Raw genomic sequence first — 230,686 nt, 5'->3', positions numbered from 1 at the left:
CAAGCCCTGATGATATCTCTTTTATCGATATCAAACTGCGGGACCGTATGGCCCTTCTGGCGCTGGAAAAAAGCCTGACTCAATCGGCCACAGAACAAGGCCTGGCGATAACCGCCGCGATACCAGCCAGAGAACTGGAGCTACTTTATAGTTATCTGAACAGGGCAGCGGTCAGCATGATATTCATCTCGTTTGTCACGCTCGGGTTGTGCCTGCTGACCCTTTTTTATGCATTGACCCGCAACCTTCAGGAACGAAGACAGGAAATTCAGCTTTATCAGACACTGGGAATGAGCCAGACCTGCATCAGTGTCATGGCCCTGCTTGAGCCTCTGTTAATTATCTCCGGTGCTCTTGCCCTGGGTTTCATAGCCAGTGAAATGCTGTCAGCCCCTACCGCCGATTTTTTCCTGATAACATGGTTAATGAATTAAGGTGATTTAAAAACGTATTTTTTTGATTCTTGGTTATTAACCCGGATTGAACACGAAAAATTGCCGGGCAAAACAACAAATCAAGCTCATAACCCGGTTAATAACGCTAAGCTGGGAAGGCAATAAAGGGAACTTTTCCATACAACCCGGATCTAATGGAGTTAATCACAGTAGTTACCAAACACGTTGGAAGATTTCATTCCGAATTGATCAGCGGAGAAACTTCCACCCGGAGTGCAAGAATGCCCGCGCAAGTTGTCAACAGGCTACCCAACATAGCCTTACTTCTGGTTCTGACCATTTTTATCATTTATCCGCAGCTTGATTATGCCAGTAGCCATAACGGATTTCCCGGGCAAAGCTATAGCAGCTACTCTCTGCCGGTTGACTACCGGCATATGGCGTTGTTTCAGCTTAAGCTCAATCGTTATTACTACCCTACCCGTTCAGGGAACCCCGACTATATACATATTGAACACACCCATCATCATTCACACCTGGGATGGTGGGATGGCCCGTTTTTCTGGGGAGGCTATACCATTGACAACGATTCTTCCTTCAGTGATCGGGTGTCAGACGGGCTGGTTGGGGTCGCGGTGGTGCTGACAGTCGTTGCTGTTGCCGCAGCAACCGTCTACTCAGTGGTCCATGCAACCTCGCCCTATCTGGGCGCTGCCGGCCTGACATCGATTGAACTCCCGGAAGACTCACCCTGGAAAATTACGGATTATAAAGTCGCACATGGTGGAGCAATACGGTACTCAGATTTAGCCTTCAACGAAGACGCCATGATCAACGCCAGAGAACAGAAAATGTTCGACCGGCAGGAAATGAATCAAGGCCGCTTTCTTCTCGTTGACCAGGAGAACTGGTGGGGTATTGTCGATTACCCTGTAGACGTTGACGTAACCTTCACCCACTTTGATGACGTTTCAGGCGAAGCCACTGAACAGGTAACGGTGAATGTGCAACGTGAAGTCACCAACGGCATGAAAGCTGGAACCATTTTGCCACGGGTTGTCCACAGGACTCAAAACCAGCAGAAGTATCAACTGGCCACCAGAACCGATTATCCGGCATGGTTCAATTTTTCCAACTGGTATCATCAGCCAGCCCGGATAATGATTGATTTCAAGCCCTCCGGCCCGGTGACACCTCACGATTAATTACCATCTCTTGCCAATTCAGCGAGTTGAAAGTCCGGTCTTCGTTTTTTAAACCACAGAATCACCGGACTGAACATCAGCCTACTTGCAGTCATCCCCCCGATTTGGATAATTCACCCAAATTTTGCTTATTTTCTTATTTTGTACACATCCCTTCTTTACGGTAGGCACCTGTGTACAGAGATACGTACACAATTTGGAACCCGCTCATGCCTCCATCAACGTCACCACTTCTCCGGGAAGTTGAAGCCAGACGCACTTTTGCTATCATCTCCCACCCCGATGCCGGTAAAACCACGATTACCGAAAAGCTCCTGCTGCTCGGCGGTGCCATTCAGCTTGCCGGTACGGTAAAAGGCCGCAAGAGCGGGCGAATGGCCACCTCTGACTGGATGAAGATGGAACAGGAGCGTGGTATCTCCATCACCACCTCGGTGATGCAGTTTCCCTATGACGGCCGTACCGTAAACCTTCTGGATACGCCCGGACACGAAGATTTCTCCGAGGACACCTACCGGACACTGACCGCTGTTGACAGCTGCCTAATGGTCATCGATGGTGCCAAAGGTGTCGAAGATCGCACCATCAAACTGATGGAAGTCTGCCGCCTGCGGGACACACCAATATTTACCTTCGTTAATAAAATGGACCGTGAAGTCCGTGACCAGATTGAAGTACTGGATGAAATTGAAGATATCCTGAAAATCCAGTGTGCACCTATCACCTGGCCTATCGGCATGGGTAAACAGTTCAAAGGGGTTTATAACCTCTATACCGATACCATTCATGTGTTCAAACCCGGTCAGGCCAGTGTGGTTCCGGAAGATATCCGGATCAAAGGTCTGGAGTCAGCAGAAGCCAGAACCCTGCTGGGTGATCTCCATGAAGAGTTGATGGAGGAAATTGAGCTGGTGAAAGGTGCCAGCCATGAGTTTGATCTGGAAGAGTATCTTGCCGGTCGGATGACTCCGGTCTTCTTTGGTACCGCACTGGCCAACTTCGGCGTTCGGGAAATGCTGGATGATTTTGTCAAGTGGGCTCCCTCCCCCATGCCCCGGGAAACCAATGAACGCACGGTGGTCGCCAATGAAGAGAACTTCTCAGGGTTCGTCTTTAAAATCCAGGCCAATATGGACCCCAAACACCGTGACCGCATTGCCTTTCTGAGAATCTGTTCCGGCAAATACACGCGGAATATGAAAATGAAACATGTTCGTATCGGCAAGGATGTAAAAATTGCCGATGCCGTGACGTTCCTGGCGGGCGACCGTTCCCATGTGGATGAAGCGACCTCCGGTGATATCATCGGTCTGCACAACCACGGGACTATCCAGATTGGTGACACCTTTACCCAGGGTGAAATGCTGAAGTTTATGGGCATCCCTCACTTTGCGCCCGAGCTGTTCCGCCGTGTCCGCCTGAAAGACCCATTAAAGCTCAAGCAATTGCAAAAAGGGCTGCAACAGCTCTCGGAAGAAGGTGCTACCCAGCTATTCATGCCAGTGAACAATAATGACCTGATCCTGGGGGCAGTAGGTGTACTGCAGTTTGATGTGGTCATGCGCCGACTGAAAGATGAATACAAAGTTGAAGCGATCTATGAGCCGGTTAACGTCAACACCGCGCGCTGGATTGACTGCAGTGACCAGAAAAAGCTGGAAGAGTTCAAGCGCAAGTGCGCTGATAACCTGGCCATGGATGGCGGTGGCCATCTGACCTATCTGGCACCCACCCGGGTCAACCTTTCCCTGGCGGAAGAGCGCTACCCGGATGTGACTTTCCGCACGACCCGGGAACATTGATCGCAACCGATAACCCCGGATATAAAGTGACAGGCAAACAGGTTGGACTGCCTGTCACTGTGATTAGTTCCATCGTTCAAATCAATAATTTATCTCGCCTGCATTTATTCCTTTTCTGACTAATACCGATACTGCGGGACCAAAAAATATTGTCTAATCTGAAGGTTCCTTTCTTTCTGGTATTTCTATGAGTGATGCAGTCTCGACCAAATCGGAAACCTCAACGGGTGTACGTCAAATCGTAGAGCCGCTAGTCCTTCTCCTTCTGGCAGGGCTTTTGTTTGGCTACCTTGGCCAGACCATGGGTGTTACCCACATGTTCAACACCCTCTTCAACACCGCGCACCAGCTGTTGTTAAATACCGTACTGTTCCTGATGGGAATCACTGTATTAACCGGTGCCGCAGGTCGTCTGCTGATGGAGTTCCATGTCATTTCCCTGATCGAACGGCTGCTGGTGCCATTAATGAGACCTGTGTTCAATCTCCCAGGCCGTGCTGCCATGGCGGCCATGATGACCTTTTTCTCAGATAACCCCGCCATCATTGGCCTGGCAAAAGACAGGCGTTTCAACCACTCCTTTAAGGTTCCCGAAATCATCTCACTGACCAATTTCGGTACCTCTTTTGGTATGGGACTTATTGTCATCACCTTTATGGCAACCCTGCAGAATAATGAGACCGGCGCTACCTATTTCCTGCCGGCCATGATTGGCCTGGGCGGTGCCCTTGTTGGAGCCATCATATCCACACGGCTGATGCAGCGCCTTATCCGAAATGATTCCCGGCTGCATGAGCTAAGCATTAAAGATACTCACAGTGAACTTCTGGATGACCACAGCTCCACAGATCCGGTCTGGTTGAGATTCCTCAACGCTCTGCTAGATGGCGGTAAAGGTGGCGTCAAAATGGGGGTAGCGATTATTCCCGGAGTATTAATCATCAGTACGTTTGTTATGGTGCTGACCTTTGGCGCACCAGTAACCGGCTACACCGGTGGAGCGTTTGAGGGAGTGGCCCTGCTGCCCAAACTGGCCAGCCATGTTACCTGGCTGTTTGAGCTGCTGTTTGGCTTTGATCATGCCGAACTGGTTGCCTTCCCCATTACCTCGCTGGGTGCGGTTGGTGCCGCCATGTCGCTGGTACCAAACTTTATCAGCCAGGGCATTATTGGTGGCAGTGATATTGCCGTGTTTACAGCGATGGGGATGTGCTGGAGTGGTTACCTGAGTACCCATACGGCCATGCTCGATTCTCTTGGCTTTCGACAGCTCACCTCAAAAGCCATTCTGGCTCATACGATTGGTGGTATCTGTGCCGGTATCGCTGCCCGTTATCTTTACCTGCTGCTCAGTCCTTTTATTGGCTAACAGCCGACAAATAATCAACTCATCGGATGAGTTGATTATTTGTTTTTTCGCCTGGGACTGGCAAAAACAGTATCCGCAATAACATCCCCCTCCAAATCGTGATCAAGTGACTCAAACCAAGGTCTAACGGTCAAAAATCATTTCCGGAGCCATATTTAAGACTCTACAGATATAAACAGAAAGTTTATAAGATCCACAGCTTTTAAGAAACTGGGCTGAGCAGCCCGGAATACTGAATTGGTAAGGAGAGATGTATGCGCCTGAACCTTCTTTTAGCACCGTTACAACAGGTAATCGATACCATGCATAAGGGAAAAACCTTCAAGATCCGGGTGCTGATGGAGGAACTTGGCCTGTGGGAACATCAGGATGATCTGCAGAAAATGAGAACAGCCCTGGCATTTCGCTCCATGGTGGAAAGTGGCGTGCTTAGCAATATTCAGCTTCTCACTCACCATAAAACCCGCCATGCGGTATATATCACGATATAATTGCCATAAAGAAGCCGGAGGTATCCGGCTTCTTTATAGGATCAACGTTCTGCTCAACGCTTCACACTGTGGGTTTGGATGGTCTCAGTGAACATGTCCGCCAGGCCCATGCACATGACCGTGGTCCAGCTCTTCCTTGGTGGCTTCTCGAACTTCAACCACTTCAACGCTAAAGTGCAGATTCTCACCCGCCAGGGAATGGTTAGCGTCGATCACCACCTGGTTCTCTTCATCATCAATAGCTACCACGGTGACAATACGTGGGCCAATGGCGGTATCGGCATGGAACTGGTTACCCACCTCTACAGGATGGTCACCAAACTGCTCTTTCGGTACCGGCTGCACCAGACTTTCGTCGTACTCGCCGTAGCCTTCAGCAGGCTCAACCACCACATCAAACTTGTCCCCCGCCTGCTTGCCTTCCAGGGCATTTTCCAGCCCTTCGACAATATTTTGCTCACCGTGAAGATAAGCCATGGGCGACTCGCCTTCCGAACTGTCGAGAACTTCTCCCGCATCATTTTTCAGAGTGTAATGGAACAGAGCCACTTTTTCTTTGGCTATCTTCATCTGTTTATGCCCTTAATAAAGTAAACAACTATCTTAACTGCCATTGTTACTGGTAGCCAGAAAACTGCAAATAAATGCGCTATCTGATTTAATTAGCAAACTAACCCTGTTGGCAAGCACCTGACAAAAGGAGTTTTTTTATCTTGAACGATGCTCGATGCAGCTGGTGCCATGGCGATGAACTCTATACCCAATACCATGACAAAGAGTGGGGGGTTCCCTGTCATAACGACCAGAAACTCTTTGAATTCCTGATTCTTGAAGGTGCCCAGGCAGGTCTGAGCTGGATCACCATCCTGAAGCGCCGAGAAGGCTATCGGACAGCATTTCATCAATTTGACGTTCAACAAGTGGCCAGAATGACAGACCAGGATGTTGAAAAGCTGATGCAGGATGAAGGCATTATCCGCAACCGGCTGAAAATCCGGAGCGCCATTAACAATGCCAGGGCGTTCATTCGGGTGCAGGAGGAATTTGGCAGCTTCAGCCAGTATCTGTGGTCGTTTGTAAACCATCAGCCCATCATCAACCGGCGACAATCCATGAATGACGTGCCAGCCACCACCGATATTTCAGACCGGATGAGTGACGATCTGAAAAAACGCGGTTTCAGTTTTGTTGGCAGTACGATCTGCTATGCCTATATGCAGGCAATGGGTCTGGTGAACGATCACCTGGTCAGTTGCCCATCTTATCTAACCGAAAAAGTTATTGCTTCTGCATAGGTTGGTGGTTGCCCTTGTGGTGCTGGTTCATCAATCACGGGTTCCGTTTGTGTTCCCTGATCGCGGGCTGTTTGTGTCCCCTGTTCACGAGTAGTTGGCTCTGCTGGCACAGGGGCTGCTTGAGCGGGGGGAGCTGGCCGTCGAATAACATGACTCGGTAAGGGATAGTTATCTGTGTGATTATAATTTGGGTATTTAAACACTGCTTTAATAACCTGGCAGCATGATGCTTCAGGGTAGTCATACTTGATTCGCTTATAGATTTCACGGAGGTGAGCGCAATAAACAAAACCGTACAACCCTCCCCCCAGAACGACAAATGAACCCAGGGCAAGCGGCATATCAAGATAGTTGATCGAAGAGGCAGGTTCAGAAGTCGTGTTCAGGTGTGTCGTTGAAGATGTGAAGGATGGAGTATATGAGGCACCTGCGTTTGGCCCTCTACTGTAGGTCGTGCTGCCGCCTGGCGATCCATCAGGGTATGCCGGTCTGCCACTCAAAGGGTATGCGCCCGCAAGAGCAGGCATTGCCGCCAAAAACATCAGGCTCTGTTTTATGTCCGGAAATACGCCAGGGAACTGCCCTGATTTCATCAAATGCTGAAGGGCGAAACCGGCAACACTGCCTAGCAACTTATTGCTGCCATGCAAACCAGCCTGTAAGGCCTCTCTGGCAAGATGTACACCGTAATCAGACAGGGATTTATCTGGCCTGATACTGTTATCCGAATCCAGGTGGCAGTCCGACGGGCTGGGCTGTGGGCAGCTGACAGCCCTGCCGTTTGTCGTTGTCACTTGGCGACAACAGTCGGTTTGAGAAACTGCATCTTTTTTACCAACCATTTGCGCATAGGGCAGGGCTGATGACGATTCAAGAGAAGCATGCATTTTAGTATTTTCCTTTCCAAGAAATCTGTTATTGCAGACCATCAGTCGGCAATTAAGTTCAATCAAGATGATTGATACCGTCTTCAACAGCGGGGACATCAATAAGAATGTTCCTGGAAGATGCCTCAGAAGGATTATTTCAAGTACTTGAGGGTTGCCTCAAAAGCAAAACAGTCATGTAACTGGTTCCTTGGGATTTTCAAGGTTAGCTGTTGCTTCTGCATAGGTTGGTGGTTGTATCTCTTGCAGTGGTGAGTCATTAATCACTGGATCTGTTTGTATTCCCTGCTCGCAGGCTGTTTGTGTTGCCTGCTCACAAGTTGTTGGCGCTGTCGACGCCGGGGCTCTTTGAGCAGGAGGAACTGGCAGACGATACTTTTCCTCATAGGTTAAATACCGATTTCTTTCGGGATCATTTGGGTTATCGAAAGCTGCTTTAATGAGTTGACGGCGTGATGCATGAGGGTTTTGATCCTTGAATCGCTGATACTCATTATGGAAGTCGGAACAGTATGCGTAAGCGGCACAAAGGCCTACAAGGGCGGGGATGCCAACGATCAAGAACAACAGAGCTGGCCCCTCGCTCTTGTCAAAAGGGATGGGTTCAGAAGTTGTGGTCAGGTTTGTTGGATCGGTGAAGGATAGTGAGGTATCAATCGGCTGGGTACCCGCCAGAGCAGGCATTGCCCCCAGCAACAGCAGACACTGTTTTTTTATGTCCGGGGAGAATTGCAGTGATTCCATCATTTGCCGAAAGGCGAAACCGGCGACATTGCGTATCAGCTTATTGCCGCCCTGCAGACCGGCCTGTAAGGTCTCATTGACAAGCTGTACTCCGTAACCAGAAAGGGATTTATCTGTATTACTAATGATCTTATCCGGGCATACCGACTGGCTGGGGTGTGCGCAGTTGACAACCCTGCCATTAGTCATTGACACCTGAGGAGAACATTCGGTTTGGGAAGCTGCGTCATTTTTGATAGCAACCATTTGCGCATGAGGCAAGCTGGATGACGATCCAAAGGTAGCGTGCATTTTGACATTCCTTTCGAGGCAATATTCTCGTTAAGACCATCAATCAGCAATTAAGTTCAGTAGAGACCAGCAAAAGCTGTCAGCAAAAAAAGAAATGAAAAAGGTATCAACAAGACAGCTTTCAGTGAAAGGTTGCTGATCCCTTTTTCCAACACAGCACCTACCGTCCTTCCTGCTCCCTTTCCTGCACCAGTACCCAGGGGCGAACCACAACCGCCCACAGATCACGATTATCGGTAAGCCAGGACTGGGCCTGCTCATCGCTGACCGCCCCCAGGACACCCTGTTCAACCCAGGCTTCTACCGCTGATTTATTGTCTACCGAGATCTGATAGCCTACATCAATCAGGTCCAGCGAATCATCCACCTGCAGCACAACCCCCCGGGCAAAGTAACGCAGCAGTTCAGACCAGGCTATTAACGAGGTTTCCTGATTTAATTTGGCCTTTTCAAGCAATTCACGGCTAACCGTCTCAGACATCTTTTGTATTCTCATTTAATTGCACAGAGATTTTACAAACCGACAATTTTTTTATAACGGTGGGCGGGAGCATAACAGCACATAACACTAAAGTGAAAACGCTCAAAAGGGCCTGTTGACGTTTCATTGCGTACTCGCAACACGTCAACAAGCCCTGTAAGAGTTGAGCTGACTTTGTCTTTAATGGAGAGAAGCCCCGGTTCTCTTCTATACGGCACTTTGACTGCTGCTCAAAGCGGCAAAATCTGCACTATCGGTGATGGTTATCTGTTTGTGTTGCAGTTTGAACAACGCCCCGGGAGACCGATCAATACTGTCTTGTTGCCCGCTGTAAAAGTGCCTGGTGAGTTGATCAATGCTGTCACTGTATTCTGAATATGCAAACACCTGTGCAGACCAGCCAGCCTGGAGAATGAATTTTTTTACTTCACTGAGTGCCTTTTCAGCCCTGATGATAGGGGAACCGATAGCCTTTTGTTGATTCAAATGAGATAACACAATGCTTTTGAACTCTAGTCCGAGTGCTTCACAATTCTTTTTATAGAATTCTGAAAGGTAAACCTCCGGCTCACCTGAGACATTTATTGAAACTTTAATAAACTGCGTTGATGAACTCATCCATGATATTGAAGAATCAAGTTCACCAACGAACTCTTCAAGATCTGATTGTTGACCTTCTACTCCAATTAATAAGAAAACAGAATTTGCCCTGGTAATCTCACAGGGTGCGCCTGACACAATATATCCACCAATATTACCAAGTGTTTCTTGACTGTTGCCATGAGTGGGTGTGGGCGGGTTAAATTCTAAAATGACAATCGCACTATTTTCTCTATCTGTGGTCCGGAGTTGCTGACCATTTAACTTTTTGTTCAGGTAGGTAGTTGCTGTAGTAAAAAACCGGACATTTTTTCCCTCTATAAACTGCTTTCTGACATCTTTAAGGCTCGGTGAAGACCCCGAGGAACGAGAGGAATCCTCGACATAATCAATATCTATACAACGCCAGGCAATTTTTTTATCTGATACCCCGCTCTTGGTGATTTGCTGGTGAATCAGCTGCTCCATCAACAATGCTCCAGACCCCATGGATATAAAAGTTACCCGACTGTCCGGCAGTTTTTGCAGATAGTCGCACACCCATTGAGTAACCTTGTTGATCACCTTTATACGGGATTTTATGCTGTCAATTTCGTCATAAACATTAAAACTCAGGTACCCCAATTTAACACAGGTTAGTGATTCATTGCTTTCCTCCGATACTTCCCGTCGATGGATAAACTCACTGGTATGGATATCTTTACATTCAAGCTTCTTTGCTACCAGGGGGGGGGCGCTGAAATAAATCATCAATTTCCTGAAGCTTAACACCGGGCAGGTCGGGATAGATCATTTCTTCAACCATACGATGAATTGCTTCTTTTTTTTCTGACTCTGTTCCACCTGAAGGAATTTTTTTGAGCAGCGAGAGGCAGGCTTCGTTTGTCAGTTTTAATACAGTTCTTAAGGACAAGGGTATTTTTTGATGTTCAATGATATATCGTGCAACAGTCTCCTTTACAGCACCGGGGTTAACAGAACTGTTCTCTGGTAATGACTGACCAGCAGCCTGAGGCTCTGGTGTAGAAGGGGTACTGTGACAGCTGCTGATAGTGGTTTGCATAATTACTTACTCAAGTGATTATTTTAATGGGCTGAGCAAATTTGTTCAGTACTTGAGTAGTAGAAATAACTTTGTGAGAAAAGTTCAGTTTTGTCACTGGTCAACGGGTATAAACGACACGAATAGGCTGGTTCTCAATGGCCATCAGACTTCGTCAGTGCCATTTTCGAATGGCCTGATTTGGCAATCCAGGCGGATTATGGGAGGATGGCTTCCTCAAAACAGAGAAGGTTACGTCGTTTATGCCCCTCGCTCTCAAAGGCCGTCTGAAAGATCACCCCAGGCTGACCCGTGAATATTTTACCGTTACCCGCATGATTGAGCTTTACTGCCACCACCACCACCACCAGCACCCTTCCCTGTGCAATGAATGCCTCTCTCTGCTGGCTTTCAGCAAGCGACGGCTTGAACGCTGTATTTATGGTGTCGAAAAACCCACCTGCGCTAACTGCCAGGTCCATTGCTACAAACCGGAACAACGTCGACAAATTCGTGAAGTGATGAAATGGGCTGGCCCTCGCCTGCTACTTAAACATCCCATTCTGACCATTCAACACCTTATTGATGAACGCAGGTCTGCGCCGGTGCCCCCAACGCCGGGAGCAATTGAATGAGCTGAGGGAACTTTCCTGTAAGAAACTGGTCAGAGAGTTATAAACAAATATACCTCTGGACGGATCTGAAAATATGGAATGTCATCGGCTTAACCCGAATGTTTCTCGAGCCCCACAGCGTGCATACCTTCTTCTGCCAGAGCCCGGGGAAGAGAGCCATACACCGGTTCACTCTCGCAACCCCCTGGCGGGCAATTCATTTAGTGGTCTTCGATGTTATGCACCGGTCCCGGGATTACTGGTAATTCACGCGCCTCCCGGCACGCCGTTTGAGCCAAGATATCTGCATACCCGTAAATCACATCATGCACCTTCCGGGCATGTTTATACCCGGCTTCCCCACGAGAACACGCCAAGCCCTTCTCAACCAATTGATATGCTGATGGCCAAAGCAGCCACTTTCAAGGGCTTTGAGAAGAACTTCCCCTATCATACTCCGAAGGAATTGGCTGATGCGGGATTTTCCTGCAGTAAACACAGTGACTCAGTTTATTGTGATAAATGTGATATGCATGTTGGCAACTGGAAACCTGATGATCTCCCATGGATTGAACATACTCGCCTGTCGCCAGACTGCGCGATCGTGAAGTGGGAAATGGGTCAATCATTTATCAAAACGATTAAAGAGTCATTTGATGTGGAAAAACAATTAAAACAGCACTGCGATCAACACACTCCTGTAAAAGAGAATCCTTACAATACGCTTGTAAAATTCAGACTAAGCTGGCCTTACCAACAACTTGAACAGATTTACAATAGAAACCTTAAAGATCTTCCAGAACAAATGCGCAAGGTCGAACAAGCCTTTATTCATTGGCATTATACTGAAAACCTCTCTGGAAATAGCACTTTGCACGCTTCCTGTATTCTAAGCCTGCTTGATCCCCGGAACCATAACAAGGCGGCCATAGCTGAATCCTGTAGAAGGTACGAGCAGGAATACAATGAATACCAGGATCAATTAAAAGAATTAAAAGAATTAAAAGAAGTGCAAAAGCTAATTGTTCAGTTGAAAAATGAGCGCATTGCACTCTTTGAACAAGTAAATCAGCAAAGGCAAATAAGAATCAAGGCTGAACAAGAGAGTGAAGATGCTAAGATCGCCCGCAGACTTCAAGAACAGTACAACAATGAACAGTTTCGATTACCTGCCCACTAAGTCAGAAAATATGATTTCATTTGGGTTAACTACGTAACCTCATTTGAGGACTCGAGTTGGCTTGCATGCATCTCGAGTTGGCTTGCATGCATTATGAATGCACATGCAAGCCGACTTTCATACCATTTGCAACATGTTCGCGACAACCCCGGGGGCGTCGGAATCAGGTGCCTGTCAGAGCGGAAATTCTCTACGCCGTTTGTCGGGTAGCCGTAACTACCAGCTCACGGATACAGACATTTTGTGGCTGCTGATACACAAAGGTAATACAACGAGCAATATCCTCTGCCGTGATAACGCCGCCCATGCCGTGCTTCCACTGCTCATAGCCCTCCTTGATGTCACTGGATGTGGTATGGCTCAGCAGCTCAGTTTCTACCGCTCCCGGTGCGATGGTTACCACCCGTACACTGTCGTCAGCCAGTTCTTCTCTCAGGGTTTCAGACAAACCATGCACAGCAAACTTGGTACCACAGTAGGCCATGTGATTTGGAAAGCCCTTGATACCAGCCACTGAGCTGATATTGAAGATGGTTCCACCTTTTCTGGCTTTCATCTGACGGGCAACGGCATGGATGCCATTCAAAACACCTTTGATATTCACATCAACCATGGTATCCCACTCGGCAGGATCCTGTTCATCGACACGCCCCAGCTGCATTAGCCCGGCATTGTTGATAAGACAGTCTGTAGGTCCATAGTGGGACTCGGCTTCTTCGATAACCAGTTTCAGGGCATCACGATCCGTCACATCCACTCGTCGGCAAAGTGCGTCAGTCAGATCCAGGGCCTCCAGGCGCTCGGCCCTTCTGGCCAGTAATAACAATGGATGTCCAAGCTGACTCATGGCCCTGGCAACGGCTTCACCAATACCAGAGCTGGCTCCGGTAATAACGACCAATGGTTTATTCATGGCAGGACTCCTGCTGGAGTATATGTAGGGATTTCAGTCCACCGGCATGTGGTGAACCGGGTGCGGATGTATTTACATGCAGATAATTATGATAGCTGATCTGAAAAGGCTTATTGATGAGAAAACAGCATTCGTTGACTGTTATTCGGCATTCTTCAGCCCCATTAGAGGCATCACTACATGCATCCGGCCGGTTGTGGCGTTATAATCCCCGCCTCCTGAGCCAGGAGGCTGTTCAAATGAGTCTTCCGAAAAAAGCACCCAAACCGGTTACCGGCTTATCGTGATTCGATTTGCGTCTTTAAACATGATTTATTTGCTTATTTCGGAAATATATACTTGACGCCCTCCATCAGGCATTCAATAGCATTTTTGATCAACCGGCTCGAAGAGCCGGGCATTGCGGCAGGAAACCCCAATGAGCGAACTGATACTGATTCTGGTCAGCGCCATACTGGTTAACAACTTTGTACTGGTCCAATTCCTTGGGTTGTGTCCTTTTATGGGCGTGTCCAACAAGCTGGAATCGGCCATGGGTATGTCGATGGCCACGACCTTTGTGCTGACACTGGCCTCTATCTGCAGCTATTTAACGTATAAGTACGTCCTATTGCCACTGAACCTGGAGTTTCTGAAAACCATCTCATTCATTCTGGTGATTGCCGTGGTGGTGCAATTCACCGAGATGGTGGTGCGCAAAACCAGCCCGCTGCTGCATAAGGTGCTGGGCGTGTTCCTGCCACTGATCACCACAAACTGTGCGGTACTCGGGGTTGCCCTGCTGAACACCAACCGGATGGACAGCTCACTGGTGGATTCAGCCACCTACGGCTTTGGTGCTGCGGCCGGTTTTTCCCTGGTACTGGTGCTGTTTTCCGCCATGCGTGAGCGCATCGCCGCGGCGGACGTGCCAACGCCATTCAGAGGGGCCGCCATCGGTATGATCAGCGCCGGTCTGATGTCGTTGGCATTTATGGGGTTTACCGGACTGATCAAACTGTGAGTGCAGGATTTCAAACCATGATGAGAAATGCCAGACGTGATAAAAAGCTGAAGGAGCGGTTGCGTTAGTCCATGGACATTGTTCTTTACGCCATTGGAGCCCTGCTGGCTCTTGCCCTGATTTTCGGGGCGATTCTCGGTTTTGCTGCTATCCGCTTTAAGGTGGAAGGCAACCCGATTGTTGACCAGATTAATGAAATTCTGCCCCAGACCCAGTGTGGCCAGTGCGGTTATCCGGGGTGTCGCCCCTATGCGGAAGCCATTGCCAATGGCGATGCCATCAATAAGTGTCCGCCCGGTGGTCAGGCAACCATCAACACACTGGCGGACCTGCTGGATGTAGAGCCTGAGCCGCTGGATGCGGAACATGGGCAGGAGTCGGTCACCAAAGTTGCCTTTATCCGGGAAGCGGAGTGCATCGGTTGTACCAAGTGCATTCAGGCCTGCCCGGTGGATGCCATCCTGGGTGCCGCCAAACAGATGCATACGGTGATTTCCGATGAGTGTACCGGCTGCGATCTCTGTGTTGAGCCCTGCCCTGTTGACTGTATTGAAATGCGTCCTGTGGATATCACGGTCAGGACCTGGAGCTGGGCGCTGCCCCAGCCGAATCATGGCAAGGCTGGCTTGATTGCCACTGACCTCAGGGGGCAGACCGTATGAACGCAATTGTCAAAAGTCCACACCAGGACATACAGAGCCCTGTGGCCGGGAGCCAGGTGATAGCCAGTTCTGAACGCAAAATCTGGCCACTGACCGGTGGGGTTCACCCGGAAGAAAACAAGCATCAGTCCACCAGCCGCCCTGTCAGTGTTCCGCCTCTGCCTGAAACACTGGTGCTGCCATTGTCGCAACACGCCGGTTTGCCTGCAGATCCGCTGATTCGCGTGGGGGACAAAGTACTCAAAGGCCAGATGATTGCCAAAGCGTCCGGCTTTGTCAGCGCCGCGTTGCATGCGCCCACCTCGGGCACTGTTACCGCCATTGAGAACCGTCCGATTCCCCATGCCTCCGGCTTTTATGATCTGTGCATCATTCTCGAAACCGATAGCCAGGAGCAATGGTGTCAACTGGCACCCGTAGCGGATTATCGTCAACTGTCGCCTGCTGAGCTGGTAGAAAAAGTACGTGATGCCGGCATCAGCGGTATGGGTGGTGCCGGCTTCCCTACAGCCATCAAACTGGCACCCGGCACAGCAATCAATACCCTGATTATCAATGGTACGGAGTGTGAGCCCTATATTACCGCCGACGATATGCTGATGCGGGAAAAGGCTGAAGCGGTGATTCAGGGCGCAGAAATCCTCCAATACATGCTCGGTGCCCGAGAGTGCCTGATCGGTATTGAAGACAACAAGCCGGAAGCCATCGCCGAGATGCGCAGGGCCGCGGCTGGCAAAAATATAGACATTATCGTTTTTCCCACCATCTACCCTTCCGGTGGTGAAAAACAGCTGATCCAGATTCTTACCGGTCAGGAGGTGCCTTCCGGAAAACTGCCTGCGGATCTGGGCATGGTGGTTCAGAACGTGGGAACAGCCGTTGCCGTCAAAGACGCCATTGTGGACGGCAAGCCGCTGATCTCACGTATCACCACCCTCACCGGTGATGCCCTGGCAGCGCCACAAAATGTCGACGTATTGATCGGTACACTGGCTCAGGACCTGCTGCAATATGCGGCGCTCAAAACGTCCGAATTATCAACGCTGGTGTTTGGCGGTCCCATGATGGGCTTCACTGTTGATCGCATGGATATCCCGGTGATCAAAACCTCAAACTGCCTGATTGCCGCGACGGAGGATGAATTTCCGGCAGCACCGGATGCCCAGGCCTGTATCCGTTGCGGGCACTGTGCCGAAGCGTGCCCGTCTTCATTGCTGCCCCAGCAGCTTTACTGGCACGCCAGGGCTGAGAACCATGAGCAGCTTATGCACCACAATCTCTTTGACTGTATCGAGTGCGGTGCCTGCTCCTTTGTCTGCCCGTCGTCTATTCCGCTGGTTCAGTATTACCGGGCATCCAAAGGCGCTATTCGTACCCAGGAAGCCAAACACACCAAGTCCGAGCGCTCCAAGCAGCGCTACGAAGATCGCCTGGCCAGACTGGAGCAGGAAAAAGCCGAGAAAGAGGCCAAACGAAAAGCCAATGCCGAACGGGCAGCAAAACTGAAGGCGGCCAAAACAGCGGAACAAACCGAAAGCGACGCCAAAGCCGAAGAAGACCCGATCCAGGCTGCTATCGCCCGGGCCAAGGCACGAAAAGCAGCGGCGGCTGCCGGGAACTTGGAGCCCGCGTCAGCCAGACAAGCGTCTGATCGACCACTTTCTGCCAAACAGAAAGAGCTGAAAGTTCAGCTGTCCATGGCCAAAGCTCAGGCCAAAAAGACAGAGAGAGCGCTGGCTGCCGCCGAAGCTTCTGCTGAGCTTAAAGGTGACAGGAAAGATATTGAACAACTGAAGTCTAATCTGGCGATGCTGAATGAGCAGGTAAGTCAACTTCAGCAGGCGTTTGATGAAAACAGTCAGGATTCTGCCAGCAAAGACAGTCCAGAGAAGCCCGCTAAAGCAGCCAAACCGGCACTCTCAGACAATGAGAAGAAACGCAAGGTTGAACTGGCCATGGCCAAAGCTTCGTTGAAAAAAGCAGAGCGCGCACTGGCAGCAGCGGTTGAGAGCGGCTCTCCTGATGAGCAGGAGAACACCGAGTCGTTCAAGCAGGCCGTCGAAGCGTGCCAGGCCAACATCAAGCGCCTCGAAGCTGAGGCTTCAGAGCTTCCGACAGAAACGGTGACAACCCCTTCTGCGGATGCCAAACCATCAGCAAAAAAGGCCAAAGCGCCATTAAGTGATGAAGCGAAAAAGCTGAAAATCGAGTCAGCCATGGCCAACGCTGCGGTGAAAAAACTTCAGCGCGCGATCGCCAGTGCCGGTGAAGATGAGCAGGATACGCTGAAACACCAGCTGGTGGCAGCGGAACAAAAGGCGGCTGAGCTGAAACAGGCGCTGGAGAGTCTCTCGTGACTTGCAGCTACAGCCACCTTGTTCCCATGCTCTGCGTGGGAAGAAACCCGGGAAGCATGATAAAGACACAACAGAGCGGAATCGTTGAATGGCTTTGATTAATAGCAGATCGTCCATCAGCCAGCGGGGCAGAGAGACCTCACCCCATGCGCTGGGACAAAACAGCACTCAGCGGGTCATGAGTCTGGTGATCATGGCCACCATCCCCGGTCTGATGGCACAAACGGTCTTTTTTGGCTGGGGCACACTGATCAATGTTATCTGGTGTTCCCTGGTTGCGATGGGCTGCGAAGCGGCCGTGGTATCACTGCGCCAACGGTCCGTGAGCTTCTACCTGAGTGATTGCAGCGCCCTCTTGACCGGTGTACTGCTGGGGCTGGCATTGCCGCCCTTTGCCCCCTGGTGGCTATCACTGGTCGCTGTGTCCTTCGGTATGGTCATTGGCAAACATCTCTATGGTGGCCTGGGTCAGAACCCCTTTAACCCGGCCATGCTGGGCTATGTTGTGGTACTGATTTCGTTTCCCCAGGAAATGACCACCTGGCTGCCACCACTGGGGCTGGAAGGTCATAACAACAGCCTGACCGATGCCCTGTTCACCATTTCCCCCCTGGGTCAGGGTGTTGATGCCATCAGTATGGCCACCCCACTGGATGTGTTGCGCGAAAACAAAAGCCTGACCATCAATGAACTCTGGGAAGCCAACCCGGTATTTGATGGCATGGCTGGTCGTGGCTGGATGTGGGTTAACCTGGCTTATCTGGCCAGCGGCGTCTTTCTGATCTGGCGCAAAGTATTTACCTGGCACGGCCCTGTGGGGATGCTCGCTGCCATTGCCATTATGGCGACCCTGTTCTGGAGTGGTAACGGGTCAGACAGTCATGGTTCCCCGCTGTTTCACCTGTTCAGTGGTGCCACCATGCTGGGTGCTTTTTTTATCATTACGGATCCGGTCAGTGGTGCAACCAGCAACCGTGGACGTCTGATTTTTGGTGCGGGTGTTGGCGTTATGGTCTACGTCATCCGTGCCTGGGGTGGATACCCGGATGGTGTCGCCTTTGCCACGCTGCTGATGAATATGGCTGCCCCCACCATCGACTATTACACTCAGCCACGCACTTATGGCCACCACAAGGCCAATAAAGGCCTCCCAAAGAAGGACTGAATCATGAGTGACGGCCAGATTCCTTTAAAAGACACCACCGGCAGCAAGGCTCCCGGCGGGAACAGTCTGCTGCAAAGCATTTTTCGCAATAGCCTGGGCCTTGGCCTGTTTGCCGTATTTACCGTAGGCCTGATTTCCGTGACCTGGATCATGACTCAGGAACAAATAGAGGCACAGGTTCGAGCCTATGAAGCCAAAGCGTTGATGGAGATTCTACCGGCTGATACTCACGACAATGTGCTGGTAGATTCGAAAATTGTTCTGGAACCATCCCCCCTGCTTTCCAGCCAGGATCAACGTGACGCCTATATTGCCCTGAGTGATGGGGCGGTCTCTGCCGTTATTTTGCCGGTCACCGCACCTGACGGGTATAGCGGGCGAATTGAGCTTTTGGTGGGCATCAACCGCAATGGTACGCTGGCAGGTGTCAGGGCCATCACCCACAAAGAGACACCCGGGCTTGGCGACAAGATCAACAGTAATGTCACTGACTGGATTCTCGGGTTTGCCGGCAAATCCCTGGGCAACCCCGTTAGCGAAGGCTGGGGAGTAAAAAAGACGGTGGTGAGTTTGACCAGTTTACCGGTGCCACAATAACGCCAAGAGCGGTTGTCGCTGCGGTGTACCGCGCACTGCAATACTTTGAGGCAAACCGCAAGCGATTGCTGGACCCACTCGCCGGTGTCCGCGAGGAGATTCAATATGACAAATGACACTGTGGCGAACCAGAGCACTGCTGGCAGCCAGGCCGCAAAGATCGCTCTGGATGGTCTCTGGAAAAACAATCCGGCACTGGTCCAGCTGCTGGGCCTGTGCCCTCTGCTGGGGGTTTCCAGCAGTGTCGTCAATGCGCTTGGTCTGGGCATAGCCACCATATTGGTGGTGATGGGCTCCAACGTTGCCGTCTCTCTGATACGGCACCAGGTAACCGATGCCATTCGCCTGCCAGTATTTGTGATGATTATTGCTTCTTTCACCACCTGTATCGAACTGCTGATGCAGGCTTATACCTACGAACTCTATCGAATACTGGGTATTTTTATTCCGTTGATTGTCACCAACTGCATCATCCTGGGCCGGGCCGATGCCTTTGCCTCCCGAAACCCGGTGCTGCCTGCCGCTTTTGACGGTTTGATGATGGGTACGGGCTTTGCCGTGATTCTGGTATTGCTGGGGGCACTGCGGGAGCTGATTGGCCAGGGCACGCTGTTCTCCGGCATGGACCTGCTGCTGGGTCCCATTGCCGCTGACTGGACCATTACGGTGATTGCCAACTACAAGCAGTTCCTGTTTGCCATTCTTCCCCCGGGCGCCTTTGTCTTTATGGGCTTTTTGATTGCCATTAAAAATATTATTGATCGTCGCCTGGAAGAAAGAAGGAAAAGCCTGCAACCGGTAACTGCAAAAGTAAGCAAACGGGTCAGGGTTACCGGTAATGTTTGAATATTCTTAAGGAACTTATTCTCTGATTTCCTGTCTACTGAATCAGAATTGGTAAACCTTTTTTGATTTGCCAGACAGGCCCCCATTAAACCAGAGGAAATTCTGTAATGTTATCTGTTCAATCGAATCCCCCACCCTTGCAATCAACATCAACAGGCAATGAAAAAGCGGTTGAAGACGTGGAGGTGAGCAGATCAACTCAGCCTGTTGAACTGACACAACTCCAGAAATGCATCCTGGACAACCAGCGCTTTATCCTCGATACAGTAAATCTGGTTAAAGTTATGAACAAAGTCTTTGGTAAAAAGGAACCAGACGCCTCGCTACGAAAGCCAGACAATTTCGATGCACTGCCGGAGCCAGAAAAGTACGAAAGTCTGTCTCAGCTTGTCAGGCGACTTGACGTCTATTTCCACCAAAGCCCCATTCTCAGGGAAGAACAGGGAAAAATAGTGGAGCGCTGGAATGCCATAGAGCAAACTGAAGTCATTGAAAACCTGAGTGACGCTGCCAAAAATGAGCTACGGTCAGCACTTGAGCCCTTAAGGACTGCTGATTCAGAGCCCCTTGATTTTAATGAACAATCAGCTCTTCTTTTTCCGGGAGCGGCTATCCCTCGAATGCACCTTCGCCCTAAGTTCGCTATTGCACAAAACAGTGACAATAAACTGCCCGGACTGCTGCTCTGTAACGGTTCATCAAGGACTATGGGCGACGTCGACAAGCTTCAGGATGCTACTAGCAATGATCGTCTGTATAAGCGCATGGGTGAGCTGGTTAAAGAGTTTAAAACTACCCTGGGATCCACTGCCACAGAAACTCACGCCCAAATGGCTCTTATGGACATGCTCCGTATGGCTGACCAGAAAAGCGATCAGAAAAGCGATCAGAAAAGCGATCAGAAAAGTGAGGAGATAAGCGAGGAGATAAGCGAGGAGATAAGCGAGGAAATAAGCGACCAGAAAAGTCAGCAGACATGCTTCCTGAACAAACAAACCATCTATGTAACTTATACCGGAGAAGTTCAATTCTTTCAGCAATCTCTTCAGGAAGATGGCAAATACACCCTCAACCTCAATGAGAAAAATATAATCACTGGCAGACCAAACACCGAAGCAACGATGGTGTCTGCCTTAAATGCCCTGGAACTACTGCCTGGACCCACTCCCGGAGACATCGTTCTGGTCAGCAACCAGCCCCATATACGAGCCCAGCAAATTGCCACAGAACGCGTGGTTGCCAATAGAGGGTACAACAATGACTACTCTCCAATAACCATCCGTGCCTGTGGTGACGAGTGTTCGCTGACAAGCTCTAAAGATTTGTTCCTTGCCATCGACTCAGCCAGAAAGGCAATCCAGTTGTTAAATCCGGATTATCATGTGACAACTAATTGGGTTAAAGCCCCGGAATGGAAGCTGTTTGAATCCAGGAAAGCCGGTGAATGGCAGCTCTATAAGCCTGAGCAACCGCCACTGGAACTATTGGTTTAGGCTTTCTTCGCAGGGTGGCTTTATGCCAACCTGCGAACATCCCTAAAAATCCACATCAAGATGATAGCTGTCGATCAATTGCTGAATTTGATTATCCAGTTTTTTCTGATGATTTATAAAGGCACCCTGCCTATTCTGATGCTCTGTTAACAGGCCATCACTATCAGCATAAAAGGCTTCTGCCCTGGTTAATCCGTTATACAGAGGATTATATTCACGACTTGCCCGTTCAGCAGAAAAATAGAACGCATAGGTTTGCGATACCAGAATCGAGCCTCTATCCATAACCCGAGCGGTGATAACAACTTCTGTATCGGTATCTGGAATCGGGCTTATGGTTATTGGTCGATTCATTGCCAGGGGTTCCATTTTTAAATGAGTAAGTTGATCTGAATAGACAGAACCCAATTCCTTTATCTCCAACAACTGGTCGATATCCCCTCCCTCAGCGTACATGGTTCCCCTGCCATTCGACCGGGTTCGAACATCAACATCAAGCTCAATCATGTTGAAGGCATTGGTTGGCGCCCTCACGTTTGCACCGGATTTTTTCAATGAAACTGACAGCTGTTTTTCCAGATATCGGGCAACATCTGAAGCGGCATATTTTTGATCAACATAAACGGAATCTGATCCAAGGCGTCCTCTGGCGATAAGGCTCTTGGCAAGCTGGTTGGCAATGACATTCCAATATTGAGTAAATGGAACAGGCTCATATTCCGGTGAGGATACTGCCAGCAACCTGGTTGAAGGAAATAGTCCACCGATCATTAATAAACCTGTAACGACTGACAGGTATAACTGCTTATTAAACACGATACATCCCTATACTGCTTTTTTATTTCAATGTAGCATGTGCAACCTTATTCGTGTTCAGGCTACCTGAACCACTACTCTGAACAAAGTCAGAAATCCGGCATAACAAAATAAGAGCCTGATTTATCAGCCCGATAAAACTGGAAATAATGATAAACCTCAATCGATTATTGACCGAATTCGCTATAGAATCGCCCTCTTTTGTCCAGAACAGGGGTAATGACCTGAATGGATAACCCGTTTTTGGGTGGTGTCTGCGCCTCCCCCCCAGCCATCTCATGAATAAAAGACGATGCTTAACCAGATATTGCCAGTTTTTTTATCTGGCCTGATCATGCTTTCCGGCTTTGTCCAGGCCAACGCCACAGCTTCTGCTGTCCCGTCAGTGGCGGAACCAGACGCTGAGTTCACCCTCTCTGAAGAGCGCTCTCCATGGGCAATAACCCTGTTCGATGACAATCCTCAGGAGAATCAGGCACGTCTCTGGTCCCAGACAAAACTCATGTTCGGTCTGGGCGTTGGTGTGATTGGTGCCCTGGCCGTTATGCCGGAGTCCTTTACCAACTGGGATAAGTCTGACATGAAACAGTTCCACAAAAAGTGGTGGGATAATGTCAGTTCAGGCCCGGTGATGGATGAAGATGACTTTTTCCTGAACTACGTCACACACCCTTACTTCGGTGGTGTTTACTACATCGTTGCACGGGAGTCTGGTTACAACCAGTGGAACTCCTTTGTCTACTCCTTCCTGATGTCCACCTTCTACTGGGAGTACGGTATCGAAGCCATCGCTGAAGTGCCTTCCATTCAGGATATTATCGTAACGCCCATTGGCGGCTGGTTATACGGTGAATGGGCTTACCAGAAGAAGCGCTCGATTGTCGACAATGATGGCCTGGTATGGGGCTCTGCCGGCCTGGGCTCCACGGCGCTGTTTTTCCTGGATCCCGTCGACAGTATTGACCAGTGGATCAATGGTGACCGTGAACAGCCCGTTATGGAAGACTTTGATATCCGTCTGACATTTGCTCCAACCTTTTATCAGGTAGAGAATCAGGATGAAAACCGAAACTATTTCGGCCTGGTCATGACATTCCGGATGTAAGCCTCCTAGTGATGAGAAACAGGGCATTCCAGCCCTGTTTTGCATTAAAATAAGCACAAACTGATTTTTATACTTTTTACTGGTCAAAGGATGAACAAGGAAAAGCGCACACAGATTTTTACCCGGCTTCGGGACGCTAACCCCAACCCAACGACCGAGCTAAACTACAGTACACCTTTTGAACTGCTTGTCGCGGTGATACTGTCTGCCCAAGCCACCGATGTAGGGGTCAACAAAGCCACCGATAAACTTTATCCTGTTGCCAGTACCCCTGAGGCAATACTTGCTCTGGGTGTTGATGGCCTGAAGGAGTACATCAAAACCATCGGGTTATTTAATGCCAAGGCAGAAAACGTTATCAAAACCTGTCAGATGCTGATTGATAAGCACAATAGCGTGGTACCCGATAACCGGAAAGATCTTGAAGCGCTTCCCGGCGTTGGACGAAAAACGGCTAACGTCGTTTTAAATACCGCCTTTCAGCAGCCCACCATGGCGGTGGACACCCATATTTTCCGGGTATCAAACCGAACGGGCATTGCCCCCGGCAAGGATGTGCTGGAAGTGGAAAAACGGCTGGCGAGACTGGTTCCCAAAGAGTTTCTGATGGATGCCCACCACTGGCTGATCCTCCATGGCCGTTATGTGTGTAAAGCAAGAAAGCCACAATGTGGTAGCTGCATGATTGAAGACCTTTGTGAGTTCAAGCAGAAAACATCTTAGACTGACTCACTTTAAACAGGGAAATATCCGCTCATGGCATTCCATTATGGCGTAATAGAAGGGCTGTATGACCAGGAAAACCAGTGGTCCTGGGAGTCCAGGAATGCCTATGCCAGCTTCTGTGCAAAGAAAGGTTTCAATTTCTATATCTACGCACCAAAGAATGATCCTTATCTGCGCGAACAATGGAATCAACCCTGGCCAGAACAGGATTTCCACCACCTGAACACACTGGGTTTGTCGCTTAAACAGAACAATGTGCGTTTTGGTATCGGACTAACGCCGTTTAATGTACGGGAACTGAACCATAAAAGTCGCCAACAGCTGCAACAGAAAATCGCCAGCATCAATCAACTGAATCCACAGATTCTCTCTATTCTCTTTGATGATTTCAGTAACGACATTGATGACCTGGCAAAAACCCAGGCTGACATTGCCAAATTTATTGCCGCAGAAAGCACCGCGACCCAATTTATTGTCGCAGGCACCTACTACTCAAAAGACCCGTTATTGCAGAGAGTCTACGGCACCATGCCCAAAGGCTACTGGTCTGATCTGGGCCAATACCTGGACCCACAGTTTGATATTTTCTGGACAGGCGACCACGTTATTTCCCTTGGCTATGACCAGCCAGGCTTGCAGGAAATGACGGACCAGTTCCAACGCAAACCCTTCCTCTGGGACAACTACCCAGTCAATGATACCGAATGGCTGAAACACCGGCTCAGACTCTATACCTTCACCGGCCGCCCGTGGCAAATCAGCGACTGGTGCCGTGGCCATGCCGTTAACCCGATGATCCAGCCCCGGCTATCCATGATACCGCTGGCCACTCTGGCTGACCTTTACCAGCAGCAAGACCGGTTTGATGGCCATGCCAGCTTCAGGAAGGCAGTGGTTGATCTTTGCGGTCAATCGCTGGCATCGGCCATCGAAGACAACCTGCTCTATTTTACCGAAGAAGGCACGTTGAACTTTTCCGGTTTCACCCGCAAACGCCTGGAAAACACCTTTTCGGTGTTTCAGTCCGAAACAGCCCAACCGTACGTCCGAGAAATTCTCACATGGTTGCAGTCCGGCGAAAAATGCTAGACTGCACTGCAATTGATTCCAACTATCCGATTTCTTTCCAGAACAATAAATGACCGATTCCCTGACTATGACCTCCAAAACCCTGCAACTGGCCATGGACCTGATCAGCCGCGCTTCCGTCACGCCGGAAGATGCGGGCTGTCAGGAACTGATGATCAGCCGACTTGAGCCACTGGGCTTCAAGGTTGAGCGACTCCGCTTCGGTGAGGTCGATAATATCTGGCTGCGCAGAGGTGACCAGAGCCCGGTGCTTGCCTTTGCCGGACATACCGATGTGGTGCCCACCGGCCCGAAAGGGAAGTGGGACAACCCACCGTTTCAGCCAGCCATCATCGACGGCATGCTGCACGGCCGTGGAGCCGCCGATATGAAAGGCAGCCTTGCCGCCATGGTCACCGCCTGCGAAGACTTTCTGGCAGAACACGCTGACCATAAAGGGTCCATTGCCTTTCTGATTACCAGTGATGAAGAAGGCCCCGCCAAAAACGGTACGGTAAAAGTGGTTGAGCACCTTGAGGCTCGAAACGAGAAAATCGACTGGTGCCTGATTGGCGAGCCATCCAGCACCAACCGGGTGGGAGATGTGGTGAAAAATGGCCGCCGTGGTTCACTCCATGGTCACCTTACGGTCAAAGGTATTCAGGGACATGTCGCCTATCCGCACCTGGCCAGAAACCCGGTACATCAAGTAGCCCCGGCCATTGCGGATCTGACCGACGAAGTCTGGGATGAAGGCAATGAATTCTTTCCGCCCACCAGCCTCCAGATCTGGCAGATCCAGGCCGGTGCCGGTGCCAGCAATATCATCCCCGGCGAGTGCCAGGTGAATTTCAACTTCCGCTTTTCTTCAGAGGTGACGGCTGAGCAGCTTCAGGAAAGAGTCGCCGCGATTCTGGACCATCATCAGCTGGAGTACCATATTGACTGGCTTCTGAGCGGTCAGCCGTTTTTAACCCGCCCCGGGGCCCTGGTCAATGCCGCTCAGCAAGCGATACGGGACGTTACCGGCATGGAGGTGGGGTTATCAACCTCCGGCGGTACCTCCGATGGTCGTTTCATCGCGCCTACTGGTGCCCAGGTGGTAGAGCTTGGCCCGGTTAATGCCACCATCCATAAAGTGAATGAGTGCGTTAACGCGGAAGATCTTGATACCCTGCAGGAAATCTATACGGTTATACTTAAGTATTTGCTAGCTGAAAAGTGACGTTTCTCCAAATGAGCAGTCTTGATCCATCAAAAGCTGACGCAACCGAAGTTGACGATATTGAAGTGTATGCCAGCGGTCTCTCCCTGGAGGCTATTACCGACTGGCTGAACGATACCTTTGATACCGTTGTGTCAGTGAACAGCGGCAAAGTGGTGCATGATATGGAAGTCACCCGCCTTGGCAACACCATTCCGGTGATGATTGTTGAAAACGCTGTTGGCAAGGCCTGGACCAGCATCTGGTTTAAAACTACGGGCACCCCCTGGCAGGATGACACCCAATGCGCAAGAAGCCTTCAGGCCTATGGTCAATGCCGGGTTCGCTGTAACTCCGGCCCCTGGCAGGAAGGAGTTGATATGGATGAATGGTGGCAACTGGATGAACACGGCCAGGAAAAACTGATCAAGTGGCCTAACGCTTCATAACCGAAAAGCAGCCTAGGAGCCTGTCCGAGAATAGCTGCTTTTTCAGGGGAGAAAACAGGATAACCGTCTACTGAGCCATACTATCGAACGGGGAGTGGTTTCTTCCTGATACCGAAGCTCCGTAATTTTTGCGCAACACCACGTAATCAGGCTAGAATGGCCGATTAACTCATCAGCGACTTGAGAGCTACCATTGAATCTCAAGCCATGAGGCCTGTACCGGTTTTCGGTACCAGTCTTCTGACGTTTCTTATCTCCTTTACTGACGGATGCAGGCCAAGAGCCAGTTCCATGCTGAAGCCCATTACCCTGAATCGCTATGTTTTTCATAGCCTGAGAAAACTCCTCTCCACGTGGGTGCGTACCACGGTTGAAAACAACAACCCTGAAGCTTTGCACCTGCAGACCGGAAAACCGGTGGTCTATGTTATGCACCAGCGCTCCCTGACGGACCTGATGGTGCTGGAAGGTGAGTGCATAAAAGCAGGTCTGCCCCGCCCTTACAAACCCATTGTCGCTGACCAGCCACAGAGCAAAGCGCATTTTTTTCTTAGCCAGCACGAAGGCCTGATTCTCCAGAGAGAACGGCCAGAGCCACCGGAACTGCTGGAAGCGCTGGTCAGGCAGGTTGAAGCAAAGCATCAGGATGTCCAGCTCGTTCCCGTTACCATTATCTGGGGACGCTCACCGGAAAAAGAGCAGTCCGCCTTTAAACTGCTGTTTGACTGGAACTTCAGCCTTGGCGGACGTTTTCGGAAGTTTCTGGCAACCCTGCTGCACGGTCGACAGACCATGGTGTCTTTCAGCCCTGCCTTATCACTGCAGGAAATCATGGGTGACAGTCACAACCATGCCCGCAGTGTGCGCAAGGTCAACCGGATTCTCCGGGTGCATTTTCGCCAGAAAAAAGCATCGGTTCTGGGGCCGGATCTCTCCCACCGTCGTATGCTGGTCAACAGCCTGATTCATACGCCCAGGATCCAGAAAGCCATTGCAGCAGAAGCTGCGGCTCAGGAAATCACCCTGGTAGAAGCCGAAGCAAAAGCCCGGAAGTATGCCAATGAAATCGCTTCTGACTTCTCCATGCCCGTGATCCGCTTCCTGGATATTATCCTGACCTGGTTCTGGAACAAGCTATACAGCGGCGTAAAAATCAATCATGTCGAGCCATTGAAGGCGCTGGCACAGAGCCATACGATTGTTTATGTGCCCTGCCATCGAAGCCATATCGATTACCTGCTACTGTCGTACGTTCTGTACTATGAAGGTCTGCCACCGCCCCATATTGCTGCGGGCATTAACCTGAATATGCCATTGGTTGGCACCATTCTGCGTAAGGGCGGTGCCTTCTTCATGCGCAGAACGTTCCGTGGCAACCCGCTTTACAGCATGGTCTTCCATGAATACATGTACACACTGACCAGTAAAGGCTTTGCTACCGAGTATTTCATTGAAGGCGGTCGCTCAAGAACCGGCCGCACCCTGACACCAAAAACCGGCATGCTCTCCATCACAGTCCGCAGTTTCCTGCGTGACCATCGCAAGCCGCTGGCGTTTGTTCCGGTCTATATCGGTTATGAAAAACTGTTGGAAATGGCCAGCTATCTGGGCGAACTCCGGGGTGAAGCCAAGAAAAGTGAGTCACCCCTGGATATAGTTCGCACACTGGCGGCCCTGAGAAATGAGTTTGGCAAGGCGTGGATCACTTTCGGGGAGCCACTGGACCTGGGCTCGTTCCTGAATTCACAGGCACCCAACTGGAAAGACAGCTCAGGTGCCAATGACAAACCGGCATGGCTGGAAAAAACCACGTCGAACCTGGGCGATACGCTGGCTGGCAGAATCAATGCGGCAGCGGTCATCAATCCGGTCAACCTGGTCGCCATTGCCCTGCTCTCCTCACCAAGGCATGCACTGGGTGAAGAGGAGCTGATTCGCCAGCTGGATGGCTATACACGTCTACTGTCCATGGCTCCCTACAGCGACCGGACGGCAATGACCGATCTGGATGCCCGCAGCATGATTCACTATGTGGAAAACCTGCAGCTGATCCAGAGAAAGACCGATGCACTGGGCGATATCATCAGCATGGATGAGAAAACAGCCATTGCCATGACCTATTATCGCAACAATGTGCTGCATATTTTTGCCATCCCGTCCCTGATCAGCTGTTTCTTTGTGAACTGCGCCAGCATCACCAGAAAAGAGATTCTGCGCATCAGTGCGGTTCTCTACCCTTACCTGCAGGCAGAACTGTTCCTGCAATGGACGCAACACGAAGCGCTGGCCGTGGTGCAAACATGGCTGGATTGTCTGGTTGCAGAAGGTCTGATTACCCACGGTCAGGATGATGATGGCGAAGCGTATTATTTCCAGCCGGACCCTGCCACCGCCGAATACATCATGTTGAATGTTTTCTCACGCTCCATTGTCCAGACACTGGAACGCTTCTATATGGTGATCAGCCTGCTCCTGCGCAATGGCAGTGGCAATATTGAAGCAGAAGCCCTGGAACATCAGAGTGGGGTGCTGGCACAGCGCCTGTCGATCATTCATGGTCTTAATGCGCCGGAGTTTTTTGATAAATCACTGTTCCGTGGCTTTATTGCCCAGATGCGCTATCACGGTGTATTGGAGATCACGCAAACCAATAAACTGGTGTTTGGCGATGATATTCAGAAAGTGGCTGATCAGGCGCACACCCTGTTAACCACTGAAATACGACACAGTATCAACCAGACCAGTCGCTACGGAGTCAGTAACGGTCCGGGGGAAAAATCCACACCCTGAACAGCGGGTAAAACGCACGATAATCGTGGTCACACCATGACCACGATTATCATTAGATCTGATTACCCGGAAAATGCCTTCAGGGCATAGATATCATAGCGACAGGCTTTCCCTTCCAACCGGTAGGTGGGAGCCTGACCATTAAGATCCGGTGCCAACCTTGGCCTTTTCACAACAACCCGATACTGAGCAAGATCAAGTGCCGGTTGCAGCAACTGATCCGCATCCGGATCATCCCCCAGCAGATCCTGAAACAGCCGCATCTCTTTTTTGACCAAAGCCGACTTTTCCCGGTGAGGAAACATCGGATCCAGATAAACAACATCGTACTTATTGTCCGATGTCTGCATCAGCTCAATGGCATTACCGGGCAAAAGCGACATCTGTTGTGCAATGGGCGCAACATCACTATCGCCGAGTGCCCGGCGCAAACCATCTGCCAAAAGGGCTGCCACCACCGGTGACCGTTCTATCAGGGTGACATTGCACCCCAGGCTGGCCAGCACAAACGCATCCCGACCCAATCCCCCGGTTGCATCGAGCACCGATGGTTTGACGCCTTTATTCAGACCCACGGCCTTGGCGATATCCTGCCCTTTGCCACCACCAAACTTGCGTCGATGCCCTGCCTTGCCACCGACAAAATCAACGACAATCGGATTCTCTTTCGATCCCGCACGCTGAACCGCCAGCGCTCCGGATGCATCAAAAGCCACCAGAGCGCCTTCATCAACGTCTTGAAGACTGCGACTAAAGCCGGTATTCAGCTGTGCAGCAAGGCCTTCAAGCAAAGCCTGAATGGCAGGGTGATCAGAAGCAAGAAGAAATAGCGGGGTAGACATCTGTGCAAAAGAAATAAGCTATGGGGTGGCAGAATCTAACACCTCCAGAGCAGCCGTTGCAATCTATGCACATCAGCGATAAATTCCGGGAGCCTGTGCAGGGTCACTCAGCCATAGGTTTTTACCGCTATTTCATACAGCAACGATGGATTTCCCAAAACCTTGTTGTTATCGTCCGCAGCTTCATTTTCATCAACCTGATGACTGGGGGTGTAGCGACTCCGTTGAGTCACTACTGATTATTGAAAAAATGCCATCGAAGAGTAACTGGCTCCAACTGACCGGAGTACCAGGCTGCTCACCCATGGCTTGCTGTAAGGATTCACCATGATCAGACGTCTGGGGAAATCTGTATCCACTCTTGTAATCGCTGCTTCTCTCACCGTAGCGCCTGCATTTGCCACAACGGCCAATGAAGGGCAGAGAACGCTTAATATCTACAACTGGTCGGATTATATCGCCGAAGACACCATAGCCAACTTTGAGAAAGAGACTGGCATTAAGGTTCATTATGATGTCTTTGACAGCAATGAAGTCCTGGAAGCCAAATTGCTTTCAGGAAAAACCGGCTATGACATTGTCGCACCAACAGCAGACTTCCTGCTTCACCAGATCAAAGCCGGGGTATACCAGCCACTGGATAAGGAGAAGCTGCCCAACTGGAAGCACCTGGACGCTGAGTTGATGGCCTTGATGGAAACCTACGACCCGGATAACCGGTATTCTTTTCCCTATCTGTGGGGCACCACGGGCATCGGCTATAACCCGGAGCGGGTGAAAGCGCAGTTGGGGAAAGATGCCCCGGTCAACAGCTGGAGCCTGATCTTTGATGAACAGCATATCAGCAAGCTCAGTCAGTGTGGTGTTGCGTTCCTGAATGCACCAACCGATGTGATTCCAGCAGCACTGAGTTATCTGGGTCTTGACCCGAACTCGACCAACAGAGCGGATTATGCCAAAGCCGAAGCACTGCTGATGAAAGTTCGTCCCTACGTCACTTACTTTCACTCTTCCCGCTCAATTTCCGACCTGGCCAATGGTGATATCTGTGTGGCCATGGGCTGGTCCGGGGATATTCTGCAGGCAGCAGACCGTGCTGATGAAGCGGACAATGGTGTAACCGTAAAGTATATGATCCCTGACGAAGGTGCTGGCCTGTGGTTTGACACCGTAGCCATTCCCAAGGATGCCAGAAACCCTGAAGAGGCCCATATCTTTCTGAACTACCTGCTGCGTCCCGATGTGATTGCCAACATCACTGACTATGTGGCTTATGCCAACCCGAATAAATCCGCCACAGCATTAGTGGACGACGATATTCGTGAGAACCCTGGCATCTATCCAACCGCTGAGGCAAAAAAACGGTTATTTGTCTTTAAGGTCCTGCCTTCCAGAATTAACCGTCAGGTTAACCGCCTGTTTACCAAACTGACAGCCGGTCAATAAAAGCGGCAAGGGCAAGAAGGAGTGTACTCTTCCTTGCCCTTGACATATCACAGCATCGATATGATGGATCGGAACACGGACCCGGAGAGACCAGCATAGTCCGTTAGAAAGAAGCCAAAGCCCCAGTTAATAATTGCAGTCACGGAAGACCTCCTGTTTATGAAAACAAAAACATGAAAACATGGTGTCGCCCGCTAGTAGACAAAGGAACATCCATTTTGTTCACTTCATCATCAAAATTATTTCACATCAGCCAACAAAAAAACGCTGACTGACGTAAAATCCATCAGGCACTCAGGGAATCTTCAAGCTCTGCTTTCCAGATGGCCATGGCCAATGCCGGTACACGAAGGACTTTTGGCGTTGGTATCCACTTGTGGCGAATACGGGAAAACACATCAAACCGCTCAGACATCCCCGCCATTGCTTCCGCAACCACACGCCCGGCAATATTGGTCAGTGCTACACCATGCCCCGTATAGCCGTGTGCCGTGTAAATATCATGTCCCAAATGCTCAATATGCGGCATATATTCCCGGGTAACCGCAAACAAACCACCCCAGTGGTACTCCATTTTCACATCATCAAGCTGTGGAAAGACCTTCAGCATCCGCTGACGCAGACGCTCTTTGGAGTCACTGTATTCGCCATTAAACGGATGATTAACGCCACCAAACAGAATTCGGCCATCGGCAGTAGGACGGAAATAGTCAAGACTGTTGTTTAAGTCAGACATAGCCATTTTGTTGCTAATAGGCTGTCGTTTACCTAAGGGTTCGGTAACGGCAATATACGAGGCCACCGGCAATACTTTGCTTTCCGCTTTCCGGTTAAGACCGTCAATGTAAGCGTTACAGGCCAGCAGAACCTGCTTCGCCTTGACACTGCCCTGCTCCGTCAGTATCCGGTTTGGACTGCCTTTGACCAGTTTGATCGCCTTGCTCTGCTCGAATACGCGAGTGCCCAGCTCGATCGCTGCGCGGGCCAGGCCCAGGGTGTAGTTGAGGGGGTGCATATGACCACTGTTGGTATCGAACAGTCCACCGAGGTACTTCTCGGTTGAGGTCACTTCCCGGATTTTGTCCCGATCCCACCAGGTAACGCTGGGGTAGTTATAACGGGTCTGCTTCAGCTCCAGCCAGGACTTCAGCTCTTTTACCTGACCTGGTTTGATGGCCAATTCGATATAGTTCTGCTGGAAATCACAGTCGATATTGAACTCACTGATACGATCACGAACGATATCCAGCGACTCACAGGAGAGATCCCACAACTGCTTTCCCCACTGCGGACCAAAGGTTTCATCCACCTCACGCAGCCCCAGACAGTAGCCCGCCAGACACTGTCCGCCATTGCGCCCGGAAGCGGCCCAGGAAATACGACCAGATTCCAGCAGCACCACATCAAAGCCCCGCTTGCGCAGTTCAATGGCCGCATTAAATCCGGTCATGCCACCACCGATGATGCACACATCCGCAGTGATATCGCCACTCAGCACCGGCTGAAGTTCCAGTGAATGCCCGGTGACCTGATAATAGGAATCGATATATTCGCCAGCTTGGCTCATTCCAGTTGCCCACTCATTGTCAAAAAACTGAACGTCAATAAGTAGTTAACCAAATGAAATCATATATTTCTGACTAAGTTGTCAATCACTCTGCGGCGTTGCAACTCCGGTCACATAGCTACTGCTATGCTCCCTACGTTGCGCCTTGCATAGTAACTGCCCACTTAGCCAGAAATATACGATTCCATTTGGCCAACTACTTAACGCAGAGCCCTGAGCGATGCAAACCAACCATTACACACTCATCGTCAGTCTCTGATTATGGCAGTATGGCTTGATCACCATAAGCGGCGTGGATTATCAGGCGGATATACGATGCTGGCAATAAGTACCCGACTGCATAAAATGGTAATTATCCTACGCATGGAACGAGACACACTCGATCTGCCTGGCAATAACTCCCGGAAACTGCGCTTGTCCCTCCCATAACCGAACCCGGATATACGTGACCTTAATTTCCACTTCCCACCCCCCGGCCTCTGCCGCTACGATATCACCCGCCAAGGTCATAAACACATGAATTATTTATGGTTTCAATAAAAGATGTCGCCAGGGAAGCTAATGTTTCTACGGCAACCGTTTCACGGGTAGTCAATCGCTCCCCCAACACCAGTAACGAAGTGGTGCAACGGGTCTGGCAAACCATTCGGAAGCTGGGTTATCGTCCGGTGATTGGACGACAGTCGGCAACCACTATCGGTGCGGTGGTGTCTGATGTTTCAGAACCCTTTTTTGGCCAGATGTTGAAAGGCATTGATCAGGTTGCCAGAAAACACAACAAACAGCTGCTGATCCACAATGGCCACTACAGCGAACCAACCGAGCATCAGGCCATTGAGCGACTGATCGGTCACTGCGAGTCGGCCATTGTGCACAGCAAATGGTTGTCCGATGAAACACTGATAGACTTTGCCAGCCAAATCCCCGGTTTAGTGCTGATTAATCGTTACATTGAACCCATTGCTGAGCGCTGCATCGCCCTGGACAATGTTCAGGGAGGCTACATTGCTACCCGACACCTGCTGAATAAAGGTCATCAACAGATTGGCTATTTATGTTCAGACCAATTTATTGATGACGCACAAGATCGTCTTAAAGGCCACCACAAAGCCATGGCAGAAGCGGGCATTCCTGTTGATGAACGTTATATTGCCGCCTGCCCACCCACCGAAGATGGCGGACGACTGGGGGTTTATGACTTACTGGCAAAAGACTTACCACTGACAGCCATCATCACCTACAACGATATCATGGCCGCTGGCGCGCTGTTTGGCCTGCAGGAAAACGGCCTGCACTGTCCACAGGATATCTCTGTCGTTGGCTATGATGATCTGGTCATTGCCCGTTATCTGCACCCGAAACTGTCCACTGTCCGTTACCCCATTGCCGTTATGGCTGAACAGGCGGCACGTCTGGCCATCAGCCTGAGCGATAAGAACAGGACAAAGGTAACAGGCCAGATAATGATGCCGACTTTTGTTGAACGCAGCAGTGTGCAAGCACCAAACCGGTATCAACAAGCAGGCTGACACCAGAAAATGTAACAGTTACATAAGTTTGAGCTGGATCAACACTTTTTCCCGCCTTCACAGATAAGATACATCCTGTTGAAGTATGAAAATTCTGGATAACTGTCGTCAATAATGCCACCACCAGGTGAAATGATCTGTGACTCCAGAGACAGGAAAATGATGTAGCCAACCTATGAGTAAATTCATGCAGCGCGACTGGGAAAGCCCACAAATCACCGCACGCAACCGACTGGCCAGCCATACCTCTATGAGCAGCTGGCGCAGTGAGCCACAAGCTCTGGCAGACCATGCAAGTGATTCGGTATTAAGTCTGGATGGCCAGTGGGCTTTTGCACTGTATGACTCTCCGGAACAGGTCCCTGAAACATTTTCAAGGGAGGGATCTGACCCGACACAGACCATTACCGTTCCCGGTAACTGGCAGCTACAGGGCTTCGATAAGCCCATCTATACCAACGTCAAGTATCCGATTCCCTGCAACCCCCCCCCGGGTGCCTGTGACGAACCCGACTGGCTGTTACTCCACCACATTCACCCTGCCTGCGCAGTGGCAGGAAGATAGCCAGACCCGGGTGATCTTTGATGGCGTAAACAGTGCCTTCTATCTCTGGTGTAACGGCAAGTCCGTGGGCTATTCGCAGGATAGCCGGCTGGCCGCCGAGTTCGATTTGACACCATACCTTCAGGCCGGAGAGAACCGGTTATGCGCGATGGTTATCCGCTGGTCCGATGGCAGCTACCTGGAAGATCAGGATATGTGGTGGCTAAGCGGCATTTATCGTTCAGTCCGCTTGCTCAACAAGCCACACCAGCGTCTGGTGGATATTCGCGTCACACCTGATCTTGATGACCGCTACGAACACGGCAAACTCACCATTGTTGTCGACACCAGGAATGCCGATGACCTGGCCATTCGGGCGACGCTGTATTTGGCCAAAGACGTCATTGCCACCACCACATCCGCCATTGGTACCGCACCGATGGACGAAAAAGGGGGTTATAACGATCGCACCTGCCTGCAGCTGGATATCAATCATCCGCAAAAGTGGAGCGCAGAGGCACCCAACCTTTATCGCGTTGTGGTCACGCTGACGGATCCGCAATCAAACAGCGATATTGAAAGCGAAGCCTATGACGTTGGATTCCGTAAGGTAGAAATCAAGGATGGCCTGCTGCAATTAAATGGTCAGCCATTAATGATTCGTGGTGTGAACAAGCACGAGCACAACCCGGCGACCGGTCATTTTGAAACGGTAGACGATGTTCGTGAACACCTGATACTGATGAAACAGCATAATTTCAATGCGGTGCGCTGTTCTCACTACCCGCACCAACCGGCATTCTATCAGCTGTGTGACCGCCTGGGTCTCTATGTGGTTGACGAAGCCAATATTGAAACCCACGGCATGACCCCCATGCGCAAACTGGCCGACGACCCGATGTGGGCCAATGCGTTCCTGGAGCGGATGATGCGCATGGTGGCGCGGGACTTTAACCACCCATCCATCATCATCTGGTCACTGGGTAATGAATCAGGCTACGGTGCCGCCCATGATGCCATGTACCAATGGACCAAACGGACCGACCCGTCTCGCCCGATACAGTATGAAGGTGGTTGTTCCGATACCCCCGCAACAGACATCATCTGCCCAATGTATGGCCGTACTGATGAGGATCAGCCACAGCAGTTTCTGGGCAAAAACAAATGGGCGCTGACCAAATGGGTCGGCATGCCCAACGAAACCCGGCCAATCATTCTGTGTGAATATGCCCATGCCATGGGCAACAGTCTGGGCGGTTTTGCCGAGTATTGGGATGCGTTCAGAAAGCACCCCCGCCTGCAAGGTGGTTTCATCTGGGACTGGGTGGACCAGGGACTGGACAAGTTCGACGACAATGGTCAGCACTTCTGGGCATACGGCGGTGATTTTGGTGACCAGATCAACGATCGCCAGTTTTGCATCAATGGCCTGGTATTCCCGGATAAAACACCGCACCCGGCACTGTTTGAAGCCAAAAGAGCGCAGCAGCCGTTTACTTTCGAATTAGTGGCAACCCAACCACTCACCGTGAAAGTCACCAGTGAAGCCTGCTTCTGCGCCACCGACAACCATCAACTGGTGTGGCAGCTGATGGCGGGCGAAGAGGCCCTGGTTGCTGGCGAAGTCACGCTGAATATTGCGCCCCACTCCTCAGAACTGCTGGTACTGTCTGAGCAGTCACTGACCATCAACGGCAAACTGCCACGACTGGATCTCTCTATTATCCAGCCTGAAGCAACCAACTGGTCCGAAGCCGGCCACGAAGTCGCACGCCAACAGTTTATGTTGACCGGATCGCTGACCAATCAAGCGGTTACTCCTCGCTTGCCAACCTCTGCGATCATCAATGAGGCCGGCAGCAGCTTTACCGTCAATGCGGCAGAAAACACCTGGACCATTGATCGTAACAATGGCCAGCTGGTGAGCTGGGTAAAAGACGGCAAAGAGCAACTGCTTAGCCCCGTGGCTGACAATTTCTACCGTGCGCCATTGGACAACGATATTGGTGTCAGTGAAGTTGACCGTCCGGACCCTAATGCCTGGATGCCACGTTGGGAGCGGGCTGGATTAAACAACCTGCAACACCGCTGCCTGCTGGTTGAATGTGATGCCAAGAAAGGGCTGGTTCTGTCTCACCATGGCTATTTCCACCCGGACCAACCGGAAAAAGAGATTCTGCGCAGCGTATGGACCTATCAGTTTACCGCCAACGGCAGTGCCCGTATTGATATTGAGGTCACTGTTGATGGTGATATGCCGCCTATGCCCCGCATCGGTGCCTGCCTGAGACTGAAGGAACAACCGGCACAAGTGAACTGGTTTGGCCGTGGGCCCCACGAAAACTATCCGGACCGCAAGTTAAGCGCGGATATCGGACACTGGGAGCAGTCCCTCAAGGCTATGCACACACCTTACATTTTCCCAAGCGACAATGGTCTGCGGTGCGATACCCAGGCGCTGATGCTGGGCGATATCCGGGTAACAGGACAGTTCCATTTCAGTGTCAGCCCATACGGTCAGGCACAATTGGCCAGGGCAACACATACCCACGAACTTCATGAAGAAGAAGGCATTTTTGTCTATCTGGATGGGTTCCACATGGGCATCGGTGGCGATGATTCCTGGACGCCGAGCGTTCGCCCTGAGTACCTGTTGACTCAACCGATGTACCAGTGGTCGTTCGAACTGTCGTGATCACACGTTCATAACCCTGAATCCACAGTGATACAGGGTTTTCAGATGCAATTCTCAATTGGCGAAAATGACAATGAATGCTCATGCAGATAGTCAGCATATAACGCTGAAAACCAAAGCATCTTATGGCCTGGGTGCCCTGGGAAAAGATTTTGCCTGTTCTATTATCTATATCTTTTTAATGTTCTATTACACCGATGTCGTTGGCCTCTCGGCCGCCTTCGTCGGTTCCCTGTTCTTCGTCGCCCGTTTTATTGATGCATTTACTGATCCTTTGATGGGTATGATCGTTGATAATACCCGCTCCCGGTTCGGTAAATTTCGCCCATGGATTCTCATCGGTACACTGATTAACTCCGTGGTGTTATTGATGGTATTCAACACCCATCAGTTTGAAGGCACCTTTGTTTATTTTTATGCAGCGGTAACCTACATCCTCTGGGGCGTCACCTACACCATTATGGATATTCCTTACTGGTCGATGATTCCATCGCTTTCCAGCAAACGGGAAGAACGTGAGCACCTGGTGGTCTGGCCACGTATTTTTGCCAGCATCGCCTGGACCGTAATGGGAACTTATGGCCTTTATGCTGTTGGTGTTTTTGGTGGCGAGAATAAAGGTCAGGGCTTTTTCTACCTGAGCATCGCCATTGTTATTTCATTTATCGCCAGTGCGCTGATCACCTTTTTCCAGGTTAAGGAAAAAGTCGTCAATCAAAAAGTGTCCGGTGAAAAATTCAATATTTCTGATGTCAAAAAGATCATTGGTGATAATGATCAGCTGAAGTCACTGATCGGTTTTGTACTGTCGTTTAATATTGCCATTCAGTTAGTGGGTGGCTTTGCCATCTATTACTTCACCTACGCCATTGGTAAACCGGAACTGTTCCCGATGTTCTCCCTGGTGGCCGGGGTTGCTGAATTCTCAGGTATCTTCCTGTTCCCCTGGATTGCTAAAGTCGTCAATCGTCGTTTGATGTGGCCACTGGCCTGCGGCTTTCCGATTCTGTGCAGCTCCGTACTCTACTTTTCCAGCGTGATTGCCCCGGAAAGTGCCATTCTGGTAGGTCTGGCCGGTGCTGCCCTGAAATTTGGCAACGGTCTGTTCAATGGTCTCTCTACGGTTATGCTGGCTGATGTGGTGGACTACGGCGAAGCCAAAACCGGCTTGCGCAGCGAGAGTATTATCTTTTCAGTGCAAACCATGCTGGTGAAATGTGCCGGTGCCATGGCAGGTTTCCTGATTGGTTTTGGTCTGACGTTTATCGGCTATGTGCCCAACGTTGTTCAGACACCGGAAACCATTGTCGGACTGAAAGTGCTGATGATCCTGATTCCCGCAGTACTGATTGCCCTGAGCGCCATCATCTACAAAAAGACTTATCGTCTGGATGCCCGCCTTAACAGGGATGACAGTGCTGTAGCTGCTATTGTCTGAAGACCGGTAGTTCACAAATAACCTGTTTTTTGCCCCCCTTATGTGGGGGTATTTTTGTTGAATACTCAGAACCTTTTCTTACATTCTCAAGAGCGCATTGTGATGAGCAAACCTTTAATACACCTTTTCACAGACACCACCAGCCTGGTGATCAAGGCAGGTACATCGCTTCCGGTGATGCTTTACTGGGGCAAGCGCCTGCCCGATGGCATTGATCTGGAAGGCTTCTTTACGGCTAACCACCACCCGGTTCCCCAGGCCCGAATTGATACCGATACCCTGGTCTCTCTCTGCCCGGAACACGCCCGGGGGCTGTTCACATCACCAGGTCTTGAAGGCAGCCGTCAGGGTGACAGCTGGTCACCGGAATTCACCCTGGAAGAGACGACACTGGTCAATAATCAGGTGTTGTTTTCCAGCAGGGATACCCGTGCCGGCTTAAAACTGGTGATCCGCATGGGCCTGAATACCACCTCACATGTGCTGGAAACATCGCTGGAACTCACCAATGAAGGGGACACACCCTACCAGCTGAATAAACTGTCCAATACCCTGCTACTACCCACCCACGCCAGGGAAATCATGTACTTTCATGGTCGCTGGACCCACGAGTTCCAAACTGAACGTAAACTGCTGGATCGCAGCGGTTTTATCCTGGAAAACCGCCGGGGCAGAACTTCTCACGAGCACTTTCCGGGCATGATGATTGGCCAGCCGAACTTCAGCGAAACCGCCGGTAAAGTCTATGGCTTCCACCTCGGATGGAGTGGTAACCACCGCTTCCATGCCGAAGCGATGAGTGATGGACGCCGCTACCTGCAGGCCGGTGAACTGTTGATGCCAGGAGAAGTCGAACTGGCACCCGGTGCAAGCTATACGACACCAACTTTATACAGCACGTACAGCAACAAAGGTCTGAACGGCATCAGCCAGAATTTCCACTGCCACGTGCGCGCTGAAATCATCCGCTTCCCCGAACCGGAAAAAGTGCGTCCTGTCCATCTGAACACCTGGGAAGGCATCTACTTCGACCACAACCCGGACTACATTCTGAAAATGGTGCGCTCAGCGGCAGAAATCGGCGTGGAGCGTTTTATTATTGATGACGGCTGGTTCCGCGGTCGTAATGATGACAAAGCCGCGCTGGGGGACTGGTACCTTGACCAACAAAAGTACCCACTGGGTCTGCAGCCCATTATCGATTGTGTGAAAGAGCACAATATGGAGTTTGGCCTCTGGTTTGAACCGGAAATGATCAGCCCGAACTCTGACCTCTATCGGGCCCATCCGGATTGGATGCTCTGTACTGAAGGCTACGATCAGGTCACCATCCGTAACCAGTACGTACTGAATCTGCAAATTCCGGAAGCCTTCGACTACGTTCTGGAACGTCTCGACAGCATGCTCAGTGACTATGATATCCGCTACATCAAATGGGATATGAACCGGGAACTGGTCCAACCGACACACCACAATCGTGCTGCCTTCCACGGCCACGTTCAGGCTTATTACCGACTGGTGGATGAAGTTCGCAGACGACACCCGCTGGTGGAAATTGAAACCTGTTCCGGTGGCGGCGGCCGGGTTGATTTCGAAGTACTGAAGCGCACCCACCGTTTCTGGGCATCGGACTGTAATGATGCCCTCGAAAGACAGACCATTCAGAAGGGAGCCAGCTACTTCTTCCCGCTGGAAATTACCGGTGCCCATATCGGGGCAACGCTTTGCCACACCACGGGCCGACAGCATAACCATGACTTCCGGGGTATTACCGCCCTGTTTGGTCACATGGGGGTAGAGCTGGACCCGGCCAGTGCTTCAGAAGAAGAGAAGCGCTCCTTTGCCAAATACATTGCCCTGCACAAGTCCTTAAGACACCTGTTGCATACCGGTGATCATTTCCGCTGCGACACCGCCCATAAAGCGTCACAGGGCTGGGGCGTTGTTAGCACCGATAAGCAGGAAGCCGTGGTGATGTTCGCCCAGCTGGATATGCCTGAGTATGCCATGTCCGCCACTGTGCAAATTCCCGGCCTGGACCCGGAAAAAGACTATAAGGTTCAGGTATTGGAAAAAAGCTCTTCCGATATTTACATGAAACAGTGTCCGCCCTGGATGACAGAGCCTGCCATTATGAGTGCTGCCCTGCTTGAACAGGTGGGTCTGATGATGCCAGTGATGCAGCCGGAAAGTGCACTGCTGATTAAGATCACGCAGGTTTGAAGTTAATACGATAACTGTTTTGCAACGTCTCGGGTTTTCAGATTTTGTCTGAAAACCCGATTTTTCAGTACCATAAAATTTGTCATCGAATACCCAAAAAACAGCCTGGGCTTCTGGCAAAACTGCAACTCTGGCAAAAGCACAATGATCTCTCTATTATCCGTACTCAATTAAAAAGCATGGATAAAACTAAAAGTCAGCTTATGCCAATTCTTTCATTTCTTCTCGGAGTGCTCCTGACGTGGCTGTTTATGTCAGGCCTGATGGCTCAGGGTCTGGCACTGTTGATACGTATCTGGTGGCCATCGTCAAGCCGCGAGCGCGAGTTGAAGGTTGATCAGTGGCTATTGAATAACCCGTTACAGCCCTCCTCCGGCTGGCGCTTGCTGGGTTACTGGAGAGACACGTCCCAATACCGGCAGGCCTGCTCGGAAATGGCGGGGTTACTGGCCGACAAAGCCTGTCTGTCCAGTCAGGATGAAGTCCTTGATGTCGCTTTCACCAGCCATGATCAGTTGCTGGTCTGGCTGGATTATTACCAGGTTCAGCACCTGACGGCAATCGCCAGTGATGAGCAACAGATGGCCCAGGCGCTGGAGCATTGCGGGCATTTCAATACGCTTAAACTGGTGCGGGGGGGGGGGACAAGTCGCTGGCAGAACGGCCAGAGAAGAGCTGCAACAAGTTAATCGGCCTGGACTGCGTTTACCATCTGGAGTCCCGCTCTCATTTTTTCAGCCATGCCAGGAAAGCGCTAAGGCCGGGAGGCACTCTGGCGTTTACCGATATGGTGCTGGCCCGGCCATTTCAGGACCGCCGGGAACAGCGCCTGGTAAACAAGCTTGGTCGCATATCAGGACTCCTGGTTGAAGATATGCCCGTCAAAGAGACCTACGAAAACCTGCTTAACCAGCATGGGTTTGCGCAGGTTGAGATTGTGGATATTACCGATGATGTCCTTTCCGGTTTCTGTTTCTGGTTTGGCCAACACTACCAGAGCCTTTCTGCGTTCACACGCTCGAAGATGTGGATCAGACTGCGATTGCAAGTCTGGTTTATTCGCTGGATGCTTCACCGGGAGCAACTGCGCTATCTGATGATTATTGCCCGCTGACTGGCTCATATAGTTTATCCACAGCTGTTGTGGATAAACTTGTGTCAACATTCGGGATAGTTCACAAACACCTGTCAATTCAGGCCATCCGGACAGATTGATTAAAAAATAACCAGACCGGCCTGCTGGCATCCGTTCAAGTCTGTTTATTCACGGACAATAAACGAATCTTCTTAATAATGACCCGATCCCGTGTTATGACAAAATCACTGCTCTGGGTATACAGCTTGATTTCTGCATCCACTGCTTCGCGAAGTTTCACCCGACCTGCCGCCTGCCCCTGAAGGTTAATCCGGGTAGCACCGGGCTTTATCTTCTCAAGATAGCGTTCCATGGACGTAAAAAACCGCAATGCAACCGGAATAATGTGTGCAGGCAGCAGGTTTGCCTCAGCCATCTCCTTGTGAATACCAATCTTAAGGGGCCTTGGATCCGAAACATTGAAAGCACCGGGCCAGATAACTCGAACCAGACGCAGCGCCTCAGAGTTCATAACATCACTTTCAGGCCGGTTATGCAGCCTCTCAAGAATTTTCCTGGCCTCTTCCGGAAGCGCTTGATTCATAGGGGAACCGGAAACATCCTGTTCAGAGGCCAACTGCTGTTCCTGCTTCTGGATACCCTGGTCAGAAATATTACTGTCTTCTGCTGTCATCGACTGCCTTGCCCAAATAACACTCAGCATCCCGGGAAAGTAATAAGCTGTGCCACCACTCCCCTGAGACGCCCTTGAAAACCAACACCAAACCAGCCTGAGCCAGCGGGAGCACTATAATGACGGATTCAGCCCCGCCATAAAAGCGTAATTTATCAACAAACCGTACCAATCATAAGGCGAGTACTGAAGAACAGGTCATTTTGAGCGACGCCAGACGAATGTTGAGCAAGTAACTGAATCAGAAGGGGCATAACCGGCTCTTCCCGCCTCCGTTATGGCGAGCAATAAAAAGGCAGTGCCGTAAAGCACTGCCTTTTTTATGGATCGCCCAAATGAAAACTGAGTTTTACAGAGGACGGATATCTTCAGCCTGCAGACCTTTCTGGCCCTGAGTAACACGAAACTCAACGCGCTGGCCTTCAGTCAGGGTTTTGAAGCCTTCGGTAGCAATCTGACGGAAGTGGGCAAACACGTCAGGTCCACCGTTTTCCTGGCTGATAAAACCGAAACCTTTCTCGTCATTAAACCACTTAACGGTTCCTGTAGAGGTAGACATACTCATATCCTGATATTCAAACACTATAGGGTGACTTTGCGGGCAAAGCCGTTTAGCTAGAAGTTTTATTTTTGTTTATGAAGGATATGCAGAGAGACTACGCTCGGAACATCAAATCTTTTCATAAAAAAACTAATATCACTTTTAACGGTCCCTATCATACAGACTCTCGTCAGAAAACTCATCAGTGATTACCTTATCTTGAAATAATTCATGCCTCCATGACCCTGACAGCAGTGAGTAGTCGTAGCGTACTCCTAGGGAATTTCAGGTACAGAATGGAACTCTACAGCACATCAGCAGTCGCTGCTCCGGGCAGCGAGTGATAGAACCGGTACTACCTTGCATAGTAACTGCCCGCTAAACCAGAAATATACGATTCCATTGGCCAACTACTTAATGGCCACTTTGGAGAGTGGCAAACAGGGCGTTTCAAGGCATGTTTTTTACACCAGCTGCATCGGTGTCAGTTTCATCGAGTCAACGACTAATGCTGAAAGGAGGAACTTTTATACGAATCAGTGGTCTGTGGCTGTAATTCAATAGTTCAATAATTCTTATGGAAACATTTAATCTGAACCTGGACCACGATCTTTTTTATGCCAATTTACAGGGTTTTCCAGATGAATTTTTAACACTAAACGCAAAGCGTACCTGGCCAAATACGAAACATCCGATAAAGCCAAGGCATACAGAGCCATCAGAAATGCCAGATCAAACGCCTATACCTCTGCCATAAGAAAAGGCTTCAGCGAAACATTGGCCAGGGAGAAAGGAGAGTTGGCAGCTAAGGCCAAAAGAGCAGAATTATCATCAGTGCTGCCTCTTGCCACTGTTAATTCGACTGGCTGAAGGAATATTTGTACCGAATTCACCTTCTAAACATGAACTGTCCAGACAGGGTTTTATTCTGAAAGCAAACGCATCAACCTACTCCCGCCCAAAGCCTGCTGGCCATGTTGCCCAGCAAGCGGGTTCAAGGGGGACTCCTGGTCACTCAAGAAGTACATTTAACGGTAAAAGAGTCTCAAACCATCCGTCTTATAGAGGCAGAACCCCCATCCTGGATGTAGGCAAACGTGTTGAGGACGCCTTTTGGGATAAAAACCCATTAAAGGGACGTCAAATCTCCTCGGCCGCTGTGCTTGGCACCTATAGAAATGATAGAACGTCTCTCAGAGGTGGCTTCTTTCTGCAAAAGCTCTGCCTACAGAACATTCTACACGGCAATAGAAAAGTGTCCCCGGACCAGGTCATTCAGGAATTCAACCGGAAACCAGATGGAGACAAGAAATGCAAATTAGCGATAATTCGTTTCAAAGCAGAATGTTGCCTGAGGGGCCTGTTGTTAAATGGACGACAGGTCTCACCGGATACGGTGATTAATGATTTTAAGGCAGTCAAGGCAGCTCTGGAGCTGGCGCGCTTTAAGGCAGAATGTTGTCTCAGGGGATTGCTGTTGAATGACCAGCTGGTCACAACGGACGCTGTGGTTGAGCACTTCCCGGATAGTCCAGAAGGTAGGTTGGGGTTGGCCCGGTTTAAGGAACAATGCTGCCTGATGGGCAAGTTATTGAATGACCAACAGGTCACACCGGATACGGTAGTTAAGGGTTATCAGGCCACCAAGGCAACACTTGAGCTGGGTCGCTTTATTGAACAATGCTGCATCAGAGGGCTGCCACTCAATGGCCAGCGAGTCACACCAGCTACGGTAGTCAGGGAATATCAGTCAGCCGGAGCCTACCTGGAGCTGGCACGCTTCAAAGCGGATTGTTGCCTGAAGGGCTTGTCGTTGAGTGGCCAGCAGGTCTCACCGGATACGGTGGTTAAGGATTGTCAGGTAGCCAATGCAACATTGGTGCTGGTACGTTTTAAGGAAGAATGTTGCCTGAGAGGCCTGGCGTTGAATGGCCAGAAGGTCACACCGGAGGAGGTGGTTGAAGATTTTCAGAAAGCCGGAACCACACTGGAGCAGTCCCGTTTCAAAGCGGAATGTTGCCTGAGGGGCCTGTTCTTGAACGGCCAGCAGATAACACCGGAAGAGGTGGTCAGGGATTATCAGGCAATCGGCGCAACTCTGGAGCTCGCCCGGTTCAAAGCGGAATGCTGCCTGAGGGGCCTGGAGTTAAACGGCCAGCAGGTTGCACCGGATGCGGTGATCACGGTTTTCCCGGACAGTCTCGAAGGCTCATTGGGCAGAGCAATCTTCAGGGCACAATGTTGTCTGAGAGGACTGCTGGTGAATGGCCAGCAGGTCAGACCCGATTCGGTGGTTAAGGATTTCCCGGATAGCCCGGAAGGCAAACTGGGAATAGCACGCTTTCAGGAAGAGTGTTGCTTGAGAGGCCTGGCGTTAAATGGCCAGAAGGCGACACCGGAAGCAGTGATTAAGGCTTTCCCGGATACGACAGAAGGCAGGCTCGGAATAGCGCGCTTTATGCAGGAATGCTGCCTGAAGAGACTGGTACTGAATGGCCAGCAGGTGACAGCGGATGCTGTGGTTAAGGCTTTCCCGAATAGTTCAGAAGGCAGGCTGGGAATAGCGCGCTTTAAGCAGGAATGCTGCCTGAGGAAACTGGTACTGAATGGCCAGCTGGTTACCCCGGATGAGGTGTATCAGAATTTTCAGACGGTCAAAGCGACACTTGAGATCGCACGTTTCAAAGAAGAATGTTGCCTGAAGGGGCTGCCATTGAATGGCCAGCAGGTCACACCGGAAGCAGTGGTCAAGGATTATGAACGCGGTGGCTGGTTGCTTGAAAGAGCTATTTTCTATTCTCTACTGGCACTGCATGCCAGAGAGTTGAATGGCAACTATCTGGATAACCAGAAAGTGTTAGAAGCATTTAATGAAGTACCTGGCGATCATTCTTCACGACAAGTGATGTATCTGATTCAAAGGCTGAACCAATCTCAGGGATATGATGAAACCAGCGAAGCTCAGGATATCATTCAAACAGCCTGGCAACTATTAAACAACGTATCGCTCAAAGATGAGCAACATCGGCTGCAATGTATCCTGAAATTCATGGCTATGCAGAATGAATTGACTATCGCTCATCAGGAAGTGTCAGCAGAACAGGTGTTGCAATCCATCAAAAAACTGAGGAACTCATTTCATAATTCACGCGTACATTTCTTCTTCCTGGCACACTGCTATATCACGAGGCAGTCTATTGCTGGACTGAAAGTCCATAAGGATCAGGTGCTTGGCTGTCTGCATAGTTTTCCGGAAGGAAGCAAACTGCGCCATGATCTAGGCTTCTGGTTTGAACAATACAGCTACGAAGCCCATTGTGTAAATATCAACGGACACCGGCATAGAGATAACCTCCCCGACCTGATTCCTAATATAGAGAACGCTGGCCGAGCAAAGAAATACCGGGGTGAAACAGGCCATACATTCGCCACTCAGGGCATTACCACCAATGGGGTGCAAACTCTTAAGCAATGGTCAACAACGGGCAGACCGGATTTACCGGAAAATCCGGCTCTGCGGTTAAATGCGCTAACATTGAAAACACTGGAGATTATTCAGGAAATTAATGTTTCTTATAGCAATACCCCCATTCTGATTACCGGTTCTTATGCGCGATTTTTACAGGACCACTGCTCATTATTTAATGATATTGACATTATCTGCACAACAGAGGAGCCCGCCAGAATACTCTTTGCAAAGCTAGAGGCACTGAACACCACAGACTCAGACATTCCCAAAAGCATCACCATCTGGCAACTCCCGGGGTGTCCGGAGATTAAACTACCAAAAACCTACAATATTCATCTCAGGGACGCGGATCTGTGTATGAAAACCATGGGGCTTCAGGTCAGTGTGGACGCCCGATTAACCCATGAAAATACCGCACCATTGACCGTCCACGTTCCTGGTGTTGCGAGGCCGGTACTGTGTTTGTCGTTTGCTGATGAAACAAAGTTAATGAACGATACGCTGGAATACCTCGCTGAAAACCTGGATCCGCTGACCAGGCAACTACAAAGAGGGGCGGTATTTGACCTGCAACGAACCATTCTTTTTAACGACCCCCAAAATATCGAGGAGCGTATTTATGGCTTGCTTATTCGCTCTCTGCTTACCCTGAATAAAGCCAGGCAGTTTATCGATCTGCACTCTGAAGGCAAACCCGGAACACCTGACTGTCTGCCTGAATATCGTCAAGTACAACAACGCCTGCACACGCTTACGGCACTTCTTCAAAAAAAATTGGCTGGCCATGTTTGCCGTAGTGGTTTCGAGCACAGAATTAACAACTGGCTGTCGACCAATCAGTATGTGAGTGATTATGAAATCAAAAAGAAGGATTTTATCAAATCACTGCTTGTGATGATGCATTCGGCATAAGATCTGGCACACTCAACAGTGACTCCAAAATGCTATCTTAATCCTGTAAAATACAGCCATTTTCAGAATGAGCTTAGGTAATACTATATAATTCATGCGGTCAGTGTATAAGCTGTATTTTTGTCAATGTATCAGCACCAACCCGAAGTAGTTTAATATGAAAGTATTCACTTAAATTCTTGCAAATGGCATATCTATCAAAGGCCATGGCGCTAATAGCGTCAATGATTTTGTAGGTGGACTTGTTCCGGTAAATATTGAAAAAATGCCCTTTTTCCTCACCAGACACTTGATAGGAAAAACTGACAATGGCGTGTTCACTTTGCTTCATCTCAAGTAATTTCTGCTCACATGAAAATATCAGATCATCGTGCTCTCCTTCAAATAACTCCAGTTTCAGTGTTTTTTTTCCAAAGTAGATGTCATCAAGTTTGCCATAGACAGTGAGTGTTGATAGGGGTGCTGGTGCAGTAAATTCATCACAAAGAATGGGCTGAAATGTTTTATTCTCCAGGTAATGAAAGACCCTCATAGCAACAAACCCACAATTGGCTTTACATTCTGCCTGGTTAATATTGGCAAGAATATCCATGTTCTGCTCCTCAAGCCTATCCCCTGAAGGTGCGGTTATATTTCTGCTTTGATTTTGTGCGGCTGAACAGTCAGAAATCATACATTAGATCAGTGAGGCCGGAATGGGTCGATACTCTCATTGTTAGCATTAACTTTCTTAAGCGTTAACCCACACAGGGATTTTTATACCATTGCCCCCCACAATGCCCTGTGTACTATGCTTCTGCGCTCTATAAAAGACAGTTCATTGTGGTAGCGATGTAAATGAAGTTTGAGGCCTTTTGAGACTGGCTGATTTACGTTCACACAAACTACACTGGTAGGGAAGCTTTTCTGCTGACAGTTCCACCTGGCGAATGGTGGCATGTTCTGCACAGTTAGCCTCACCTCTGGCTTGACAATATATTGCATAGTGGTCCGCCCACGGTTTTTCAAGTGGCGCTGTCTCAAGAAATAACTGGCCTGTTATTGCATAAACATACATGCTTTTCATTCTGCCCTGTCCATATGGTTGAATTTGTGGCTCAACAACAACGCCCCGAAATACCGGGTATAGATCCTGAGTTGTCTGATATTGTTGGTAGTGCATTGGGTTTGGTTGCATCATTTGTTACCTTGCCAGATATACACTTATGTTTGTTTACCTGTCGGTGAGGCCTGTTCCTTAGTTGAACAGTTATTGAGTAGACTTTTCCGCTGGTTGAACAGCAATCTCCTGGATGTGATTTTTGATCACTCAAACAGGCTTCTGTCATTTTGCAGCTTTATTTGAGTTTTAATTAACGCCCCTGAGGCTAGCTTGAATTTTATATCTGTCCAGTACCCAGATCGGGTAGAGATTCAAGCAAAGACCGAAGGTTCTGGAGCCACATAATATCGTCCAAGGTTTGCACCACTGTGCTTTCAAACAGAATATCCATCATCTGTTGCTCATTTTCGGTGAGGTCTAATGGATCAAAGGGTCTTTCCGGGTTATTGAATGGGAGATCAAAAACACTTAACTCCCCACAGTTGCCCTGATGCAATCTGAACTCGATAACGCAATAACTTGCTTCCTTAATTGTTGTTAATTCATAGAGGAAATAATATTTGTCATTGCGCTTGGACAGAACAAAATCTCGCAAGTAACCAGCTGCCTTGCCCGGATCAGGCAATATCAGTTTTTCATTATCTCTAGTGACAATATAAGGAGTTGATGAAAAAGGGCTATACACATGGTGTTTACCGTGCTGATGCCTTATTTTGAGGATTTTAAACAGTTCCCGGACTTCGTGAAACAGCCATTGCTCCAACTTTTCATAGGCGGTGCGTTTTTCAGGAAATTCTTTCCAGCCACCATAGTCCAGAAATATCAGTATTATGACCTTGTACAGGTCGTTGTCCCGATCTCTATTAATGCTTGTGACCAGCTCGTTAACGGTCTCATCTGATAGCAGTTGCAACACCTCCTGAAGCTGGCCAGCTCTGATGCACAAAGACACATGACGGGTAACTCTTTGACCACCAGGCGTTCTGGCCGTAAAACCATAGTTAATTATTTTCATACAGTTGTACGACCAGTGCATTAAGACAGGCAGTGTATTTTCATGTTCAGTTTTTATTCCAAACTCCCTCAACAGAGCGGTAGCGATCTCTTGTGCTTCACACCAACCGGCTGCATCAAGCAGTGAATAGAGTTCCGTTTGCTGGGGGATATTCGCAAGTTGTCTGATATTTTTGAACTCTACAAAAAAGCTGGTCTGTTTGTAATAGTTCCAGCCGGCCTCCCGATCCGGTATCTTGACTAATGTCAGAGGTCCTTTGCCGGTCGAGGTGCTGACCTCCGCTTGATTCAGCAGCCCACAGTTAATACCCTGGTCGTGTCTGAGGGTGGTCGGCTCATGGACTGCTGCTAATTGCAAAAGGGCACAGGTACGCTCGTCAAACCCATCAAGGCTTTCCAGCCATCGATTGTATTGTTGGATCAGTTCTTCCAGCGCCATGCCGGTCTCTGAGGGGATGGTTGCCAGCATCTCAAACAGTTTCTCTACCAGCTCACATAAACGCAATTCGACCAACGTCTCCGATGACAGCGGTGCCAGCACCGTCTCCAGTATTGCCAGTATTTGCTCCTCACCCGTTTGATCAATGGTCAGACTCATTAATGGGTAGCCAAAGTGACATCCCTGGGTTTCCGCAAGTACTGTGCCTTTTCTGAGGGCGATGCCAGGAGCTGTGACTCTGACGTTGTTGGACTCATACTCCATGCCAATCAGTCTGGTATTGTTGACTACCGGAGGAAGGCCCAGTATTTGGCTGACATCCCGATTGAAATACCGACGCTGAACGGCATGGTCAGCCTCAAGAGGTCTGCTACTGTTGGCGGCCGGAACATTCGTTGCAATTGTCGTTGGTAACATAGGCAATGATGGTGGTTGCTCTTTTTCTGATTCAGTGCGTATTGCACCCCCGGATAACAAAAAACAGAAATAAAAAATATAATTTATATTCTTTTTGACAGTAGGGGGGATGAAAAGTTCATTTAGTAGAGCGTCAAATGTATCGAAAGGAAACCTCTGACTATCAGTGCAAGACGGCTCACAGCATTTGGATACCGCCGTTTTTTCAAAGATCAGGCAGCCTGAGAGCGTGTTGCCGGTGCGGATTTCCCGGTTTTGCATTGCATCACACACTCGCCCGCAGATGGAACTTTTTCGCAAACTCAGGTTCTATTAAGGCTTGGAAGAGAAGGAAATATAAGAACTATCTTATGCCATTCGATGCTCCATGTAATGAAACAGGGTTATCACCCAGTGTTCCCCCGCAATTAGCAGCATCAACACCTGACCAACAGCTACAACCTGGCTATTTCAACTGCTTGCCAGTTGAGGTTATTCAACATATCGCAAATAAACTGACGCTGCCCGATGCACTCCGGCTCAAGCAGACCTGCCATAATGCCAACAATTCTATTGATCAAAAGATTATCGAAGATTTAAGGCATCGAATCCAATTCAAAAAGGCTCTTTTCGTATTGCAGACTGCTGATTTCATAAATCAGGCTGCAATCCTCCTGTGGCATGGCTTGGCAATATTTAGCCAGCAGTTTCCTGAAGGCATTGTATATCAAGGCCTTTGGCCAATTTTCATTGCAGAGCAGTCTGTAACCCGAAAAGAGCCTTTTAGAATTTCTTCACTTCAACCCTTAAACGCAACATAGCTGCCTTGATTCATTGGCGACATTGGATTCATTGGCGACAGAGTCAGAACTGGTCAACAACGATGACTGGATGGAAGAGTTCCTGCAAGGGCTGTGATATGCATTCACACGTTGCCGGTGAAAAACACCTTCTATAACCCGTATTCCAGAGGATGACACCCGTTCTTTAAAGGTGACCCCCAAGGTTCTCGCAAGCTTCTCATGTGTAATACCAATTCCACCTTCTAAATATGATAACGAGCAAGTCATTTTGGACCGCTGGGCAAGGCGGAATGACGAGTAATAGCAGGGCTATTGCGAGGAATTCCAACGAAGATCCAGCGGTTCAAAATGGCTGCGCAGTTCATATTTAGAAGGTGGAGTTGGTATAAACACATCTCACAGCCAGAGTGCCTGACAAAACAGGTCAGCCTTGTTTGATACCGGCTGCCTGGAACTTTACCGGGCTGACCAGGTCAGTTCTATTGTTGTCATCCCCAGACGATTCTCCAACTGGAAACAGGTAATCCCCAAAGAAACCATGCAGTCACCTTCCTCCTCAGTAACCGCAGACACGGCATCCCCGTTAACATCCACTGAAGCCGGAAGGCACCAGCCAGCAAACAGCCGAAAACAAGAAAGAAAACGATCCATGTCAGGTTACCAAGTGGAACAGACAACAACGGGCACTGGAACATTTCCACCGCATCAACTGCAATCTGAATCCGGGCCCATCCCATCCATAAAGCGCAGGCGTGTTACTGACAACAGCAGGCGTATTGTCTGTTCTGCAACTTCGCTACCTACTAATCCGGAGCCAATGGAGACCGAACCGGCCATGCCTGCTGCCCCAGCTTCCAGGCTTCCGGGAGTGATCAGTTCCATATCAAGAAATCTACCAACAGTCAGCGACAACAGGCTATTAACTGGCAATGAACATACCTCAGCGATGGTGCAGGTCATGCCTGAACCAATGAAGGATGTACCGCTCACTGCAGAAATTAACAGTGGAACATCAATTTCAGAATTTTCTGTAAGCCAGCAAAATGAACTGCGAACACATTTAAATAATCAAGAAATTCAAGCAATATTAACGAATGCCGGGACTCTTCTGAAAAACCTCAAAGACAGGAAAATCCAGTTAGCGCGAGACAGGGGAAAGCCGCCCGCACACTCCCTCTTTTCCAAGTTAAAAAACTTCAGCATTGTTAAAGATTCTCAGACTTTCAAAGGCTATTTTGCCAGGGCCAGCACGTTCTTTTTAGCTGTAAATCCCCAGCAGATTACCAATACCAGCTGCCTTACCAGCATGCTCAAGTCGAAGACTCAGATAAAAAAGTTTACAGAAGAAAGCGAGGAAAACATTCAGGCGGTTGCTGCTAACCCATGCTTGAAACAGATTGCCTCCATGTGTAATGGCAAAGGCTTGCCCGACAAAGCGAAGGTGGAAGCGCTCAAAGCGTGGGAGTGCTGGAAGGTGAACGGCGAATTCAGCCTGGAACTGCTGCGGGCCTTTTCCTCCATGTGTAATGGCAACGGCTTGCCCGACAAAGCGAAGGTGGAAGCTTTCTTGGCGTGGGAGTGCTGGAAGGTGAACGGCGAATTCAGCCTGGAACTGCTGCGGGCCTTTTCCTCCATGATGAGCAGTAGGGGCTTGCCCGACAAAGCGAAGGTGGAAGCGTTCGTGGCGTGGGAGTGCTGGAAGGTGAACGGCGAATTCAGCCTGGAACTGCTGCGGGCCTTTTCCTCCATGATGAGCAGTAGGGGCTTGCCCGACAAAGCGAAGGTGGAAGCGCTCAAAGCGTGGGAGTGCTGGAAGGTGAACGGCGAATTCAGCCTGGAACTGCTGCGGGCCTTTTCCTCCATGTGTCATGGCAAAGGCTTGCCCGACAAAGCGAAGGTGGAAGCGTTCGTGGCGTGGGAGTGCTGGAAGGTGAACGGCGAATTCAGCCTGGAACTGCTGCGGGCCTTTTCCTCCATGTGTAATGGCAAAGGCTTGCCCGACAAAGCAAAGGTGGAAGCGTTCGTGGCGTGGGAGTGCTGGAAGGTGAACGGCGAATTCAGCCTGGAACTGCTGCGGGCCTTTTCCTCCATGTGTAATTGCAAAGGCTTGCCCGACAAAGCGAAGGTGGAAGCGTTCTTGGCGTGGGAGTGCTGGAAGGTGAACGGCGAATTCAGCCTGGAACTGCTGCGGGCCTTTTCCTCCATGTGTAATGGCAAAGGCTTGCCCGACAAAGCGAAGGTGGAAGCGCTCAAAGCGTGGGAGTGCTGGAAGGTGAACAGCGAATTCAGCCTGGAACTGCTGCGGGCCTTTTCCTCTATGTGTCATGGCAAAGGCTTGCCCGACAAAGCGAAGGTGGAAGCGCTCAAAGCGTGGGAGTGCTGGAAGGTGAACGGCGAATTCAGCCTGGAACTGCTGCGGGCCTTTTCCTCCATGTGTCATGACAAAGGCTTGCCCGACAAAGCGAAGGTGGAAGCGTTCGTTCAATGGCTACCCTCGGACGAAAATAAGAATATTCTGAAACTTTCTTGCCGAATATTTGCAAGTTTTGGTTTGCCCTCAGCAGAAAAACTGACTGAAAATGAGAAAACACTTCGCCAATGTCTTAAACAGCATGGTTGTACCATTGAACATGGAGACGACAATAGTGATGAAGATCTTTTAGAATCGAGTCAAATGAAAGCACTGGCTCTGTTCTTCTCTGGGCCCGCAAAATGGCGCATGAAAATTGCCGAATTCCAACAATATCTGGCTGCCCACAAGAGTCCTCGACATGACAGAGTGGCTGTTCGTGCTGCGCTGAAATCATTGCTACCGATATTGGCTATCCATGGAGGAACTGGTATCCAGTTCTGGATGGAAAAATATCGTGAAAATCCACGCTGCAAAGGAGTACTCACTCAGGCATTAGCCATTCCTGCACCACTGGCTTTAACAAAATTTGCACTAACGCAACTCCCTGAATCTGAGATGCAGGAATACCTTGAACTGTGCAGAAACCTGAAACCAGCCCCAACTCAGGAACAGTGGTATGCATTAAAACCACTTTGCCAACAGCTTGGCCAGCGATTTGACTTCACGCAATCCAAACGCACGATGCTGGAGATTCTCTGGCAACAATCAGAAGATAACCGCTCAAAATACGCGGATAAGATGGATGAGCTATTCAAAACCTTGCCCACCATCTCACAGTGGCGCGGGCTACATCGGGTGCTTGGACCACACAAAATGCAGCAATTCATGGATGCCTGTCTTGACTATCAGGCTACCCCTGAAACCGCTCCTGATGTCACGATTCAGCAACGGTTGCTGGCAGGAATGCTGCTCACCAACCACGCTCTACCTGAACAAGAGAAAATACCGGATCTCTGCTTTTCAAACCGAGTGTCAACAGATGATAAAAGAGGGGTGATGGTCGGTGGTGATCCCGCCATGTCGGGCCAGGAACGCCTGTGGCGCTTTATCACGGCCATGTTAATTGAGCTTGAACAAACAGAATATCAATTCAAGAATCAAAGACTAACCGTTTTGCCAGACGATGGCGATCCGGTTGTACTCCAAAATCCAGAGTTTACCCCGAGAGATACCGGCTTTGTTATAAAGAACTGGACATTGCAACAGTTAACCGCCTTTTTCAAGGCAACCGAGTTCACAGAACAATGGTATAAAAAGCCTCAGGACAAGCGCGATCCCTATGCGATCAGGCTTGAGGCAAAATTAGCCCAAATGCAAGCGAGAACCAAAGAGCCCGAGAAAGCCAAGCCGAAAAAAATACCACACCTGGTGGCACCCTCTCTGATTATTAGACTAATCAATTGCCATAAACCATTAAAGCCTGCGGTCTGGTCATCTCTTGAACACTATGCCAGCAGCGGCCAGCTAAACGCCCGTTTATGCACGGCACTCAGCCCGGTTATCAAAGATGATAAAGACGGCATTGTTCCAGACCTCGTTAAGAAAGCGGTGGTTGCAAAGTTGGAACAGATTGAGGCAGCAAACACGCCAGTAGTAACGTCAATCCCTCAGCAAGGACTTCCAGCAAGGGCAAGCATACCAACTCAAAGGAACCAGGTTGCCAACCGTCGCATTCAAGGGCCGCTATCTAACTTTGGCGCGGCAATGGAAGCTCTGGATCGTTTTCGCGAATTGGGACATGCAGAACTTGAACTGCTGGAACCCCACCGAAGCCGAATGACTTCTGTTGAATTAAGCACGGCTATCTGCAAAATGAGCTACGCAGTGGATTCAGAAACACGGAAAGAATGGCATGAAGCCAGCGAGAAAAGGAGAAGAGACCCGCTTGGGCTTGATGAAATAGTGGAATGGGATTTTGATTCGTTGGCGACATTGGATTCATTGGCGACAGAGTCAGAACTGGTCAACAACGATGACTGGATGGAAGAGTTCCTGCAAGGGCTGTGATATGCATTAAGAAGGTCTTGAAACTGTTGGGACTGCATAACAGGATCTCCCATTTCAGGGCTTTACGACAGTTTAGACTCATCAACCCTTAAGGGAAACATAGCCTCCTACAAGGATAAACCAGTTGCCCTGACACAAGCATTTTACGGTTAAAATGGCAACATACGCAGGTTAAATTGGCGCTTACCTTTTACACACCGCCCAAGGTTCCAGCCAATGCATTCCCCCCTGACCTTGAATCAGCGATTCATGCTGCCTGTCTCGGAACAGAGGCGCGCCCCATGGCGGTAGCTTTACATTATGTCGTGTATTTCGCCGCCCATATCGGACAGCAGCGGTATATCAGGATCGGCAACGATAAGCATAGCCTGGACTTCTACGGGATATTGGTGGGCAGGACTGGCAAGGTTAAGGGGACTGCGGAAGCACAAGCCGGTTTTATTGAACGACTGGCAACAGCACACCTACAGGAGAAACACGGCTACACGCCACCCCGCAGGCTGTCAGGCTTATCGTCGCCGTGAAATGGTGATGTCGGCAGAAGCCAAGGCCGTGATTGCCCGGGAGTACCAACCGCAGGGAAGCAGCACAGGACGCGATGCCTGAACTGTTGACTAATATGGTTTCCCGTCACCGTGTATTTGTCTGGCGGCTGTCGGCCATTCTCGCATTGATGGACAGATCAGACACAGTGCAGGCTGAACACGTTCAGCAGGCTTACCTGTGGCTCGATTACTCAATAGGCAGCATTCGCTATCTGTTGAACACAGCCAGGCAGGAAGCAGAGCAGGAGCAGGTTTCTGGACTGGCAGAAGAAATCTATGAGTTCCTGTTAAGCCATAACAAGGGTAAGGGTTGCACTGCAACAGACATTAGCAGAGTGCTGTTTAGCGGGAAAAGAGATCGGAGGATTTAACCCCGGCACTCAAATCTCTAACTGAATCCATGCCGCCCAAGGTTGAGCAGTACCAGTTAGAAAAGCAAGGCAGAGGAAGAAGGCCAACGCTATTTAGACCGGCCTCGGCGAAAAAAGCGAATGGTGCATATTCTGGCTAACCGTGAACACTCATTCTGGCAAAGCGTGAACACGAATTCTGGCCAAGCGTGAACATGGATTCTGGCTGATCGTGAACATTTTTAGCTGATTTCCAGAACCGCGTTCACGACACCAGAATCGTATCGGTAACAAAACGATTTCCCTTTCTTAAGCATTGATTTCGTTCAACTTGTGCCGCTTCCCTTAACTCACAACCACAGGGAACAGCGGTCATGGCAATGAAAACGAGGTTACCAATGCGTAAAATCAGGGACATTTTACGGCTCCGGTTCGAGTGCCGGTTAACCATCCGACAGATCTCAATCAGCCTCAGGATCAGCACTGGTGTTATCACCAAATACCTGAACCTGTTCAGTGAATCCGGCCTGAGCTGGCCACTGCCAGATGAGATGGACGACACGTCACTGATCAACCAGCTCACTCCTGAAGCCATTAACCGTCGCTATCAGGGGCTGACTGATCCTGACTGGATTGATATTCACCGCTCCCTCAAGCAAAAGGGGATGACCAAGCAGAGGCTCTGGGAGGAATACTGTGACGTCTACCCCCACAGCCATTACAGCTATGCCCAGTTCTGCCACCGCTACAATGAATGGCGCAAAAAGCAGAAACGCTCCATGCGCCAGGAGCACCGGGGCGGCGAAAAACTGTTTATTGACTATGCGGGCCTGACTGTTCCCATCGTCAGCCGTGAGACCGGCGAAACCGCGCCAGCACAGATCTTTGTTGCCGTGCTGGGGGCATCCAGTTACACCTATGCTGAAGCCAGCTGGACTCAGGGCCTGCAAGACTTTCTCTGTTCCCAGGCCCGGGCATTTCAGTTCTTTGGCGGCGTGACCCAGTTGCTGGTTCCGGATAACCTGCGAAGTGCAGTATCCAAAGCCTGCCGCTACGAGCCACAGATCAACCGGAGTTACCAGCACCTGGCTGAACACTTTTGCACCTCCATCATGCCTGCACGGCCTTACAAGCCAAAAGACAAGGCGAAGGTAGAGGTCGGCGTTCAGGTGGTTGAGCGCTGGATATTAATGCGCCTGCGTCATACCAGGTTCTTCTCGCTGGCGGAGCTGAACCAGGAAATACGACGCCTGCTGGAAGACCTCAACAACCGACCTTTCAAGCAGCAACCCGGTTGCCGTCGTACGCTGTATGAGCAGCTGGATCAACCAGCGCTCAGGCCCTTACCCCGGGAGGCATGTGAATACATCGAATTCAAGTATGCCCGGGTCAATATTGACTACCACGTGCAGTATGGAAACCACTCCTACTCAGTACCCCATCAGCTGGTGCGTGAGCAGGTGGAAATCCGGGCAGGCCAGCAACTGGTGCAGATCTTCTACAAGGGGAAGCCGGTAGCCAGCCATCCCCGCAAATGGGGAACCGGCTTTACCACCCGCACAGAGCATATGCCAGAGCGCCACCAGAAACAGCAGCAGTGGACACCGGGACGACTCCTGAACTGGGCGAAAAAGCTGGGCCCCGACGTCCTGTGGTTTACTCAGCAACTGCTCGATAGCAAAGAGCACCCGGAGCAGGCTTACCGTGCCTGTCTCGGGCTGCTCAACATGGAGCGGGCATACGGCGCTGACCGATTGAATGCGGCCTGCCACCGTGCCAGAAACACCGGTGGTCGGCGAGTTGCTAATGTCCGTTCGATCCTCCAGTCCGGATTAGACAAAATCCCGCTGAACAAGGCAGAAACCAACGACGATGCTCGCGTGACCCGAAGCCATGAAAACATTCGCGGCGCCAGCTTTTACCAGTGAGGAGCGAGACCATGATTAATCAAAACCTGACTCGCCTTCGCAGCCTGCGTCTGGGCGGCATGGCGGATGCCCTGAACCTGCAGAGCGAACAACCCGGCACCTATGAAGGGCTCAGCTTCGAAGAGCGGCTGGCCCTGCTTATTGACCAGGAGGACGCGGACCGCAACAACAAACGACTGGCCCGGTTACTGAAAGCAGCCCGCTTCAAACTGGCCGCCACCCTGGAGGACATTGATTATGAGCAGCCCCGGGGGATTACCCGTTCCCAGATGGCCTCACTGATACCGGGTGAGTGGCTAAGCAAAAACCAGAACCTGCTGATCACCGGCCCCTGTGGTACCGGCAAAAGCTGGCTGAGTTGTGCCTTTGGCCATAGTGCCTGCCTGCGCGGCTACAGTGTGCGTTACTACCGCACCTCCCGATTGTTGGAAGCTATGACCATTGCCCACGGTGATGGCAGCTACAGTAAGCTCCTGCAGCAACTGGCGAAAGTTAATCTGCTGATACTGGACGACTGGGGGCTTGAGCCCCTGACCCAGAGCCAGCGCAATGACCTGCTGGAGATTATGGATGACAGACATAACCAGAGTTCTACCATCGTCACCAGCCAGCTACCGGTATCGAAGTGGCATGACAGCATCGGTGACGCGACGCTGGCTGATGCCATTCTGGACCGGTTGATCCATAACGCTCACCGGCTGGAACTCAAGGGAAAGTCCATGAGAAAAAATCAAGCCAAAACTGGAGGGTCGTGAACACTCAGGCTACAAATAAAGGAGGGCAGTGCTTGGGTAAGCGGAGGTGTTCACGCTTACCAGAATTAGCGTTCACGTTTACCAGAATATGCAAATGGTTACCAAAGGCTGCGAAGCAAGCAGCATGGTTGGTTGCCCAGCTACAACCCGCAGACGTAAAAAGCTTACTCGACCTGATGGGGAATATGATGCCCTCAACCAGCTCTCTGGCACGTCTTCCAAAAAAACTCAGCGAACAATGGGAACAGCACCTTGAACCTTTCGAGACCCTTCTCGCGGAGAATCTCACAGTACCACCTAACGCGGTAACGGTAGCGGCCTCCCTTGACGGTGTGATGCTACCAATGAAAGACGGCAAGCGTCAGGAGAAACGTGAAAAGAGTGTTGCTGATGGTAAACGTACCCGAGGGCCAGCAGGTTGTCAGGAGGCAAGTTGTGAAATACTGTCGTTTTATGATGACCAGGGAGATCGCCTCTCTACGATCAGGGTGGGAAGAATGCCTCAAAGCAAGAAAGCGACATTGAAAAAATCCCTTTCAAACCTTCTGGACAAGGCGCTTCAGCAAAAGCCGGATCTGACTCTGGTCAAAGTGGCAGACGGAGCCCGGGACGATTGGACATACTTCACCAAAGACCTGCCTGAGGGAGAAGAAATTGTCGATTATTACCATGCGGCAGAACACCTGAAGAAGGCATTTGACCTGGCTTACGGTGAAAATAGCGTGAAGTCCAAAGAGAAGTTCAGCACTTACCGACATATCCTGAAGGAAGAGCCAGATGGGGTTGAATAAATCATTAAGGCACTGGCTTACCAGCATAGCAAGCATCCCCGGCGATCGAAATTAAAGACAGAGTTGAAGTACTTCAGAAAAAACCGGTTACGGATGAACTGGCACGAAGGAACCACACGGTATTTTGAGAAGGGCTTTGCTATCTAAGAAGTGAGACTCAGCACTAGGAGTCGCTTCAGCGTTACATTGAACTAAAAACCAAAGATGTAGTTGAAAGGCTCAAGGGGATAGGCTAGTATCCCCTTCCGTTAAGCACCCGTGGCGCAGCTGGATAGCGCGTTTGCCTCCGGAGCAAAAGGTCGCAGGTTCAAATCCTGCCGGGTGCGCCATTTAGCTTGCCCTGCTGCTACGCTGGCACTTTTTGAACTCGTCCTCCCCCTTTCGTGATATCCCATCCATATACGCTGCCAACCGCTCAATTTCGACCATCCTGTTTCGGCTTATTTTCACTGTCGGTATCTGGAAAATGCCTTTGGAAATCGCATTGCGGATTCCCTGATGGGTCATACCCAGCTCATCAGCTACCTGTTTGATCGTAAGCAGTCGTTTCCTCGACTCTAAAGTTTTTGCCTGACCATTAAGTTAAATTTGAGCAGGTCTCACTGCTGCTACTCGGGCTTCACGGCTGCGCAAAGCCTTCATCCTGGCAACAGGAGGCCTACTGTACCAAGCTTGGTTGCAAAGTAATGTATTGGCAACTTTTATATGACCATGCTTATACGTGTTCTTCCCTGCGCTACCCAATTTATTGATCATCTTGACCAGGCTTTACGTCAGGCTCCGCATGCTCAGCGACTGACTATGAAGCAACGCTATCTTTTAGCATTTGTCATTTCAGCAATGATTCTGACTCAGAAGCTCTGCTGGGCAACCATGGAACGTCGAAGTCTTGGGCAATACACATCAGCCGCCTTATGGTGGATGTTCTATCGATCCGAAATTGTCTGGCATCTACTGCTACGCATCAGTGTTCTGGTCATCATTGATCGTTACGGCTTATCAAAGGGAAATCTTCTTATTGACGACACTGGGCGCTCACGATCCAAGCGGACCAAAAAGATTGGCAAAACCCACAAGATCAAGGAGAAAAAGACCAATGGGTATATCAACGGTCAGGAGCTGGTCTTTCTGGTTGAAGGCCTATTTTGACAGTTACCTTGGGCCTGGCGTCAAAAAAAACCTGGTTATACGAGGTGGAAAAGAGCAAAAGGTGACGGTGCTATCTGCCCGGCTCAAGGTCAAAGCCCATGGGCAGAAACGATTTATTGTTGCCTTGAAATATGAGGGAGAGGACGACTATCGCTATCTGGCCGCCACGGATGTTTCCTGGCGTCATGATGATATGGCCCGGCTTCACACGCTGAGGTGGTTGATCGAGGTGTTCTTTGAGGACTGGAAACTTCATAGTTGTGGAGTCAGAAAATCCTCAAGAGAAGCTCAAGAAACTGAAGGAAGTTCTGTCTGGCTTCCCCAAAGATCAATGCCTCGACCTGGATGTAGAATGGCCGGGGTTCAAAGTCTGGCCATTCCGTTTGGATGTCCGCTGGAATGACAAAAGGCAGAAATGGGTTTTCATTGTGACCAACCTGAACCGGGTGGAGTTCACCTTGAGTGAAGTGCTTCGGGCTTATCGTCTGCGGTGGCAAATAGAGCTTATCTTCAAAGAGATCAAGTCCTATTCAGGGTGGCATCGTTTTAACACTAACTCTGCCACGTTGGTGTTTAGCCTGATTCTGATGTCTTTCGTCGTTGTGACGTTGACAAGGTATCTTGCTCACGCTGCGCAGGCGAACCTCTACAACAGTGGTGTCACTGAGGAAATCTCGACGCACAAGGTGATGAAAAGCGGGACGAGGCTGTTTGGCAGTCTGATTCTATCTTTGATGAATGCAGGAAAGTCACTGGTCTCATGTATTAAAAAGCTGCTCAGCTTCTGGGGAGATAATGCGAAACGTGAACACCCTGCACGAGATGGTTGTTCAAGGCGGACAAGATTAGGCCTTTGCGCTGTGGGTGGGGCTTAATGTCTACCTTAAGAATATTTCTTACCCATCATCACTCTTCTCTTCATAGGCACAGTACTGCCCCACATTCTCACCTACCGATGAAATAACCCGAAAAGGCACCCGCTCGTTGCTGTCGGCTTCGCTGATACCAACCACCGTGATACGGTGCACCAGCTCATCGCCATAATCGAAGAGATAGAGAAACTCTTGCTGTTCGGCAAAGCCCAGATCCCGAATCTCAGTGGCCGATGCGGATTTGGTGGGCTGGCTGAAACCGAAACTGGACACCAGGTGCTCACCATCCGGTGAACCTGAGTATTCATTGTCCCGGTCCCTATATTCGTTTGAAGTGTAGAACGAGAACATATGGTCATTGTCCCAGTCGAAGGCATACTGAATTTTCAGATGCAGATCGTACAGGGTCTCTTTGCCGGACAGCTCGAAAGTCCGGATAACGTCGTGTTCAAATTCGAAGTAAGGATGGCCAATCAGTTCCACTTGCACTTTATACCGAAGTGGTGGCTGGCTGATGATGCTCTGCAGTTCATCCAGGCTGCTCGCCATTTTGGCCGCCCGCTGAATTTCATAGTCCTTTTCAGGCTCCAGAAAACAGCACTTCTTGTATTTCTTGCCACTGCCGCAGGCGCAGGGTTCGTTGCGGTTAAGTTTAAACATTCAATTTTTTTCAATCAGTGAGTAATGACACAAGTGAAGAGGAATAACCGAATTATTGGTCTCTTCGGCCTGCCCAACTTTTCACGGTTAACTGTACAGGGTCTCTTGAAGATAGTCTCGATAGCGTTTTAAATTTTCTGTGGTATTCGCAAGAATAAACATCAATGCGGAAAAAATAGCTATCAGCAGGGTGTTTGTCACTGTATTGCACAAACCACTCAATGTACTGCCGTTCATTGGTGATGGCTGGAGCTTCAGGGGTTGTATAGGTTGTGGTCATAAATTTGCCTGGTATGCCTTTATCTTTTGCAAGCGATTGGTGGCCCCGGTCTTTCAGGCTACCGTCGTTTCATCGCCACGAATCCTATTCTTGAAACCATAGTTGCTGTGCAGCTTATAAAAAGCAGCATACCGTTTGGACTGCACGGTGCCTACAGGGCTTTTTTTCAGTAATCGCTAATAGTCTTGCAGAATCATATCCCGGAAACGGTTGGGAAAAAGCATGGCAGCGCCCGAGGTGATGTGCAGATCCTCCCCATAGGTAAGGATTCGGGAAAATATGACAAAGCTGTTTATGCCAGGCGATGAGCTTAAACCCCGGTCAGTGATGGTCAACTCGCCACCGTTGAGCAGATCCTCAAGCTTAACGGTTGCTGACTCCGTATCACTGCTGAGAATCTGGAAAAGTGAGGTTTGAGAACTCAGCAGAGCATCAAGGATCCGTGCATCGGTGGTGTTTATGGTTCCATGGTGCTTGCGTTGATAACGCTTTACGATGTTCTCGCCATTGATGTCTACATAATCGTTGATGCAAAAGTCGGTGTATTTATCAAACTGATCATAAGATTCAAAATTCATTTTACCTTTTTTGATCGCATCAAGGCGTCGGGCGGCTATTTTATATTCGTCCCGGGTCAACTCCTTGAAGAGTGCAGAGTTCAGGTTTTTGCCGACAGTTCGAAGCTGGTCGTAATCAGGGTGGATATGGCGCATAAAGTCCTGCTAATTCGGATTGATTACTGATTGAACAGTCCCGTTCGTGAGTCAACGGGCATAAAGTTTATCGTAGCAATAGTTCGTCGCTTCGATAAAACCTTTAATACTACCACAGTCAAAACGTCGGCCCTCGAATTTATAAGCCAGCACACAACCACGCTGGGCCTGTGCCATCAAGGGCATCGGTGATCTGGATCTCACCACCCTTGCCCGGTTGGGTGTCTCTGATCAGGTCAAAAATATCCGGGGTCAGGATATAGCGGCCTATAATGGCCAGGTTACTGGGGGCATCTTCCCTGGCGGGTTTTTCCACCATAGTTTCCACACGGATCAGGTCATCGGAAATGGTTTGCCCGGCAATCACGCCGTACTTGTGCACTTGATCTTCCGGCACTTCCATTACCGCTACAATGGAGCAACGGAACTGTTTGTAGAGTTGAGCCATTTGCGCCAGCACGCCGGGGCCATCCGGATTGATGCACAGGTCATCCGCCAGTACCACGCCAAAGGGCTGTTCGCCGATCAGGGGTTCACCTGAAACAATGCACCCCGTTCTACCAGCGGAAAGATCCGTTCCGGGTAAGCCATCAACTCTTTATTCCGTTCCGGGTGAGCAATCACTACCCGCACCTGCTGTCGATCCAGCCACAGCAGCATATGTTCAATCCCCACCGGAATATTGGCATGGGGCATTTCCAACAGCAGGCAGTCGTAACCATCCCACTTGCCGATCATCGGGATACGCTTCTGCCGCAGCTGAAACATCAATTCATCGCTAAAGCGAACCTCTGCCCCCATGGCCAGCTGCACACCAATACCGGCTTGCCGAACATGCCCAACCAGCACATCAAAGGCAGGTGCAATGGTGTTGATATCGTTATCGTAACGACCGGGGTGCATATGGGGCGTACAGACCATCCGCTGGATATCATTGGCTTCGGCTATACGCAGCAGTTCCAGGGATTGCTCCAGGGTGTCCGGGCCATCATCAATGGCGGGAATAATATGGTTATGAATATCAATCATGTTTAAAAGCTATTCACCACAAAGACACAAAGGCACAAAGTTTTTTTGTTTGGGGGTCGTTACCGCTACGCCCCCGCTGCAAACAAAGAGAGTTTTCCTTTGTGTCTTTGTGGTTCAAAAAAATCGCCGCACCAACACCATCACCAGCCAGGCGGGCAGGAGCAGCAAAACTACAGCCAGAAATATGGCCAGCGGCAAAGGTACATGAAAATAGTTAAAGACAAAAACTACTGAGAGCTTACCGCCTCAACAACATCGAAGCTCAATGGCTGATTCTGCGCTTTGGACGACGCATTAATCACCAATACTTCCGCAGCGATCATCCAGAACAGGATGGCGATATTGAAAATCCACGTTTTTTCATTAACACCGCTACCTGCTAACCGTAGGGCTGGCAGCACCCGTCAGGGGAGTGGATCAAGAATTTTTACGTTGATGAGCAACATATTCATCAAGTAACTGTCGGATCATTTTCTGATATTGCATACCATGCTCTTCAGCAACCGACTTGAAATATTCGATACTGTCAGAACTCAAAGTAATCGTAATTTTTGTACTATCGTTTTTTACTTTAAGTTCACTTGGGGATGGCAGGAAATCAGCGACCAGTTTGACTTCGCCAATCGGTTCATCAGTGTACTGAATTTGCTTGCTCATAAAGCTTTTTCCCTTTTCTCCAATAGCCCGCACCTATTATCCTGATTCGATTGTCCCTGTAGGTAAAGCGCACAGTGAGAATACCCGTTTGATCTTTATCCAAACCAAAACAATAGTAACGCTTTTCTTCCTTACTATGGCTGACATCTTCGGCAATAATCCGGTTCTGATCGAAAAAAGCATACTGAGCTTCATAGAATGAAACTCCATGCTTTTTCTGATTGGACAGGTTTTTAACCTGATCCCATTCAAAATTGCTTTCAGACATCAAACAATCATAGTCGGAATATGGCTATTTAGCCATATCGGTGTGCCGCATCACGCTGCCTGCTTCCCGTAAAAGCCCGATCTTATCTTTTTCGGGCAGCGGGAGGCGGGCGGCGGACAGCGCCCGAAGGGGCAGGCATATACCTCGCCAACAAAGCCAGCGCCATCATCACCACAAAATAAGCCGCATTGGAAGGAATCTGCAGATTAAAATCCATCGATGAGTGAATCATAATGGTCAAAATGCCCATAAAGGCGGTAAAGCCCATGCCAATCATCATCCGGTTACGGCGCTGCCGCATGGTGGCAATAGCATGCCAAGCTGACGCCAGCACCATCAACGCCAGAATGATATAGGCGGGTATACCAAACTCCAGGGGAATTGCAGAAAATCAATATGGGCCAGGTCGTAAAAACCCCAACAGCTGCCATCGTGATAAAAGGGTAATGTCGTATAGAACGAACCACCACCGGAGCCAGTTAGGCCATAATCGTTTGCCTGAATATCAAACACTCGTGCATTAGAAACTTGAGAGTCGAGTGTAATGCCCTGTTTCATGGCTCCTACCGGTATATGGGTATTGAGAAGGGTGCGGCTGAAAAGCCGCTGGTTCCCGGTAAATTGGGTATGCTGGTTGGTTGTGGTTTGATTGTGGGGCAACAGCAGAGCCTTTTGTTAACCAATCCCGGCTGGGATAAACGACTCAGGGTGGCGACTCAGCCGCTGTTTGATTTGCACCAGGTCAGTGGTAAAGGGACCATGGAGTATGCCTGCCACTTGATGGGTGGACTCAGTGAGGAGGCGTTTCCACTTTTGTATATTTCGGATATTGGCCGCAAGAAAGCAGAGTTGGTGATGAACCTGAAACTGACCCTGAGCAAGGCGCAGATTCAGGTCTGTTCCGGTGAGTTGGTGTTTCGGATTAATACGGAGCTGTTAGATGCCATACGAGAAATGCAGCAGGCCGATAAAAGTGGCTGGAAAAAGCTGGAGCGCTTTATCGTTAACAGTTGCCATGGTCGTATAGCGCCCAGTGATGAAGGGCTCCCTGCGTTTCTCTCGGACAATCCAGAAGCGTTGGCGATTGCCAAACGTTTGCCTGCTGATCCCCATGAAAAGCTTCAGTTGATGAAAATTGTATAGGAGCGCTTCCCGCTGCCCGCTTCCCGTAAAAGCATGCGTCTTATCTTTTTCGGGAAACGGGCAGCGGGAGGCGGGCAGCAATCAATTTCGGATTCGTGAAGCATTGCTGAAGGGGGCCTGCAAGGCCCAATGGCACTGACTTAAGAGTGAAGCCTTGCCATACGTAGGCTTTAAGACACCCTGCGATTTGAACCACAAAGCACACAAAGAGCACAAAGGAAAAGAAAAGCTCTTCTTAGTGCTTTCTGTGTGCTTTGTGGTTCCAATTCAAATCTCTAAACCTGTATCAATCCCCATGTTTGCGGGGCTTTTAAGCTTAAGTCAGTGCCATTGGCTTTTGATCGCATTTCCGGAAATCAATATGGCGGGCACCATTTTTCTCGAAAACCACGTCAGCCTTGGCTTGTAACAGCAAAGCCAACAGAAAGTAGTTCTCAAAATTCGCATCACCTAACAGGATGTCGCCATCCTGCAGATGGGAGAACAATTTCCTGAGCAAAGCTTGTTCTCCGGTTTCTTTCCCTTCGTAGGCAGCCACAGCAAAATCAAGCAATGCGCCACTGCCAAGACATATCAAAACAAGAATTCTGAGAATCGGGAAACCAAGCCCTTTTTTTGAGTGCCAGGTTGAGGATATTCTTTCTGATTTTTCTCGGTGTCAGGCATCAACAATGTTGAACCATCAGTAAGCAGTACACGACGTTGATGCCATAGCCATGATTCTGGTGAGGCGTGATCAAGGCTATTGCCAGATATGCGCAGCAAACCTCTTACGGATGCTTCACTCAACCGTTGCCTCGCTTTGCAATATGCGCTGGTGTCAGTGTTGGGCACTTTCTTCTTGTTGCCCCTGACGACCTGGTCTCTCGCTTCATCAATGAGGGCGTGGCGACATGACTTGGTGTCACTGGCCACCTGTCGCATGAACAAGGTTAATGTTTTGATGGGTGGAAAGTCCCTTACCCTGTAGCCGGGGTAACAATTCTGAAAAGAGTTAAGGTCATCAGAGGTAAGGATTGATGAAAATTCATCACTTTCAGTCTGTGCAAATTGGTGAAGGCATTCATCTGCGAGGGACAGAAACTCTTGGCTACACTTGTTCATGGTTTGCTCGGAAGGGAAATATTTAGGTTTGTGACCACTGTACACGACAATTTTCATGAGGCTCTCTCCCACCTGGTCTCAAAGAGCAGTGCTACAGCCCCAAATAGCTCTTCCAGCCACGTATCAACATGATTCAAAATCCGGGCAAGATAATCCAGCCCTGCTCGGAAGATAGATTGTGCTTTTCGCCCATGGCTTTTTACCTTGATGGGCGTTGTTTCATTTATCCACTCACCTGTCTTATATGCCCAGCAAAAGGCTAATGCCAGAGTGCATAGCAATTTCGATATTTTATCTCGATCCTTCAGATGCGTGTCCTCAAGGTTAAAGCCCCGTCCTTTCATAGCCTGGAACATGGTTTCTATCTGCCATCTCTGGAGATAGTCACTAATGGCACGCCAGGGTTCGGCGTTACAGATCACCACCATCGGATCGCTCCCTTTTTTGGAGGCGGCAAGGTATACCATTTGCCCCCAGACTTTTCGTGGCTGCCGGATTGCCATAGTTTCGCCTGTTGACAGTGAAAATATTCTGGTTACTGGCAGTAACCTGTTTTGATGCTTATTGGGAACAAGCGTATTGTTGGGAACTCTGATGCAGAAGGGCCAGTTACCATGAACCAGATATTTCAGCCATTGTTTTCCTTTAAACTCGCCTCGTCAGTAAAATCTGTGGGTCATTTCCGGTTCAGGTAACTTGCCAAGCGCATGATATAACGCAATTTCCGCACATCTGTAGGTTCTGAAACCGTATGATTTTCTCGTAGTGAGTTTTATCTTGGTGTTCAGACCCTCAACGATACCGCTGGAATACGCCTTTTTCGCCTTGAACCAGTTCAGGATAAGTGGCTTGTGTCGTCGAACAGTTTTAGCAACTTTCTTCATCGGTTCTATCTTTGATCGCATCACTCTTGTACACCACCGGTCCAGGTATTTTCCTGCCCAGTGTGGTGAAATGTAGTCCCAGAACACTTGGAACTCTTCTCTGAGAAGATAGGCTCTGACACTTTTGAGGTTGTACTGAAGCACTGTGTTCAGCTTGATCTCTTCTTTCTCGGTCAGGTTCTCTTTTCGCTTGAGCAGACACCAGCGTGTTTTTTTCAGCACCGGTTCATAACCATCTGCCTGAAGCTGTTTGTGTTCCGTGGCCCTGACTTCATCAATGGCCTTATTCAGCATGGCAACGATATGAAAGCGATCCAGAATATGTAATGCTTGGCTGGCAAACACCGCAATCGCTTTTACGTAGGGTTGCCACATATCAGAACAGACATACTCCAACCGCTGGCTACGCTGTGTACCCAGGAAAGCGAAGAAGCTGCGAATCGTAGCTTCGGTACGCTCCTGACCAACCCATAGTAGCCGTGTACAGTCGCGATCAATCTGGTAGACAACAGTCAAGTATTTATGGCCGATCTGATACGCCACCTCATCAACACCAATGGCCTTGATATTATCAAGTGAACGATGCTTCTTGCCCCACTCAACCACATACTCAACAGCATGGAAGACCTTCTCCCACGAGGTATTGAAAGTACGGGCGACCTCCTTCCAGGAGAGCTTTCTAGCCCAGTTTGCCAGAAACTGCATGTAAACTTTGGTGAGTTCCTTCTTGCCTTCAGCCCATGGAACCTGCTCAACCTTTACGCCACATGTCTTGCATTCAACCCTACGCATTTTGTAGAGCAGAAAAACCCTGATTCCCCAGAGAGGGACAAACTCGAAACGACGTTCAGCAAGACGGTCATAGCCCGGAGCTGGTTGCTGACATCCTGAGCAAATAGCATGGCCGTTCTTGCGTGGGACCACGATGACATTGAATACTTCAGAGCCTTGATAGAGACCGAGTTTTACATCCTGATAAACAAATGACTTGAGTTTATGAACTTTATTGAGGATAGTTTTTATCAGCATCAGCGGCGTTTCTTCTTGTTTTTGTCTGCAAATAAAAACATACCTGAAATCAGCCGCTGGTGCTTTTTTTTTCAAATTTGTTGATTTCTACCCACAGTTATCCCTGAAGAGCCTTAAACTCTCTATCCATTAACAGGCGCTGTATGGCTTGCTCAGGGAAAATTTTTCGGAACCTCTTCAGCAGCTCAACGCGTTCAGTCGTATTCGAGCAACCTTTTTTGGGCAGGAGTGTCCATAAAATCGGGATAGACATTCCCTTGTAGTTTATTGCCAGAAACAGGATGTTGATTTTGAATATTCCAAACATCCAGTTAGTCCGATCCATGCTGAGCTGCCACCTGCCTTCCGGGGCGAACAGACTGGCAATTAATGTGGCCATGATGCTTTCATCAAAAACCACCTCGAGAAAAAAACGCTGAATCCTTCGGTAACAGGAAAGGGTCTGCGACCTTCCGGGGAAGGTGGTTGCAAGACTTGTGAAGTTTACGGTCTGTTTTTCCAGCAGCCCAAGTACGAGGAAAGCAAGGACGTTCAGGCGACACTTGTTCCATTTCAAATAGGTTCTAAACTGCGTGATGAGTAAGTCGGCGGGTTCCATTGTCGTGGGTCTTTTGAGCTAAAAAACTCAAGATAGTGAATCCTGCTGGCTTACTCCTAATTTAATTTTTGTCGTGTACAGTGGTTTGTGACTTTTTATAGTCGCTTCTTTCCGAGTAAGCCTTGAATTATCAAGGGCTGAGGCCTTAAGTCAGTGCCATTGGATCAAAAGCTGGGTAGCAAGGATGGATTTCAAATTAACAAGACCAGTCCGACCTGAGTGGATGAGTCAGGAGCTTTATGATCAGATGCCTGCAGAGCTGGTAATCCGTGCTGTCAAGAACAAACGTCGCACCATCATCACCACTTTATTGGATGCTGAGGAGTATCCCCGGACAGAGATCATTGCGCTGTATCTGAAACGCTGGCACGTCGAGATTGATTTTGATGTCATCAAAACGACCATGAAAATGGATATGCTGCGTTGTAAAAGTCCGGAAATGGTGAGAAAAGAAATAAGCATCAACTTTCTGGTATACAACCTGATACGGGCACTGATGGGGAAAACAGCAAAGCACATTGACAAGACTCCACGGGAATTGAGTTTTAAAACGGCTCAGGAAACGCTGGTGTCATTCCTTCAGACGTTGCTGGGAGCATCGGGTGACTGGCTGGAACAGAAAATCATTAATATGTTGGACATAATAGGACAGCATATTGTTGGAAATCGACCCGGTCGGTCGGAGCCAAGGGCCGTTAAGAAACGGCCAAAACCGCATAAAAGGCTCCAGCATTCCAGGTCGCAGGCACGCAGACTCAAGAAATACCAAGGGAAGTGAGCTTAAGTCAGTGCCATTGGGCTATGAAGCCATCTGCCCTGGCACGGTGATGAAAAGCAGCATTGATATCACCCGGGCTTAATGATCTTGACCTTGGCTTTGTCTTGTATGCGCTGAAACAGATCAGCAAGTGGCCTTATGTGGGTGCTCATGCTGCGGACGGTAAAGGTGAGTTTGCCCTGGACTGGGAGGTGAAAACCTGGAGTGATGATCTGAAAGATCCCATACCCCTTGGCCGGGTTAAAATTGGGCTGCTGGATTTTGAGATTATTCCTGAGAATGGGCTTTCTACGCTTCAGGATGCGCTTGAGAAGGCGCAGGAGGCTTTTGCTGACCCCGGGAAGTATGGGTTGGATTTTGGTGCTTTTAATCCACAGACGGCGGTGGCGTAAAAATACTTTCTGAAAAATAGCCTTTATCCATCAATATTGTCAGGACATCCTGATTGCTGACTGTGCGCGATTATTAACCATAGGCATTCTGCAAACATTGATACGTATCAATACTTACCATTATCCCAAATGCTTAGGCAAGGCTAATGCCATTTTTCCCGCACTGGGGATGGGATACGGTTTCTTAACTTAGTACTATTGTCTTCTATTCAATAACCCACAATGTATAAACCCCTGTTTCAGGGATACCAATTGTTCTATAATCCCATTGCCCGGAATAATTCGGCTACACAGGCGAAAGCTTTCCAGTGAGTCTTAAGCTACTTTTTACCAGCTCTGGCAGTATCAGCTCTGGCAACGCCTAAAATAAGATAGCCATTAATCGCCTTAAGAGGACAAGCGAGTGTCAAGGGGAACTCATATGCGTGCTTTGATTCTGTTAGTCGGGGGACTATTCGCGTCGCTGGTGTTTGCCAAGCCGACTGCAGACCTTGATTCAATTACTCGTGGTGAGATAAGCGAGCGTCTTGCTCCTGTGGGTTTCGTCTGTCTCGCCGGTGAGGAGTGTGCCAGTGCCGCCGGGGTAGTAGCCAGCTCCAGCAGTGGCCCGAGAAGTGGCGATGCAGTTTACAATCAGTTTTGTGTGGCCTGTCATGGCTCTGGCCTGTTAGGTGCTCCCAAAAAGGACGATGCCGCAGCATGGCAAGCCGCTGAGAAGACCGCTGGCGGGTTCAGCAGTCTGCTATCCAACGCCATTAACGGTATTCGCAGTATGCCTGCCAAAGGTACCTGTATGGATTGTTCTGATGAAGAGATCAGTATTGCGATTGAATACATGAGCGGCCTTAAGCCCTGACCTCTTCCTTCAGGTTTGATGATCAGCCGCTGGCCGCTTTTGCCAGTGGGCTGATAAATCCTTCCGGTTTCACCGCCAGTATTGAGCAGTAGATATTGTTCATGATGTTTTCAGCCGTATTCCCCACCAGAATGCCTTCCTTATGGCGACCAAGCGTGCCCATCACAATGACATCAACATTCAGCTCATTGGCCAGTTGCTGGATCTCGGTCGCCGGGTTGCCCCTGAGCAGATGAATGGATACGGGCTGCTGGTCGTCATTCTCAGTCACGCCAACTTCCTGCATGACCTCCTGTAATTTGTTGTGGTAGCGCCGCTGGGTTATTTCCTGCAATTCATAGAGCTCTTCATCAGAGAGTGTTTTCAGGGAGCGCCGCCCTAAGGGTACATTCCAGACACTGACCAGATGCAACGCAGCCTTTTCCTGACTGGCCAGATAGAGACCATATTGTAAAAGCGTACGATTCAGATCATGGGCATCCGAGTCCGGGTCACCAGCATCCACGGCCACCAGGATTTTGCCATTGAATTGTGGGAGCTGATCCCGGTCGGCCATCATCAAAATGGGCACCGGGCATTTTCTGAGCAAAGCCAGGTCATTGCCGGTTAACTGTTTACGAGTCAGTGCGCCACTGGCATCCGCCAGTTTGATGACCAGGTCAATATGATGTTCTTGTATCACCTGATAAATGGCTTGCCGGGGTCGGCCGGGAACAATCAATGTCTCTGCTTCGATCCCCTGCTCCCAGGCCATGGCCTTGAGGCGCTCAAGCTCATCCTCAAGTTGCTGCCTGAGGTGGTCTTCCAGTTTTTTTTCCAACGGGACAAATTGCAGATGATTCAGAGTTTCCAGGCTCTGGTCAAACAGGGCGATCAACAAGGTGGCCCGGTTATCCAGAGCCAGCCGAAAGGCCTGCTGTAGCTCCATATCCGAGGTGTGTTGCCGGGTAACGGCCAGAAGAATCGAACGAAAAGCATGCATCAATTTAGTCTCAAACCGATCACAACCCTACCCATTATCGCAGGAATTGGTCGCCCTGCCAGATATTCTGTTGATAACTCCGGAATTCTCACCGGTAACCAATAGGAACGGACTTGTAGAACAATGTTACTGCTATATAATCTCGCTCCCTATTATTTTCCTTGTATTAAGGTTCACGGCACGTTTATGAAACTGATTAAGAGAACGTTCATCGTCGCCGCACTGCTCTGTGCTGCCCAACTCCAGGCCTCAGATGACAAGGCTGAAAAACTGTATTTCTATAACTGGACCGATTACATCGCGGAAGACACCGTCAAGAACTTTTCCGACAAAACTGGCATCGACGTGGTTTATGACGTTTATGACAGTAATGAGGTACTTGAAGGTAAACTGCTCTCCGGACGCAGCGGTTTCGACCTGGTCTCGCCTTCCCACGATTTCTACAAGACCCAGATTCGCGCTGGCGTCTATGAGCCGCTGGATAAGTCCAAACTGCCTAATCTGAAACATCTTGATCCCGTCATTATGAAGGCGATCTCAGACAACTTTGATGAAAACAATACCTACGGTATCCCTTACCTCTGGGGGAACCACCGGTATTGGCTATAACAAGGCGGCTGTCGAAAAAGCGCTCGGCAAGGACGCCCCGGTGGATAGCTGGTCTCTGATCCTTGAGCCGGAGAATATGAAGAAGCTGCAAAGCTGTGGTGTTGCGTTTCTTGACGCCGCAAGTGAGGTGCTGCCTTCTGTGATGGCCTACCTTGGTATTCCCGGCGATAGTCTGGATATGGCGGATTACAGGCAGGCAGTGGCCAAGATGAAAGAGATTTCTCCTTACATTGCTTACTATCACTCTTCCCGTTCTCTGTCTGATCTGGCCAATGGTGATATCTGTGTGGCCCTGATGTGGTCTGGTGACGCGATGATTGCCAGAGATCGGGCTAAAGAAGCGGGTAACGGTCTGGATATCCGCTATGTTGTTCCCAAGGAAGGTGCAGCCATGTGGTTTGATATGCTGGCCATTCCTAATGATGCGCCTCACAAAGACGCCGCTCACCAGATGCTGAACTATCTGATGGAACCAAAGGTGATTGCTGATGTGACCAACTACGTGACCTATAGCAACCCTAACCCTGCTTCTAAACAGTATGTGGATGCAGACATTGCTAAAGATCCCGGTGTCTTCCCAGGCGATGAGACCATGGAGAAGCTCTTTGTTTTCAAAGAACTGCCATCCAAACTGAAGCGTTACATCACCCGTGAGTGGTCCAGAATAAAATCTGGCAACTGATCTTTTGCCAACAGTTATCAGAAGTTTGATCCTTCTGATAACTGTCACTCTGGCTCCATTTATCCAATAACCGCTAAAAAAAACCTCCAACACTGCCCAATACGCCATAATTTATAGATTGAATCATTGTCACCCGGCCATTACATGGACAGTAACATCACCTCTCTCAGTATCCTGATTTTGGAAGACCACCCCTTTCAGCGAGTGGTGGCAGAGCAAACAGTCTCAGGCCTTAATATTGACAAACTGCATACAGCAAACAGCAGCAAAGAGGCTCTGAAGTTTCTGCAAAACCGGGGTGCCGTTGATATCGTCATCTGTGACCTCGATATGCCGGGTATGGACGGTATCCGGTTTATTCGCCACCTGGCAGAGCAAAAGCTTGCCCGGGGCGTAATTGTGCTCAGCGCCATGGAGGCCGCTTTAGTGCGAATGGTCAGTGATATGGCTCAAGCTCATGGCCTGATGGTGCTGGGCCATATCCCCAAACCCATGTCCCGCCCCCGTCTGAGAGAATTACTGGAATTTTACTGTTCAGAACAGACTGAGAATAATGCCTGCCCCGTCACCTCCAGAGAGCTGATCTTTGATGAAGAAGCCCTTGAGAAAGCCATTGCAGCCAATCAGTTCGTGCTTTACTACCAGCCAAAGGTCTTGCTGAAAAGTGGCCGAATGATCTCTGTTGAAGCACTCACCCGCTGGCATCACCCGGAAGCTGGCGTTATCAGCCCAGTCCACTTTATCCCCATGATGGAGAGCTCTGGCCTGATAACCCCGATGACCACAAAAATGATCGACCTGGCACTGGAGCAGATTCGAGTCTGGCGTGAACAGGGCAGAAACATTGCCGTTGGCATCAACCTTTCGGCAACCACTCTTACTAATACCGACCTGCCCGATATGCTGATTGGCAAGATGCGGGGTTTGAGTATTCCACCAGAGCTCCTGACTCTTGAGATTACCGAAAGCAGTCTGATTGAAAATGCGGCGCTTTCCCTCGAAACACTGGCCAGATTCAAACTCCATGGTTTCTCACTCTCTATTGACGACTTCGGTACTGGCTATTCCAGCATGCAGCAGTTAAACCGAATCCCTTTCAGTGAGCTGAAAATTGATCGTTCATTTGTCTCTAATGCCTGTAGTGACAAAAGCCATAAAGCGATTGTTGAAGCCAACATCAGCCTCGCCCACAAATTGAATATGCAAACCGTTGCCGAGGGAGTAGAAACACTTGAAGGCTGGCAATTGCTGAATGAGTTAAATTGTGACCAGGCACAAGGCTACTTCATTGCCAGACCCATGCCTGCCGATGAAATCCCCCAGTGGGAGCGGGAGTGGCTGGCAAGACAACCGATTACACTACCCAAGCCCTGTATCTGAAAATGCATTGACACCGGTAGTCATGCTGTCTGCCAATATTTTCCTGCCTGAATTATATTCACTTTTCGAAAATGATGTTTCATTGACCTGATTCAGTACGTTTGCTGCACCGTTGATGCATGATAAACACCACCAAGAATTTTAAACTGTTGTTTGCATCTCAAGGGTTGAATGACGTCTATGTCGCGTATTCTCAAGCTGTCGCTGGTTGCCGCCTCTTTCTTTTTTCTGTGTTTCATTCCCGCTGAATTTATTCCGATTGCCAACATCACCATTGAACAACAACGGGTGCTGGCCATTTTCCTGATGGCGACAGTGCTCTGGGTCTCTGAGGCCGTGCCTGCCTATGCAACGTCACTACTTATTCTGGGCCTGCTGGCCAGCATGGTGTCCAATACCAGCCCGTACTTTCTCCGGGAAGCATTGCATCCGGAGGCCATGCTCAGCTACAAAGAAATTCTCAGCAGTCTGGCAGCCCCGGTTATTGTCCTGTTTCTTGGCGGTTTCTTCATTGCCATTGCCGCCACGAAGTATAAACTGGACATCAACCTGGCCCGAGTATTGTTAAAACCCATTGGCAGTGATTACCAGAAAGTGATGCTCGGTCTGATGGGCATTACCGCCTTCTTCTCCATGTTTATGAGTAATACCGCTACAACAGCGATGATGCTTACCTTGCTGACGCCATTACTGGCAAACGTTGATACCACCGATAATGGCGTCAAGGGTGTTATTCTTGCCGTACCCATTGCCGCCAATATCGGCGGCATTGGAACCCCCATCGGCACGCCACCGAACGCCATTGCTTTTCGTTATTTAACCGGCGAGCATGCCATCACCTTTGGCGAGTGGATGCTGTTTGCCATCCCCATGGCCGTGGTATTAATTATGATTGCCTGGGTATTGTTGCGTAAGTTGTACCCGGGAAACATCAAAGAGCTTGCCGTTAAAATCGAATGCACCTTTGAACAATCGCCAAAAGCCTACCTTGTTTATGCCACAACCGCCGCGACGGTACTGCTGTGGACCACCTCCAGCATTCATGGCGTAAACTCGTACACTGTCGCCTTACTGCCAGTCATCGTTTTCTCCCTTTCCGGCATTATCGATACCGACGACATCAAAAATATTAACTGGGATGTACTCTGGCTGATTGCCGGTGGTATTGCCCTGGGCTATGCCCTGGAAAAAAGCGGCCTGGCACACTCGATTGTTCACACCATTCCCTTCGACACCATGGGAACCTTTGTGGTGTTATTTCTGATGGCTGTAGCCTCCATGGTGATGGCAACATTTATGTCCAATACCGCCACAGCGAACCTGCTGATGCCAATTGCAGTTTCAGTCGCTACGGTTCTGAGCGGGCTGGAAAATTACGGCGGTATCAGCCTTATGGTTATCTCGGTTGCACTCTCGGCATCCATGGGAATGTCACTGCCTATCAGCACTCCGCCCAACGCGTTAGCCCACGCCACCGGTATGGTTGCCAGCAGAGACTTTATCAAGGCCGGTAAGTTCATCAGCACCATCGGTGTCGTGATTATCTTTGCAGTGATTACCCTGCTGGGTGTGTTGGGTTACTTCTGATCAGACTCCCGCTATTTGGCAACTCCGATCTCGGGAGTTGCCATCGCTTTCAAAGTCAAAAATAGAACGCATCGCTGACATTACCCCTTAAAAGAAACCCATCCAGGTCATCAGCATCAATACCGAAAAGATCAATAAAACCCCCAGCGGACTTAAAATCTGAGCGGTTTTGATAAAGTCCCTGGTATCGACCAACCCTGTAGCGTGCGCCAGGGCATTGGGCGGTGTGCTGATTGGCAGGCCCATCCCCAGGGAAGACGCCAGGGCAACCGCCGTACCAATCACAACCAGTCCTCCCTGCTCTTCAATACTGACCACAGAATTGGACATGGAGATGGCAATGGGCATTAACAGGTTTGCAGTGGCCGTATGGGACATAAATGTCGCCATAATCATACAGAGGACGCTGATGCCCAGAATGATGGTCACCGCATCGAACTGTTCAAATGGCACCATACTGACCAGCAACCCGGCAAGACCAGACGAGGCAAGCGCAGTACCAATGGCAATACCACCGGCAAGCAGCCAGAGCACATCCCAGCTGATATGCTTCAGATCATGCTTATCAACAATGCCACACAGGCTGAATACAGCCACCGGAATAATAGCGACGGCACAGGCATTAATGCCGTGGACATCGGAGAACACCCACAGCAGGATGGTCAACACAATAGTGATATAAACAATGTACGGCTTAAGCCCTCTTTCAAAACGGCCATCAATCCGGACATCGAGATCGCCTCCATTGGAGGGGTACATCTTTTGCAGTAACCACCAACTGAAAGCAATCATAACGACAGTAATCGGTACGGCAAACAGCATCCAGCCACCAAACGACAACGCATGCTCACCGACAAAATAACGGAAAGCGATGGCATTGGGCGGAGTTCCAATCGGAGTCCCCATACCACCCAGGTTGGCGGCAATAGGAATACTCAATACCATTGCCCGACATCCGGGATCTTCGCTGTCCATTCGAGCCAACAATGGCGTCATAATAGTCAGCATCAACACACTGGTCGCTGTATTGCTCATGAACATGGAGAAGATGGCCGTGATGATCATCACGCCAAGCATCACAATTTCATACTTCTGGCCAAAAGGCTTTAACAGAACACGGGCCAGATTGATATCTACCTTGTACTTGGCACAGGCCAGAGCAATAAAGAACCCACCCAGAAAAAGGACAATGATGGGGGATGCCAGACTATTGAAAATAGTCACATAGTTCAGCATGTCTTCACCAAGACCATCCCTGAGCGGAAAAGGTGCGCTGTTTGAAGCGGTCAATACCAGCAGCATGATAATCAGAAGAGATGTTGCAAAGGCTGGCACGGCATCACTGACCCACATCAGGGTTGCCAGAATAAAAATGGCCAACACCCGCTGCTGCAAAATTGACAAGACACCTTCGGGAAACACCATTTCCGGAAAGCCGAACAGCCCCAGGAAGATGATTGCTATTAGCATAACCTTTTTAAGCGGAGTCATTTACAACATACCGTACATAGTTAAAATGGATCAGCGTACTCTAAAGGCTGGAACGCTGAAGCTAATCAACAGAAAGCAGGCATCATCATTTTTAAATAGTTAACGGTTAAGACAGTTAAATTGTTCAGTGCAAAATTGTGCCCATCAATACCTTGAGCCAGAACACAGACTTATTAATGAAAAATTTTTCATAAGATAAAGTTAAATACCATTAATCAGATCATATAGATAAAGATAATTGCTTTTGCAAACAATCAATTTACTGTGGAGAAGAAAATTCACAGAGATGGTCATGCCCCATGGTCAGAATCAGGTGCATTTGATTCAAGCGCAGCGCTACTTAAGCGAAGATAGAATTTTTCTGTTGCACTTTTTAACCATGATAAAATAAAACCCCGACAGCCAAGCTATCGGGGGTTTATATTTTGTGCCTGAAGATGACCTACTCTCACATGGGGAGACCCCACACTACCATCGGCGATGCATCATTTCACTGCTGAGTTCGGGATGGGATCAGGTGGTTCTAATGCTCTATGGTCTTCAGACTAAACTGGTATCTTCAAGCTTTACGCGCAAAGATTATAGAATTTGGTGCCTGGCGATGACCTACTCTCACATGGGGAGACCCCACACTACCATCGGCGATCGGTCATTTCACTGCTGAGTTCGGGATGGGATCAGGTGGTTCTAACCTTCTATGGTCGCCAGGCTAAACTTTTTTGAGTGGGCAGTTTGCAGTTGGCAGTCGCCAGTTGACTTCTACTCACTCTGGAATCCTTCATTAAGCTTTCTTGCTGTACACTCTTTGCGTATGGCGGTTGACTGCCGACTGGTTACTGTCGACTGCCCACTGTCTTTTAAATCGCTTTGGCGTTATATGGTCAAGCCGCACGAGTCATTAGTATTGGTTAGCTCAATGCCTCACAGCACTTACACACCCAACCTATCAACGTCATAGTCTTTAACGGCTCTTTAGTGCCCTCAGGGGCAAGGGAAGTCTCATCTTGAAGGGGGCTTCCCGCTTAGATGCTTTCAGCGGTTATCCCGTCCGAACATAGCTACCGGGCAATGCGTCTGGCGACACAACCCGAACACCAGTGGTCCGTCCACTCCGGTCCTCTCGTACTAGGAGCAGCTCTTCTCAAACTTCCAACGTCCACGGCAGATAGGGACCGAACTGTCTCACGACGTTCTAAACCCAGCTCGCGTACCACTTTAAATGGCGAACAGCCATACCCTTGGGACCGGCTTCAGCCCCAGGATGTGATGAGCCGACATCGAGGTGCCAAACACCGCCGTCGATGTGAACTCTTGGGCGGTATCAGCCTGTTATCCCCGGAGTACCTTTTATCCGTTGAGCGATGGCCCTTCCATGCAGAACCACCGGATCACTAAGACCTACTTTCGTACCTGCTCGAGATGTACCTCTCGCAGTCAAGCGTGCTTGTGCCTTTACACTAACCGTACGATGTCCGACCGTACTTAGCACACCTTCGTGCTCCTCCGTTACTCTTTGGGAGGAGACCGCCCCAGTCAAACTACCCACCACACAATGTCCCCGATCCCGTTTCAGGACCTGGGTTAGAACCTCAATATTGCCAGGGTGGTATTTCAAGGATGGCTCCACGATGACTGGCGTCACCGCTTCAAAGCCTCCCACCTATCCTACACAAGCAACATCAAGATCCACTGTGAAGCTGTAGTAAAGGTTCACGGGGTCTTTCCGTCTAGCCGCGGATACGCTGCATCTTAACAGCGATTTCAATTTCACTGAGTCTCGGGTGGAGACAGCGTGGCCATCGTTACGCCATTCGTGCAGGTCGGAACTTACCCGACAAGGAATTTCGCTACCTTAGGACCGTTATAGTTACGGCCGCCGTTTACCGGGGCTTCGATCAAGAGCTTCTCTCACCACCACATTGCTCTTGCTGACTGCGTTAAATGATTCCGCTCGCTCAGTCATTTACTCTTTTGTAAACTCCTTCGCTCGCTCCATCATTTGCCTTGCAGCAAAAGCAATCTGGAGGTGAGATAACCCCATCAATTAACCTTCCGGCACCGGGCAGGCGTCACACCGTATACGTCCACTTTCGTGTTTGCACAGTGCTGTGTTTTTAATAAACAGTCGCAGCCACCTGGTATCTTCGACCAGCCTCAGCTTACGGAGCAAGTCCGATCACCAAAGCCGGCGCACCTTCTCCCGAAGTTACGGTGCCATTTTGCCTAGTTCCTTCACCCGAGTTCTCTCAAGCGCCTTGGTATTCTCTACCTGACCACCTGTGTCGGTTTGGGGTACGGTCCCTTATGACCTGAAGCTTAGAAGTTTTTCCTGGAAGCATGGCATCAATCACTTCGGTTCCGTAGAACCTCGTCATCAATTCTCGGCCTTGAGGATCCGGATTTGCCTGGATCCCCGGCCTACGATCTTAAACGCAGACAACCAACGCTGCGCTGACCTAGCCTTCTCCGTCACTCCATCGCAGTCAAAAGGGGTACAGGAATATTGACCTGTTTCCCATCGATTACGTCTTTCGACCTCACCTTAGGGGCCGACTCACCCTGCGCCGATTAGCGTTGCGCAGGAACCCTTGGTCTTCCGGCGGGGGAGCTTCTCACTCCCCTTGTCGTTACTCATGTCAGCATTCGCACTTCTGATACCTCCAGCACACCTCCCGATGCACCTTCAACGGCTTACAGAACGCTCCTCTACCACCTAGAGACTAGTTTCTAGATACAAGTATCAAGTTAAAAGACAGAAGCTGAGTATTAACTCTGTACTTCTTTTTCTTGTCACTTGTTTCTAGAAACTAGTCTCTAGATCCGTAGCTTCGGTGTCTAGTTTGAGCCCCGTTAAATCTTCCGCGCGAGCCGACTCGACCAGTGAGCTATTACGCTTTCTTTAAAGGGTGGCTGCTTCTAAGCCAACCTCCTGGCTGTCTGGGCCTTCTCACATCGTTTCCCACTTAACTAGAACTTTGGGACCTTAGCTGACGGTCTGGGTTGTTTCCCTTTCCACGACGGACGTTAGCACCCGCCGTGTGTCTCCCGTGATTGCACTCATCGGTATTCGGAGTTTGCATGGGGTTGGTAAGTCGGGATGACCCCCTAGCCCAAACAGTGCTCTACCCCCGATGGTGAGACACGAGGCGCTACCTAAATAGCTTTCGAGGAGAACCAGCTATCTCCGGGCTTGATTAGCCTTTCACTCCTATCCACAGGTCATCCGCTAGCTTTTCAACGGTAGTCGGTTCGGTCCTCCAGTTGATGTTACTCAACCTTCAACCTGCCCATGGATAGATCGCCCGGTTTCGGGTCTACTCCCAGCGACTGTTGTTCCTAAGAACACGCCCTATTAAGACTCGGTTTCCCTACGGCTCCCCTAAACGGTTAACCTTGCCACTGAAAGTAAGTCGCTGACCCATTATACAAAAGGTACGCAGTCACACCACGAAGGTGCTCCCACTGCTTGTACGTACACGGATTCAGGTTCTATTTCACTCCCCTCAACGGGGTTCTTTTCGCCTTTCCCTCACGGTACTGGTTCACTATCGGTCAGTCAGGAGTATTTAGCCTTGGAGGATGGTCCCCCCATGTTCAGACAGGATTTCACGTGTCCCGTCCTACTCGATTTCACAATGATTGGCCTTTCGTGTACGGGGCTATCACCCACTATGGCGACACTTTCCAGAGTCTTCCACTAAACCAAAAATTACTTAAGGGCTGGTCCCCGTTCGCTCGCCGCTACTGGGGGAATCTCAATTGATTTCTTTTCCTCCGGGTACTTAGATGTTTCAGTTCCCCGGGTTCGCCTTCCAGACCCTATGTATTCAGGTAAGGAATAACGGCTTACGCCGTTGGGTTTCCCCATTCGGAAATTCCTGGATCACAGCTTGTTTATCAGCTCCCCAAGACTTATCGCAGATTACCACGTCCTTCATCGCCTCTGACTGCCAAGGCATCCACCGTGTACGCTTAGTCACTTGACCATATAACCCGAAACGATTTACTTTCGTAAATCATTAGAGGTCAGTCAATACAACTACCTTTAACGATCAAATGAATTTCTTTCGAAATTCATCGCCATACACATTAGCTATTACCTTTCGGTAATTAACTTGAGAGTGTCTCAGCAAGAATTTTCTTTAAACGATTTAACCGAAGTTAAATTATTTAAATCAATTCAGCTTAAATTTGGATTCCACATTTTTAAAGAACAATGACTAATAAAACTGCGCATGCAGTTTTATCATCAAACAATTCGTGTGAACGCTTATGGACGTCGGTTTTCGTTTAAGGAGGTGATCCAGCCCCAGGTTCCCCTAGGGCTACCTTGTTACGACTTCACCCCAGTCATGAATCACTCCGTGGTAACCGCTCTCCCGAAGGTTAAGCTAGCTACTTCTGGAGCAACCCACTCCCATGGTGTGACGGGCGGTGTGTACAAGGCCCGGGAACGTATTCACCGTGACATTCTGATTCACGATTACTAGCGATTCCGACTTCATGGAGTCGAGTTGCAGACTCCAATCCGGACTACGATGCACTTTCTCAGATTAGCTCCACCTCGCGGCTTGGCAACCGTCTGTATGCACCATTGTAGCACGTGTGTAGCCCTGGCCGTAAGGGCCATGATGACTTGACGTCGTCCCCACCTTCCTCCGGTTTGTCACCGGCAGTCTCCCCAGAGTGCCCACCATCACGTGCTGGTAACTGAGGACAAGGGTTGCGCTCGTTGCGGGACTTAACCCAACATCTCACGACACGAGCTGACGACAGCCATGCAGCACCTGTCTCTGCGTTCCCGAAGGCACCCTTCTATCTCTAGAAAGTTCGCAGGATGTCAAGGCCAGGTAAGGTTCTTCGCGTTGCTTCGAATTAAACCACATGCTCCACCGCTTGTGCGGGCCCCCGTCAATTCATTTGAGTTTTAACCTTGCGGCCGTACTCCCCAGGCGGTCTACTTATCGCGTTAGCTGCGTTACCCGTCGTACAAGACAACCGACAACTAGTAGACATCGTTTACGGCGTGGACTACCAGGGTATCTAATCCTGTTTGCTCCCCACGCTTTCGTACCTCAGCGTCAGTATCAGGCCAGAGTGTCGCCTTCGCCACTGGTGTTCCTTCCTATATCTACGCATTTCACCGCTACACAGGAAATTCCACACTCCTCTCCCGTACTCTAGCCACCCAGTTTTGGATGCAGTTCCCAGGTTGAGCCCGGGGCTTTCACATCCAACTTAGGTGGCCGCCTACGCACGCTTTACGCCCAGTAATTCCGATTAACGCTCGCACCCTCCGTATTACCGCGGCTGCTGGCACGGAGTTAGCCGGTGCTTCTTCTGTGGGTAACGTCACAGCTGAAGGGTATTAACCTTCAACCTTTCCTCCCCACTGAAAGTGCTTTACAACCCTAGGGCCTTCTTCACACACGCGGCATGGCTGCATCAGGCTTTCGCCCATTGTGCAATATTCCCCACTGCTGCCTCCCGTAGGAGTCTGGGCCGTGTCTCAGTCCCAGTGTGGCTGATCATCCTCTCAGACCAGCTACGGATCGTTGCCTTGGTAGGCCTTTACCCCACCAACAAGCTAATCCGACGCAGGCTCATCTGATAGCGAAAGGTCCGAAGATCCCCTCCTTTCCCCCGTAGGGCGTATGCGGTATTAATCCGGATTTCTCCGGGCTATCCCCCACTACCAGGCAGATTCCTACGTGTTACGCACCCGTCCGCCGCTCGTCAGCGAAGTGCAAGCACTTCCTGCTACCGCTCGACTTGCATGTGTTAGGCCTGCCGCCAGCGTTCAATCTGAGCCATGATCAAACTCTTCAGTTTAAATCGTTTTGTCATTTTATTCCGAAGAACAAAACAACGGCTCAATGTCACAATTAAACGTACATGAATTTACAGGTATGTTCGCTTGATCAATTAAGCATCTTAAAGTGTTTTCAGCCGAAGCTGATTAACCGATGCAATCGCACAAGCGCCCACACGAATTGTCTGATATCTTGTTAAAGAACTGATTAAACCGTAGTGATTTAATCGCTGATTCAGCAGTCAGTGCTGATCAGCAAGGCCGCCTATCTTACCGTAGCGGCTTTCGTTGTCAAGCGATCATTTTTCAGAAGAAGAAAGAAGCTTTCCAACTCGCTAACGTTGCTCTCAAGCCCTGTCAGCGGAGGCGCATATTACCGCGCCAATTTGATTTGTCAACCGGTTGTTTTTCATTCAATCCAAACAACCCATTTTCAAACCGCACTTCCCGTTCAGCAATGATGATTCATTCTGACGATCCGTGGGTGACCGTTTCAAGTTAGCCCGTGGAAGAGCGGCGCATTCTACGCTGGTGTTGATAAAAGTCAACACCCTGAATTTTTTAACCTCATAAAAAAAGCCGCTATTTAGCGGCTTTTTCCAGAACGTTTAATCGGCGTCAGGCTTCCATAGAGCCTTTCAGCTTTTTCATCGCATTCTTTTCCAACTGGCGGATACGCTCAGCAGATACTCCATAGGTGTCCGCCAGCTCATGCAGCGTTGCCTTTTCTTCTGCCAGCCAACGCTTCTGCAGAATATCCCGACTGCGTTCGTCCAGCTGTGCCAAGGCACTTCTCAGCTGGGAAATAGAACTGTCGGACCAGTCGGCATCTTCAAGCAGAGAAGAAGGGTCTGAGTTATGGTCTTCCAGATAGTAAGCAGGTGCCTGATAAGCGGTATCGCTATCATCGTCCCCATAGCCATCAAAAGCGGTATCCTGGCCAGCCATTCGGCTTTCCATTTCGCGAACCACTTTAGCTTCAACGCCCAGATCTTTGGCTACGGCATCCGCTTCATCGTTGGTTAACCAGGACAGCCGCTTTTTAGCGCTGCGCAGGTTAAAGAAAAGTTTGCGTTGCGCTTTCGTGGTCGCGACTTTCACAATGCGCCAGTTACGCAGAATAAATTCGTGTATTTCCGCTTTGACCCAATGCACAGCAAAGGAGACGAGCCTTACCCCAACTTCAGGGTTAAAACGCTTAACCGCTTTCATAAGACCCACATTGCCTTCCTGAATCAGATCTGCCAGTGGCAGACCATAGCCGGAATAGCTTTTGGCAATGTGAACAACAAAGCGAAGGTGAGACATGACCAGCTGACGAGCCGCTTCCAGATCATTATGAAAGAAGAGGCGCTCAGCAAGGGTCTTTTCCTGTTCAGCAGACAACACAGCAATACTGCTGACTGACGCAACATAGGCATCAATATTGCGGCCAGGAACTAACATATCGACTGGTTGAAGACTGGTGCCCATAACTGACTCCGTCAAGATACCCTCTGATTTGACTCTGTTAAAATAGCTGAAGTTCAAACGAATACTAATAATAACAACAATTCGGTTCACAATCGCTATCGACTTTACAGGACATTTTCTTACTTTACACAGTCTATTCTCGGACAGGCTCCTAGTCAGGTACTAAAGCCTGAAAATGTCGATAGCAGCTGCTTATTGCCCCCAGAACACCAAACGCTATTCCGGCCAGCAACAATACGCCCAACACGCCAAAACCGGGGCCAGATAATACCATCTCGCTATTATACAGTCCGGCAATATTCATCATTTCATGACTCAGGACAGCTAATAATGAAAAAACAATCACTTGAGCCAGAATGGCACCAATCACGCCATACCAGATCCCCATATAGATGAAGGGCATGGCAATAAAGCCCCGGGTTCCACCCACCATACTGATAATTTTGATTTCATCACGGCGGCTTTCAATACTGAGGCGCACGGTGTTGCTGATCACCAGAACCACGGTAAGCCCGAGAATCCCGCCCAGCATGATGGCAAAGCGTTCAAGCATCGTCAAAATTGCCTGCAGCCTCTGTACCCACTGCCGGTCCAGGCGAACCTGGTCAACCCCTTCCATTTGCTGATAATGGACCACGGCATCATCCAGTTGTTCAAAAGATGCCTCGATGGCAGGCAGCAGCTCTATCACCCCCGGCAATGGATTAAACCCAAGCTGGCTAATCACATCCTGCAGTCCGGCCTTTTGCTGAAAGTCGTTCACCCCCTGTTCCGGCGACAGATAGACAACTTCTTTAATCAGAGGGTCTTGACGATAATCCGCAATACGTTGATCGATAATTTTCTGGCTAACCCCATGATTGAGGTAAATGGAGATTTTGGGCTGCCCATCCCAGGCTGCCCCCAGCACCTGCACATTGCTCACCAGAACAAACAGCAAAACCGGCAGGGAAAAGGCAACCGCGATCAGCAAGCTGTTCAACAGACTGGCCACAGGGTTGTTCAGCAGACGGGTCAGCGCATCCCTGCCCACCTGCCGATGCAGGCTCAGGAAAGAATGCAGTGTCAGGGTTGCTACGGTCTGGCGATTGGCACCTCTTTTATGGGCATCTTTATTGGCTTCTTTAGGAACAAAACTTCCCGCACTCTTTCCAGCGGTTTTGCCCATCCCCGCCTGTTCATCCACTGTGTGCCGACGACCATTTTGCTGTCGCCTGTTGTTCTTACTAAACAGACTCACTGAACCTCCTGGTCTGCAACCAGCCTGCCATGCTCCAGGGTCAAAATACGGTGTCGCATCCGGGCCACCAGCGCCAGGTCATGACTGGCAATCAACACGGTAACCCCCACCTGATTAAAGTTCTCAAACAGCTTCATGATTTCCGTGGACAACTGCGGATCAAGGTTTCCAGTGGGCTCATCCGCAAGAATCAAAGCCGGGCGATTCACGACTGCCCGCGCCAGGCCAACCCGCTGCTGTTCACCACCGGACAAAGCCACTGGCAACAACTTTTCCTTGCTTAATAACCCGACCATATCCAGAGCAGCGCGAACCCGGCCAGCGCAATCACTGGGAGAATAGCCTGCGATCAGCAGCGGTAAAGCAACATTTTCAAAAACAGTACGATCAAACAGCAACTGGTGATCCTGAAAAACCACACCAATGTTGCGGCGAAGATAGGGAATCCGGCTGTTCTTCAGAGCCCGCAGGTTATGACCTCCCACCCAGACCTGACCTGCACTGGCCCTCTCAAGAAGCATAATCAGCTTCATCAGGGTACTTTTTCCTGCACCAGAATGGCCTGTCAGAAACGCAATCTCTCCCCGCTCCAGGTGAAAACTGACGTGCTCAAGGCCAACATGACCTCCCGGGTAACGCTTGCTGACACCGTCAAAGCGAATCATCCAGCTGTCCTTAATCTATCTATTGGATGCTATTCAAGTCACCAACACTCTAATGAGCGACATTTGCCGCTCATTGCAGGTCATATCAACCTTCCCGGGAAAATAGCGCTTTAACAAACTCCTTAGCCGAGAAGGGTCTCAGGTCATCTATCTGCTCACCCACGCCCAGGAAACGGATTGGCAGTTTCATCTGTTTGGACAGCGCGAAGATCACCCCGCCCTTGGCGGTTCCATCCAGTTTGGTCAGGGCCATGCCGGTTAACTGCACCGTTTCATGGAACAGGCGAGCCTGGCTCAGGGCATTCTGCCCGGTGCCCGCATCCAGTACCAGTAACACTTCATGGGGTGCATCAGGGTCCAGCTTCCCAAGCACCCGCTTCACCTTTTTCAACTCCTCCATCAAATGATCCTTGTTGTGGAGGCGACCAGCGGTATCGGCAATCAGGACGTCGATATTACGGGCTCTTGCTGCTTCAAAGGCATCAAAGATAACGGAAGCGCTGTCAGCGCCGGTATGCTGGGCCACCACCGGAATCTCATTGCGCTCACCCCACACCTGCAACTGTTCAACCGCAGCCGCACGGAATGTATCGCCAGCCGCGAGCATAACCTTGCGGCCTTCGGACTGAAGTTTACGAGCCAGTTTGCCAATCGTGGTGGTCTTGCCCACACCATTAACGCCCACCACCAGGATAACAAAAGGGGTGTCCTGTTGCGGGATAACCAGTGGCTGGTCAGCCGGTACAAGAATATCAGCAAGCTCAGATTGCAGTGCAGCCATCAGGGCATCCGCATCATCCAGCTCTTTGTACTTAACTTTCCTGGTCAGCTTTTCAATAATGTCAGTGGTGGCTTCAACGCCCACATCGGCGACCAGCAGCTGAGTTTCCAGTTCATCCAGAAGATCATCATCGATCTCCTTTTTACCGATAAACAGTTCTGCAACGCCTTCCACCAGAACGTTACGGGTTTTGCTCAACCCCTGACGCATCCTGGCAAAGAAGCCACCCTTAGCTTCAGGCTTGTCCTCTGGCTCAACCGGCGTTTTTTCGGGCGGTGATTCTGGCTCAGCAACCCGGGGAATTTCAGGGGCAGCAACAACCGGTACTTCTTTGTCAGAAGCCTCAGGTGCTTTATAAGCGGATTCCTCCCGGGATTCAGGATGAACAGGCTTATCTTCAGTACCCTGAACGGCCTCAGGCACAGTCTCAGGTGCAGCATCAACAACGGCTGAAGATTCAGAAGCCGACTCAGCAACCGCTTCTGGTGTTTCTACAGTGGATACAACGTCTTCTACTTCAGGCTCAGCCTTTGCCTCTACCTGTTCTTCAGAAACTTCATCCCGGGAACGTCGACCCCAGGGCCAAAAACTGCGTTTGGCTTTTTTCTCATCGTCTTTGCGCGAACCGAACATAGACTACTTCTATAACCTTGATGGGAACGCCTGATGACTATCAGGATTGCCATCGAACTGAAGCCAAGCCGGAGAAGTCCCCGTAACAGGCGATGAAACGCAATGACAATCCATCATGCAGGCTATGGATAATCGCTAATCCTATCTTAATTCAGACTGTCACGAAACGAACTTTCTCAGGGAAAATAGTCCATCTTTCATGAACCCGAATGGAACCATCCACAATAAAAAACGGCGACTTCGGGCTACTGGAAGTCTGACACCTTTCTCCGGGTTTGTTGTATTTCACCAGACTCTGCTGTCTATACACACCAGGATGACTGGTAACTCCATGACCTGAAGCGATGAAACGAGTATGCTTACGCTCCCTGTTGACCCCCTGCCCGGCTGGAGCCTGTTAATGCCTCGCAAGTCTCGAAATCCCAAGCATCCTGAATCACGCGCTAACACCGGCCCTGCTCATACCGGTGGTGGCCAGCTGCGGATTATTGCGGGTGAATGGCGCAGTCGTAAGTTACCCGTAGCCAATGTACCCGGCTTGCGCCCCACCTCAGACCGGGTAAGAGAGACAGTATTTAACTGGCTGACCATGATGACACCGGGAGCCAGAGTGCTGGATGTATTCAGTGGTACCGGCGCACTGTCCATGGAAGCCCTTTCCCGGGGCGCATCGTCAGCAGTGCTGCTGGAAAAAAGTCCGGTTGCCGCAAGAACGTTGAAGAGCAACCTTGCACTGTTAAAAGCTGAGCGTGCCAGGGTGATTGAGTGCGATAGCCTTATCTGGTTAAACCAACCGGCTGAAACCGGTTTTGACCTGATTTTCCTGGACCCACCGTTTCGGATGAACCTGCTGGAGCCTGCTTGCCAGCTGCTGGAAAGCAATGGTTACCTGAATGACAACAGCCATATTTACATTGAGGTAGAGAAAGAGCTGAGCCCTTTGCCAACCCCGGAGAACTGGCAGCTGGAAAAGTGCAAAACCGCAGGACAAGTAAGCTTCAGCCTCTGGTCGCGCATGAAAAAACAACAATAACCAACGTCTCACATATGGACTTACCGAAATGATATCAGTAATCTGTGCGCGGCTGATCTTTATCAAATAAACAGTACGTCTGAACGCTGTATCATCCACAGGCTTACCATTCAGCAGGCCGTGGCCGGATGTCTCTTTTATGACTTTTAAGTGCAAGAAAGCACGAAAAGCTGCTTTAAAGAACGGCTCATGGCGATTTGGACGCATTGCTAATCTAAGAACGAACCTGAAAACTCTAAGGAGCAGTTCCCCATGAAACAACCCGTACGAATTGCGGTCACAGGTGCAGCTGGCAACATCAGCTACTCTCTGCTGTTCAAAATCGCTGCCGGTGAAATGCTGGGACCTGATCAGCCTGTGATTCTGCAACTGGTTGAGATCCCACAGGCTATGGACAAACTTCGTGGCGTTGCCATGGAGCTGGAAGACTGCGCCTTCCCACTGGTTCACGGTATCAGTCTGCACGACAATCCGTTTGATGGTTTCCGTGGCATTCATTACGCCATGCTGGTCGGTGCCCGTCCCCGTTCCAAGGGTATGGAGCGCGCCGACCTGCTGGAAGCCAACGCCGTTATCTTTGCCGAACAGGGCAAGGCGCTGAACGAAGTGGCTAACCGTGATGTTAAAGCCCTGGTGGTGGGTAACCCGGCAAACACCAACTGTCTGATATTGTCCCGCAATGCGCCCGATCTGGCACCATCCCAGTTCTGCGCCATGACCCGACTGGACCACAACCGTGCACAGGGCATCCTGGGTAACAAACTGGGGGTTAATCCTGCGGATATCGAAGGTGTCTGCGTGTGGGGCAACCACTCGCCAACCATGTACCCTGATCTGCACCACGCCCAGGTACTGGGTGATGAAGCGGCCATCGATATGATCGATGAGCAATGGTACAAGGAAGAATATACACCTCGTATCCAGAAACGTGGTGCCGAAATCATCGAGTGGCGTGGCCTCTCCAGTGCTGCCTCCGCCGCACAGGCCGCTCTTGATCACATGCGTGACTGGGCCCTGGGCAGCGATGGTCGTATTGTATCCATGGGCATTATTTCCGATGGCAGCTACGGTGTTGCCAAAGGCATCTACTACTCTTTCCCTGTCGTTTGTGAATTTGGCAGCTACCAGATTGTCCAGAACCTTCATATTAACGACTACGGTCAGTCAATGATGAAGAAAACTGAACAGGAGCTGTTAGAAGAAAAGGCAGCGGTAGATCACCTGCTGCCTGAAGGAACGGCTGCCTCCCGCGAAGCGTTGAGGACCTCCAGCCGCAGCGGCCAGACTGAGTTTGATGCAGGTATCGAAACCGGCGAGTCATACTATAAGGCTGACCGTATCTGCTGAGCAGTTTGCCTGGACAGTGATACAAAAATACAGGAAAGGCTCTATGTGAGCCTTTCTTTTTGTCCACGTTATCAACACAAGAAAACAGACAATAAAAATTATTAAATAAACCATTAGCGCCCAAGAGGGAAACAACAATGACCGCTGCCGAACCCATTATGTCCGAGCACAGGAAAGTGACCCGGCAAATCCCACCGCCCCTGGAAGATCTGCTTGCTGCCCAGAAGAAAGCCTTTCTGCAAGACCCTAACCCCAGCTATCAGGAACGGGTTGATCGCCTGAAGGCACTCAAGAAAGCATTGCTGAGCAATAAAGACGCATTACTGTCCGCTTTGGATGAAGATTTTGGCGGCCGATCCAGAAGTGAGTCATCACTGACTGAAATCATACCGAATCTGGGCAATATTCACTACACGATCAAGCAGCTTAAAAAATGGATGCAACCCAGCAAGCGAAAGCTGAACCCTCAGTTATTGCCTGCCTCGGCAAAAGTCGTGTACCAGCCCTTGGGCGTGGTCGGTATTGTGGTGCCCTTTAACTACCCACTGTTCCTGTCGCTAAGTCCATTGCTGACGATTCTTGCCGCCGGCAACCGGGCCATGATCAAGATGTCGGAATTCACACCAAAAACCTCGGAGCTGGTTGCCCGAATCATTGAGCAAACATTTCCTGCTGATCTGGTCACCGTCGTTTGCGGTGATGCACAAGTGGCAACCGAGTTTACCAGCCTGCACTTTGACCACATTATTTTCACCGGTTCGACAGCGGTCGGTCACCATGTTATGCAAGCCGCTGCAAAAAACCTGACCCCGGTAACCCTGGAGCTGGGTGGTAAGTCACCGGTTATTGTCGATAACGACTTCCCGATTCAGGAAGCGGCAGAAAGAGTCTGCTACGCAAAAGCCCTGAACGCCGGTCAAACCTGCGTAGCGCCGGACTATATTCTGGTGAAAAATGACCAGAAGGCCGCCTTTATCGAGCACTATCTCAACGCCTTTCGAAAAATGTACCCAACGGTCAACGGAAATAATGATTACACCTCAATCATCAATGACCGCCACCACCAGCGATTATTGCAATTACTGGCTGATGCCAAAGCGCAGGGCGCAACCATCCACACTCCGGGCAATGAGGAAATTAACGACGGAAGCCGTCGAATCCCCATCCACTTAATTGAGTATCCAACTGATAATATGGGCGTTATGCAGGAAGAAATTTTTGGCCCGCTGCTTCCTGTCATCGGCATCGACAGCCTTGATGAAGCCATTCAGTTTGTCCAGCAACGACCCAGGCCACTGGCACTCTACTACTTCGGTTCTGATACAAACAATCAGGAAGCCGTATTGGCACAGACCCACTCTGGCGGTGTCTGTATTAATGAGTGTTTGTTACACGTCGCTGTGGAAGATATGCCCTTTGGCGGCATTGGCCCATCAGGCATGGGACACTACCACGGCCATGAGGGCTTCCTGACATTCTCCAAGGCCAAGTCGGTGTTAACCAAAGGCAAGCTGAACAGCACTAAAATGATCTACCCCCCCTATGGTGGCTGGCTGCAGAAAAAAATGCTGAAGTTCCTTTCCGGTCGGCAATAGGCCCTGTCTCTTTCAGACTTCGGGGCCGTTTGCCAGTGGCCCTGCAAAAACTGGTTCAGACGTTCAGGTACTCTTCTTCACTGAACGTCAGAAACTTACGAAGATTTTCAATTTCGTCAGCACTGAAATCCATCGAGTTATCACGCAACTTCCATGAATGATTCCTTGTGCAACTGAGGACACAGGAACTTTTGCTGAATAATTTAGTCCAAATGGTCAGTACCAACTTGCTGTCAGCTTAGTGCCAACAGAGCACGGCGTGGAAGCAACTACCATTTAGAGGAAATACGCAACATGAATCCATGGAATGCCCTAACTTTATCAATGGCAACCATTAAACAATTTGCACAACGGGCATCGGATTGCACTTGTACTTGTCCAGATGAATTTTCTGGCGTCTGGGCCGGACTGATTGTCGCGGGCAGCGTTCCTTCTGCCGCTCTGGGTGGTTTCATAGGTTGCGGCTGTGCTGGCAAAATCAGTGGAATTGTGGTCGGTGCACCTGCTGGCGCTGGTGTTGGTGCAGTCCTCACCAGCTGTGCACTTATTGCCTGCCATGGCTGCGAGTGCGTACAGCTTCGGAAACGACAGATCGCCACCTGTACCAAACAGAACTCCCTTCCCAATGGGCAGCAACAGAGCCTGAAGCTACCCTCGGCACCACCCTTATTGGAAGCTGAAAGTATAGATGCTAAATGCAAAACGCCTGTCCAGTCCCAACCGGAACTTATGTACCCATTCCTGTTATCAGGCGGCACCATTAAGTGTGACCCTCCAGTATTTTTACAACCTGGCATCGCCGGGAAGAAATCAAGCACGGGGATGTGCCCTGCCTTCTGTCCGGTTTCACAGACAGGCTATGTTTGACCAACAAGAGCGCGTTCATCGTGCCAAGACCCCAGCCTGGGCTTGTCAAGCTGGATAAAGAGATACAATGTCAGTCAGGGCAGTCCAGTCGTCTTCGCTACCCACTGTTTAAGTCCGCATTGCAGTTTAACATTCTCAGACTTTTAACATGAATCTGTACACTTAACGACCATTCCAGTGCCATGACTCTTGAACATTCTCATATCCTCAACATTAAGTGCCCCAGAACGCTGATCATTTGAACCCTTTTGACTATTTCGTTAACATGCCCTTTTACTAAAAAAAGGTCGACATATTCGCAGATCAGTGAATGACGTCAATGGGAGTCTGTCCAGCAAATTACAAGACAGTTTTCTGGTAAACAACGGAACTCCTGAAATGTTTTGTATCTCTGATCTGTTGTTGGATTTGTGGCCGGAGAGTCATTTTTAATGATCAAGGTAATCTATCCTGGTACGTTTGATCCTATTACCAAGGGTCATATGGATCTTGTTGAAAGAGCGGCCAAGCTGTTTGATACCATTGTTATTGCCGTTGCTGAAAGCCCCAAGAAAAAGCCACTGTTCGATCTGGAAACCCGGGTCAATCTGGCCAAAGAATCCATCGCTCATCTGCCAAATGTTCAGGTAACCGGCTTCAGCTCTCTGCTTGCCAGTTTTGTGGCAGAGCAGCAGGCCCAGGTTATTCTCAGGGGGTTAAGAGCCGTTTCTGACTTTGAATATGAATTTCAAATGGCCAATATGAACCGGGTGCTGGCACCCAAAGTGGAAAGCCTTTTTCTGACACCAGCAGAGCAATACTCCTATATTTCCTCTACACTGGTTCGGGAAATAGCCTCTCTGAATGGGGGATATTTCCAAGTTTGTATCACCATGTGTTCAGAAAGCACTGACAGATAAGTTCAACGGAAACTGAGATACTGTCCGTTATTCATTTGTTTTTACCAGCTGAAAGGTAGCCAGGTTAGCTACTTACAGGCGGAGCGGAATCCCAAAGGTCACCCATGGCTTTAATGATTACTGACGATTGCATTAACTGCGACGTCTGCGAACCGGAATGCCCGAATAGTGCTATTTCACCCGGGGAAGAAATTTACGAGATTGACCCACTGCTGTGCACGGAGTGCGTTGGCCATTATGATGAACCTCAGTGCCAACAGGTGTGCCCGGTAGACTGTATTCCGAAGAACCCGGACTGCGAAGAAACCCAGGATGAGCTGATGGAAAAGTATCTTATCATCACTGCTGCCTGACAATACGCCGCAAATGTATCGTTACGTTTGCGGCATCCAGCTTCAGACTTTATCCATTAAAGTGCAACAACAAGATGGTTCATTGCTTCCTCTGCATCATGGATTGACTGCCCCTTGATATCATCCCCCATGTTAAGCCCTTCCGCATAAACAAACTCAACATCCCGGATACCGATAAAGCCAAGAAACTGGCGAACAAGCGCCGTTTGCGTATCGAGATCAGTCCCCTGATACTGACCACCTCGCGCGGCCATAATGTAAGCCTTCTTACCTTCCACCAGACCGACCGGTCCCTGCTCGGTATATTTAAATGTGATCCCTGCCCTGGCAATAAAGTCGAACCAGGATTTCAGGGTTGAAGGCAAACTGAAGTTATACATAGGCAGGCCTATTACCAGAATATCAGCGGTCTTTACTTCCTCAATCAACTGATCAGAAAGCGCTGTCATTTCAGCCTGTCGATGGTTTTTCTGGTCCTCAGGGATACCAAAACCCATCACGATTTCCGCATCCAGATGGGGAATCTGCTGGTTAGCCAGGTCTCTTACCTGATGCTGAGTGTCAGGGTTCGCTGTCAGAAATCGCTCAACAAATTTCTGTGACAGTTGGGTCGACTGCCCATGTTCACCAAACAGGCTGCTGTTGATTTGGAGTAATTTAGCCATGCTTCCCACCTTTTCAGATCACTATTGTTATTTACTTGATTGTTGTATGCATGGTTTAAATTTATCGTCGAAATTAACGAAAGAAAAGTTCAAAATACTGCATGAATATATCGATTTTTTGGATATATAGAGACCTGCAAAATGTCAAAGGCAACACTCGATCAGTGGCGTATGCTTCAGGCAGTGGTAGAACATGGCGGCTTTGCCCAGGCTTCCGAGGCGATCTTCAAAAGCCAGTCCACCATCAGCTCATCAATAAGACTGGTGAAACAGGGGCTTGGGTTTGCATGGCTACCAACCCACCATATTCAGCAGGAGCTTGAAGCAGGCGTGATCAGACAATTAGATACCCGGCTCAGTAATAATCGGAATGTACAGCTGTACCTGGTATTTCCTGACCCCAGCTATATTGGCCCTGCTGCACAAAAGCTGGCAGCCATCTTAAGGGATTGCTGTCATGAAGCCGCTTAACAGAGTTTCTCAGTATCAAGTGAGACGGATAAGATCCAGAAACTTGCCATCATCACCATAGGAAATTTCAAAACGACCATAAATTCCCTCTCTGGTGACAAATTTCAGCATGATGTCATAGGGAATACTCATACTCTGACCCGATTCAGTGCGAACCCTTACGGATTGCTTCTGCCCTTTATAGAACTGAAGAACCTGCTCAGAATTGAGTTTTACGGAGAACACAGCCTTATGCATTGCTCAAACCTTTGTGTTTCTTATTAAGACTAATCGTTAAAAGAAGGCATCTCTCAGTTTAGCAACCTTCTCTCACAAAGGTTATAGAACAAGGCTAAATTACGGTGAGATTTCTAAGAAGTGGGCTATCCAGATTCTTCACCTATGTCACTGGAATCAGCAATTTGATCGTTTTCAGACACAAAATCGCTTGTTCGAGAACCATTTCCTAATAAGCCGGGTACCAGGTACCCGGCTGACATCCATAACTGCCGGAAAACCAGACAGTTATTGCCCGGGAGGCGGAGGCATCAATCCTTCAGGAAAATCCATATTGTTGGGAATTTGCATCTGTTGCATGACCTGATTGATGGAATCCCGAATACTATCAATCATTGCCTTGTAGCCAACATCAAAGCCCCGGTAGAAAGCCAGCTCTGTGCTCCTCAACTCACCGGATGGCTGAACAACGGCAGGCTGTTTACCCTCAGGATTCTCGCCACCAAAAAATGCCTCCATTGAGGTAGGAACCGTTAAGGCAACACGCCCTCCGGTCATATAACCATCAATAAACCGCCCCCTGACAAACGGATTGTTATCACTGCCAGCACCTGTGTTCCGATAAGCATCGGCAGCTTCGCACCAGCGATCTTTATACTCACTCATCAAGTCTGCTGAAGCACAGTTATACTCGACAATGCCCATTGCCTCCATAACGGCAAAATAACCATCACGATAGCCCATGTCATAGGGAGTATCAGATGGGCTATCGATATCACCACCAAGGCCCAATCGACTGTCAGCCGCCTGGCTGGCCAATGCATATCCCTCACGAAATCCGTTGATATAAACCAGAAAATCATCCGAACTGGTGGATTGACCACGCTGTTCGAACTGGTCTTTGGCTTCACACCATGTCTGCTCAAGCAAGCTGGTTTTGTCTGGATTATTACAGGTATAGGACTCAGCCCCCTGATCGACACTGGCCATGTCTTCATACACTACCGTCGTGACCTCTGGACACTCATGGGCTTTATTACAGCCTTGCAGACCAATCAGTATTGCCACCACTGGCAATACTGCCGCCAGAAAATGTTTCTGCATTTAATTACTCCTTCAAAGAAACTAATGAACTTGTTATTCAATACAGTTTTGACGGAACTGATTAAATATAGTTCAGTTTTTTTTCTGATTTCCCTGAAGGCACTTGATTTTATCAACTTCCTGATAAAGCCCTTATCCTTTGAAGGTCAATGACATGAGTTGCTTTACTGTTTCCGGAGCACCGCGATTGATAACAGTAACAGCCTGAATACATTAATGTTTCACCCACAACAGGAGGTCGGTAATTAACGAACAGCAACACTCCCCGTGGGGATATAAGGTTCAAAGTTCATTCCACCCCGCTCCCTGGCACACAAATAATCCCAGTCATCAGGCAATGATTGCTCAAGCAAAACCAGCCACTGATCCAGCGAGCAGCGTCCCGCACACCCGGGTACCGCAAATGGTTGGTGATTCAACGACAGGGCAACTTCCGGGCGACCATCATTCCAGTTAAGCTGGACGCCAAAGTGTGTTGCATAATCCACCATTTTGTCAGATGGCGCACCCAGCATGGTCATGATCGCCAATAAGTTACTGTCACTGGCTGAGTAAAGCGTCCATCGCTGGCAGGAGTGGCAACTGCCTTTTTCTTGCAGACACTGCTGCACCCGCTTGAAATCCCTGATCATCGCTTTGGCTAAAGGGGAACCGATAAGCTGGGCAATTTCATAATTAGCCACAATCCGGCTCACGATCCAATGTAATAACTCCTCCAGTTCCACCGCCTGTTGATTTGAAATACCTTCGGGCATTGGCAGCTGGTGAATTCGATGTATGGCAATTTGATCGATCAGGGGAAGAAAAGAATAGAGATCGCCATTACCTTCACGCTCATTCAGTTCAAGCCATAAAGCCAGCTGATCACGGTGTTGTTCTTTTTTTCTTAACCAGTCCGCACTTTTTTCCAGCGCCTGAACACGATGAAGATACCCCGGGCATAATCTTTGCGCTGAAAAAAGATCATCATGGGCCAAGGGTGAAGCATAAACCGGGGGAACCTGAATGCCCCCCGGCAAGCCTGTTTTACCAGCACGCTCAGGATAAAACCCCAGCAATAAAGCACTGGCGCTCTGAATGGTACGATCCAGACCTTTGGCAAAATGTTGACTGACTTTGGGTGACCAGGAATCGGGGAGGGTTTCAGAAAAATAGTACCTCCGGATTGTCTGCCCCAAAAGGTACTCCTGCTGAAGGCCAGCTGCCGTTAACTGCCCTGGCCCCATTGGCCAGTATTTGGTCATTCCCCCAAGATCCCTGGGAGAGCGGTCGCCGTGCCTGACAAGGCTGATAAGGTAATCAGCGGGTGCAGCTAATGCCGACTCAATATCCGCTGCATCAGAACGGATAGACAGCAAACACATGGCAAATACAGCACCAAAGACCAAGCCTCTTTTTTTAATATCAGACTGAAGTTTCATACCCTGCCTGCGTGATAATTACATCCAGCAGACAGGATAGGAAAAAATCGAGGGACTGGTTGAGATTTACTGAAGAAACCCGGGAATATCCTTTGATAACCCGGAGGCCTGATCCACAATCATATCCTTAATGAATGGTAATCGATTGGTCAGAGTGAGCCCGGTATTCCGTATCCAGCGAATGCCCGGGTCATTGGCCCCGAACAGATTTTGAAAGCCTGTCATGGCCGCCATCGTCAACGAGTTATCTCCGATGCGACGACGCTGATAGCGATCCAGAACGTGCGCGGCAAAATAGTCATCGCCGCGACCGGCCGCTTTGATCAGCTCATCCGCCAGCACGGCCACGTCCATAAAGCCCAGATTCACCCCCTGCCCCGCCAGAGGATGAATAGTATGAGCCGCATCGCCCACCAGAACCACCCCTTGTCGATGATACTGCCGGGCATGTCGTTGACGCAGTGGGTAGCGGAACCGTTGACCAACCTTCAGAATATTGCCCGCCCGATGCTCAAACGCTCTCGCCAGTTCCTGACAGAAAGCATCGTCACTCAAGGCCTCTATCCGGTCTGCCTCTGTCGGTACAAGGGACCAGACAATTGAGCAATAATGCCGCCCTCCCTGACTTTGCAGGGGCAGAAATGCCAATGGGCCGGAATCCAGGAACACCTGTCTCGCTGTGTGATGATGAAACAGCTCTGTCTCCACGGTGGTGACCAGCCCATGATGCTTATAGTCCTTCTGGTTTGCCGGAATGCCAGACAATTTTCGCAAACGCGACTCGCCGCCATCCGCAGCCACCAGCAGAGGAGCGCAAAGCACGTCACCATTTTCCAGAACTATTTCACCGCCCTGGCCGGACAGTTTGTATTCAAGGGTGGTCTGTTGATCAAAACATTGTACGGTTGAGCTGGCCAGCTGTTGCAACAGTGCGTTGCGAATCACGTCATTTTCGACAATGTAGCCAAGATTTTTTTGTGGCAGCGATTTTGCGTCAAACTCAACTTGTCCCGTACCCTCACCATCCCAGACGGTCATGTGAGTGTAAGGACAGGCCCGCTGGGCAATAATTCCTTCCCAGGCCCCCAGATACTCCAGCAGTTTTATCGATGCTTCCGTCAAGGCACTGACCCTGGGCTGCCAGGGATCATCCATCGAGAACGAGCCGGGCTGCAATGTCTGCTGCTCAACCAGTGCCGTCTGCATACCAGATCGGGCAAGCGCCAGGGCCAGAGGCCCCCACCATACCTCCCCCAACAATAATGACGTCAATTGTCTGCATTTCTGATCCCTATTTCCCAGATTCAAAGGTACGGGTGAATGTAAAGTTCCACCGGTTTATAATCCCATGGCCCTGCGGGTGAATGTTGACTTCACCGGATGGCAATAATCCAGCGCCACCAATCCCAGATTCCGGGACAATACCGAGGCCGTGTCAGTCCGTGAGAAAAGGCGCACCAGGCCATCACAAAACTGGCTGGTCAGACTCTGGTCGCTCAACTGCTGTTGCCAGTATTCCTGCAACCGACCAAGATCACCTACGGGGATTTGGCGTTCCAATGAGTCCGAGATATTGCCTGCCAGAGCCACGGTATCCCGAATAGAAAGGTTATACCCCTGACCTGCCACTGGATGTATGGCATGAGCAGCATTACCCAAAATAACCAGCCCAGGCCTAACCTGCTCTTTGGCGATGCGCATGGTGAGTGGGTATCTGTCCCGCTTACCCACGGCAATAAACCGCCCGGCCCGATAGCCAAACCGCTGTTGCAATAACGCCAGAAAATCATCATCTGCCAGAGCATAAAGCGAATCGGCTTCCTCATCCGGTAACGTCCACACCAGCCCTGCACGATGTGCAAAATGGTGATCACCGGTTAACGGAAGCAGTGCCATCGGACCTTGACCGGCAAAGCGCTCCCAGGCCATACCATTATGCGGGCGGTCAAGGGCAATATTGGCAATGATCCCCTGCTGATGATAGTCACACTGCCGCAGACCGATTCCCAGCTGATCCATCAACCCCGAACGACCACCATCAGCCAGAACCACCAGCGAGGCGGAAATCTCTGAGTGCCTGAGCTGAACTTTCATACCTCCGGGAACAGGGCTCAGGCTTGCCACCCTATCAGGACTGAACATGGTCACCCTGCCCTGCTTCTGGAAACCCTTTAACCGTTGCAAAAGCACATCACCCAGCACATGATTCTTGACCACATACCCCAGTGCCGGGACACCTTCATCAGAAGCCCGCAAGCGGGAAACCCCAAAACTGCCCCGATCAGACACATGAACATCGGTAATGGCCTGAGCCTGATCCACAAGATCCGGCCACAGCCCAAGCTGCTGGTAAATACAACAGGTTCCCCAGGACAGCGCCGAGGCACGGGCATCAAAACTCGGCGGAATATCTCTGGGCTGACTCAGGTCATGGGTTTCCACCATCGCCAGCCTCAACCCCTGCTTGATAACCACTTGTTCCAATGCACAGACCAGACTGGCTCCCACCAGCCCGGCACCAATCACCAAAACATCGAAATCCATCTTGTCTGTAGAATTATTCACGTTTCAGCCTCCACCATGATTTTGTGGAACTCTGTTATTCTCAGTGCAGGGTTTTGGCAGCGCCTTGTTTTACAGCACGTTGTCCAGCACTTCCATCATCACCGGGAAGCTCGGGCAAACCACAAACCTCTGCATAGACATTCAGCCAGGCCAAACGAACAAACTCACTCACTTCAACATACAGCTTTTCTGATTCTTCGCTCTCTTCTGCGGTTTCTATCAGGCTGATTTCGGCAAAGTCCCTGAGCACTTCTTCCACCATCTCACTGACCTGACGACTGTCCAGCCCTTGACCAAAGCCAGAGATAAATGACTGGCACCATATTCCAAGTGACTGTGTCCTCAGCCCAAGCGCTTCGTCATCATCAGGAAGCAACAGTGTTGCTGCCAGACTACCAGAGTTCAGCTCATTCTGAGTATGCAGAAATAACTGGCTTAATAACTGCCTCGCAGGTTCATCAATCGATTGGTCACCCATCTGCTCAGCAAGCTGCTCCAGCCATTTCTCAAGGCCCGGATGGGCACCGGCGGAAAACAGGCCGCATAAGTAGCCATGAATCTCTGATGGATGACTCTGCTCTGCCAGATGACTGGCGAGTTCATCAAACGATATGAAGGCGGGTTTATCGCCAGGCTGGGAAATGTGGATCGTCATGATATAGGGCCATTGAAATTACTGAGTCGAACTTAAGTAGCTAACCGGGATTCTAACAGACTTCCCGGGCAAACTTGTCAGTCATTAAATAAAGAAAGTGTCTATCCTGTTAAGTCCAACCTGTTTGGAATACTGCCATGCCAGAGCCTTTGTACGAAAGAAATCAGCTGGGTGTTGGTTTTACATTTCATAATCCGGTTATCTATCTGGATCGCTGGCTAGGCAGCTGGAAAGACGATAAACCCCTATTGGATATTGGCTGTGGCCACGGAGTTAATACTCACGCCGCCCTGATGCATGGTGGACAGGTAATAGCCACTGATATGGATAAACCAGACTTGTCCGAATGGCTGAAGGACTTGCCTGAGACTCAGCAGAAAGCAGTTACCTGCAAAGCTGCAAAACTGCCAGAGCATATCCCTTTTGCCGATAATGCCTTCTGCGGAATCCTCTGCGCCGAAGTTTTCCATTTCCTGGCCAATGAAGAAGTGGTGCCATCCATTAATGAAATCTACCGAATTCTCGAACCAGGGGGCACGCTTTTGCTTACCTGCTGTTCCTGTGACGTTGCAGTGTTGAAAAGTACTGATCTGAGCAGGGAGATACGCGACGGTGTAAGAAAATCACCGTTAACCGTTACCGGTCAGCGGGATTATCTCAACCTGCTGGCAGAGGCGGCCAAAGCAGTTAACTGTCCGGAAATAACCGATCCGGTTTTGGCTGCCCACAAAATTAATATCCCCGGCAGAGACTTTTGTTTTTTTGCGTCCGAACAACTGGAAGTATTAATGAAACATGCCGGATTTGTTATCGAAGTATGCGAACAGGGTGAGGCTCCCCATTACCCGGTATGGAGTCATGGTGATCAGGATCAAATACGGGTTATTGCCAGAAAGCCCGCATGATTTGCCCGTTTTATTATGGACGTCGTTTTTTCAAGCCCGGGCTGACAGTCTTAAGGTCACAATGATTACCCCGATAAACCAAAATGCTTCGCCCCTGTTTGCTGGCATTTTGCGTTATATCCTCTTCAACAAAGGACAACCTGATCCATTGGTACAAGGTATTACCCGACAAATTAAAAATAAAACATTGTCAACCATTAAGTCATTGTTCTGAATTTCTCCAGAGGCTATAGTAACCCTAATAACCGAGCATTCAGGGAAGCTATGAAAGAATCCGATTTCATTGCCCTCGATCAGAAAATTAACTATCTGGTTGCCCTTTGTCAGAAGCTGACGACTGAAAACAGGCAACTTCGACAGCAGGAGCAGTCCTGGGTAGCTGAAAAAGCGAAGTTGATGGAAAAAAATGACGTTGCACGTACAAAAGTAGAAGCGATGATCCAGCATCTCAGGTCTCTGGAGCACGAGTCATGACGGATAAATCATCAGTGACATCCGTTCATATTCTGGATAAGGAATACCGTGTTGCCTGTCCCAAAGACAATCAGGAGGCACTGTACACCGCTGCCCGTTACCTGAACGAAAAAATGCATGAAATCCGTTCTTCAGGCAAAGTGGTCGGTATTGAGCGAATCGCTGTGATGGCTGCACTGAATATCTGCTACGAGTTAATGCAGAGCCGTCGTCAGAATGAAGATGAGAAGCAGGACACCCAGGAGCACATTGACCAACTGCTGGGTAAACTGGATCAGGCACTGGCAGCCGTGGAGCGTTGACCTGATCACCGTTTCTGATGTTCACGAAAACAAAAAAAACTTGCAGACATCACCTCAATAGTCGATATAATGCCGCAGAAACCTCCCTGGCTTGTTCGCCAGTCATCATACGTCCCGAGCCGATAATACTACCCAGGGAGCTCCTGGCAGGTGCTGGAGTGCAGGTCCGCCTTGTAGCGGAAAGCCCGATTCACCTCAGCAGCCCCCACCGTGACCGTTACGGCCACGGGCAAACGTGGCAGCGGCAGGGTGGGGAGGTTTCAATCACTCGATACAAATCGCCTCCTGAATATCCGCACCATTTAAAACATTCAAAACCCGGGATAATCAAACTGATTTCGTTCTGCCCGCTCAAAAGCATCATGCATTTCATTGCTGTGAGTTGGATGATGTTCATGATCTTCTTCATCAATAGGCGCAAACATACGTTCAACCTGTCGCTCCATATAATCAGCCAGAACCATGATTTCAATTCTACGGTTGGCACTGGACTCAGGATGCTTTGGATCTCGGGGCACACGGTCAGCCATGCCAAGCACCATGAGAACTTTTTCTTCAAATAGACCACCAAACAGTAGCGTTTTACGAGCTACCTGTGCCCTGGCGGCAGACAGTTCCCAGTTGCCATAATCAGAACGTTGAAAACCTGAGCTATCGGTATGGCCGCTGATCATCAGGCGGTTGTCAATCTTATTTATAATCGGGGCCAACTCAAGTAATAAGTCCTGAAAAAAAGGGTTCATTCGGGAGCTTCCCCTTTCAAACATGTTGCGTTTGTTATTGTCCAGAATAACAATGCGCAAACCTTCCTTCAGCTGTTCAAGATAGATGAAGTCTTCGTACTTGCCGGCGGAATCATCCCCCCCGATCATTCGCTGGAGTTCATCCATAAGGTCTTTAAAGTCCGGGTTTTCATTCAATGTTTCGGCATTACCATCACCAATGATTTCGGGGCCTTCCCGACCTCGCATACTTGGCCCGGGGTTAGGGATTCTTACCAATGAATCCTGCCCACCGAAGTCAATTGGGTTCAGGCTACTTTGATGGCGAAAGGCACCAGGATCTTCAAAGTAAGCGGCAATAGCGGATTTGGCATCATCATCGGTAGCATTCATGATCCAAAGCAACAGGAAAAGAGCCATCATGGCGATAGCAAAGTCCGCCAGGGCTACCTTCCATGATCCCCCATGATGACTTCCTCCTCCACGTTTGGCTTTCACGTTAAGCGGTTCCCCTGTCCATTAGGCCTGACCTTCCAACATTTTTTCCAGCTCACTGAAACTAGGACGACAATCGTCGTAAAGTATTTTGCGCCCCGCATCCACCGATACGATGGGTGGAAATCCGGATTTATAACTGGCTAACGAAGCACGAATACAATCAAACGCCTGAAGCTCATTATTGATAGAATGACCTATCGCCGTGGCTGCCGGGCCAACCAGGCCGTAGGCAAAGAAGATACCCAGGAAGGTGCCGGTCAGTGCAGCGGCAATACTGGCACCGATCTGATCCATCGGGCCATTGATGGCACTCATGGTAATGACTATTCCCAGTACTGCAGCCAGAATGCCGAACCCCGGCAAAGCATCAGAGACATTCTGCAGCGCTGCAGCAGGGCGCATCATCTCATGCTCTTTTGTTCCTATTTCCTGTTCAATAATGCGTTCGTATTCATGAGCCGAGATACCGTCAACTAACGACAGCCGGAGGTTTTCCACAATGAAGCCATAGATATGTGGCGTTTTCAGAATAAGAGGAAATTTCTTAAAGATGTCACTGGTATCCGGTGATTCGATATGCTCCTCAAGAACCTTGTTCCCCCCCCTTTTTCTGGCCATCTCAAACAGGGTGTGCAACAGCATTAACAGCTCATCAAAGTAGGCCCGGTTAAAGCCGGTTCCTTTGGCCATATAGGCCATATGTCGTCCGGTGGCGCGGACGATAACCATAGGATTGGCGATCAGGAACGCACCAAAGGCACCGCCGGCAATCATCAGGATTTCCGCCGGTTGCCAGACCGAGATCAACTTCCCACCGGCAATCATAAAACCGCCAAAAATACTTCCCAGCATGGCCAGCAGACCAACAGTTTTCATATCAGGGCTCCCTGCTCCACTCTTCCATAAATGAGCGCAATCTCAATAATGCCTGCTGATGGAGTTGAGAAATTCTGGCTTCAGTCAGCTCAAGTATCTGGCCAATCTCTTTCATATTGAACTCATGAACGTAATACAGGTTCATCAGTTGCTGTTCTCGCTCAGGCAACGCTTTCAGGGCTTTTGCCAGTGCTTTATTACACTCATCACCTTCCGTAATGATCTGTATGGAATCGTCATCGCTGACTTCGATGACACTGGCACTGGCTTCGCCCTGAGTGAGCGCATCCAGGCTCAACAATGCGCCAGAATTTCCGCCCTGCAACATCCGGTGATAACGCTCCACACTGACACCCAGTTCTCCTGCAATTTCCTGCTCCGAAGGCGACCGCCCCAGCCGGTTGTGCAACGCCTGAATGGCATCCCGAATATTGTGGCTATGTTCACGGTCGGTGCGGCTGCGCCAGTCCCAGTGTCGAAGTTCATCGATCACCGCCCCTCTGATCCGGATTCGGGCATACTGCTCAAACGGGATGTTCTTCCCCGGCTCAAAACGGCTCGCTGCATCCAGCAGGCCCATCATCCCTGCCTGCAACAGGTCATCTTTTGGCACATCGCCCCCCAATGCTCCGGCGATATGTAGCGCAACTTTTTTCACCAGCCCCAGATGCTCCCGGATGAGTTCATCCCGGGAAACCGTTCCACTCTGTTTCTGGTAGGCATTCAGCCCTTTGCGTTGCTGTAGTGACATAGGGTCAGAACACTATTGAATGACCAGATCGGTAATAATCAGATCATCCATGGTGACCTTAACCTGCTCTTTTACCAAAAGGTCATTAACCCGGGAGATGGACTCTGTGCGAATAGCATCGGGCGCTTCTGGCTTTAATACATCGACGTATTGCAACGTATTCAAATACCGGATAATTTCATTGCGAACCATCGGGCGATAGGTCTCTAACTGTTTCAATGCCTCAGAATCGCGGCTCATCAATGACAATTTAATCTGCAGGTAGTGGGGGCGGGCTTCACTCTTGAGCGTGATAATGAACGGTTCCATTTTCATAAAATGAGGAACCGCCAACTTGCTCGGATCCTGACTCTTCTGCTGCATAAACATCCATGCTGCGCCCCCGGCAACCGCAATAAGCAAAACGGCCATAACCACGACCGTGATCATAAGCCCCTTGCCTGATTTCTTTTCGACTGCAGCTTCAGTCTGTTCCACCCCTTCTGCCATTACGCTTCCCTGCCACTATCAAGCCCCTGAGATCAACAGCAAGGGCAATTAAACAAAATGATCCAGCAATCGCCCTCCCCCGGAGCGAAACAGCTGTGCACCTGATAAATACTCCACATTGTCTCTCCCCCAATCGGCTTGCAGCAGGGTTTCTGAAGCGGCCATGTTTGCCGCTTGATGCCTCCCGGCCTGCTCTCCCTGGCCGGAATGAACATCGACTGATAATTCTGATAAATCCACACTGTGTTCGGCTAAAACCTGTCTCAGTCGTTCAGACTGGTTTAGTAGCAGGTCCCGGGTAGTGGCTGAAGACGCGGTCACCTGAAGGGAGAGCGATTCTGCATCCAGGGAAACAGACAGCGATAGACGTCCAAGTTCTGGTGGATCAAGCCGGATTTCCAGCCCGGTCTCACCTTTTCTGAGCATCTGGATCAGTTCAGTGCCCAGGCGTTGAGGCGATAGTGACTGAGGGAAAATGACTTCCCTGTGAGAAATGGCCTTCTGTTGCAGAGTCTCAGTATTGGCTTCAACCGAAGCAGGCACATGCAGTTTTCCCCCATGAGACACCTGATTCCCATGAATGGGTTCAGCTTCTGAGAACGGAGTCAAATTGAAATGTGCCTGCTCTCGAATCTTTACCTGGCTGATAAGAGGATGAACTTCTGGCAAAAAGGGATCAGCTGCCTTAGTCACAATACCTTGCGGCTGTTCCGTTTGGCTGAAAGCATCATTCGGCAGAGCTGCGCCCTGGCCATGGATACCATTTAGCGTTTTTGAATCACCGGTAAAGAGCGTTCTAGCAATGAATAATGGCTCACTCCCAGAGCCTCTCAATTGAGCTTGAGACAGCTGCCTTGAGCTATTGCCTGGCAACATCGTTTGATTGCTGATGTCCGCTACCGTCCGGAGTCCTTGATTTCGGCCATCCGCCAATTCTGCGACCTCTGGAGATACCGGGTATTGGCTTACCGCACCTGCACGAACAGAATCAGCCCCTTGCAGACTTATTTGTGTTGAAAATGCCCGACCAATATCTGACGAAGCAAGGTCAGAACAGGATGCCTTGCCAAGATGCATTATCGCAGGAGTGAAAGAACCTGCTGACAAGGCGGGCTGCCCCCCATAAGGTTCTAACGGTTGTTCAAGCTCACCATTCCGGGGCATCAGCTGCTCTGGAAAAGCAGGCAGGACGTCTGTCAACCCATTGGTATTTCCAGAAGCATCCATTTGCTGATAAATCCGATGAAACAACAAATGTTGGTCACCAGAAGGAGCCTGGTGCTGCGGCACTGCTGGCACAGGGAGGTTCGTAGCGGGCAAATGCTGAATTGCTGCCATTACAACCTTCGGAAATTACTGGCTCGCTGATAGCTGGAAAGTGCCAGACTATCCTTTCGAGTTTTTTTGATCACCGACAGGCTATCAGCCCGGTGTCGGCTACATACCTGCATCAGGGCGCTGCACAATACCTGTACTCTGGCGAGGGCCCCCTGAACCGGGGGCTGATTGGTTACACCGGCATCCGACATCTGTTGAAAAAATCCCTGCAAATCCTGATTAACAGCCATCATCCGATCCCAGTCTTTTGATTCCAGAGATGCTTCAAGATCCAGTTCAAAGGATCTCAGCTTATCGACATAATCAGTCACGGAGAGGTTATGCTCTTTCATTTTTAACCTGCGCTGGCTACCGCATTGTCTTCAACAGTACCGTTAACAACCGACTGCCACCCCTCTCTGATCTCTCCCATCAATCCGGAGACTTCATCAATCATGGTCACATCATTACTGGCATTGGCTTCGGTCAGTCGTTTGATGCAGTACTGATAAAGTCCCTGCAAATTACCCGCCAGTTCACCGCCTTTCTCATGGTCAAGGGACTGTTCCAGCACCAGCAGGATATCTATGGATAAATTAATTCGGTCAACCTTCTTACTCAGGTCTTGTTCTTCCATGTAGTGACGGGCTTTTGCCAGTGTCTCCATCAACTTATTAAACAGTGTTGCTACCAGCTGCTCGGGCTTTGCCACTTCCACTGAAGCCCGCTGCTGCTGTTGATAGGCGCTGATCCCTGGCCGCTTCATACATGCTCCGTATTTACTGGTTATTGTTGTTGATGGACGTCAGATTGTTGGTCAGCCACTGACTGGTGCCGTTTAACGAGGCCAGCAGGTTTTCCATGGCGAGGAATTGTTGCTGGTAGTAGCTTTGTGTTCGTTCCAGGCGCAGTTCAAGATCGGCCCGATCATCATTGATGTCACTCAATGATTCATTAATACGTTTTTCCCTGTCAGCCAGAGCGCCATCGGTTCCCAGAAAACCTGCCAGCCTCTCCTCCAGCCGTGCCATTAACCCACTGTCGCCAGCAAGTGCTGAAGCCAGTTCATCAAAGTTACGGTTTAGAGCATCATCCAGACGACTGTTATCAATAGAAAGCTCACCAGTACCGGTGGTTTTCAGGCCAAGGTCACCCAGAGTTCGAAAGGGATCCCCGTCATCACCAAACAGCTGGCTCAGCTCCCGACGAAGCTGTGACTCCAGCAAACGGGTCTGGGCATCCCCATTAAGGGCTCCGGCGGATACACCATTGTAATCCGTTAACTGGTCAAACGTGGTTTTGAGGGTATTCCAGGTATCAACAAATGACTGGATGGACGTTTTAACGCCATCTTTATCCAAGGTGACGTCCAGTGTGACTGAATTAGAGGAAGACGCTTTAAGATCAATCGTGACTCCATCCACCAGGTTTTCCAGGGTATTATCTGGCGAGGTCACTGTGATGGCAGAAGCACCACTGCCAAATGCAATCATGGCATCCTGAGCAGACTGCAGCTCAGTGAACGCACCAAGGGCTGCGGTGCCACCTGTCAGGCCGCTGAAATCACTGCTGATGGCATAATCTGCACCACTTTCACGGCTGGTGAGCATTAACCGTTGCTGGTCACTGTCGTTAATAATGACGGCCTGAATGCTGTTGTTATCTGCTGAGCTGTTGATGGCGTCCCGCAGCCCGGTGAGTGTGTCACTGCCTGCTGCAATAGTGACTGAGAAGGTTTCACCATTGACGGTGAAGATGGCGGTGCCCGAGCCTATGCTGGCATCATCGGCTATGGCCTGAGAGGCCAATTGATGACGGCTGGCCATTTGCTCCACGGTAAAGGTGTAACTGCCTTGTGCTGCAGAGCTGGTCACAGAAGCCCCTATTAAAGTTTCGTCACTGATGTTGAAAGCTCGTGGGCTAAAACCATTAACGGAATTCAACGATTCAATCTGGCTCTGAAAAGACTCCAGGGATGATTTCAGGGACGCAACTGCAGAGAGTTCAACCCGATAGGCCTCTTCACTCCGGTTTAGCCGGGATTCAGTAGGAGCCCGCTCAGCATTGACCAGGGCGGTAACCAAAGAATTGACATCCAGCCCGGAATAAAGACCTGAAACACTGAACATAATCAGCCCCTGATTAAATTACTATCTGTTTGATGTCGGCGCTGCTTTTGAAACATAAAGAACGGGAGCAAAAGCTCCCGTTGAAATAAACGAAACCACTGCCCACAACTTAACGGAGCAGAGACAGTACGTTCTGAGGAATAGCATTGGCCTGGGCCAGAATTGCTGTACCGGCTTGCTGCATTACCTGAGAACTGCTCAATTTGGCTGTTTCTTTAGCAAAATCAGCATCCATCACCCTGCTACGTGAAGCAGTTAGATTTTCACGGATATTAGAAAGATTATTGATCGTAGAGCTTAGACGATTTTGTATTGCACCCAGACTAGCCCGCTGAGTATCAACATCCTGAAGAGCCGTATCAATAGCTGTAACAGCTGCCGCTGCCCCCGTAGTAATATCCAGTGCCGTCAAATCAGCCCCAGCATTACCAAAATTATCAGAGACAAAGTTGTCGAACGTTACAGCGATTGTATTGTCCGCAGTTACATCAGTCCCAACAATAATGTTGATGGTGGCATTTGCTCCATTCAGCATTTTCTTTTCATTAAATTCGGTCGTATCGGCAATACGGTCTAACTCCAGAACCAAAGCATCAAACTCAGCATCCAAAGCACTAACATCTTCAGCTCCATATGTGCCAGTAGAAGCTTGTAGAGCCAAGTCTCTCATACGCTGCAGGCTGACAGTCATTTCCTCCATAGCTCCCTCAGCAGTCTGAGCCAAGGAAATACCATCATTAGCGTTACGAATGGCAACTGACATGCCATTTACTTGTGTCTGCATTCTATTGGCAATCTGCAGACCTGCAGCATCATCCTTAGCACTGTTGATACGAAGCCCTGAAGAAAGGCGCTGCATAGCGCTCTGCAGACCACCTTCGGTACGCATCAGCTGACGCTGGGCATTCATTGAAAAAGTATTGGTATTTACGGTCATTGCCATTGTTTATTTCTCCATCCATGGATATTCGCTATGAAACTTCAGCGATATTTCTGTTCTTTATAGTTTTAAGAAACGCTGAACCCCACTATTCGGTGACCGCCTGAATCCACTTAAACAAATTAATGATTTTTTTCAGTCGTTTTTAGATTAAAAAAATGATTTTATATATCTTTGTATAAATAAATGGGCCAACAACCCGGAACAGAGCAAGGAGAGCCCATGACACCGGAAGTTGTGGCGGACCTTTTCAAAGACGCACTGACCCTGATCGTTATCATGGTGTCAGTCATCATACTCCCCGGCATGCTGGTGGGTCTGGTGATCAGCACCATTCAGGCCGCCACCCAGATCAATGAACAGACACTGAGCTTTCTGCCACGACTGCTGGCCACCCTGATTACCATTGGCCTGGCAGGCAACTGGCTGATTCAGGAGTCTATGGATCTGTTTATCCGGCTTTATGAGCTGGTCCCGGAGCTGCTGGCCTGATGATCGGGTTTACCTTCAGCGAGCTGACCGGCTGGCTTGGTCAGTACTTCTGGCCCCTGTTTCGGGTTGCCGCGCTGTTGATGACCATGCCCATGGTCAGCAGTCAGGTGGTTGCCCCCAGAATACGCCTGCTGATGGCATTGGCCATTTCCTTTCTGATAGCCCCATTACTGCCCGCTGTTCCTGCCGTGGAGCCTATATCAGGAGCAGCTCTGCTGATTACCCTGCAACAATTGGCCATCGGCTTTGCCATGGGATTAATCCTGCAAATTTATTTTGCCATCTTCACCTCTGCGGGTGAGCTGGTTTCCATGCAGATGGGGCTGGGCATGTCGGTGATGATCGATCCGATCAACGGTGTTCAGATTCCTATTATCAGTCAGCTGTTTCAACTGCTGAGTTTCCTGATGTTTCTGGCCTTGGACGGGCATCTTGTGGCCATTACCATCATCATTGAGAGCTTCACCATCCTGCCAGTGGCACCGCTTGATCTCTCCCGAATTGTTTTGGAGCAATTGCCGGGGCTGGTGTCATGGATGTTTGCCAGCGCCCTGTTGATGGTGGTGCCCGCTATTATCTCCCTGCTGATTGTCTCCTTTACCTTTGGCGTAATGAACCGCTCAGCACCCCAGTTCAATATTTTCAGCCTTGGCTTCCCGCTGACCATGCTGGGCGGTCTGATTATTTTAATGCTGGTCAGCAGTCAGTTTTCAGGAATATTCGTTCGATTCACAGAAGCGGGGCTGGAAGCACTGTCCAGCCTGCTGTTATAGATGAGGGTTCTCAAGAATGGCCGATGACCCCCAACAGGAAGAACGCACCGAAGAGCCTTCCGAACGAAAAATCCAGAAAAGCCGGGAAGAAGGTCAGGTTCCCCGCTCCCGGGAGCTGGTGACTACCGCCCTGATTGGCGGTACCTTGCTGGCCATGTGGTTTAGCGGCAACCTGATCAGCCAGCAGTTGCAGAGCGTTATGCGCACCAGTTTCACCTTTGATAAAGCCGTGCTTCGTCAGGAAAACTGGCTGAAAAGCCATCTGGTTAACAGCCTGACCGAAGGGTTCTCAGGGCTGATGCCGTTTTTCCTGCTGATCACCCTGGCTACCGTTGGTGCTTCCCTGGCACTGGGTGGCTGGCTGTTCAGTAATAAGCTGCTGCAGTTTAAAGGCGAACGCATCAGTCCACTGAAAGGACTGCAGCGGATGTTTTCGGCCCGCTCACTGATGGAAGTGGTCAAGTCCATTGCCAAACTGCTCCTGCTTGGCTTTTGTCTCTGGCTCACTGCCCAGTGGTTTTTTGTCGAGTTAATGACCATTAACCAGTTATCTATTACCAGTGCCCTTTACCTGGGAGCAGGTTACCTGGTTAAGGCTATTGCGATGATGACCCTGGCGCTGGTGATTATCTGCATCATCGATATTCCATTTCAGCAATGGAGCCATTTACGCAAGTTACGCATGACACCCAAGGAAATGCGTGATGAAATGAAAGAGCTGGAGGGGCAGCCTGAAGTTCGCTCCCGCTTGAAGGAAAAGCAGCAGGAAATTGCCGGTCGACGTATGATGCAGGCGGTGCCGGGAGCCGATGTGATCATCACCAACCCGACACACTTTGCCGTGGCTATTCGCTACGACCAGCACCGGGCAAAAGCGCCCTATCTGGTGGCCAAAGGCGTTGATCAGGTTGCCCTGAGAATGTGTGCAGTGGCCAGGGAATATAATCGCCCGGTGATTCAGTCACCGGTACTGGCCCGGGTGGTCTATCACACGACAGGACTAAACCAGGAAATAGCCGACGAGCTGTACATAGCTGTCGCTCAGATATTGGCTTACATCAAGCACCTGAATGACTATCAGGCTGGAAGAATGCCCACAAGGCCAGAAATGCCGGAACCGGAGGTTCCCCGTGCTTTTCAGGAAAAGTGGGATAAGCAGGGATAACCAGGCTTTATCACAAGGACCAGACAATGATCAGGGAAGCTCAACGTCTGCTGGGAGAGTTATCGGGCAAAACCAATGGACTGCGTATTGGTATTCCATTGGTCGTTCTGATGACCCTTGGCATGGTAACACTCCCCATGCCGTCTTTTATGCTGGATGCTTTTTTCACCTTTAACATAGCCCTCTCCCTGCTGGTTTTACTGGTCAGTGTTTACACGCTCAGGCCATTGGATTTTGCCGTTTTCCCAACCATTCTGCTGGTCTCTACCTTACTCCGTCTGGCCCTGAATGTTGCCTCAACCCGTGTCGTTTTACTGAACGGTCATACCGGCCCGGATGCTGCCGGTAAAGTGATTCAATCCTTTGGTGAGGTGGTGATTGGCAACAACTATGTGGTCGGCCTGGTGGTTTTTGCCATTCTGGTCATTATCAACTTTGTCGTCGTTACCAAAGGGGCAGGTCGAATATCAGAAGTTACCGCCCGTTTCACTCTGGACGCTCTTCCGGGCAAGCAGATGGCCATTGATGCCGATTTGAATGCTGGCATTATTGACCAGCAAAAAGCCCATGACCGTCGGGAGAGTGTACGACGGGAGGCAGATTTCTACGGTTCCATGGACGGTGCCAGTAAATTTGTCCGTGGCGATGCGGTGGCAGGCCTGCTGATTCTGGCCATCAATATTATTGGCGGTATGCTGATCGGTACGCTTGGCCATGGGCTAAGTGCCGGTGAGGCCTTTACTGTCTATTCACTGTTGACCATTGGTGATGGTCTGGTCGCCCAGATCCCGTCACTGTTGTTGTCAACAGCCGCTGCCATGATGGTAACCCGGGTATCAGAATCCGCCGATATGGGGGACCAGGTATCGGAGCAGATGCTGTCATCCCCCAAAGCCATGATGCTGACCGGTGTTATCCTGATCGTTATGGGGCTGGTTCCCGGCATGCCATTTATTCCTTTTGTGGGCCTGGGTGCATTGGTCTTACTGGTATTCTGGTGGCTCAATAAAAACTCAATACCTGCTGAACAGGACGATACCAGGGAGCCGGAGGAGCAAAGCTCACCGGATACCTCCTGGTCATGGGGAGATATTCCGCCGGTAGATACCTTGAAAATAGAACTGGGCTTCCGGCTGATTACCCTGGCTGACGAAAAACAGGGTGGGCAGCTGTTAACCCAGATCAAAGGTATCCGCAAAAGCCAGTCCCGCCAGCTGGGCTTTCTGGTTCCCAGTGTCCATATCAAAGACAATTTAAGCCTGAAACCCGATAGCTATACCATCGAATTAAAGGGAGTCACCGTTGCTGAAGGGCAGGTTGATCCGGGAAAGTTATTAGCCATCAACCCCGGTGAGGTGTTTGGCGAGCTTAATGGCACCCCAACCAAAGACCCGGCTTACCAGCTGGATGCACTGTGGATTGAACCTTCCGACAGAGATCATGCATCAGGACTGGGGTATACCGTCGTTGATCCCGCCAGTGTCATGGCAACGCACTTGAATAAAATCATCGATGAACATGCCAGTGAACTGCTTGGTCACGATGAAGTCGAACAACTGGTGGATAAGCTACGCCATTACTCCCCGAAACTGGCCGACGAGTTAATTCCGAAAAAAATTTCCATCAGCATTTTTTCCAAAGTCCTCCGGGAGTTATTGGTGGAAGATGTTCCGGTCAGTGATATTCGTACCATTGGCTCTACGCTGTTAGAGTCCTCGGAAAATAACAAGGAAACCTGGCAGCTCACGGCCGAAGTCAGGGTCGCCCTGCGCCGGGCCATAGTGCAGAACCTGATCGGTCATCAGCAGACACTGCCTGCGGTCAGCAATTCCCGCAAAAAGGGAAAAAATAAAGATTTTCCCTTAATTGTCTCATTACTTTTTTGGACACAAACAAAAAACTCAGCACAAAATCTGATCCATAGGTTAACTTAAATTCACTGAAGAAAATGGGTTATTATTTGGTAACTATGCCGTATCAGGGAATAAACTCCGGATGCTGATCATTTTCCGTTTTGGCTGTTCACTTGGTTTCACTCGCTTGCCTTTCGGTTTTGGTTCAGGTGTACCCTGCAAGATCAGCCCCTTCATGAATAACACCCAGGAACTAACCACAAAAATCTCAAAAAAATTCCTCTGCTTTTCCCAAAAAATCTTTTTCCGCTTGTTAGCCTTCAGCGCTTCATTAAATAATGGGCAGGAAAGCTCAACAATTTGATCAATCAGAAAGGCAAGAAACATCAGACAGGCAAAGTTGCTTGCCAGATTCTCTTCACCATGACCATAGTTATGCTCAAGACTGTAACCCAAATTCTTCAGTGTATTGAACGTTTCATTTTCAATTAACCACCGTGCGCGTCCTCCTCGCATGATTTTCATGCAACACATATGGTTGTGAATGGGCAGGCTGGTTACCCAGCTATTGCAGTACTTTATTTTTCCATCCGAATCCGTTTCCACATAGTCGACATAATTGACCATAAAATCAGGATGTGACTTATTGAGTGGAACATCGTTTACGTAGCGAGACGAATGCCGGTGACCCCGTTTGTCGGTATAAGTGAACCGACGGACTTTGCCTTCCCGGTCCAGATCATCAACGGCTTCCAGCAAAGCCTCATGATCACTGTCCTTGGCAACAGTGATAAAATTGTGACCATAAGACCGGATGAGTTTAAGGGTTGGCCCCTTGGAATAGAGACCATCTAAACCCAGTACCAATTTCAGGTGGTAGTGTTCCCTGGAGAGATCTTCCAGAATGCGTTCAAGGGCACGCACTTCACAGTCATTTTTGGAAGCATCTTTTTGTTGAGTAATAGGTTCTGGCATTAACGGCAGAACTGTTTTCAATCCTGGCTTTACAAGACAGATCGCGGATAACTGATGATAGAAAACAGTTGTTTTTTTAGGATTGTCGGCGTTTTTTGTGCAACAGTTTTTACAATTGATACTCTTTGACGTAAAAGTTTGTGTGCCATCAATGGGAGCCAGGTAGCCCTCTTTAAAATATTGAAAATGTTTCAATTTCCCACGACGCTGACAATAAGCAAAAAGGGCGAGAAACAGTGGTCGAATATGCTTTGTCTTAACGTGATCAATTATTGATCTCAGATAGGTATCACAGGGTATATTTTGAACATGATATAAACTCTTGGCGTTTTCCTTGATAGTGGGCTGTTCACGTTTGTCATCGCAGGCCAGTAACGATGGATTTTTGTTATGAAAAACAGCAAGGGCATACATAAACAAATCGGAAATGGAAAAATTTGATGAGCGCCCTTTTTGTGAGCGAGGATCGGGAATCTCTTGAACTTGTTCAAAGACAAGATCAATGAGGTCAGTAGTAACCGAATGATTATGAGAGGTAGGCATAGGATACTGTGTTGCTATTTTGCCAAAAGCATCATCTATTTTAGACTGCGTAGCTGAAATTGTCCTGTAAGCTTCCAGACCTTGGGAACAGCGGGCTTTCAGTCGTTGTGGGAATTACTGGCCTGCGGTGACCATGAGCCCAGAACTGGAGCAGGTCATCATGAAGAGCTTTCAACAGGCGGTAAAAAACAGCCATTTCTCACCGGACTCCCTGCCACTGGAGCCGGGTATTGCTGAACAGCTTCAGCAGCAGCTACCCGTTGTTGCTGATAAATTGATTGCCGAAGGAAAGCCGCCCATCATGCTGGTCAACGATACCATTCGCCCGGCTATGGCCCGCTATGCAAGACTGTGCACTGATGGCATGCACGTACTGTCGTTTAATGAAATACCTGAAAATAAAGAGGTCATTGTCGTAGGCAAAGTCGGGTAAACCCCATAACAGAAAAGTTGTTTGTTTTTAAGGCTTGATAACGGTATCGTGAAAATAGCTATTTCAACTTCATAAAGAAAGCTGGCAAATTTCGCTTCGTGTTCCCTTCGGGCAGGTATTTCCATGGACAGGAAATCAAAATCATCACTGAACAGCCGGGAGCTGTCAGGTACTGCAAAAGTACAGAAGGTACACTCTTCTTCTGAATTTAAAGATCTTGAAACTTATGATCTGACCAATCCGGATTATAAGATTCATGACCTGCTACCTACGCTGGAGCTGATCAACCAGCGTTTCTCACAACTGTTCAGACATGCCATCAGCAGCCTGTTCCGGCATAACATTGATGTGCAGTTTGACAGTGTTGATTCATTACAAGTGGGCGATTACCTTGCCAATGACACAACCCCCGATATCAAACATATCTATAAATCAACCACGCTGAAATGCTCTGGATTTATGGCGATTGAATCTCCGATGCTTTTTTCTCTGGTGGATATTTTTTTTAGCGGATCCGGAGATAGTGTAAATCCAAAACGCAACGAACTGACAACCGCTGAAATCAGAATATTGCTGAGAGTTCTCAAAGCTGCTGCAGATAAACAGACAGAAGCCTGGGGCAGTATACTCTCGTTTAAAATCAAACTGGCGGATAATTACAACAGCCCGGTTTCAACACTGTTTCGATCGGACACCGAAATCATTCTGCTGAGCCAGTTTACGCTACAGCTGGGCAGTCAATCCTGCGCACTCCATATCGTCATGCCCTATCAGGCACTGGAACCCGTGAGAGAAAACTCCAGGCCTTTAAATTTGCTGAGCAGGACCCTCAGTGGCAACGCAATATGCTGATGGGATTGATGCAGGCCCCGCTGGAAGTATCCTCCCGGCTCTGTGAAGTTGATATCAGCCTCAGAGATGTGATGCGACTGAAGCCCGGTCAGATCATTCAGGCCGATGTCCCCCCCCAATGTTACCGTCAAAGTTGCAGGCGTGCCCTGCTTTAAAGCGTCGGTATGCACGGTACAGAACAGTCTGGCCATCAAGATCACCAAAAAATTGCACAGCGAAGAAGTAGAGGTGTACCAGCACGAGGAGAAGGAAATCCATGAGTAATGAAGACGACAGCGTTACCCCAAACGACAGCATGAGCTTTCAGGACAGCCTGGAATCTGAACAATCCACCCAGCCCGTTGAAGAGACAGCAAATCTCCCCCAGGCCATGAGTGACCTGGGGATGATCCTGGATATCCCCGTCACCCTTTCGCTGGAACTGGGCAGCACTAAAATTAATATCGGTGATTTAATGCGCCTGAACAAAGGCTCTATTGTTGAGCTGGAAAAAGAGGCTTCAGAGCCGTTGGAAGTGATGGTGAATGGCAAACTCATTGCCTATGCCGAAGTCGTGGTTATTCATGATAAATACGGCATTCGTTTCCTGGATGTGGTCAGTGAATCAGAAAGACTGAAGCATATTTCCTGAATGAAAAACAACAACAATAAATACAGGCTGATGACGTTCGCATTATCAGCCTTCTTCTGCTTTTTTGCTGTTGACAGTTTTGCCGAGTCAGGCCTGCCACTGATCACGGTAACCAGCAACGGGGATGCAACGGAGTACAGTGCCAGTCTTCAGATCCTGATTCTGATGACGTTACTCAGTTTTATCCCGGCAGCGTTATTGATGATGACGTCGTTTACCCGCATCATCATCGTTCTGGCCATTCTCAGGCAGGCGCTGGGTTTACAACAAACGCCGCCTAACCAAGTGTTGCTGGGTATTACGCTGGCGTTGACCCTACTGATCATGACGCCACTATTTGAAGACATTTATGCCTTGGCAGTGGTCCCCTACCTGGAAGATAGCCAGACTTTACTGGAAGCACTGACACAGGCCAGCTTGCCAGTGAAAGACTTTATGTTGAAACAGACCAGGGAAACGGATCTTGAACTGTTCTTCACTATCGCCAAACAGGACATACCGGTAAATCTGACAGATACGCCCTTATCAATCGCAATACCTGCTTTTGTAACCAGCGAACTGAAAACCGCTTTCCAGATCGGTTTTATTATTTATATTCCCTTTCTGGTCATTGACCTTGTGGTGGCCAGTGTTTTGATGGCAATGGGCATGATTATGCTGTCACCACAGATGATCTCTCTGCCATTTAAATTAATGCTGTTTGTTCTGGTGGATGGCTGGGCAATGATTATGGGAACCATGGCATCCAGCTTTTTTTGAACAAACGTTAAACAACGGACGCCTGAATAATCAGGCTTCTTTTAGTATTGCCCGCTCAATCAGCTCAGCCTTTTCCCGGAAAAATTTCATCCTGGCATAGAGTTTTAACACTTCCTCATGGGCCTGACAGGCCTGCTCCTGCTCCAGGTCGGACCAGCAAGGTACCGGTAACTGCTTTAAATCCTGACTGTGGATAAATGGCACATTATTATCTGTACGTATCGAATCAATCAGTTTCCGGCCCGTCTCAGACTTCAGAAATCGAAACAGGACAACCGGGCTATGGAGCCCATTACCTGGCTTTTGTCGTAAGATAACAAAGGACTGACCAGCGACCCAGTTATTGCCACATAATTCCGGAACCAGTGCCAGTTTTCCCGCCTGCCCCTTTATCGCCAGCAATATATCGCCAGCTTGTAATGTCTGCCCTTTGGCTCTTTTCAACCGGTCGGGGCCAATCTGCACAATACGCTTGGGTGCTTCAACCAATCCGGCATCGTTTATATCATTGACCGTCACTTCCATAAATACCCGAATATCCTGCTCATGCTCCGCACCTCGCAACGCCTGGGCACGAATAATCTCAAACCCATCGTCCAATACTGAAACCGCTCCGGTGGAACGAAAAACCACAGAACGGTTGGCTCCCAGATAATGGCCCGGATCCAATGGGAAATGGGTATCGCCAGCACTCAATAAATCAGTGCAATTTACCTGATAACTGACTCTGGTATTTCGGGGATCCCGGATTTCTTCGACAATCACATCCGAATTATTTAATCGATATTTTGCTTCCCCACGCTTTTTCACGGCGACTGACTTAAAATAATCGTTATCACTGTTGATAAAGCAAATTGTATTGGACGTATCACCCCCAAAAACAAGAACAAACAAGGGCTGAGCCCGCCCTGGTAATAAACCGGAAGGTAAACGGATAACCCCGGAGAGACGTCCATCCTTAATCAACTTTTTCCGGAAGTTTCGGCTTTCAGCGGTATTTTTCAGTAGAAAACGACCAGGAATCACCAAAACCATTGAGCCACTGCATTGGTGAAGCATGTGAGTCACAAACAATATCTCCTTCTGACGTATGCCCGAAGAAAATCGGCCAAACAGATCCCTGACTTCATTCACTTTATAGCTGTGTTCACGCAATAAAACTCCGACACCATAAGCAAACTGTCTAAGCCTGCCATGTTGCAAAAACGCCGGATTCAACACCGGGTCTCCTTCTCGCAGAGCCACCTGGCTACTCAGTAAAGCGATAAGAGAGTGCATGGTCTCAGGTTGAGGGTGTTCAGAAAACAGCTGAATATTTTTGCCGGTCAGTAAAGGCATGAAGCCAAAGGCACCATCACCAGAAAGATAAACAGGATGCTGAAGGTCTTTTGGTAACAGGTTAGCCACCAGATCCCTGACTTCCGAGGGCAGAGCTGGCCGCACTTGTAGATATTTACCATAAAGAATATCCGGCAGCTCATGATACCGGATAAGCCCATGCCGCCTTGCGGTAGCAAGAGAAGTCGCCAGTCGTTCAAGCTCTGGCGCAGGAATAGCCTGAAGATAATGCTGGTAATGTGACCACGCTGAATTCCAGACGGGATCGCTTTTAAAGGCAGAAACACCTGACAGGCCTACTGACAATATTTCTGCTATCAATGAGTGGTCAGCAGTCTGGTAGATATCGCCGTTAAATCGTATCTCTTTATTGAGCAGACCATTCTCACTTAAGTAACACCAGGCTAATAACTGCCCCATCAGATGAAGGTAATCCTGATACCAGCTGTTTTTTCTGAGCTGATCCGGCACCAGCGCATTTACTATCTCTTTTCCCATGATCTATCCCTTAGAAGAAAATAAACAGCAGATGAACGTAGTCAATGAAGCGTATAGTTAATCATCTGCTGATTCGATATTTCGCTGCAGAAAAAGCTAATCAGCAGATGATTAGCCATTTCATGTGTGGATTTTCCCCGATGACATACTGAAAAAGCCTTCAAATAAATTACAACCCGGTCTGAACTTTATTTTTTGCGATCACTTGAGCATCCACCACCTTTCCTGAGGAGCGATTGCGAACCCGGATAGTCTCAGACATTAAGCCACTTTCCAGCGCAATACCGGCCATGGCAACGTACAGATTGTCCCCTCCAGCCAGTATGGTGACCACTTGTCCTTTCTGAACCAGATAATCAGGCACCAGGGCGCTCCCTGCAACCAGGCTACCTATTGCAAGTGAGCGCCTCAGTTGTCGCCCGGTGACCAGTTCAGGCTTCTGGAAAAAATCACCTCTTAATTTGTCCCAGGAAACCCTTATCAACTGCAAAGCATCCTCAGTGAGGATATCTCCCCGGGATAACGCCTGGCGAACATGAACTGCAGGAACCTGAACGTCTACATCGGCGGTCACATAATGTCGCCATTGCCCGGGGCACTCAACGTTCAGCCTTACCTGGCCAACAGGGGGACGATGATCAGACCGTCTGGAAACCCTCAGAGCCTGCTGACAATGTCCGGGGATCTTTTTTAATGGTCTTACCGTTATGGATTGGCTGGCATCAGGGTAGGCTTGCAGGAAGTTGCCAAGCGATTTATCTAAATAGTTGGCAACCCGATCATTAATGGTCTCTTCAATCGACGGCTGGGCGGCAAAAAGAGGCGTGCTGCCAGGCAGCAATGGGGCAAAAAGTAGTGAGGCGAAAATACCGGACAGAAGCGGTTTGCTGAATGACATGTGCGATCCCTGCTTTTGCTCATTCAGCAATCAGGCTATCACAATCGTCTATTATGGGAAAACCGGTATCAATATCGTTGCAGGACTTCTTCCAACTCACGTTTCATCAGTTGATCTTCTCGTTTTCTGTTCCTGATGTGTGCCTTATGGGAAAGGTGCTCCAGGCCGCGAGTTTTTTTCTTCTGCTCTTCAAGGCTGGCTGCCAGTAGCTCAAGGCTCTGCTGCCGGGCGGTGAGTTTCTGATCCAGTAATAATAAAACGTCGTTAATTAAAGTGGAGAACTGGTTTCGATTCCAGCATGACAAGGCATTAACGGTATGGCCAAAGTTCAGGGCGCTGCTGTCTTGAGAGCCAGTGATCAGCTGTTTCTGCTGATCAAGCGCCAATACTTCGGATTGTGCTACCGCAACCTGTTGTTGCAGCCGCCTGGTTTGGCAATCCATCGCTTTGCAGAGGCTCTTAAGCTGCTGCTCATCAGCCATGGGTCAACACTTCCTTTCTTACCATCATGCGATTAAGCAGCTGGGTGCTGTCTTCCGGGTTCACCTGTTCAAAGCGGCTCTGTTGCAGAAACTGCTCCATGGACGGCCGCAGCTCAATGGCACGATCCAGTTCAGGATCAGCGCCCGCCTGATAGGCACCAATGGCCATAAGCTCCTGAAATTGGTTATATCTGGCATAGTAGCGGCGAAAGTGGCCGGCATTTTCCCGCTGACGTTCATCCACCACCTGGGGCATCACCCGGCTTATCGATTTGTCCAGATCAATGGCCGGGTAATGCCCTTTCTCGGCAAGTTCCCGACTCAAGACAATATGCCCATCCAGTACCGAACGAGCACTGTCTACTATAGGATCCATCAGGTCATCACCATCTGCCAGAACGGTATAGACGGCAGTAATAGCCCCATTGCCTGTCCCGGTTCCGGAACGTTCCAGCAGAATGGGAATTTTACTGAATACCGAAGGAGGAAATCCCCGTGAGGCAGGTGCTTCTCCCATGGCCAGTGCCACCTCTCGATGCGCCTGGGCATACCGGGTTAATGAGTCCATCAGCAGTAAGACTGATTTCCCCTGATCCCTGAAGTACTCGGCAATGCGATGACAATAGGAGGCTGCGCGAATTCTTCTGACCGGAGATTCATCACCCGGTGCAGCAACGACAATGGTTCGGGCCATCCCCTCTGCTCCCAGGGTATTTTCAACAAACTCTTTCACTTCCCTGGAGCGCTCACCAATAAGCCCAACCACCGTTACATCCGCCTGAGTGTTCCTGGTCATCATGCCAAGTAATGTACTCTTACCGACACCGCTCCCCGCCAACAGGCCAACTCTCTGCCCCTGACCCAGGGTTAGCAGTCCATCAATGGCCCTGATCCCGACATACTGTGGCGTATCAACCGCTCTTCGGTGCATAGGGTTTATGGGATGAGGCAAAACCGGTATACGCTCGTTGACCACCAGTGGCTGGTTATCCAATGGTTGTCCCATAGCGTCTATTACACGGCCAATAAGTCCACTGTCTATCGGTACACTTTTATTGCTTGCAGCCGGAATAATCAGATCGCCTGGAGCCAGGCCCTCCTGATGAGTAGACAGTGACATAAGAAAGGACTGCTTTTTATTAAACCCAACCACTTCTGCATCGAACTCCCCACCGGATCGTGAGCGAATGCGACACAACTGGCCCACTGGCAATTTAATACCCGTCGCCTCAAGCAGTAAGCCGTTGATCGATGCGACCCGGCCAGTCACTGTGGCCACGGGGACAGAACGTAAGCGATTGATCAGGGTATCACCCTCCATCGTCAGCCCTGTCATGAAGTGACCGCCTCCAGATTTGCCGGCAGGGATTCCCGAATAATATCCAGACATTGCATCAGCCTGCTCTCCAGACGGGCATCGGCCTCTCCATCACTGGCAACAATACGACAGTCTCCGGGAGTCAACTCCTGGCTTACTGACAGTTGCCATGGAATACCAAAATCCGGTTTCACTTCTCTGAGAAGCTCTGCATCCTGCTCACAAACATGAATCGAGTACTCATCACTTTCCGGTATAAGGTCCAGAGTCTGGCGAATAATCTCGACAATTTGTCCCTGTTGTGTACTGACTTCCGTACGAACCACCTGGCGGCATACTTCTTCCACAACCTGTCCCAGCCAGATCGACAGTTGTTCACGATTTTTCAGGTGTTCCGTCTGTAGTGATGCCAGCTCCTTATGAAGGCTCTCAAAAAGGCTTTATGTTGTTCAGAAACCTGCTGCGCCTGACTGGCTACTTTACCGGAGGCTTCCTCAAATCCCAGACGCCTGCCTTCTTCATAGCCCCGTTGATAGCTTTGCTTCTCAACCTTTTGCATCTGTGCCGCATGGTTTTCTGCCCGCACTTTTTCCGCAGCGTCAAAGCTCTGCCGGTTATTTGAATTCGGGGCAGCGGACTCTGGCTTGATGGAGGGCGTCTGGTAACGTTTTTCTTTAAAGAGGTCTGCTTCGTTTTCAGTGGATGCAACGCCAGTGGGCTCCTGAATAGACTCACGATCATGCACGGGAAACTGAAACCGTTTATAGGCCGCTGTCTCAGGCTGCCAGATTCTGTTTCTGTTTTTCATGGTAGCCTCTTGGCAATTACTCGATCATCTCTTCATCATCATTGAAACTCAGCTCAATCTCTCCACTGGCCGCCAGCTGCCGGGCAATGCGCAGAACATCATTTCTCGCACCCTGCACCTGGCTGGCACGGACAGAACCGAGGTTTTCAATATCTTCCTGAAGAAACTTTGCCGTACGTTTGGTCATGGTAGCCAGAATGGCATCCATCACCTCTTGAGCCACGCCCTTGAGCGCCAACGCCAGAATATCCTGACTGACTTCACTGATAATTCTGCGCAAGACATCCTCATCCAGACGGACAATATGCTCAAAGACGAACATCTGTTGTTCAATTTTTTCCGCCAGCTTCTTATCCTGCTCTTTAAAGAAGCCCAGGACATTTTTAACGGTGGTTTCACCCATCCGATTCATAATATCGGCAACCTGCCTAAGACCACTGACCGTGGTGTTATGGCTGGTGCCCAGTCGGCCAATATTGTCATCAAACATCCGGTTCAGTTCTTGCAGAATGGAAGGATGGAGTTCTTCAAGTCTTGCGACCCTGGATAAGAGGTCTTGATGAGAGGCGACCGGCAATCGCTGCAATACTTCAGCGGCCTGCTCAGGTTCAAGATAGGTCAAAACGACAGCCTGCAACTGGGGATGTTCACCCGCAATCAACTCAGTAATGGTTGCTGAATCCATCAACTTCATGGTTTCCAGAGAGTTATCCTCATCACCAAAAATGGAGTCCATCACCCCCTTTGCCTCTTTATCCCCCAGGGCCAGCTTCAGCGTCTTATCCAGATACCCCCGGGATGAACCGGTTAAACCACTGTCATAACGATAGGTGTGGAAAAAAAGTTCCAGAACTTCCTGCACCTGGTCACGTTTCAGGGGTGCCATGGCGGCCATGGAAGCACTGATCTGACGAACCTCTCTCTGGCTGAGATGCCCCATTACCTTGGCGGCACCTTTCTCACCCAGGCTCAGCAGTAAAATAGCAATATCCCTGGTCGTCGGCTGTCGTAAAGCCAGTGCTGTCCCATCAGTCATAGCTGCTCATCCATAATTTAATCACCTGGGCAACCCGCTCAGGCTGCTTGGTCGACAGTTTTCTCATATGAGTAATCTGGGTTTCAAAGTCTGCCAGTTCAGGAGGGAGCAAATTGAATGTTTCGTCAAACAGAACACGCCGTTCATTTTCGTCACCTTCCTGACTGTCCTGCGCGCCACCTTCAACCAGTGCCGGTAAAGACTCTTTTGGAGGCTCCAGATTAACGGTCACCTGCTTCATTAATGGACGGATAAGAAACAGCAGCACCATAACCGCCAGTAACGTACCGCTACCATATTTGACGTAGTACAAAGCCTGAGGTTGCTGCCACCAGGCAAGCGGCTCTGGAGCAACACTGGCAACCGGCACGAACGGTGCCGTGTGAATACTGATCCGATCACCTCTTGCCTGATCCAGACCAGTAGCATCAATGATCAACTGACGGATACTGTCCAGCCTGGCCTGATCCCAACTCACCGCTCCCAGCGCCTGATCGGGCTGCTCATTAAAAACCACCGCGATACTGAGCTTGTCGATCCGCCCCTGCTGATTGGACACCTGTCGTACTACCTTGTCGACCTCATAATTGCGCACAAACTCAGACTGGGTACTGGTTTCAGTATCACCATCAGGGTCGGTCTCTTCCGGCGGCTGATTGCTCAACGTACCGGGAATACCTCTTGCCTGGCCACCGGTATTGACCCGCTCTTTGCCCTGTTCACTGCGCAATACCGCGGTACCGGGGTCAAACTGTTCAACGGTCTGAATCACTTTTTCAAAGTCAACGCTGGCTGTTACCTGGGCCCGATAATTGCCCGGGCCTACCAGTGGTTCCAGCAAGTGACTGATTCTTTCCTGATAACGGGATTCCACCTGTTGTTTGAAATCAAACTGCCTTGAAACCTCTCCCAAAGCACTGTTGTTGAGCAGCACCTCGGAGGAGAGCAACTTGCCACTCTGGTCAATAACCGACACATCCTCTCTGTTCATATTGGCAACGCTGGTAGCCACCAGGTTGATGATGCCTTCTATCTGTTCAGGGCTGAGCCGGTAGCCTGCCAACAGGCTGATAAAAACCGATGCCGATGGTTTTTCCTGACGCCGGATAAAACTGCTCCGCTTGGGAATGGCCAAATGCACCCGGGCATTTTTGACCGGCTTCAGACTGATAATGGTTTGGGCAAGCTCACCCTCCAGCCCCCTGAGGTATCGAACCCCCTCAACGAACTGGCTGGTGCCAAGTTCCTGTTGATTCAACGTATCAAGGCCTTCAGGGGATCTTGCCTGAATGCCCGCGACAGAAAGCTTCATTCGGGCTTCACTGAGTCGGCCTGCATCAACCAATACCTGACCAGACTCCGGGTGAAGCTTATATTCCATACCTTCACGGTCGAGGACTTCAACAATACTGGCAACGTCGTATAATTCCTGATTACCGTACAGAGGCTGGTAATCCGCAGACTGAGACCAGAGCCAGAAAACCACCAGCAACGCTATACCGGCCGCCAGCATCACCATCATGATGGCCTGATAACCACGATTATCCTGAATAAATGATCGTACTTTTTCCAGATATACCTGCCAGGATGCTTTGACCTGCTCTTCCTGACCAGAGGCCTCCGGGGAGCTGTCGGCTACCGTTTCTGCCATGGCTTATCCTGCCTTCGGGTTAAATTTGCATACGCATGATTTCTTCATAGGCTGCTACTGCCTTGTTTCTGACTTGTAACAGTGCCTGAAAAGAGATACTGGCCTTTTGGGTAGAAATCATGGTGCCAAGAAGGTCCTGAGACGCCCCGGTATCCACCTCATGCATTTTCACAGAGGCGGACTGTTGCAGTTCATTGACTTTATCCATGGCCGTTTTCAATACCCGGGAGAAGTCCGGTAGCTCACTGCCAGAGGCATGCCCTGAAGGTAGCACTGACTGTGTGCGGTCAGTCAGCACAGGGCTGATAACATCAGAGGGTAATCCTTTGATATCCATGTGCATTCCCTTGCCCATTTTGCAATCGCAGCTGGAACCAGGCTGAAAGAGCCTACATGTAAACTACGATTCCAGAATATTTAGGATATCGACGGAGTATTGACAGAGTTTAGGAAGGTGGTAATCAGGATTTATTGCTTTAACCAAATCTCGACACGCCTGTTTTTATCACGACCGGCTTTTGTCCGGTTATCTGCCACAGGATATCGCTCGCCATGAAAGCGCATTAAGATCTTATCCCCGGGCACACCCATCTGCTTCAGGTTTGCAGCAACCGCTTCGCTTCTTTTTTTAGACAACGCCCGGTTAGCCAGTTCATGGCCATAAGAGTCCGTATGTGCATCAATGGTGATTTGCTGAACAGACGGGTCGGCCATCACATATTCGGCAATATGAGTGAGCAGTTCACGCTGCCGGGCATCCAGGCGCAGCTTCCCCGAGGAGTAGTAGAAGGTATTATGTTCAGCCTGGTCAAAGCTGAGCAAAAGTAAATCATCCATACAGCGGTAAAACTGCTCAGCAACCTGCTGAATCTCCAGCGGAGTAACCTGAATAACAATATCTTTGCTGGCCTCTGTGGTAATCTGCAATTTCAGCTGCTTTCCCTGCTGGAAAGCTTTCATCAGGGCCAATGTATTGAGATGAATGCTAAGCGGGTCCCCCTTATAAAGTCGGGTACGGGCAACCACCCGATCATCCGTTATCGCCTGCCAGGGTGACGATGCCAGCAAAACAGTGACTTGCCTGTCATTATCCGAGAATGGGTCAGGGACCATAGAAAGCGTTTCCCTGTCGCCTGCTTCAGCGGTCAAACTGACGTCACCCAAACCGGGCACTTGGTTTTTCAGCAAACAGAAGAAGCGATTACCGGAATGATGCCAACGGGTATCAGAAAGATCATGAGGGTACAGATCATCAGCGAGAATAAAAAAAGCCTGAAAGAGCAGGCTTAACACAATCCCATGTACGATATGCTGCATTATTCCGCCATTGAATTCACAGTCAGGCCATTCTGATCATAAGTAGCGGCTGTCTGCCCGGAAAAAGTTAACGCGATGATTTTTCTTGTACTTGCTGACAATCTGGCCAGTAGACGTCCATTAGCGCTGTTGATCTGCTGACAACGATTCGCAGATCCCTCTAATTGGACCCAGTATTTATTCAGGGCCTGTCGATTAACTGTTGAGGCATTTGCCGGTTGCTGATTTACAAGAGAGAAGAAGTGTGACATGCCCTGCTGATCCGGGCTGAGTCCCAAAGGTTTGAGATAGTGCTCCCGAAGAGCCCCGTTCATTTGCAGCATATTGAGTAGTTGAATCTGTGTTTCCAGAGAGTGTTCAAGGGCGGTAATATTACGTTCCAGCATTTTCTGATGAACGGACTCCAGAACTCGCTCCAGCTTTCTCGATAACGCCAGGGCATCCTGAATATTACCCAGCATTTTCTGACCAAGGTCTTCTAATCCACCATCAACACCTGCTGGCTGGCGAGCTGAGGCATCACTCGCGTTTTTTGCATCAGTCGTCATTCTCTGAGTTGAGTTCATCAGAAAGTTCCAGAATTTTGTCAGCGAGCCGCTGGTAATCAATGGGAAAGTTGCCCTTTTTAATCGACTCACGAACACTTTTGACTCTGGCTGCATTGACATCTTCCAGGTCAGCCAGTTGCTGAAAAAGTTCATCAATTTGCTGGGCCGAGGCGCTTACATTTAAACGGTCTTCGGCTACCCGGGGAGAACGGTCTACAGCGGCACTTTTTTCTACACGAACCTTTGAGCTGTTGACTGCTCCCGTCTTTTTTCCACCTGGGCCTTTTATGCTGGACATAACTGCACTCCCCCGAAAACGTTCTGTACAAACATCGGCAAGAGTATTCAAAATCTTAAATGACCAGAGACTATCACCTCTGGATTAAATCCGGTTTACCGAAGGCGATCAGGTTAAGTAGTTGAATAGAGATAGCTGTTTGATACTGGCATAGACCTGCTGGCTGGCAGTAAGAATCAACTGCTGCTGATTTAACCGGGTCGTCGCTTCAACCATATCAATATCTTCAAGGTTAGATTTCAACTGTTCGGCAAAAAGGCGAATGTCAGCGTGACTTTCTGAAATTCGATCCAACAGGTTCAGGTCACTGCCGCTGCGGGTTTGTGCCGTGCCAATACGCTCCATGGTTGCATCAACCCAGGTCATGGTATCAGCAAGAACCGTTGACAGATTGACTGGATTATTCAGCTCAGACACTGCGGTCGTTAATGCATCAAAAATACTGTCCAGGGGAGGTGTAGCAGAGTTATCAAAGAACAGTTCGTTGCCGGGCTGAGTAATCTGAACCTGTGCAGAGCCACTGATGGCCACCTGGCGGAACTGGTTGTTGCCGTTGTAGGCATAATCTCCAACGGTTTGAACCACCGGTTGCTGGTTTGTGGTCGTACCAGAAAACAGATACTGACCGTCTGCCGTCTGATAATTGGCAAGGCTAAGCAGCGATTCATTCAAAGAGCTTAACTCTGTTGCCAGTGACTTAAGGTCAGCACCGCTCTGTGTGCCATTGGCCGCTTGTAACAGGAGATCCCTTGCTCTTAACAGTAAATCATTCATGCCGCTGTAAAGCGCATCCTGCTGCTGCAGCCAGCCAGTAGCGGAGCTGATATTATCTTCAAACTGACCGATGGCTGTCAGTTCATTATTCAGTTGCAAGACCTTTACGGTATCAATGGCATCATCTGAAGGCTGAAGAATTCGTTTGCCTGTTGATAACTGATCTGAAGTTTTTGCCAGGTCCGTCATAGTATGCTGCATGACCTGCAGCATCACTCTATTAAAGTTACCGGTACTTATCCTCATGGCTCCTTCTCCCTGGAACGGTTTTCTCCAGTCTGTGTTTTTTAATGAGCCTAGGAGCCTGTCCGAGAATAGCGCCCGTAGCGAGGATGGCAGAAAATTGAGGATAAAAAGTCGGAAATTTTTAGTGCATAGTGGTTCTATTTGCTAAAAATTTCCGGCTTTTTAGACCAATTTGCTGCCACCGCAGTAGGGCAGTCTATTCTCGGACAGGCTCCTAGTCAGAACATGGCCAGCAAAGCATCAAAGGTGGTGCGAGCCACCGATATCACTCTGGCATTAGCACTGTAAAGCTGCTGGAAGCGAAGAATACTGGCCGCTTCTTCATCCAGATTAACGCCACTGTAGGTACTGACGGCAGCTTCCGCCTGACTTAACAGGGCCTGTCCACCATCAGCCTCTGTTTTTATCCGAGCGGTTTGCACAGCGATATCACCCACAAATCCTGAATAAGCAGTCATCAATGTGCTCTGGCCATTATTGAGCAACCCTTTGGATTGAATGGCCACCAGTTCCAGCAGGTTACTGTTATCCCCCACGCCACTGCCAGGAGCAGAAAATGCCAGGGCAGCAGGATCCGTCAGGGCAGTCTGGATCTCTCTGGCACCGAAACGTACCGGTGATAAACGATAAAGCTGGTCTGTTGCGGTACCGTCCACACGGATTTCAACACCATCAAAAGCAATAGTATCAGTGCCTGAGCCAGTCAAGACACCAGCAGCAACCTGAGCACCGTCGGACCTGCGCACCAGACTGTAATTACCGGAATTATCTACCCGGAAATCATATTCACTGGCCTGTAACTGATTGGTATTAACCACCGTTAATGCAGAAACCGCGGTCGATGACATATCCAGCGCCATGACAGCACCAACCGGTGTCGTCAGGTCATTGAATAATGCTGCTCCCGGATTACCATTCAAGTCTTCTCCAGCCTGCAACTGGTCATTAATTCCACTGGTAATCATTACTGCCAGACGTCCCAGCTCATTGCGGGCCTGAACAAGCTCTTCCGACTGGTAAGTCATCAGGCCGCCTATGACACCTCCGGGATCACCCGTAATCGGAATTTCAGAATTGCCGGTATTGAGCTGTAATTGAAATCCATTGGCTGCATCTACCTGACCATTGACGCTAAGTGCATTGAATTGATTACCCAGAATAAGCGGCTGGCCAGACTTCATATACAGGCTGTATGAGCCATCCGACTGCTCCAGTACATTAACCGATACCAACTCAGACAGGTCACGAATGGCCTGGTCTCTCTGGTCCAGTATTTCATTGGCAGGCTGGTTGCCTGTGGATAAAGAACGCAGCTGATCATTAAATGCCGCAATGTTAGCCAGCAAACCATTGGCCTGATCCGCTGCCGCATTCAGTTGCTGGCCAACCATGGTCGCCTGCCCCTGTAACTGGGCATACAGGGTGTTAAAGCGTTCAGCGAGCCCGACACTCTCGGCTATTACCACCTGTCGTGCACTTAAAGCGTAAGGGTCGACGGAACTGCCATTCAGTGCTGAAAAAAATTGCTCAAAACCTTTCGATAACGACGTATTCTCATTACCCAGCCATTGATCAAGATCGTTCAGGTACTGAGCATGGATATTACTTTCACTGGCCAGGGACTGACTCTCCCACATCTGGGCAGTCAGAAAGCTGCTGGTAATACGATTAACGGCACTGGTATTCACGCCTGTACCCAGAGCGCCGGTTCCGGGGTATAACGTATAGGTAGGGCTGTATTGGACCGTCTGTCGGCTATATCCTTCAGTCTCGGCGTTCGCGATGTTATTACTGGCAACATTCAGTGCTTTCTGACTGGCCAGTAATCCTGAGGTCGCAATTTGAGTCAAACTCATGGTGGCTTCCGGAATTTTGTCTTCTGCTCTGGGAGGCTGTCGACCAGTGAAAGAGGGTTCTTGAACACCTTTACCTCAAGGCTCTCAATCACCCAGCTGCCTGATCAGGGCCTGGGCAATACCAAGCCCGCCGCTGGCACTCAAATGTTCTGCTAACTGAGAATCAAACATGGAGTGGAAAAACTGAGTGTCTTTACTCATCATGGGCAGCTCACTGCCTGCCATCATGGCTTCATTCGCTTTACGCATACTTTTCAGCAATTCATTAACAAACAAGGATTCAAACGCCTTGGCGGCAGACTCGATATCCTCAACCTTTTCAGCGGACGAATTGGCAGATACAGACATATCAAACGTTGGATTAATACCTGAGAGCATTTGAGTTCCTTCTCTAATATTGCAGTAAGGCTTAAATCACGATTAACTCTGCTTCCAGAGCGCCCGCCGCCTTTAAAGCTTCCAGAATTGACATCAGGTCTGTTGGTGTCGCGCCAACACCATTAATCGCCGATACCACTTCTGATAACGACACGCCTTCTGGTACCAGGTAGATTGCCGATGCTTCTTCCTCAAGAGAAACATCGCTATTTAAAACGACTTCGGTGGAACCGCCCTCAGCGAATGCCCCGGGCTGGCTTGCGGTGGCCGTCTGCCTGACACGAACCACCAGATTGCCATGGCTTACCGCAGCGGGTCGGACCCGAACGTTTTCCCCCATCACCACGGTGCCTGTCCGTGAGTTAAACACGATCCGGGCGGCCGGGCTGGCAGACTCTACATTGATCTGTTCCAGCATGGACATAAAAGCAACGCGCTGGCTACTGTCCACAGGAGCGGATACTTTTATCGATACGCCATCGGTAGCGGCAGCAACACCCGGTCCGAAATAATTGTTGATGGCTTTGACAATACGTCGTGCCGAGGTGAATCCGGGTTCCTTCAGGTTAAGCACCAGATGATTACCATAATTAAAGGGTGTCTGAACCGCTTTTTCGATTAATGCCCCGCCGGGGATACGTCCAGCATTGGTGCTGTTAATTTGAATTTTACTCCCTGCACCGGGATTATCTGCACGCCCCGACAAACCTTCGGCAGACACCCCCCCGACAATCAGGCTGCCCTGGGCAATGGCATAAATCTGGTTATCAGCGCCTTTCAGTGGGGTAAACAGTAAGGTTCCCCCTCTGAGACTCTTGGCATCGCCGATGGATGAGACGGTGACATCAAGCTTCTGTCCCGGACGGGAAAAGGCTGGCAGGGTTGCATGCACCGTCACCGCAGCCACATTTTTTGAATTAACATCCACGGCAGAGATCGTCAGTCCAAACTCCCGGAGCATATTCACCAGGGATTGCTTGGTAAAAGCTGACTTATCCCCGGTGCCATCAAGACCAACCACCAGACCATAGCCGATCAGCTGATTACTGCGGACACCTTCAACATCAACCATATCCAGCAGCCGACGACCATGGGCTGATGGAGAAGTTCCCATAACCGTGATAGTCAGGCATAGAAAAAACACGACGCTGCTCAAATAGTCATGACGTTGGTTCCCTGTCATACCGCCTCCCTGAAATGGCAGCCCTTAAAACGGAAAGAAAGGACTGTTCAGCATTTTTGTGAACCATCCTGGCTCATGGGCATTGGCATTATCGCCTAAAGCAATGTAGTCGACTCTGGCCTCCGCTATACGTTCAGAAGAGACTTTGTTATCCGTGCTGATATCTTCCGGACGGACCAGTCCGCTGATTCGTATCTGCTCCCGGCCTGAATTAATCGTCAGCCACTTATTCCCTTCGATACGTAAGGTGCCATTGTGCAGCACTTCAACCACTTTAACGGCCACACTGCCTTCCAGGCGGTTATTTCTACTGGAGCTCGTGGTACCACCATACTCTCTTGTTGGTTGAATATCCGAAGCCAATGACCAGCCACTGCCAAGAATGGAGGCACTGCTTCGTCCCAGCAGTGTTGGGTCAGGAATGGAAATCGTCGTACTTTTATTGGTGCTGCTTCCGCCCCCCATACTGATATTGGTGGTTCCTTCCAGCTCAATGGTCAGAATATCGCCAAGACGATAGGCTCTTCGGTCAGAAACCATAAGGCTGCTGTAACGGGCATTGAACAGGCTGCCAGTTGGTGGAATTTCAGCTTGAGGTAACGCTTCCCTGGTAGCCGTCGTGTTTTCCTTGGGAATGTGCCTGCTTCCCGCCGTCTTTTCCGGACTGATAGGTGGTTTTACAGGCTGAAGCTGGCAGCCAGCCAGAATCAGAGACAGTAATAGTAACCACCCTTTCATAGCAGTCTCCCGGATCAGAGTGTCTGATTAACAAACTGCATCATTTCATCGGCCGCAGCGATGACTTTTGAGTTCATCTCATAGGCCCGTTGCACTGAAATCATATTCACCAGCTCTTCCACAGTGCTGACATTGGACGTTTCCAGGGTAAATTGCTTTAACAAACCCAGGCCTTCCTGACCAGGCAAGGCCTCTATGGGGTCACCGCTGGCGGTAGTCTGTTGATACAGGTTGCCACCCTGGGCCAGCAGCCCTGCCGGATTGACAAAGTTAACCAACGTTATCTGGCCGACTTCCAGGGGATCTATCACGCCCTGTTGTTTCACCATCACAATGCCATCGTCGCTGATGGTAATGCCGGTGGCATCGGCAGGAATGGTAATACCCGGCTCCAGGGGCAAGCCATTACCATTAACGATCTGGCCATCGGCATCGATCTGAAACTGTCCATTCCTTGAGTACACAGGGGTTCCATCCGGCTGCACAAATTGAAAGAAGCCATTGCCCACAATGGCCAGATCCAGAGCCTGGCTGGTTGTCTCATAATTGCCCGGGGTAAATACTTTCTGCGTTCCGGTCATTTTGACGCCAGTACCGACCTGCAAACCGGAAGGCAGCTCATTATCCTGATCATTCAGCGCTCCTGGCTGACGCTGAATATGATAAAAAAGATCCTCAAATGTCGCTCTGTCCCTTTTAAACCCGACAGTATTCACATTGGCCAGGTTATTGGAAATGATCGACATCTGCTTTTCCTGGGCTGCCAGCCCGGTTTTACTGACCCATAATGATGGATTCATTTCAGATTTCCCTATCCTGTCTTTTATGTATCAGACGACTATTGATCTCTGACCAAACGGTCACCGGAGGAGGCCATATCCCCAGCAGCCTTCATGATTTTCATCTGCGCTTCAAACTGGCGGCTCAATGACAGAAACGACACCATTTCATTGAGCGCATTAACATTACTCGATTCCAGGTAACCTGTTCTGAGACGGACATCAGGGTCGGCATCCAGATCATCCCCCGCAGTGGCAACAAAGAGCCCGTCGGCGGACTTCTGCAGTTCCCCCGGCTCGGGGTTAACCAGCTTCAGCCGACCGACTTCAACGGGCTCATTGGCCTCTGTGGGAGGAATTATGGTAATTGTGCCGTCTATACCAATGTCGATAGATTGAAACTCCGGCAGCTGTATCGCACCCGCTTCTCCCACCACAGCTAACCCTCCGGCAATGACCAGCTGTCCATCCGTAGTAACCTGAAGCTGCCCTGAACGGGTATAGGCCTCGGTACCAGCTGCGGTTTCGACACTTAGCCAGCCATCCCCGTTAATGGCGACATCGAGATTCCTGCCGGTGGTTTCCATAATGCCCGCATCAAAACTGCTGCCAAGACCACGGGCAACAGGCATTACCCGGCTACCCAGGCCATCGCCCTGAAGCTCAACAGCCAGGCTGCTGACAAAATCACGTCGAAAACCGGGTGTACTGCTGTTGGCGAGATTATTGGCATGTACCTGCTGGGCCCGCATGGCCAGGTTTGCCCCTGCCGAGCTGATATAAAGCACCTTATCCATAGGCTATCAATGTCCGTCAGATGATATTCATCAAGGTCTGAGTCAGGTTATTGCTGGTTTCAATGGTTTTAGCATTGGCCTGATAATTACTCTGGGCTTCAATCAGTCTGACCAGCTGTGAAGATATATCCACATTGGACTGTTCCAAAGCACCCGACTCCAGAGAGCCCATAATGCCTGAGCCCGGAGTTCCAACTAATGGATTGCCTGATGCGAAGCTGGACTGCCATAAACTATCCCCTGCGGGAATAAGTCCACTGTCGTTAGGAAAGTCAGCCAGTACAACCTGCCCCTGCGTCTGGCTCTGACCGTTGGAGTATAACGCCTGCAAGATACCTTCCTGAGTAATCTGAATGCCGGTCAACGAGCCGGGAGGGAAACCATTCTGTGCGACCTGATTGACAGAAAAGTCCGCACCCAGCTGGGAAAATCTTGAAATATCAATATCCATGCTCATGGCACCAGCCCCGGCAAGACGAGAGTCTCCAGCGGCAATACCCAGAGTTATCGAGCCACCTGCTGGTGTTGCCAGGCTACCATCGCTGTTAAAGGTAATACTCTGACTGAGATCAGCCGTGGCGGCATTGTCAAAGTAGAGGTCTACCTGCCAGGTGTTGTCTGCCGTTTTGGCAAAATAAAGACTGACGGTATGTGACGCACCAAGACTGTCATTCACATCAAACGCCATGGTTGAGTTAAACGTACCGGGATCACTGGTATCAATCGTTCCGGTAAGCACTGATGCCCGTGCATCAAGGTTTGCTGAGCTACTCACCTGACTGGTTGCCTGGGCTGGCATGGTACTTTGGGCAATTCTTAAATCTGTCTGGGTTCCTGCCAGAATATTACCTGAAGCATCTGCCGAATAACCCTGCAGATTCATTCCCTGGTTATTGACCAGATAGTTATTGGCATCCAGAGAGAAATAACCCGCTCTCGAATAGGAAAGCTCCCCATTGTCGCTCACCATGAAAAAGCCCTGACCATTAATAGCCATATCCAGGGCATTCTCAGTATAAGTAATACTCCCCTGGGCAAACTGTTGACTGATGTCTGCCACCTGAACACCTGCAACCTGGCTGTTACCGCCGGCTACCGAAGAAGCATAAACATCGGCGAACTCTGCCCTTGAGCTTTTAAATCCGACAGTATTCGTGTTGGCAATATTATTGCTGACAACCTGAAGATCCTGCTGGGCAGCATTAAGCCCACTGAGCCCTATTTTAAACGACATGTTTATCCTCCTTAATTCCTTGAATAGACGTCAACATCTGCGTTGTTGAGCTATTTATTCCGAGATGGCCTGAACCGATGACAGTGGATAGGTGCCAAGGTTAGCCAGTTTCAAATAGGCTCCTGCGCCCGTGGTTTCAACACCGGATACGCGCCCACCCAGGCTGACGGTTGCGGCATAAGCCTCGCCACCACTCACCGCCGTTGCCGTGATGGTGTATTGTCCCGGGCTGATATCTTCAAGGGCAAAGCTGACTTTCCCACTACCATGGGCTCCCAGAGACTGAGAGGCGACCTGCACACCATTAATATCATAAGCCCGGATCAATACATCACTGGCCGCTACCGGTATTTGCGCTTCACCCGTTACACTTCCTGATTCTTCCAGCTCAACTCGATTGGTATTGACTTTGATATCTCTACCCACCAGCTGCGAGGCCCCTAACATTTGTGACTGCTGGAGTGAGCTGATGAGCCCATCAATACGATCATCAATGGAGTTAAGGCTCTCTACCGACGATATCTGAGAGAGCTGTGTCAGCATCTGGTTGGTATCCAGGGGCGCTAAAGGGTCCTGATTATTCAGCTGGGCGACAAAGAGTTCGATGAACTGATTCTGGTCCACCTGCAGGGAGCTTGAAGACGGTTGAACTGAGGAACTGGAAGCATTATTTACCGGACTGATCCCTGTCACATATCACCTTTAGTGTTTATCCATGGGGTATCTGAATCATTCATTACTCGGCCAGTGACAGCAGCTTTTGCTGTAACTTTCTGGCGCTGACCATCACTTCCATACTGCTCTGATAACTGCGCGTAGCAGATAACATATCTGCCATTTCCTGAATGACATTAACGTCCGGGTAATACACATAGCCAGACTCATCCGCCAAAGGACTGCCTGGCTCATAACGGCGATTCTTGTCACTGGGGGGCATTCTAAACACGTCGTCTATGGTAACCCTGGCAGACTGCCCTTCACCCTGAAGCTGGTCATAGACCGTAGAAAAAACCGGTCGCAATGGGCGGTATGCGGTTTCTGGAGAGCTGCCGGCACTGGACATATTGGCCAGATTGCTAGCGATACTATTCAACCTGACCGTTTGCGCATTAAGCGCTGAACCGGAAATTGCGTAGAGATTATTCAGTGACATATTACATACCTCCCCTGATCGCCAGCTCGAGTCCGCTCAGTTTTTTTCTGACAAATGTCAGGCTGGTTTGAAAATCCAGGGAGTTACGGGCAAAGGATGACTGCTCGACCCCAAGCTCAACGGTATTGCCATCACTGCTTTGCTGGTGAGGAATTCTATACATCAACGACTGAGTATCCGCCGTCAGCTTTAAGGCCCGTTGAGTCGCTTCGGCACCTTCTGGCTGATTCAATTGATGATTCAACACCGCAGAAAATTCAATATCCCGAGCCTTGAACCCCGGCGTATCAACATTGGCAAGATTACCGGCCAGCACCTCCGCCCTTAGTCCTCTGAATGCCAACGCCTGTGGATGAATACCCAACACTTTGTCAAAACTGATGGCCATATCAAGCCTGCCCTGTAAAAATTGTTCCTTGAGTACTGCACCAGTGCAAAATGAAATAATGATACCGAAGCACCAAACATATCAGGTTATCTGTAAAGCCCTGCGATACTTTATCAATTAGGTCATATGCTAAAAATTCAGACAGGCATATAACGTGACAGAGAGGTATTACAATGAATGAACGACACAGAGCCTATGAATCAGTTATGGGCGCATTGGTCGCTGACGCGTCTGCCATGGGGTTTCACTGGTTGTACGATCAGGCCCTGATTGCAAAGTACGGAGGTGAAAGTCCCGAGTTTCATACGCCTGCCAAGGCAGAATACCAGGACAAGGGATACTTTGCCCATGAAGGAAAACAGGCCGGTGAGTTTTCCCATTACGGCGCACAGTTGCTGGCGATGCAGGATGCCATCATAGCCAACAGCCATTATTCAGAGCAGAGTTACATAGAATCTTTCCAAAAATGGTTTGACTTTGGTGGTCAGTGGCAAGGTTATACGGATCATCCAACCAGGCAAACCCTGCTCAACCTCCATCAAAGAAAGAGCAATGACGAACCTCTTGCTGCCTGCGGTGCTGACGATACCCAGAATCCGGCATTATCAAAGCTACCACCTCTGATTGCTGTCCATGGCCAGGACCAGGACTTGATGGAAAAGGTAGAATCAGCAGTGCGTGTCACCAATAATAACGACACTGCCGTTAGCTACGCCAAAGCCGTGACCCTGATGATAAAAAGTGCTCATGAGGTCCTTTCACCTGAGCAGTGTGTGAAAAAGGCAAAAGAAGTCAGCGAAGACATTACCAAGGCAATCAAAACCGCTGAATCAATGCTCAAGCGCAGCCCAAAAGAGGTTGCACAGGAAGTGGGAATGCACTGCGGTCTTGACGCCTCATTTATAGTGATTACCCATCTTCTGCTGCAGGCCGAGAACTATGAAAAAACAGTGAGAGAAAATATTTACTGCGGAGGTGACAGTTGTGGCAGGGCTATTCCATTAGGTGCAATTTTGTCTGCATGCTTCTTCGGTTCGGATAAAGCAATGCCAACCTCCTGGATTGCACGAACCTCATTACCCGGTTCTGTGTTGCCCCCCTGAATGGCAAGCTTTATACGACAATACTCAGAGTTATCCCATTATTTATCCCAAACAACTGAACTCGATTTTTTAGGGAAGATTAAATTCAAGTATTTGCTATAAATAACAGAGACCGTTACGGGCAAACGTGGAAGTGGCAGGGTGGGGAGGTTTTATCCCCTTCTCTGATACCCTGCACTTTCCCGGATTTTCAACCAGCTATAGGGCGTACCATCATCTAAGGCACGGCTTCCAATTTCCTCGGCTTGAATAGGGATTTAGCTCAATCTAAAAATGCGTAATAAATACCCATGCTGACCAAGCTGTATAACCCTGAAATCTTCTCTGCATGGAAACATGGCTGGTTATCAGTGCAAACAACACTTCTTGAATTTTTTGCCGCTGCCACAGGGGCAGGGATCATTTCTGCCGACACCGGCGGGTGATGAAGTAAACGTCGATGCTCGCTGAGGCTGCTCACCCTGCTTTGGTGCTGTCTGATTGATCACCATATTCTCCAGGTTGGTTAACAGCTCGTTGCCCTCTCCGGAATAGCAGCTCAACTGCCTTAATGCCGCCACCGCGTCCTCCAGATAGCAGTAGAACTCACCTTCCTGCTTCATCACTGACTTATTGATCACTTCCGGCGCAACACCGCAGCGTAATTTCAGTTCGTCCAGGGTGATGTAATAGGTATCCGCCCACTCTTTTTCGTAGAGGTCTTTCAGGGCCACCATAAAAGACTCGGGCTGGGTGTTGTAGCAGGCCTGAACCCAGGCATTCCACACCTGATTCTTTTCCTGCTCAAGACCGTACTCATATAGCTGATGCAGATAGGTCGTCAACACCTGAAGCTCCAGGTCTCCCTGTTGATAGCGGACCACCAGGGCTCCCAGTGCGGCATCCCGGACGTATTCATCAATGCTGGTGTTTTCAATAATGGACTGCAGTGGGCGAATATCGCCGGGACATACGGTGGCAAAAATCTGGCTCAGGCGATCACAAACCACTTCGTCAAAGTCATCACCAATCGCCACATTCTGTTCAGAACTCATGGAACTGAACAGATCAACGACAATGGGCCAAGCCGCTGGCTCACGAAACTGCGTTAACAGATAAAGGGCATGAAGTGCCAGACGGCTTTTTGCCGATGAGCTGCTGCGCTGACCACGTATTTTCACCGCTTCCAGCGCCTGCAGGAGCATGGGAGTGATCTCCTGCCGATGCTCTGTGGCTTCTCTTAAGGCTGGCAGAGGCAACTCACTGGCAACCCGGGAGAGGCTTTGTTTCAGTCTGGAGAGATCCTCGGTAGAAAGGGGCATAACCAGATAATCCAACGTGTTAAAGAAATTGACCGCTAGGATAGACCTTCACGACATCAATATACAGCCTTTAAAAGCTGCACCCGGATATTCCTGGCGGCCTCTTCCCATAAGCCTTATTTCTGATGGACTCTCCGGATTCTTTACTGCTCCCGACATCATCCCAGCTGTCCGATAATTTCCACCTGAAGGTCATCAGGGATCTCCTGAAACGACAATATTGTTAATGACCGGTATTGCGCGATGCGGCTATATCGGGAAAGCAGGGGCCAGAGCTGGGGTGAGACCAGCAGTACGGGTTCCACCTGCTGGTTATGGGCCTGACTGACCAACTCTGGAATATTATTCTGCAATTGCATCGACAGGCCGGGCTCGATGACGAAAGACTCTTCTGAAAACTGCGGATCTCGTTTGGCCTGCTCTCTGGCCAGCAACAACATTTTTTCCAGTTCATGCGACAGGGTAAAGACCAAAAGCTGCTCCGGCAGTGACTGATGATTGATCAGTGGGTCGATAATCTGTCGTCGTAAGGTGATACGAACCAGACTCAGTAGCACCAGAATATCCGGCTGTGGCCCTGAAGCAGGGAGTAATGTGGCGGCAATGCGTGGGCTGTCAGCAATCGAAATATTATCAGCCAGCAGTCGCTTGAGAACTTGCATCAATGTGCCCGGAGGCAGTTTATCCGGAACCAGTTCGCCGCATAGCTTCGGTGAGATTTGTCGGAGATGGGTCAGCCACCCCCTGAGTCTCTTCGAACCCGAAGAGATCGTCGATATGATTTTCGATCATCCTGCCGACATGGGTGGTAATCACGGTGGCACAATCAACCACGGTATAGCCGGCCTGCAATGATGCCTCCCGTTCAGTCACTGGAATCCAGTAAGACGTCAACCCATAACAGGGATCTTTGACCGGAGATGCAAAAGACAGAGGTCGGGCATTCTCCAGGGCAATGGCCAGCAACTGATCCAGGTGCAGTTTAAAATGGTCAACGGTAACGTTATGAAGCTGAATAGAATAACTGTCCGGGTCCAGATTCAGGTTATCGCGTATATGAATCATGGGTATCAGAAAGCCGTATTTTTCCGACAATTCCCTTCTCAGGTGTCTGATCTGACTGGCCAGCTCACCATTGGTTACGTGACTGGTCACATGATTCCCGGGGTTTTGACTGAGCAGTGATATGACACGATAACCAATATTCAGGCCAATGGGGTCAACCACCGATATATCCTGCCATGTGAGTCGCTCCCTGGTTGCCACGCTGCTTTCATCACCTTTGCCAGCCAGTGCATTCTTTCGTTCAGTCGTTCTTTCCATGGATATACGTCGATAGATAAACGACATAATCAGTAGGCCAGGGATCACAAAGGCCACATGGGGCATGCCCGGTACCAGACCAATCACAACCAGTACCGCAGCAGCGACCATCAACGCCCTGGGTTGTCCGATAATTTCCTGTCGAACCTGCTGGTTCATGTCCACAGCCCCGGATATGCGGGTCACCATAATGGCGGCCGCGGTGGATAACAGCAGGGAAGGGATCTGGGCCACCAGCCCGTCACCAATAGTCATCAGCCCGTAAAGCTGAACAGCTTCGGTACCACTCATGTCATATTGCCAGACGCCAATGCTCACACCACCCAGAATATTGATGAGTAAAATCATCAACCCGGCAATGGCATCACCACGGACAAATTTGCTGGCACCGTCCATAGCCCCGTAAAAATCCGCTTCACGGGTAATGTCTTCCCGTTTCACCCTGGCCTCATTGTGGTCAATCACGCCGGAGTTCAGATCAGCATCAATGGCCATTTGCTTGCCTGGCATCGAATCAAGCACAAAACGGGCAGTCACTTCCGATATACGACTGCCACCTTTGGTAATAACCACAAAGTTGACGATCACCAGAATCAGAAAAACCAGTAAACCAACAAAATAATTACCGGCAATCACCACGCTGCCAAATGCCTCAATCACCTTGCCTGCCGCATAGGGTCCGTTATGACCATTGATCAGCACCACCCGTGTTGAGGCAATATTCAGGGCCAGCCGCAGCAAAGTGGCGACCAGCAACAGTGTCGGGAACAGGGAAAAATCCAGCGGGCGGTTAATGTAAATGGTAAGAATCAGCAGAATCAACGACAGGGTAATATTAAAACTGAACAGGAAGTCCAGTAGAAATGGCGGAATAGGCAACATTAGCATGGCCAGAACCACCAGCAATAGCAGCGGTGTCGCCAATAAGGAAGCCTTTGAAGAGGTCGGCAGGAGCAAGCCGGTACTGCTCATTACGGATTTCCTGTGCCTGATGAATGCTGGTATTTTTCAGGTATCTGTATATTGGGTGAGCTGGGACAGAAGGTACTTTGGTGAGTGCGATAACGATCAAGTTGATAAAGGTAGACCATGATTTTTGCCACCGCCTGATACAAATCCGGGGCAATTTCCTGATCAATGTCAGTATGATAATAGAGGGCCCGGGTCAGCATGGGCTGAATCAGTACCGGCTTGCCCGCCGAGCGCCCGATACTGATAATCAGTTCTGCCATGTGGTCTATCCCGCGGGCCACCAGCACCGGAGCCCGATCACTATCCGGCTGGTATTTCAATACCACCGCAAAATGGCCCGGATTGGTCAGCACAAGATCTGCATCGGGGATAGCATCCAGCATTTTCCTGCGTGTCACTGCCGCCATTTTTTGCCGTGTCTGTCGAATCCTCTGCCGGGTTTGTGGTGAGCCATCTTCGTTCTTCAGATTGTCTTTGACTTGTTGTCGTGTAAGAAGCTGTTGTCTCTGAAGGCGGTGTTTTTGCCACACAACATCACCAGCGGCAATGACCATAAGCACACCCGATAATGCCAGTCCCGTGGACAATAACAGCGTTAATGCCCGGGTTGCGGCCATCGGCACAGGGTAGTTACGCAGTGCCATGATTTCTGGCAATCGGTAGCGGATAATCAAAAAAAGTGCCACGGTCAATAACAGGGCTTTTAATGATGCCCGCACCACCTCAGCCAGCCCCTGGACAGAACAGATCCGCTTCAACCCTGCCACCGGATTTATCCGCCGGGCTTTTGCTGCCACGATGGTCACACTGAAGATAAAGGAGCCGGAAATCAGGGCACCAGCGGTGACACTGACTACAATCACCAGGAACATGGTGATCATGACTGCCGGAAATACGGAAAATGCCGTCTGCAGACTGTCCATAATCGATGCATGGGAAGCATCATTCAGTGGTGCGTCAACCTGTGCCAGCATGGCTATAACGGTATCGATCTGATCAAAATAACGGGAATAGCCAAGCAGTAAAAAAATGGCCAGGGTCTGCATGGCAATCATCAGATCTCTTGACCGGGAGACCTGCCCCTCTTGCAGGGCTTTCTTTTTCTGCCGCTCGCTGGGTTGCTCCGTGGGCTCACTGCCCTGTTCTTGCTGTTCGGCATTCATCACTTAACCGGACAAGAGAAACCCAAGAGTCTTCAATGCAGAGTGGATGTGCTGTTCGACCGCATAAGGCACCTGCAGTATATTGAGGCTCAACAGTACGATTCCAACCAGAACAATCATGGGGAAACCGAGGGTTAACAGGTTCATCTGTGGTGCTGATCGTGTCATGAAACCAAAGGTGAGATTGACAATCAGCAGACAGACAATGGCGGGAAGAGCAATAAGCAACCCGGCTCCGAACATCCAGCCAGCCATGGTGATCAGGGCTGGTACTCTGTCGATAATCATCAGAAAATGCCCGATGGGTAATGCATGAAAGCTGTTAATAACCACCATAAAGAACAGCAGGTGGCCATTGATCAGAACAAAAAGAAGCTGAGCCATAACCTGATAGATACGGGCAATCACGGTAACACTGATACCATTGGCAGGGTCGTTCAGTTCTGCAAAACCCAACGCCATCTGCAGGCCGGTTAAATGCCCTGCGAGGGTAAACACGCTGAAATAGATCAGTAACACCGCGCCAAATAACAGTCCGGTAAAAAACTCAGAACAGGCCGCAAGGACAAGGCTCAGTGATAGGTCGGTAGTCATGGCAGATGATAGTTGCAACATGACGGCCACAGACAGCGCTAAAGCCAGCAATAAGCGTGCCGAGAGAGGCAACCACTCCCGGGTCAGCGGACAGGTCATGACAAATCCGGAAATACGACAAAACACCAGTAAGTAAAGCACAATCTGATGCGACAGTTCAGAAAGTGCCATACCGCTCACTGGCTATTCACAATGGCAACAAAAAACTCAGTAAAGATGGCACTTAACTCCTGAACCAGCCAATGCATTGACAGCGACAGCGTTAACAATGTGATAAGTAACCGGGGCAAAAAGCTCAGGGTTTGTTCAGTGACCTGAGTTGCCGCCTGGATTATGCTGATCAGCAGGCCCACCAGAAGACCGGGAGCAATCAGCACCAGAGCCATCCAGGAAACACTCCGCAACGCACTGGCAAACATGTAGATCGCATCGTCAGGTGACATTTATGTATCCTGCGTCGTAAACAACATGTTGTAAGGAGCTGCCCTGAAATAACTTCCACATTTCTTCAGATGCTACCCGCTGCCCGCCTCCCGCTACCCGAAAAGCCGTAACCGCTTGTGCTCTTGCGGGAAGCAGGCGGCGGGAAGCGGGCGGCGAGCTTTTCCCAAACCGCCTCTCACGTAGAAAAGCTCCTGATGGTGCCTGCCATAATAAGCCCCCAGCCATCCACCAGAACGAACAGCAACAGTTTAAAGGGCAGAGAGATCAACATCGGCGAGAGCATAATCATGCCCAGTGCCATAAGAATACTGGCAACCAGCAGGTCAATAACCAGAAATGGCAGCAGGATCATCAGCCCCATTTGCAGGCTGGTTTTAATTTCACTGCTTAAAAAAGCCGGCATCAGCAAGGAAAACGGAATATTCTCGGGCACCACATCCGGTTTACCGCCACCGTCGTCGACAGGAGAAATTTCACCGGATAACACCAGAAATTGTTCCATATCCACCTTTCGGGTTTGCTTCAGCATAAACTGGTGCAGTGGCAGTCTTGCGACTTCTATCGCTTCTCTGAATGGCATTCGCTCTTCCAGGTAAGGTTCGACCGCCTGCTCCCGGATCTCGTTAAATACCGGTTTCATAATGAATACTGTCAGGATCAATGCCGAAGCAATCAGCACCCGGGTAGGTGGTGTTTGCTGTAACCCAAGTGCCTGGCGAAGTATGGCCAGTACGATCAATACCCGGGTAAAGCTGGTGGTTACCATCAGCAGACCGGGGAGAAAAGCCAACACCGTCAATATTAAAAAAATCTGCAGGTTAACCGTGTAATCCTGCTGGTTATCACCGGAGGTGACGGATAACAACGGCAACTGAAGGGATGCCTCAGATACTGTGGGTAAAATCAGCAGCAAGGCCGTAACGGGTATCCGCAAACCACAGACATAGACGGCAATGCGCGAAACACCTGACAAGACATCAATATCAGAGGATTTCCAGAATGCGCAGGCCATAATAATCCCCTGTCCGAACCACTTCGCCACGGGCAAACAATACCCCATTTACCATGACATCCAGTGGGTCATGTTCCCGACGGTTCAGACAGACGACAGAACCTGTGTGCAGGTTGAGAATATCGGTAATGGCCATACGTTTGCTACCGACATTCAGGGTCATAGTGACTTCTAAGGCCCCGACAAGACCCAGGTTTGACGAAGTAAGCCTGGCCAGGGGCTCTTCATCAGGATCCTTATACGAATCAGGCTCTGCATCGTCCGTTGTCGCTGGTTCCAAACTATCATATTCTACTGACCCTGACGTATGATGGTCTGCTTCATTATTATCAAGCTCTTCAGGAACGCCTGCTGATTTATCGTCCGTCATCCCATTCACGGGCTTTACATCAGAGCCCTTCAACACGGGTTGATCAGAAGAGTCATGCTGAACATTTTCCTTCGTAATGTCCGATGCTTCCGGATTCATTACCGTTGTATGCTCATCATCAACTGAAGGCTCATCATCAACTGAAGGTCGTGAGTCGTTCACTGACTGTCCTCTCCTCTTAAACAGTTATTGATTACTACAGTAAGGTGCCCTCCATGTTGCCCTGTCGTTCCTCGAAACAGGAGAGCATTCTCCACTCTTATATGTGAGTTTCCGGGATGGGGTATCGATAGAACGTCACCAACGTTCAAATCACATAATTTGCTCATCGGCAAAGACAGTGGCTCAAGATCAACGGTGACATCGACCTCGATTTTGCCAAGAAACCTCAGGATGCGATCCCGGCATGGCTGCTTTGAACCTGTTTCGTCAACCATTACCTGCTCTACCATGGCACTGGTAAAAGCATTGACCGGGGTATAAAAGCAAACAGGGACTAACCATGGTGAGTCCGCGTATGCCGGGTCATGAAACTCAAGATCAAACTGATTCAGCAGGCAGTCATCTGCGAATGAAGCAGGGGTTATCAATGATCCCCCCATCCATTGGGCCAAAGAAGAGAAGCCAGTGTCTGATACTGGGCAATAGGGCGAACAAACTGCTGTCCTCCAAACCTCTGCCAGGGCACTGGCAACCTGATCCATTAGTTGTTTACCAATCCTTGTGAGCTTTCCTGTAACAGCAGGGGGAGAGCTGTCTGACGAAGAGTCATCTGGTGCTGAATCGTCAGCCCCGGCAACCAGGGAAGCCAGGCTGCCACCGAAACAGAGAACCGTGAGAAAGTCAGGTAGTCGCTGATCTAACAGTAAAAATCCAAAGCCGGGTGCACGGCAGATTTCCGAAGAAAAATGCTGATCGTCAAACGGGAGTTGAAAACGATAAAGAGTTTGTCTTGGCAGCTGCTGTAATTGGCTAATCGTCGTATAAATATCATCATTTAAATGACAACGGGCACCAATCACCGGGCTTTCAATAATCTCCTTCAAAGCCTTCAGCAACTCATCAGAAAATGACAATGAAAGCGACTCCAACTCCTTTGTCATACGCAATACCGATGGGGACATCTGATGCAGATAACCACCCTGTATATGCCCTGAATCATTTCTGCCATCAGTCCTGCTATGTACCAAATTGCGATCCACAACACGACCCGGGGAACTAAACTCTGTAGAAGGCATTCGATACTTCCCGTCAGTAGCCTCCTGAAAAAGTAGTTCATACTGTTTTTTTTTCCATCCTGCCGGACAGAACCATGTGCCAGGAATGTGCCATGAAACAGATGAGTTTTATACTGCCAGTAAGACTTACTAACCCTTTTATCTTCATGGCATTATTATCAATCCTGTGCCATTCGTCAGTCTCTGCCAGCCTCTATGATGTGGTTATGGATGATATTGACTGGCAAATGCATGAAAATAAACACTTTGAGTGTCGTTTATATCAGAAAGTACCCTTATTTGGTGGCGTGTCCATTATCGCTGAAGCGGGACACCAACAGTCTATTGAATTAGAGACCTCGCTCTACCCAACACGGCCGGAATCAGTACAGGTATGGATCATGCCCCAGCCATGGGGGCACTATTCAAAAGGTTCATTCGAAAGCGCATCAGAAATTTATCGACCGGGTCGGCACGGCCAACGACTGCTGATCACTGATTATTTTTTGTCTGATAATTTTCAGGTGAAAGGTCTTCATGTGGCACTGAAAATGCCTGTCAGACAATTGCTTGACCGGCTTGATAGTCGCAGTTATTTGTCTGTCTATACTGTTGCAAAAATGTCACAAAACAGCAGTCCTGCCAGTAACACCATTGAAGTCAGAATTCCCACGGTGGGTATGTTGCCAGCGATGAAAAAAATGTCAGAGTGCATTGCCCGCTTACTGCCAAGAAACTTCCGACAGCTGCATCAATACAAACTTCATTATGCCCTGGGACAGTTTTTGTTAAATAACCATCAACGACAGTGGTTATTAGATACTGTGCGCTATGTAGCTGTGGATAAAAACATCCGCGAAATCACCATTGACGGTAATACTGATAATACGCCCTTCAGCGACAGCTATGAAACCATTGACCGGTTACAAAATCTGGAACTGTCAAAGAAGCGGGCTGATGCTGTGCGCAACCAGTTGGAACAATACCTGAAGGAAGCCAAAATTGGCCGAACTGTCAACGTCACTGCCCGCCATCATGGCGAACGTTACCCTGTGGCCAGTAATACGACTGCTGCCGGACGATATAAAAACAGACGAGTTGAGGTTACATTGTTGCACGATGCCAACAAGAGCCCGATGGAAGAGTCTGAAGACCCACATTAACTCACTGCCTCATAAATCATGGCAACTGCCGGTAAACAATCTATCTTTAAAAAGATTCAAACATTATGTAAACGTTGAGTGTATTGAAGTAATAAGCGACTGCTTAAGTATGTGAGTAAATTACCAATGCCCGATTCAGCAATGATATTGCCTCCAGACAGTGTATTCCAGGTGCAGTCACCATCGGAGTTCTTGCCAACCCCCATCAGTGGTAACGCTCATCAACCTGAGCCTTTTTCCCGTGTCTTTACCACCCTGTTGAATCATACCAACAATACCCAACTGCAGGCAGAACAGCACATGGCTGAACTGGAAGCGGGGCAGGATAATTTGATTGAAACGGTGATGTCGATTCAGAAAGCGAGTCAGACCATGAATATGCTGATACAGGTCAGAAACCACATTGTTGAAGGGTATCATGAAACGTTTAACCAGCAGATTTAGTAAAATCGCCGTCTATTAATAGTAAATCAAGTCGTCAGAACTGTACGATTCCGTTTGATTTCACCTCCTCCCCTGAACCGGACAGGTTGTCGTAGAAAAACCAGGCCCGGGTCTGAATTGAATCACTGATGGACAAAAGGTGGGCATAACGGTGGATAAAAACACCTCCCTGCAATCGTCAAAGGTTATCAGTGCGGCATCTAAAAAATACTGGCACCAGTTGCATGGCTGGTTTGCGGCAATATTGAAAGGAACGCCTGAAGGCTTCGGAACTAACCAGAGACTGCTGGTACTGCTGGTGGTCAGTGCCTTGCTGATTGCCGTGCTGATTAATACGGCCCTCTGGTGGCATGACCGTGACTTTCGCTCGTTGTATGGTTATGGCGAAAACTACAATATGGCAGCAATCATCGACATTCTGGATAAACAGGGAATTGGCTACCGAATCAACCCGGACGATGGGCAGCTACTGGTTCACGCTAACCAGCTTTCAGAGGCGCGCATGGCTATGGCCGCCGGAGGAATTATCGCTCCTGGCTCAAAACCATGGATGCCAGAGGCATCAGCTATAGGCAGCAGTCGTTTTGTTGAGCAAATGCAGTTTCTGCGTTCGCTGGAAATGTCGTTATCCGAAACGATCAGTGGTATCAATGCGGTTCGCTATGCCCGCGTCCACTTATCAGTCCCCGAGCAGAGTGTCTTTTTCAGGAGCCGCCCTGCGGCCAAGGCGTCGGTGTATCTGGAACTCTACAGTGGCATGCGGCTTCAACCGGATCAGGTTGAAGGTATTATGCGTCTGGTGAGCGGCAGTATTGCCACACTTAATGAACAGGACGTCACGGTCGTTGATCAATATGGCAATCTGCTCAGCCAGTCGATTGCTACTGCGCTGATCACTGGCAGTGATGGCACAGGTCATGCCTATCTTAAAGCCAGGACCAGTATTGAAAGCCATCTGGAGCTGCAGTTATCGAAAATTCTTGATGCTGTGGTCGGCCCGGGTTACTACCGGGTTGATGTCGCCGCTGATCTGACATACGACAAAATAGAACAAAACTCTGAACAGTTTGACCCAAACACCCTGGTGTTACGCAGTGAATCGGTCGAGTCAGGCAGGCCATTTTTGCTGGACAAACCAGCCACCATCGGGCAAGCACCTTCGGTTCCTGCTCCCGGGACACCAGCACCTGAGTTCGGAGGGGAAGAAGTCGGTAAACAGAAGGTGATTCGTAATTATGAGGTCAGTCGCCAGATCAGCAACGAAACCCGATATCCCGGCCAACTGAAGCGATTAACCATTGCCGTGGTCATTGACGATGGCAGGTTAAAACCCGAAACAACGGTTCCTGACAGTGAAGCAAGGTTAACGACACTGATCAAGCAAGCTTCAGGATTTGATGCATCCAGGGGAGATACCGTGAGCCTCGCCATTCTCCCTTTTGCCACCGTCCCGCCGCTTGTGCCCGCTAACGACCAGAAGAGCTTCCATCGCTGGCTTGACCTCGGTAACAAAGTTCTGCAATTGATATTATTGGCCACAATCCTGTCGTTTATAGTCTTGGGCTGTCGAAGGCTCTTACGTGCTGACCGGTTGACATCGCCCGGGTCGACAGACAGTGACAGGGCCACCGTCTCCGGTATGGCGGAACAGCCCAGGTCATCAATGGCCAATGACAAAATACCCGCTGACCGGCCTCCGGTCACTCTGGAGGAGCAGGTTGCCCGATACCGGGAGCTGGCTCAGGATGAGCCGGAAAAAGTTGCTGCCGTATTAAAAGAGTGGATCAAGAGGAATCACGCTAATGGCTGAGTCAAAAACAAAGCAGCCTGAGCGCTCACAGAGCCTGACCGGTAGTTACGGCTCTGGAGAAGAGGCTGCTGTCTTTCTGTTATTACTGGGTGAGCAGGCTGCTGCTAACGTGATAAAACATTTCACACCCGGTGAAATAAGAGTTATCAGTCAGTATTCTGAAAAAATGCGGGTAAAGAATCGTGATCAGCTGATTATGATGTTGAATCAGTTTGAGCAGTCTTATGCCAATGTCAGCCTATTGTTAGGTGATTATCAGATCCAGATGCGGCAGGTCCTGCAAAAGGCATTGGGTAAAGAACAGGCTATCTGTCTGGTAAATCCTCCTGGCAGCCACCGGGAGCCGCTGACCGGGTTGCAGTTAATGAAGCCGGAGCTTCTGGCTGCCATGATCAGAGATGAGCCGGAACAGTTTCAGGCAGCCGTGCTGTCCTGCCTGCAATCGGATCAGGCCTCGGATGTCATTAACCTGCTTCCCCAGGAACGAGTGCAGGGTATTCTGGAAAGGATTGCCCATATTAGCAGCTTGTCCCAGGCATCTTTGCAGGCCATTGTCACCTTTCTGCAATCCTTTCTTAATGAACAGGCGATTAATCACCTGCTGCCCGTTAATGGTGAACAGCAGGTCGCTAACATTCTGAATCTTTTTGATACTGAAGCAAAGGAACAGGTGCTTTTCAAGCTGAAGCAATCTGACAGCGCCATAGCGTTGCGAATAGAAGAACAAATGCTGGTATTTGCCCAGGTCACTGATCTTTCAATGGAGAACATTGCCAGGTTGGTTGCCAGGGTTGATCCAGCGGATTTAGCCATGGCGCTTAAAGGGGAAACGGAGGTAGTTCGTCATCATATTTACCAGTCCATGAGCAAAAGAGCGGCTAACTACCTGCAGGAGGAATTAGCGGTATTGGGAGCCGTTCCACAGAGTAAGGTCATAAAGGCGAGGCGTAGAGTGGTACAGGTGATGGATGATCTGTTGAAAAGCGGAGAGATTGAAATGCTCCGTGGCAATGAAGTAATGCTGGAGTAACCCGATGATAAAGACCACAGCATGCAGACAAAGTACTGAAATACAAAGTGCTGGCTGGAATAAAACCCGTGCTGATGGGCCCACTCCATCGGATTCCGGCTGGCCAGGAAAGGAACTCTCAGCGCCTGAACAGCATTGTGTCCATCGCTACCAGTTCCCACCGTCAGCTTATCAACAGGACCAATGCACCGGGCAAAAGAAGCCTGCGCAACCACCGACCGGTATTAACTTTCAAATGCTGCGGGAGATTGTTCGAAGAGCCCGGCAACGGCACATTGACCATCGTCGTAAAGCAGAAGACATCGGGTATGCTGAAGGTCAGCAACGTGGCTTTCAGGACGGCTATCAGGAAGGCTATCAGAAGGGTTTTGAGGCCGGACACCTGGCTGGAATGCATGAATCACAGATGGAGCAGAAAGCCAGCGCGGAGCAATGGCTGGCTCTGATGAATAGCCTCTGGAATGAGTTGTACAACCTGCATCAATCAACCCTGCTGCATTTAGGCCAACCGCTGATCGAACTGATCAGCAAAGTGGTCAGGCAGGTAGTCAACCATGAACTGGCGACCTCGCGAGCGTCAATGCATCAACTGATTACCGACTCTATGTCCATGCTTCCGGACATTAAAGGGGGGCAACTGGTGATCAATCCTGTGGATCGTCCTCTGATAGACCCGATCATCAAACAGTTACCCGAGGGCTGGTCTATTCAGGAGGATCACGCTCTAACATCAGGCGGATGTCGTCTGGTTACCGATCTTGGCGATGTTGATGCCACGGTGGAAAGTCGTGTTACGGCCTGCATTGATACTGTGCATGAACAATTAATAATGGACAGTTGATGCCATCGTGTCGCTGTTATCACTTCCCTCCCCTCCGGTTGACATAACCGACCATACCAGAACCGAACTCTGGGATCGGTTGATCCGACAATTGATGTCTGCCGGAGAACAGGTCTCCATGTTGACACCTCAGCGCTCGTCCGGTCAGTTGATCAAGGCAGCCGGACTGATTATGGAGGTGGCGGGCTGCAGGATGCAGACCGGTCAGCGGTGCCTGGTTCAGGGCAGTGATGGTCTTACTGTAGAAGCAGAGGTTGTTGGCTTTGACAGAAATACGCTGCTGCTGATGCCGATTGACTACCATGACGGGTTATCCCCCGGCGCGAAAGTCACATCGATGGGGGATAATTCATCCATTGTGGTGGGCGACGCCTTGCTGGGACGGGTTATTGACGGTGTCGGCCGACCACTGGACGGCAAGGCAAAGCCCACAGGCAGCGCTAATATCCGCCTTCATAGTCCTCCTATTAACCCACTGCAACGATCCCCGGTTGCCACACCATTAGACGTCGGTGTACGTTCTATTAATGGATTACTGACCATTGGCAGAGGACAACGTATTGGTCTGTTTGCCGGGAGCGGCTCAGGCAAAAGTACACTGCTGGGCATGATTGCCAGAAATACCAGCGCCGATATTGTGGTACTGGCCATGATTGGCGAAAGAGGGCGAGAGGTTGGCGATTTTATCCGCCAGAATATCAATGACCACTGTCTTCAGCGCTCCGTTGTTGTTGCCGCCCCTGCCGACCATTCACCGGTCATGCGGCTGCGAGCCGCGCTGGTGGCACACCGTATTGCCGAGTACTATCGGGATACCGGACATCATACCCTCTTATTAATGGACTCCCTGACCCGCTATGCCCAGGCCCGCCGGGAGGTTGCCCTGGCTACCGGTGAGCCACCTGCAGCCAGGGGATACCCACCCTCAGTCTTTAACAGGATTGCCCGGTTAGTTGAGAGGGCTGGCAATGGCTATCAATCAAGTGGTTCATTAACGGCCTTTTACACCGTTCTGACGGAAGGGGAACAAGATACGGACCCCATTGGTGAATCCGCCAGGGCGATCCTGGACGGCCACTTGGTACTCAGCCATGCTCTAGCAATCTCCGGACACTATCCAGCCATTGACGTGGTGACCTCCATCAGCCGGACGATGACGCAATCCGTATCCGAAGAGCACCTCAAGATGTCGTTGACCTTCCGACGATTATTAGAAAAAGCCCGTGAAGGGAGTGAATTAAAATTACTGGGCGTCTATCAACCGGGTAATGACGCTGATATGGATATGGCCATGGCTGCAGAGCCGGGTATGCTCGGCTATTTGCAGCAAAATATCAAGGAGCGAGAGACGCTGGAAGACAGCGTTCAGCAGTTAAAAGCGTTAATTTCCGGACTTCGTCATGGCCATCCGCAAAAAACTGATTAACCGCCTGCTCCATCTTGAAGAGCTGCAACATCAACAGCGACTGAGTGCTATCCGTCGTCAGCTTGCAGTACTGGAAAAACATAATCGATTAATCGAAACACTGGATACGGCAGGCAGTGCGACAGTGGCCCAAAACATTCAAACCGGGTCACACTATACGGGCATACAAGTCATCAATCGGGCAATGTTTCATTGGCAATTGCTGAATAGCTGGCAGCTTTGCATTGAGGCACGTTCACGACAGATCGACACCACCAGGGCTCTATCGACAGAGATAACGGTGAAAATGCAGCGACTTGAACGATTGCACCAGCGGTACAAATAATGCCCAAGTCAGCTTTTTTCCAACTGACAGGAAACCTCCAGAGTGAGTCTGAGTCGGGTGTTATCCTGAAATAGACAGTGAACTTTTAGCGAACCCAATACGATTGTCGTGGCTTTAAAATCTTTGGGTTTCTTTTTTTATTATTGGTATTACAACTTATTTCGTTTGAATTTTCATCCTATAAAATGACGAGGGATTTTTATTGGTTCTGGAGCAATTCAAGAATAACGAAGGTTTCGACCGTCTTATCAAACTTATTAAGGAGCTTTAAATGAAAAAGCTTATTATCGCTGCGCTACTTGTATCATCCACGGCTATGGCGGATGCGCCTCGCCTTGAGAAGGCTCTCTACACCCGCGTTCGTTCGTGCGTGGAGATTGCCAAACTGGAGGATAACCCCCTCCTGTCGGCTATCTTCAAGTCCAAGGCGGATGATTACTACCATAACTTCGCCGGTGATAAGGCGGCCTTGAACTGGGCCGTTGTATCCAACAAATTTGGCTTCCGTAAGAAGCCTAAGGAAATGTCCCGCGAACAACGGAAAGATGCTATCAAGACTTGTAACGATATCATCTGGTAGTATAAAAAGAGGTCTTCGGCCCTCTTCTTATTATTCCCTGAATCCTCGAGTCTACAACTAAGAAATCAGCCTGAAAAGCCAATAAAGAGGATAACTGTAAGGGACGGTTCCGGGGTAAGCGCCAATTTAACCTGCGTATGTTGCCATTTTAACCGTAAAATGCTTGTGTCAGGGCAACTGGTTTATCCTTGTAGGAGGCTATGTTTCCCTTAAGGGTTGATGAGTCTAAACTGTCGTAAAGCCCTGAAATGGGAGATTCTGTTATGCAGTCTCAACAGTTTCAAGACCTTCTTAATGCATATCACAGCCCTTGCAGGAACTCTTCCATCCAGTCATCGTTGTTGACCAGTTCTGACTCTGTCGCCAATGAATCCAAATCCCATTCCACTATTTCATCAAGCCCAAGTGGGTCTATTCTCCTTTTCTCGCTGGCTTCATGCCATTCTTTCCGTGTTTCTGAATCCACTGCGTAGCTCATTTTGCAGATAGCAGTGCTTAATTCAACAGAAGTCATTCGGCTTCGGTGGGGTTCCAGCAGTTCAAGTTCTGCATTTCCCAATTCGCGAAAACGATCCAGAGCTTCCATTGCCGCGTCAAAGTCAGATAGCGGCCCTTGAATGCGACGGTTGGCAACCTGGTTCCCTTGAGTCGGTATGCTTGCCCTTGCTGGAAGTCCTTGCTGAGGGATTGATGTTACTACTGGCGTTTTTGCTGCCTCAATCTGTTCCAACTTTGCAACCACCGCTTTCTTAACGAGGTCTGGAACAATGCCGTCTTTATCATCTTTGATAACCGGGCCGAGTGCCGTGCATAAACGGGCGTTTAGCTGGCCGCTGCTGGCATAGTGTTCAAGAGATGACCAGACCGCAGGCTTTAATGGTTTATGGCAATTGATTAGTCTAATAATCAGAGAGGGTGCCACCAGGTGTGGTATTTTTTTAGGCTCGGCTTTCTTGGGCTCTTTGGTTCTCGCTTGCATTTGGGCTAATTTTGCCTCAAGCCTGATCGCATAGAGATCGCGCTTGTCCTGAGGCTTTTTATACCATTGTTCTGTGAACTCGGTTGCCTTGAAAAAGGCGGTTAACTGTTGCAATGTCCAGTTCTTTATAACAAAGCCGGTATCTCTGAGGGTAAACTCTGGATTTTGGAGTACCACCGGATCGCCATCGTCTGGCAAAACGGTTAGTCTTTGATTCTTGAATTGATATTCTGTTTGTTCAAGCTCAATTAACATGGCCGTGATAAAGTGCCACAGGCATTCCTGGCCCGACATGGCGGGATCACCACCGACCATCACCCCTCTTTTATCATCTGTTGCCACTCGCTTTGAAAAGCAGAGATCCGGTATTTTCTCTGGTTCAGGTAGAGAGTGGTTGGTGAGCAGCATTCCTTCCAGCAACCGTTGCTGAATCGTGACATCAGGAGCGGTTTCAGGGGTAGCCTGATAGTCAAGACAGGCATCCATGAATTGCTGCATTTTGTGTTGTCCAAACACCCGATGTAACCCGCGCCACTGTGAGATGGTGGGCAAGGTTTTGAATAGCTCATCCATCTTATCCGCGTATTTTGAGCGGTTATTTTCTGACTGTTGCCAGAGAATCTCCAGCATCGTGCGTTTAGATTGCATGAAGTCAAATCGCTGGCCAAGCTGTTGGCAAAGTGGTTTTAATGCATACCACTGTTCCTGAGTCGGGGCTGGCTTCAGGTTTCTGCACAGTTCAAGGTATTCCTGCATCTCAGATTCAGAGAGTTGCGTTAGTGCAAATTTTGTTAAAGCCAGTGGTGCAGGAATGGCTAATGCCTGAGTGAGTACTCCTTTGCAGCGTGGATTTTCACGATATTTTTCCATCCAGAAGTGGATACCAGTTCCTCCATGGATAGCCAATATCGGTAGCAATGATTTCAGCGCAGCACGAACAGCCACTCTGTCATGTCGAGGACACTTGTGGGCAGCCAGATATTGTTGGAATTCGGCAATTTTCATGCGCCATGTTGCGGGCCCGGAGAAGAACAGAGCCAGAGCTTTCATTTGACTCGATTCTAAAAGATCTTCGTCACTATTATCGTCTCCATGTTCAGTGGTACAACCATGCTGATTAAGACATTGGCGAAGTGTTTTCTCATTTTCAGTCAGTTTTTCTGCTGATGGCAAACCAAAACTGGCAAATATTCGGCAAGAAAGTTTCAGAATATTCTTATTTTCATCCAAGGGTAGCCATTGCACGAACGCTTCCACCTTGGCTTTGTCGGGCAAGCCTTTGCCATGACACATGGAGGAAAAGGCCTGCAGTAGTTCCAGGCTGAATTCGCCGTTCACCTTCCAGCACTCCCACGCTTTGAGCGCTTCCACCTTCGCTTTGTCGGGCAAGCCCCTACTGCTCATCATGGAGGAAAAGGCCCGCAGCAGTTCCGGGCTGAATTCGCCGTTCACCTTCCAGCACTCCCACGCTTTGAGCGCTTCCACCTTCGCTTTGTCGGGCAAGCCTTTGCCATGACACATGGAGGAACAGACCCGCAGCAGTTCCAGGCTGAATTCGCCGTTCACCTTCCAGCACTCCCACGCTTTGAGCGCTTCCACCTTTGCTTTGTCGGGCAAGCCTTTGCCATGACACATGGAGGAAAAGGCCCGCAGCAGTTCCAGGCTGAATTCGCCGTTCACCTTCCAGCACTCCCACGCTTTGAGCGCTTCCACCTTCGCTTGGTCGGGCAAGCCTTTGCCATGACACATGGAGGAAAAGGCCCGCAGCAGTTCCAGGCTGAATTCGCCGTTCACCTTCCAGCACTCCCATGCTTTGAGCGCTTCCACCTCCGCTTTGTCGGGCAAGCCCCTACTGCTCATCATGGAGGAAAAGGCCCGCAGCAGTTCCAGGCTGAATTCGCCGTTCACCTTCCAGCACTCCCACGCCACGAACGCTTCCACCTTCGCTTTGTCGGGCAAGCCCCTACTGCTCATCATGGAGGAAAAGGCCCGCAGCAGTTCCAGGCTGAATTCGCCGTTCACCTTCCAGCACTCCCACGCCACGAACGCTTCCACCTTTGCTTTGTCGGGCAAGCCTTTGCCATTACATATGGAGGAAAAGGCCCGCAGCAGTTCCAGGCTGAATTCGCCGTTCACCTTCCAGCACTCCCACGCTTTGAGCGCTTCCACCTTCGCTTTGTCGGGCAAGCCTTTGCCGTTACACATGGAGGAAAAGGCCCGCAGAAGTTCCAGGCTGAATTCGCCGTTCACCTTCCAGCACTCCCACGCTTTGAGTGCTTCCACCTTTGCTTTGTCGGGCAAGCCCCTACTGCTCATCATGGAGGAAAAGGCCCGCAGCAGTTCCAGGCTGAATTCGCCGTTCACCTTCCAGCACTCCCACGCTTTGAGCGCCTCCACCTTCGCTTTGTTGGGCAAGCCTTTGCCATGACACATGGAGGAAAAGGCCCGCAGCAGTTCCGGGCTGAATTCGCCGTTCACCTTCCAGCACTCCCACGCTTTGAGCGCTTCCACCTCCGCTTTGTCGGGCAAGCCTTTGCCATTACACATGGAGGCAATCTGTTTCAAGCATGGGTTAGCAGCAACCGCCTGAATATTTTCCTCGCTTTCTTCTGCAAACTTTTTTATCTGAGTCTTCGAATTGAGCATGCTGGTAAGGCAGCTGGTATTGGTAATCTGCTGCGGATTGACAGCTAAAAAGAACGTGTTGGCCTTGGCAAAATAGCCTTTGAAAGTCTGAGAATCTTTGACAATGCTGAAGTTTTTTAACTTGGAAAAGAGGGAATGTGCGGGCGGCTTTCCCCTGTCTCGCGTTAACTGGATTTTCCTGTCTTTGAGGTTTTTCAGAAGAGTCCCGGCATTCTTTAATATTGCTTGAATTTCTTGATTATTTAAATGTGTTCGCAGTTCATTTTGCTGGCTTACAGAAAATTCTGAAATTGATGTTTCACTGTTAATTTCTGTAGTGAGGGGTACATCCTTCATTGGTTCAGGCATGACCTGCACCATCGCTGAGGTATGTTCATTGCCAGTTAATAGGCTGTTGTCGCTGACTGTTGGCAGATTTCTTGATAGGAAACTGATCACTCCCGGAAGCCTGGAAGCTGGGTCAGCAGGCATGGCCGGTTCGGTCTCCATTGGCTCCGGATTAGCAGGTAGCGAAGTTGCAGAACACACAATACGCCTGCTGTTGTCAGTAACACGCCTGCGCTTTATGGGTGGGATGGGCCCGGATTCAGATTGCAGTTGATGCGGTGGAAATGTTCCAGTGCCCGTTGTTGTCTGTTCCACCTGGTAACCTGACATGGGTCGCTTTCTTTCTTGTTTTCGGCTGTCTGCTGGCCGGTGCCTTCCGGCTTCAGTGGCTGTTAACGGGGATGCCGTGTCTGCGGTTACTGAGGAGGAAGGTGACTGCATGGCTTCTTCGGGGATTACCTGTTTGCAGTTGGAGAATCGTCTGGGGATGACAACAATAGAACTGACCAGGTCAGCCCGGTAAAGTTCCGGGCAGCCGGTATCAGGGAAGGCTGACCTGTTTTGTCAGGCACTCTGGCTGTGAGATGTGTTTATACCAACTCCACCTTCTAAATATGAACTGCGCAGCCATTTTGAACCGCTGGATCTTCGTTGGAATTCCTCGCAATAGCCCTGCTATTACTCGTCATTCCGCCTTGCCCAGCGGCTCAAAATGACTTGCTCGTTATCATATTTAGAAGGTGGAATTGGTATTACACATGAGAAGCTTGCGAGAACCTTGGGGTTCACCTTTAAAGAACTGGTGTCATCCTCTGGAATACGGGTTATAGAAGGTGTTTTTCACCTGCAACGTGTGAATGCATATCACAGCCCTTGTAGGAACTCTTCCATCCAGTCATCGTTGTTGACCAGTTCTGACTCTGCCGCCAATGAATCCAAATCCCATTCCACTATTTCATCAAGTTCATCAAGCCCAAGTGGGTCTCTTCTCCTTTTCTCGCTGGCTTCATTCCATTCTTTCCGTGTTTCTGAATCCACTGCGTAGCTCATTTTGCAGATAGCAGTGCTTAATTCAACATAAGTCATTCGGCTTTGGTGGGGTTCCAGCAGTTCAAGTTCTGCATTTCCCAATTCGTGAAAACGATCCAGAGCTTCCATTGCCGCGTCAAAGTCAGATAGCGGCCCTTGAATGCGACTGTTGGCAACCTGGTTCCCTTGAGTTGGTATGCTTGCCCTTGCTGGAAGTCCTTGCTGAGGGATTGATGTTACTACTGGCGTTTTTGCTGCCTCAATCTGTTCCAACTTTGCAACCACCGCTTTCTTAACGAGGTCTGGAACAATGCCGTCTTTATCATCTTTGATAACCGGGCTGAGTGCCGTGCATAAACGGGCGTTTAGCTGGCCGCTGCTGGCATAGTGTTCAAGAGATGACCAGACCGCAGGCTTTAATGGTTTATTGCAATTGATTAGTCTAATAATCAGAGAGGGTGCCACCAGGTGTGGTATTTTTTTCGGTTTGGCTTTCTCGGGCTCTTTGGTTCTCGCTTTCATTTGGGCTAATTTTGCCTCAAGCCTGATCGCATAGAGATCGCGCTTGTCCTGAGGCTTTTTATACCATTGTTCTGTGAACTCGGTTGCCTTGAAAAAGGCGGTTAACTGTTGCAATGTCCAGTTCTTGATAACAAAGCCGGTATCTCTCGGGGTAAACTCTGGATTTTGGAGTACAACCGGATCGCCATCGTCTGGCAAAACGGTTAGTCTTTGATTCTTGAATTGATATTCTGTTTGTTCAAGCTCAATTAACATGGCCGTGATAAAGCGCCACAGGCGTTCCTGGCCCGACATGGCGGGATCACCACCGACCATCACCCCTCTTTTATCATCTGTTGCCACTCGATTTGAAAAGCAGAGATCCGGTATTTTCTCTGGTTCAGGTAGAGAGTGGTTTGTGAGCAGCATTCCTGCCAGCAACCGTTGCTGAATCGTTACATCAGGAGCGGTTTCAGGGGTAGCCTGATAGTCAAGACAGGCATCCATGAATTGCTGCATTTTGTGTGGTCCAAGCACCCGATGTAACCCGCGCCACTGTGAGATGGTGGGCAAGGTTTTGAATAGCTCATCCATCTTATCCGCGTATTTTGAGCGGTTATCTTCTGATTGTTGCCAGAGAATCTCCAGCATCGTGCGTTTAGATTGCGTGAAGTCAAATCGCTGGCCAAGCTGTTGGCAGAGTGGTTTTAATGCATACCACTGTTCCTGAGTTGGGGCTGGCTTCAGGTTTCTGCACAGTTCAAGGTATTCCTGCCTCTCAGATTCAGGGAGTTGCGTTAGTGCAAATTTTGTTAAAGCCAGTGGTGCAGGAATGGATAATGCTTTAGTGAGTACTCCTTTGCAGCGTGGATTTTCACGATATTTTTCCATCCAGAACGGGAGACCAGTTCCTCCATGGATAGCCAATATCGGTAGCAATGATTTCAGCGCAGCACGAACAGCCACTCTGTCATGTCGAGGACTCTTGTGGGCCGCCAGATATTGTTGGAATTCGGCAATTTTCATGCTCCATGTTGCGGGCCCGGAGAAGAACAGAGCCAGTGCTTTCATTTGACTCGATGCTAAAAGATCTTCATCACTATTGTCGTCGCCATGTTCAGTGGTACAGCCATGCTGATTAAGACATTGGCGCAGTGTTTTCTCATTTTCAGTCAGTTTTTCTCCTGAGGGCAAACCAAAACTGGCAAATATTCGGCAAGAAAGTTTCAGAATATTCTTATTTTCATCCGAGGGTAGCCATTGAACGAACGCTTCCGCCTTCGCTTTGTCGGGCAAGCCTTTGCCATGACACATGGAGGAAAAGGCCCGCAGCAGTTCCAGGCTGAATTCGCCGTTCACCTTCCAGCACTCCCACGCTACGAACGCTTCCACCTTCGCTTTGTCGGGCAAGCCCCTACTGCTCATCATGGAGGAAAAGGCCCGCAGCAGTTCCAGACTGAATTCGCCGTTCACCTTCCAGCACTCCCACGCTTTGAGCGCTTCCACCTTCGCTTGGTCGGGCAAGCCTTTGCCATTACACATGGAGGAAAAGGCCCGCAGCAGTTCCAGGCTGAATTCGCCGTTCACCTTCCAGCACTCCCATGCTTTGAGCGCTTCCACCTTCGCTTTGTCGGGCAAGCCCCTACTGCTCATCATGGAGGAAAAGGCCCGCAGTAGTTCCAGGCTGAATTCGCCGTTCACCTTCCAGCACTCCCACGCTTTGAGCGCTTCCACCTTTGCTTTGTCGGGCAAGCCCCTACTGCTCATCATGGAGGAAAAGGCCCGCAGCAGTTCCAGGCTGAATTCGCCGTTCACCTTCCAGCATTCCCACGCTTTGAGCGCTTCCACCTTCGCTTTGTCGGGCAAGCCCCTAGTGCTCATCATGGAGGAAAAGGCCCGCAGCAGTTCCAGGCTGAATTCGCCGTTCACCTTCCAGCACTCCCACGCTTTGAGCGCTTCCACCTTCGCTTTGTCGGGCAAGCCCCTGGTGCTCATCATGGAGGAAAAGGCCCGCAGCAGTTCCAGGCTGAATTCGCCGTTCACCTTCCAGCACTCCCACGCCACGAACGCTTCCACTTTCGCTTTGTCGGGCAAGCCTTTGCCATTACACATGGAGGAAAAGGCCCGCAGCAGTTTCAGGCTGAATTCGCCGTTCACCTTCCAGCACTCCCACGCCACGAACGCTTCCACCTTCGCTTTGTCGGGCAAGCCTTTGCCTTGACACATGGAGGAAAAGGCCCGCAGCAGTTCCAAGCTGAATTCGCCGTTCACCTTCCAGCACTCCCACGCTTTGAGCGCTTCCACCTTCGCTTTGTCGGGCAAGCCTTTGCCATGACACATGGAGGAAAAGGCCCGCAGCAGTTCCAGGCTGAATTCGCCGTTCACCTTCCAGCACTCCCACGCTTTGAGCGCTTCCACCTTCGCTTTGTCGGGCAAGCCTTTGCCATGACACATGGAGGAAAAGGCCCGCAGCAGTTCCAGGCTGAATTCGCCGTTCACCTTCCAGCACTCCCACGCCACGAACGCTTCCACCTTCGCTTTGTCGGGCAAGCCTTTGCCATGACACATGGAGGCAATCTGTTTCAAGCATGGGTTAGCAGCAACCGCCTGAATGTTTTCCTCGCTTTCTCCTGCAAACTTTTTTATCTGAGTCTTCGACTTGAGCATGCTGGTAAGGCAGCTGGTATTGGTAATCTGCTGGGGATTGACAGCTAAAAAGAACGTGTTGGCCCTTGCAAAATAGCCTTTGAAAGTCTGAGAATCTTTAACAATGCTGAAGTTTTTTAACTTGGAAAAGAGGGAAGGTGCGGGTGGCTTTCCCCTGTCTCGCGCTAACTGGATTTTCCTGTCTTTGAGGTTTTTCAGAAGAGTCCCGGCATTCGTTAATATTGCTTGAATTTCTTGATTATTTAAATGTGTTCGCAGTTCATTTTGCTGGCTTACAGAAAATTCTGAAATTGATGTTTCACTGTTAATTTCTGTGGTGAGCGGTACATCCTTCATTGGTTCAGGCATGACCTGCACCATCGCTGAGGTATGTTCATTGCCAGTTAATAGCCTGTTGTCGCTGACTGTTGGTAGATTTCTTGATAGGGAACTGATCACTCCCGGAAGCCTGGAAGCTAGGTCAGCAGGCATGGCCGGTTCGGTCTCCATTGGCTCCGGACTAGCAGGTAGCGAAGTTGAAGAACAGACAATACGCCTGCTGTTGTCAGTAACACGCCTGCGCTTTATGGATGGGATGGGCCCGGATTCAGATTGCAGTTGATGCGGTGGAAATGTTCCAGTGCCCGCTGTTGTCTGTTCCACCTGGTAACCTGAGATGGATCGCTTTCTTTCTTGTTTTCGGCTGTCTGCTGGCCGGTGCCTTCCGGCTTCAGTGGATGTTAACGGGGATGCCGTGTCTGCGGTTACTGAGGAGGAAGGTGACTGCATGGTTTCTTCGGGGGTTACCTGTTTCCAGTTGGAGAATCGTCTGGGGATGACAACAATAGAACGTAAACGCTAATTTAACCAGCGTAATAGCCAACCCCGCCGGATCGGCTTATTCTTGAGATGCCTTCACACAGCTTCTTTTTCCAATAACCAAGCTGTGATGGTCTGACGCCGTTTTGTCGGCACCAGGCTTTTTGGCTAAGCCCGGAGTCATGCCAGGCTTCGATCCGTTGCAGCCATTGTTCTTTAGTGGTTTCTGGTATGGTCATCGGAGCCTCCATGTAATCAGAGGCTTTATGATCCACGATCAAATCTCAGCGGGATAGGACCTGGGTTATTTTGGCGGTTACGTTCCGGGAAGGACGTTACAAAAGCCAGGCGCTGCTCGACGAAGCGGCTCTGCTTATGGCCTATGTCGATTTAAACCCTGTTCGAGCCAAATGGTGAAATCGCCAGAGACCTCTGAATACACTTTTATCAGCAAAAGGACGAAATATTTGATTGTTGTGGCTTTAAAATCTTTTTGGTGTTCTTTTTTATTTTACAATTTGCACAAAGTATTACGACTGGACTGATATCTGACAGTCGCATTCTTACCGTAGGATAAGGGCGGCCCACGGAGCAACTCTATAAACGCATTGCAATAATCAGCCAGTCTCGCCAGTTGATGGCTATTACTCTGTTGCAGTGCCCGGCACGACCGGATCAATCGCTCTGTTTCAAGCACCTGAACAGGACTGGCACTTGTTATTTTATCCTGACGTGATGCTAATAAGATGGGTTCTAACTGCTGGCAAATATCAGCACATTGCCCTGATAAGTGCACCACTGACTCAATATTTTTTCGGGTTATTTCCCGGGCCTGAAGGCTCAACAGCCTCTCCAGATTTTGCAGTAACTGATAAGGTTGCGAACTCTCTTTTTGGCCCCCATCGTCTTGAGACTCATCATCGGACATTATGACCGCCTCTCCCCTTCAACCGGGCTTACCTCGCCTTCATTGATCACCCGGCATTTGAACGGTCTGCCATTTTCTTTCTGGACCAGGATAATATCACCGATATGGCCGCTTTCCATGGCGACACCGGTGGTAATTAATTCGATATTTTCTGATTGAACAACAATGGTTATATGCTGCCCCCGACGGATAGCAGTGGCCCTTTTTACCATATCGGTGGTAATCACAGTGCCGGCACTAATCTTTCGGGTAGCGATGTATCCGGAAGGATTATCCTGAAATACATTCGGTTTCAGGGAACTCAAACGGACTTTTGATGTTTTCAGCCTCGGCTGTCCTGACCCCGACAATGCTGGCCCCGACAACGCCTCGCCCCGGTTCAGATCCCTGTCGGCAAGCAATACCGATACGTCAAAATCCACTCTGACCGCCAGCCGTTGTTTCCAGCGGTGTTCCGGGAAGGTGCCGAGATGATCAGGACAGCTGATCAATAATGGCAGTTTACCGTTCTGAGCCATGGCAGAGAAGCGGATATCCGGTGTTACCGGACAGTCTGGCAATTGCTGCCAGCGTTCTTTATGCAGCAAAACCACCCGGGGATTACGGCCGTTAAAACGTTTAGCCAATAAGCGCGAATGCTCACAGAGTTGAATGATGACCTCCTCCTGAACCCTTTGATCAAAACTCTTATCTGATTGATCTGACTGCGGGCTGGTATTCGTACATGACACTGTATGGGCGTTTGCAATATTGGGAATATTGAGTAAGCACAGACACAGGGAAAACACAAAACGACGACTGATTGATAACTTCCTGTCGAGAATAAAATATGTGACAAATAAATACATTTTTTACGACAACGTACTACTCTTTACACACGACTTAATATAGACGAATAGATAGCCTGTATGTTGATTTCATTTGAGTCGGCCATGGGTATACACCCAAGAGTTGCACAGCTCAGAAGCTTCTCAGATTGCCATCCAGTCAGGCAATATTTTTAATATTGAAACACCACAATACCGGGCACTTGAGGCTAACCTGAACTTTTACCATTCGGCTTATGGTTTATCTCAGGATTTGTCGGTCTCAGACAAACGGCATATCACCCCAAATCAACTGGCGGATGTTGAGTTATCCATTGCCTTTAAAAATTCAGGCGGTATTGCCTCGGAAAATGGTAACGATGTATCTCTGGCACTGGAGCAGGCAAAACTTGCACAGTCGATGGCCGGATACAATATCAGCATATCGTTAATCCGAGAGCGTCTGAGCATGCTTGATAAGGTGATCAGTGGTCGCTAGGAGGCTGTCCGAGAATAGACTGCCCTACTGCGGTGGCAGCAAATTGGTCTAAAAATTCCGTTTTGTTCGGCAAATAGCCCCACTATTCACCTCACAAAACGAAATTTTTATCCTCAATTTTCTGCCATCCTCGCTACGGGCACTATTCTCGGACAGCCTCCTAGGAGCCTGACCGAAAATAGACGTCATAAACTGTTAATTCGATGAAGTGAGTACCCCATGAGTCTGCAGTTGGTTCAGGCTATGTCTGGCTACGCCATGGTCGCCCAGGCAACCCGTATGACACTGGTGGCCGAGGCGCTCTCTTACAATGAGGTTGCAGCAGCTTCTGCTGCTGAGGTGCTGCGGCCGGGGCGAGCGTTACTTCAGGCCAGAACCGTAGATGCTGGCTCCGCTGCCAGAGAGAATATTCCGGCGTTTACCGTTGCAGTAGCGGGCATTATCAAAGATAAGTCACCTCCCCAGGTGCGCTATCAACCGGGCCATCCTCTGGCTAATGCTAACGGTGAAGTGTTTTACCCGAATATCAGCACGATTGAAGAAATGGCGACCATGATTTCGGCAGCCCGGTCTTTTGATGCAGCTGTCTCGGTGTTCACCAGCGCCCGTCAAATGCAGGGCCAGGCACTGGAGCTGATCGGTGTTCATGGCTAGGAGGCTGTCCGAGAATAGACTGCCCTGTAAATCGATATGACAGGTGGGTATCACTATGATTTCATCCATTCAACACGAAGTGCCCTTCATCGGTGGTAGCGCTTCGTCGTTGCCTTCCCCCGACAGTTCCAGTGCCTTGAGTAAAAACTTTATGACGTTGTTGATTACTCAACTTAAGCACCAGAACCCGCTTGAACCGATGGAAAGCGGTGATCTGCTGAATCAGCTGGCGGCCATGACTTCCGTGTCAGAGTTAAGAGATATCCACGCCGGTATCAGCCGGTTGAGCGATCAGTTTGCAACGGCCCAACTGTCCAGCGCTACGGCACTGCTGGGTCAGGAGGTCGCTATTGATGCCCGCCATTTTTCATTCAATGGCGATGGGAATAAATTAGCCCTGGCCTTTCCTTCGCCCGGTACAGGGCACTTGTTGCATTTTTTGCTCACCGATCAAAATGGTACCCCGGTAAAAGAAGCCCATTATCAGGGGCGTCATAATGAGTCACCAGGTACTTCCATAAAGAAAAGCCTGGTCCAACTGTTTGGCTCGCTGCCTCATGGTCAGTACTGGCTGCAAAGTACCCTGGATGGTGCTAGTGAAGTGGTTCCTGTGCAACTGGTCAGTAAAGCAAACAGTATTGTTTTCAACGGCTCTGATCAGGCACCGCAGATCAGGCTTGAGGCAATGGAGCCAGTGGCACTGTCCAGCATTGGTTCCGTGACCCGACCATAAGCTTGACGGTTGTTGTCTAATCGGAGAGGTAAGCGTCTATGTCAATCAGTATCACGGGCATGAATGCTGCCCGAAGCCAGCTGGATATAGCCAGCCAGAACCTGACCAATTCGGAAACGAATGGTTATAAATCGTTTCGGGCGATTCTTGGTGATGTCTATGCCCAGGCGGGAACTGCATCGGTGGATATGGCCGGGGTCACTCTGCTGGCAACCCGGCAGGAGTTTGCCCAGGGACAGTTGACGCAATCGGGTAATGCCTTTGATCTGGGTATTGATGGTAAGGGCTTTTTTGTTCTTGGCAATAATGGAGAGCAGCTCTTCAGCCGGGCAGGCTTGTTTACACAGGATAAGGAGCATTATCTGGTGAACCCCAGTGGTTACCGCCTCAGGGGCTTTGGTGTCAATAATCAGGGTGCGGTTGATACCTCAAAACTGGTTGACTTGCAGGTCAGTCAGGCTAACCGGCCAGGCAAAGCAACCACCAAAGCATCAGCTACCATTAACCTCAATGCCAGTGAACCGGTGATTAATCGTACGACGGTTGCCCTTAACCCGTCAGACCCAAGGACATTCAGCTGGTACGGAGCGCTGAATATTTTCGATAGCCTTGGCGAACAACATACGCTGGGTAGCTATTTCACCAAAACCGGGATTAATCGGTGGCAGCTTGAATTTCAGCTGGATGGACAGCCCGTCCAAACCATCAGACCGACAGAAGAACTGACATTCAACAGCTCAGGCCTGTTGCAGACACCCGCCGATGCGCAGTTTTCACTGACACCACCGGTGCTGCCCTCTGGTGCCGTTCTCCATCCCGTGGCCATGGACTTTTCCGGCATCACCCAGTTCGCAATCGATTCGGCATTTCGTCCCCAGGTGGTTGACGGGCAAATGGCGGGCAGCCTGAACCAGGTCAGTTTTGGCGACAACGGTTTTCTGCAGGGTAGCTACAGCAATGGTGAGCAATACCTGCTTGGGCAGGTGGCACTGGCTACGTTTCCCAATGATAACGGGTTAGTGGTTAATGGGAATAATACCTGGATGTCGTCTATGGTATCCGGCACTCCGCTCTTTAATCCATCGGGCCTGAATGGTGCGGGCCTTATCAAGGCGGGGTTTGTTGAACAGTCCAATGTGGATCTGGCCAGCGGGCTGTCGGATGTCATTCTCGCCCAGCGCAACTTTCAGGTTAGCGCCAAGGCTTTCCAGGCAGAAGATGTCCTGTCACAAACACTGATCAATCTCACCTGACAGGCACCTGGCCATGTTTTCCGGAATGCAGATGACCACCGCCAGCGCCGAACGCATCTGGCAAAGCCTGTCCGTGTTTGCGGGTAATTTATCCGGTCAGTCGGTGCCCGGTTACCGGGGCGACTCGGTATTTACCCAAAAACTGGCACAGACACAGACGGCGATGGCCCAACAACGGGCTCCCGCATTTTCCCTTCAGGCTGCCACCAATTTTACCAGCGGCTCTCTGAGACCCACAGGACGTCAGCTGGATGTCGCCATCGACGGTGCCGGATGGTTAGTGGTGCAGGATGCCAGCGGAAAGGCAGGGCTGACCCGAAACGGTTTGCTCAGTCTGACCGTAACGGGTGAGGTGTTGACCGGCAATGGTGCCCGCGTCATGGGGCAGACGGGGCCGTTGACCATTCCTGCATTCAGTCAGCTGACCATTGGCAGTGAGGGTTCGGTCAATATCATTCCTGCCGGCAGTCAGGACGTTGAAGAGGTGGGGCGTATCCGCTTTGCCAATCCCCCCGAGGCCAACCTGATTCGGAGCCCGAATGGCCTGTTCAGGCTGGCGGATGGCAGTGCGCCAGTCCCTGATCCACGGGTTAAGATGGTCAGCGGGGCGCTTGAAGAGAGCAATGTTGACCTGATGGCGGAGTACCTGAATGTGGTGGAAGCTGGAAAAACCATGGACCTCCATGTCCGTATGTTATCAGCCTTTGATCAGATGGCCGGACGAGGCAATGAATTGCTGAACCTGACCCGTCGCTAATGAGAGAATCCCTATGAACAGTCTCTGGATCAACCAGGGTGGCCTGACCCTGCAGGATGCGAGAATGATGGCCGCTTCCCAGAACCTCAGTAATATCAGCACCTATGGCTATAAAAAAGAACGGGTGGTGGCCGCGGATCAGTTTTATACCACCCTGAAACAGGCCGGCGCGATGGCCAACGGTGCGGATGAGCTGCCCAGTGGTCTGCAGGTCGGTACAGGTGCCAGAATCACCGCCACCCAGAAAATATTTACCTATGGCAATATCCAGAATACCGGTAATGCGCTGGATCTGGCGATTGTGGGCGATGGTTTTCTGCAGGTTCAATTGCCTTCCGGAGAGATGGCCTATACCCGTAACGGGCAGCTGCAGCTCAATGCAGAAGGTGACATCGTGATGGCCACCGGTCAGCCTATAGAACCGGTGATTTCCATCCCGGTGGAAGCCCGGAACATCACGATTGGCCAGGATGGTACGGTATCCGTCGCCATGCCCGGCAGTCCGGAAGCCCAGATTCTGGGGCAGATTTCCCTGGTGAACTTCATGAATCCCATGGGGCTGCAGGCCATCGGCGATAACTTCTATCTGGAAACCGCTGCCAGCGGTGCGCCGGTAGAGAGCGTTCCCGGCACCAATGGTCTGGGGGAAATCCGGCAGTTTTCCCTTGAAGCCTCCAACGTGGATGTGGTGGAAGAGCTGGTCAATCTGATCATGATTCAGCGGGCTTATGAAATGCAGGCCAGAGCCATCGACGTTGCCAGTAACTCCCAGGAATATCTGGTGAAAAGCAGTTAACCGGAATTGCCCATGGGTAAAGCAATCACATCAACGTTTTATTGGCCGGTCGCAGTGCTGGTAATCGGGCTGCAAGGCTGTCAGGTGATATTGCCGCAGAATCAGCCCCTGAATGATTCCACCGATGAAGACACTGAACCCGTGCTTACCCGTGCCCCGGAGGCTCCCCCGGCACCGGCACCGGGCAGTCTTTACACTTATGCCACCAGTATGCGCCTTTTTGATGATTTGAAAGCCTATCGTCCGGGCGATATTCTGACCGTCATCCTGAAGGAGATGACCATCTCCAGTAAAAAGGCCAATACCAGTCTGGGCAAAGAGGCCACTGCCAGCATAGCGCCCCCCACGCTGTTCGGGAAAAATTACCCGAAACTGGACATGCAACTCAACGGCAACCGTAACTTTGGCGGCAAAGCATCGACCTCCCAGCAAAACCATCTAACCGGCTCGGTGACCGTAGTCGTGCAAAAAGTGCTGCCCAGTGGTGCGCTTCTGGTCAAGGGCAGCAAAATGGTCCGGATTAATCAGGGTGATGAGATCATCTTTGTCAGTGGCGTGGTCCGTCCTGAAGACGTTTCCCAGGATAACCAGGTCTCCTCGCTGCGTCTGGCCCAGGCAAAAATCAGTTATACCGGCCGGGGTGATCTGGCCCGGGCCAACACCCAGGGCTGGCTCTCCCGTATTCTGAACAGCAGCTGGTTTCCATTTTGAACAGGCTGGTCTGGCTGTTATTGATGACGCTTGTTTTTTCGCCGATCAGTCAGGCAGTGCGTCTGGTGGACCTGGTCGATATAGAAGGTGTGCGCAAAAACCAGTTGATCGGCTATGGTCTGGTGGTTGGTTTGCAGGGTACTGGCGATCAGACCCGTCAAACCGTTTTTACCAGTCAGTCCATGGTCAACATGCTGCGCCAGTTTGGTATTCAGTTACCCCCGGGGAGTGATCCGCGGATGAAAAATGTCGCCGCCGTCAGTATCAGTGCCAACCTGCCCACCTTTGCCCGCCCGGGAACCACGCTTGATGTGATGGTTTCATCGATTGGTGACGCCAAAAGTCTCCGTGGCGGTGTGCTTCTGGCGTCACCATTACGGGGTATTGATGGCCAGGTCTACGCCCTGGCCCAGGGTTCCGTGATTGTTGGCGGAGTGTCTGCCCAGGGCGCTACCGGCACCCAGATCAGTATCAATACAACGACGGTCGGACGCATTCCGGGAGGTGCCACCATTGAACAGTCGATCATTCCCCCGGAAGTAACGTCGGGTGTCGTACGATTAAATCTCAGGGAGCAGAATTACAGCCAGAGCCGTTTACTGGTCAAGGCTATCAATGATCACTTTGGCAGTCATATTGCCCGGGGAGTGGATGGCAGCCAGATTGAAGTCACGGTCCCTGCGGGACAGAATCATCGGGTGACATTTCTGTCCATGCTGGAAACTCTGGATATTCCACAGGGCGTTATGCCGGCCCGCGTCGTGATTAATGCCCGTACCGGTACTATCGTTATTGGTGCTGATGTTCGCATTCGCCCGGTCGCCGTGAGCAATGGTTCCACCACCGTGAAAGTCATGGAGCGTCCCAGCGTGATACAGCCCAACCCATTTTCTCTTGGGACCACACAAATCGAGGAGCAAAGCACCGTCGACATCATACAAAAAACCGGTGGCATGTTTATTGTCCCGGCCACCACCAGCCTGTCCGATATTGTTAATGTGGTGAACAGTGCCGGACTGACGCCCAGTGATCTGATCTCGATTCTCCAGGCTATCCATGAAGCCGGGGCCATGGAGGGAGAACTGGTGATCATGTAATCGGAGATTTGCCATGCTTATCACGCCGTTGTCCCATCCCACCCTGCCTATTGATGTGGGGGCTGGCAGGTCGCTCACCACCAGCACCGGGGATTTTGAAGCATCATCCAGTGAATTTATGCGGGTGTTGCTGGGGGAAGTGACCCGTCATCTGCAGAAAACCTCAGGACTGTTCGCCGGCAAAGAGCACAACGGCACAGCATCACTGTTCCAGAACGAACTTGCCGGGGCGTTGCTGGCACAGTGTCTGGCGGACCGGCTGGCGGAAAAACTGTCCGGTGACCAGCCATGACCGTCAACCATATCGGGCTTAGCGGGGTAAATACTGCCGATATTCTGTTAAATAATACCGCCCATAATATTGCCAATGCCGAAACCCCCTGGTTTAGTCGACGTCAACCCGTATTGATTACCCAGCAGAGCCACTGGGGCGGTTTGCTGAACCAACTGGGTGGCGTCAGAGTGCTTTATCTGATGCAGGTATCGAACGACTATCTTAACGACCAGGTGTTTCGCGCCAGTGCCAGCCAGTCAATGGCAGACAGCTTTGCCGTACCCATGGTTCAGCTGGACCAGTTGCTCGGCGGGGATGATACCGGGTTAACCCGGGTGCTCAATGGCTTTATCGGCAACCTGCAACGGCTGGAAACACGCCCGGAGTCTCTACCCTTGCGCCAGCAATGGCTGGGCAGTGCCGGACAACTGGTGGACCGTTTTCATACCCTGGGTCAGCAGCTGCAGGTCATCTCGCAACAACGGACCAGTCAGATCCGCAATGTGATCACCGAGGCCAATCGGCTGGGTGCGGCCATTGCTGATCTCAATAAACAGATCATCGAAGGCAATAGCTCCAATCATAAAATCAGCGATGGCAACTGTGCGGACCTGCTGGACCAGCGGGACAACCTGATTAACCAGCTGTCTGAACAGGTATCGGTGGAGGTTTATCGCAACAGCAATAATGCCGTTAACCTGGTGATTCCATCCAGCCAGGGGGCGATTCCCCTGATCATTGGCACGCAGTATTTTGACCTCAGTATCAACCCGGACGCTGCTGACCCAACGAACCCCGATGTGATGGTCAATATCCCGGGCGTCGCTGTTCCGGTCACACCGCAACAGGGCCAGTTGGCAGGGCTGCAAAAGCTCCATCGGGATGGGCTGATGCCGGTCATCAATCAGCTGGGGCGGATGGCGGTGGTGCTGGCCTCGGAAGTGAATTCACAGCTGGAGCTGGGTGTTGATCTGGTCGGTGATAAAGGTAAGCCACTGTTTCAGGATATCAACTCGACATCGGCCATGCAGCAGCGGGTCCTGCCGTCAACGGTTTCGGGGACGGAGGCATTGACCGTTGCAATCGGCGATATTTCCCGGCTGGTGCCATCGGAATACCAGCTGGTATTTACGGCTTCTGATCAATGTCGTGTAACCAGGCTGTCGGACGGGCAATCATTCAGTGGCAGCCTGACGGCAGCGACGCCTTTTACCATTGATGGCCTTACCATTCACCTGACAGGAACACCGGCTATCAATGATCAGTTCCTGCTGACGCCCTGGCGCCATGAAGCCACACAATTGAGTATTGTCCTTAACGACCCTGAGCAGCTGGCGTTTGCGGCACAAGGCTCAGGCCCCGGCGACAACCGGAATCTGCTGGCACTGCTTGGCTGTTTAAACGGTGATTCTGCGAGCTCTCCTGATGTACTGGAAGCTAATATTTTGCTTCAGTCGTCTGTTGCCAACCAGACGGCTTCCGCTGTACGACAGCAGAAAACCAGTCAGAGTTTATATCAGGCTGCGGTTGCCGAGAGGGAGGGTCTCAGTGGTGTTAATCTGGATGAAGAAGCGGCTAACCTGCTGCGATTCCAGCAGTTCTACCAGGCCAATGCACGCCTGTTACGAACCAGTCAGATGATTATTGATGAATTGCTGGCAGTTTGTCGGTGAGACCGATGCGGATAAGCACAGCACAACAGCAGGCCATGGTTTTGCAGGATCTGCAAAACATCAGTCAGCACCAGCTGGAAGGCTGGAACCAGGTGGCCACGGGCAAACAGATAACCCAACCAGCCAAGGCACCGGGCAGCTGGACGCACCTGCAGAGTGTGCAACGGGAGATCAGCCAGACGAACCATTACCTGGATTCCATTACTGCCCTGACCTCCCAGCTGCAACTGGAAGATACCCTGTTGCAGAGTTATACCGGCTACCTGCAGGATATCCGGGCGCTGGTGCTGCAGGCCAACAACCCCGGGCTGGCAGTGGTGGACCTGGCCACCCTCGGGCAGCAGGTTGTGCAGTGGCGAAACGCCATTATCGGGCTGCTAAACAGCCGTGATGCCGAAGGTTATTACCTGTTTTCCGGCTCCCGGACCAGCACACCGCCGGTGACGGTTGCCACCGCCAGTGATGGCAAAAAGTCGTTTAGTTTTAATAACAATAACGACATTCGGCAAATAACAGTCGCCTCTGATATAACAATGTCGTCTACGGACAGTGCTGACGCTTTGTGCTTTACTGTGAACGACGGTGGATCATGTTTTAATGTAATCCTCATGCTCGGTCAGATAGCGCAGACACTTCAGGCTCCACCCGCCAACCTGTCAACGCTGCTTGCCGGTTACCTGGTACAGCTTGACCAGGCACAAAATCAGGCTGGCAGCGTTCATGCCGCCCTGGGAACCCGAATGAAAGCACTGGACGGTATTCGCAGTGACCATCACGAGGCCAGGCTGTACTTTCAGGAACAGGCGAGTCAGCTGGGTGATCTGGATTATGTCAGTGCCATCAGCCATCTGAATCAGCAGAAAGTACAATATGAAGCCGCTCTTAAAGGGCTTTCTGAAGTAGCGAACCTGTCGTTATTTGATTATCTCTAGGAGGCTGTTATGGCCATCAGTATCAACACCAATATTCCATCAATGCAAGCCCAGATCAGTCTGGAGCGGGCCCAGAACGGTCTTGATACAGCAATGCAAAGGCTCTCGACCGGTTATCGCATCAACAGTGCCGCTGACGATGCCGCCGGGATGCAGATCAGTAACCGGATGAGTTCACAGATTAATGGCCTGAGTATGGCGGTACGTAATGCCAATGACGGCATCTCTATTGCCCAGACGGCGGAAGGTGCCATGACGGAAACCGCGTCTCTGCTCCAGCGGATGCGGGACCTGGCAGTACAGTCCGCCAGTGACAGCAACAGTACGGATGACCGGATTGCCCTGAACGGGGAGCTGAAACAGCTGGCGGCGGAACTGAACCGGATTGCCGAGTCCACCACCTTTGCCGGACAGAAGTTGCTGGATGGTTCGTTTGTTGACAAGAACATTCAGGTAGGTGCCTACGCCAATGAGATTATTACCGTCAATGTCAAGAGTGTCAGCGGTAAAGACATTGGTATTGATGGGGCGAAGCTTACATTTACTGGCTTGAATCTGCCGGGGACAACCCCCATTGCAGAACAGAGCCTGACGGTTGGGGTTAATGGCAATGAAAGCAATATTCCCATAGAGAGCGGGGATAGCGCCCAAACCGTTGCCCGTAAGGTAACAAGCGCGGTATCCGATATGAGCGGGCTAGCAAAGACATCGGCAGAAGTGGTCTTAACAGATGGTGCTAAATGGGACAGCGGCGACACCATTACCCTGACCGTGAATAGCAAGGAATACAAATCGACGAGTAATTCTACTACCTTTAAAGACGCCGTAGAAGAACTGGAGGAACTGCTGGGTTCGTCACCGTTTAAGGCAACGGTTAGTCCCGTCACATCGCCAAGCACCGGTTTTAAAATAACGTTGGTTGATACCAGTGGTCAGAATATGATTCTGTCTGCAACTGCTACAGAAGTTGACGGTGGATCCAACGATCTTGACTTCAAAGCCACTGCTCAACCAGTGACTTATACAGGTGGTACTAAGGAGGGCTCAAAACCCCTCACTACGGGCAGTGAGGTGACCGTCGTGGGTGATATTCAGTGGGTCGGTCTGGATAAAAACGACACCTATACGATGAAAAGCACTGATAATTTATTGGCCCCCTCCAACATTGCCATCACTGGTACTAAGGGTGACTCAGTTAATAATTCGCTAAATTCCATCAATATCAGCACTTATGATGGTGCACAGCAAGCCATCAAAATCCTTGATCACGCAATAGCCGACGTGGATTCCAACCGGGGCACCCTGGGTGCCATTCAAAACCGCTTCCAGCACACCATATACAACCTTCAGAACGTTCGGGAGAATATGATGGGCTCCCGAAGCCGGATTAAAGACACCGACTATGCCAGCGAAATGTCCAAATTGACCCGGGATCAGGTGCTGAAACAAGCCAGTATGTCCGGCCTGAACCGGGCCAACACCATGCAGCAGGAAGTCCTGGCCCTGTTGCAGTGACTCATTGAATGAATACGGTTGCACCGCTGCAGGGAGGTTTTGATCTGGGGACTGTGGTGGATGCTGTGGTCAATGCCGACATGGCACCCTCGGAAAATGCCCTGAAACGGCGGGAAAATCAGCTGTCCCGAGAGCAGGATCTGATGGTGTCGGTCTATCAGGCGGTCAGTAACCTGCAGCACTCCGCCCGGGCGCTGGTTCAGGAAGCCAGTCTCAACAGTCACCATGTGAATGGCAATGGCCACAGTCTTGGCCGCTGGGTTGCGGTGTCCAGTGAGTCCGACCGGGTTGGCGTCAGCGTCAGGGGTCGTCCTGATCCCGGCAGTTATCAGCTGTCGGTCCATCAGCTGGCCTCACCGCAAATTATGACCAGCCCGCCGTTTGCCAGAGATACCACCTTTAAAGACGCAGGTACGCTGGATCTTGCCCTTAATGGTGGGCACTGGACGGTTAATATTGTTGCCAACAGTACCCTGGCCACCATCGCCAGATCGATTCAGCTGAGTACTCAGGGGAAAGTCCGGGCAACGGTCATTAACGGCAAGGCGGGGCAACAGCTGCTGCTGACCGGGGCAGAAAAAGGGGCCGATCTTCGTATGACGCTCAGTGGCACCGGAACCGGTGACCAGCTGGCGGCTATCATGTCAGAACAGGCGGCTCCGGCTGACGCAGTAGTCAGTATCAACGGCGTAACCCTGTCTCTGCCCGGCAATGTCAACCAGCCGGCCATTAACGGGCTGAGCCTGACCCTGAAACAGGCGGACCCTGACCGGCAGTTATATATTGAGGTCAGTCAGGATGTTGAAGCACTGGTCAGCGCAATGTCGGAATTTGTCAATCACTGCAATAACCTGCTGCAAGCCAGTGACCCCAGGGACAACCAGGGCCTCCAGATCGATGCGGGCACCCCCGCCTCCCTGAGGGGAATCAGCAGTCAGTTGCGTAAACTGGTTAACGCCACGCCTGCAGATACCGGGTTAAGCAGCTCAGAGCAGATCACCAGTTTACTGGATCTTGGGGTCAGTACTGAGCGCAACGGTTTATGGTCTCTGGATGAAGCCTGGTTTCGCCACCAGCTGAATGCCATGCCCTACCCGGTCCTGCAGTTTCTGTCGGACCGGGACAAGCCGGTGCTGGCACTGGCGCAGAAAATGGACACGCTGTTATCGGGCAGTGGCCCTTTAATATCGAGGATCAGTTATCTGTCACGGGATTTGCAACGGCTGGCGTCGGACCAGTATGCCCTGGAGACGAGACGACAATTACTTCATCAGCGCACCAATCAGCAGTTTTTAAATATGGAGCAAACGGTACAGCGCATGAACCGGAACCTGGCCTATGTTGACACTATTTGACCTACTTGACCTGCGTGACCTGACTTTCACCACCGGCAACAAGAGGCGATTATGAAGTCTCCAGCCACTGAGTACACCCGGCATCAGTACGGGCACCTGGCCCGGAAAGAGAGTATTTTCCAGCAGACCGCCCTGCTGTACCAATTATTACTGGATGACCTGGACCGCTGCCACGGCCATATCAACAGTGGTGACAGTGCCGCCCGCGGAGAACGGATTCACCACGCCCTCTCTATTTTGATGGTATTAAGAAACCAGGCCCTTGCCATGGTTGACAATCAGCAAGGTCAGCCGCCGTCGGCCAATGAACTTTCCGCCCGGCTGCTTGAATTATATGACCACTGCCTTGCATGTCTGACATCCGTGATCGCTGATAATGATACTGCCTCCCTGAATACCGCCTGGTCTATGATCGATACCGTTAAAGGTGCCTGGGATGAGTTGGCCTTACAGCAGGCAGATGACTGAGACTTGTTAAGGCTGCAGCCTTTCTTTTGCGGGCAGCGGGTGGCGGGAAGCGGGCAGCGCTTACTGAAATGTCGAAGTTATTAACAGCCATAAGCAGAAAGTTCAGTCCCCCTGACCATGCCATGGGATGAACACTGTTTATCGTAAACAGAGAGCCATCTTTTATGAATATTGAGACAGCTGGCACAGAGACTGACCGTGTGATCGACGCACTTCCAGCCTCGTATTTCCGGGAGGCGATAACCGGGCGGCTGTCTGTACAGAACGGGTTGGTGCAGAACGGACTGCCAGAAGAAGATGAGTTTCAGGCAATTCTGCAGCAGATGATCGAACCTCTGGGACCGATAAATCCTGAGGGGGCTTCGAATCCGTCTTTACATTCTGATTTACCATCGACTATCTACACCAACACAACGGATGTCGGGGAAGACATACAGGCAATTGAGTGGGCCACGACCACAGATGCAGAAGTTCCAGCGGTTCACCCTCTCCCAGAATTGAAGTTAAATTCACAACACTTGCCGTCTGATCAACTGACCCGGAGACCAAACCCGGTAGAGATGGGGCCAGTTAAGCCTGACCATTCGGGGGAAGAGGCTTCCGGCCAGACTGTGTTACCTGACGTTCAGCAAACCATGGAGATTGGCTCACTGCGGCAGTCTGCACAGCTTTCTATGGCACCCACACAAAAGCGAACGCTGTCGAATCAGGAGGCCTTAGCCCCAGAGTCAACCCCAGAGTCGCCCGCCGATCAGGAAAGTCAGACAACCACACAGCCAGTAACAGCTGAGGTATCGGATACACCTCTGAAAAGATTGGAACCTGCCAGCGTCCGCCAGCCATCGCCCGGAAATCAATCGTCTGCAATTCAACCGGTAACAGCCCCGGTGCAAAACTGTTTGATGCTTGGCGGGGATCGTTATGCCCGGGCCGTTGCCGAGTTTCCCGGACTGGGTACGGTGCAGGTGGTGATGACTCGCCATAACAGCGAGGTCACCGTGAATCTGCAAGCCAGCCAGCAGTCTCTGCCAACCCTTGAAAGCTGTTCCTCTACACTGCACCAGCTGGTCAGCGACAGCATTCAGCAGATGCACACTCCCGGTAATTCAGTCAATAAAGAGCCCGGTGGTTCTTCAGCAACGGAGTCTGGACTGAAAATAGCACTCTCATTAACCACTCCTGATCATTCCGGGTCAGGCCGGGAAAGGCAGCATCCGTTGGCCGAAGAGTTGGCTGGGGTGTCATATTTTTCTGGCACAGACGCAGATCTTGTGGCTTTAGCGCCCCCAACCCCACAGTCATACCGGTTAACTGCGCTATCGCAGCACTCTGTAGTGGCGCTTATTGATCTGCATATTTAGCCATTGTTTAACAGTGCTTTCCTGCGAATATGAAGAGAATATGAAGACTGATGACGATGATCGTACCATCAATAACAGTGCTTATGCTCAGTGGCCAGCAATGCAGCGGGGCAGGGTTAATTTCATCGCTTTCATCCTGGCGGGGGTTGTCATGCTTGCTATTGCAGGTGGTGCAACGTATTGGTTTTTTTTCCGGGAGGAAGACGACTCACTATCGCCAGTGCCCACTGTCGCGTCACCGGGGCCTACACAATATTTGTCGTTTAAAGATATGATCGTCAATCTGGCTAATGATGAAACCTATGAACTCCATTATATGCAGTTATCCGTTTCTATCATGACCCGAAAAAGCAAATGCCTTGAACAAATGGAAAAGAATCGACCGGTCATTCTCAATGCCATGCTTGACCAGCTGTCATCCTGGACATTCGAGGATGTGATGATCCCGGGAAATCGGGAGGAATTGCGGAAACAGCTTCTGACTACGGTTCGTCACAGGACGGGGCTATCACTTACTAAGGGGGTAGAGGATGTCTTCATCATTAATATGGTGATTCAGTAATCACACCACGAATTGTCCCGGAATAACTTCCTCTTTTTGCCACGGAGACATGGAGGCACAGAGGAAAAGATTTTTTCTTTTCTCCGTGTCTCCGTGGCAAGGTTTTATCTTGACTGGATAATATCGGGAATGTGGAAGTTATTTCACAACAACGTACCAGGTTTTGCATGCTATTGAGAATCGCTGGCTTTGCCATCCTGTTTCTGAGTATTTTTGGCGGGTTTGTCATGGCCGGCGGCAAGCTGCTGGCACTGTGGCAACCCCCTGAGATTCTTATCATCCTCGGTGCCGCGATCGGTGCTTTTGTGATTTCCAACCCGGCCACTGTCCAGAGAATGACCCTCACTCATCTGAAATACGTACTGATCAGAAATAAAGAATTCGACAAAGCCTTCTTTATGGATTTGCTGGCCCTGCTGTTCCGCTTGATTGAAACCCGGCATCGAAAGGGCGTGAACGCCATTGAAGACGATATTGAAACACCGGAAAGCAGTGAGCTGTTTCAGAGTTACCAGCGCATCATATCCCATCCACGACTGCTCTATTTTATCACCGATAATTTACGGATTACCGGTATGGGCAGTATGCCCGGACATGCCTTTGAAGGTTTGATGGAAAGCGAGATAGAAACCCTGGAAGAGGATCTGAAACGCCCGGCAAAAGCACTGAACACTATTGCTGATGCCTGCCCCGGCTTTGGTATTGTGGCCGCGGTGATGGGCATCGTCGTGACTATGGGTGCGATGGATGGGCCGGTAGAGCTGATCGGGGTCAAGGTAGCAGCAGCACTGGTGGGTACCTTTTTGGGTATATTGCTGTGCTACGGTATTTTTGGCCCCCTGGCCGCAGCGCTGGAAAGTACTGAGCAGAGTGAAATGCTGGCGTTTGAATGCGTCAAAATGACGTTGCTTGCCAGCCATTCAGGGCTGGCACCAATTACCGCCGTGGATTCAGGGCGACGGCTGCTTTATAAAGAGTTACGCCCTACATTCCCGGAATTGGAGGATATGCTGCAATCCCTGAGGGCTAGCCATTAATGGCCAGGGCTCCAGATAGCAATCAGCCGATTGTGGTCCGTCGGGGGCGCACTGCCAACGGCAATGCGCACCATGGCGGCAGCTGGAAAGTGGCTTTTGCCGATTTTGCCATGGCCATGATGGCCCTGTTCCTGGTGCTCTGGCTGGTGGCCGCCACTACACCCGTGCAAAAGGAAGCCATTGCCACCTATTTTTCCAATCCGGGTCTTCTCAACCGTGTTAGCAGTAACTCGCCGGTGGAGATGCAGGGAGAGCGCTCGATATTACCGGGAATACCAGTGCAGATACGGCCAAAGCCCTCCGGCATGACCGGTATGGAGCTTGCCGGTCATAACACTGCCAGTGCCGAGGGCATCGCTGCCATTGTGCTCGGATTAGCCAAACTGCCGAAAGAACGTGCCATCGAGGCAAAAGGCATTGAGCTGCAGACCTGGCCCAGGATGATTCGTATGACACTGGTTCAGGATAAAGTCGGCCCCATGTTTCCACCGGGGAGCAAGCAGCTGGTGCCATTTTATGAAGATTTTCTAATCGCCCTGGCCAGGGTACTGGCAAAACTGCCCTTCAAGATCATTATTACCGGGCACTCCGATGGCGTGATTGGTTCTGACCTTAAAAATTCGACAGAACCCAACCGGGTAAACTGGGAGCTTGCCGGACAACGGGCCGAAACGGTCAGGGAAGTGATTGTTTTTACCGGAGTACCGGAAGATCAGATACTGTTATTGGCAGCGATGGGAGCTAACCGGCCTATACCGGGGCTGAATCTGGATTCAGGATTAAACCGCCGGGTCGACTTGATGCTGGTTCCCCGAAAAGACGTCAAAGGGTTGAGTCGCAAGTTCCAACATAAATGGCATAAAGAAAAAGCATCCTCACCGGTGCCTTCATCGGATATGGAAAAAGCCGTTCAGCAGGCCAGGGATAACCGTTATCCGCAACCTTCAAAGTGAACAACTTTCAACGTTTCCAGTGCCTGCAGGAGCATGAGCGTTCAGAGCGCCATCCGCATTATCCCCAGATGACTTAACAGGACTTTATCCTGATAATCGGCCCATGAATGATACTTTTATTGTCCCCTGCTGCAACGAGCCATTGTTGGAACTTTACCGCGATGAGTGCATTGTTGTGGTGAATAAACCGGCAGGTCTGCTCAGTGTTCCCGGCAAGCCACCCAATCATAACGACAGCGCACTGTCACGGCTGCAGACCATCAACCCGCAAACCCGTGTCGTCCATCGGCTGGATATGTCCACCTCTGGCCTGATGGTCTTCGGACTGGATGCCGACAGCCATCGTGCCTTAAACCGTCAGTTTCAGGACCGTACCGTTGCCAAGGAATATATTGCCGAAGTGTGGGGAAAACTTACGCAGCCGGAAGGAAAAATAGAACTGCCTCTGCGCTGTGACTGGCCAAACCGGCCAAGACAGATGGTTGACCATGAACTGGGCAAACCATCACTGACCCACTTTCAAGTGATTGACAATCAGAGACCGGCATTTGACCGGGTACTGCTTAAGCCGGTGACCGGTCGCTCCCATCAGTTAAGGGTTCACCTGGCTGAACTTGGGCACCCCATTCTGGGCTGTGAGTTTTATGCCCACCCGGCTGCCCGGCAGGCCAGTCAACGCCTGAACCTGCATGCCACAAGACTGGGCTTTACTCACCCTTTAACCGGGGAGCCAATGGTGTTTGTGTCGGAAGCGCCTTTCTCGGTCTAATCAATTTTACCGCTCCAATTGTGTAGGCGAACGAAATCATTGCTATACTGCTCCACGAGCATCAGCTCATTGTTTGAAGTGAAACCCGGTTAGGAGCGCCAGCTCCGTTCGAGCCGGGTTTTTTCTTGCCTGAAAAACATTCTACGAATTGTTGGTGGATATCGGCACTGACATAGATCGCAGCAAGCATCTTTCGACTCCGCTCAGGATGAACGGAGAGTGCGTATCAAATGTCGGAATTATTTAATTACTCAATTCCCTGACTGCGCAGGTAATCATCATAAGTACCGTGGAAGTCGACAATACCGGTATCCTTGATTTCGATGATCCGGGTGGCCAGCGATGAGACGAACTGACGGTCATGGGAGACAAAAATCAGGGTGCCTTTGTAGTTTTCCAACGCCAGGTTCAGTGACTCGATGGACTCCATATCCATGTGGTTGGTTGGCTCATCCATCAGCAGAATATTGGGGCGTTGCTGGCTCAGCTTGCCAAACAGCATACGACCCTGCTCGCCACCGGAAATAACCCGTACGGATTTTTTCAGGTCGCTCTGGGAGAACAGCATCCGGCCCAGCACGCCACGAATCACCTGTTCATCGTCGCCTTCATTCATCCACTGGCTCATCCAGTCGAAGAGGTTCATATCCATATCAAAGTCAGCACTGTGATTCTGGGCGTAGTAACCGATATTGGCATTTTCGGACCACTGGATAACACCGGTACGCGGTGCCATCTTACCTGCCAGGGTGTGCAGCAGGGTGGTTTTACCGACACCGTTCTGGCCAATGATGGCGATACGCTCACCCACTTCAACCATCAGGTTGACTTTGCTGAACAGATCTTCTTCATAGCCCTGGCTGAGCTTTTCCACCACCAGCGCATTACGGAACAGCTTCTTCTCCTGCTCAAAGCGGATAAACGGATTCTGGCGGCTGGACGGTTTGATTTCTGTCAGTTGAATCTTATCGATCTGTTTGGCCCTGGAAGTCGCCTGTCGTGCTTTGGACGCGTTGGCAGAGAAGCGGCTGACAAAGGACTGTAACTCGGCAATCTGGGCTTTCTTGCGGGCATTATCGGCCTGCAGGCGCTCCCGGGCCGCAGTGGCTGCGGTCATATACTCATCGTAATTACCGGGCATCAACTGCAGCTTGCCATAATCCAGGTCCGCCATGTGGGTACAGACACTGTTCAGGAAGTGACGGTCGTGGGAGATGATGATCATGGTGCAGTCACGCTGCTTGAGGATCTCTTCCAGCCAACGGATCGCATTGATATCCAGGTTGTTGGTGGGTTCGTCCAACAGCATGATTTCCGGGTCGGCAAACAGAACCTGAGCCAGCAGCACACGCAGCTTCCAGCCCGGGGCAACGGCACTCATCAGTCCGTAATGCTGGTCAATGGGAATATCCAGCCCCAGCAGCAGTTCGCCGGCACGGGCTTCGGCGGAATAACCATCCATCTCACCAAACTGAACTTCAAGGTCAGCAACCCGCATGCCTTCTTCTTCGGTCATTTCAGCTTTGGCGTAAATAGCATCCCGTTCGGCTTTTACTTTCCACAGCTCGGCATGACCCATAATTACCGTATCGATCACCGTGTAGTGTTCATAGGCAAACTGATCCTGACTCAGTTTTGCCATACGTTCATGGGGGTCTTTACTGACAGTGCCGGATGTTGGCTCCAGCTCTCCGCCCAGAATTTTCATGAACGTCGATTTACCACAACCGTTGGCACCAATGAGTCCGTAACGGTTACCTTCGCCAAACTTGACGGATATATCCTCAAACAGGGGCTTGTCACCGAACTGCATGGTGATGTTGGCTGTAGAAATCAAATTTATTGTCCTGCCTTGTCTATTGATAAAAAGCTTAATGAGAAAAAGTGCCGCAGACTACAGTGACTATTCCTTTGAGCCAATAGGTAGTTTACAAATTCTGCGGTTGTAATTTTCAGTAATACTCCGGGCCACAAACGAAAATGAATTCAAGCCTCCGGTATTGCCACAGGGAAATATCGGCCAGACCTTGGCGAATATCAAGCCAGTGATGCCACTGCACTGTATTTTTGCTGTTCTTGATAACTGCTGTTTCAGAGAAGCTTGTTAAAACACAGTTGATAAAAGTGTGACCCAGCCCACAAGGTTGACTCAGCAGCGTTAAATCACTGGAGCACCATCGTGTGTTTACTTAAACTCGCAAACATTCCTCTTATAAACTTTATAAAATAAGAAATGCTGTATTTATGGAATTAAGAAAAAAGCTGTTTGTTGTTTTGATGATGGCTACTTTGAGTGCCTGTAAGAGTGGTGAAACATCAACCAACGAGTCTCCTCCCAGTCCTGCCCCTGCCCCCGATCCTGTCGAACAGGCCCTGCAAGTTGCCTTTCAAACCGGTGATTCTACCGGAATTCCCTCTGCAGATGCACTAACCCAAAAAATAGATAACGTGATTGAAACAGGGCATGGTCAGTTCAACCCAACTATCTATCGCCTGTTCCAGCTTAATGAAGATGGTTCTGCCAATGCCAACAGCCTCACCAATGTTGACTGGGATGTCACCCACGACTCCGCCATTATTGCTCCGGAACTTGGCAAGTCCGCAACCTTTCTTCAGGCGAATGCTTCCGACAGAACTGAGTTTAACCCTTTAAACCCCGGTGGACTTGGTGTTTTGGGAGAAGACGAAAACCATCGTTTTATTGCTTTATCCTCCAACCCAATGCGGGTCTGGAGACGGAACTCTGGTGCCATAAATGATCAGGCTAACCAGTTAATGGTCAATGGCCTGGACTGGCTGGCAGGACAGCCGTTGAACAGCACCGAATCCATGAAAATTGTGATCGCCCAGATGGATGAGTCCTTTTACTTCCCGGATCAGTCCAGCACACGGCTCTGGCTGGATACCCTGATGCCGGAACGGGTCAGTTACAATGGCCGGGAAACCTGTAATGGCGCTGCTCTTTCTGGCTGTCTGGAGAACGCAGATGTGCTTATCGTCTCTTCTTTCGGTGAGCTGACGCAGGGATTAAAAGATGGCATCAGCAAAGCACGTAATCAAGGCATTGGTATTTTATACCTTCACTACTATCGTGAGGATAATGCCATTAGCCAATACCTGCTTCCGGCCATCAACGCTAACTTCGTTGCCAACAATTACTGGCGTTACCTGATTCTCAGGGGTTTCAACATCGTAGAATGGGGGAACCCTCTGCCCACAGACATTGCAGCAGTGAACCGTCTGCTCACGACGCTGAAAAACCGGGGCAATAATATTAACTTTGCCCAGTGCAATGGCAGCGACTGTTCTGACGCCGGGGGATTCAACATCGAATTTCTGGATGGTCTGCAAACCCTCCAGCGTCAGCTCCGACAACTGGATAGAAACAAGCAAGCCATTTTCACATCCGCCAATGATGATAAAGCAATCTGGCGCTGGCTGGTGCTTCTGGCTGATTATTATCGGGCAGAAACCGCATACCCCCTGGATAAGTTGAAAAACACCGAAGATTTTGTCCAAGCGGCATTTTCAGACTTCGGGGTTTATCAATACCGTTCAACCAGCGCCGTTCCTGCTGATTCAGGTAACTTTGGGCGTACTGATTTCAGCCATATAACCCCCATCAGCAAGACCATAAACATCACCAGTAAAGTGCCTTTCCGTTCAGCGGGCGTCTATGTCATGCCCGGCAAACCGGTCACTATTCAGCGCACAGATAATACAGAGGCTGTGGTGAATGTTTTTGTCAACTCCATCCGTGATGGAGCTACTCACTGGCTGGATAACGATGGCTATAAACGTCCCCGCTATCTGCGGGGACAGGAAATGATGATTGCGCCGGGAGAAACCATCACCTTCACCTCCCCAAATGGTGGCCCCCTGCAATTGCGATTTGACCGCAATGACCAGCAGATCAGCCTGAATATCAGCAATATTGGCCTGCACCCCTATTGGACAAAGCCTGAAGATAACGAGACGTTTGCAGAGGCGCTGGCGAAAGGGGATTTTGACTGGGCTGAACTGGTCACCGATGGTTTTGAAGTCCATTCGCGACTGGACCTGATGCGGCAATCCATGAGCAACTGGAATAATTCGGCCGCTGATCTGGCTGCAGCGACAGATCGTTACATGTCTAACCTGCCCCACATGCTGGCAGGCTTCCGCGGTGATCGAATTGATGAAGACCCCGAGATTATCCAGTTCGCAGAACAACAGGGGTACAGTATTGATCTCATTGATCAGGTTAAACATATGAATGCGGATCAGGCCACCTGTGGTTACGGATGTTCTGGCAATCCATACGACGCGTACTGGGCATTTGATCCACTGGGCCATGGTGACCTTCACGAGCTTGGCCATGGCCTGGAGAAAAAACGCTTTTTATTTGCAAGCTGGACTCCCGGTCATACTGCCACCAACTTTTACTCCTACTTCTCAAAGTCCCGCGCTTACCAGGAGACTGGAAAGGCACCTTCCTGTCAAAGCCTGCCCTTTAAAACGCTGTTTGACTGGTTGCAGGAGTCCCAGAACTCAGCAGATCCTTTAGCGTCGATACAGAACAAAGACTTCAAGAGCTGGAACCTGGGAGCCGCCATTTATCTGCAGATGATGATGGCAGCCCAGAGTCAGGGAGCCTTGACCGATGGCTGGATGCTGTTGCCAAGGCTTCATATCCTTGAACGGGAATTTTCCCGCGCGCTCAGTAGCCGCGATACCTGGAATGCCAAACGTACGTCGCTTGGGTTCAGTGAATATACCTGGGAAGAAGCCAACAGTATCTGGAGCCCATCGAGCGAACTGCACAATGATTGGCCATCCATTGCTCTGTCGATGGTCACTGGCCGCAACATGCTCAACTACCTTAATAAGTGGGGATTGACCAGCAGTGCCAAGGCTCAAAACCAGATAATGGCTCTGAACCTGCCGCCCATGGAAGCTATCTATTACAAGACGGACGGCAATCAGTTCTGTGAGCAGTTTGACAATCCCGGAATCATCATCGAAAAAGGCATGGTATGGGATGCAGCAGTAGCGCCTTAATCGGGTTACTCCATAATCAGGCTGCGCTCCCGGCAGGAAACCATCAGCAGCCGTTGCATATGCGCCAGAGACCATTAAACTCTCTGGCTTTTAGCCATACTGCCCATCCCGATGTCCATCTTACTTCGTTGCCCGGTCTGTTATGAAGCGCTCAGGTCAGAACAAAAAAGCGCTGTGTGTAAAAATAATCATCGGTTTGACCGGGCGCGTCAGGGCTATCTGAACCTGCTGCCCAGCAATAAGAAACGCAGTAAAAACCCCGGCGATGATCAGATGATGGTCGAAGCACGGACACGGTTTCTGAATCACGGTTACTATCAACCCGTCGTTGATGCCTTGATTGATAAACTCAAGTCGTTCGGTAATGAAGCATCGCAACGTATTCTTGATGCCGGTTGCGGTGAGGGCTACTACACCTCGGGAATCAAAGAGCAGCTTAAAGACAGCTCAGTCTGTGGATTTGATATTGCCAAACCCGCCATCCTGGCCGCCAGCAAACGAAACAAAGCGATAGAATGGCTGGTTGCCAGTGTCAGTGAACTGCCTCTGATGGACGAACAGTTTGATGCTGTGATCAGCATATTCTCCCGCAGTGACTGGCCTGAGTTTGTCAGAGTTCTGAAACCTGGCGGGCATATTGTTCTATTGACCCCCGGCCAGAACCACCTGATGGCTCTTCGCCGTGCCATTTATGATGAGGTACGTCCTTATCCGGAAGATAAACGCCTGCAGGATCTGCCGGAAGATCTTGCCCTGCTGGAAAGCCAGACCATCCATCACCTGATGATGCTGGAAAACACTCAGGCCATTATGGACCTGCTGGCCATGACCCCTCACTACTGGCATGTCAATGCCGGACAAAAACAGCAACTTGAGCAACTGGGTCAGCTGGAATGTGAACTGGAAATGCGCCTGTCGGTGGTACAAAAGCACCACCCATCAGCATAGGTAAAAATACTGTCTTACATCAATTTTACCAAACGTGACTGGTGGTATAACTGAGCCATGGCCATAGCCCGGGGGGGTTACCATGTTTCAGTTAGCTCAGATTATCACCGGCAAAAGTGAAAAAGACCTGTTCACTGTTCTGGCCCTCAAAGCCGATATTATCCTGGCGGTCACATTGACCATGGCCGTTTTACAACAGGCCATAACCGGCATGGCAACCAGCTGGATGCTGTTACTGGTTGGTTCACTGTTCTCCATTATTGTCCTTACAGGTCTTGATAAAGGAGCACGCAAGGCTTTGGCGGGCATTCCCAGCTATATTCCTTATGTATTTGGTATTTACCTGTTCTTTGTAGAGGGATTTGGTCGTTTAACTCAGCTGGTGACAAGCTTCAGTATCGTTAATGCGGCGCTGGTCATTCTATTCTTTGTGGCTGGTAATGTTGTCGCGACAGTCGGTTATAATGCCGTCGTCTATGCCAGGCGGCTGGAGCAGTCTCATTGATTCTATCGCCGGTTTCCGTCAATCGGGAACCGGTTTATGTCCGCTTCTGGCAACATGGTGATTGCCATGCCCAATATATTGCCCGATTGAAGAAACCAATCATCAATTTCTAACCAATATCGAAGACAACTGAACCAGAAGTAATATGAAAAAAGAAACAGTAACCACCTGGTTTCTGGAAATGACCTCGCAGGATGAGTGGCTCCATAAACCCGTCACTCATCCAGATTTTGTCATCCGGGAGTGTCAGGTAAAGCAGTTTCAATTCAACCGATTTCTCTACAGCTACATTGGCCAGCCGTGGGCATGGACTGACAAGCTGGTCTGGTCTGATGAACAATGGCATGACTACGCTGAAAACGACAATCTTCGCCTATGGGTCGGCTACTTTAAAGGCAGCCCGGCCGGTTACTTTGAACTGCAAAAAGCGGCCGGTGACATCCAGATTGCCTACTTTGGCCTGGCGCAGCCCTTCATTGGCAAAGGCCTGGGTGGTGCCCTGTTAAGTACTGCCATTCAGGAAGCCTGGAACTGGGGAGCTCAGCGGGTCTGGGTGCATACCTGTTCGCTGGATCACCCCTTTGCCCTGAACAACTATCAGGCCAGGGGGCTAAAAGTTTATAAAGAGGAGATTAAATAACAAATTTCACCAGCCAGTGGCTCAACAACGTGATAATTACAATACCCGCAAGGTTCAACACCATACCACTGCGTACCATGTGTCGAATTGGCAACATGCCTGACCCATAGACTATGGCATTGGGCGGTGTCGCCACAGGCAACATAAAGGCACAACTGGCAGCAATAGCGGCAGGGATGGCAAGAATAGCCGGGTCCATTCCCTGTGACATGGCCAGGGCTCCCAGAGGAGGAAGAAAGGCGGCCGTGGTTGCTGTATTACTGGTGACTTCGGTCAGAAAAATAATAATGGTGACAACCAAAGCGATGGCCATCAAAGGAGGCATATCCCCAAGGATGCTTAATGATCCGGCAATCCACTCTGCCAGCCCTGTTGTTCGAATCATTGATGCCAGGCTAAGACCACCACCAAACAATAACAACACATCCCAGGGAAGACGGTGCATCTCCTTCCAGCTCATCAGAAACTCAGGCTTGTTCCAGCGAACGGGCAGGATAAACAATAGAACGGTGGCCACCAGGGCAATCATGGTATCGGAAAGTGCCAGTGCTGGCATCATTGCCCCCAGCCAGGGCCGCAGGACCCAGGCAAAAGCCGTAAGAAGAAAGATCGCGGTGACTGCTTTTTCTGCACCGCTCATTGCACCGTTCTTTTTTTGCTGCGCCTTAATGGACTCTCTTACCCCATGGTTTTCTTCCCCACCCAGACGGTAGCCAAAATAGCCCAGCCAGATGCCGGTAATAGCCAGCAAAATGATCGATGCCGGCAGGCCAATGATCAGCCAGTGAACAAAACCAATCTGGATACCGTACTGCTCCTGAAGAAAAGCCACCAGTAATGCATTAGGCGGCGAACCGATCAGGGTCCCAAAACCACCGATTGAAGCCCCGTAAGCAATGGCCAGCAACAAAGCAACAGGAAAGCCATGACTCATCTTCCCCTGGTGACGAATCATGGCGATAACCGATAAACCGATGGGCATCATCATAATCGTGGTTGCCGTATTGGAAACCCACATACTGATCAGGGCTGTGGCAATGATAAAACCCAGCACCAGTCGCTTCTCCCCTGTGCCCGTAATCAACATGATTCTCAGGGCTATACGGCTGTGCAGGTTCCAGCGCTCCATGGCAAGGCCAAGCACAAAACCGCCCATAAACAGGAAGATTACCGGATGTGCATAGGGAGCAGCCGCTTTATCCATGGTGGCCAAGCCAAGCATTGGCGACAACAACAGGGGGAGCAGTGCGGTAATCGCCGTCGGAAGAATTTCCACCGACCAGAACACCGCCATCATCATGGCCAGGCCCGCACAGCGCCAGGCCATTTCATTCATCCCGGCCGGAGGGTCAACCAGTAATGTAAATAGCTGCAATGCAATGCCAATCAGAAGCCCTGTGAGCCAGAAGAGCGGCTTCCCTTCCGGAGTACTTTCCTGCTGTGCAGACTCTGGAAGCAATTCCGGAGAACCTGATTTCATGATTCGCTCCATTGCATTTGATAAAATTTATAGTCAATTCAACCGTCAATCAGTTGATAGCACCGCTCAGGCCCATCAAACAGCAAGGTTTCTGCTGAGCTGCTGTAATGATTCACCGTCATTAAGGGTAGACTCTGTTATAATCATTTACCTATTCTGTACCATGGCACACGCCAAGAGCCTGATTTGACTGCACCTATTCTTACCCCCACAGCGTCTACCCGCTTTACCAATCTCTCCCTGCCCGATGCCCTGCTGCAAAACCTCGACACTCTGGGATACCGGGAAATGACCCCCATTCAGCAGAACAGCCTGCCAGAAATTCTGGAAGGCCACGATGTCATTGCCAAAGCCAAAACCGGCAGTGGCAAAACGGCGGCCTTTGCCATTGGCCTGATTGTCCAATTGAAACAGCGGGATTTTGGTTGCCAGGCTCTGGTTCTCTGCCCGACCCGGGAACTGGCAACCCAGGTTGCCCAGGAAATCCGGCGTCTGGCGCGCTATCAGCAAAATATCAAGGTTGTTACTCTTTGTGGTGGCCAGCCTATTGGCCCACAGATCGGTTCACTGGAGCATGGTGCCCATGTGGTTGTCGGAACCCCCGGGAGAATCCAGGATCACTTGCGGAAAAAGACCTTATTGATCGATCGGGTCAATACGCTGGTGCTTGATGAAGCCGATCGCATGCTGGATATGGGTTTTATTGATGCCATTGAAAACATCATCGACCATTTACCAGAACAGCGACAGACTCTCCTCTTTTCGGCCACTTACCCAAGCGGTATCCGGGCATTAAGCGAACGTTTCCAGCATCAGCCGGTTACCGTTACCGTTGAGAGCACCCATAGCCATGAGCATATTGAGCAACGCTTCTATCACGCCGAAAACGCTGATAAACCCGCCATGCTGATCAAGCTGTTGCAACACTACCAGCCTGAGTCCAGCGTGATTTTCTGCAACACCCGGCAAATCTGCAAAGAGGTCGGCACTGAACTCTACAAAGCGGGCTACAAACCGGTAGTGCTGCATGGCGATATGGATCAGAAAGAGCGTGACCAGATGCTGGTACGATTCGCCAATCAGAGCGCCAACCTGTTGATTGCCACCGATGTCGCAGCCCGGGGATTGGATATAGAAAACCTTGCCGCAGTGATCAATTACGATCTGAGCCGGGACCCGGAAGTACATGTTCACCGGGTTGGCCGCACCGGGCGGGCGGGTAAAAAGGTCTGGCACTGAGCCTGCATACCCGGCAGGAGCAGTACAAGCTGGATAATATCAGCGATGACCTCAAGGCCCCCCTGGTCTTTGGTGACCCGAAAGCACTCTCCGGAAACCAACATCCAGCACCGGCCCCCATGGTTACCCTGGCCATTGATGGTGGCCGAAAGCATAAAGTCCGCCCCGGCGATATCCTCGGAGCGCTGACCGGCGATGCCGGGATTCCCGCAGACCAGGTCGGCAAAATCAATATTTTTGACTTTACCGCCTATGTGGCGGTCAAACGGGAAAATGCCCGATCTGCACTGAAAAAGCTGGAAGCAGGAAAGATTAAGGGCAGAAAATTCAAGGTTCGGCGTTTGTAGTCTTCATTAGCCAATCGTCTCCTGGTGCCCCCTCTGAAAGCCTGATTGGAACTAAATCAGGCTTCTCCTGTCCAAAAGAGGTATGACACTGATTATTTAATCCAGCACAAGGAGGTAATTGAAATGACTGCTCAGATTACACCACCCTCTCCTGCACAGGGCTTCGGCACTGGTCCGGAGTCAACCCGGTTCCAGCCCCACACTGCGTACAATCGACCTGCGTTTAATGGACCTGCGTTTAATGGACATGGTGCCAAATTACAACCACCATCCCAGTCGTATTTTGCTCAGCCGAAACGCAAACCTGTACCACCACCTTCGGCTCAACCTCCGCGCTTACCTGATAACGTAAAGAGTGTGAATCCTGACATTTCCGTCAATGGCTCCCCTGCCGCAACTCAACCTCCCAAGACTGAAGATCCCGGAAAAATGGCTGAAGCGTTGCAGGCGCTGGGCGATGAGGAACTGCTCAATCGGGGTAAAAACCAACTGGAACAAGCTGAAAAGGCCTATACCGCCTATGGCGAAATGAACATTGCCATTAAGGCTCGGGATACCCTTGAAATCTTTGCCGCATGCGCCAATGGTCTCAAAGGCCCTGGTAGTGTAGGCTGGTTTAAAAGTTCGAAAGAGATGATTACTGCCTTAAAGAATATTGAGCTACCCCCCGACGCGCCAAAGGATCTGACCGTTACCATCACCTTCCCACCGCCCAATCATCAAGCTATCTCCCTGATTCCGGTAGGTGCTGGTCTCGAACAAAAAGCGCCTATAGAGATCTACCGTTGTTACGTCTACGCGCTTGGTGCCATGAAAAATCAGGCCCGGGAACTTAATGCAGACCAGGGGCTTGCACAAGCTGAAGCAAGGCTGAATGATCTGCTGGAAACGCTGAAGGCTATCCAGAAAGAAATTAATAAAAGAAAGGAGAAGGGCAAGCTTCCTGTCAGAGCGGCCGATGTTCAGTTTGAAGCCCGATATTATTCCCATGTGGATAAGGGGATCACTATCAATCGACTGGCAAATGGCGAGGAATTCCCGTTCCATGATGCCGCCATCCAGGGCAAAGGCAAGGTTCCCACCCCAGCGCCACAACCCGAAGAAGCGCCGGCTCCAACGCCAGCCCCTGAAGAAGACTGAGCACATCATTCGATAATCTCCGTTCACCCTCGTTCCCCTGCTCTGCCCGGGAACGAGGCATGAAGGCAGCCCCATAAATAACTGTTATTTCATAGGCCATCATTTGTTAAACAGCGCACTATGGTGTTTGCTCAGTGTTTTCATAGCACTGTCATGCTTCCTGCTGTTGCCTGATTCAGCCGATTCACTGGCCTTGTTCAACAGGGCCAGACGAATCGCTCTCTCTGAGGCACCGTCTTTCAAACCAAGAAAAGCGAGCGCTTTTTTCTGCTGTGCAGTGGGTTTGGCCAGAAAACGTCCACCATCCTGAGCCTCGGTGGCAATGTATTTTCTGGCCGTCTTAGCAATATCTTTTGAAACTTTCAGATTACCTGCATTTTTTTGCAACTTGTCAAAGGCATTTTCAATAACACTGGCTTCGTTATAGGTACTCGAAACACCCAGCGTTTTCTTGTCCCTGGCCCTCTCCTCTTTTGGTATGGCGTCTGTTGATTTGGCATTCCTGGTGGTATTTATCTGACCAGCAACGACAGACTTCACACCACTCACATCAACAGGCTTGTTTACTACGCTCGGCGCTGGCCTCGGGGCAGGTGAAGAGGGAGCAGGAGAAGGTGTGGTACTTGCCGGGGCCGAAGCAGCCCGCAGGCTCTCTTTCCGACGCCTGGCGATCTCACCAATATTAGCCGTTGATTGACGGACGACCTCAGCCCTCTCCATCGGGGCTGACTCTTTCGCTACATCCGTGGCAAAGTCGGGCTCGGGACTGAGCGTTTGTGTTGTCCCCAGATCACCTTCATCGTCAGAGAAGTAATCAGAATCGCTTACCGAGTCCTGAGGTTCTGAGCTCTCAGCGGTAAATTCAGTTTCATCTGGAATACTGGCCTGAGCCACGTCACTATCATCTGATCGCTGCATCACGCTTTCTGACCGTTCAGAGTCATCAATATCAGTGACTTCATCAGGCTCAGTGAAACCTTCATCGACCAGTGTTTCCTCGGTCAACTCCGCTTCGGCCTGGGGCGACTCAGTATCAACATCTATCTGGTCATCGCCAACCGTGGTGGTATCACTGTCGATGTCACTCTCATCTGATCGCTGCATCACACTTTCTGACCGTTCAGAGTCATCAATATCAGTGACTTCATCAGGCTCACTGAAACCCTCATCGACCAGTGTTTTCTCAGTCAACTCCGCTTCGGCCTGGGGCGACTCAGTATCAACATCTATTTGGTCATCGCCAACCGTGATTGTATCACTGTCGATTGGCGCATTATCTCCAGACCTTTCACTTGCGCTGACATCTATCTGCTGATTGTCTTCTAATGCGGTGCTACCACCGGAGACTTCTGGCTGAGGATTTTCGTCTGGTGAGGTACCATCTTCAAAGACCTCTGGCTCAGGATTTTCGTTTAATGCGTTACTATCACCGGGGACCTCTGGCTCAGCAAACAACTTTTCGATGCCATCAAGCTCACTGTAATCTTCCTCCTGATTGTCGTCTAATGCGGAACTATCACCGGGGACCTCTGGCTCAGCAAACAACTCTTCGATGCCATCAAGCTCACTGTAATCCTCCTCAACTGATGTTTGCTCAGTCGATTTTGCTTTGGTCTCGATCGTTTGAGTATCATCCTCGTTCTCAATTGACTGAGTATTATCTTCATTCTCGATCGACTGAGTATCAGCTTCAGTCTCAATCGGCTGAGGATCAACTTCGTTCCTAATCGACCCAGCATCAACATCACTTTCAGCGACAACTCCATCAAGCCCACTGTCACCATCCTCGGCCGATGTTGCTTCTGTCAATTCCTCTTCTGTCTTGAGCGACTCGGCATCACTTTGCTCGACTTCACCGGCGGATAAACCACTGTCTAATGCTGCATTGTTGGCGGAGCTCTCTGGCTCAGCAAACAACTTTTCGATGCCATCAAGCTCACTGTAATCTTCCTCCTGATTGTCGTCTAATGCGGTACTATCACTGGAGACCTCTGGCTCAGCAAACAACTCTTCGATGCCATCAAGCTCACTGTAATCCTCCTCAACTGATGTTTTCTCAGTCGATTTTGCTTTGGTCTCGATCGTTTGAGTATCAGCTTCAGTCTCAATAGACTGAGTATTATCTTCATTCTCAATCGGCTGAGGATCAACTTCGCTCCTGATCGGCTCAGCATCAACATCACTTTCAGCGACTCCGCCAAGCCCACTGTCAACAACCCCGGCTGATGTTGTCTCTGTCGATTCCACTTCTGTCTTCATCGACTCGGCATCAACATCACTTTCAGCGACGCCACCAAGCCCACTGTCAACATCCCCGGCTGATGTTGTCTGTGTCCATTCCTCTTCTGCCTTGAGCGACTCGGTATCACTTTGATCGACTTCACCGGTGGCTAAACCACTGTCTAATACTGCTTGGTTGGCGGAGTCCGCTGGCTCAGCAAACAACCCGGCAACGCCATCAAGCTCATTGTAATCCTCACCGGTACCACCGGTTTGCTGAGTAGCATCGGGCTGTGCACTGGGGTCTGTTGCAGAATCTGTTTGCCCGGAAGAACCCTGCATGATGCCGGGCATCAGCGAAGTGTTCCCTATAACAGGATTATCAAACGTCACTGCTACTGCGATATCATCCAAGGGGGCTGTATCACCTCCGGTATCCGCAGAGTTGATGGCAATATCCTGATCAGCCGGGCTTGCATCAGTCAGACCCTGCGCTGTTGTTTCAGGCCTTACAGAGCTGTCATTGTCCGGCCCCGCCTCAGGCTCAGTTTGAGAAGGCTGGTCTGTTGTGGCTGTATGCACTGGCCCTGCCAGAGAACTCCCCATTGTCTGCTGTTGAGCTATCGGACCACCATCAATGTGCGTGGCACTGACAGAACCGTCCTCAACTCTGGCCCGCACATTGATGGTCAGCAGACATTGTCTGTTCTCAAGCCTGGCCAAGTCATTAATACCCGAGGACTCTTCCCCCGATTTGTTGATCGATATCAGAGACTTGCTGTTTCAGATTAGCGATTTCCCGGTCAGTACTGGCCTGATCAAATGATGCAAAGTTTTCCTTGTTATGGTTTTCAAGAACCTTTACGGCTTTATCCATCAGCTTGCCCAGGTTGGACTGATTTTCCAACTCTTCCCCGGGGGGGGATCAGGCTCAACTTTTCGCCACTTCCAAGCGTAATTTTGACCTTCAGGCCGGGCGGAAACTCTGTCTTTTGAAGTGCCTCAAGAGCCCCCATAGGGCTATCGCTCTGAGCCTTTTTCAATTCGGCTACTGACTTTTTCAAGCTACTCAGAGAGGCCGTTACCGCCTTTTTTTCACTACTTTTCTTAAGCAGTCCATCGGCCTGTTTGAGCAGCTGACCTTGCGTTTCCTTCAGTTCTGCCTGGTCAGGTTTATCCAGCTCACCCTTAATAGAGGGCAGCGATTGACCAGTAGCCTGTTGGATATTCCTGTCACTGAGCGCTTTATCATCGATAGCGTTCCCCGTATGGTCAAAACTGTCTACCGCCGATTGGCTCACTTGTGGTTGCACATCCTGCATGACTTCAGCCTGGTGAGTCGCAAATTTGCCAACAGTCGTTTGAGAGGATGGCAGTGGCACCGAAGCATGTTGGACCGAGCTCGGGTCAATGGCACCAGAAGGGATGCTGTAAAGTGGGTATCTCAGGAAATTGTGCATGATTCATAACTGGTCAGTGGTATTGCCATTGCTATCGGCAGCAGTTGGGAATTAGCAACATCTTCATAACCATATTGGCTAAGAGACTGTTGTAAAAGTTACTGACCATTAACTCAGGATAAAAAACTCAACGTCGTCTATAACTACAGTATCTGATTAGTTTAAGGAGGATAATTATGTATCAGCAATTCCCGATAAATTGATTACCATCAATGATATCAAGGGTTAGAGGGAAAGTAGCTATTCCTGCAATCGCAGACTTTTAGTATATTATTTGGCATATATACCATTTCTGTCGTGTTATTATGCCTCTATCAAAGAATAAAGCGCTTGCTGAAAAATTGATCTCGCTGGTCTCGAAAGAAGCGGCAAAGATTCCGGATTTTCGACCAAAAAACAACCATGCGAAAATCTCTCTGCATGATGCCGTCATGTGCGGTCTTGCTGTCATGCATCTGAAATATCCATCGTTGCTTAAGTTTGACCTGGACTGCCTGAATGATGCTGATAAGCTCCATAACCTGAAATCCCTTTATGGTGTTGAGCAAGTTCCCAGTGATTCGCGCCTTCGTGAACTGCTTGACCCCATTGAGACCCGCTATTTTCGGAAGTTTTTTACCATTTTGTAGATGCCTCAAAAAACGACTGTGAGCAAACAGCTCTCAAAAGACTTCTGGCGAACATTGCCAGAGAGCACCCGCACCTGAAACTGGTGCTCAACTTTGACGATTTATACTCCGATGGACCCACGATAAAGCTGGTTAAATCCTATAACTACAGCTTCATCATGGTTGCGAAGGACACCAGTCACCTATCACTTTATGAAGCAGTGGATGAGCTGGACATAGCGAACAAAGTTGTTCGCCATGGGTATACCGACGAAGATGGCTATCGACACTGGTTCCGGTTTGTCAATGGAGTTCCCATCAATAAGTCTCATAAAGAGATATTGGTCAACTACCTTGAGTACGTAGAAATCAGTCCCAAAGGAAAGAAATACACCAACACCTGGGCTACTGATATTTACATTACCCTTGAAAACGTGACCAAAGTCATGCGAGGAGCACGCGCCAAGTGGAAAATTGAGAACGAAACGTTTAACACACTGAAAACACAAGGGTACAACCTGGAACACAATTACGGGCACGGAGAGATGCATCTGGCGACAAACTTTGCCAGCTTGACATTTACCGCTTTTCTCATTGATCAGATAGAGCAGCTTGCCTGCCCTCTTTTCCAAAAAGCGTTGTCGGTATCGAAATCAAAAAAATCGCTCTGGCATGGGATAAGGGGGCTGTTTGACTGGTTTATTATCGACTCATGGACCGAACTGTTAACAGCAATAACTGTGGGTAAGAGTATCAGCCTGAAAACGCTTATGGTGGATACAACTTAGCCTCTCAATATTCTTGTGTTTTCAGTGTTCGGTGTGTCTACAAAGTAATCAGGAACTCTGTTTTCATACGGAGTGGGGTATTTCATCCGTAAATATTATGCTTGGATAATACAATGTTATACGACTTAAGGCGTATGGTTGTCGGGAATTGCTGGCAAAACGGAGCCTCCCAACCGTGACTGCCGGGAAGGTGCTAATATGGAGTTGCAGGTATTGGTTAAAAAAGAAGCACAGGCTAACAAATCGGCTGGTGTTTATACCGATACCGTCACAATAGGGGTAGGAGCTACATAAGCACGCCCTTTAAGCTTACGATTTTATTTACCAGTGCAGAGGCTTGGGCATTGCTGGTGATTTTGTAAACAACACTTGTTATTATCCGTTTCAGCATAGTTAAATCATTTTTTTGAAGTCCTATTATCTGCAGGAAGCAGATTACTCAAGCGTTCATGGAGAGAACACCATGTTACGTGTTGTTGAAAGGCTTGTTGGCAAGAAACAATATGTATGTCTGCTCATAATGCTTTCCTACTCCTCCGGTTCGAACGCCTGGTTCAACTTTGTTGATCCGAGCCCGGACCCTATTCAATTGGACTGGGCGGATCAGGATATTACGGTAGAAATCCCATTCTTACTGCAGTCCTGCTTTGGGACAGGGCCTTTTACCTGCACAATTGCCAGAACTGTACAAACTTATTACCTTCAGGCTTCTGATTTCAATCTGACCTACGATAACAGCAATGGTACTGACAATACTCCCCGCACCATTGCTGAAGCAATTTTCAAACAAGCAAACAACACAGACAACCTGGTCAACGGCCAGCGTTACGGTCGGTTCAACCCGGGGGATTATAATTCGGTACCTGCCACCGTGACGTTCAAGGTACTCAACAACCAACTCTATGACGCCCTGCCCGGCACCTACTCGGCAAACGTAGTCCTTAATGGCCTTGAATCAGATGGATTCATTCAGGATGACGATCAGACACAATTCAAGTTTGATATTGTTATCCCAAAACGTGTGAAAATCAGTGGCCTCAGAAATATTGAGTTGAAAACTACCGGTTACAATGCAGTGAACAGTGGATGGTATTCCTTCTGCATTTTCTCCCAGGGCGGGACTGCTTTTAACCTGAAGGCCCAGGGTGCCAACGATAGCAACAACTTTGTGTTAAAACAGGGTTCAGAATTGATCGACTATGAACTGTGGATAAAATCGGCAGGCAGCACAGAATCGCAGATAATACCTATGACCAACTATCAGAACTGGTCCGGTTCGATTGATAAGGACTGTAAGAGTAACAGCAAAAATAATATGGAACTGGAAGTTCGCATTCAGTCCGACAGTTTAACAAATACTTCAGCCGGTGTTTACAAGGATACGGTCACCATCATTGTCGAAGCGGTGTGAACCCCACTTGCATATTTTCTGTCCTGGGAGCCTTGACACTCCTGACAAGCGATGAGGATGAAAATAATGACCGTCGAACGGTACGAATGCCGGCTGCCCCGATTAGAAGAAGAAGTGCGGGAGCTGCGTGGCAACCAGGTGGACACCAGCAAGGGAGTGAATACGCTGGCCAGCTATATGAAAAAACATCAGGACTCACATCAGATATGTTTGAGGTGACGTCGGATATCGCTGAAATCAAAACGTTGCTCAAAGAAAAACTGGTATAAATTTGTTTCCGGGTCCTTGGCAATCCTTTTCCCGGGATTAAGGCAGGATGCCAGAGAGTTCTGTTAAGGAACTCTCGAATCATCCCACCGGGAGTTTCAACAAACGACAGCTCTCCTGTATTTACAGAGAAAACTTCTGAGTCTCCTCAAACTCACCATCGAACAGGCCATACTGAATAAACCCTTTGCCTTTGGCTGCACCCTCAGGCAGAGGCATTTCCCAACTTTCACCAGCATAAATACGAGTACCGTCGCTCAGGTCAGTACAGCTCTCTTGTGTATTACTGGTGCAGTATTTTCCATTACGCAGCACCACGTTGATATTGCCGCTATTGGTAAACGTCATTTTGCCATTATCTAATTTGCCGTCCACTTTATACTCTGGGTTCTGAGGGAGGACAAAGACCAGGGCCTGATAGGCTACCAGCAGTTTGATGGCGGTTTGTTTGGCTTCCAGGTCACCAACCACAGGACGGAAGGTTACCCGATAGACCAGCTCTTTATCTTTGGGGGTTTCCAGACTCACCAACCTTACGGTTTTACGGCCATTGGGCGGAATAATGGCTTTTCCCGGTGTGGCCAGCAGTTTGATGTCATTGGGGTCTGTTACCCGAATACGTTCTTCCTGCTCCGTACCGGGATTGATGACGTTGTACACTTCGGTTTGCAGGTAGAGATTTTCTTTATCCGGATTAGAGACCACCACATCCTGCCGTGGCAGCTGGTCTGGCTTGAAGTAGACGATCATACGATCAAGAGACATGGTTGCCAGCACTTGTGAGCTGGCGATAAGAGTGACCAGCAGGCAGGCTCCACGGACAAGGCGTTTCATGAACATATAATGGCAATTCCGGTTTGTCCCGGGCCAAACTTCGCTGCAAAGGCCAGGAAAGTTTGAGACGACAGGGGATGAACAATATTCCCCTATTCTATTGCCACGAAAAATAATCTCAAATGGGTTTTACTGCCAATTTTACCTGAAACTTATCCTTACTCGGCTTGAATCAATAACGTCGCAGGCTGTTTTGAGCCCTGAAAACCGGCTACCGGCTGGGCAGTCAATTGTCGGCTGCTGTTACGGCAGTCGTTTTCAACACCAAACATGGCGGAGGGCTGCCCGGTAATCCGGGTTTCTCCCGCTGGCTCAGAGACTCTTAAGTCAACACCATCGGCACCGCTGGAGGCCAGGCTGAATTGGGATAAGCCACGCCCTGAGACACAGAGGGAAACCGGGCGATCAAAACTCAGCGTGCTGGTTGGGATAATAACCGGATTACCGTCTTCATCCGTTGTACTCTCATCCACAATGGCAACCTGAGACTGCAAGGACGGGTAAACAATCAGTGTGATAGAAAATGAACCGGTGGAAGTGTTACCCGGTTTGCCCTGGGTGGCTGCTTTGACATTTGCCAACAAAGTGGCGGCAAATATACCGAATAGGAAAAGTGCGCCAATTCCCTGGCGCAAAGATAGGGTCCGTTCCATGATGCTACTGCCTTACTGCTACATCCTGTTTTCAGTATAGGCAGTGTGAAATACGAAATATTGACCTTACGTCTTGTCAAAATTCCTTATATCAGGAGTAAGTTTTTTAACCATGGAAACAGAAATACGATATATAAACTTTTTGTCTTCGTGTCGTTTATATCCTATGGGATTGCGGTGCTTAACCAACCAGCTCTTCTTCTACAGGCGTTGAGGGTTCTTCCAGAGGCCCGGAGGGCTCCAGGTTCAGCTCCTTGATCTTCCGGGTAAGCGTATTCCGACCCCATCCCAGTAATTCTGCCGCATCTTTTTTACGGCCTCCGGTATGGGCCAGTGCTGATTCAATAACAATGGTTTCAAAGGCGGGCACCGCCTGATCAAGGATGCCGACCTGCCCCGCTGCCAGTTCACGATCACACCATTGGCGGAACAGTTGCTGCCAGCTGCCATAGCCGGTTACCGAACCCAGGTCACTGTCTCCCTTATTCATCAACTCTGGGGGCAGGTCAGAGAGCAGCACTTCACGGCCAGAGGCCATCACAGTTAACCAGCGACAGGTGTTTTCCAACTGCCGGACGTTACCGGGCCAGTCCAGAGTGCTGATGTAACCGGCCGTTTCCGGGTGCAGGATTTTCGCTTCCACTTCAAGCTCTTTGCCTGCCTTGTCCAGAAAGAAACGCGCCAGTCGTGGAATATCTTCACGACGATCCTTAAGCTTGGGCAGATGTACCCGGATAACATTCAGTCGGTGAAAAAGGTCCTCACGGAACTTGCCTTCTGCCACCAGTTTTTCAAGGTTCTGATGGGTCGCTGCAATAATTCGCACATCGGCTTTAACCGGCGTGTGCCCACCCACACGGTAAAATTCGCCATCGGCCAACACCCGCAGTAAGCGGGTCTGGGTATCGGCGGGCATATCGCCAATTTCATCCAGAAACAGGGTACCACCACCGGCCTGTTCAAAACGACCACGACGCATGCCTCCGGCACCGGTAAATGCACCTTTTTCGTGACCAAAGAGTTCAGACTCAATCAGGTCCCGGGGAATCGCTGCCATATTCAAGGCAATAAAAGATCGGTCCGCCCGGGGGCTGTGGCGATGCAGTGCCCTGGCCACCAGCTCTTTACCGGTGCCGGATTCACCATTAATCAATACGGTGATGTTGGAGTGCGACAGGCGGCCAATGGCACGAAACACTTCCTGCATGGCAGGGGCTTCACCGATGATCTCCGTAGACTCCTCCTGTTGCAGGGAGGCCTCCGGAACCTCTGCCTCAGCCAGTTGTTGCTGGCGATGTTCCTGACCGCGCTTGACCAGCGCTACCGCTTCATCAATATCAAAAGGCTTCGGCAGGTACTCAAATGCTCCGCTCTGGTAGGAAGACACGGCGCTGTCCAGATCCGAGTGCGCCGTCATGATAATAACGGGAATATCCGGCTTCCGTTCATGAACCGCCTTCATCAGTTGCAAACCATTCATGCCCGGCATCCGGACATCACTGATCAGGGCCTCCGGTTCACTGTGTTCCAGCGCTGCCAGCACTTTTTCTGGCGCATCAAAGGATTGTGTTTCGATACCGGCTGAATTCAGGGCACGCTCCAGAACCCAGCGTATGGCCTGGTCGTCATCCACGATCCAGACTTTGGAACTCAAACTCATACCTCACTCCTGTGTCATATCCAGCGAAAGCGGTTCTCTGGTGATGGGTAAGAACACGTTAAAAATGGTTTCACCCGGCTTACTCTCACACTCAATCAATCCCTGATGCAGGCTGATGATGGACTGTGCCATGGGTAACCCCAGGCCCGTTCCATCGGCACGGCCGCTGATCATGGGGTAGAAAATATTGTCGATCAGATCAGGTGGAATTCCCGGCCCGTTATCAATAATGGACAAGTGACAAACCAGCCGCCGTCGCTGGGTGCCGATGGTAAATTGTCTGGCAATACGGGTTCTCAGGGTGATCAGGCCTTCAGATCGCGGCATGGCCTGATCAATGGCCTGCATGGCATTGCGCACCAGGTTCAGAATGGCCTGTATCATTCGTTCAAAGTCACCCGGTATATCGGGAATACTTGGGTCGTAGTCTCGTTTGAGCCTGAGTTCTCCACCTGTTTCGGCATTGATTAACTGCATCACCCTTTCCAGTACTTCATGAATGTTCAGGTCTTCCATCTTTGGTGGCTGAAGCGGCCCCAGCATCTGGTCGACCAGGTCACGGAGCCGATCCGCTTCCTGGATAATAATCCCGGTAAATTCTTTCAGCCCCTGGTCATCCAGTTCCCTGGCCAGAAGCTGAGCTGCGCCACGAATGCCACCCAGTGGATTTTTTACTTCATGGGCCAGCCCCCGAACCAGAATTCTGGAGGTTTCCTGCTTGGCGATCAGTGACTCTTCCCGGGTAATTTTCTGAACCCGGTCACGGGGATTAATTTCCAGAAGCAGCCTTGCTTCCCCGCAGGTGATGGGTGAAATGCTGTAATCCACATTGATCATCTCCCCATTGATGGGGAAGTCGGTTTCCCGACGGGTAAACTTCTGATATTGAGACAGACTGCGATCCAGATCAGCCTTGAAGTTTTCGTCAGGAATCACCGTGGTTACCGGCTGGTTCAGGATCCTTTTCAAACTGGTATCCAGCAGGGTTTCTGCCGCCGGATTCAGGGTAATCACCCGGAACTCCCGGTCGAGCACCATCACCACGGTATTCAGGTTATCCAGAATGATGTTTTGCATAGTTCCTGTTTCAGGGATTATCTCTGCTAAAGAGCCAGGTAAAAGCTGCTTCATGGTCAGGTATTGTTATTACTTTTATCGTGTATTTCAGGCTCTGTTGACCTGAATCTGATGCGAAACGGTATTGGCTATCGTTAATGCAAAAACCAAACCACCCTTGATGGCAAGCCAGACTTTTTACCGTGAAACTTCCAACCTGCCTTATATTTCATCTATTCGGGCCATATCAGTGCGTACCATCGAAAAGATGCTCAAACGTTAATTCCAACTTGCCAGCTGTAATTGCACCATAATAGTGCATTCATATAATCAGAGCACTAGGTTTATGGAGATTAAACTAGCGAAACTATGGGCTGGTCTGAAAGCATGGGGAAAGCCTATAGCTCACTTCCCCCTTTTTGGTGCAGCCGTCAGGAGGCAGGAGGATTTATAGATACTGCGGGCGTGAATAAGATTCGATGCACATGGATCGTATTGCTGGACGACTGAATGACTTGGGCCTGATTATCAATGATCTCCACGGCAAGGTTGTGGGTACCACGATCCACATTCTCAAGTTCAAAGGTTAAATTTCGCCTGGGGCCCGCCACCACCTTGCCATCAAGCAGCAGGCGAACTTTGTGACCATCAATGATTTTTGGTGCTGTGACAATTTTTACCGTGAAATTTCCCTGGTTACGCACCGTGGCATTATTGGCTGGCTCTATAATTTGCAGTCTGCCGTAGGGCTTCTTACTCACTTTTTGAGCAGGTTTTGGTAATTCAGGCTTATTCTCCGGTGCTGGAGACATTGGCGTAATCGGGCGTAACTTGACTTCCTCACTGGGCTGATCCGCAGGTCGGGAGTCAGTAAAGATCACATTTCCGTCCTGATCCACTGTTTTATAAATCGTGCCAAACGCAAAGTTCACTGATACCAGGGGCAGAATCACCGCCAGAAAAGACCAAACCATTGCCTTTTTTATATTCATGCGCCTCTTGCCTTAGTGAAGTCATATCCGGCTTATATCGTGTTGAGCACTGGTTAGCTTAATAGTTACCAAGACTTTTTAACAGGTAGTAATACCAACTCCACCTTCTAAATATGAACTGCGCAGCCATTTTGAACCGCTGGATCTTCGTTGGAATTCCTCGCAATAGCCCTGCTATTACTCGTCATTCCGCCTTGCCCAGCGGTCCAAAATGACTTGCTCGTTATCATATTTAGAAAGTGGAATTGGTATAACGGGGAAAACGCATGTTGGTTATTGCTTCCCGGTAATGGCCCCTGTGTACGTCTGCCGCCTACATCCATTCAGTCGTGCATTTACAGGGTTCACCAGAAAGAGAAAAGCCAGAACTTTCGCTCTGGCTTGAGGTTAAACGACAGCTTATCCGGTCTGCAAAAACGGTTTAGACCGAATAATACAGATCAAACTCTACCGGGTGAGTTGTCTGGCTGACGGCAAGACACTCTTCCTTCTTGAGTTCAATGTAACCATCGATCATGTCGTCTGTGAATACGCCACCGGCCGTCAGGAACTCACGGTCAGCGTCCAGGGCAGCCAGGGATTCTTCAAAGCTGGCAGAAACCGTTGGGATCTCGGCTGCTTCTTCTGGTGGCAGATCGTACAGATCCTTGTCAGCCGCATCGCCAGGATGGATCTTGTTCTTGATCCCGTCCAGACCGGCCATCATCAGGGCCGCAAAGGCCAGGTATGGGTTGGCAGTGGGGTCGGGGAAACGTACTTCAATACGACGTGCCTTAGGGCTGTTCACGTAGGGAATACGGATAGAAGCAGAGCGGTTACGGGCTGAGTAAGCCAGCATAACCGGAGCCTCAAAGCCCGGGATCAGACGCTTGTAGGAGTTGGTAGAAGCGTTGGCAAAGGCGTTGATGGCCTTGGCATGCTTGATTACACCACCGATGTAGTACAGGGCTTCTTCAGACAGGCCTGCATAGCCATCACCAGCAAACAGGTTCTCACCGTTCTTGGACAGAGACATGTGAACGTGCATACCGGAGCCGTTGTCGCCTACCAGTGGCTTCGGCATAAAGGTAGCGGTCTTGCCATAGGCATGAGCAACGTTATGCACTGCGTACTTCAGAATCTGAACTTCGTCAGCTTTCTTAACCAGGGTGTTGAACTTGACACCGATTTCACACTGACCGGCAGTACCTACTTCGTGGTGATGAACTTCAACGTCCAGGCCCTGAGCTTCCATGGCATCACACATGGCGGCACGCAGATCGTGCAGGGAGTCAACCGGTGGTACCGGGAAATAACCGCCCTTCACTTTTGGACGGTGTCCGATGTTGCCGCCTTCAAATTTGGCGTTGGAAGACCATGCCGCTTCTTCTGAGTTTACTTCGTAAGAAGCACCGGAAATATCAACGCTCCACTTAACGTCGTCAAACACAAAGAACTCTGGCTCAGGACCAAAGAACGCAGTGTCGGCAATGCCGGTAGACTTCAGGTACTCTTCGGCACGCTTGGCAACAGAGCGTGGGTCACGCTCATAACCCTGCATGGTGGATGGCTCCACGATGTCACAGCGCAGGTTGAGGGTGGTGGCTTCAGTGAATGGATCGATGACAGCTGTGCTGTCATCTGGCATCAGAATCATGTCGGATTCGTTAATGCCCTTCCAGCCAGCAATAGAGGAACCGTCGAACATTTTGCCGACTTCGAAGAATTCGTCGTCTATTTCACCAATGGGAATCGATACGTGCTGCTCTTTACCCTTGGTATCGGTGAAACGCAGATCAACCCACTTAACGTCATGTTCCTTAATCAGGCCAAGAGTCTTCGACATTTATTATTTCCCCTCTGGAGGACAAAAAAACCGGACAAACACCGCACTGGCAACCAGATCAGGCGGTTTACTGATCAATCTCTTTGCTGTCTCATCAACAAGCAGCCAGGAGATTCGCTTGCTGGACCATTAGCAATAGCCATGCCACATTTTACAACTTGATCAGATGGGATGGACAAAAACAGGGCTTTTCAGTGAAACATCTGAAAAAAGGCAAGCATTGAGCAAAAAGAGAGCGGGAAACAGCCAGATACCAGACCGGTTCACACAGTTTTTGCTTGCCTTATCCTCTTCAGGCTACTCAAAGTACACACGTTCACGGCTCTCACGCACCTGCACAATGCAAGGCACCTCGAGCTCCGGAAAAGCCCGCCCGATTCGGTGCAGAGAAAACCATAGGCGCACCAAATAAGTGCAAACAGCTTTTACTACACCCACCTGACCAAACAGCGGCTGACAGTGTAACCCCTTTGACAAGGGATTTGCAGCATTACTTACCGGCATGGAGGCAAATACCGATTACGGTCCATATAATCCGGTTTTCCGGGGTCACCCTGCAACGTGCTACAAGGGTGCCAGAGCTCTCGGTTATTCGGTATAATGCGCCGTTAACGAATGGTTAAGTTATCCGTCCTACCCGCCTTGACTACCCAGCCCACAAGGTCTCCTGATCCATGAAGTTCATCATCAAACTGTTTCCGGAAATCACCATTAAAAGTACCCCGGTAAGAAAACGCTTTATTAAAATGCTGCGTAAAAATATTCGCACCATTCTCAAGCGTGTGGATGAGAATATCGATGTCTGCGGTGTATGGGATCATATAGAAGTCACGACCAGTAGCAATGATCAGATCCTGGTGGCAGAGGTCGGTGACCTGTTAAGCCATATCCCGGGCATTGCCTACTGGCTACAGGTGGCGGAGCACAAGCTGGTCAGCCTGGACGATGTTCTGGAAAAAGCCGTTGAGGCTCACTCAGAAACACTGGCGGGCAAAACCTTCTGCGTTCGCTGTAACCGGACCGGCAAGCACGATTTCCAGTCCATTGAGGTAGAGCGATTTGTCGGTGGCGGTCTTATCCAGCAGACCGAAGCCAAAAGGGTCAGCCTGAAAAATCCTGAAATAACGGTTCGTATTGATATCAAGAATGACCGCTATTTTATGACCCAGAAGCGGGGAGCCGGTCTGGGTGGCTATCCCCTCGGGTCTCAGGAGCCGGTTCTCTCGCTGATTTCCGGCGGTTTTGACTCTACGGTGTCGAGCTTCCTGACCATGAAGCGCGGCATCCGAACTCACTTCTGCTTCTTCAACCTGGGTGGGCATGCCCACGAGCTGGCAGTAAAAGAGGTGGCTTTCTACCTGTGGAACCGTTTTGGTTCTTCTCGCCAGGTAAAGTTCGTTACCGTACCTTTTGAAGGCGTTGTCGAAGAAATACTGACCAAAGTGGACAACGCCCAGATGGGCGTTATTCTCAAGCGAATGATGCTCAGGGCCGCCACTAAGGTGGCCAAAGAGATGGAGATGGCGGCACTGGTAACCGGCGAAGCCATTGGTCAGGTTTCCAGCCAGACACTGCCAAACCTGGCGGTGATTGACTCGGTAACCGATGCCCTGGTGCTCCGGCCCCTGATTACCATGGATAAGCAGGCAATCATCGATATATCCATACAAATCGGTACTGAAGAATTCGTTCGTAATATTCCGGAATACTGCGCAGTGATCTCGAAAAACCCCACCACCCGGGCCAGGGTAGAGAGAATTGTGGCAGAAGAAGAGCGGTTCAACTTCGATGTACTCGAAGATGCTATTCAAAGCCGGAGAACGGTCTCTATCCACGATATCATTGCGGATGACCTGACCCGGGAAGAAGTTGAGGTGGTTAGTGAAGTCCATCAGGGTGAAGTGATTATCGATATTCGTCACCCCACTGAAGAAGAGATAAAGCCATTTACCATGCCCGGACGCGAGGTGGTGATCATTCCCTTCTATCAGCTGCGCACACGCTTCCCGGAGCTGGACAACAATCGACATTACCTGCTCTACTGCGAAAGAGGTGTAATGAGTCAGCTGCATGCCATGCACCTTCGGGAAGAAGGGCATGAGAACGTTGGCATATTTAACCCGAAGCCGTAAATTTTCTACCGGGAAGGCACACCGATTTACCCGCGTTGTCTTTGTGGTTCACAGCTGTATGGTTCAAAAGGAGTAACATGGATGAAACTGGCCCTGATCGCTGCGGTGGCAGACAATAACGCCATTGGCATCAATAATAAAATGCCCTGGTATCTGCCGGGGGATCTGCGCTATTTCAAAGCGGTTACCATGGGCAAGCCTGTGATCATGGGCCGGAAAACCTTTGACTCCCTGGGCAAGCCTCTGCCAGGCAGAACCAATATCGTCATTACCCGGGATCACAACTGGCACCACGAGGGCGTCAGCGTCGTTCACAACCTGGATGATGGGATTGCCCTGGCGGAGGCGGCTAACCTGATCAACGGTAACGAAGAAATCATGATTATTGGTGGCGAACAGATCTATCGACAGGCGATTGATCAGGCTGACCGGCTTTACCTGACCCGGGTGTATCAAAGTTTTGACGGTGATGCCTTTTTCCCGGACATCAACCCGCAGGAGTGGCGGGAAATCTCCCGGGAAGACACCCAATCAGAAGATGAGCAGCCACTGACTTACAGTTACCTGGTGCTCGACAGGGCCTGAAATCAGCACCTGTCGTTTTGCCCTCTTTCACCTTGGGCATAAGCCACATTTCCTGCCGCCTCAGATGCAGGAAATGCCCTTTTCTCCAATTCTGATTGTCTATAGTTAGTTGAACAGCTTGTCATGTTGCATGGAAAAACTGTCTGTTGTCTATCTTGTTCGCTGGGCAGACAAGGCATCATTTTTACAAATCATCAATAAGTCAATTCAAGCCTTGAATAAGGGTTACCTTAGGGAATGAGGAATGCCCCGGATACCATCTACAGATCATATTTCTTCGCACCGCGCAGGATACCCGCCATCCGAACCCGGTAAAGGTCAACACGCCACGGATACCCGGGAAATAAAATCGGTTGAGACCATCATTCAAGCGACTGAGCATATTGAATCCAGGCACTGGCATAACCGTTTAATCTCTTTCTGTAAGGAAAAAATACATCGCTTTATTCACCCTGCCCCCTCGATGAAAGTGAGTGATCTGCTTGATGATCTGACCAAATACAATCCAGAGAACCCACAGAAAGTACTTGCTGCATTAAAACTGCATGCTGGCCACATCAAGCTGCATCGATCAGAAGATGGCAGACTGGGTATTTCGGATGGAAATATCGCTATCAGCACAGAAACGATGGAAGCTGTCGTCAAATCCACTCAACTCAGCAGCATGGATATGGCCTATGAGTATTTACGTAAAGGTAAAACACCACCTGATGGCTTCCTGCAGCAGGTACTACTGACGCATATCCATAGAAAAATTCGCCTGGCAATGCAGTATGAAAAAACCGCCGGCTTACCCGTCATGCAACAACAACTTCAGGGAAGAGAGCAATATGGAGGGCATCCTGAACAACAATATGAATATATTAAAAACTTATTAATAAAGGTTGGCATAAAAGATGAAAAAACGTTCACTTTTGAACGAATGCTTGAGTTTAAAAAAGAGTTACGAAACAACCTGGTCCTACCCATTGAGGAACAAAAATCAGCAACCGGCAATAAAGTAAAAAGTATTGACAGTGCAGCCCTCGATCATCAGCAGCCACCACTTCCTCAGCTACCTGAGCCGAAGAAAACAGGTCATTTTATCGAGAAAGAAGACAGTAAACATATTCAACAACTGGCTTCAGGAGAACGTTTTTTTGCAAATATACACCTTAAAGATATTGGCAACAAAATAAAGAGAAACATCTTACGTAACAAAAGACACCAGATTTACAATTTCTTTATTTTACTTACTGGAGCCATCCTCACTGCTATTTTCCCACCCGCTGGCATCGCCATTGGTATTGCCGTTGCTGTCGGACTGATCACTGATCTGGGTTACATCGCTTTCTGGTCTTCCAGTACCGAACTCTGGCGCAGGGTCAGGATGGTCAGAGGACTTAAACAAATAAAAAAATACGCTGACTTTGACTACACCAACTTTGATAAGTCAAACGACAAGAAAAGAAAAAAGCTAATCAACAAACTCCGTTATCGATGCACTCATAAAACCTTTTCACAAATATATAACGCTTATGCCGATCTCGAAAAGCAGGCAATAAAGCTCAAAACAATGGCAGAAAAAGAACAGAAGACACTGGCAGAGTCTATTGCTTTAGAGAAAGAGAAAGCACTGTATTTTGAGCGAAGAAAAAAACTGAAAGCCAATTTATTTTACTTTGACAAGCTTATCGAGAATGTCGTGATCAGCCGCACCATTCTTGAAAACCGGTATATAAAGGATCTGGAAGACCTGTGGAATTCAAAATTTAGAGACATGCCTCCTGAAAAAAGAGAAGAATTGTTCAAGAGTGTTACCACAAACAAAAAGTTAACCATTCACGGCTACCAGATAAAAACCAATGAAAAAAAATGGATGCAACACATCATTCCTCACTGGATGAATCCTGCCCGGCACACAGCAAGTCAACCGGATTCTGATAATGCGGGAATTGAGCCTAAACAAGAATCTGCGGCCTTTAAATCAGCCGGGGTTTTGAAAAGCATGATTCAGGATTTTTTCTATACCCAAATCAAAGGAACCTTATATAAAAATCTGGTAAAAATTTTCAAAATAGCTGGAAAAAGAGGAAGCACCATCAATTTAACCCCAGTCGCTCCAAAGATTACTTTGAGTGGAGTCTTGTGCTATGTGGCTTTCTTTTTTATGGATATGGCTGCCGATCATGCAAATACCAAAGTTAATAAAAAGAGAATGGCAAAGATGATCAAAAAGCAGCCTGATTATACCAGACAACTGTTTGGCAAACGACTGAGAACAGGGCGCGAGGAAGTTGGTACGCTACGCTCACTGGCCAAACAGGAATTGGAGCCAATGGTTGATCATTTACTCCAGTCGATAAAATCAATGGAAGACATTGGCAACAGCCTGGAAGCAGCCAGGCAGCGAAGTGAGCTGCTCAACAAAGGGCCGTATGAGTCAATGAGTGATGAAGAAGCCGCGATAGTTATCCTTAAACATGCCGCCTTACAACAGTTGCTTGATCAGGAAATTAACAGTGCATTCGGTACATTCTATCGTGTTGTTCAGGAAAAAAGTGCCAACTGGAACAAACAAATAGCCAAAACACTGATTGGTAATAGTGTACGGGTTGTTTCTACTGTATCCGAAGGCCAGGAACGCAGATACACTCCAGGGGCTGCCCGGGTGAGAGAATCAGCAGATCAGTATTCTCACAATAAACATCACCGTTTATCATCGGAGGATTTCTTGCACTCTATCCGAAACCAACCCTGTGGCCGTCTGATTATCCGGTTTCGTACAGGAGAAATATCAGAAGGCCAGGCACTCAAGGAAATCAGAGAACTCGATAGTCTGGACGAACTGCTTGACTTAAGAACCTGGATTGAAAAAGCACAAAGAGAAGGAAACTACCAAAAGCACGAAGAGACTCTCAGGCTGTTCCACAGCATTATTACTTATGTTATTGGCAGCAAATATAACTCTTCTCAATCCCCTCAACACCCTATTGGCAACCAGCGCCCGATTGATCCGGTTTAGCCATGTACTGGCCATCGATAGCGCCGCTGACCACAGTTCAGGCCCACAATTTCGGAAAGCAACAATACGAACCGGTAGTTGTACCAACCTATAATCGATAGATGATCTATAGGAGAACACTGCCTTATGTTTGTACGTCGTCTGTTGGGTGCACTGTTGGTATCCACTCTGGCCATGCCAGTTATTGCTGACAATACACTGCTACTGCCTGAGAAAACAAAACTGCTGGTTCTTGATGGTAAAGATGCCGATCATCTGGGCAGCAAGAAGGACCTCTCTCTTGGCAACGGCCGTCATCAGTTGGTATTCCAGCTGAAAATGCTGGTGAGGGACGGTGGTGATACCAGAATGTTTACCACCAGTCCGTATATCATGACGTTTGACCTGTCTGGCGATCAGGCCTACACCATTAATGCCCCGAGACTGAAAACAGCAAAAGATACCGATAAACTGTCACAGTCGCCAAAGGCTCAATTCTCAATTACCAATGCCAAAGGTCAGGCGATTCCCTTTGAGTTCAGCGTGCTTAATAAATCCGGGCTGTTAATCGGCGGAGACACGGTGGAGGATATCCAGAAGTTTAACCTGTCTGACAGTCCGGCGGCTGTTCGGGCAATGGCCGGAACCGTTTATATTGCTAACCCGCAAGGTGTCTCATATCAGGTTGCCCAACCTTCTGTCATGCCAGCACCGGCAATGGCTCAGCCAATGAGTGAAAGCATGCTGCAGTACTGGTACAACCAGGCAGATGAAACAACCCGTGAACGATTCCTTCAGTGGGTTTCTGACAGTAAAAAAACCGGGAAGTAGCCCGCTCGTTTTCAGTTAACCCAGGAGGCTGTCCGAGAATAGACTGCCCTACTGCGGTGACAGAAAATTGGTCTAAAAAGTCGGAAATTTTTAGTAAATAGAACCACTATTCACTAAAAATTTCCGACTTTTTATCCTCAATTTTCTGCCATCCTCGCTACGGGTGCTATTCCCGGTCAGCCTCCTACCGTTTTCATAAGAACCTTTGACTGCCTTTTGGGGTTATATTTTGCTTTAAGCTCTGTCGGCAAATCATCACAGGCAACTTCAGCAAATTCCCGCTCAATAAACCAATGAGTAGTCTGGGTGGTCATGACGTAGATTTCGTTCATGCCCTGTTCTTCTGCCAACGCTTCAATATGGGCGAGCAAACGATCACCGCGCTGTGCATCTCGATAGTCAGGATGGACCACAACACAGGCCAGTTCTGCAGCACTGGTACCATTTTCATAGTACGGATGAAGAGCAGCACAGCCGATGATCATGCCATCCAGCAACACGACACTGAACAGCTTTATTTCCCGTTCCAACTCTTTTCGGGAGCGACGGCGCAGTATGCCTTTTTCCTCGAAAGGGCGGATCAGTTCAAGAATACCGCCCACATCCTCAATGGTTGCACCACGGACTTCTTCATAGTGATCTCGGGAAATCAGCGTACCGGCACCATCACGGGTAAACAGCTCCATCAACAGTGATCCATCATCCTGATAACTGATAATCTGGGCCCGTTCGACACCATCGGAGCAAGCGGTCACGGCGGAGGACAGCAGTCGTCTGGACTCACCGGTCTGCGACTCAAGTTCTTTAATGGCTTCATGGGGAGAAATTCTATTGATCAGATGCCCCTGATGATCAAAAATCCCCTGCTGCTCAGCGTAAAGTATCAATTTTTCAGCTTGCAGACTGATGGCGGTCCGGGTAGCCACTTCCTCTGCTTCAATATTGAAAATCTCTCCGGTGGGGGAAAGCCCGAGGCAGGAGAGTAACACCACATAACCACTGTCCAACAGATGATCGATGGCCTGGCTGTCTATCTTCCGGACTTCGCCCGTATGCTTAAAATCGATACCATGAAGCACACCCAGGGGTTTGGCGGTCACAAAGTTACCACTGACAACACGAATCCTGGCACCATGCATGGGCGAGTTCACCAGCCCCACCGAGAGCCTTGATTCAATCAGGGCTCGCATATTTCCTGCAGCATCTTTGACACACTCAAGGCTCTGCCTGTCAGTAACCCGTCGTTCATTATGCACTCGGCCATTGCCAGCCCCGCCCTGATGAATCACTGTTTTAATGCCACGTTCCCGTAAACGCTCATCAATCTGAGGGCGGGCACCGTGTACCAGCACCAGTCGGACACCCAGGCTGCTCATCAGTGCAATGTCACTGATGATATTACCAAGGTTGGGGTGAGCCAGCGTTTCACCACTGAGCATGATCACAAAGGTTTTCCCCCTGTGGGCATGAATATAGGGTGATGATTGACGGAAAAACTTCACGTACTTTTCTGCGCTGTCTGCTGAATGTTCCTTTTTTTTCACGCAAGCCACACTTGTTTATCCATGACACACTCTATTAAAGGCCGCCCTGAGTATCATATGCTCAGGTTATAAGAACATCGTGCAGTACTTCTCTTCAAGATAAGCAGTACTGTCTGATCAATGACTGCAAAATAGCAACCATTGGCTTTATCCGATCCTGCGAGAGGTATTCATCTGGCTGGTGTGCCTGATCAATATCACCTGGTCCCAATACCACGGTATCCATACCCAGTCGGCTAAAGAATGGAGCCTCAGTAGCAAATGCTGCGACTTCTGCCTGATGCCCTGTCAGCTTCTCACAGGCAGTCACCAGATCCGAATTCTCAGGACCGGCAAAAGCTTCAATAGCCGGTGTTATTGCTTCGAGTGAGATCTCAACCTGATCCGCTTCAGCAATTGGCAAAAGCCTCTGACGAATTTGCTGCCGCAGTTGTTCGCTGTCCATCCCCGGCAGCATACGAATATCGAAGTCCAGCTGGCACTGCCCACAAATGCGGTTAGGGTTGTCGCCACCATGAATGCAACCCAGATTCAAGGTAGGGGTAGGAATGGTAAAGCCAGGGTTCTGATAACGCTCGGCCAGTTCGGCGCGAAACTGCATCAAGTCAGTGATCACCTTGTGGGCTGTCTCCATGGCATTACGACCCAGTGCCGGATTGCTGGAATGGCCTGATTGCCCAAGAATCTGAATACGCTCCATCATAATGCCTTTGTGCATATGAATAGGTCGCATCCCGGTAGGTTCTCCCACCACAGCATACCGCGCTTTTGGTCGACCAAGTTCCGCCAGGGCACGAGCGCCATTCATTGAGGACTCTTCATCCGCCGTGGCCAGAATGATCAATGGTGCTGTCAATGGCGTGCCCAGATATCCCCGAACAGCCTCCATGACCAGGGCAAAGAAGCCTTTCATATCGCAGACGCCCAATCCATAAAACCGGCCATCTCTTTCTTCCAGGGCAAACGGTGAACTTTTCCACAGGCTGTCATTGTAGGGAACCGTATCCGTATGCCCGGCCAGTACCAGACCTCCCGGGCCACTGCCAAGAGTTGCAATCAGGTTTGCCTTGTGGGGAGCCCCGGGCAGGGGTTGAATCTCGCACTGAAACCCCATCGCTTCCAACCACGCCGCCAGTTCATTGATAACCGGCAGGTTACTCATATCCAGATCAGGCAGGGTTGAGCTGACAGAAGGTATCTCGATCAATCTTGAAAGTGCATGCTGAAATGTTGGCTGCTGGCTGCTCATAACCCTGATTATCACCGTCTATTGAAGGGAGTCTCTTAAGATGATAAACAGGGCAGGCCTTATTGGAAACTAAATCCTAGCCAAAAATCAACTTGAGGCAGTGGAAGAAAATAATCGCCAGAATCGCTCCTGCTGGCAGAGTGACCAGCCAGGACATAAAGATGGTGCTGATAACGCGCAGGTTCAAAGCGCCGATCCCCCTGGCCAGTCCCACGCCAAGAACCGCACCAACCAGCGTATGGGTTGTGGAGATCGGCAAGCCAGTGCCAGATGCCATCACCACCGTAGAGGCCGCCGCAAGCTCTGCGGCAAAACCCCGGCTGGGTGTCAGCTCGGTAATATGAGAGCCTATGGTAGCCATAACCTTATAGCCCCATGTCGCCAGCCCTGCCACAATGCCTACAGCCCCCACCAGCAGAACCCAGGGCGGAACGGAAGACTTGCCGACAATTTCACCACCACTGATCACCACACTGACAACCGCTGCCAATGGCCCCACTGCATTGGCCACATCGTTGGAGCCATGGGCAAAGGCCATGGAACAGGCGGTAAAAATCATCATAACCCCAAAGACTTTCTCCACACTGGAGAAATGAAACGACATATCCGCCTGAATATCTTCTTTTATTTTTGCCAGCGCCATCTGGCCAATAAACATTATGACCAAGCCGATAATCAGTGAGAGCACGGTGCTTTCGGCATAATCCAGCGGCAAGCCAATATGCTTAAGGCCCTTGATCAGCGTGACCATCGACATCATGAAGCCAACCAGAAACATATAAAGGGGCATATAGCGCTTGGCGTTTCTGAAGGGATTTTCAGTATCCAGAATCAGCTTCTGCACGCTGACAAAAATCAGGAAGGCGAACAGCCCTGACATCAGGGGAGAAACAACCCAGCTGCCAACAATGGCGGCCACTTTTCCCCAGCTGACGGTGTCGGCAGAGATACCAACAGCCGCAAAACCGACAATGGCCCCGACAATAGAATGGGTAGTGGACACCGGCCAGCCGTAATGCGTAGCGACCAGTAACCAGGTGCCAGCAGCCAGCAGCGAAGCCAGCATGCCATATACCAGCAGATTGGGATTCTCGGCCAGCAGGGGTAAGGATGGATCAATAATCCCCTTGCGTATGGTTTCAGTGACCGACCCGCCTGCCAGATAGGCACCGGTGAACTCCAGCAGGATGGCGATACAAATCGCCTGTTTAACCGTCAGGGCTCCGGAGCCAACCGACGTGCCCATGGCATTGGCAACATCGTTGGCCCCAACCCCCCAGGCCATAAAAAACCCAAACAGGCAGGCCAGGATCAGGAAAACTGTGCCATATTCAGCGATAATACTCATCAGTCTGCATCCGGTTCAGTTAACGGGCCAGCAACAACTGGAGGTAACTACCAACACGGGAAGCCCGATCCGCAAGATCGCCCACCCACTCGATAATCTGATACAGAAACATGACGTCAACCGGTGGCAGCGTTTGCTCAAGATCAAACAGCATACGGCGTATTTTTACCTGGTCCCTGTCAGTTTCGCTCTCAATGTTGTCCAGCTCTTCAACCATTTTTTCCACCAGATCAACTTCCCGCCCCTGAAAACCGGTTTCCAGAAGCTCGTCCAGCTCATGAATGGCTTTCAATGCCTGTGCAGTTGTGGCAATTGAAAGGCGTACATAGGTAATGAATGCTTCGTGCATGGATTCAGGAATAACCATCTTTCTTCCTAACACAAGGCCTGCAATGTCCTTGGCACGGTTAGCCACTTTATCCTGAACGGTCACGATTTCCAGCAGATCGGTACGGGGAACGGGGAGAAAAAGGCTTTTGGGAAGTGACCGGCGGATACTTCGCTTGATGGCATCCGCTTCGTGCTCAAATTTGGTGATCTCCTGCTGAACCTCACACGCTGTCTCCCACTCTTCGGCAAACACTGCCTGAAAGAATGGCTCCAGCTGTAACGCACATTGGTGAACAGTGGTAATGTGCTTTTGAATAGGTCCTATTGGTGAGCGGCCGAAAACACTCGCCAGTATGTTGCTGGTAGGCATTTTTCCAATCCATCCGGTTGAACGCCTGATTATAGAAGGCCGTTTCAATTCCTGCACAGATGCGCATCAGCTGGCCCACAGAGCACAGAGTGCCTTTACCCATGAACCTATGATTTTTATATAATTTCTCCGTCCGATAGAATTTGACAACCGCATTGTGGATAAGAACATGAGCCAGGAAACCGAATTAAAGCTGTCTGTGCCTGCCGATCAGATTGAGCCGCTGAAAAGTCACCCATTCTGGCAGGAACATGCAGTACAGCCATCAGAAACCCTTCACCTTGGGAATACCTACTTTGATACCCGGGACCTGAGACTCAACCAGGCCAGGGTGGCTCTGCGGATTCGTGAGGTTAACGGACAATATATCCAGACCCTGAAAACCCGGGGAGAAAGCATCAACGGCCTGAGTCGCCGGGGCGAATGGGAGTGGCCGCTGCGCACCAATAAACTGGACGGGCAGGTTTTGACGCCTGTCTGGCCCGCTGAGCTCAGTGATTTATCGATAGAGCTGCTCAAACCTCTATTTACAACCGACTTCTCCCGCACTCGCTGGCTACTTGTCTGGCAACGCCCTTTTGCCAGGGTTGAGGCGGCACTGGATCAGGGGGCGGTAACGTCAGGCACTGGTTCCAGCCCTATTTGTGAACTGGAGCTTGAGCTGATGGAAGGGGATGAGTCTGCACTGATGGCCATCGCCTCTGCCCTGCAGCGCAGCTTTGCACTCACCCCGTCTGACCAGAGCAAGGCTGAACAAGGTTTCCAACTGATAGCCAACAGGCACTCCAACACTGAGCAGTACAAATGACCGGAATGTACTGAAACAATAAATCCATTTGTCCCCACACCGAAAAAAAAGAGAGAATATAAGGCAATTCCAGCTGCAAACGGTATTTCACGTGAACAATAATAAAGCAGATGGCCTGCAACACAGGGAGCAAATGCTGGATCTGGCCATGGTTGTGTCTGACCTGGTCAGAAGCAAGCATATCGAGCAGGCAACCGCTGATGATATCCTCAGCCGCCCGCGCACACCGGAACAAGTTCGTCTGCACCCCCTGGAATACCTGGCTGAGCTGGAGCTGGAGGATCTTTGTCATCCGGGTAACAAGCTGGATATTGAGCGCCTGTGTCAGTGGCTCGCCGAACTGGCGGGTCAGGATTACTGCCACATCGATCCTCTCAAGATTGATGCTACGGCCATTACCCCCATCATGTCCCATGCCTTTGCCATGCGGCACCAGATTCTTGCCGTCGAGGTGACCAGCACTGAGATAGTGGTGGCCTCTGCCCAGCCATGGCATCGAATCTGGGAAGACAATCTGCGCCATGTGAATCGCCGGGAAATCCGGCGGGTTGTCGCCAATCCAACCGATATCCGACGTTATACCGTCGAGTTCTATCGTCTGGCCCGGTCAGTGATGGGAGCCAGCTCGGAGGCCGGTGTCACTTCTGCCTCGCTCAATAGCTTTGAACAGATGCTGGAGCTGGGCAGCATGAAGGCGCCGGATGCCAACGACCAGCATATCGTCAACATTGTTGACTGGCTGCTCCAATACGCTTTTGAACAAAGAGCCAGCGATATCCACATTGAGCCCCGCCGGGAACAATGCAATCTCCGGTTTCGAATTGATGGTGTACTCCACTCGATTTATCAGATGCCAGTCAAAGTCGCCGCAGCAATGACCAGTCGCCTGAAAATTCTTGGCCGCATGAATGTTGCCGAGAAACGCAAGCCGCAGGATGGACGGTTGAAAACCCGTAACGCCGATGGCTATGAGGTCGAACTGCGTTTGTCCACATTACCTACCGCATTTGGTGAGAAGCTGGTGATGCGGATTTTTGACCCGGAAGTGCTGGTCAAATCATTCAGCGATATGGGTTTTTCCAGAGAAGATGAACGGCGCTGGAAAGCCATGTCAGGCCAGCCCAACGGTATCATTCTGGTGACGGGTCCCACGGGCTCTGGTAAAACCACCACGCTTTACTCAACACTGAAGCAGCTGGCCACGGATCAGGTGAATGTCTGTACTATCGAAGACCCTATTGAAATGGTGGAGCCTGCCTTCAACCAGATGCAGGTGCAACACAACATCGACCTGACCTTTGCCTCAGGGCTTCGGGCACTGTTAAGGCAAGATCCTGACATCATTATGGTAGGTGAGATCCGTGATCTTGAAACCGCCGAGATGGCAATTCAGGCCGCTCTGACCGGGCATTTAGTCATTTCTACCCTGCACACCAATGATGCGCCCTCTGCCCTGACGCGTTTGCTTGAGCTTGGTGTCCCCCCTTATCTTATTAAAAACACCGTGCTCGGTGTTATGGCACAACGTCTGGTCAGAACCCTCTGCCCGAATTGCAAAGCGAAAGCGCCGCTGGACACCAGTGGCTGGAAAGCCCTGACAAACCCCTGGCCCGCATCGGCACCCTCAGAAGTCTATCAGCCTGTTGGTTGCCTTGATTGCCGTGAAACGGGTTATCGTGGGCGTGCCGGCCTTTATGAGATTTTAACCATGAGCCCTCAGGTTAAGGATCTGGTTAATGAAAATCCTGACATTACACTGCTCAGCCAACAATGTATCAAGGAAGGCATGTATAGCCTGAGACAATCAGGTGCACAGAAAGTTGCCGCTGGAATGACCACCATAGAAGAAGTGATGCGGGTCACTCCCGAGTGAGCCCGGCAGCAATGTCAGAAAATGGCTTTCAGGAAAAAAATAACAAATCATAAATTCAGGGCCTTTGATATGAAGAAATACGCCTTTCTTTTACCGCTGTTGATCTTTCCAGCGCTGATCAACGCAAGCAGTAATAAGTCAACAGCTATTTACTCCGATAAGCATGGCCTGAAAATGATCGTCACAGAGGAGTCCGATTCATTTGCCAGACAGATAACGGCAAACACGCCCGGCAAGGGCCGTAAACAGGCACTGGAGAACTATATCAACAGCCTGCTAAAGGCACACGCTGTCTATAGCCAGCATGAAAGCCATGAAAAACCCACGCTGGTCTATCAAATTCAAGCCAATCAGGAAGGAACCATTGTTGCTACCCGCAGTGAGCAGGGCAGATACGGAGTACAGATAGGTAACAGAAGCTTACCGGTATACGGCATTCATTATGATCTTGAATCCGACTGCTCATGGCAGGAGCAGCTTTGCTGGGTATTTTATCCTTCTTCCCATCAACAAAAAGAACGATGGTTGGAAATTGCTTATGCTCCCCGTGTCATTGGAGAGTTAACTGAAGGTGTCAGCTTGCTGATACGGAATCTTCAGAAGTAATCATTGTTAAATCTCTGCTGGCCAAACCTGCCAGGGGGCACAAAGTGGCAAGAGTCAGGGCAGCAGTACTTAAGGAGCAACAAGCTTAATGGGTTGGTAATATCGGAACTCAAGGGCTCTGCCCTGATGGGTGTACAAATGTTTCATAAGCTCCTTGCCACACATAATTTGTACCCCCATTGCCATACTTTCAAAGGGGATGCCGGATTCAGTGACCGCAGGCACCCGGAAGGTATGGCATATTTGGCCACCCTTCCAGAGCAGGATGGACACCTTATTGGAATAACCATTTTGTTGGATTTCAATCTTGTCCGGTTGCTTTTCCCTGAATCGGTTCATCACCTGCTCTAACCTTCTTTGCGCCTTTGCTCTGTTGCCAGTAGTATCGAAAAAATGCAAATTGGCAGTCGTGGCCCCCCCCTTTTGATAAATCAACTAATATTCTGATTGCCTTTCTGGCATGAGGACTTGTGAACGCTCGCTGCCCGAACAATATTTCAGTAATTACGTGCCAGTCAGAATAGCTTTTATCATAGTTTGAGTGATAGAACTCTCCAGAGGCTTCCAGAGCAACAACGTGCAAGAATTTTCCCAGTTCCTTCTTGCGTTCCTCTTTGGTTAATCCTTTTCCAGCTTTATCTGGCGTTTCGTCAATCTCTACAGCCCGGCAATCGTCTCCGTCATCACAACCGCTGACAGGTGCCGCTGAGGTGGCGGCAGGTTGCCCGTTGTCAGTGCCATCCATCTTGGCAAGCAATGAGACAAATTCTTGCGAACAATAGCCGAGGGACTGACCGGAAATCCTTAATAAAGTGACAAACCCCTCCAGCTCTTCCAAACCCCATTGCTGGGGTGGTAATGGCGAAAGCAGGTGTTGATAGGCTGTCATAAATTCGGAAGAAAACCGGACATTAAGGACAGCCTCAAAAAGCATGCGATGCCAATAATTTTCAGCATCCGACCCCGGACTTATTGCCATTGTGTCCGTTACGACAGAATTGATCAGTTCCAGGGTTTGCAGGTGTAAACCGCGGTCTGATGCTGACATGCTTGCCGATCGACCAATCAGTGCTGAGAGTCTGTCTATATAATGCTGCATTACAGCAGGCTTGTGTTTTCCCTGGCGTCGGACAATCAACTCAGCAGTGTGGGCACACTCTTCAAGCTCTGCCAACACGGCGGTACTCTGCCTGCTCACCAGGTGTTCAGGGCTGACATTTTTGCAAAGCTGGTCAGTCAGGTGTGACATTACACCCTGGTCCAACTCACTGGACAAAATGGTTAAACCAACATTATGCAACAAATCCTGCATTACCGGTGTGAATTCACAAAAAAGCCGTTTGATATTGCCCGTAAACTGTTCATAAAAGCTGTCAGCTCCGCCACGGCTGCGGATGCTAAAACAGGTTTTCAATTGATCCACCAGTGCTTTTTTTTGTTGTTCAACATAATATGAAAACTGAAAGGAAATCCTTTTTTTCACATAATCCAACGTTTTCATTTCTTCAGTGAAGAAATCGCATTCATTGATAAGTTTATATAATTCGCCTATTTCCTTGAGAGACTCTTCAGTTGGGGGGCCATCTAATAATGGTTTGATCTTTTCCAGGTAGATGAAAAACTCGGGAGAGGCTTTCTTCCCCGTTTCCACACAACCTCTGACACCATCTCTGACAATGGCGAGGTTATACTCTGATACGCTTCGCTGTAATGGTTCAGTGCCGGGTGGCGCATAACTGGCTGGTAAACCGGGAGGATCAGCATGGGCCCTGACATCACGCCCCGCTCTGACCCCGGATGTTTCAGCACGCTCAGACGATGCTGTTCTTTGATCGCCTCTACACGGCGCAGCAGCACTGCCATGCAAATACACAGGATTATCCTCACTATTTATGTTCCAGGAGGCTTAGTCCAAGAATACCGTTAGATAACATAGACGGGAATAAGTTCAATCAGCCCGAATGACTCTGTTGATCAAATAGCCTAATTAGCACATAAGCCTTTCCAAAGGCCATTAATGGGATCGTAGCCGCAGTCATTTCCCTGAATGTCTTTCTTTAATATTTCAAATTTAACGATGGGATCAAAATCAAGTGCCTTAACGTAATCGTAATGTTCATCTAAATTGGTAAACCAGCGCAGTTGGCCTCGCTCCGGATACTTGCTTCCTCTTCCCTGGGCAAAATACCATTGCTGAGAACCAGCACCGGGCAGACAGTGTTGCAATGTCAGTTTGCCCGCTGACCAGCTTAAGCAGAACTGCTCCCCGGCCTGTTTGTTAAACAGTTTTTTGGACACCAGGTCATAGCGCCAGACCTGATGACTGATGGATTGACAGGCAGTTACCTGAACCTTTGCCCCACCAAAACAGTCGTACTGCCCAACACTGTCCATGTGACATTGCGTGACCGCAAGACAATGATTGTTGCTGAAATCACCAAGCCGCAACTCTTCAGTCAGCTTTGTTGGGTTTACCTGCCATGGCCAGTGGCCTGACCAATGCCAGGACTGAACTTCCTGTTGTTTCAGTGCCTCTTCACCAACTTCAAATCCTGCACACTCAACCCTGCCGGTAAAAGGGCTCAGATAACATTGATCATCTCCTGTTTCAGAGTCAGTAAAGTGGAACGAGACCGGTGAAGTATCCGTATCACTTTGCAAGAGTGCTACAAACGCAAGAGGGTCAAAATAATCAGCCCGGCTGTAAAGATGGTCCTGTTGATTAAAAAACCATAGCTGTTGCAAACTTGCTGGTTGGCAAACATCCATGGCCAGATGTTTCGACAACCGGGTCAAACATAGATCAGCACTTCTTTCCAATGAGTGAATTCGTTTCTTTTGGAAGTCAAACTTCCACCTCTGCTCCGGTTGTTTTTCATCACAGACCCCGAACGTTATCCTGTTGCTATTCACACAGTCATCCGTCAGCCGGCTGTCTTCAGAGCTGCAGCCTTCCTGCTCGTCCATTACCACCAGACACTGGCCTGTATCTTTTTGTTTTAACAGAAAGTTACTGGCATAAATCGGAGGTTTAACAGCATCCATTCCATAGGCATTATTGCCGGGGGTCATGATCAATAGATAGACACATATCGGGTATAAAGACCTGTAGGCTGAGCTGAGAGTCATGTGTATCCCCAAAATTTATTTCAATAAAAATTACGCGAACCATTATTAACCCATGCAACAGAACATCTGGATTTCTCTATTTTTATTGGCCGTAATCCTGAAAAATAAAGACCGAAAAACCAGAAAACCCCGCAAAGCGAGGTTTTCTGGTTTCAACTGGAATGATCTTGCTTGCTATTAGAATTGACCAGGAGATAAGGCAAATAGTTCCTCAGTTCCCGCAAGAGCGGCGGCCGCTGAACTTTCCAAGCGAGGCAGTAAACGCTTGAAATAATACCGGGCAGTCAGCTGCTTGGCTTCCAGCCAGGATTGGTCTTCACGGCCTTCAGCAAGCTGGCTCGCTGCTGTTTTCGCCATTAATGACCACATCCAGCCATAGGCAACGTAGGCAAAAGCATTCAGGTAATCAACACAGGCAGAATTAATGACATTGGGGTCATTTTTCGACTGCGCCAGAAGTTTGCGCGTCAGCTCCTCAAGCTTATCAACCGCAGCCAACAGCTCTTTAGCAAATTCATCATTAGCGTCCACTGAGCCCCGAACTTCACTCAGGAATGTTTCCAGGTAGGCTCCACCGCTCAGGGCAATTTTACGTCCGAGCAGATCCAGCGCCTGAATACCGTTGGTTCCTTCGTAAATCTGGGTGATGCGCACATCCCTGACCAGTTGTTCCTGGCCCCACTCACGAATAAAACCATGACCACCAAACACCTGCTGACCGGCAACACAGCTTTCCAGCCCGGCATCGGTTAAAAAGGCTTTCACAACGGGAGTTAACAACGCCACCAGGGCAGAAGCCTTCTCTTTTTCATGGTCATCCTGACTGAACTTGGCAATATCCAGTTGTTTGGCCACATAGGTGGAGAAAGCCCGGCCGCCTTCATTCAGGGCTTTCATATTCAATAGCATCCGCCGGATATCCCCATGCACCATTAATGGGTCCG

217 protein-coding genes, 1 tRNA gene, 4 rRNA genes, 1 other RNA gene and 7 pseudogenes (2 of these 230 cut by a window edge) are annotated in these 230,686 nt (G+C 49.9%); 116 read left to right on the top strand and 114 right to left on the bottom strand.

What is annotated here, in order from left to right:
• The 5 genes from O3276_RS20450 to O3276_RS20430 all read left to right on the top strand — a co-directional run.
• Window positions 1-434: the final stretch of an ABC transporter permease gene (locus O3276_RS20450; protein WP_269672972.1), read on the top strand. It extends 724 nt beyond the left edge of the window; 434 of the gene's 1,158 nt are visible here — the last part of the coding sequence; its start codon lies beyond the left edge, outside the window; its stop codon occupies window positions 432-434.
• A gap of 242 nt (window positions 435-676) precedes the next feature.
• Complete coding sequence (locus O3276_RS20445; protein WP_269672971.1) at window positions 677-1,600, top strand: hypothetical protein; 924 nt, start codon at window positions 677-679, stop codon at window positions 1,598-1,600.
• A 209-nt stretch (window positions 1,601-1,809) separates the two neighbouring features.
• Entirely contained in the window at window positions 1,810-3,402 is a 1,593-nt protein-coding gene (locus tag O3276_RS20440; protein ID WP_269672970.1) for a peptide chain release factor 3, read from the top strand.
• A gap of 187 nt (window positions 3,403-3,589) precedes the next feature.
• Window positions 3,590-4,771: a CD0519/CD1768 family membrane protein gene (locus tag O3276_RS20435; protein ID WP_269672969.1), complete on the top strand. Its 1,182-nt coding sequence runs from the start codon at window positions 3,590-3,592 to the stop codon at window positions 4,769-4,771.
• Window positions 4,772-5,025: 254 nt separating this feature from the next.
• The gene (locus tag O3276_RS20430; RefSeq protein WP_101748311.1) at window positions 5,026-5,262 is read left to right on the top strand and encodes a hypothetical protein; all 237 of its coding nucleotides are present in this window, start codon (window positions 5,026-5,028) and stop codon (window positions 5,260-5,262) included.
• Window positions 5,263-5,346: 84 nt separating this feature from the next.
• On the opposite strand, the gene O3276_RS20425 is transcribed toward O3276_RS20430, so the two are convergent.
• The gene (locus tag O3276_RS20425; RefSeq protein WP_269672968.1) at window positions 5,347-5,832 is read right to left on the bottom strand and encodes an FKBP-type peptidyl-prolyl cis-trans isomerase; all 486 of its coding nucleotides are present in this window, start codon (window positions 5,830-5,832) and stop codon (window positions 5,347-5,349) included.
• A 143-nt stretch (window positions 5,833-5,975) separates the two neighbouring features.
• Between O3276_RS20425 and O3276_RS20420 the strand changes: the two genes are divergently transcribed.
• Window positions 5,976-6,557: a DNA-3-methyladenine glycosylase I gene (locus O3276_RS20420; protein WP_269672967.1), complete on the top strand. Its 582-nt coding sequence runs from the start codon at window positions 5,976-5,978 to the stop codon at window positions 6,555-6,557.
• Here the strand turns inward: O3276_RS20420 and O3276_RS20415 are convergent.
• The 5 genes from O3276_RS20415 to O3276_RS20395 form a co-directional block, all read right to left on the bottom strand.
• Window positions 6,524-7,444, bottom strand: a complete 921-nt coding sequence (locus O3276_RS20415; protein WP_269672966.1) for a hypothetical protein — start codon at window positions 7,442-7,444, stop codon at window positions 6,524-6,526. The genes O3276_RS20420 and O3276_RS20415 overlap by 34 nt on opposite strands.
• 174 nt (window positions 7,445-7,618) lie before the next feature.
• Window positions 7,619-8,479: a hypothetical protein gene (locus O3276_RS20410; protein ID WP_269672965.1), complete on the bottom strand. Its 861-nt coding sequence runs from the start codon at window positions 8,477-8,479 to the stop codon at window positions 7,619-7,621.
• A 160-nt stretch (window positions 8,480-8,639) separates the two neighbouring features.
• Window positions 8,640-8,960, bottom strand: coding sequence for a DUF2288 domain-containing protein (locus O3276_RS20405; RefSeq protein WP_269672964.1), 321 nt, complete (start codon window positions 8,958-8,960; stop codon window positions 8,640-8,642).
• Window positions 8,961-9,167: 207 nt separating this feature from the next.
• The gene (locus O3276_RS20400) at window positions 9,168-10,028 is read right to left on the bottom strand and encodes a hypothetical protein (protein WP_269672963.1); all 861 of its coding nucleotides are present in this window, start codon (window positions 10,026-10,028) and stop codon (window positions 9,168-9,170) included.
• A gap of 238 nt (window positions 10,029-10,266) precedes the next feature.
• Window positions 10,267-10,623, bottom strand: a complete 357-nt coding sequence (locus O3276_RS20395) for a hypothetical protein (RefSeq protein WP_269672962.1) — start codon at window positions 10,621-10,623, stop codon at window positions 10,267-10,269.
• A 242-nt stretch (window positions 10,624-10,865) separates the two neighbouring features.
• Between O3276_RS20395 and O3276_RS20390 the strand changes: the two genes are divergently transcribed.
• Together O3276_RS20390 and O3276_RS20385 are read left to right on the top strand one after the other, a co-directional pair.
• Window positions 10,866-11,237, top strand: coding sequence for a nitrous oxide-stimulated promoter family protein (locus tag O3276_RS20390; protein WP_269672961.1), 372 nt, complete (start codon window positions 10,866-10,868; stop codon window positions 11,235-11,237).
• Between the two features lie 73 nt (window positions 11,238-11,310).
• Complete coding sequence (locus tag O3276_RS20385) at window positions 11,311-12,396, top strand: baculoviral IAP repeat-containing protein (RefSeq protein ID WP_269672960.1); 1,086 nt, start codon at window positions 11,311-11,313, stop codon at window positions 12,394-12,396.
• A gap of 190 nt (window positions 12,397-12,586) precedes the next feature.
• Here the strand turns inward: O3276_RS20385 and O3276_RS20380 are convergent, their stop codons facing one another.
• A complete protein-coding gene (locus O3276_RS20380; RefSeq protein WP_269672959.1) occupies window positions 12,587-13,309 on the bottom strand; it encodes an SDR family oxidoreductase in 723 nt (240 codons plus the stop codon).
• A gap of 418 nt (window positions 13,310-13,727) precedes the next feature.
• Here O3276_RS20380 and rsxA point away from each other — a divergent pair, with 418 nt between their 5' ends.
• The 8 genes from rsxA (at window position 13,728) to O3276_RS20345 (ending at window position 21,432) form a co-directional block, all read left to right on the top strand.
• Entirely contained in the window at window positions 13,728-14,312 is a 585-nt protein-coding gene (rsxA, locus tag O3276_RS20375; RefSeq protein WP_101748302.1) for an electron transport complex subunit RsxA, read from the top strand.
• A 71-nt stretch (window positions 14,313-14,383) separates the two neighbouring features.
• Complete coding sequence (rsxB, locus tag O3276_RS20370) at window positions 14,384-14,974, top strand: electron transport complex subunit RsxB (RefSeq protein ID WP_163372540.1); 591 nt, start codon at window positions 14,384-14,386, stop codon at window positions 14,972-14,974.
• Window positions 14,971-17,331, top strand: a complete 2,361-nt coding sequence (rsxC, locus tag O3276_RS20365; RefSeq protein WP_269672958.1) for an electron transport complex subunit RsxC — start codon at window positions 14,971-14,973, stop codon at window positions 17,329-17,331. Before rsxB ends, rsxC begins: the two co-directional genes overlap by 4 nt.
• Before the next feature lie 88 nt (window positions 17,332-17,419).
• Window positions 17,420-18,496, top strand: coding sequence for an electron transport complex subunit RsxD (rsxD, locus tag O3276_RS20360; protein ID WP_269672957.1), 1,077 nt, complete (start codon window positions 17,420-17,422; stop codon window positions 18,494-18,496).
• Window positions 18,497-18,499: 3 nt separating this feature from the next.
• Window positions 18,500-19,093: an RnfABCDGE type electron transport complex subunit G gene (locus O3276_RS20355; RefSeq protein WP_332328140.1), complete on the top strand. Its 594-nt coding sequence runs from the start codon at window positions 18,500-18,502 to the stop codon at window positions 19,091-19,093.
• The gene (locus O3276_RS25915; RefSeq protein ID WP_442876608.1) at window positions 19,039-19,209 is read left to right on the top strand and encodes an FMN-binding protein; all 171 of its coding nucleotides are present in this window, start codon (window positions 19,039-19,041) and stop codon (window positions 19,207-19,209) included. The genes O3276_RS20355 and O3276_RS25915 overlap by 55 nt, the downstream gene beginning before the upstream one ends.
• Window positions 19,199-19,939 (top strand): electron transport complex subunit E, encoded by a 741-nt coding sequence (locus O3276_RS20350; protein ID WP_269672956.1) that lies wholly within the window; start codon window positions 19,199-19,201, stop codon window positions 19,937-19,939. Before O3276_RS25915 ends, O3276_RS20350 begins: the two co-directional genes overlap by 11 nt.
• A 107-nt stretch (window positions 19,940-20,046) precedes the next feature.
• Complete coding sequence (locus tag O3276_RS20345; protein WP_269672955.1) at window positions 20,047-21,432, top strand: hypothetical protein; 1,386 nt, start codon at window positions 20,047-20,049, stop codon at window positions 21,430-21,432.
• A gap of 42 nt (window positions 21,433-21,474) precedes the next feature.
• Here the strand turns inward: O3276_RS20345 and O3276_RS20340 are convergent, their stop codons facing one another.
• Window positions 21,475-22,203, bottom strand: coding sequence for a hypothetical protein (locus tag O3276_RS20340; RefSeq protein WP_269672954.1), 729 nt, complete (start codon window positions 22,201-22,203; stop codon window positions 21,475-21,477).
• Between the two features lie 337 nt (window positions 22,204-22,540).
• Between O3276_RS20340 and O3276_RS20335 the strand changes: the two genes are divergently transcribed.
• The 6 genes from O3276_RS20335 to plsB all read left to right on the top strand — a co-directional run bounded on the left by O3276_RS20335 (window position 22,541) and on the right by plsB (window position 29,590).
• Complete coding sequence (locus tag O3276_RS20335) at window positions 22,541-23,353, top strand: DUF3943 domain-containing protein (RefSeq protein WP_269672953.1); 813 nt, start codon at window positions 22,541-22,543, stop codon at window positions 23,351-23,353.
• A 90-nt stretch (window positions 23,354-23,443) separates the two neighbouring features.
• A complete protein-coding gene (gene nth / locus O3276_RS20330) occupies window positions 23,444-24,076 on the top strand; it encodes an endonuclease III (protein ID WP_269672952.1) in 633 nt (210 codons plus the stop codon).
• Between the two features lie 33 nt (window positions 24,077-24,109).
• Entirely contained in the window at window positions 24,110-25,168 is a 1,059-nt protein-coding gene (locus O3276_RS20325) for a beta-N-acetylglucosaminidase domain-containing protein (RefSeq protein WP_269672951.1), read from the top strand.
• Between the two features lie 49 nt (window positions 25,169-25,217).
• A complete protein-coding gene (dapE, locus tag O3276_RS20320; protein WP_269672950.1) occupies window positions 25,218-26,372 on the top strand; it encodes a succinyl-diaminopimelate desuccinylase in 1,155 nt (384 codons plus the stop codon).
• A gap of 11 nt (window positions 26,373-26,383) precedes the next feature.
• Window positions 26,384-26,800: a hypothetical protein gene (locus O3276_RS20315; protein ID WP_269672949.1), complete on the top strand. Its 417-nt coding sequence runs from the start codon at window positions 26,384-26,386 to the stop codon at window positions 26,798-26,800.
• 291 nt (window positions 26,801-27,091) lie between these two features.
• Window positions 27,092-29,590 (top strand): glycerol-3-phosphate 1-O-acyltransferase PlsB, encoded by a 2,499-nt coding sequence (gene plsB / locus O3276_RS20310; protein ID WP_269672948.1) that lies wholly within the window; start codon window positions 27,092-27,094, stop codon window positions 29,588-29,590.
• A gap of 62 nt (window positions 29,591-29,652) precedes the next feature.
• Here plsB and O3276_RS20305 read toward each other — a convergent pair whose 3' ends face one another.
• A complete protein-coding gene (locus tag O3276_RS20305) occupies window positions 29,653-30,432 on the bottom strand; it encodes a class I SAM-dependent methyltransferase (protein ID WP_269672947.1) in 780 nt (259 codons plus the stop codon).
• A gap of 327 nt (window positions 30,433-30,759) precedes the next feature.
• On the opposite strand from O3276_RS20305, the gene O3276_RS20300 reads away from it, so the two are divergent.
• The gene (locus O3276_RS20300) at window positions 30,760-31,878 is read left to right on the top strand and encodes a polyamine ABC transporter substrate-binding protein (RefSeq protein WP_269672946.1); all 1,119 of its coding nucleotides are present in this window, start codon (window positions 30,760-30,762) and stop codon (window positions 31,876-31,878) included.
• A gap of 286 nt (window positions 31,879-32,164) precedes the next feature.
• Here O3276_RS20300 and O3276_RS20295 read toward each other — a convergent pair whose 3' ends face one another.
• Window positions 32,165-33,445, bottom strand: coding sequence for an NAD(P)/FAD-dependent oxidoreductase (locus O3276_RS20295; protein WP_269672945.1), 1,281 nt, complete (start codon window positions 33,443-33,445; stop codon window positions 32,165-32,167).
• 527 nt (window positions 33,446-33,972) lie between these two features.
• Between O3276_RS20295 and O3276_RS20290 the strand changes: the two genes are divergently transcribed.
• The 7 genes from O3276_RS20290 to O3276_RS20260 all read left to right on the top strand — a co-directional run bounded on the left by O3276_RS20290 (window position 33,973) and on the right by O3276_RS20260 (window position 42,988).
• Window positions 33,973-34,974, top strand: coding sequence for a LacI family DNA-binding transcriptional regulator (locus O3276_RS20290; protein ID WP_269672944.1), 1,002 nt, complete (start codon window positions 33,973-33,975; stop codon window positions 34,972-34,974).
• 175 nt (window positions 34,975-35,149) lie between these two features.
• A complete protein-coding gene (locus O3276_RS25910) occupies window positions 35,150-35,539 on the top strand; it encodes a sugar-binding domain-containing protein (RefSeq protein WP_269672943.1) in 390 nt (129 codons plus the stop codon).
• On the top strand, window positions 35,475-38,213 hold the full coding sequence (locus O3276_RS20280) for a beta-galactosidase (protein ID WP_269672942.1): 2,739 nt from the start codon (window positions 35,475-35,477) through the stop codon (window positions 38,211-38,213). The genes O3276_RS25910 and O3276_RS20280 overlap by 65 nt, the downstream gene beginning before the upstream one ends.
• 73 nt (window positions 38,214-38,286) lie before the next feature.
• On the top strand, window positions 38,287-39,651 hold the full coding sequence (melB, locus tag O3276_RS20275; RefSeq protein ID WP_269672941.1) for a melibiose:sodium transporter MelB: 1,365 nt from the start codon (window positions 38,287-38,289) through the stop codon (window positions 39,649-39,651).
• Window positions 39,652-39,753: 102 nt separating this feature from the next.
• Window positions 39,754-41,874, top strand: a complete 2,121-nt coding sequence (locus O3276_RS20270) for an alpha-galactosidase (RefSeq protein ID WP_269672940.1) — start codon at window positions 39,754-39,756, stop codon at window positions 41,872-41,874.
• A gap of 251 nt (window positions 41,875-42,125) precedes the next feature.
• Window positions 42,126-42,563, top strand: coding sequence for a hypothetical protein (locus O3276_RS20265; RefSeq protein WP_269672939.1), 438 nt, complete (start codon window positions 42,126-42,128; stop codon window positions 42,561-42,563).
• Window positions 42,564-42,661: 98 nt separating this feature from the next.
• On the top strand, window positions 42,662-42,988 hold the full coding sequence (locus tag O3276_RS20260; protein WP_269672938.1) for a hypothetical protein: 327 nt from the start codon (window positions 42,662-42,664) through the stop codon (window positions 42,986-42,988).
• Between the two features lie 136 nt (window positions 42,989-43,124).
• Here the strand turns inward: O3276_RS20260 and O3276_RS20255 are convergent, their stop codons facing one another.
• Together O3276_RS20255 and cspE are read right to left on the bottom strand one after the other, a co-directional pair.
• A complete protein-coding gene (locus O3276_RS20255) occupies window positions 43,125-43,643 on the bottom strand; it encodes a ProQ/FINO family protein (RefSeq protein WP_269672937.1) in 519 nt (172 codons plus the stop codon).
• A gap of 349 nt (window positions 43,644-43,992) precedes the next feature.
• A complete protein-coding gene (cspE, locus tag O3276_RS20250; RefSeq protein WP_101748687.1) occupies window positions 43,993-44,202 on the bottom strand; it encodes a transcription antiterminator/RNA stability regulator CspE in 210 nt (69 codons plus the stop codon).
• Between the two features lie 826 nt (window positions 44,203-45,028).
• On the opposite strand from cspE, the gene O3276_RS20245 reads away from it, so the two are divergent.
• Window positions 45,029-48,565, top strand: coding sequence for a nuclear transport factor 2-like family protein (locus O3276_RS20245; protein ID WP_269672936.1), 3,537 nt, complete (start codon window positions 45,029-45,031; stop codon window positions 48,563-48,565).
• 100 nt (window positions 48,566-48,665) lie between these two features.
• On the opposite strand, the gene O3276_RS20240 is transcribed toward O3276_RS20245, so the two are convergent.
• From O3276_RS20240 to O3276_RS20230, 3 genes are all read right to left on the bottom strand, one after another.
• Complete coding sequence (locus tag O3276_RS20240; RefSeq protein WP_269672934.1) at window positions 48,666-49,157, bottom strand: hypothetical protein; 492 nt, start codon at window positions 49,155-49,157, stop codon at window positions 48,666-48,668.
• Between the two features lie 225 nt (window positions 49,158-49,382).
• Complete coding sequence (locus O3276_RS20235) at window positions 49,383-49,745, bottom strand: hypothetical protein (RefSeq protein WP_269672933.1); 363 nt, start codon at window positions 49,743-49,745, stop codon at window positions 49,383-49,385.
• A 199-nt stretch (window positions 49,746-49,944) separates the two neighbouring features.
• Window positions 49,945-51,537, bottom strand: coding sequence for a hypothetical protein (locus tag O3276_RS20230; RefSeq protein ID WP_269672932.1), 1,593 nt, complete (start codon window positions 51,535-51,537; stop codon window positions 49,945-49,947).
• Window positions 51,538-51,887: 350 nt separating this feature from the next.
• Between O3276_RS20230 and O3276_RS20225 the strand changes: the two genes are divergently transcribed.
• Window positions 51,888-52,337 carry an F-box protein gene (locus O3276_RS20225; protein WP_269672931.1) on the top strand — a complete coding sequence of 150 codons (450 nt, stop codon included), beginning with the start codon at window positions 51,888-51,890 and terminating at the stop codon, window positions 52,335-52,337.
• Between the two features lie 93 nt (window positions 52,338-52,430).
• On the opposite strand, the pseudogene O3276_RS20220 reads toward O3276_RS20225, so the two are convergent.
• A pseudogene (locus O3276_RS20220) lies at window positions 52,431-52,547 on the bottom strand (IS1595-like element ISEnu2 family transposase); the annotation flags it as partial.
• 202 nt (window positions 52,548-52,749) lie between these two features.
• On the opposite strand from O3276_RS20220, the gene O3276_RS20215 reads away from it, so the two are divergent.
• The 8 genes from O3276_RS20215 to O3276_RS20180 all read left to right on the top strand — a co-directional run bounded on the left by O3276_RS20215 (window position 52,750) and on the right by O3276_RS20180 (window position 62,257).
• Complete coding sequence (locus tag O3276_RS20215) at window positions 52,750-56,739, top strand: hypothetical protein (RefSeq protein WP_269672930.1); 3,990 nt, start codon at window positions 52,750-52,752, stop codon at window positions 56,737-56,739.
• Between the two features lie 441 nt (window positions 56,740-57,180).
• The gene (locus tag O3276_RS20210) at window positions 57,181-57,345 is read left to right on the top strand and encodes a hypothetical protein (RefSeq protein ID WP_269672929.1); all 165 of its coding nucleotides are present in this window, start codon (window positions 57,181-57,183) and stop codon (window positions 57,343-57,345) included.
• Window positions 57,338-57,655 (top strand): hypothetical protein, encoded by a 318-nt coding sequence (locus tag O3276_RS20205; protein WP_269672928.1) that lies wholly within the window; start codon window positions 57,338-57,340, stop codon window positions 57,653-57,655. The genes O3276_RS20210 and O3276_RS20205 overlap by 8 nt, the downstream gene beginning before the upstream one ends.
• Before the next feature lie 377 nt (window positions 57,656-58,032).
• Entirely contained in the window at window positions 58,033-59,562 is a 1,530-nt protein-coding gene (istA, locus tag O3276_RS20200) for an IS21 family transposase (protein ID WP_442876607.1), read from the top strand.
• An 11-nt stretch (window positions 59,563-59,573) separates the two neighbouring features.
• Window positions 59,574-60,317, top strand: coding sequence for an IS21-like element helper ATPase IstB (istB, locus tag O3276_RS20195; RefSeq protein WP_269672927.1), 744 nt, complete (start codon window positions 59,574-59,576; stop codon window positions 60,315-60,317).
• 185 nt (window positions 60,318-60,502) lie between these two features.
• Window positions 60,503-61,108, top strand: coding sequence for a hypothetical protein (locus O3276_RS20190; protein ID WP_269672926.1), 606 nt, complete (start codon window positions 60,503-60,505; stop codon window positions 61,106-61,108).
• A gap of 252 nt (window positions 61,109-61,360) precedes the next feature.
• Window positions 61,361-61,437, top strand: a tRNA-Arg gene (locus tag O3276_RS20185).
• A gap of 376 nt (window positions 61,438-61,813) precedes the next feature.
• Complete coding sequence (locus O3276_RS20180; protein WP_269672925.1) at window positions 61,814-62,257, top strand: hypothetical protein; 444 nt, start codon at window positions 61,814-61,816, stop codon at window positions 62,255-62,257.
• Window positions 62,258-62,327: 70 nt separating this feature from the next.
• Here the strand turns inward: O3276_RS20180 and O3276_RS20175 are convergent, their stop codons facing one another.
• Entirely contained in the window at window positions 62,328-62,513 is a 186-nt protein-coding gene (locus O3276_RS20175) for a hypothetical protein (protein WP_269672924.1), read from the bottom strand.
• Window positions 62,514-62,517: 4 nt separating this feature from the next.
• On the opposite strand from O3276_RS20175, the gene O3276_RS20170 reads away from it, so the two are divergent.
• Complete coding sequence (locus O3276_RS20170) at window positions 62,518-63,132, top strand: transposase (protein ID WP_269672923.1); 615 nt, start codon at window positions 62,518-62,520, stop codon at window positions 63,130-63,132.
• A gap of 21 nt (window positions 63,133-63,153) precedes the next feature.
• Here the strand turns inward: O3276_RS20170 and O3276_RS20165 are convergent, their stop codons facing one another.
• The 9 genes and pseudogenes from O3276_RS20165 to O3276_RS20125 form a co-directional block, all read right to left on the bottom strand.
• Window positions 63,154-63,789 carry an IS1096 element passenger TnpR family protein gene (locus O3276_RS20165; protein ID WP_269672922.1) on the bottom strand — a complete coding sequence of 212 codons (636 nt, stop codon included), beginning with the start codon at window positions 63,787-63,789 and terminating at the stop codon, window positions 63,154-63,156.
• A gap of 52 nt (window positions 63,790-63,841) precedes the next feature.
• Entirely contained in the window at window positions 63,842-64,069 is a 228-nt protein-coding gene (locus O3276_RS20160) for a hypothetical protein (RefSeq protein WP_269672921.1), read from the bottom strand.
• Between the two features lie 176 nt (window positions 64,070-64,245).
• Complete coding sequence (locus O3276_RS20155) at window positions 64,246-64,782, bottom strand: DUF7986 domain-containing protein (protein WP_269672920.1); 537 nt, start codon at window positions 64,780-64,782, stop codon at window positions 64,246-64,248.
• A gap of 51 nt (window positions 64,783-64,833) precedes the next feature.
• Window positions 64,834-65,329, bottom strand: a pseudogene (locus O3276_RS20150) (UTP--glucose-1-phosphate uridylyltransferase); the annotation flags it as partial.
• Window positions 65,308-65,811: a tyrosine-protein phosphatase gene (locus O3276_RS20145; protein WP_269672919.1), complete on the bottom strand. Its 504-nt coding sequence runs from the start codon at window positions 65,809-65,811 to the stop codon at window positions 65,308-65,310. The gene O3276_RS20145 and the pseudogene O3276_RS20150, both read right to left, overlap by 22 nt.
• A gap of 227 nt (window positions 65,812-66,038) precedes the next feature.
• Window positions 66,039-66,212 (bottom strand): hypothetical protein, encoded by a 174-nt coding sequence (locus O3276_RS20140; RefSeq protein ID WP_269672918.1) that lies wholly within the window; start codon window positions 66,210-66,212, stop codon window positions 66,039-66,041.
• 16 nt (window positions 66,213-66,228) lie between these two features.
• Complete coding sequence (locus O3276_RS20135) at window positions 66,229-66,468, bottom strand: BrnA antitoxin family protein (RefSeq protein ID WP_101748562.1); 240 nt, start codon at window positions 66,466-66,468, stop codon at window positions 66,229-66,231.
• Window positions 66,443-66,736, bottom strand: a complete 294-nt coding sequence (locus tag O3276_RS20130; RefSeq protein WP_269672917.1) for a BrnT family toxin — start codon at window positions 66,734-66,736, stop codon at window positions 66,443-66,445. Before O3276_RS20130 ends, O3276_RS20135 begins: the two co-directional genes overlap by 26 nt.
• Window positions 66,737-66,818: 82 nt before the next feature.
• Complete coding sequence (locus O3276_RS20125) at window positions 66,819-67,073, bottom strand: hypothetical protein (RefSeq protein WP_269672916.1); 255 nt, start codon at window positions 67,071-67,073, stop codon at window positions 66,819-66,821.
• 191 nt (window positions 67,074-67,264) lie between these two features.
• On the opposite strand from O3276_RS20125, the gene O3276_RS20120 reads away from it, so the two are divergent.
• Window positions 67,265-67,879, top strand: a complete 615-nt coding sequence (locus O3276_RS20120) for a hypothetical protein (protein ID WP_269672915.1) — start codon at window positions 67,265-67,267, stop codon at window positions 67,877-67,879.
• Window positions 67,880-68,195: 316 nt separating this feature from the next.
• Here the strand turns inward: O3276_RS20120 and O3276_RS20115 are convergent, their stop codons facing one another.
• From O3276_RS20115 to O3276_RS20095, 5 genes and pseudogenes are all read right to left on the bottom strand, one after another.
• Entirely contained in the window at window positions 68,196-68,432 is a 237-nt protein-coding gene (locus O3276_RS20115) for a hypothetical protein (protein WP_269672914.1), read from the bottom strand.
• Between the two features lie 20 nt (window positions 68,433-68,452).
• Window positions 68,453-69,040, bottom strand: coding sequence for a hypothetical protein (locus O3276_RS20110; protein ID WP_269672913.1), 588 nt, complete (start codon window positions 69,038-69,040; stop codon window positions 68,453-68,455).
• A pseudogene (locus O3276_RS20105) lies at window positions 69,037-69,621 on the bottom strand (transposase); the annotation flags it as partial. The pseudogene O3276_RS20105 and the gene O3276_RS20110, both read right to left, overlap by 4 nt.
• 21 nt (window positions 69,622-69,642) lie before the next feature.
• Complete coding sequence (locus tag O3276_RS20100) at window positions 69,643-70,896, bottom strand: ISL3 family transposase (protein WP_269672191.1); 1,254 nt, start codon at window positions 70,894-70,896, stop codon at window positions 69,643-69,645.
• A 97-nt stretch (window positions 70,897-70,993) separates the two neighbouring features.
• Window positions 70,994-71,452 carry a hypothetical protein gene (locus O3276_RS20095; protein ID WP_269672912.1) on the bottom strand — a complete coding sequence of 153 codons (459 nt, stop codon included), beginning with the start codon at window positions 71,450-71,452 and terminating at the stop codon, window positions 70,994-70,996.
• 226 nt (window positions 71,453-71,678) lie between these two features.
• Between O3276_RS20095 and O3276_RS20090 the strand changes: the two genes are divergently transcribed.
• From O3276_RS20090 to O3276_RS20080, 3 genes are all read left to right on the top strand, one after another.
• The gene (locus tag O3276_RS20090; protein WP_269672911.1) at window positions 71,679-72,272 is read left to right on the top strand and encodes a transposase; all 594 of its coding nucleotides are present in this window, start codon (window positions 71,679-71,681) and stop codon (window positions 72,270-72,272) included.
• Between the two features lie 62 nt (window positions 72,273-72,334).
• The gene (locus O3276_RS20085; RefSeq protein WP_269672910.1) at window positions 72,335-72,664 is read left to right on the top strand and encodes a hypothetical protein; all 330 of its coding nucleotides are present in this window, start codon (window positions 72,335-72,337) and stop codon (window positions 72,662-72,664) included.
• Between the two features lie 421 nt (window positions 72,665-73,085).
• Entirely contained in the window at window positions 73,086-73,520 is a 435-nt protein-coding gene (locus O3276_RS20080) for a c-type cytochrome (RefSeq protein WP_269672909.1), read from the top strand.
• A 22-nt stretch (window positions 73,521-73,542) separates the two neighbouring features.
• Here the strand turns inward: O3276_RS20080 and O3276_RS20075 are convergent, their stop codons facing one another.
• Complete coding sequence (locus O3276_RS20075) at window positions 73,543-74,502, bottom strand: universal stress protein (RefSeq protein ID WP_269672908.1); 960 nt, start codon at window positions 74,500-74,502, stop codon at window positions 73,543-73,545.
• Window positions 74,503-74,625: 123 nt separating this feature from the next.
• Between O3276_RS20075 and O3276_RS25905 the strand changes: the two are divergent.
• From O3276_RS25905 to O3276_RS20055, 3 genes and pseudogenes are all read left to right on the top strand, one after another.
• Window positions 74,626-75,793: pseudogene (locus O3276_RS25905) on the top strand (polyamine ABC transporter substrate-binding protein).
• 144 nt (window positions 75,794-75,937) lie between these two features.
• On the top strand, window positions 75,938-77,173 hold the full coding sequence (locus O3276_RS20060; protein WP_269672905.1) for a GGDEF/EAL domain-containing response regulator: 1,236 nt from the start codon (window positions 75,938-75,940) through the stop codon (window positions 77,171-77,173).
• A 180-nt stretch (window positions 77,174-77,353) separates the two neighbouring features.
• Window positions 77,354-78,760, top strand: a complete 1,407-nt coding sequence (locus O3276_RS20055; protein WP_269672904.1) for an SLC13 family permease — start codon at window positions 77,354-77,356, stop codon at window positions 78,758-78,760.
• An 87-nt stretch (window positions 78,761-78,847) separates the two neighbouring features.
• On the opposite strand, the gene O3276_RS20050 is transcribed toward O3276_RS20055, so the two are convergent.
• The 9 genes from O3276_RS20050 to ftsY form a co-directional block, all read right to left on the bottom strand.
• Complete coding sequence (locus O3276_RS20050; RefSeq protein ID WP_269672903.1) at window positions 78,848-80,251, bottom strand: SLC13 family permease; 1,404 nt, start codon at window positions 80,249-80,251, stop codon at window positions 78,848-78,850.
• Window positions 80,252-80,680: 429 nt separating this feature from the next.
• Window positions 80,681-80,796, bottom strand: a 5S ribosomal RNA gene (gene rrf, locus O3276_RS20045).
• A 48-nt stretch (window positions 80,797-80,844) separates the two neighbouring features.
• Window positions 80,845-80,960 (bottom strand): 5S ribosomal RNA (rrf, locus tag O3276_RS20040).
• Window positions 80,961-81,128: 168 nt separating this feature from the next.
• A 23S ribosomal RNA gene (locus O3276_RS20035) occupies window positions 81,129-84,237 on the bottom strand.
• Window positions 84,238-84,542: 305 nt separating this feature from the next.
• Window positions 84,543-86,083 (bottom strand): 16S ribosomal RNA (locus O3276_RS20030).
• Together the 16S, 23S and 5S rRNA genes form the textbook arrangement of a ribosomal RNA operon.
• A 598-nt stretch (window positions 86,084-86,681) precedes the next feature.
• Window positions 86,682-87,536: an RNA polymerase sigma factor RpoH gene (rpoH, locus tag O3276_RS20025; protein ID WP_269672902.1), complete on the bottom strand. Its 855-nt coding sequence runs from the start codon at window positions 87,534-87,536 to the stop codon at window positions 86,682-86,684.
• A 151-nt stretch (window positions 87,537-87,687) separates the two neighbouring features.
• A complete protein-coding gene (gene ftsX / locus O3276_RS20020; protein WP_269672901.1) occupies window positions 87,688-88,776 on the bottom strand; it encodes a permease-like cell division protein FtsX in 1,089 nt (362 codons plus the stop codon).
• Window positions 88,773-89,441 carry a cell division ATP-binding protein FtsE gene (gene ftsE, locus O3276_RS20015; protein ID WP_269672900.1) on the bottom strand — a complete coding sequence of 223 codons (669 nt, stop codon included), beginning with the start codon at window positions 89,439-89,441 and terminating at the stop codon, window positions 88,773-88,775. Before ftsE ends, ftsX begins: the two co-directional genes overlap by 4 nt.
• Window positions 89,442-89,526: 85 nt before the next feature.
• Window positions 89,527-90,855, bottom strand: coding sequence for a signal recognition particle-docking protein FtsY (gene ftsY / locus O3276_RS20010; RefSeq protein ID WP_269672899.1), 1,329 nt, complete (start codon window positions 90,853-90,855; stop codon window positions 89,527-89,529).
• A 355-nt stretch (window positions 90,856-91,210) separates the two neighbouring features.
• Here ftsY and rsmD point away from each other — a divergent pair, with 355 nt between their 5' ends.
• The 6 genes and pseudogenes from rsmD (at window position 91,211) to O3276_RS19980 (ending at window position 96,949) form a co-directional block, all read left to right on the top strand.
• Window positions 91,211-91,888 carry a 16S rRNA (guanine(966)-N(2))-methyltransferase RsmD gene (gene rsmD, locus O3276_RS20005; protein WP_269672898.1) on the top strand — a complete coding sequence of 226 codons (678 nt, stop codon included), beginning with the start codon at window positions 91,211-91,213 and terminating at the stop codon, window positions 91,886-91,888.
• A 252-nt stretch (window positions 91,889-92,140) separates the two neighbouring features.
• Window positions 92,141-93,235 (top strand): malate dehydrogenase, encoded by a 1,095-nt coding sequence (locus tag O3276_RS20000; protein WP_269672897.1) that lies wholly within the window; start codon window positions 92,141-92,143, stop codon window positions 93,233-93,235.
• A 137-nt stretch (window positions 93,236-93,372) separates the two neighbouring features.
• Window positions 93,373-94,830 (top strand): coniferyl aldehyde dehydrogenase, encoded by a 1,458-nt coding sequence (locus O3276_RS19995; RefSeq protein WP_269672896.1) that lies wholly within the window; start codon window positions 93,373-93,375, stop codon window positions 94,828-94,830.
• A 294-nt stretch (window positions 94,831-95,124) separates the two neighbouring features.
• Window positions 95,125-95,697 carry a hypothetical protein gene (locus tag O3276_RS19990; RefSeq protein WP_269672895.1) on the top strand — a complete coding sequence of 191 codons (573 nt, stop codon included), beginning with the start codon at window positions 95,125-95,127 and terminating at the stop codon, window positions 95,695-95,697.
• Between the two features lie 431 nt (window positions 95,698-96,128).
• Window positions 96,129-96,612: pseudogene (gene coaD / locus O3276_RS19985) on the top strand (pantetheine-phosphate adenylyltransferase).
• Between the two features lie 88 nt (window positions 96,613-96,700).
• Window positions 96,701-96,949, top strand: coding sequence for a YfhL family 4Fe-4S dicluster ferredoxin (locus tag O3276_RS19980; RefSeq protein WP_101745606.1), 249 nt, complete (start codon window positions 96,701-96,703; stop codon window positions 96,947-96,949).
• A 56-nt stretch (window positions 96,950-97,005) separates the two neighbouring features.
• On the opposite strand, the gene O3276_RS19975 is transcribed toward O3276_RS19980, so the two are convergent.
• Window positions 97,006-97,614: an FMN-dependent NADH-azoreductase gene (locus O3276_RS19975; protein WP_269672894.1), complete on the bottom strand. Its 609-nt coding sequence runs from the start codon at window positions 97,612-97,614 to the stop codon at window positions 97,006-97,008.
• A gap of 141 nt (window positions 97,615-97,755) precedes the next feature.
• Here O3276_RS19975 and O3276_RS19970 point away from each other — a divergent pair, with 141 nt between their 5' ends.
• Window positions 97,756-98,085 (top strand): LysR family transcriptional regulator, encoded by a 330-nt coding sequence (locus O3276_RS19970; protein WP_269672893.1) that lies wholly within the window; start codon window positions 97,756-97,758, stop codon window positions 98,083-98,085.
• 15 nt (window positions 98,086-98,100) lie between these two features.
• Here the strand turns inward: O3276_RS19970 and O3276_RS19965 are convergent, their stop codons facing one another.
• The 6 genes from O3276_RS19965 to O3276_RS19940 all read right to left on the bottom strand — a co-directional run bounded on the left by O3276_RS19965 (window position 98,101) and on the right by O3276_RS19940 (window position 104,046).
• Window positions 98,101-98,322, bottom strand: a complete 222-nt coding sequence (locus O3276_RS19965) for a DUF2835 family protein (protein ID WP_101745609.1) — start codon at window positions 98,320-98,322, stop codon at window positions 98,101-98,103.
• A gap of 267 nt (window positions 98,323-98,589) precedes the next feature.
• Complete coding sequence (locus tag O3276_RS19960; protein ID WP_269672892.1) at window positions 98,590-99,405, bottom strand: hypothetical protein; 816 nt, start codon at window positions 99,403-99,405, stop codon at window positions 98,590-98,592.
• 245 nt (window positions 99,406-99,650) lie between these two features.
• Window positions 99,651-100,826 carry a histidine phosphatase family protein gene (locus O3276_RS19955; protein ID WP_269672891.1) on the bottom strand — a complete coding sequence of 392 codons (1,176 nt, stop codon included), beginning with the start codon at window positions 100,824-100,826 and terminating at the stop codon, window positions 99,651-99,653.
• Window positions 100,827-100,892: 66 nt separating this feature from the next.
• Window positions 100,893-102,098, bottom strand: a complete 1,206-nt coding sequence (locus O3276_RS19950; protein ID WP_269672890.1) for an FAD-dependent monooxygenase — start codon at window positions 102,096-102,098, stop codon at window positions 100,893-100,895.
• A gap of 66 nt (window positions 102,099-102,164) precedes the next feature.
• The gene (gene ubiH / locus O3276_RS19945) at window positions 102,165-103,391 is read right to left on the bottom strand and encodes a 2-octaprenyl-6-methoxyphenyl hydroxylase (RefSeq protein ID WP_269672889.1); all 1,227 of its coding nucleotides are present in this window, start codon (window positions 103,389-103,391) and stop codon (window positions 102,165-102,167) included.
• Between the two features lie 40 nt (window positions 103,392-103,431).
• A complete protein-coding gene (locus O3276_RS19940) occupies window positions 103,432-104,046 on the bottom strand; it encodes a UPF0149 family protein (protein ID WP_269672888.1) in 615 nt (204 codons plus the stop codon).
• 137 nt (window positions 104,047-104,183) lie between these two features.
• On the opposite strand from O3276_RS19940, the gene O3276_RS19935 reads away from it, so the two are divergent.
• The 4 genes from O3276_RS19935 to ssrS all read left to right on the top strand — a co-directional run bounded on the left by O3276_RS19935 (window position 104,184) and on the right by ssrS (window position 105,987).
• Window positions 104,184-104,951, top strand: coding sequence for a class I SAM-dependent methyltransferase (locus O3276_RS19935; RefSeq protein ID WP_269672887.1), 768 nt, complete (start codon window positions 104,184-104,186; stop codon window positions 104,949-104,951).
• Between the two features lie 264 nt (window positions 104,952-105,215).
• The gene (locus tag O3276_RS19930) at window positions 105,216-105,425 is read left to right on the top strand and encodes a TIGR02449 family protein (RefSeq protein ID WP_101749308.1); all 210 of its coding nucleotides are present in this window, start codon (window positions 105,216-105,218) and stop codon (window positions 105,423-105,425) included.
• On the top strand, window positions 105,422-105,727 hold the full coding sequence (locus tag O3276_RS19925) for a cell division protein ZapA (protein ID WP_269672886.1): 306 nt from the start codon (window positions 105,422-105,424) through the stop codon (window positions 105,725-105,727). The genes O3276_RS19930 and O3276_RS19925 overlap by 4 nt, the downstream gene beginning before the upstream one ends.
• Before the next feature lie 80 nt (window positions 105,728-105,807).
• Window positions 105,808-105,987: non-coding RNA, 6S RNA (ssrS, locus tag O3276_RS19920), on the top strand.
• Window positions 105,988-106,038: 51 nt separating this feature from the next.
• On the opposite strand, the gene O3276_RS19915 is transcribed toward ssrS, so the two are convergent.
• The 9 genes from O3276_RS19915 to O3276_RS19875 form a co-directional block, all read right to left on the bottom strand.
• Window positions 106,039-106,947: a flagellar motor protein MotB gene (locus tag O3276_RS19915; RefSeq protein ID WP_269672885.1), complete on the bottom strand. Its 909-nt coding sequence runs from the start codon at window positions 106,945-106,947 to the stop codon at window positions 106,039-106,041.
• A gap of 21 nt (window positions 106,948-106,968) precedes the next feature.
• Complete coding sequence (gene motA / locus O3276_RS19910) at window positions 106,969-107,823, bottom strand: flagellar motor stator protein MotA (RefSeq protein WP_269672884.1); 855 nt, start codon at window positions 107,821-107,823, stop codon at window positions 106,969-106,971.
• 1 nt (window position 107,824) lies between these two features.
• The gene (locus O3276_RS19905; RefSeq protein WP_269672883.1) at window positions 107,825-108,574 is read right to left on the bottom strand and encodes a sigma-70 family RNA polymerase sigma factor; all 750 of its coding nucleotides are present in this window, start codon (window positions 108,572-108,574) and stop codon (window positions 107,825-107,827) included.
• A 12-nt stretch (window positions 108,575-108,586) separates the two neighbouring features.
• Window positions 108,587-109,063, bottom strand: coding sequence for a flagellar basal body-associated FliL family protein (locus tag O3276_RS19900; protein WP_269672882.1), 477 nt, complete (start codon window positions 109,061-109,063; stop codon window positions 108,587-108,589).
• 48 nt (window positions 109,064-109,111) lie between these two features.
• Window positions 109,112-110,401 carry a flagellar hook-length control protein FliK gene (locus tag O3276_RS19895; RefSeq protein WP_269672881.1) on the bottom strand — a complete coding sequence of 430 codons (1,290 nt, stop codon included), beginning with the start codon at window positions 110,399-110,401 and terminating at the stop codon, window positions 109,112-109,114.
• On the bottom strand, window positions 110,401-110,733 hold the full coding sequence (locus tag O3276_RS19890; protein WP_269672880.1) for a hypothetical protein: 333 nt from the start codon (window positions 110,731-110,733) through the stop codon (window positions 110,401-110,403). Before O3276_RS19890 ends, O3276_RS19895 begins: the two co-directional genes overlap by 1 nt.
• 2 nt (window positions 110,734-110,735) lie before the next feature.
• Window positions 110,736-111,146, bottom strand: a complete 411-nt coding sequence (gene fliS, locus O3276_RS19885) for a flagellar export chaperone FliS (RefSeq protein WP_269672879.1) — start codon at window positions 111,144-111,146, stop codon at window positions 110,736-110,738.
• 13 nt (window positions 111,147-111,159) lie between these two features.
• Window positions 111,160-112,509, bottom strand: a complete 1,350-nt coding sequence (gene fliD / locus O3276_RS19880; RefSeq protein ID WP_269672878.1) for a flagellar filament capping protein FliD — start codon at window positions 112,507-112,509, stop codon at window positions 111,160-111,162.
• A 109-nt stretch (window positions 112,510-112,618) separates the two neighbouring features.
• Window positions 112,619-113,452, bottom strand: coding sequence for a flagellin N-terminal helical domain-containing protein (locus O3276_RS19875; protein WP_269672877.1), 834 nt, complete (start codon window positions 113,450-113,452; stop codon window positions 112,619-112,621).
• Window positions 113,453-113,671: 219 nt separating this feature from the next.
• On the opposite strand from O3276_RS19875, the gene O3276_RS19870 reads away from it, so the two are divergent.
• The 4 genes from O3276_RS19870 to flhA are packed head-to-tail and all read left to right on the top strand — an operon-like array spanning window position 113,672 to window position 117,813.
• Entirely contained in the window at window positions 113,672-113,941 is a 270-nt protein-coding gene (locus tag O3276_RS19870; protein WP_269672876.1) for a flagellar biosynthetic protein FliQ, read from the top strand.
• Window positions 113,941-114,714, top strand: a complete 774-nt coding sequence (fliR, locus tag O3276_RS19865) for a flagellar biosynthetic protein FliR (RefSeq protein ID WP_269672875.1) — start codon at window positions 113,941-113,943, stop codon at window positions 114,712-114,714. Before O3276_RS19870 ends, fliR (O3276_RS19865) begins: the two co-directional genes overlap by 1 nt.
• A gap of 16 nt (window positions 114,715-114,730) precedes the next feature.
• Complete coding sequence (flhB, locus tag O3276_RS19860; protein WP_269672874.1) at window positions 114,731-115,879, top strand: flagellar biosynthesis protein FlhB; 1,149 nt, start codon at window positions 114,731-114,733, stop codon at window positions 115,877-115,879.
• A gap of 26 nt (window positions 115,880-115,905) precedes the next feature.
• A complete protein-coding gene (flhA, locus tag O3276_RS19855) occupies window positions 115,906-117,813 on the top strand; it encodes a flagellar biosynthesis protein FlhA (protein ID WP_269672873.1) in 1,908 nt (635 codons plus the stop codon).
• A gap of 33 nt (window positions 117,814-117,846) precedes the next feature.
• On the opposite strand, the gene O3276_RS19850 is transcribed toward flhA, so the two are convergent.
• Window positions 117,847-119,250, bottom strand: coding sequence for a hypothetical protein (locus O3276_RS19850; protein WP_269672872.1), 1,404 nt, complete (start codon window positions 119,248-119,250; stop codon window positions 117,847-117,849).
• Between the two features lie 121 nt (window positions 119,251-119,371).
• Here O3276_RS19850 and O3276_RS19845 point away from each other — a divergent pair.
• From O3276_RS19845 to fliP (O3276_RS19825), 6 genes and pseudogenes are all read left to right on the top strand, one after another.
• Window positions 119,372-119,683: pseudogene (locus O3276_RS19845) on the top strand (FHIPEP family type III secretion protein); the annotation flags it as partial.
• Between the two features lie 123 nt (window positions 119,684-119,806).
• Complete coding sequence (locus O3276_RS19840; protein WP_269672871.1) at window positions 119,807-120,535, top strand: hypothetical protein; 729 nt, start codon at window positions 119,807-119,809, stop codon at window positions 120,533-120,535.
• On the top strand, window positions 120,529-120,690 hold the full coding sequence (locus O3276_RS25900) for a FliM/FliN family flagellar motor switch protein (RefSeq protein WP_442876540.1): 162 nt from the start codon (window positions 120,529-120,531) through the stop codon (window positions 120,688-120,690). Before O3276_RS19840 ends, O3276_RS25900 begins: the two co-directional genes overlap by 7 nt.
• Window positions 120,641-120,799, top strand: coding sequence for a hypothetical protein (locus tag O3276_RS19835; protein ID WP_269672870.1), 159 nt, complete (start codon window positions 120,641-120,643; stop codon window positions 120,797-120,799). Before O3276_RS25900 ends, O3276_RS19835 begins: the two co-directional genes overlap by 50 nt.
• Window positions 120,792-121,166, top strand: coding sequence for a flagellar motor switch protein FliN (gene fliN, locus O3276_RS19830; protein ID WP_269672869.1), 375 nt, complete (start codon window positions 120,792-120,794; stop codon window positions 121,164-121,166). The genes O3276_RS19835 and fliN overlap by 8 nt, the downstream gene beginning before the upstream one ends.
• Window positions 121,167-121,925, top strand: coding sequence for a flagellar type III secretion system pore protein FliP (fliP, locus tag O3276_RS19825; protein ID WP_442876539.1), 759 nt, complete (start codon window positions 121,167-121,169; stop codon window positions 121,923-121,925). It abuts the gene before it with no gap.
• 30 nt (window positions 121,926-121,955) lie between these two features.
• On the opposite strand, the gene O3276_RS19820 is transcribed toward fliP (O3276_RS19825), so the two are convergent.
• From O3276_RS19820 to flgB, 23 genes are all read right to left on the bottom strand, one after another.
• Complete coding sequence (locus O3276_RS19820; RefSeq protein ID WP_269672868.1) at window positions 121,956-123,761, bottom strand: N-6 DNA methylase; 1,806 nt, start codon at window positions 123,759-123,761, stop codon at window positions 121,956-121,958.
• A gap of 169 nt (window positions 123,762-123,930) precedes the next feature.
• The gene (gene flgA / locus O3276_RS19815; protein WP_269672867.1) at window positions 123,931-124,659 is read right to left on the bottom strand and encodes a flagellar basal body P-ring formation chaperone FlgA; all 729 of its coding nucleotides are present in this window, start codon (window positions 124,657-124,659) and stop codon (window positions 123,931-123,933) included.
• Window positions 124,660-124,727: 68 nt separating this feature from the next.
• Window positions 124,728-125,141 (bottom strand): hypothetical protein, encoded by a 414-nt coding sequence (locus tag O3276_RS19810; protein WP_269672866.1) that lies wholly within the window; start codon window positions 125,139-125,141, stop codon window positions 124,728-124,730.
• The gene (locus O3276_RS19805; RefSeq protein ID WP_269672865.1) at window positions 125,134-126,477 is read right to left on the bottom strand and encodes a FliI/YscN family ATPase; all 1,344 of its coding nucleotides are present in this window, start codon (window positions 126,475-126,477) and stop codon (window positions 125,134-125,136) included. The genes O3276_RS19810 and O3276_RS19805 overlap by 8 nt, the downstream gene beginning before the upstream one ends.
• A complete protein-coding gene (locus O3276_RS19800) occupies window positions 126,474-126,830 on the bottom strand; it encodes a FliH/SctL family protein (protein WP_269676022.1) in 357 nt (118 codons plus the stop codon). The genes O3276_RS19805 and O3276_RS19800 overlap by 4 nt, the downstream gene beginning before the upstream one ends.
• Window positions 126,831-126,844: 14 nt before the next feature.
• Window positions 126,845-127,267, bottom strand: coding sequence for a FliH/SctL family protein (locus O3276_RS19795; protein WP_269672864.1), 423 nt, complete (start codon window positions 127,265-127,267; stop codon window positions 126,845-126,847).
• A 16-nt stretch (window positions 127,268-127,283) separates the two neighbouring features.
• Window positions 127,284-128,303, bottom strand: a complete 1,020-nt coding sequence (gene fliG, locus O3276_RS19790) for a flagellar motor switch protein FliG (protein WP_101746799.1) — start codon at window positions 128,301-128,303, stop codon at window positions 127,284-127,286.
• Window positions 128,296-129,954 carry a flagellar basal-body MS-ring/collar protein FliF gene (gene fliF / locus O3276_RS19785; RefSeq protein ID WP_269672863.1) on the bottom strand — a complete coding sequence of 553 codons (1,659 nt, stop codon included), beginning with the start codon at window positions 129,952-129,954 and terminating at the stop codon, window positions 128,296-128,298. The genes fliG and fliF (O3276_RS19785) overlap by 8 nt, the downstream gene beginning before the upstream one ends.
• A 19-nt stretch (window positions 129,955-129,973) precedes the next feature.
• Window positions 129,974-130,291 (bottom strand): flagellar hook-basal body complex protein FliE, encoded by a 318-nt coding sequence (gene fliE, locus O3276_RS19780; protein ID WP_209200797.1) that lies wholly within the window; start codon window positions 130,289-130,291, stop codon window positions 129,974-129,976.
• Window positions 130,292-130,422: 131 nt separating this feature from the next.
• Window positions 130,423-131,271, bottom strand: a complete 849-nt coding sequence (locus O3276_RS19775) for a MotY family protein (RefSeq protein WP_269672862.1) — start codon at window positions 131,269-131,271, stop codon at window positions 130,423-130,425.
• Window positions 131,271-131,837, bottom strand: coding sequence for a flagellar protein FlgN (locus O3276_RS19770; protein ID WP_269672861.1), 567 nt, complete (start codon window positions 131,835-131,837; stop codon window positions 131,271-131,273). The genes O3276_RS19775 and O3276_RS19770 overlap by 1 nt, the downstream gene beginning before the upstream one ends.
• Window positions 131,809-132,117, bottom strand: a complete 309-nt coding sequence (gene flgM / locus O3276_RS19765; RefSeq protein WP_269672860.1) for a flagellar biosynthesis anti-sigma factor FlgM — start codon at window positions 132,115-132,117, stop codon at window positions 131,809-131,811. Before flgM ends, O3276_RS19770 begins: the two co-directional genes overlap by 29 nt.
• Before the next feature lie 108 nt (window positions 132,118-132,225).
• The gene (gene flgL, locus O3276_RS19760; RefSeq protein ID WP_269672859.1) at window positions 132,226-133,137 is read right to left on the bottom strand and encodes a flagellar hook-associated protein FlgL; all 912 of its coding nucleotides are present in this window, start codon (window positions 133,135-133,137) and stop codon (window positions 132,226-132,228) included.
• Window positions 133,138-133,355: 218 nt separating this feature from the next.
• Window positions 133,356-134,993, bottom strand: a complete 1,638-nt coding sequence (gene flgK / locus O3276_RS19755; protein ID WP_269672858.1) for a flagellar hook-associated protein FlgK — start codon at window positions 134,991-134,993, stop codon at window positions 133,356-133,358.
• Between the two features lie 84 nt (window positions 134,994-135,077).
• Window positions 135,078-135,371 carry a rod-binding protein gene (locus tag O3276_RS19750; protein WP_269672857.1) on the bottom strand — a complete coding sequence of 98 codons (294 nt, stop codon included), beginning with the start codon at window positions 135,369-135,371 and terminating at the stop codon, window positions 135,078-135,080.
• Between the two features lie 31 nt (window positions 135,372-135,402).
• Window positions 135,403-136,554 carry a flagellar basal body P-ring protein FlgI gene (locus tag O3276_RS19745; RefSeq protein WP_269672856.1) on the bottom strand — a complete coding sequence of 384 codons (1,152 nt, stop codon included), beginning with the start codon at window positions 136,552-136,554 and terminating at the stop codon, window positions 135,403-135,405.
• Between the two features lie 24 nt (window positions 136,555-136,578).
• Window positions 136,579-137,292 carry a flagellar basal body L-ring protein FlgH gene (locus tag O3276_RS19740; protein WP_269672855.1) on the bottom strand — a complete coding sequence of 238 codons (714 nt, stop codon included), beginning with the start codon at window positions 137,290-137,292 and terminating at the stop codon, window positions 136,579-136,581.
• Window positions 137,293-137,306: 14 nt separating this feature from the next.
• Complete coding sequence (gene flgG, locus O3276_RS19735) at window positions 137,307-138,092, bottom strand: flagellar basal-body rod protein FlgG (RefSeq protein WP_101746810.1); 786 nt, start codon at window positions 138,090-138,092, stop codon at window positions 137,307-137,309.
• Window positions 138,093-138,130: 38 nt separating this feature from the next.
• On the bottom strand, window positions 138,131-138,868 hold the full coding sequence (locus O3276_RS19730) for a flagellar basal-body rod protein FlgF (RefSeq protein ID WP_269672854.1): 738 nt from the start codon (window positions 138,866-138,868) through the stop codon (window positions 138,131-138,133).
• Between the two features lie 16 nt (window positions 138,869-138,884).
• Window positions 138,885-140,102, bottom strand: coding sequence for a flagellar hook protein FlgE (flgE, locus tag O3276_RS19725; RefSeq protein WP_269672853.1), 1,218 nt, complete (start codon window positions 140,100-140,102; stop codon window positions 138,885-138,887).
• Between the two features lie 54 nt (window positions 140,103-140,156).
• Window positions 140,157-140,795 carry a flagellar hook assembly protein FlgD gene (locus tag O3276_RS19720; protein ID WP_269672852.1) on the bottom strand — a complete coding sequence of 213 codons (639 nt, stop codon included), beginning with the start codon at window positions 140,793-140,795 and terminating at the stop codon, window positions 140,157-140,159.
• A 43-nt stretch (window positions 140,796-140,838) separates the two neighbouring features.
• A complete protein-coding gene (gene flgC / locus O3276_RS19715; RefSeq protein ID WP_101746814.1) occupies window positions 140,839-141,255 on the bottom strand; it encodes a flagellar basal body rod protein FlgC in 417 nt (138 codons plus the stop codon).
• Window position 141,256: 1 nt separating this feature from the next.
• The gene (flgB, locus tag O3276_RS19710; RefSeq protein ID WP_269672851.1) at window positions 141,257-141,643 is read right to left on the bottom strand and encodes a flagellar basal body rod protein FlgB; all 387 of its coding nucleotides are present in this window, start codon (window positions 141,641-141,643) and stop codon (window positions 141,257-141,259) included.
• A 173-nt stretch (window positions 141,644-141,816) separates the two neighbouring features.
• On the opposite strand from flgB, the gene O3276_RS19705 reads away from it, so the two are divergent.
• Window positions 141,817-142,746: an ADP-ribosylglycohydrolase family protein gene (locus O3276_RS19705; RefSeq protein WP_269672850.1), complete on the top strand. Its 930-nt coding sequence runs from the start codon at window positions 141,817-141,819 to the stop codon at window positions 142,744-142,746.
• 347 nt (window positions 142,747-143,093) lie between these two features.
• Here the strand turns inward: O3276_RS19705 and O3276_RS19700 are convergent, their stop codons facing one another.
• The 9 genes from O3276_RS19700 to O3276_RS19660 form a co-directional block, all read right to left on the bottom strand.
• A complete protein-coding gene (locus tag O3276_RS19700; protein WP_269672849.1) occupies window positions 143,094-144,047 on the bottom strand; it encodes a DUF1186 domain-containing protein in 954 nt (317 codons plus the stop codon).
• Between the two features lie 158 nt (window positions 144,048-144,205).
• Complete coding sequence (locus O3276_RS19695) at window positions 144,206-144,742, bottom strand: FHIPEP family type III secretion protein (protein WP_269676021.1); 537 nt, start codon at window positions 144,740-144,742, stop codon at window positions 144,206-144,208.
• Entirely contained in the window at window positions 144,729-146,342 is a 1,614-nt protein-coding gene (locus O3276_RS19690) for an FHIPEP family type III secretion protein (protein WP_269672848.1), read from the bottom strand. Before O3276_RS19690 ends, O3276_RS19695 begins: the two co-directional genes overlap by 14 nt.
• A complete protein-coding gene (locus O3276_RS19685) occupies window positions 146,342-147,505 on the bottom strand; it encodes an EscU/YscU/HrcU family type III secretion system export apparatus switch protein (RefSeq protein ID WP_269672847.1) in 1,164 nt (387 codons plus the stop codon). Before O3276_RS19685 ends, O3276_RS19690 begins: the two co-directional genes overlap by 1 nt.
• Before the next feature lie 3 nt (window positions 147,506-147,508).
• The gene (gene fliR / locus O3276_RS19680) at window positions 147,509-148,270 is read right to left on the bottom strand and encodes a flagellar biosynthetic protein FliR (RefSeq protein WP_269672846.1); all 762 of its coding nucleotides are present in this window, start codon (window positions 148,268-148,270) and stop codon (window positions 147,509-147,511) included.
• A 5-nt stretch (window positions 148,271-148,275) separates the two neighbouring features.
• Complete coding sequence (locus O3276_RS19675) at window positions 148,276-148,542, bottom strand: flagellar biosynthetic protein FliQ (protein WP_269672845.1); 267 nt, start codon at window positions 148,540-148,542, stop codon at window positions 148,276-148,278.
• A 176-nt stretch (window positions 148,543-148,718) separates the two neighbouring features.
• Window positions 148,719-149,555, bottom strand: coding sequence for a flagellar type III secretion system pore protein FliP (gene fliP, locus O3276_RS19670; protein WP_269672844.1), 837 nt, complete (start codon window positions 149,553-149,555; stop codon window positions 148,719-148,721).
• On the bottom strand, window positions 149,527-150,087 hold the full coding sequence (locus O3276_RS19665; RefSeq protein ID WP_269672843.1) for a FliM/FliN family flagellar motor switch protein: 561 nt from the start codon (window positions 150,085-150,087) through the stop codon (window positions 149,527-149,529). The genes fliP (O3276_RS19670) and O3276_RS19665 overlap by 29 nt, the downstream gene beginning before the upstream one ends.
• The gene (locus tag O3276_RS19660; RefSeq protein WP_269672842.1) at window positions 150,084-151,028 is read right to left on the bottom strand and encodes a FliM/FliN family flagellar motor switch protein; all 945 of its coding nucleotides are present in this window, start codon (window positions 151,026-151,028) and stop codon (window positions 150,084-150,086) included. Before O3276_RS19660 ends, O3276_RS19665 begins: the two co-directional genes overlap by 4 nt.
• 236 nt (window positions 151,029-151,264) lie before the next feature.
• Here O3276_RS19660 and O3276_RS19655 point away from each other — a divergent pair, with 236 nt between their 5' ends.
• The 8 genes from O3276_RS19655 (at window position 151,265) to O3276_RS19620 (ending at window position 158,761) form a co-directional block, all read left to right on the top strand.
• The gene (locus O3276_RS19655) at window positions 151,265-152,305 is read left to right on the top strand and encodes a MotY family protein (RefSeq protein WP_269672841.1); all 1,041 of its coding nucleotides are present in this window, start codon (window positions 151,265-151,267) and stop codon (window positions 152,303-152,305) included.
• Window positions 152,306-152,476: 171 nt separating this feature from the next.
• Window positions 152,477-152,749, top strand: coding sequence for a flagellar hook-basal body complex protein FliE (locus O3276_RS19650; protein WP_269672840.1), 273 nt, complete (start codon window positions 152,477-152,479; stop codon window positions 152,747-152,749).
• Between the two features lie 151 nt (window positions 152,750-152,900).
• The gene (gene fliF, locus O3276_RS19645; RefSeq protein ID WP_269672839.1) at window positions 152,901-154,559 is read left to right on the top strand and encodes a flagellar basal-body MS-ring/collar protein FliF; all 1,659 of its coding nucleotides are present in this window, start codon (window positions 152,901-152,903) and stop codon (window positions 154,557-154,559) included.
• The gene (locus tag O3276_RS19640) at window positions 154,552-155,589 is read left to right on the top strand and encodes a flagellar motor switch protein FliG (RefSeq protein ID WP_269672838.1); all 1,038 of its coding nucleotides are present in this window, start codon (window positions 154,552-154,554) and stop codon (window positions 155,587-155,589) included. Before fliF (O3276_RS19645) ends, O3276_RS19640 begins: the two co-directional genes overlap by 8 nt.
• A 4-nt stretch (window positions 155,590-155,593) precedes the next feature.
• Window positions 155,594-156,430: a FliH/SctL family protein gene (locus O3276_RS19635; protein WP_269672837.1), complete on the top strand. Its 837-nt coding sequence runs from the start codon at window positions 155,594-155,596 to the stop codon at window positions 156,428-156,430.
• A gap of 7 nt (window positions 156,431-156,437) precedes the next feature.
• Complete coding sequence (locus O3276_RS19630; protein WP_269672836.1) at window positions 156,438-157,856, top strand: FliI/YscN family ATPase; 1,419 nt, start codon at window positions 156,438-156,440, stop codon at window positions 157,854-157,856.
• Window positions 157,831-158,181 carry a hypothetical protein gene (locus O3276_RS19625; RefSeq protein ID WP_269672835.1) on the top strand — a complete coding sequence of 117 codons (351 nt, stop codon included), beginning with the start codon at window positions 157,831-157,833 and terminating at the stop codon, window positions 158,179-158,181. Before O3276_RS19630 ends, O3276_RS19625 begins: the two co-directional genes overlap by 26 nt.
• A gap of 271 nt (window positions 158,182-158,452) precedes the next feature.
• Window positions 158,453-158,761 carry a hypothetical protein gene (locus tag O3276_RS19620; RefSeq protein WP_269672834.1) on the top strand — a complete coding sequence of 103 codons (309 nt, stop codon included), beginning with the start codon at window positions 158,453-158,455 and terminating at the stop codon, window positions 158,759-158,761.
• A 301-nt stretch (window positions 158,762-159,062) separates the two neighbouring features.
• Here the strand turns inward: O3276_RS19620 and O3276_RS19615 are convergent, their stop codons facing one another.
• A complete protein-coding gene (locus O3276_RS19615; RefSeq protein WP_269672833.1) occupies window positions 159,063-163,154 on the bottom strand; it encodes a hypothetical protein in 4,092 nt (1,363 codons plus the stop codon).
• Between the two features lie 310 nt (window positions 163,155-163,464).
• On the opposite strand from O3276_RS19615, the pseudogene O3276_RS19610 reads away from it, so the two are divergent.
• A pseudogene (locus O3276_RS19610) lies at window positions 163,465-163,581 on the top strand (IS1595-like element ISEnu2 family transposase); the annotation flags it as partial.
• On the opposite strand, the gene O3276_RS19605 reads toward O3276_RS19610, so the two are convergent.
• The 4 genes from O3276_RS19605 to flgA (O3276_RS19590) all read right to left on the bottom strand — a co-directional run bounded on the left by O3276_RS19605 (window position 163,578) and on the right by flgA (O3276_RS19590) (window position 169,367).
• The gene (locus O3276_RS19605) at window positions 163,578-167,678 is read right to left on the bottom strand and encodes a hypothetical protein (protein WP_269672832.1); all 4,101 of its coding nucleotides are present in this window, start codon (window positions 167,676-167,678) and stop codon (window positions 163,578-163,580) included. The pseudogene O3276_RS19610 and the gene O3276_RS19605 overlap by 4 nt on opposite strands.
• A gap of 74 nt (window positions 167,679-167,752) precedes the next feature.
• On the bottom strand, window positions 167,753-167,983 hold the full coding sequence (tnpA, locus tag O3276_RS19600) for an IS66 family insertion sequence element accessory protein TnpA (protein WP_269672831.1): 231 nt from the start codon (window positions 167,981-167,983) through the stop codon (window positions 167,753-167,755).
• Window positions 167,984-168,219: 236 nt separating this feature from the next.
• Complete coding sequence (locus O3276_RS19595) at window positions 168,220-168,636, bottom strand: hypothetical protein (RefSeq protein ID WP_269672830.1); 417 nt, start codon at window positions 168,634-168,636, stop codon at window positions 168,220-168,222.
• A complete protein-coding gene (flgA, locus tag O3276_RS19590; protein ID WP_269672829.1) occupies window positions 168,636-169,367 on the bottom strand; it encodes a flagellar basal body P-ring formation chaperone FlgA in 732 nt (243 codons plus the stop codon). The genes O3276_RS19595 and flgA (O3276_RS19590) overlap by 1 nt, the downstream gene beginning before the upstream one ends.
• Before the next feature lie 190 nt (window positions 169,368-169,557).
• On the opposite strand from flgA (O3276_RS19590), the gene O3276_RS19585 reads away from it, so the two are divergent.
• From O3276_RS19585 to O3276_RS19495, 19 genes are all read left to right on the top strand, one after another.
• A complete protein-coding gene (locus O3276_RS19585; RefSeq protein ID WP_269672828.1) occupies window positions 169,558-169,941 on the top strand; it encodes a flagellar basal body rod protein FlgB in 384 nt (127 codons plus the stop codon).
• A 219-nt stretch (window positions 169,942-170,160) separates the two neighbouring features.
• A complete protein-coding gene (flgC, locus tag O3276_RS19580) occupies window positions 170,161-170,595 on the top strand; it encodes a flagellar basal body rod protein FlgC (protein WP_269672827.1) in 435 nt (144 codons plus the stop codon).
• Between the two features lie 55 nt (window positions 170,596-170,650).
• Window positions 170,651-171,328 carry a flagellar hook assembly protein FlgD gene (locus O3276_RS19575; protein WP_269672826.1) on the top strand — a complete coding sequence of 226 codons (678 nt, stop codon included), beginning with the start codon at window positions 170,651-170,653 and terminating at the stop codon, window positions 171,326-171,328.
• Between the two features lie 38 nt (window positions 171,329-171,366).
• On the top strand, window positions 171,367-172,581 hold the full coding sequence (locus tag O3276_RS19570) for a flagellar hook protein FlgE (protein WP_269672825.1): 1,215 nt from the start codon (window positions 171,367-171,369) through the stop codon (window positions 172,579-172,581).
• Window positions 172,582-172,612: 31 nt separating this feature from the next.
• Entirely contained in the window at window positions 172,613-173,338 is a 726-nt protein-coding gene (locus tag O3276_RS19565; RefSeq protein ID WP_269672824.1) for a flagellar hook-basal body complex protein, read from the top strand.
• Window positions 173,339-173,351: 13 nt separating this feature from the next.
• Window positions 173,352-174,134, top strand: a complete 783-nt coding sequence (gene flgG / locus O3276_RS19560) for a flagellar basal-body rod protein FlgG (RefSeq protein ID WP_269672823.1) — start codon at window positions 173,352-173,354, stop codon at window positions 174,132-174,134.
• Between the two features lie 12 nt (window positions 174,135-174,146).
• Window positions 174,147-174,845 (top strand): flagellar basal body L-ring protein FlgH, encoded by a 699-nt coding sequence (locus O3276_RS19555; RefSeq protein WP_269672822.1) that lies wholly within the window; start codon window positions 174,147-174,149, stop codon window positions 174,843-174,845.
• Between the two features lie 23 nt (window positions 174,846-174,868).
• Window positions 174,869-175,942 carry a flagellar basal body P-ring protein FlgI gene (locus O3276_RS19550; RefSeq protein ID WP_269672821.1) on the top strand — a complete coding sequence of 358 codons (1,074 nt, stop codon included), beginning with the start codon at window positions 174,869-174,871 and terminating at the stop codon, window positions 175,940-175,942.
• 13 nt (window positions 175,943-175,955) lie between these two features.
• Window positions 175,956-176,234, top strand: coding sequence for a hypothetical protein (locus tag O3276_RS19545; protein ID WP_269672820.1), 279 nt, complete (start codon window positions 175,956-175,958; stop codon window positions 176,232-176,234).
• Window positions 176,231-177,889: a flagellar hook-associated protein FlgK gene (gene flgK, locus O3276_RS19540; protein WP_269672819.1), complete on the top strand. Its 1,659-nt coding sequence runs from the start codon at window positions 176,231-176,233 to the stop codon at window positions 177,887-177,889. Before O3276_RS19545 ends, flgK (O3276_RS19540) begins: the two co-directional genes overlap by 4 nt.
• A gap of 5 nt (window positions 177,890-177,894) precedes the next feature.
• The gene (locus O3276_RS19535; protein ID WP_269672818.1) at window positions 177,895-178,821 is read left to right on the top strand and encodes a flagellin N-terminal helical domain-containing protein; all 927 of its coding nucleotides are present in this window, start codon (window positions 177,895-177,897) and stop codon (window positions 178,819-178,821) included.
• 9 nt (window positions 178,822-178,830) lie between these two features.
• Window positions 178,831-180,336 (top strand): flagellin N-terminal helical domain-containing protein, encoded by a 1,506-nt coding sequence (locus tag O3276_RS19530; RefSeq protein ID WP_269672817.1) that lies wholly within the window; start codon window positions 178,831-178,833, stop codon window positions 180,334-180,336.
• Window positions 180,337-180,344: 8 nt separating this feature from the next.
• Window positions 180,345-181,691 (top strand): flagellar filament capping protein FliD, encoded by a 1,347-nt coding sequence (gene fliD / locus O3276_RS19525; protein WP_269672816.1) that lies wholly within the window; start codon window positions 180,345-180,347, stop codon window positions 181,689-181,691.
• Between the two features lie 51 nt (window positions 181,692-181,742).
• The gene (locus O3276_RS19520; protein ID WP_269672815.1) at window positions 181,743-182,159 is read left to right on the top strand and encodes a flagellar export chaperone FliS; all 417 of its coding nucleotides are present in this window, start codon (window positions 181,743-181,745) and stop codon (window positions 182,157-182,159) included.
• A 164-nt stretch (window positions 182,160-182,323) separates the two neighbouring features.
• Window positions 182,324-183,520 (top strand): hypothetical protein, encoded by a 1,197-nt coding sequence (locus O3276_RS19515; protein ID WP_269672814.1) that lies wholly within the window; start codon window positions 182,324-182,326, stop codon window positions 183,518-183,520.
• Window positions 183,521-183,560: 40 nt separating this feature from the next.
• Window positions 183,561-184,082, top strand: a complete 522-nt coding sequence (locus O3276_RS19510) for a flagellar basal body-associated FliL family protein (RefSeq protein WP_269672813.1) — start codon at window positions 183,561-183,563, stop codon at window positions 184,080-184,082.
• 167 nt (window positions 184,083-184,249) lie between these two features.
• Window positions 184,250-185,119, top strand: a complete 870-nt coding sequence (motA, locus tag O3276_RS19505; protein WP_269672812.1) for a flagellar motor stator protein MotA — start codon at window positions 184,250-184,252, stop codon at window positions 185,117-185,119.
• Window positions 185,119-186,072 (top strand): flagellar motor protein MotB, encoded by a 954-nt coding sequence (locus tag O3276_RS19500; RefSeq protein ID WP_269672811.1) that lies wholly within the window; start codon window positions 185,119-185,121, stop codon window positions 186,070-186,072. Before motA (O3276_RS19505) ends, O3276_RS19500 begins: the two co-directional genes overlap by 1 nt.
• Window positions 186,073-186,175: 103 nt before the next feature.
• Window positions 186,176-186,841 carry a pseudouridine synthase gene (locus O3276_RS19495; protein ID WP_269672810.1) on the top strand — a complete coding sequence of 222 codons (666 nt, stop codon included), beginning with the start codon at window positions 186,176-186,178 and terminating at the stop codon, window positions 186,839-186,841.
• A gap of 247 nt (window positions 186,842-187,088) precedes the next feature.
• Here O3276_RS19495 and O3276_RS19490 read toward each other — a convergent pair whose 3' ends face one another.
• Window positions 187,089-188,678 carry an ABC-F family ATPase gene (locus O3276_RS19490; RefSeq protein WP_269672809.1) on the bottom strand — a complete coding sequence of 530 codons (1,590 nt, stop codon included), beginning with the start codon at window positions 188,676-188,678 and terminating at the stop codon, window positions 187,089-187,091.
• 407 nt (window positions 188,679-189,085) lie between these two features.
• Here O3276_RS19490 and O3276_RS19485 point away from each other — a divergent pair, with 407 nt between their 5' ends.
• The 4 genes from O3276_RS19485 (at window position 189,086) to O3276_RS19470 (ending at window position 193,974) form a co-directional block, all read left to right on the top strand.
• Window positions 189,086-191,881 carry an ImpA family metalloprotease gene (locus O3276_RS19485; RefSeq protein ID WP_269672808.1) on the top strand — a complete coding sequence of 932 codons (2,796 nt, stop codon included), beginning with the start codon at window positions 189,086-189,088 and terminating at the stop codon, window positions 191,879-191,881.
• 111 nt (window positions 191,882-191,992) lie between these two features.
• Window positions 191,993-192,829: a putative RNA methyltransferase gene (locus tag O3276_RS19480; RefSeq protein ID WP_269672807.1), complete on the top strand. Its 837-nt coding sequence runs from the start codon at window positions 191,993-191,995 to the stop codon at window positions 192,827-192,829.
• An 82-nt stretch (window positions 192,830-192,911) separates the two neighbouring features.
• Entirely contained in the window at window positions 192,912-193,334 is a 423-nt protein-coding gene (locus tag O3276_RS19475) for a hypothetical protein (protein WP_269672806.1), read from the top strand.
• A gap of 145 nt (window positions 193,335-193,479) precedes the next feature.
• Window positions 193,480-193,974, top strand: a complete 495-nt coding sequence (locus tag O3276_RS19470) for a GNAT family N-acetyltransferase (protein ID WP_269672805.1) — start codon at window positions 193,480-193,482, stop codon at window positions 193,972-193,974.
• Here O3276_RS19470 and O3276_RS19465 read toward each other — a convergent pair.
• Window positions 193,967-195,454 (bottom strand): SLC13 family permease, encoded by a 1,488-nt coding sequence (locus O3276_RS19465; protein WP_269672804.1) that lies wholly within the window; start codon window positions 195,452-195,454, stop codon window positions 193,967-193,969. The genes O3276_RS19470 and O3276_RS19465 overlap by 8 nt on opposite strands.
• Window positions 195,455-195,640: 186 nt before the next feature.
• Between O3276_RS19465 and dbpA the strand changes: the two genes are divergently transcribed.
• From dbpA to O3276_RS19455, 3 genes are all read left to right on the top strand, one after another.
• Window positions 195,641-196,693 carry an ATP-dependent RNA helicase DbpA gene (gene dbpA / locus O3276_RS19460; RefSeq protein WP_442876538.1) on the top strand — a complete coding sequence of 351 codons (1,053 nt, stop codon included), beginning with the start codon at window positions 195,641-195,643 and terminating at the stop codon, window positions 196,691-196,693.
• 119 nt (window positions 196,694-196,812) lie between these two features.
• Window positions 196,813-197,040, top strand: coding sequence for a DbpA RNA binding domain-containing protein (locus O3276_RS25895; protein WP_442876537.1), 228 nt, complete (start codon window positions 196,813-196,815; stop codon window positions 197,038-197,040).
• Window positions 197,041-197,163: 123 nt separating this feature from the next.
• A complete protein-coding gene (locus O3276_RS19455; RefSeq protein ID WP_269672803.1) occupies window positions 197,164-198,180 on the top strand; it encodes a hypothetical protein in 1,017 nt (338 codons plus the stop codon).
• A 99-nt stretch (window positions 198,181-198,279) separates the two neighbouring features.
• On the opposite strand, the gene O3276_RS19450 is transcribed toward O3276_RS19455, so the two are convergent.
• Genes O3276_RS19450 through O3276_RS19440 form a run of 3 tightly spaced genes read right to left on the bottom strand, consistent with a single transcriptional unit; the run spans window position 198,280 to window position 201,782 of the window.
• Window positions 198,280-201,123, bottom strand: a complete 2,844-nt coding sequence (locus O3276_RS19450) for a midas domain-containing protein (RefSeq protein WP_269672802.1) — start codon at window positions 201,121-201,123, stop codon at window positions 198,280-198,282.
• Window positions 201,124-201,127: 4 nt separating this feature from the next.
• The gene (locus O3276_RS19445; RefSeq protein WP_269672801.1) at window positions 201,128-201,277 is read right to left on the bottom strand and encodes a hypothetical protein; all 150 of its coding nucleotides are present in this window, start codon (window positions 201,275-201,277) and stop codon (window positions 201,128-201,130) included.
• On the bottom strand, window positions 201,270-201,782 hold the full coding sequence (locus O3276_RS19440) for a hypothetical protein (protein ID WP_269672800.1): 513 nt from the start codon (window positions 201,780-201,782) through the stop codon (window positions 201,270-201,272). Before O3276_RS19440 ends, O3276_RS19445 begins: the two co-directional genes overlap by 8 nt.
• Before the next feature lie 383 nt (window positions 201,783-202,165).
• Here O3276_RS19440 and O3276_RS19435 point away from each other — a divergent pair, with 383 nt between their 5' ends.
• The 4 genes from O3276_RS19435 to O3276_RS19420 all read left to right on the top strand — a co-directional run bounded on the left by O3276_RS19435 (window position 202,166) and on the right by O3276_RS19420 (window position 204,886).
• Window positions 202,166-202,489 carry a hypothetical protein gene (locus O3276_RS19435; protein WP_269672799.1) on the top strand — a complete coding sequence of 108 codons (324 nt, stop codon included), beginning with the start codon at window positions 202,166-202,168 and terminating at the stop codon, window positions 202,487-202,489.
• A 158-nt stretch (window positions 202,490-202,647) separates the two neighbouring features.
• The gene (locus tag O3276_RS19430) at window positions 202,648-203,256 is read left to right on the top strand and encodes a hypothetical protein (RefSeq protein ID WP_269672798.1); all 609 of its coding nucleotides are present in this window, start codon (window positions 202,648-202,650) and stop codon (window positions 203,254-203,256) included.
• 463 nt (window positions 203,257-203,719) lie between these two features.
• Window positions 203,720-204,667, top strand: a complete 948-nt coding sequence (locus tag O3276_RS19425; protein ID WP_269672797.1) for a hypothetical protein — start codon at window positions 203,720-203,722, stop codon at window positions 204,665-204,667.
• 66 nt (window positions 204,668-204,733) lie between these two features.
• Window positions 204,734-204,886 (top strand): hypothetical protein, encoded by a 153-nt coding sequence (locus O3276_RS19420; protein WP_269672796.1) that lies wholly within the window; start codon window positions 204,734-204,736, stop codon window positions 204,884-204,886.
• A 171-nt stretch (window positions 204,887-205,057) separates the two neighbouring features.
• Here the strand turns inward: O3276_RS19420 and O3276_RS19415 are convergent, their stop codons facing one another.
• From O3276_RS19415 to glnA, 6 genes are all read right to left on the bottom strand, one after another.
• Window positions 205,058-205,774, bottom strand: coding sequence for a fimbrial biogenesis chaperone (locus O3276_RS19415; protein ID WP_269672795.1), 717 nt, complete (start codon window positions 205,772-205,774; stop codon window positions 205,058-205,060).
• Window positions 205,775-205,926: 152 nt separating this feature from the next.
• Complete coding sequence (locus tag O3276_RS19410; RefSeq protein WP_269672794.1) at window positions 205,927-206,421, bottom strand: hypothetical protein; 495 nt, start codon at window positions 206,419-206,421, stop codon at window positions 205,927-205,929.
• A 181-nt stretch (window positions 206,422-206,602) separates the two neighbouring features.
• Window positions 206,603-208,081 carry a nitrogen regulation protein NR(I) gene (gene glnG, locus O3276_RS19405; protein WP_269672793.1) on the bottom strand — a complete coding sequence of 493 codons (1,479 nt, stop codon included), beginning with the start codon at window positions 208,079-208,081 and terminating at the stop codon, window positions 206,603-206,605.
• Window positions 208,082-208,084: 3 nt separating this feature from the next.
• Window positions 208,085-209,158, bottom strand: a complete 1,074-nt coding sequence (glnL, locus tag O3276_RS19400; RefSeq protein WP_269672792.1) for a nitrogen regulation protein NR(II) — start codon at window positions 209,156-209,158, stop codon at window positions 208,085-208,087.
• Between the two features lie 410 nt (window positions 209,159-209,568).
• Window positions 209,569-210,129 (bottom strand): DUF4124 domain-containing protein, encoded by a 561-nt coding sequence (locus O3276_RS19395; RefSeq protein ID WP_269672791.1) that lies wholly within the window; start codon window positions 210,127-210,129, stop codon window positions 209,569-209,571.
• A 421-nt stretch (window positions 210,130-210,550) separates the two neighbouring features.
• Window positions 210,551-211,954 (bottom strand): glutamate--ammonia ligase, encoded by a 1,404-nt coding sequence (gene glnA, locus O3276_RS19390; protein ID WP_269672790.1) that lies wholly within the window; start codon window positions 211,952-211,954, stop codon window positions 210,551-210,553.
• 674 nt (window positions 211,955-212,628) lie between these two features.
• Between glnA and thiI the strand changes: the two genes are divergently transcribed.
• The 4 genes from thiI to O3276_RS19370 all read left to right on the top strand — a co-directional run bounded on the left by thiI (window position 212,629) and on the right by O3276_RS19370 (window position 218,485).
• The gene (gene thiI, locus O3276_RS19385; RefSeq protein ID WP_269672789.1) at window positions 212,629-214,086 is read left to right on the top strand and encodes a tRNA uracil 4-sulfurtransferase ThiI; all 1,458 of its coding nucleotides are present in this window, start codon (window positions 212,629-212,631) and stop codon (window positions 214,084-214,086) included.
• Window positions 214,087-214,167: 81 nt separating this feature from the next.
• Window positions 214,168-214,671 (top strand): dihydrofolate reductase, encoded by a 504-nt coding sequence (locus O3276_RS19380; RefSeq protein WP_269672788.1) that lies wholly within the window; start codon window positions 214,168-214,170, stop codon window positions 214,669-214,671.
• A 463-nt stretch (window positions 214,672-215,134) separates the two neighbouring features.
• Complete coding sequence (locus tag O3276_RS19375; protein WP_269672787.1) at window positions 215,135-217,675, top strand: hypothetical protein; 2,541 nt, start codon at window positions 215,135-215,137, stop codon at window positions 217,673-217,675.
• A gap of 126 nt (window positions 217,676-217,801) precedes the next feature.
• On the top strand, window positions 217,802-218,485 hold the full coding sequence (locus O3276_RS19370) for a YccT family protein (protein ID WP_269672786.1): 684 nt from the start codon (window positions 217,802-217,804) through the stop codon (window positions 218,483-218,485).
• A gap of 176 nt (window positions 218,486-218,661) precedes the next feature.
• Here the strand turns inward: O3276_RS19370 and argA are convergent, their stop codons facing one another.
• The 4 genes from argA to O3276_RS19350 form a co-directional block, all read right to left on the bottom strand.
• A complete protein-coding gene (argA, locus tag O3276_RS19365) occupies window positions 218,662-220,029 on the bottom strand; it encodes an amino-acid N-acetyltransferase (RefSeq protein WP_269672785.1) in 1,368 nt (455 codons plus the stop codon).
• Between the two features lie 94 nt (window positions 220,030-220,123).
• Window positions 220,124-221,278: an acetylornithine deacetylase gene (argE, locus tag O3276_RS19360; protein WP_269672784.1), complete on the bottom strand. Its 1,155-nt coding sequence runs from the start codon at window positions 221,276-221,278 to the stop codon at window positions 220,124-220,126.
• Window positions 221,279-221,354: 76 nt separating this feature from the next.
• Window positions 221,355-222,626, bottom strand: a complete 1,272-nt coding sequence (locus O3276_RS19355) for an inorganic phosphate transporter (protein WP_269672783.1) — start codon at window positions 222,624-222,626, stop codon at window positions 221,355-221,357.
• A gap of 19 nt (window positions 222,627-222,645) precedes the next feature.
• Window positions 222,646-223,326, bottom strand: coding sequence for a TIGR00153 family protein (locus tag O3276_RS19350; RefSeq protein ID WP_269672782.1), 681 nt, complete (start codon window positions 223,324-223,326; stop codon window positions 222,646-222,648).
• Window positions 223,327-223,495: 169 nt separating this feature from the next.
• On the opposite strand from O3276_RS19350, the gene O3276_RS19345 reads away from it, so the two are divergent.
• The 3 genes from O3276_RS19345 (at window position 223,496) to O3276_RS19335 (ending at window position 226,613) form a co-directional block, all read left to right on the top strand.
• Window positions 223,496-224,134, top strand: a complete 639-nt coding sequence (locus O3276_RS19345; protein ID WP_269672781.1) for a CYTH domain-containing protein — start codon at window positions 223,496-223,498, stop codon at window positions 224,132-224,134.
• 133 nt (window positions 224,135-224,267) lie between these two features.
• A complete protein-coding gene (locus O3276_RS19340) occupies window positions 224,268-226,007 on the top strand; it encodes a type IV pilus assembly ATPase TfpB (protein ID WP_269676020.1) in 1,740 nt (579 codons plus the stop codon).
• A 21-nt stretch (window positions 226,008-226,028) separates the two neighbouring features.
• On the top strand, window positions 226,029-226,613 hold the full coding sequence (locus tag O3276_RS19335; RefSeq protein WP_269672780.1) for a hypothetical protein: 585 nt from the start codon (window positions 226,029-226,031) through the stop codon (window positions 226,611-226,613).
• 69 nt (window positions 226,614-226,682) lie between these two features.
• Here O3276_RS19335 and O3276_RS19330 read toward each other — a convergent pair whose 3' ends face one another.
• The 4 genes from O3276_RS19330 to O3276_RS19315 all read right to left on the bottom strand — a co-directional run.
• Window positions 226,683-226,952 (bottom strand): hypothetical protein, encoded by a 270-nt coding sequence (locus tag O3276_RS19330; protein WP_269672779.1) that lies wholly within the window; start codon window positions 226,950-226,952, stop codon window positions 226,683-226,685.
• A complete protein-coding gene (locus tag O3276_RS19325; RefSeq protein WP_269672778.1) occupies window positions 226,915-228,486 on the bottom strand; it encodes a hypothetical protein in 1,572 nt (523 codons plus the stop codon). Before O3276_RS19325 ends, O3276_RS19330 begins: the two co-directional genes overlap by 38 nt.
• A gap of 110 nt (window positions 228,487-228,596) precedes the next feature.
• Entirely contained in the window at window positions 228,597-229,742 is a 1,146-nt protein-coding gene (locus O3276_RS19320; RefSeq protein WP_269672777.1) for a hypothetical protein, read from the bottom strand.
• 177 nt (window positions 229,743-229,919) lie between these two features.
• Window positions 229,920-230,686, bottom strand: partial view of an acyl-CoA dehydrogenase C-terminal domain-containing protein gene (locus tag O3276_RS19315; RefSeq protein WP_269672776.1) — the final stretch only. Its footprint extends 1,012 nt past the window's final position; the window shows 767 of its 1,779 coding nt (coding positions 1,013-1,779); its start codon lies beyond the right edge, outside the window; it ends in the stop codon at window positions 229,920-229,922.

It is taken from the genome of Endozoicomonas sp. GU-1 (assembly GCF_027366395.1).
In the GTDB taxonomy this organism is placed as follows: domain Bacteria; phylum Pseudomonadota; class Gammaproteobacteria; order Pseudomonadales; family Endozoicomonadaceae; genus Endozoicomonas.
Note: the sequence above shows the minus strand (reverse complement) of the source record. Positions and strands in the feature narration are given on the sequence as shown.

What these genes read in the sequence shown, in the direction of transcription:
- O3276_RS20435 (WP_269672969.1), top strand. Translation starts at nt 3,590, where the DNA reads ATGAGTGATGCAGTCTCGACCAAATCGGAAACCTCAACGGGTGTACGT.
- O3276_RS19455 (WP_269672803.1), top strand. Translation starts at nt 197,164, where the DNA reads ATGACTGCTCAGATTACACCACCCTCTCCTGCACAGGGCTTCGGCACT.
- glnL (WP_269672792.1), bottom strand. Translation starts at nt 209,158, where the DNA reads ATGCAAAACATCATTCTGGATAACCTGAATACCGTGGTGATGGTGCTC.
- flgL (WP_269672859.1), bottom strand. Translation starts at nt 133,137, where the DNA reads ATGAGGATAAGTACCGGTAACTTTAATAGAGTGATGCTGCAGGTCATG.
- O3276_RS19810 (WP_269672866.1), bottom strand. Translation starts at nt 125,141, where the DNA reads ATGGCTGATGAGCAGCAGCTTAAGAGCCTCTGCAAAGCGATGGATTGC.
- flhA (WP_269672873.1), top strand. Translation starts at nt 115,906, where the DNA reads ATGATCAGGGAAGCTCAACGTCTGCTGGGAGAGTTATCGGGCAAAACC.
- O3276_RS19935 (WP_269672887.1), top strand. Translation starts at nt 104,184, where the DNA reads ATGCCAGAGCCTTTGTACGAAAGAAATCAGCTGGGTGTTGGTTTTACA.
- flgC (WP_101746814.1), bottom strand. Translation starts at nt 141,255, where the DNA reads ATGTCACTGAATAATCTCTACGCAATTTCCGGTTCAGCGCTTAATGCG.
- O3276_RS20130 (WP_269672917.1), bottom strand. Translation starts at nt 66,736, where the DNA reads ATGTCTGAAAGCAATTTTGAATGGGATCAGGTTAAAAACCTGTCCAAT.
- O3276_RS19350 (WP_269672782.1), bottom strand. Translation starts at nt 223,326, where the DNA reads ATGCCTACCAGCAACATACTGGCGAGTGTTTTCGGCCGCTCACCAATA.
- O3276_RS19500 (WP_269672811.1), top strand. Translation starts at nt 185,119, where the DNA reads ATGGCCAGGGCTCCAGATAGCAATCAGCCGATTGTGGTCCGTCGGGGG.
- O3276_RS19445 (WP_269672801.1), bottom strand. Translation starts at nt 201,277, where the DNA reads ATGGATAAAGCCGTAAAGGTTCTTGAAAACCATAACAAGGAAAACTTT.
- O3276_RS20225 (WP_269672931.1), top strand. Translation starts at nt 51,888, where the DNA reads ATGCCATTCGATGCTCCATGTAATGAAACAGGGTTATCACCCAGTGTT.
- flgG (WP_269672823.1), top strand. Translation starts at nt 173,352, where the DNA reads ATGAACAGTCTCTGGATCAACCAGGGTGGCCTGACCCTGCAGGATGCG.
- O3276_RS19415 (WP_269672795.1), bottom strand. Translation starts at nt 205,774, where the DNA reads ATGTTCATGAAACGCCTTGTCCGTGGAGCCTGCCTGCTGGTCACTCTT.
- O3276_RS19835 (WP_269672870.1), top strand. Translation starts at nt 120,641, where the DNA reads ATGTCCCCCCCCAATGTTACCGTCAAAGTTGCAGGCGTGCCCTGCTTT.
- O3276_RS19870 (WP_269672876.1), top strand. Translation starts at nt 113,672, where the DNA reads ATGACACCGGAAGTTGTGGCGGACCTTTTCAAAGACGCACTGACCCTG.
- O3276_RS19465 (WP_269672804.1), bottom strand. Translation starts at nt 195,454, where the DNA reads ATGAAATCAGGTTCTCCGGAATTGCTTCCAGAGTCTGCACAGCAGGAA.
- O3276_RS19990 (WP_269672895.1), top strand. Translation starts at nt 95,125, where the DNA reads ATGAATCCATGGAATGCCCTAACTTTATCAATGGCAACCATTAAACAA.
- O3276_RS19700 (WP_269672849.1), bottom strand. Translation starts at nt 144,047, where the DNA reads ATGCCCCTTTCTACCGAGGATCTCTCCAGACTGAAACAAAGCCTCTCC.
- istB (WP_269672927.1), top strand. Translation starts at nt 59,574, where the DNA reads ATGATTAATCAAAACCTGACTCGCCTTCGCAGCCTGCGTCTGGGCGGC.
- O3276_RS20155 (WP_269672920.1), bottom strand. Translation starts at nt 64,782, where the DNA reads ATGCGCCATATCCACCCTGATTACGACCAGCTTCGAACTGTCGGCAAA.
- O3276_RS19620 (WP_269672834.1), top strand. Translation starts at nt 158,453, where the DNA reads ATGAAAAAGCTTATTATCGCTGCGCTACTTGTATCATCCACGGCTATG.
- flgB (WP_269672851.1), bottom strand. Translation starts at nt 141,643, where the DNA reads ATGGCCATCAGTTTTGACAAAGTGTTGGGTATTCATCCACAGGCGTTG.
- fliN (WP_269672869.1), top strand. Translation starts at nt 120,792, where the DNA reads ATGAGTAATGAAGACGACAGCGTTACCCCAAACGACAGCATGAGCTTT.
- O3276_RS20000 (WP_269672897.1), top strand. Translation starts at nt 92,141, where the DNA reads ATGAAACAACCCGTACGAATTGCGGTCACAGGTGCAGCTGGCAACATC.
- O3276_RS20305 (WP_269672947.1), bottom strand. Translation starts at nt 30,432, where the DNA reads ATGTCTACCCCGCTATTTCTTCTTGCTTCTGATCACCCTGCCATTCAG.
- O3276_RS20235 (WP_269672933.1), bottom strand. Translation starts at nt 49,745, where the DNA reads ATGATGCAACCAAACCCAATGCACTACCAACAATATCAGACAACTCAG.
- fliR (WP_269672846.1), bottom strand. Translation starts at nt 148,270, where the DNA reads ATGGCACTTTCTGAACTGTCGCATCAGATTGTGCTTTACTTACTGGTG.
- plsB (WP_269672948.1), top strand. Translation starts at nt 27,092, where the DNA reads ATGCTGAAGCCCATTACCCTGAATCGCTATGTTTTTCATAGCCTGAGA.
- O3276_RS19340 (WP_269676020.1), top strand. Translation starts at nt 224,268, where the DNA reads ATGCTGGATCTGGCCATGGTTGTGTCTGACCTGGTCAGAAGCAAGCAT.
- O3276_RS20255 (WP_269672937.1), bottom strand. Translation starts at nt 43,643, where the DNA reads ATGACAGCAGAAGACAGTAATATTTCTGACCAGGGTATCCAGAAGCAG.
- flgG (WP_101746810.1), bottom strand. Translation starts at nt 138,092, where the DNA reads ATGAATCCATCATTATGGGTCAGTAAAACCGGGCTGGCAGCCCAGGAA.
- O3276_RS19745 (WP_269672856.1), bottom strand. Translation starts at nt 136,554, where the DNA reads ATGACAGGGAACCAACGTCATGACTATTTGAGCAGCGTCGTGTTTTTT.
- O3276_RS19820 (WP_269672868.1), bottom strand. Translation starts at nt 123,761, where the DNA reads ATGGGAAAAGAGATAGTAAATGCGCTGGTGCCGGATCAGCTCAGAAAA.
- O3276_RS25910 (WP_269672943.1), top strand. Translation starts at nt 35,150, where the DNA reads ATGAGTAAATTCATGCAGCGCGACTGGGAAAGCCCACAAATCACCGCA.
- O3276_RS19805 (WP_269672865.1), bottom strand. Translation starts at nt 126,477, where the DNA reads ATGACAGGGCTGACGATGGAGGGTGATACCCTGATCAATCGCTTACGT.
- O3276_RS20190 (WP_269672926.1), top strand. Translation starts at nt 60,503, where the DNA reads ATGATGCCCTCAACCAGCTCTCTGGCACGTCTTCCAAAAAAACTCAGC.
- O3276_RS19925 (WP_269672886.1), top strand. Translation starts at nt 105,422, where the DNA reads ATGACGGATAAATCATCAGTGACATCCGTTCATATTCTGGATAAGGAA.
- O3276_RS19625 (WP_269672835.1), top strand. Translation starts at nt 157,831, where the DNA reads ATGGCCATCCGCAAAAAACTGATTAACCGCCTGCTCCATCTTGAAGAG.
- motA (WP_269672884.1), bottom strand. Translation starts at nt 107,823, where the DNA reads ATGAAAACTGTTGGTCTGCTGGCCATGCTGGGAAGTATTTTTGGCGGT.
- O3276_RS19425 (WP_269672797.1), top strand. Translation starts at nt 203,720, where the DNA reads ATGTTACGTGTTGTTGAAAGGCTTGTTGGCAAGAAACAATATGTATGT.
- rpoH (WP_269672902.1), bottom strand. Translation starts at nt 87,536, where the DNA reads ATGGGCACCAGTCTTCAACCAGTCGATATGTTAGTTCCTGGCCGCAAT.
- rsxA (WP_101748302.1), top strand. Translation starts at nt 13,728, where the DNA reads ATGAGCGAACTGATACTGATTCTGGTCAGCGCCATACTGGTTAACAAC.
- O3276_RS20400 (WP_269672963.1), bottom strand. Translation starts at nt 10,028, where the DNA reads ATGGAGCAGCTGATTCACCAGCAAATCACCAAGAGCGGGGTATCAGAT.
- O3276_RS20395 (WP_269672962.1), bottom strand. Translation starts at nt 10,623, where the DNA reads ATGCAAACCACTATCAGCAGCTGTCACAGTACCCCTTCTACACCAGAG.
- O3276_RS19675 (WP_269672845.1), bottom strand. Translation starts at nt 148,542, where the DNA reads ATGTCACCTGACGATGCGATCTACATGTTTGCCAGTGCGTTGCGGAGT.
- O3276_RS19795 (WP_269672864.1), bottom strand. Translation starts at nt 127,267, where the DNA reads ATGAAAAACAGAAACAGAATCTGGCAGCCTGAGACAGCGGCCTATAAA.
- O3276_RS20075 (WP_269672908.1), bottom strand. Translation starts at nt 74,502, where the DNA reads ATGCATGCTTTTCGTTCGATTCTTCTGGCCGTTACCCGGCAACACACC.
- O3276_RS20425 (WP_269672968.1), bottom strand. Translation starts at nt 5,832, where the DNA reads ATGAAGATAGCCAAAGAAAAAGTGGCTCTGTTCCATTACACTCTGAAA.
- fliS (WP_269672879.1), bottom strand. Translation starts at nt 111,146, where the DNA reads ATGAAGCGGCCAGGGATCAGCGCCTATCAACAGCAGCAGCGGGCTTCA.
- O3276_RS19975 (WP_269672894.1), bottom strand. Translation starts at nt 97,614, where the DNA reads ATGGCTAAATTACTCCAAATCAACAGCAGCCTGTTTGGTGAACATGGG.
- thiI (WP_269672789.1), top strand. Translation starts at nt 212,629, where the DNA reads ATGAAGTTCATCATCAAACTGTTTCCGGAAATCACCATTAAAAGTACC.
- O3276_RS19510 (WP_269672813.1), top strand. Translation starts at nt 183,561, where the DNA reads ATGAAGACTGATGACGATGATCGTACCATCAATAACAGTGCTTATGCT.
- fliR (WP_269672875.1), top strand. Translation starts at nt 113,941, where the DNA reads ATGATCGGGTTTACCTTCAGCGAGCTGACCGGCTGGCTTGGTCAGTAC.
- fliG (WP_101746799.1), bottom strand. Translation starts at nt 128,303, where the DNA reads ATGACTGATGGGACAGCACTGGCTTTACGACAGCCGACGACCAGGGAT.
- O3276_RS20325 (WP_269672951.1), top strand. Translation starts at nt 24,110, where the DNA reads ATGGCATTCCATTATGGCGTAATAGAAGGGCTGTATGACCAGGAAAAC.
- O3276_RS19770 (WP_269672861.1), bottom strand. Translation starts at nt 131,837, where the DNA reads ATGAACTCAACTCAGAGAATGACGACTGATGCAAAAAACGCGAGTGAT.
- O3276_RS19375 (WP_269672787.1), top strand. Translation starts at nt 215,135, where the DNA reads ATGAAAGTGAGTGATCTGCTTGATGATCTGACCAAATACAATCCAGAG.
- O3276_RS19435 (WP_269672799.1), top strand. Translation starts at nt 202,166, where the DNA reads ATGCCTCTATCAAAGAATAAAGCGCTTGCTGAAAAATTGATCTCGCTG.
- O3276_RS19570 (WP_269672825.1), top strand. Translation starts at nt 171,367, where the DNA reads ATGTCAATCAGTATCACGGGCATGAATGCTGCCCGAAGCCAGCTGGAT.
- O3276_RS20290 (WP_269672944.1), top strand. Translation starts at nt 33,973, where the DNA reads ATGGTTTCAATAAAAGATGTCGCCAGGGAAGCTAATGTTTCTACGGCA.
- nth (WP_269672952.1), top strand. Translation starts at nt 23,444, where the DNA reads ATGAACAAGGAAAAGCGCACACAGATTTTTACCCGGCTTCGGGACGCT.
- O3276_RS19495 (WP_269672810.1), top strand. Translation starts at nt 186,176, where the DNA reads ATGAATGATACTTTTATTGTCCCCTGCTGCAACGAGCCATTGTTGGAA.
- rsmD (WP_269672898.1), top strand. Translation starts at nt 91,211, where the DNA reads ATGCTTACGCTCCCTGTTGACCCCCTGCCCGGCTGGAGCCTGTTAATG.
- O3276_RS19730 (WP_269672854.1), bottom strand. Translation starts at nt 138,868, where the DNA reads ATGGATAAGGTGCTTTATATCAGCTCGGCAGGGGCAAACCTGGCCATG.
- O3276_RS20230 (WP_269672932.1), bottom strand. Translation starts at nt 51,537, where the DNA reads ATGTTACCAACGACAATTGCAACGAATGTTCCGGCCGCCAACAGTAGC.
- O3276_RS19850 (WP_269672872.1), bottom strand. Translation starts at nt 119,250, where the DNA reads ATGCCTACCTCTCATAATCATTCGGTTACTACTGACCTCATTGATCTT.
- O3276_RS19960 (WP_269672892.1), bottom strand. Translation starts at nt 99,405, where the DNA reads ATGCAGAAACATTTTCTGGCGGCAGTATTGCCAGTGGTGGCAATACTG.
- O3276_RS20050 (WP_269672903.1), bottom strand. Translation starts at nt 80,251, where the DNA reads ATGACTCCGCTTAAAAAGGTTATGCTAATAGCAATCATCTTCCTGGGG.
- O3276_RS20135 (WP_101748562.1), bottom strand. Translation starts at nt 66,468, where the DNA reads ATGAGCAAGCAAATTCAGTACACTGATGAACCGATTGGCGAAGTCAAA.
- O3276_RS19520 (WP_269672815.1), top strand. Translation starts at nt 181,743, where the DNA reads ATGAAGTCTCCAGCCACTGAGTACACCCGGCATCAGTACGGGCACCTG.
- O3276_RS19980 (WP_101745606.1), top strand. Translation starts at nt 96,701, where the DNA reads ATGGCTTTAATGATTACTGACGATTGCATTAACTGCGACGTCTGCGAA.
- O3276_RS19545 (WP_269672820.1), top strand. Translation starts at nt 175,956, where the DNA reads ATGCTTATCACGCCGTTGTCCCATCCCACCCTGCCTATTGATGTGGGG.
- flgA (WP_269672867.1), bottom strand. Translation starts at nt 124,659, where the DNA reads ATGTCATTCAGCAAACCGCTTCTGTCCGGTATTTTCGCCTCACTACTT.
- fliF (WP_269672863.1), bottom strand. Translation starts at nt 129,954, where the DNA reads ATGGCAGAAACGGTAGCCGACAGCTCCCCGGAGGCCTCTGGTCAGGAA.
- flgE (WP_269672853.1), bottom strand. Translation starts at nt 140,102, where the DNA reads ATGTCGTTTAAAATAGGGCTCAGTGGGCTTAATGCTGCCCAGCAGGAT.
- rsxC (WP_269672958.1), top strand. Translation starts at nt 14,971, where the DNA reads ATGAACGCAATTGTCAAAAGTCCACACCAGGACATACAGAGCCCTGTG.
- O3276_RS19410 (WP_269672794.1), bottom strand. Translation starts at nt 206,421, where the DNA reads ATGGAACGGACCCTATCTTTGCGCCAGGGAATTGGCGCACTTTTCCTA.
- rsxD (WP_269672957.1), top strand. Translation starts at nt 17,420, where the DNA reads ATGGCTTTGATTAATAGCAGATCGTCCATCAGCCAGCGGGGCAGAGAG.
- O3276_RS20350 (WP_269672956.1), top strand. Translation starts at nt 19,199, where the DNA reads ATGACAAATGACACTGTGGCGAACCAGAGCACTGCTGGCAGCCAGGCC.
- O3276_RS25900 (WP_442876540.1), top strand. Translation starts at nt 120,529, where the DNA reads ATGCTGATGGGATTGATGCAGGCCCCGCTGGAAGTATCCTCCCGGCTC.
- O3276_RS25895 (WP_442876537.1), top strand. Translation starts at nt 196,813, where the DNA reads ATGGTTACCCTGGCCATTGATGGTGGCCGAAAGCATAAAGTCCGCCCC.
- O3276_RS19875 (WP_269672877.1), bottom strand. Translation starts at nt 113,452, where the DNA reads ATGGCAATGACCGTAAATACCAATACTTTTTCAATGAATGCCCAGCGT.
- O3276_RS19370 (WP_269672786.1), top strand. Translation starts at nt 217,802, where the DNA reads ATGTTTGTACGTCGTCTGTTGGGTGCACTGTTGGTATCCACTCTGGCC.
- O3276_RS20410 (WP_269672965.1), bottom strand. Translation starts at nt 8,479, where the DNA reads ATGCACGCTACCTTTGGATCGTCATCCAGCTTGCCTCATGCGCAAATG.
- O3276_RS20265 (WP_269672939.1), top strand. Translation starts at nt 42,126, where the DNA reads ATGTCAGGCCTGATGGCTCAGGGTCTGGCACTGTTGATACGTATCTGG.
- O3276_RS19955 (WP_269672891.1), bottom strand. Translation starts at nt 100,826, where the DNA reads ATGAAACTTCAGTCTGATATTAAAAAAAGAGGCTTGGTCTTTGGTGCT.
- O3276_RS20390 (WP_269672961.1), top strand. Translation starts at nt 10,866, where the DNA reads ATGCCCCTCGCTCTCAAAGGCCGTCTGAAAGATCACCCCAGGCTGACC.
- O3276_RS19690 (WP_269672848.1), bottom strand. Translation starts at nt 146,342, where the DNA reads ATGAGCAGTACCGGCTTGCTCCTGCCGACCTCTTCAAAGGCTTCCTTA.
- O3276_RS19550 (WP_269672821.1), top strand. Translation starts at nt 174,869, where the DNA reads ATGACGCTTGTTTTTTCGCCGATCAGTCAGGCAGTGCGTCTGGTGGAC.
- ftsY (WP_269672899.1), bottom strand. Translation starts at nt 90,855, where the DNA reads ATGTTCGGTTCGCGCAAAGACGATGAGAAAAAAGCCAAACGCAGTTTT.
- O3276_RS20415 (WP_269672966.1), bottom strand. Translation starts at nt 7,444, where the DNA reads ATGCATGCTTCTCTTGAATCGTCATCAGCCCTGCCCTATGCGCAAATG.
- flgM (WP_269672860.1), bottom strand. Translation starts at nt 132,117, where the DNA reads ATGTCCAGCATAAAAGGCCCAGGTGGAAAAAAGACGGGAGCAGTCAAC.
- O3276_RS19555 (WP_269672822.1), top strand. Translation starts at nt 174,147, where the DNA reads ATGGGTAAAGCAATCACATCAACGTTTTATTGGCCGGTCGCAGTGCTG.
- O3276_RS20335 (WP_269672953.1), top strand. Translation starts at nt 22,541, where the DNA reads ATGCTTAACCAGATATTGCCAGTTTTTTTATCTGGCCTGATCATGCTT.
- O3276_RS19740 (WP_269672855.1), bottom strand. Translation starts at nt 137,292, where the DNA reads ATGAAAGGGTGGTTACTATTACTGTCTCTGATTCTGGCTGGCTGCCAG.
- O3276_RS20260 (WP_269672938.1), top strand. Translation starts at nt 42,662, where the DNA reads ATGGTGCTGGCCCGGCCATTTCAGGACCGCCGGGAACAGCGCCTGGTA.
- O3276_RS19330 (WP_269672779.1), bottom strand. Translation starts at nt 226,952, where the DNA reads ATGAACCGATTCAGGGAAAAGCAACCGGACAAGATTGAAATCCAACAA.
- O3276_RS20080 (WP_269672909.1), top strand. Translation starts at nt 73,086, where the DNA reads ATGCGTGCTTTGATTCTGTTAGTCGGGGGACTATTCGCGTCGCTGGTG.
- O3276_RS19485 (WP_269672808.1), top strand. Translation starts at nt 189,086, where the DNA reads ATGGAATTAAGAAAAAAGCTGTTTGTTGTTTTGATGATGGCTACTTTG.
- fliP (WP_269672844.1), bottom strand. Translation starts at nt 149,555, where the DNA reads ATGGCCTGCGCATTCTGGAAATCCTCTGATATTGATGTCTTGTCAGGT.
- dapE (WP_269672950.1), top strand. Translation starts at nt 25,218, where the DNA reads ATGACCGATTCCCTGACTATGACCTCCAAAACCCTGCAACTGGCCATG.
- flgK (WP_269672819.1), top strand. Translation starts at nt 176,231, where the DNA reads ATGACCGTCAACCATATCGGGCTTAGCGGGGTAAATACTGCCGATATT.
- O3276_RS20165 (WP_269672922.1), bottom strand. Translation starts at nt 63,789, where the DNA reads ATGTTTAAACTTAACCGCAACGAACCCTGCGCCTGCGGCAGTGGCAAG.
- O3276_RS19335 (WP_269672780.1), top strand. Translation starts at nt 226,029, where the DNA reads ATGGCTTTCAGGAAAAAAATAACAAATCATAAATTCAGGGCCTTTGAT.
- O3276_RS20100 (WP_269672191.1), bottom strand. Translation starts at nt 70,896, where the DNA reads ATGCTGATAAAAACTATCCTCAATAAAGTTCATAAACTCAAGTCATTT.
- O3276_RS19685 (WP_269672847.1), bottom strand. Translation starts at nt 147,505, where the DNA reads ATGAATGCCGAACAGCAAGAACAGGGCAGTGAGCCCACGGAGCAACCC.
- flgK (WP_269672858.1), bottom strand. Translation starts at nt 134,993, where the DNA reads ATGAGTTTGACTCAAATTGCGACCTCAGGATTACTGGCCAGTCAGAAA.
- O3276_RS19320 (WP_269672777.1), bottom strand. Translation starts at nt 229,742, where the DNA reads ATGACTCTCAGCTCAGCCTACAGGTCTTTATACCCGATATGTGTCTAT.
- O3276_RS19430 (WP_269672798.1), top strand. Translation starts at nt 202,648, where the DNA reads ATGGTTGCGAAGGACACCAGTCACCTATCACTTTATGAAGCAGTGGAT.
- melB (WP_269672941.1), top strand. Translation starts at nt 38,287, where the DNA reads ATGAATGCTCATGCAGATAGTCAGCATATAACGCTGAAAACCAAAGCA.
- O3276_RS20345 (WP_269672955.1), top strand. Translation starts at nt 20,047, where the DNA reads ATGTTATCTGTTCAATCGAATCCCCCACCCTTGCAATCAACATCAACA.
- O3276_RS19380 (WP_269672788.1), top strand. Translation starts at nt 214,168, where the DNA reads ATGAAACTGGCCCTGATCGCTGCGGTGGCAGACAATAACGCCATTGGC.
- argE (WP_269672784.1), bottom strand. Translation starts at nt 221,278, where the DNA reads ATGAGCAGCCAGCAGCCAACATTTCAGCATGCACTTTCAAGATTGATC.
- O3276_RS19655 (WP_269672841.1), top strand. Translation starts at nt 151,265, where the DNA reads ATGAGTTTTATACTGCCAGTAAGACTTACTAACCCTTTTATCTTCATG.
- O3276_RS19420 (WP_269672796.1), top strand. Translation starts at nt 204,734, where the DNA reads ATGACCGTCGAACGGTACGAATGCCGGCTGCCCCGATTAGAAGAAGAA.
- O3276_RS20205 (WP_269672928.1), top strand. Translation starts at nt 57,338, where the DNA reads ATGCCTGAACTGTTGACTAATATGGTTTCCCGTCACCGTGTATTTGTC.
- glnA (WP_269672790.1), bottom strand. Translation starts at nt 211,954, where the DNA reads ATGTCGAAGACTCTTGGCCTGATTAAGGAACATGACGTTAAGTGGGTT.
- O3276_RS20355 (WP_332328140.1), top strand. Translation starts at nt 18,500, where the DNA reads ATGAGTGACGGCCAGATTCCTTTAAAAGACACCACCGGCAGCAAGGCT.
- O3276_RS19470 (WP_269672805.1), top strand. Translation starts at nt 193,480, where the DNA reads ATGAAAAAAGAAACAGTAACCACCTGGTTTCTGGAAATGACCTCGCAG.
- O3276_RS19660 (WP_269672842.1), bottom strand. Translation starts at nt 151,028, where the DNA reads ATGACAAAGGAGTTGGAGTCGCTTTCATTGTCATTTTCTGATGAGTTG.
- O3276_RS19345 (WP_269672781.1), top strand. Translation starts at nt 223,496, where the DNA reads ATGAGCCAGGAAACCGAATTAAAGCTGTCTGTGCCTGCCGATCAGATT.
- O3276_RS19705 (WP_269672850.1), top strand. Translation starts at nt 141,817, where the DNA reads ATGAATGAACGACACAGAGCCTATGAATCAGTTATGGGCGCATTGGTC.
- fliD (WP_269672816.1), top strand. Translation starts at nt 180,345, where the DNA reads ATGAATACGGTTGCACCGCTGCAGGGAGGTTTTGATCTGGGGACTGTG.
- O3276_RS19940 (WP_269672888.1), bottom strand. Translation starts at nt 104,046, where the DNA reads ATGACGATCCACATTTCCCAGCCTGGCGATAAACCCGCCTTCATATCG.
- O3276_RS19480 (WP_269672807.1), top strand. Translation starts at nt 191,993, where the DNA reads ATGTCCATCTTACTTCGTTGCCCGGTCTGTTATGAAGCGCTCAGGTCA.
- O3276_RS20380 (WP_269672959.1), bottom strand. Translation starts at nt 13,309, where the DNA reads ATGAATAAACCATTGGTCGTTATTACCGGAGCCAGCTCTGGTATTGGT.
- O3276_RS20315 (WP_269672949.1), top strand. Translation starts at nt 26,384, where the DNA reads ATGAGCAGTCTTGATCCATCAAAAGCTGACGCAACCGAAGTTGACGAT.
- O3276_RS20300 (WP_269672946.1), top strand. Translation starts at nt 30,760, where the DNA reads ATGATCAGACGTCTGGGGAAATCTGTATCCACTCTTGTAATCGCTGCT.
- O3276_RS20440 (WP_269672970.1), top strand. Translation starts at nt 1,810, where the DNA reads ATGCCTCCATCAACGTCACCACTTCTCCGGGAAGTTGAAGCCAGACGC.
- O3276_RS19970 (WP_269672893.1), top strand. Translation starts at nt 97,756, where the DNA reads ATGTCAAAGGCAACACTCGATCAGTGGCGTATGCTTCAGGCAGTGGTA.
- fliE (WP_209200797.1), bottom strand. Translation starts at nt 130,291, where the DNA reads ATGGATATCAAAGGATTACCCTCTGATGTTATCAGCCCTGTGCTGACT.
- O3276_RS19530 (WP_269672817.1), top strand. Translation starts at nt 178,831, where the DNA reads ATGGCCATCAGTATCAACACCAATATTCCATCAATGCAAGCCCAGATC.
- O3276_RS19640 (WP_269672838.1), top strand. Translation starts at nt 154,552, where the DNA reads ATGGCTGAGTCAAAAACAAAGCAGCCTGAGCGCTCACAGAGCCTGACC.
- O3276_RS19635 (WP_269672837.1), top strand. Translation starts at nt 155,594, where the DNA reads ATGATAAAGACCACAGCATGCAGACAAAGTACTGAAATACAAAGTGCT.
- O3276_RS19775 (WP_269672862.1), bottom strand. Translation starts at nt 131,271, where the DNA reads ATGCAGCATATCGTACATGGGATTGTGTTAAGCCTGCTCTTTCAGGCT.
- O3276_RS20270 (WP_269672940.1), top strand. Translation starts at nt 39,754, where the DNA reads ATGAGCAAACCTTTAATACACCTTTTCACAGACACCACCAGCCTGGTG.
- cspE (WP_101748687.1), bottom strand. Translation starts at nt 44,202, where the DNA reads ATGTCTACCTCTACAGGAACCGTTAAGTGGTTTAATGACGAGAAAGGT.
- O3276_RS19475 (WP_269672806.1), top strand. Translation starts at nt 192,912, where the DNA reads ATGTTTCAGTTAGCTCAGATTATCACCGGCAAAAGTGAAAAAGACCTG.
- O3276_RS19595 (WP_269672830.1), bottom strand. Translation starts at nt 168,636, where the DNA reads ATGTCCGATGATGAGTCTCAAGACGATGGGGGCCAAAAAGAGAGTTCG.
- O3276_RS19535 (WP_269672818.1), top strand. Translation starts at nt 177,895, where the DNA reads ATGCGGATAAGCACAGCACAACAGCAGGCCATGGTTTTGCAGGATCTG.
- O3276_RS19605 (WP_269672832.1), bottom strand. Translation starts at nt 167,678, where the DNA reads ATGCAGTCACCTTCCTCCTCAGTAACCGCAGACACGGCATCCCCGTTA.
- O3276_RS19355 (WP_269672783.1), bottom strand. Translation starts at nt 222,626, where the DNA reads ATGAGTATTATCGCTGAATATGGCACAGTTTTCCTGATCCTGGCCTGC.
- O3276_RS19905 (WP_269672883.1), bottom strand. Translation starts at nt 108,574, where the DNA reads ATGTCACTACAGCAACGCAAAGGGCTGAATGCCTACCAGAAACAGAGT.
- O3276_RS19890 (WP_269672880.1), bottom strand. Translation starts at nt 110,733, where the DNA reads ATGAAAGAGCATAACCTCTCCGTGACTGATTATGTCGATAAGCTGAGA.
- O3276_RS20180 (WP_269672925.1), top strand. Translation starts at nt 61,814, where the DNA reads ATGACCATGCTTATACGTGTTCTTCCCTGCGCTACCCAATTTATTGAT.
- ftsE (WP_269672900.1), bottom strand. Translation starts at nt 89,441, where the DNA reads ATGATTCGCTTTGACGGTGTCAGCAAGCGTTACCCGGGAGGTCATGTT.
- O3276_RS20340 (WP_269672954.1), bottom strand. Translation starts at nt 22,203, where the DNA reads ATGATCGGTGGACTATTTCCTTCAACCAGGTTGCTGGCAGTATCCTCA.
- O3276_RS20240 (WP_269672934.1), bottom strand. Translation starts at nt 49,157, where the DNA reads ATGGATATTCTTGCCAATATTAACCAGGCAGAATGTAAAGCCAATTGT.
- istA (WP_442876607.1), top strand. Translation starts at nt 58,033, where the DNA reads ATGCGTAAAATCAGGGACATTTTACGGCTCCGGTTCGAGTGCCGGTTA.
- O3276_RS19995 (WP_269672896.1), top strand. Translation starts at nt 93,373, where the DNA reads ATGACCGCTGCCGAACCCATTATGTCCGAGCACAGGAAAGTGACCCGG.
- O3276_RS20295 (WP_269672945.1), bottom strand. Translation starts at nt 33,445, where the DNA reads ATGAGCCAAGCTGGCGAATATATCGATTCCTATTATCAGGTCACCGGG.
- O3276_RS20175 (WP_269672924.1), bottom strand. Translation starts at nt 62,513, where the DNA reads ATGAAGTTTCCAGTCCTCAAAGAACACCTCGATCAACCACCTCAGCGT.
- O3276_RS19900 (WP_269672882.1), bottom strand. Translation starts at nt 109,063, where the DNA reads ATGGCAGAAGGGGTGGAACAGACTGAAGCTGCAGTCGAAAAGAAATCA.
- flgC (WP_269672827.1), top strand. Translation starts at nt 170,161, where the DNA reads ATGAGTCTGCAGTTGGTTCAGGCTATGTCTGGCTACGCCATGGTCGCC.
- O3276_RS20445 (WP_269672971.1), top strand. Translation starts at nt 677, where the DNA reads ATGCCCGCGCAAGTTGTCAACAGGCTACCCAACATAGCCTTACTTCTG.
- O3276_RS20090 (WP_269672911.1), top strand. Translation starts at nt 71,679, where the DNA reads ATGGATTTCAAATTAACAAGACCAGTCCGACCTGAGTGGATGAGTCAG.
- O3276_RS20385 (WP_269672960.1), top strand. Translation starts at nt 11,311, where the DNA reads ATGGAATGTCATCGGCTTAACCCGAATGTTTCTCGAGCCCCACAGCGT.
- O3276_RS20160 (WP_269672921.1), bottom strand. Translation starts at nt 64,069, where the DNA reads ATGACCACAACCTATACAACCCCTGAAGCTCCAGCCATCACCAATGAA.
- O3276_RS19965 (WP_101745609.1), bottom strand. Translation starts at nt 98,322, where the DNA reads ATGCATAAGGCTGTGTTCTCCGTAAAACTCAATTCTGAGCAGGTTCTT.
- O3276_RS20125 (WP_269672916.1), bottom strand. Translation starts at nt 67,073, where the DNA reads ATGGTGCTGGCGTCAGCTTGGCATGCTATTGCCACCATGCGGCAGCGC.
- O3276_RS19515 (WP_269672814.1), top strand. Translation starts at nt 182,324, where the DNA reads ATGAATATTGAGACAGCTGGCACAGAGACTGACCGTGTGATCGACGCA.
- fliP (WP_442876539.1), top strand. Translation starts at nt 121,167, where the DNA reads ATGAAAAACAACAACAATAAATACAGGCTGATGACGTTCGCATTATCA.
- motA (WP_269672812.1), top strand. Translation starts at nt 184,250, where the DNA reads ATGCTATTGAGAATCGCTGGCTTTGCCATCCTGTTTCTGAGTATTTTT.
- O3276_RS19750 (WP_269672857.1), bottom strand. Translation starts at nt 135,371, where the DNA reads ATGCTCTCAGGTATTAATCCAACGTTTGATATGTCTGTATCTGCCAAT.
- O3276_RS19575 (WP_269672826.1), top strand. Translation starts at nt 170,651, where the DNA reads ATGATTTCATCCATTCAACACGAAGTGCCCTTCATCGGTGGTAGCGCT.
- O3276_RS19895 (WP_269672881.1), bottom strand. Translation starts at nt 110,401, where the DNA reads ATGGCAGCAATTCAGCATTTGCCCGCTACGAACCTCCCTGTGCCAGCA.
- fliD (WP_269672878.1), bottom strand. Translation starts at nt 112,509, where the DNA reads ATGTTCAGTGTTTCAGGTCTTTATTCCGGGCTGGATGTCAATTCTTTG.
- O3276_RS20110 (WP_269672913.1), bottom strand. Translation starts at nt 69,040, where the DNA reads ATGAAAATTGTCGTGTACAGTGGTCACAAACCTAAATATTTCCCTTCC.
- rsxB (WP_163372540.1), top strand. Translation starts at nt 14,384, where the DNA reads ATGGACATTGTTCTTTACGCCATTGGAGCCCTGCTGGCTCTTGCCCTG.
- O3276_RS20145 (WP_269672919.1), bottom strand. Translation starts at nt 65,811, where the DNA reads ATGATTGATATTCATAACCATATTATTCCCGCCATTGATGATGGCCCG.
- O3276_RS19395 (WP_269672791.1), bottom strand. Translation starts at nt 210,129, where the DNA reads ATGAATATAAAAAAGGCAATGGTTTGGTCTTTTCTGGCGGTGATTCTG.
- O3276_RS20430 (WP_101748311.1), top strand. Translation starts at nt 5,026, where the DNA reads ATGCGCCTGAACCTTCTTTTAGCACCGTTACAACAGGTAATCGATACC.
- O3276_RS19565 (WP_269672824.1), top strand. Translation starts at nt 172,613, where the DNA reads ATGACCACCGCCAGCGCCGAACGCATCTGGCAAAGCCTGTCCGTGTTT.
- O3276_RS20055 (WP_269672904.1), top strand. Translation starts at nt 77,354, where the DNA reads ATGTCGCGTATTCTCAAGCTGTCGCTGGTTGCCGCCTCTTTCTTTTTT.
- flhB (WP_269672874.1), top strand. Translation starts at nt 114,731, where the DNA reads ATGGCCGATGACCCCCAACAGGAAGAACGCACCGAAGAGCCTTCCGAA.
- O3276_RS19615 (WP_269672833.1), bottom strand. Translation starts at nt 163,154, where the DNA reads ATGCAGTCACCTTCCTCCTCAGTAACCGCAGACACGGCATCCCCGTTA.
- O3276_RS19840 (WP_269672871.1), top strand. Translation starts at nt 119,807, where the DNA reads ATGGACAGGAAATCAAAATCATCACTGAACAGCCGGGAGCTGTCAGGT.
- glnG (WP_269672793.1), bottom strand. Translation starts at nt 208,081, where the DNA reads ATGAGTTTGAGTTCCAAAGTCTGGATCGTGGATGACGACCAGGCCATA.
- O3276_RS20405 (WP_269672964.1), bottom strand. Translation starts at nt 8,960, where the DNA reads ATGTCTGAGACGGTTAGCCGTGAATTGCTTGAAAAGGCCAAATTAAAT.
- O3276_RS20060 (WP_269672905.1), top strand. Translation starts at nt 75,938, where the DNA reads ATGGACAGTAACATCACCTCTCTCAGTATCCTGATTTTGGAAGACCAC.
- O3276_RS19930 (WP_101749308.1), top strand. Translation starts at nt 105,216, where the DNA reads ATGAAAGAATCCGATTTCATTGCCCTCGATCAGAAAATTAACTATCTG.